We start from the raw sequence: 167,209 nt of genomic DNA on the forward strand, positions 1-167,209 counted from the left end.
CTCGTGCGCATCGAGCTTGGAGCGTGACGGCTGGCCCTGCTTGCGAGCCTCCGTCTCGCCGGTCTCGCGATAGCGGCGATACCAGGCCCCGGCCGTCGAGATCCCGATGCAAAAGCGCCGCGCCGCCTCGCGCGTCGAAACTCCATCCTCAATCGCCGCGATCACACGGCCGCGAAGGTCGCCGCTCAGGCTCCTCGACATCTTCACCTCCTGGCAAATCACCAGCAGCATCGAATCAGACAAGCCAGACCGCGTGAAGCCTCAAACCGACTCTAAGTTCATCGAAGATGCTCTAACGCGTTCGTTGGCGCGCCGGTTGGCGTTCTTCGCCTCGGCCGCCCGTCTCGTCTCGCGGGTCATCGCTGTCTCCTCGTTTGCAGGGGACAACGAGGCGCGGCGGGCGCCGTTCCAAGGCGCCGCCGCTGGCCGAAGGCGCTAGCTGAGGCTGTTGCAGAAGCGTTGGATGCGCCCGCAGGCCTCCTCCAGCGCCTCCGTGGAGGTGGCGTAGGAGATGCGGAAGTTCGGGCCGAGGCCGAAGGCCGACCCATGCACCACGGCAACGCCCTCCGCCTCCAACAACTCGGTGACGAAATCCTCGTCCGTCTCGATCGTCTTGCCCGAGGGCCCCTTCCTGCCGATCGCCTTGGCGCAGGACGGGTAGACGTAGAAGGCCCCCTCCGGCTCCGGGCATTCAAGCATCGAGCTCTGATTGAGCATGGAGACGACGAGGTCGCGCCGCTTCTGGAAGATCTGGCGCGAGGTTTCCACGAAGTCCTGCGGCCCGTTCAGCGCCTCCACCGCCGCCCATTGGGCGATGGAGCAGGCGCCCGAAGTCTGCTGGCTCTGGATCATCGTCATGGCCTTGATGAGCCGGTCCGGCCCGCCGGCATAGCCGATGCGCCAGCCGGTCATGGCATAGGCCTTGGAGACGCCGTTGGTCGTCAGCGTGCGCTCCCATAGTCCCGGCTCCACCTGCGCCAGCGTGGCGAAGGGCTCCTCAATGTAGAGCAGGTGCTCGTACATGTCGTCGGAGAGGATCCATACCTGCGGATGCCGCATCAAGACTTCGGCGAGCCCCTTCAGCTCCGCCTCCGTATAGGCCGCGCCCGAGGGGTTGGAGGGGGAGTTGAAGATGAGCCATTTCGTCTTCGGCGTGATGGCGGCTTCCAGCGTCTCCGGCTTGAGCTTGAACTTGTCGGCAAGCGTCGTCGCCACGAAGCGCGGCTCGCCGCCGTTGAGCAGCACCATGTCCGGGTAGCTGACCCAATAGGGGGAGGGAATCAGCACCTCATCCCCCGGGTTAAGCGTCGCCGCCAAGGCATTGTAGAGAATCTGCTTTGCGCCCGTCCCGACGATGGTCTGCGCCGGCTTGTAGCTGAGCCCGTTCTCGCGCTTGAACTTCTCGCAGATGGCGGCGCGCAGCTCCATAATGCCCGGCACCGGCGTGTATTTGGTCTCGCCGCGGCGGATGGCGGCGATCGCCGCTTCCTTGATGTTGTCCGGCGTGTCGAAATCCGGCTCGCCCGAGCCGAGACCGATGACGTCTCGGCCGGCGTCCTTCAGCTCGCGCGCCTTCTCCGCGACGGCGATGGTCTGGGAAGGCTGAACACGGGAGAGTGAATCGGCAAGAAGGGCCATGGTGCGAGGTTTCCGAAGCTCAAGGGTTGGCAACGGGCGCGGAAACTAGGCTGAAGGTGGGGCTGGCGCAAGCCGGATGGACAACCTGGCGCTCGCCTTTTTCGACAGCTAACACCGTTCTGCCGCCACATGCCAGGACAGGCGGGTAAGCGAGGAGACAGGCTATGAACTGGATGAGATGGGCTGCCCGGCGCGCCGCCGAGCAGGGGCCGATCCGGGTGGCGGTTCTCGGCTGCGGCAAGTTCGCATCCATGTTCCTTGCCCAGCTGCCGACGATGCCGGCGATCGAGGTCGTCGCCATCGCCGATCTCAACGTCGAAGGCGCCCGCCGCCGGCTCGCCGCCATCGGCTGGGACGCCGCGCGCATCGCCGCGACGCCCCTCACCGAGGACGCCCTGGCGGCCATCGGCGCGCAGGGCGTGGAGGTCGTCGTGGAAGCGACCGGCGATCCCGTCGCCGGCGCCGCCCATGCCCTGGCGGCGATTGAGGCCGGACGACATCTCGTCATGGTCAATGTGGAGGCCGACGTGCTTTGCGGCGCGGCGCTGGCGGAGCGGGCGAGGCGCGCCGGCCTCGTCTATTCCATGGCCTATGGCGACCAGCCGGCGCTTATCGCCGAATTGGTCGATTGGGCCCGTGCCTGCGGCTTTTCTGTCGTCGCTGCCGGCAAGGGCACGAAATACCTGCCGCGCTTTCACCAATCGACGCCTGAGACCGTTTGGGACAATCTCGGCATGCGCGCTGAGGATGCGCGCGCCGGCGGCATGAACCCGCAGATGTTCAACTCCTTCGTCGACGGCACCAAATCGGCCATCGAGATGGCGGCCGTCGCCAATGCCTGCGATCTCGCCGTGCCGCAAGAGGGTCTTGCCTTCCCGTCCTGCGGCGCCGACCAGCTTGCCCATATCCTGCGTCCGCGCGCCGAGGGTGGCCAGCTTGCCGGCGAGGGGCTGGTGGAAGTCGTCTCCTCGATGGAGCGCGACGGTCGCACCGTGCCGCGCGATTTGCGCTGGGGCGTCTATGTCGTCATGAAGGCGCCGAACGCCTATACCGCCGCCTGCTTTGCCGAATACGGCCTCGCCACCGACGCGACAGGCACCTATGCGGCGCTTTATCGGCCCTATCACCTTATCGGCCTGGAGCTCGGCGTCTCCGTCTACGCGGCGGCTCTCGCCGGCCAGCCGACCGGCAGCACTGCGGCCTTTCGCGGCGACGTCGTGGCTGTCGCCAAGAAGGATCTTGGCGCCGGCGAGACGCTGGACGGGGAGGGCGGCTACGCCGTCTGGGGCCGGCTGATGCCGGCGGAGAAAAGTCTCGCCGCCGGCGCCCTTCCCATCGGCCTTGCCCATGGCGTGCGGCTGAAGCGGCCGGTGGGTGAGGGCAGCGTCGTCGCGGTGGCGGATCTGGAGGCGCTTCCCGACAGCCGGGCGCTGGAGCTGCGGCGCGAATGCGAGGCAGGGCTCACCGCGCCGCCGGCTTGAACGGCGACCAGGGCGTCGCGTCGCACCGCCGATCCGCGTTCCTTACGGAGATTTCACGCCACGGACATTCCCCTGGGCGTATAGTCGCCGCGAGTGGGGCGGCGTTGACAATCAGGAGAACACGTATGCGCATCCTTCTTGCCGCTGGCGCGGCTCTCGCCCTCGGCCTTTCCTCTGCGGCCTATGCCCAGACCGATGCCTCCCCGCAGGACGAAATCGTCATCGACGAGACGGCGTCGGAGGCCGGCACGGGCAACACCCAGCAGGCGCGCCCCGGCTGGGGACCCGGCAACTGTCCGAACTGGGGCGATTGGGGTCCGGGCGGGCGCGGCCAGGGCAATTGGCAGCGCGGCGGCTGGAGCGGCGATTGCGGGCCGGGCATGCGCGGGCGCGGGCCGCATGGCCAATGGGGCAAGGCCGCACGCCAGGGGCAGCGCGGGACGATGGCCGGCAGGGGCATGTCGACGAGCTTTGCCATGCGCCGCGGCGATTCCGTCATCCGCGTCAACTGCTCGCCGCGCGAGACGGCCGAGGCCTGCGTCGACGCGGCCATCCGCCTGATCGAGGCGACGCGCGAAGCGGCAGCGCCGGCACCCGGCAACTGAGGCTCTTCACCCTCAAGGTGTTGGGACCCCGCGCCGTCGGCGCGGGGTTTCTCATTCAGGGCAGCGGCATTTCGCCCGCATGTTTGGGAACGTGATAGCCCTTCTGCACCGCGGGGCGCTCGGCGATCCTGAGATACCAGTCGCGCACATGCGGAAAGTCGGCAAGGTCGATCTGTTGCCACTCGAAGCGCGAGGCCCAGGGCCATGTCGCCATGTCGGCGATGGAATACTCCCCGGCGAGGTAGTCGTGCTCGGCGAGCTGGCGGTCGAGCACCTTGTAGAGGCGAGCCGTCTCCTTGGCGTAGCGCTCTTCCGCATAGGGCGCCTTGCCCGGATTGAACTTCAGGAAATGATGCGCCTGGCCGAGCATGGGGCCGAAGCCGCCCATCTGCCACATCAGCCATTCCATCGCTCGCCAGCGCCCGGCCGAATCCTGCGGCATGAACTTGCCGGTCTTTTCGGCGAGGTAGAGAAGGATGGCGCCCGATTCCATCAGGCTGAGGCCGCCCTCGTGGTCGACGATGGCGGGGATCTTGTTGTTCGGGCTGATCTTCAGGAATTGCGGGCGGAACTGCTCGTCCGCGGCAATGTCGATGGGATGCACTTCGTAGGCAAGGCCCATCTCTTCCAGCGCGATGGAGACCTTGCGCCCGTTCGGCGTCGTCCAGGTATAGAGATCGATCATCAAAAAGGCCCACCTTGAGACAAGGCGGGCCAGTTAGCAACGTGCGCGGCCCGGCCGCAAGCTCGCGGCCTCGGGCCTGCCATCGGATCAGCCGTAATGGACGTCGAGGATCTCGTAGCTGTGGGCGCCGCCGGGGGCGGCGACCTCCACCGAATCGCCGACGCTCTTGCCGATGAGGGCGCGGGCGATCGGCGAGGAGATGGAGATGCGGCCCTGGCGCACATCGGCCTCAAGATCGCCGACGATCTGCCAGCTCTTCTCCTCCTCCGTATCCTCGTCGACGAGGCGCACGCGCGCCCCGAACTTCACCGTCGAGCCGGTGAGCTTCGACACGTCGATGACCTCGGCGCGCGTCAGCTTGTCCTCAAGCTCCGCGATGCGGCCCTCGTTGAGGCTCTGCTGCTCCTTGGCGGCGTGGTACTCCGCGTTCTCCGACAGATCGCCATGCGAACGCGCCTCCGCGATCGCCTGGATGATGCGCGGCCGCTCCTCCGAGGTCAGTCGCTTCAGCTCCGATTCCAGCTGCGCATAGCCGGCTGCAGTCATCGGAATCTTTTCCATCATCTCCTCCACGTCGCCCGGTGTGCCGTCTCGTCTTGTTGAGGGGCAGGGGGGCGCAGCAAAAAATCGGGCGCTCCGCCCGGCCTGGGAGGAACACCCTTTGATCATAACAAGCCTTTGTCAGGCGCTGACGAAGTAGGATTGCAGCGGCCTGACTTCAAGCTGTCCGCTGAGCAGGGCTTCTATGCCCTGAGCGGCGGCATGGGCGCCGGCCAGGGTTGTGAAATACGGCACTTTGTGCAGAAGCGCCGCCCGTCTCAGCGACCGGCTGTCGGCGAGAGCCTGCGCGCCTTCGGTCGTGTTGAAGACGAGCTGAATCTCCCCGTTCTTGATAGCATCGACGATATGCGGCTGGCCTTCAAGTACCTTGTTGATGCGCGCGCATTCGATGCCATTCTCGCCGAGATAGCGCTGCGTGCCGCTGGTGGCGATGATCTTGAAGCCGCTTTCCACCAGCATTCTCACCGTGGCGGCGATGCGCGGTTTGTCGGCGTCCTTGACGGAGACGAAGACGGTGCCGCGCGTCGGCAGGGCGACGCCGCTGCCCAGCTGGCTCTTGGCGAAGGCGACGGAGAAGTCGTAATCGAGCCCCATCACCTCGCCGGTGGAGCGCATTTCCGGGCCGAGCACCGTATCGACGCCCGGGAAGCGGGCGAAGGGGAAGACGGCCTCCTTGACGGCGATATGGCCGTGAATCTGCGGGGCGGCGTGTAGCTCGGCGAGCTTTTCCCCGGCCATCACCCGCGCCGCCAGCTTGGCGATCGGCCGCCCGATCGCCTTGGCGACGAAGGGCACGGTACGCGAGGCGCGCGGATTGACCTCAAGGACGTAGATTTCGCCGTCCTTGACGGCGTATTGCACGTTCATCAGGCCGCCGACGCCAAGGCCGCGCGCGAGCGCCGCCGTCTGGCGCTCCAGCTCCGCCATCACCTCCTTCGACAGGGAATGCGGCGGCAGGGCGCAGGCCGAATCGCCGGAATGGATGCCGGCCTCCTCGATATGCTCCATGATGCCGGCGACGACGACGCTCTCCCCGTCCGACAGGGCGTCGACATCGACCTCGATGGCGTCTGCCAGATAGGAATCGATGAGGACGGGCGACTTGCCGGAGACCACGACCGCCTCGGCGATGTAGCGCTCCAGCTGGCCCATATCGCGCACGATCTCCATCGCCCGCCCGCCGAGCACGTAGGAGGGGCGGATGACGGCGGGAAAACCGATCTCGGCGGCGATCCGGCGCGCCTCCTCGGCCGAGCGGGCGATGCCGTTGTTCGGCTGCTTGAGCCCGAGCTTGGCCAGGAGCTTCTGAAAGCGGTCGCGATCCTCGGCAAGGTCGATGGCGTCGGGCGAGGTGCCGAGAATGGGGATGCCCGCCTCTTCCAGCGACTGGGCGAGCTTCAGCGGCGTCTGGCCGCCGAACTGGACGATGACGCCCTTCAGCGTTCCGGCCTGCTGCTCCACCCTGAGGATTTCCAGGACGTCCTCCACGGTGAGCGGCTCGAAATAGAGCCGGTCGGAGGTGTCGTAATCGGTGGAGACGGTCTCCGGGTTGCAGTTGACCATGATCGTCTCGTAGCCCGCATCGGCGAGCGCGAAGGCGGCATGGCAGCAGCAATAGTCGAACTCGATGCCCTGGCCGATTCGGTTCGGCCCGCCGCCGAGGATGACGATTTTGGTGCGCTCGGTAGGCCGCGCCTCGTTCTCGGCGGGCGCCCCGGCGGTAAAGCTGCGCTCGTAGGTGGAGTACATATAGGCCGTTGAGGCGGCGAACTCGGCGGCGCAGGTGTCGATGCGCTTGAAGACGGGATGAACGCCGAGCCTTTCGCGGTGCGCCCGCACCTGCGCTTCCTCGCGGCCGGCGAGCGAAGCCAGTCGCCCGTCGGAGAAGCCGAGGCTCTTCAGCGCCCGCAGCGTGGTCGCGTCCTGCGGCAGGCCGTTGGCGCGCACCTTCTCCTCCCAGTCGACGAGCGCCTTGATCTCGCGCAGGAACCAGGGGTCGATGCGGCAGGCCTCGTGCACCTCCTCGCAGCTGGCGCCGTGGCGGAAGGCCTGGGCCACCTTGAGGAGCCGGTCCGGCGTCGGACGCCCCAGCGCGGCGCGGATGGCGTTCTTGTCGTCGCCTTCGCCGATGCCGGCAATCGCCACCTCGTCGAGGCCGGCAAGCCCGGTCTCCAGGCCGCGCAGGGCCTTCTGCAGCGATTCGGCGAACGAGCGGCCGATCGCCATCACCTCGCCGACGGATTTCATCGAGGTCGTCAGCGTCGGCTCCGCGCCGGGGAATTTCTCGAAGGCGAAGCGCGGGATCTTGGTGACCACGTAATCGATGGTCGGCTCGAAGGAGGCCGGCATCGCCCCGCCGGTGATCTCGTTGTCGAGCTCGTCGAGCGTGTAGCCGACGGCAAGCCGCGCCGCGACCTTGGCGATGGGAAAGCCGGTGGCCTTGGAGGCCAGGGCGGAGGAGCGCGACACGCGCGGATTCATCTCGATCACCACCATGCGCCCGTCTTGCGGGTTGATGGCGAACTGCACGTTCGAGCCGCCCGTCTCCACCCCGATCTCGCGCAATACCGCGATCGAGGCGTCGCGCATCACCTGGTACTCCTTGTCGGTGAGTGTGAGGGCGGGGGCGACGGTGATGGAATCGCCGGTATGCACGCCCATCGGGTCGATGTTCTCGATGGAGCAGATGATGATGCAATTGTCCGCCCTGTCGCGGACGACCTCCATCTCATACTCCTTCCAGCCCAGCACCGATTCCTCGATGAGCACCTCGTTGGTCGGCGAGGCGTCGATGCCGCGCTCCACGATGTCGAGGAATTCCTCCCGGTTATAGGCGATGCCCCCGCCGGTGCCGCCGAGGGTGAAGGAGGGCCGGATGATCGCCGGCAGGCCGACCTCCGCCAGCGCCGCCAGCGCTTCGGCAAGCGAATGGGCGAGTTTGGAGCGGGGCGTCTCCAGGCCGATCGTGGTCATCGCCTCGCGGAAGAGCTCGCGGTCCTCCGCCTTGTCGATCGCCTCCGCGCGTGCCCCGATCATGGTGACGCCGAATTTGTCCAGGATGCCGGCCTTCTGCAGCGACAGCGCGCAATTGAGCGCCGTTTGCCCGCCCATCGTCGGCAGCAGCGCGTCGGGCCTTTCCTTTTCGATGATCTTGGCGACGATATCGGGGGTGATCGGCTCCACATAGGTGGCGTCGGCCAGCTCCGGGTCGGTCATGATCGTCGCCGGATTGGAATTGACCAGGATGACCCTGTAGCCCTCGGCCTTCAGGGCTTTGACGGCCTGCGTTCCCGAATAGTCGAATTCGCAGGCCTGGCCGATGATGATCGGCCCGGCACCGATCACCAGGATGGAGGAAATGTCGGTTCTCTTCGGCATGGAGGCGTGTTGGGAGGCGAGCCGCGAGGCCCGGCCGTTTCCGTGGTGAGTGGAAAGTGGCCGCGCTTATAGAGGAATTCGCCGCCAACGCAAAGCGCTCCGACCGCATGCCGGCCACGCATTCACGCGATTTTTTTGCGCTGCGAAAGAAAAGCTAGCTGACCTCCACGAGAGCCGGTCGCGGCGGCGTCTCGCTTTGCGGCTCGCCGCGCGTCTCGCCATCCTCGAAGACGGCGCTCTCGCCGTCGTAATCGGCCACGCCCATGGCCAGCGCGTAGCAGGCCAGGCGGACCGACTTCGGGATCTTCACCTTCTTACCGTCGCGCTCGCCGGTCTCGTAATACTGGATCATGCGCTTTTTCAGCCCGAGCCGCTCGGCGGCCTCTTTCTGCTTCATGCCGAGCTGCTTGCGCCATGCCTTGAACTGATCAGGGGTCATGCTTGTCACGCCCACGCCTGTCCATCGTCGCCAAACCTTAGTGTGATTTTACCTTTGAGCCTATATCGAAATCGTGAATGCGCACAAAGTGCCTTTTATCGCTTGACGAAAGCGCACCAGGTGCACATATTGACCCTCAAGGCGCAAACAGTGCTCCCGAATCGAGCAGGACGGTCTGTCGGGAACCACGCACCGAAACCCAAGCCAAGGAGGGCTGTCATGTTGAGTGATATCATGCTGACCCGTGCTCGGCTGGGACACGACCGTGTCGACGTACATCGTTACGCCACCTTCAGCTGTGGCGTCGGCCGTCTCTTCCGCCGCGTCAGCCGTTGGTTCGGCTAAACGGCGCAGAGGGTCCCACCGCAACGGATCGAACGCGAAAGGCGCGGCCACTGGCCGCGCCTTTTGCATTTCCCGTCCTGGCGCGCGGCAAATGTTTCGCCGGCTCGGGAACCTGCCGCCGCGATCGTGATTGTCCATGCGCCATCACGGCGAGCGGAAGGGCCTGAGCGATGCGTTGGCGGGGAAGAAGGCAGTCGGCCAATGTCGAGGATCGCCGTGGGACGGGCGGAGGCGGCGTGATCCGCGTCGGACGCGCCGGCGGCGGCGGTATCGGCATCTTGATTATCGCTGTCGTTCTCTGGCTCGTCTTCGGCATCAACCCGCTCGCGCTTCTCGGCGACGCGCAGGTGATGGCGCCGAGCGAGCAGAGCGCCCCGCGCAATGGCGGCGGCGTCGCCACGACCGAGAGTGAGGTCGACGATTTCGTCGCCACCGTGCTGGCCGATACGGAGGATGTCTGGGGCGCGATCTTCCGCCAAGGCGGTTCCGACTATCCGGAGCCGACGCTGGTTCTCTTCGAGGGGCAAGTGCGTTCCGCCTGCGGCTTTGCCGGCGCCGCCACGGGCCCCTTCTACTGCCCAGGCGACCAGCGCCTTTACATCGACCTTTCCTTCTTTGAGGAACTGCGCCGGCGCTTCGATGCCCCGGGCGATTTCGCCCAGGCCTATGTGATTGCGCACGAAGTCGGCCACCACGTGCAGAATGTGCTCGGGATTTTGCCCAAGACGACGGAAATGCGCCGCCGGCTCGGCGAGCGCGAATCCAACGCCCTGTCGGTGCGTGTGGAGCTGCAGGCCGATTGCTTCGCCGGCATCTGGGCGAACCGCACCGCCAAGAAGGGTTATCTGGAAGAAGGCGACATCCGCGAGGCATTGAATGCCGCGGGGCAGCTTGGCGACGACATGATACAAAGGCGAACGCAAGGCTACGTCGTGCCCGATGCCTTCAACCACGGCAGCGCCGAGCAGCGCGCCACGTGGTTCCGGCGTGGCTACGAGAGAGGAACGCTGGATGCCTGCGACACCTTCCAGGATCTCATCTGAGGCCAGGATCTCATCTGAGGCCAGGATCTCGTCTGAGGCAAGACGGTGGCACTGATCAGGCGAACCGCGGTGGCGGCCATGGCGATCGTCGGCGGGCTCCTGGGCTCGCAGGCTCCCGAATTCGCCCAGCAATATAGCCAGCGTCTGGGCGGCGCCGTGGAGGAGCTGCAGATCGTCGTCGCCGATTTCGACGCCGATGCCCGGCGCAGCGGCCTCGATCGCGACGAGGCTTTGGACATCTACGAGCGCTCGCCCGACACCTTCCTGCGTGACCGCGGCGTGTCCATGAGTGAGCTTCTCAACCGCTTCAGCGCCCTGATGCGCCAGAAGGAGGAGCTTCAGGTGGCCAATCCGGCGCTAAGACCGATGGTCGTGCTTCGTCACCCGGACCCGCGCATCGCCGAAGGCGCTTGGCGAGATTATCAGCCGGCCGTGCCGCTGACCCTTGTCGGGGCGTTGTGGACGGCGGCCGGTGTCTTCGCCCTCGGCTTTCTAAGCTGGGTGTTGGCGCGCGTCTTGCGGCTGGTCTTCTTTCGCCCCAGCCCGAAGGGCGCGACCGGCTAGGCTCTCGATCCTAGGCCCCGACCGCAGCTTTGCTGGCCTGCGCCTTCTTCGCTTGGCGCACATTCTCCATAAAGCGCTCGAAGAGATAGTGGCTGTCCTGCGGGCCGGGCGAGGCCTCCGGATGGTATTGCACCGAAAAGATCGGTTTTCCCTTCAGCCGGATGCCGGCATTGGAGCCGTCGAAGAGCGAGACATGCGTCTCCTCCACGTCCGGCGGCAGGCTGTCGCGCTCCACGGCAAAGCCGTGATTCATGGAGACGATCTCCACCTTGCCCGTGGTGTGGTCCTTGACCGGATGGTTGGCGCCGTGATGGCCCTGATGCATCTTCGCGGTGTTGCCGCCCAGCGCCAGGCCGAGCATCTGATGGCCGAGGCAGATGCCGAAGATAGGCGTGCCGGTATCGATCAGCTTGCGGATGTTCGGCACCGCGTATGCGCCCGTGGCGGCCGGATCGCCCGGCCCGTTGGACAGGAAGATGCCGTCGGGCTGAAGCGCCATCACCTCCTCGGCGCTCGCGCTCGCCGGCAACACCGTCACCCGGCAGCCCTCTTCGGCCAACAGGCGCAGAATGTTGCTTTTGATCCCATAATCGACCGCGACGATATGATACTCGCCCCCCTCTTGCTGGCCATAGCCTGAGCCGAGCCGCCATGTGGTGCCCGACCAGTCGTAGCGCTGGGCGGCGGTGACGCCGGGAACGAGGTCGAGGCCGCTCATGGAGGGCAGGGCGGCCGCTTGCCTCTTCAGCGCCTCGTAGTCGAAATTGCCCGCCGGGTCGTGGACGAGAACCGCGTTCATCATGCCCTTCTCGCGAATGCGGTTGGTGAGGGCCCGGGTATCGACCCCGGTGATGCCGGCGATGCCGCGCGCCTTCAGCCATTCGTCGAGCCGGCGCGTGGCGCGCCAGTTGGAGGCCTCGCCGATCGGCGCCCGCAGGACGCAGCCGGCGACGCCGGAGCCTTGCGCCGGGCTCACCGTCTCAACGTCTTCCTCGTTGGCGCCGACATTGCCGATATGGGGGAAGGTGAAGGTGATGATCTGGCCGGCATAGGAAGGGTCGGTCAGAACCTCCTGGTAGCCGGTCATCGCCGTGTTGAAGCAGACTTCGCCGGTGGATGTGGTGATGGCGCCGATGCCCTCGCCTTCGATCACCGTTCCGTCGGCAAGCACCAGACAGGCGGTCGGCCTTGCTTCGGGCCAGCCGGTTGCGGGGTCAGGAGAAATGTCTGGCATCTGCAAAAATCCCGGCGCTTGGGCTGTGTGGTGACCGGCTAAGGCCGGCTGTCTTGCGTCCCCGCAGCGAATGCCTATATCGACGCGGCTGAGGCGCATTGGGGGAGCGCGCGTTAGGTAGTGGCCTGATCATGCCGCGTCAACGCGAGGAATGGCCGAATTCACGGCCGGCACCGCGCCGGCTCCGTTCTCTCCAGCATGTCGTTTTCGCGCTCCCCGAGCGAGGAGTAAGTCATGGGCGACCGAATCCGCGATGAAGTCAATGACGGCCTGAAGGAGGCCATCAAGCAGCGCGATCGCGTGCGCACGGCGACGCTGCGCCTGATCAACGCCGCCATCAAGGATCGCGACATCGAGGCGCGCACCAAGGGCCAGGACGGCGTCTGCGACGAGGAGATCATGGGCATCCTCGCCAAGATGATCCGCCAGCGCGAGGAATCCTCGCAAATCTACGAGGAGAACGGCCGCCTGGAGATGGCCGAGCAGGAGCGCGAGGAAATCGAGATCATCCGCTCCTTCCTGCCCCGCCAGATGGGCGAGGAGGAGATCGAGGGCGCGTGCCGCGAGGTCGTCGCCGAGGTCGGAGCGCAGGGGCTGCGCGACATGGGCAAATGCATGGGCACCTTGAAGGAGCGCTATGCCGGGCGCATGGATTTCGGCCAGGCCAGCACCAAGATCAAGGAAATGCTGACCCGCTAGCGCTCCCCCTCGCGCCGGTTCGCGGGCCGCGCCGGCTGTGGGCAGAGGTGGAGAGCGGGGGAGCGCGAGCATCGTGGATGCTTTCGCGCCAGCGCCTGTGCTAGGGAGTGCTATGCGTTTTCCGCCATCCTTTCTGGACGCCATCCGGGCGCGCATCCCCATCGCCGATATCGTCGGGCGGCGCGTTTCCTGGGACAAGCGCAAGTCGCAGCCTGCGCGCGGCGATTATTGGGCCTGCTGTCCCTTCCATGGCGAGAAGACGCCTTCCTTCCACGCCGACAATCGTCGCGGCCGCTACCATTGCTTCGGCTGCGGCGCCTCCGGCGACCATTTCACCTTCCTCACGGAATTGGAGGGGATGAGCTTTCCCGAGGCGGTCAAGGATCTTGCCGAGACCGCCGGTCTGCCGCTGCCCGATCCCGACCCGCGCGAGGAGGCGCGCGCCGCCCGCCGCACCAGCCTTGTGGAGGTGATGGAAAAGGCGGCCGCCTTCTTCCAGGCCGAGCTCGCCAGGCCGCAAGGGGCGCGGGCGCGCGCCTATCTGCGCGAGCGCGGCCTCAGCCCCCAGACGGTGACGCGCTTTGGTCTCGGCTATGCCCCGGCCTCGCGCAACGCGCTCAAGAACCACCTCGCCGAAGCCGGCATCGGCCCGCAGGAGATGGCCGAGACCGGCCTCCTCGTCGCCGGCGAGGACGTGCCGGTAAGCTACGACCGCTTCCGCGACCGGCTGATCTTTCCCATTCTGGATTTCCGCGGAAAGGTCATCGCCTTCGGCGGCCGGGCGCTCGCCCCGGACGCGCAGCCGAAATATCTCAACTCGCCGGAAACGCCGCTGTTTTCCAAAAGCCGCGTCCTCTTCAACGGCCAGGTGGCGCGCGCCGCTGCCGCAAAGGGCGGGCGGCTTCTTGTCGTGGAAGGCTATATGGACGCCATCGCCTGCGTCGCGGCGGGCTTTGAGGCGACCCTCGCCCCGCTCGGCACGGCGCTGACGGAAGAGCAGTTGCATCTTCTCTGGCAGATGGGCGACGAGCCCATCCTCTGTTTCGACGGCGACGAGGCCGGCCTGAAGGCGGCCGACCGGGCGATCGACCTTGCCCTTGCGCACCTGAAGCCGGGCAGGAGCCTTGCCTTCGCCCTCCTGCCGCAGGGCCAGGATCCGGACGATGTCATCCGCGAGGCTGGGGCGGAAGGTTTCGCCGCCGTCTTGGAGGCGGCGAGCCCGCTTGCGGAGATGCTCTGGCGCCGTGAGATGACGCGCGCGCCCCTGGACACGCCGGAACGTCTGGCGGGCGCGGAGCGGGCGCTCAAAGAGGCGGTGGGGCGGATCGGCGATGCGGATGTGCGCCGCCATTACGACGAGCTTTACCGCGACCGGCTTTTCGAGCGGCGCCGGCAGAAGCGGAGCGCGCCGGCCGCGCCTTTTCGCGGCGCGCCCTCGCGCGGCGGTGGCCGCGTGCCTGCGAAGGGGCGGGCAGGGGGCTTTGGCGCCGGGCCGGATTGGGGCGAGGCCTCGCCGTCGCTCCTGTCGACGGCCTTGGTGCGGGCGGCCGGGCGCTCCGGCGCGGCCATCACGCTCGCCGACGCCATCCTCCTCGGCGCCCTGGTCTTCCATCCTGAACTGGCAGCGGAGCGGCTGGAAAGGCTCGGCGAGATCGATTTCGCCGATACCGCTTTGGCCGAGCTTGCCGCCGCGCTGTCCTTCGAAATCTCGCACGAGCCCGACCTTGCCGGCGAGGCGCTGGCCGCGCGGCTCGCCGCCCGCCGTCCGGCCTTGCCCATCGCCGCTTTGCGCGAGAAACTGGCCACGGCGGGGCTCCTCGACCTCTTGCCGGGCGGGAGCGGGGAGAGGGCCGCGGCGATCTGGGATGACGCACACCTCTTGCGTCGCCGCACGACAACTCTATCTAACGCTCGCCGGGCTGCCGCACGCGATCTTGCCGAGGAAGTGGTCGAAGGCGGTCTTACCCGACTGAAGGATATCCAAGAGGAAGACCTGCGGCTGCGCCATCGTGTTTTGGAAGAAGACCGGACTGAGGCAGTCCTTTTACACCCCTTCAAGGCTCGCTCTTAAGAAGCGCGCAGTCCCGCCGGCGCGAAAGGCTGAGAAATTTCAAATTGCCGCTTCTGCGTCCTATGGTTAAGTGGCGCTTTACGGTGAAGGCATAGATTGGAACACGACCGCGACACGGATAGCATGGGCGATCGGGCGTCGCGCGGCCGAGACGACGGATCAATGACGACAGCGAACCAGACCCAGACGACCGACACCAAGGAAGAGACGCGCGAAGGCCAGACCACGGATGGCCCGCTTCTCGACCTCTCCGACGCCGCCGTCAAGCGGATGATCAAGGAGGCCAAGAAGCGCGGTTATGTGACCGTGGATCAGCTCAACGCCGTTCTGCCTTCCGAAGAGGTGACCTCCGAGCAAATCGAGGACACCATGTCGATGCTCTCCGATATGGGCATCAATGTGGTGGAGGCGGAGGAGGCCGAAGAGGCCGAGCAGCAGGGCGAGGAGGAGGAAGAGGCGGAAGGCCGCGACCTCGTGGAGGCCGGTTCCACCGCCATCACCAAGAAGACCACCAAGCGCGAGCCCTCCGACCGCACCGACGATCCGGTGCGCATGTATCTGCGCGAGATGGGCGCGGTGGAGCTTCTCTCCCGCGAGGGCGAGATCGCCATCGCCAAGCGCATCGAGGCCGGCCGCGAGGCGATGATCGCCGGCCTTTGCGAAAGCCCGCTCACCTTCCAGGCGATCATCATCTGGCGCGACGAGATCAACAACGGCGACACGCTGCTGCGCGACATCATCGATCTGGAAGCCACCTATGCCGGGCCCGACGCCAAGGCGCCGGAACCTTCCGTCCAGCCGGCCGAGCCGGAGGCGCGCGAGGAGGAGCCGCAAGCCGATGGCGAGGGCGGCGAGGACGGCGACGAGGACGACGACGATTACGAGAACAATCTGTCGCTGGCGGCGATGGAGGCGGAGATCAAGCCGAATGTGCTGGCCACCTTCGACGCCATCGCCGACAATTATAAGCGTCTGAGAAAACTGCATGACACGCTCGTCGAGAACGATATGCAGAGCCGCGCCCTCACCCCGCCCCAGGAGCGCCGCTACAAGAAGCTGCGCGACGAGATCATCGTGGAGGTGAAGTCGCTCTCCCTCAACCAGGCGCGTATCGACGCGCTGGTGGAGCAGCTTTACGACATCAACAAACGCCTCGTTGCCCTCGACACAAGGCTCCTGCGCCTTGCCGAGAGCTACGGCGTCGACCGCATGGAATTCCTTTCCCATTATCGCGGCTACGAGCACGACCAGCATTGGGTACGCCGCGTGGCGCGGCTGACCTCGCCGGGCTGGCGCGATTTCGTCGCCAATGGCAAGGACCAGATTCACACCATCCGCACCGATATCCAGGAGCTCGCCGCCTCCACCGGCCTTGAGATCGGCGAGTTCCGCGGCATCGTCCAGAAGGTTCAGAAGGGCGAGCGCGAGGCCCGCCAGGCGAAGAAGGAAATGGTGGAGGCGAATTTGCGCCTCGTCATCTCCATCGCCAAGAAGTACACCAACCGCGGCCTGCAATTCCTTGATTTGATTCAGGAAGGCAATATCGGCCTGATGAAGGCGGTGGATAAGTTCGAGTATCGCCGCGGCTACAAATTCTCCACCTACGCCACCTGGTGGATCCGCCAGGCGATCACCCGCTCCATCGCCGATCAGGCGCGCACCATCCGCATCCCGGTGCATATGATCGAGACGATCAACAAGATCGTCAGGACCTCGCGCCAGATGCTGCACGAGATCGGCCGCGAGCCGACGCCGGAGGAGCTGGCCGAAAAGCTCCAGATGCCGCTCGAAAAGGTCCGAAAAGTTCTGAAGATCGCCAAGGAGCCGATCTCCCTGGAAACGCCGATCGGCGACGAGGAAGACAGCCATCTCGGCGACTTCATCGAGGACAAGAACGCCGTTCTTCCCATCGACGCGGCGATCCAGTCGAACCTGCGCGAGACGACCACCCGCGTGCTGGCCTCTCTCACGGCCCGCGAGGAGCGCGTGCTGCGCATGCGCTTCGGCATCGGCATGAACACCGATCACACGCTGGAAGAGGTCGGCCAGCAGTTTTCGGTGACGAGAGAGCGTATCCGCCAGATCGAGGCGAAGGCCCTGAGGAAGCTGAAGCATCCGTCGCGGTCCAGGAAGCTCAGGAGCTTCTTGGATAGCTGAGGCGCCCGACGCGAAAGCAAAAAAAAGCCCGGCCGATGCGCCGGGCTTTTTCGTCTCGGAAGGTTTTCTCGCCTGCTGGCGAGGGAGGAGGGGACGCGCCCTATTCCCCGATCTCCCAGACCATGTTCACCTGAACGTTCACGCTCACCTCGCCCGCTTCCATCGGCACGGCGCCGCCGGCCGCCTCCGCGCGCGCCATCGACATCATCTGCGGCTGCGGTCGCCCAAAGCTCTGCTCGCTGATGGAAAGGATCGGCCCGAGGGCGACGCCGGCCGCTTCCGCCAGTTCCTTGGCGCGGGCGCTGGCGTCTTCCACCGCGTTCTTGCGCGCCTCGGCTTGAAGCGGCCTGGCGTCGTCGAGCGTGAAAGTGAGCCCCTCGATGCGGTTGGAGCCGAGCTTCACCACCTCGTCGAGCCGCGCCCCGGCGCTCTGAAGCTCGCGGATGCGGACCGTCAAGAGGTTCTCCACCCGGTAGCCGGTGATCTCCGGCGCGCTCGGCTGCGCATTCGGCTGCGGGCGCTCGTTGGCGTAGACCGGGCGGATGGAAAAGCCGGAGGTTTGCAGATCGCGTTCGGCGATACCGGCGGCCTTCAGGGCTTCCGTCACCTTCGCCATCGCTTCCGAATTGGCCTGTAACGCCGCCTCCGCGCTTTCAGCCTCCTCCACGACGCCGATCCGCACCACCGCCATGTCCGGCGCGCCGGAAGCCTCGCCCGTCCCGGTGACGGAGATGCTGGGGCGCGGCTTTTGCGCCTCCTGTGCCAGCGCCGGCGCGGCAAAAAGCGCGGCCAGGGCGAGTGCGTAAGGGGCGAGATGGCGGGCTGCCGGCATGGCGGTTCTCCTGTTTTACCGAAGGAAGCGTGCCGATGGCGGGCGAATGCGGCGCTTTTGCGGGCCGCGCTCTCCAGGAGGGCAATGGCATGGGGCGGTCGCGGCATGGGACGCCATCCCTCATCTTTCCGGCGGGGGAGGGGAACGGAACCGGCCATCGGCCGGCAAACGCGATGGCCTTTCTTGCCGACGAGGTGGCGAGCGGATGCGAGCCGGCTGAGGCGGTTGGAGCCAAGCGCCGCTTGCCCGCGCCGTGGCGATGGCTTACCTCCGCCATAAGGGTCCGTAGCTCAATTGGTTAGAGCCGGCGGCTCATAACCGCTTGGTTGCAGGTTCGAGTCCTGCCGGACCCACCACGAAACATCCGGGGCGAGAACATCCGGAGCATGAAGGGTGGTAAGCGGCATGAGCGTGAGCGAGGCGCAGAAGCTAGATAATGTGACGGCAAAGCCGGCCTTCGACTGGTCCGATCCCTTCCTGCTTGGCGAGGAGCTTGGCGAGGAGGAGCGGCTGATCGCGGCGAGCGCGCATGATTATGCGCAGGAGCAGCTTCTGCCGCGCGTTCTGGAGGCCTATGCGAGCGAGAAGACCGACCCCGATATCTTCCGCGAGATGGGCGCCCTCGGCCTTCTCGGCCTCACTTTGCCGGAGAAGTATGGCTGCGCCGGCGCCTCCTATGTCGCCTACGGTCTCGTCGCGCGCGAGGTGGAGCGGGTCGATTCCGGCTACCGCTCCATGATGAGCGTGCAGTCCTCTTTGGTGATGCATCCGATCTACGCCTATGGCGATGAGGCGCAGCGCCAAAAATACCTGCCGGGGCTGGCGAGCGGCGAGCTCATCGGCTGCTTCGGCCTGACGGAGCCCGATGCCGGCTCCGATCCGGCCGGCATGAAGACGCGGGCTGAGAAGGTGGCGGACGGCTACCGCCTCACCGGCACCAAGACCTGGATATCCAATGCTCCGATCGCCGATGTCTTCGTCGTCTGGGCGAAGTCGGAGGCCGATGAGGGGGCGATCCGCGGCTTCGTCCTGGAGAAGGGCATGAAGGGTCTTTCGGCCCCGAAGATCGGCGGCAAGCTCTCCTTGCGCGCCTCCGTCACCGGCGAGGTGGTGATGGACGGGGTGGTGGTGCCGCAAGAGGCGCTGTTGCCGAACGTTTCCGGCCTCAAGGGCCCCTTTGGCTGCCTCAACCGGGCGCGCTACGGCATCGCCTGGGGCGCCATGGGCGCGGCGGAGGATTGCTGGCACCGGGCGCGCAGCTACGCGCTGGAGCGCAAGCAGTTCGGCAGGCCGCTCGCCGCCACCCAACTGGTGCAGAAGAAGCTCGCCGACATGCAGACGGAGATCGCGCTCGGCCTGCAGGCGGCGCTGAGGGTCGGCCGGCTTTTCGACGCAGGCAAGATGGCGCCAGAGATGATTTCCCTCATCAAGCGCAACAATTGCGGCAAGGCGCTCCATATCGCCCGGCAGGCGCGCGACATCCATGGCGGCAACGGCATCCAGGAGGAATACCATGTCATGCGCCATGCCCAGAACCTTGAGACGGTGAACACCTATGAGGGCACGCACGACATCCACGCGCTGATCCTCGGCCGAGCCCAGACCGGCATCCAGGCCTTCTTCTGAGCCGCGCGGGGAAACGAAGATGAGCGACAAGCCGCTGGCCGGCATCCGCGTGGTGGAGCTGGCGCGCATCCTCGCCGGCCCCTGGGCGGGACAGGTGATGGCCGATCTCGGCGCCGACGTCGTCAAGGTCGAGGAGCCGAGGCGCGGCGACGACACCAGAAGCTGGGGCCCGCCCTTCGTCGCCGGCCCGGACGGCGAGGAGATCGGCGCCGCCTATTTCCATGCCTGCAACCGCGGCAAGCGCTCCATTGGCGTCGACATCGCCAGCGAGGAAGGTCAGCGGATTGTCCGCCGGCTGTGCGCGCGCTCCGACGTCCTCATCGAGAATTTCAAGCTGGGGGGCTTGAGGAAATACGGCCTCGACGCCGCCACCCTGCGCCGCGACTTTCCGCATCTCATCGTCTGTTCCGTCACCGGTTTCGGCCAGAGCGGCCCCTATGCGCCGCGGGCGGGCTACGACGTCATGATCCAGGGCATGTCGGGCGTCATGTCCCTGACCGGCGAGCCCGGCGGCGAGCCGATGAAGATGGGCGTTGCCTTCGCCGACATCTTCACCGGGCTCTATGCCGTCATCGCCATCGAGGCGGCCCTGCGCGAGCGCGAGCGCACGGGCGAGGGCACCCATATCGACATGGCGCTTCTCGACGCGATGGTCGGCGTCATGGCCAACCAGGCGATGAACTATCTCGTCTCCGGCAGCGCCCCGGCGCGCTGGGGCAACGCCCATCCCAATATCGTGCCCTATCAGGTCTTCGCCGCCAGCGACGGCCACCTCATTCTGGCCGTCGGCAACGACCGCCAGTTCGGCGGCCTCTGCCGCATTCTCGGCGCGGAGGCATGGGCCGACGATCCGCGCTTTGCCGGCAATGCCGCGCGCGTTGCCAACCGCGAGGCGCTGGTGGCGCTGTTGGCGGAAAGGATTTCCGGCTGGCAGAAGAACGCGCTCTTAAAGCGGCTTCAGGAGGACGCCATTCCGGCCGGGCCGATCAACACCTTGCCGGAGGTCTTCGCCGACCCGCAGGTCAAGGCGCGCGGCATGGCCATTGAGGCGGACGGTGTGCCCGGCCTCAGGACGCCCATCCTCTTCGACGGCGCGCCGGCCAGCTCCGGCAGGCGCTCGCCGCGCCTTGGCGAGCACACCGAGGAGATCTTGCGCGAGCTTGAGGAGGAAAAGCCGGTCAAGGCGGCCGGCTGAGGCCATGCCGCTGCCGGGTGAGCGCTTGATTTGCCTGCGAATTTTCCGCACAGGCGCGTCGAAACCCTGGACGCGATCAAAGAAAGGGTGCACTTCAAGAGGCTCCGGCGACCCTCTTGCAGGCCGGCGACGGCAGGCGGGGGGATCCGCTGCAATCTTGGGGACGAGCCCTCACCCGACAGCTTTCCTTTTGAAGACGATCTCGTTCATGTACATCGCCAAGCGCGCCCGGAAAGGTTCTCCTCATCTCCGCGCGCTTGCCGGTGGGGGCGGGCAGGGCGTCCGCACCGCATTTCTCGACAGACGAAGCCTCAAGGTCTGATCATGGCGCAGCCATTTCCCTTCTCCGCGATCGTCGGCCAGGACGAGATGAAGACGGCCCTTCTTCTGGCGGCGATCGACCCGTCCATCGGCGGCGTCCTCGTCTTCGGCGACCGTGGCACCGGCAAATCGACCGCCGTGCGCGCGCTCGCCGCGCTTCTGCCCAAGATGCGGGTGGTCGTCGGCTGCCATTACGGCTGCGATCCCAACGTGCCGCGGGCTTTTTGCGACGCCTGTCGCGAGCACGCCGCCAAGGGCGACATGAAGAGCCGGATGATGCCGGTTCCCGTCATCGACCTGCCGCTCGGCGCCACGGAGGACCGCGTCGTCGGCGCGCTCGACCTGGAGCTGGCGCTGACGCGCGGCGAGAAGGCTTTCGAGCCCGGGCTTCTGGCCAGGGCCCATCGCGGCTTTCTCTACATCGACGAGGTGAACTTGTTGGAGGATCATCTCGTCGATCTTCTCCTCGACGTCGCCGCCTCCGGCGAGAACGTGGTGGAGCGCGAGGGCCTCAGCGTGCGCCATCCGGCGCGCTTCGTCCTCGTCGGCAGCGGCAACCCGGAAGAGGGCGAGTTGCGCCCGCAGCTTCTCGATCGTTTCGGCCTCTCCGTGGAGGTGAAGACGCCGGAGGATTTGCCCACCCGCATCGACGTGGTGCGCCGGCGCGACATCTACGAGCGCGACCCGGCCGCCTTCGTGGAGAAGTGGAAGCGCAAGGACGGCCAGCTTCGCCGCAAGATCACCGCCGCCAAGGAGCGCCTGCCGCAAGTGGAAGTTTCCGACAAGGCGCTGGAGCGGGCGGCCGAACTGTGCATCGCGCTCGGCACTGACGGGCTGCGCGGCGAGCTGACCTTGATGCGCGCCGCCCGCGCGCTCGCCGCCTTCGAGGGCGAGGACGCGGTGAGCGATATGCATCTGCGCCGCATCGCCCCGCCGGCTCTGCGCCATCGCTTGCGCCGCAACGTTCTCGACGATGCCGGCTCCGGCGTGCGCGTCGACCGCGCCCTGGAGGAGATTTTCGGCGCCTGAGGCCGGTAGGCCGCAGTCCGGTGGGATGGTGGAGGTGAGCTGAACCATGAGCGAGCGGCCGGGCGAGGATGCGGCAAGGGCTGCCTGGGCGGATGCGGCGCTTTCGGCGGCGCTTCTGGCCGTCGCCCCGGCCGAGCTTGGCGGCGCGGCGCTACGCGGCCTTTCCGGTCCGGCGCGCGAGGCCTGGTTCGATGCCTTCAAGTCGCTGCTTGGCGACAAGGCGCCGCTTCGGCGCGTTCCCCTTCATGTCACCGACAGCAGGCTTCTCGGCGGCCTCGATCTCACCGCCACGCTCAGCGCCGGTCGCCCGGTTGCCGAGCGCGGCATTCTCGCCTCGGCCGATGGCGGTCTCCTCGTCCTGGCCATGGCCGAGCGCTTTCCCTCCGGCAAGGCGGCGCATCTCGTCGCCGCGATGGATGCCGGCGAGGTGGTTCTGGAGCGCGACGGCCTGACCTTGCGCACCCCGACGCGCTTCGGCGTCGTCGCGCTCGATGAGAGCGTTGGAGAAGACGAGGCCCCGCCGGCGGCGCTGCTCGACCGGCTCGCCTTCCACATCGACCTTTCCGCTCTGTCGCTGCGCCGGCTGGAGCCGCCGCAAGTGACGCGCGAGGAGGTGCGGGAGGCGGCGGGCCGCTTTGCCGATATCGCCCTTTCCGACAAGGCGCTGGAAGTGCTTTGCGGCACCGCGATGGCGCTCGGCATCGGCTCCCTGCGCGCGCCCATGTTGGCCGGGCGAGTGGCAAGGGCGCATGCCGCCCTCTGCGGCGAAAGCGAAATCTGCGAAACCGATTTGGCCGTCGCGGCGCGGCTGGTGCTCGCCCCGCGCGCCACCGTCCTGCCGATGATGGAGGAGGAAGGCGAGGAAGAGCCGCAGCCCGAACAGCCGCCGGACCCGCCCGAGCCGCAGGAGGAGGGCGAGGAGCGCGACAAGGACGAGGCGAAGGACAAGCCTTTGGAGGATGTCGTCCTCGATGCCGCCAAGGCGGCGATTCCCGCCGGTCTCCTGGCGGCGCTCGCGGCCGGCATGGAGCGGCGGCGCACAAGCGGGGCGCAGGGCGGCAAGGCCGGGGCGGAGCGCCAGTCGGGCCTGCGCGGAAGGCCGATAGGCTCGCGCGCCGGCGACCTTAGGGACGGCGTGCGCCTCAATGTGGTGGAGACCTTGCGGGCCGCCGCGCCTTGGCAGCCGCTTCGCCGCTCCATGGGCGAGAAGGCCGAACGGCCTCGCGTGGAGGTTCGGCGCGACGATTTCCGCATCGCCCGCTACAAGGAACGCTCCGAGACCGTGACGATCTTCGTCGTCGACGCCTCGGGCTCCGCGGCGCTGCACCGGCTCGCCGAGGCCAAGGGCGCCGTGGAACTGGTGCTGGCCGATTGCTATGTCCGCCGTGACCAGGTGGCGCTGATTGCCTTTCGCGGGTTTGAGGCGGAAATCATCCTGCCGCCGACGCGCTCGCTGGCCCGCGCCAAGCGCAGCCTCGCCGGCATACCCGGCGGCGGGGGAACCCCGCTCGCCGCCGCCCTCGACGCCACCGCCGCGCTCTGCGACAGCGTCAAGCGCAAGGGCCAGACGCCGAGCGTCGTGCTTCTGACCGACGGGCGCGCGAACATCGCCCGCGACGGCGAGCCCGGCCGCGCCAAGGCCGAGGAAGATGCGCTCGCCGCCGCCAGGGCCTTCAAGGCGATGGGCTTCAAGTCGGTGCTGATCGATACCTCGCCCAAGCCGCAGGAGCGGGCGGCGCGTCTTGCAAGCGAGATGGGCGCGCTTTACCTGCCGCTGCCCTATGCCGACGCGGCCGCGATGTCGCGCGCCGTGCAGGCGGTGGCGCCAGGGCGCGGCGTGCCGGCGGCGGCTTGAGGAAAGCGCCATGAAAGGGCTTGGCCGCCTCGCATTGGATTGGCACCCTTGGGCCATGGAGCGTCAGGTGGCGGGGCGGTGAAACCTTCATGACCGAGCGACTGCGCTGGGACCGCGAGGGCCTTGGCTGGCCGAACCGCGAGGCGAGCCGTTTCGTTGAGGCGGCGGGCCTCAACTGGCATGTCCAGGAGATGGGGAAGGGGCCGCTTCTCCTCCTCGTCCACGGCACCGGCGCCACCACCCATTCCTGGGCCGCCATCCTGCCGCTGCTTTCGGCGCATTTCCGCGTCGTCGCCATGGACCTGCCGGGCCACGGCTTCACCGACAAGCCGGCGGCGCGTCGCCTGTCGATGCCGGGCATGGCGAAGGACCTTGCCGCCCTCCTCGACGCATTGGAGTTGAAGCCGCAGATGGTCGTCGGCCATTCCGCTGGCGCCGCCATCTTGATGCGCATGTGCCTCGACGGGCTCGCCCATCCGAAGCTTCTCGTCAGCCTCAACGGCGCGCTTCTGCCGCTCTCCGGCATGGCCGGCCAGTTCTTCTCGCCCATGGCCAAGGCGATGGCGCGCTCCACGCTCTCGGCGCATTTCTTCTCCTGGAGCGCCACCCGCGACCGCCGCTCCGTGACCCGCCTCATCGACGGCACTGGCTCCAAGCTGCCGCGCCAGGACATCGAATGGTACGAGATGCTGGCGCGAAATCCCGGTCATGTCTGGGCCGCCATCAACATGATGGCCAATTGGGAACTCGGCCCCCTGGAGCGCGACATGACCAGGCTGGAGACCCCGCTGGTTCTCATCGCGGCCGGCGAGGATCGCTCCATCTCGCCGGAGACGGCCTTCCGGGTGAAGGAGAAGATTCCCGCCGCCGAGGTCGAATACGTGACCGGGCTCGGCCATCTGGCGCATGAGGAGGATCCGCAGGCGATGGCCGAGCTTTTCCTGCGCCTTGCCAGGAGCCACGGCATCGCCGCCTGAATTCGGGTGCCGGGACGCGCATGTCGCGTTGCCAGCGGCGCTTGGACAGGGTTAGATGTCCAATCATGTTGACACGCGCCTCGCCCCATCTGCCCGTTTCCGACGATCTGAAGCGCCGGCCGCATGCCGTGGTCATCGGCTCCGGCTTCGGCGGACTCGCCGCGGCGGTGCGGCTCGGCGCGCGCGGCTACCGCGTCACCGTCCTGGAAAAGCTCGATAGGCCGGGCGGGCGTGCCTATGTCTTCCGCCAGGATGGCTTCACTTTCGATTCCGGTCCGACCATCGTCACGGCGCCCTTCCTCCTGGAGGAGCTTTGGGAGCTTTGCGGGCGCCAGCTCTCCGACGATGTTGAGCTGAAATCGCTGACGCCCTTCTACCGGCTGCGCTTCCACAATGGCGAGATCTTCGAATGCTGCGCCGACGCTGAGGCGATGCGGCGCGAGGTGGCGCGTTTCTCGCCTTCCGATGTCGCCGGCTACGAGCGCTTCATGGCCGAGAGCGAGGAGATCTTCAAAGTCGGCTTCCAGGAGTTGGCGCATGTGCCGTTCGGCTCCCTCCTCGACATGGCCAAGGTGCTGCCGGATTTCGTGCGCCTGCAGAGCTTCCGCAGCGTCTATGGCTGCGTCGCCCGCTACGTGAAGGACGAGCGGCTGAGGATCGCCCTCAGCTTCCATCCGCTGTTCATCGGCGCCAACCCCTTCTGCACGACCTCCATCTACGCCATGATCGCCCATCTGGAGCGTCACTGGGGCGTGCACTTCGTCATGGGCGGCACCGGCAAGCTGGTGGAGGGCCTTGTCGGCCTCATTGAGGGGCAGGGCGGCTATGTCTGCACCAATGCGGAGGTCGGCGAGATCCTTCTGGGCAACGGCCGGGCCAAGGGCGTGCGGCTGAAGAGCGGCGAGACCGTCGAGGCCGACATCGTCGTCTCCAACGCCGATTCGGCCTGGACCTACCGGCATCTTCTGCCGGCCTCGGCCCGCAAGCGCTGGACCGACCGCAAGATCGACAAGGCCCGATATTCGATGAGCCTCTTCGTCTGGTATTTCGGCACCAGACGCCGCTACGAGGACGTGGCGCACCACACCATCCTGCTTGGCCCACGCTACCGCGAGCTGCTCCACGACATCTTCGAGAAGAAACATCTCGCTCCCGATTTCAGCCTCTACCTGCATCGGCCGACGGCGACCGACCCTTCGCTGGCGCCCGACGGCTGCGACGCCTTCTATGTGCTCTCGCCCGTGCCGCATCTTGATTCGCAGACCGATTGGGCCGTCGCCGCCGAGCCCTATCGCCATAAGATCGAGAGCTTCCTGTCGCAGACCGTCCTGCCGGACCTTGCCGACAACCTCGTCTCCTCGCGGGTCGTGACGCCGGTGGATTTCCGCGAGCGTCTTCTGGCCTTCAAGGGCGCCGCTTTCGGCCTGGAGCCGGTCTTCCTGCAAAGCGCCTGGTTCCGCCCGCACAATAAGAGCGAGGACGTGGAAGGCCTTTATCTCGTCGGCGCCGGCACGCATCCGGGCGCCGGCATACCCGGCGTTCTCTCATCCGCGAAAGTCCTCGACCAGGTGGTGCCCGATGCGGCCGCTTTTGCCTGACCAGCCGTTGGCGAGCCCGGCCGATCACGCGGCCTGCCGCGAGCTGATTCGCACCGGCTCGCGCACCTTCTTCGCCGCCTCCATGCTCTTGCCGCCGCAGATCCGCGGGCCTTCCTACGCGCTTTACGGCTTTTGCCGGCTGTCGGACGATGCCATCGACCTTTCCGACGGCGAGGCGGCGGCCTTGGACCGCCTGCGCCAGCGCCTCGACGCGGCCTATGCCGGCCGTCCGGTGCCGATCTCCGCCGACCGCGCCTTCGCCGATATCGTCTTTCGCTACGGCATCCCGCGCGCCTTGCCGGAAGCTCTCTTGGACGGCTTCGCCTGGGACCTGGAGGGGCGCCGCTACGAGACGCTGGGCGAGCTCAACGCCTATGCCGCCCGCGTTGCCGCCTCCGTCGGCGCCATGATGGCGATGCTGATGGGCGAATGCGGCTATCCCGTCATCGCCCGCGCCTGCGATCTCGGCGTTGCCATGCAGCTCACCAATATCGCCCGCGATGTCGGCGAGGATGCCAGGAACGGGCGCATCTATCTGCCGCTCTCCTGGATGCGCGAGGCCGGCATCGATCCGGATGCTTGGCTCGAGAACCCGCAGTTCAGTGATGAGCTCGGTGCCGTCATCCACCGCCTCCTGCGCACGGCCGACGAGCTTTACCTGCGCGCTTCCAGCGGCATCGCCCGGCTTCCCTGGCATTGCCGCCCGGCGATCCACGCCGCCTGCCGGCTCTATGCCGAGATCGGCCGCGAATTGGAGCGGCGCGGTCTCGATTCGGTGTCCCAGCGGGCCGTCGTACCGGCCTCGCGCAAGGCCTGGCTTCTTGCCCGCACCTCCACGACGCGGCTTTCCGGCGCCGAGGGCCTCGCCTTCGAGCCGCTGGCCGAGACGCAGTTCCTTGTCGACGCGGCCATGACGGCGGCCCATTCGCCGTATCTCAGGCGCAGCATTCGTCGCCGCGGCGTTGGCGAACATGCTGAGTGGGTGATCGACCTCTTCACCGTGCTTGCCGAGCGCGACGCCATGACGAGCGACAACCCGGCTGGACAGCAAGGCCTGTTACGACATGCGCCGGCGATTCAAGATTCCGGGGCTTGACGCGTAACGGCGGCGCTATCGGGCGGATCCGCTTCCACCGAGGTGGATTGATTTTGGTTCTCACTGCCCAAGTTTCCTAAAGACCAGGAAGCAAGGACTGGATGATTCAGGCAGCAGTGGAGGAGCGAATGGGCCCGGGCCCGATGATACTTTTCGAGGTCGTCATCCTCGGCGGTGTGGTTGCCTTCTGTATCTGGGAACTCGTCTCGCTGCGGCGCGACCGGCTGCGCATGGAGCGCGAGGCGGAGCGGGAAGAGAAGACGGAGCTTTCCGGCTGAGCAGGCTCCGGGCGGGGTGCCGCGCGTCGCTGCGCCGCTTGTGACACGCAACCAGGCTCCTTACTCTCCGCGCGCCCAGTGAGAACAAGGGAGAAGGGCAATGGGTGAGATGGCACTGCTTCAATCGCTAACGCTGATGACCATCGGCGGTCTCATCGCGCTGGCGATCGTCTTCATCGTCTACAAATTGCGCAGCGGCCGCAAGCGCTGAAGCTTGCGATTCGGCTGGAGCTATCCCGCGCGCGGCATGCGGAAGGGCAGGAGCATCTTGACCCAGCCGCTGCGGAAGCGTTCCAGCGACAGGCTCTCATGCACCGCCGTCACCTCGGCGCCCGCGAGCCGGGTCTTCACCAGCGAGCGGGCATAGAAGGGCGTATCCTCCAATGTCTTGACGACCTTCGCCTCGCCCTCGCTATGGATGGCGCGGGCGATCCGCCAAACGGGCGCCGTCGGCAGCGGCGCCGGGCGCGGCGGCGTAAAGGGGGCAGCGCCTCCCTGTTGGTCGAAGAGAAGCGCCAGCGTCTTTTGCCCGCCTTGGCGGCGTTGCATGTCGTAAAGGACCGCTCCGCCGTCTGGATGTGGCGCGCGCGACCAGTCCCATGAGACGAAGCCGTCTTCCAGCGGCTCGCTTCCCCAATTGCTGTCCAGATAGGCCTTGCCCTGCCAGGCGAGTTGCGGCCGCTCCATGCGCACGATGGCGCGTCCGGCCGGCGCGATCGGCCACCATTGGTGACGGCCGGCCTCGTCGAGCGCATAGGGACCCGGCGTCATCGCCGCGGGCTCGATGCGCACCACGCCGCGCAGGCGCGAGGGGATCGGCACCGTCACTTCCTCGATGCGGATGGTCAGCGCCGTACCGTCGAAAGTGAGCGCGCTCGGGCCGACGACCATCGCTTCGCCGCTGCGCTTGAGCGCGGAAGCCCCGCGCTCCGTCATCGACCAGCGTTTGCCTCCCCGTCCGTAGAGTGCCACGTTGAGACCGCAGAAATTCTCCGGATCGGGCGTGCCGCGTTGCCGTGCCCAGGCGTAATAGGGCGAGAAGACGGAGCCTACGAAGGCGATGATCGTCAGGCCGTGACGTCCGTCGTCGCTGAGCGCGTCGACATACCACCAGCGATAGCCGCCAGACTCTACCTTGGCGTCGAAGCGAAGTCGCTGAGAAGCCGCTCCGCCGCCATGTGCCCCGACAGGGCCGCCATCGGCACCCCCGCTCCCGGATGCACGCTGCCCCCCGCCAGATAGAGGCCCGGCAGCCGTGTCGTCGCTCCCAGACGCTCGAAGGAGGCCTTCCATCCGTGCGAGGCCTGGCCGTAGAGCGCTCCCCCCGTCGCCGGGAACAGCCTCTCGAACTCGTTCGGCCCCGTCAGCACCTTCGCTGCGGCCGGCCCCTGAAACTTCAGGCCGCATCTTTCCATCAGGGCCAATGTCCGTTCCTCGCATCGGGCAATCTCCTCGACCTCCAAGGGCCTTCTATCGCCGCGGGCCGGCGCGTTCACCAGGATGAAAAGCCGCTCCGGGCCTGCAGGTCGATCCGCCGCATCGTCACGGTCCTGGGCGCACACATAGACGGTGGGCACCTCCGGCAACTCGCCCGCCTTGAAGATGGCCTCGAACTCGCCCGCATAGTCGCGCGAGAAGAAGACGTTGTGGCGGATGAGCGGAAATCCTTCCGTCTCGGCGAGAAGGCAGAAGGTGAGGGCCGAAAGCGAGCGCTCTGCGCCGCCGGGCAGGCGGATGGCACTCGCTGCATCCGCCCCGAAATGCCCGCCCGCGAGCGCCGCCACATCGGCGTTGAGAACGATGGCGTCGGCCTGGAGCCTCTCGCCGGAGGCAAGCCGCACGCCGCGGGCAGCCCCGTTTTCGACGACGATCTCGCCGACCGCCTCGCCGTAACGGATCTGCGCCCCCCTCTCGCCTGCAAGGCGGGCGAGCGTCGCCGCCACCTGATGCATGCCGCCCTCCACCAGCCACACCCCCTCCTGTTCCACATGGGCGATCAGCATCAGCGTCGCCGGGGAGAGGAAGGGGGAGGAGCCGCAATAGGTGGAATAGCGCCCGAAGAGCTGGCGCAGCCGCTCGTCTTTGAAGAATCGTCCGAGTTCCTGCCAGAGCGTCGTGAAAGGGCTGATCTGCATGAGGCCCGGAAGCCCGGCGAGGCCGGCCCTGCGGATGAGGCTGGCGACGCTCGGCCGCGCGGCGCGGATGAACGGCTCCTCGAGCGTTTCGAAGATGCGCTTGGCGCGCGCGCAGAAGCGGAGATAGCCGCGCGCCTCCTCAGGCCCGGCGAAGGCGCCGATCGCCTCCGCGCTCGCCTCCATGTCGGCGAAGAGGTCGAGCCGTTCATCCTCGCTCCAGGCATGGCGCGCCAGGATGTGGGCCGGCTTGACGGCGAGCTCGGCCTCCATGGAAAGGCCGGCGGCGGCGAAGATCTCCTCAAACAGGGGCCGCATGGTGAAGACCGTCGGCCCGCCGTCGATGCGCGCATGGCCGACTGCGACCTCGCGCATCTTGCCGCCTGGCGCCTTTTCCTTCTCCATGAGGGTGACGTCGGCACCCGCCGCGGCGAGCCTGAGGGCGGCCACCAGGCCGCCGATTCCGGCCCCGACGACGATCACCTTTTGCGTGCGCACCGCGACATTTCCTCCTGCGCAAGACCCGCACAAAGCATTGACTTACGGGTAGCATCTGTCCATCCTGATTGACACTTCTTTGTGACAACAAAGACTGACAGAACGGGAGCTTAGGGGAGCGTCATGGAAGCCATGGTCCGTATCGAACAGGCTCTCGACATGGCGGTGAGCCATGCCGAAGCGGCCGGCGCGCCGCCGCAACTGGCCGAGGCCATGCGCTATGCCGTCTTTCCCGGCGGCGCCCGCATCCGCCCGCGCCTGTGTCTTGCGGCCGCAGGCGCCTGCGGCGACGACGAGCCGGCGCTGGCCAGCGCCGCCGCCGCCGCCCTGGAACTGATGCACTGCGCCTCGCTGGTGCATGACGATCTGCCCTGCTTCGACGATGCGGAGTTGCGGCGCGGCCGGCCTTCGGTGCACCGCGCCTTCAACGAGCCCCTGGCGGTGCTCGCCGGCGACGGCCTCATCGTTCTTGCCTTTGAGACGCTGGCGCGCGCCGGCGCGGGCTCGCCGAATCGTCTGGCCTCGCTGGTCCTGACGCTCGGGCGCGCCGTCGGCATGCCCTCCGGCATCGTCGCCGGCCAGGGCTGGGAGAGCGAGCCGCGCGTTTCCGTCGCCGAATATCACCGCGCCAAGACCGGCGCCCTCTTCGTCGCCGCGACGGTGTCGGGCGCGGTGGCGGCCGGTGCCGATCCCGGCCCCTGGCGGGCGCTCGGCGAGCGGCTCGGCGAGGCCTATCAGGTGGCCGACGATCTGCGCGATGCCGTGGCGGCCGAGGATGAGCTCGGCAAGCCGGTCGGCTGTGATGCGCGGCTCGGACGTCCGAGCACGGTGCGCGAGCTCGGCGTACACGGCACGGTGGAAAAGCTCACCCGTCTCGTTTCCGGAGCGGTCGAGGCGGTGCCCGATTGCCAGGGCGCCGACGAGTTGAAGGCGCTGGTCATGTCCGAAGCCAAGCGGCTGGTGCCCAAGAAGCTTTCCGACCGCGTCGCGGCGTAAGGCCGACAGGAGCTCGGTGCTCCTCGGAAAACGAAGATGCAGGCCTCCGATCTTGCGACGTTCTGGCTGGAGCCGGTCCTGTCGCTACGCGACCGGCTGGTGGCGAGCCCGCGCTTCAGGCAATGGGCGGCCGCCAACCCGCTGACCCGACCGATCGCGCGGCGCCAGGCGCGCTCGCTTTTCGATATCACCGCCGGCTTCGTCTATTCCCAGGTGCTGGCCGCCTGCGTGCGCCTGCAGCTCTTCGACGTTCTGGCGGCCGGCCCGCAGAGCGTGCCGGTGCTCGCCCAGCGCCTCGGCCTTAGCGAGGAGGCGACCTCGCGTCTTCTCCAGGCGGCCGGCTCGCTGCGCCTTGTCTCGCGCCGCCGCGGCGGTCGCTGGGGCCTCGGGCCTCTCGGCGCGGCGATGATCGGCAATCCCGGCATCGCCGCGATGGTGGAGCATCACGCCATGCTCTATGCCGACCTCAAGGAGCCGCTCGCCCTGCTGCGCCAGGAGGGGGGCGCCCGCCAGTTGGAGAATTACTGGTCCTACGCCAAGGCCGAGGAACCGGCGAACCTGCCGGCCGAGAGGGTCGGCGCCTACACCCAGTTGATGGGCACCTCCCAGACGATGATCTCGCAGGAGATCCTCGCCGCCTATCCGCTCGACAAGCATCGCGCCGTCCTGGATGTCGGCGGCGGCGACGGGACGTTCTTGATGGCGGCCGGCGAGAAGGCGCCGCATCTGCGGCTGATGCTCTTCGATTTGCCGCCGGTGGCGGCGCGGGCCCAGCAGCGATTCGCCGACAAGGGGCTGGGCGAGCGGGCGCTGGCCTTGGGCGGCGATTTCCTGCGCGATCCGCTGCCGCAGGGCGCCGATCTCATTACCCTGGTCCGAATCGTTCATGACCACCCCGACGAGGCGGTGATGACGCTCTTGCGCGCCGCCCGTGTCGCCTTGCCGCAAGACGGCAAGCTCTTGATCGCCGAGCCGATGGCGGCAAGCCCGGCGAGCGAGCCTGCAAGCGACGCCTATTTCGGATTTTACCTGATGGCGATGGGCCGCGGACGGCCCCGTTCCGTGCCGGAAATCCGCACCATGCTGCGCCGCGCCGGCTTCGCCCGCACCCGCCTTCTGCCGAGCCCGACACCCGTCCTGGCGCGCGTTTTGGTCGCCACCCCGGATCATTCCAATGTGTAAATCTGGCTTGACGTCTGAGGTGGTCAAGTTAGACTTACACCTCTGATAAAGCGCTGCCGCGGAAGCATGTTGCAGCGAGCTGAGGCATCGATGAACACCCTCGCCGTCGTCCTGGAAGAGCCGGAGCGCCTCGCGCTCAAGGAGGTCGCGCTCGCGTCCCCCGGCGCGGACGATGTCGTTGTCGACATTGAGTGGAGCGGCATCTCCACCGGCACGGAGCGTCTTCTGTGGTCGGGCCGGATGCCCCACTTTCCGGGCATGGGCTATCCGCTCGTGCCGGGCTACGAATCCGTTGGCCGGGTCAGCGAGACGGGGGAGGCGGCGCGTGCGCGCATCGGCGAGCGCGTCTTCGTTCCCGGCGCGCGCTGCTTCGCCGATGTGCGCAGCCTGTTCGGTGGCGCTGCGGCGCGGCTGGTCGTGCCGGCCTCGCGGGCGATCACCATTCGCGAGGATCTCGCCGAGCGCGGCACGCTTCTGGCGCTTGCCGCCACGGCCTATCACGCCATCGCCGCGGGCGGCGAGGCGCGTCCCGATCTCATCGTCGGTCACGGCGTTCTCGGCCGGCTCCTGGCGCGTCTGGCGATTGCCATGGGCGGCGAGCCGCCGGCGGTATGGGAAACAAATCCTGAGCGAGCGGGGGGCGCCGAGGGCTATACGATCCTCGATCCCGCCGACGACACGCGGCGCGACTATCGCGCCATCTACGATGTCAGCGGCGATTCTGCTCTGCTGGATGAGCTCATCGCGCGCCTGGCTCCTGCGGGAGAGGTGGTTCTTGCCGGCTTCTATTCGGCGCCGCTTTCCTTCTCCTTCCCGCCGGCCTTCATGCGCGAGGCGCGCATCAGGATCGCCGCCGAATGGCGCGAGCCCGATCTTCTCGCCGTCAAGGAACTCGTCGAGGCGGGGCGCCTGTCGCTCGACGGCCTCATCACCCATCGCTGCGAGGCGCGGCAGGCAGGCGATGCCTATCGAACCGCCTTCGGCGATGCAGCCTGCCTTAAGATGATTCTCGATTGGAGAGCCTCATGACCCTGGACGGCAATCAGCGCGGCTTCAGCCGGCGCTCGATGACCGACTATCTGCGCGATGAGGCGGCGGTGGAGCCGGATCCGCCGGCGGCCGGCGAGGTGACGAAGGAAACCCAGATCATCGCCATCTACGGCAAGGGCGGCATCGGCAAGAGCTTCACGCTCGCCAACCTCTCCTACATGATGGCGCAGCAGGGCAAGAAGATCCTGCTCATCGGCTGCGACCCCAAGAGCGACACCACCTCGCTGCTCTTCGGTGGCCGCGCCTGTCCGACCATCATCGAGACCTCCGCCGCCAAGAAGGCGGCCGGCGAGGAGGTCGCCATCGGCGACGTCTGCTTCAAGCGCGACGGCGTCTTCGCCATGGAGCTCGGCGGGCCGGAGGTCGGCCGCGGCTGCGGCGGACGCGGCATCATTCATGGCTTTGAGCTTCTGGAGAAGCTCGGCTTCCACGATTGGGGCTTCGACTACGTGCTCCTGGATTTCCTCGGCGATGTGGTCTGCGGCGGCTTCGGCCTGCCGATAGCCCGCGACATGTGCCAGAAGGTCATCGTCGTCGGCTCCAACGACCTGCAGTCGCTCTACGTCGCCAACAACGTCTGCTCGGCGGTCGATTATTTCCGCAAGCTCGGCGGCAATGTCGGCGTTGCCGGCATGGTCATCAACAAGGACGACGGCACCGGCGAGGCCGCCGCTTTCGCCGGCTCCGTCGGCATTCCGGTCCTTGCCGCCATTCCCGCGGACGAGGATATCCGCCGCAAGAGCGCGAATTACCAGATCATCGGCCGGCCCGGCTCGCAATGGGCGCCGCTCTTTGAGGAGTTGGCGACCAATGTGGCCGACGCCCCGCCCGTGCGCCCGACGCCGCTCAGCCAGGAGGGGCTTCTCGGCCTCTTCAAGAGCGACGAGGTGGGCCGCAACGTGGTGCTGGAGCCGGCGACGATGGCCGATATGTGTGGCTCCGACACGGTCGATAAGCCATCGCTCGAAGTCATCTACGACACCGTCTGACGCAAGTAGGGAGGGGGCGTAGGACATGACAGACCGGCAGAGCAAGGCGCACCGCCCGACGGCGGAGGTCGTCTACGACGCCGCCGCCGCTGCCCCGCTGGCGAATGAGCGCCAGGGGCAGGCGGAGCGCGTCGTCTCTGGCGACGCCCCTGCCGCCGCATCGGCCGATGCCGCACCCGCCAATGTCGATCTCGCCGCCACCAGGGACGACGGCATGGGTTGTCATGCCGGCAAGGACGAGATGCGCCGCGCCGCCGAGGCGGCCGGCAACAGCGACGTTCTTGAGCGCTACGCAGAGGATTACCCGACCGGGCCGCACGACCAGCCGCAATCCATGTGCCCGGCTTTCGGCTCGCTGCGCGTCGGGCTGAGGATGCGCCGCACGGCGACCGTGCTCTCCGGCTCCGCCTGCTGCGTCTACGGCCTGACCTTCACCTCGCATTTCTACGGTGCGCGCCGCTCCGTCGGCTATGTGCCTTTCGATTCTGAAACGCTGGTCACCGGCAAGCTCTTCGAGGACATCCGCGAGGCCGTCTACAAGCTCGCCGATCCGGACCATTACGACGCCATCGTCGTCACCAATCTGTGCGTGCCGACGGCCTCCGGCGTGCCGCTGCGCCTGCTGCCGAAGGAGATCAACGGCGTCAGGATCATCGGCATCGACGTTCCCGGCTTCGGCGTGCCGACCCATGCGGAGGCCAAGGACGTTCTGGCCGGCGCCATGCTGCATTACGCCCGCACCGAGGCCGAGCAGGGCCCGGTTCAGGCGCCGCGCGGCGGGCCCAGCGAGAAGCCGACGGTGACGCTGCTCGGCGAGATGTTCCCGGCCGATCCGGTCGGCATCGGCATGATGCTGGAGCCGCTCGGCCTGGCCGTCGGCCCGGTCGTGCCGACGCGCGAATGGCGCGAGCTTTACGCCGCGCTCGATTGCGCCGCGGCGGCGGCGATCCATCCCTTCTACCGTGCCTCCATGCGCGAGTTTCAGGCGGCCGGCCGGCCGGTCGTCGGCTCCGCTCCCGTCGGTCACGACGGTGCCGAGGCGTGGCTGACGGCCATCGGCGAGGCCTGCGGCGTCGCCCGCGAGAGCGTCGATGCGGCCAAGAACCGTTTCCTGCCGATGATCAAGCAGGCGCTGGAGAATGCGCCGATCAAGGGCCGCATCACCCTGTCGGGCTATGAGGGCTCGGAGCTTCTGGTGGCGCGCCTGCTGATAGAGAGCGGCGCCGAGGTGCCCTATGTCGGCACCGCTTGCCCGCAGACGCCCTATTCCGATCCCGACCGCGAATGGCTGCAGGCGCGCGGCGTCAAGATCACCTATCGCGCCTCGCTGGAGGCCGATATCGCGGCCATGGAGGAGCATCGCCCGGATCTGGCCATCGGCACGACGCCCGTCGTGCAGAAGGCCAAGGAACTGGCCATCCCTGGGCTTTATTTCACCAATCTCATCTCCGCCCGCCCGTTGATGGGCGTGGCCGGGGCGGGCTCGTTGGCCCAGGTCGTCAACGCCGCCATCGCCAACAAGGCCCGCTTCGACGAGATGCGGGAATTCTTCGAAGGCGTCGGCACGGGTGATGCCGCCGGCGTGTGGGAGGATGTTCCCGCCGACCGCTCCGACTTTCGCCGGCGCGAGCTTGCCAAGGCACAGAAAGCCAGAAAGGCCGCTGACCCCAAGAAGGTCGCGGAATCGGTGGTCTGATGCTGGTTCTCGATCACGATCGCGCTGGCGGCTACTGGGGCTCTGTCTACGTCTTCACGGCGATGAAGGGGCTGCAGGTCGTCATCGACGGTCCCGTCGGCTGCGAAAACCTGCCGGTCACCTCGGTGCTGCATTACACCGACGCTCTGCCGCCGCATGAATTGCCCATCGTGGTCACCGGGCTGTCGGAGGACGAGCTCAACAAGACCGGCACCGAGGGCGCCATGCGCCGCGCCCATCAAACGCTCGACCCGGCGCTGCCGGCCGTCGTCGTCACCGGCTCCATCGCCGAAATGATCGGCGGCGGCGTGACGCCGGAAGGCACCAATTTGCAGCGCTTTTTGCCGCGCACCATCGACGAGGATCAGTGGCAGAGCGCCAATCGGGCCATGTATTGGCTGTGGACCGAATACGGCGCCAGGAAGGGCAAGATGCCCAAGCCGCGGCCGCGCCAGGAGGGCGACAAGCCGCGCGTCAACATCATCGGCCCGATCTACGGCATGTTCAACACGCCCTCCGATCTGGCCGAGATACGCCGCCTCGTCGAAGGCATCGGCGCGGAAGTCAATTTGGTCTTCCCGCTCGGCAGCCACCTGTCGGAGGTGCCGCGCCTGGTGGATGCCGATGTCAATATCTGCATGTACCGCGAATTCGGACGCATGCTCTGCGAGGCGCTGGACAAGCCCTATCTGCAGGCGCCGATCGGGCTGCATTCCACCACCAAGTTCCTGCGCGCTCTCGGCGAGCTCCTGGGCCTCGATCCGGAGCCCTTCATCGAGCGCGAGAAGCACACGACCATCAAGCCGCTTTGGGATCTGTGGCGTTCCGTCACGCAGGATTTCTTCGGCACGGCGAGCTTCGCCGTGGTGGCCAACGAGACATATGCGCGCGGTCTGCGCCATTTTCTGGAGGAGGAGATGGGCTTGCCCTGCACCTTCTCCTTCGCCCGCCGTGCCGGCGTGAAGCCGGACAACGAGGCGGTGCGGGCCGCGGTGCGCGACAAGACGCCGCTCGTCCTCTTCGGCAGCTACAACGAGAGGATGTATCTGTCGGAGATCGGCGCGCGCAGCGTTTACATTCCCGCTTCCTTCCCGGGAGCGATCATCCGGCGCCATACGGGCACGCCCTTCATGGGCTATGCCGGCGCCACCTATCTCGTCCAGGAAGTGTGCAACGCGCTCTTCGACGCGCTTTTCCACATCCTGCCGCTCGCCACGAATCTCGACGAGATCGAGGCGACTCCCTCGCGGCTTCACAAGGAGCTGCCTTGGGAAGACGAGGCCAAGCGCCTGCTCGACGAAATCGTTGAATCTCAGCCTGTCCTGATCCGCATCTCTGCCGCTAAGCGTCTGAGAGATAAGGCAGAAATGGACGCGCGTCAGGCTGGGGAGGGGCGCGTCACTGTTGCGCGTATGCGGCGCGTCGCAGGCGGTATAAAAGAGGACGTGCTCGCATGACGGGGGTCGTCCGTAGCAAGAATTCCCACGGTAGGTGGTGGCGCAAGAGCTGCCTTTCTACCCGGGCTGGTATGGAGAGGGCATATGGCTGCAATCGACAAATCCAACGCCGCGGTGCTGCGCTCGAAGGAAGAACGCGATTTCCGGCTCATCTTTATGGTGAGCTTCGTGTTCTTCCTCGTCGTCAGCGTCTTCGCCCGGCTCTTGCCGCCGCATTGGCGGCCGTTCCCGCCGGGGCCGAATGGCCCACGGTCGGTGATCGAGGATGCCCGGGTGGCGGCCAATACGACCATCCCGTTCGCTTTTATGCGCTGAGCGCATTGTCGAATTCGTCCGGCGTTTCGCCGGGCGGAGCTGCGTCGCGACATTCGTCGTGACCATTCCCAGCCGCGCGGGAGGTGCGCGGTAACGGCCGAAAGGCTCATTAACGAGGGTAGATCAATGGCTGAAATCGATAGGCCGGTCTCGCTGTCGGGTCTGACGGAAGGTGAGGCTCGAGAGTTTCACGGCGTCTTCATGACCTCCGCGATGATTTTCTTTGTCGTGGTGATTGTTGCGCACATCCTGGCGTGGATGTGGCGTCCGTTCTGGCCTGGGCCTGAGGGCTGGGTGTCGCTCGACCTGCCGACCGTCGCGTCCTTGGCGTCCACGCTCGCATAGGGGGAAAAGAAATGTGGAAAGTTTGGCTCCTGTTCGATCCGCGTCGTACGCTGGTCGCACTGTTCACGTTCCTCACCGTCCTTGCTCTGCTGATTCACTTCATTTGCCTCAGCACCGAGCGCTTCAACTGGCTGGAAGGCAACCCGGCTGCCACCAAGGCGCAGGCGAGCCAGGCCGAGTTGTTCACGCCGCTCGCCTGAGCGACGAGACGGTTGTTTTTTGCGAATGGCAGCGGACTGGATTCCAGCCCGCTGGGATTTCAGCCCGCTGCCATCTTTGCGCCGAAGCGATTTCGCTTCGCGTCTCGTTGACCGGAGGATTGAGCAATGGCGATGCTCAGCTTTGAAAAGAGGTATCGCATTCGTGGCGGTACGCTAATCGGAGGGGATCTCTTCGATTTCTGGATCGGGCCGCTTTACGTCGGGTTCTTCGGCGTGGCGACGGCCTTCTTCGCAGCGTTGGGCACCGGGCTGATTCTCTGGGGCGCGGCGCTGGGAGGGACATGGAACGTCTGGCGGATCAACATCGCTCCGCCGGATCTGTCGTACGGCTTGGCGTTGGCGCCGCTCGAAGAGGGCGGCCTTTGGCAGATTATCACTATCTGTGCCCTTGGCGCGTTTGTGTGCTGGGCTCTGCGCCAGGTCGAAATCTCCCGCAAGCTTGGAATGGGGTATCACATCCCCTTCGCCTTTAGCTTTGCGATTCTTGCCTACTTCACCCTGGTCGTCGTCCGGCCGGTGCTGATGGGGGCATGGGGGCACGGTTTTCCGTATGGCATCATGAGCCATCTCGATTGGGTGTCGAATGTTGGGTACCAGTACCTGCATTTCCACTACAATCCGGCGCATATGATCGCCATCAGCTTCTTCTTCGCGACGACGCTCGCGTTGGCGCTGCACGGAGGCGTGATCCTGTCCACCGTCAACCCGCAGCCGGGTGAGGCTGTGAAGGGATCGGAGCACGAGAACACCTACTTCCGCGATGTGGTGGGCTACTCCATCGGTGCGCTTGGCATTCATCGCCTGGGCCTTTTCCTGGCAGTGTCGGCCGCCTTCTGGAGCGCTGTCTGCATCGTCATCAGCGGTCCCTTGTGGACGCGCGGATGGCCTGAGTGGTGGGGTTGGTGGCTCAACCTCCCGGTCTGGAGCTAGGGGGGGTTACCATGGCTGAATACCAAAATATCTTTAACCGGGTGCAGGTGCACGCACCTGTCTACGCCGGTGTCCCGGCGGGCGTTTCGGCGACTGGCCGGGCTGGGCAGCCGACCCTCTCCTACTGGTTGGGTAAGATTGGCGACGCGCAGATTGGGCCGGTCTATCTCGGCCTTTCGGGAATTGCCTCGATCTTTTTTGGCTTTCTCGCCTTTGAGATCATCGGGCTCAACATGCTGGCCTCAGTGAACTGGGATCCGCTTGAGTTCGCACGGCAGTTCTTCTGGCTCGGCCTTGAGCCGCCGCCTCAGGAGCTTGGACTTTGTCTGCCGCTTTGCCCGCTCGACCAGGGCGGTTGGTGGCAGATGGCCGGCTTCTTCCTGACGTTGTCGGTTCTTCTGTGGTGGGTGCGGACCTATCGTCGGGCGACAGCGCTCGGCATGGGAACCCATGTCGCCTGGGCCTTTGCTTCCGCGATCTGGCTCTTTCTGGTGATCGGCTTTCTGCGGCCGATTCTCCTGGGCCATTGGTCGGAAGCGGTGCCCTTCGGCATCTTCCCGCACCTTGATTGGACCGCGGCGTTCTCGATCCGCTACGGCAATCTGTACTACAACCCGTTCCACATGCTTTCGATCGCCTTCATGTATGGCTCGACGCTTTTGTTTGCCATGCATGCGGGGACGATCCTGGCGGTGAGCCGCTTCGGCGGTGAGCGGGAAGCAGAGCAGATCGTCGATCGCGGAACGGCCGCCGAGCGTGCCGCACTCTTCTGGCGGTGGACCATGGGCTTCAATGCCACCATGGAATCCATCCATCGCTGGGCCTGGTGGTTCGCGGTTCTGACGCCGCTCACCGGTGGTATCGGCATGCTGCTCACGGGCACGGTTGTCGACAACTGGTACCTGTGGGGCATCAAGCACGGTCTGGTGCCGGTCTACCCGACTGGGACTGAGGTCGTGACGGATCCGGCTCTGACGACGGGAGTGGGGCAATGACCTTCGCAATGAAGATTTCCCTGGCGATCTGCGCCCTCGTCGGCGGGCTCTTGCTGCTGACCTTCCAATGGCCACCGATCAACCATATCTGGCCGTTTGCAGCGTCGCAGCAGCAAGGGTATCGCGGAACCGGCATGGTACAGGTGACGGCAGTCGCCGACCTGCAGAAGGCCGTTGCGGCAATCCCTGAGCCTTTCCCGGAGGTTTCTGCGGAAGGCCCGCGTGCCTCGGAAGTCTACGAGAACGTTCCAGCTCTCGGCGACCTCAGCGAGGAACAGTTCCTGCGGATTATGACCGTCATCACGGAATGGGTCTCGCCGGAACAGGGATGCGCCTACTGCCACGACGAGAACGACCTCGCCGCTGAAAGGCCCTATACCAAGATCGTGTCGCGTCGCATGATTGAAATGACGCGCCACATCAACGCTGACTGGACGAACCACGTCGCTCAGACGGGCGTGACTTGCTACACTTGCCATCGCGGGCAGCCGATACCGACCGAAATTTGGTTCGATAGCGACAATCCGATCATGGCGAAGTATGCGGGCTACAGCCCGAATGGGCAGAACCATCGCAACGAAGTCGCGGGGCTTACCTCGATGGCTGCCAATCCGATGGAGCTCTATCTTGCTGGTCCGTCCAACCCGCGCGTGATCCCGACCACGGCTCTGCCGACGGGAGAAGGCATGGGTCCGAGCATCAAGGCTGCCGAAGACACCTACGCTTTGATGATCCATCTGTCGGATGCCCTCGGCGTGAACTGCACCTACTGCCACAACAGTCGGTCGTTCATGAACTGGGAGGAAAGCAATCCGGCGCGGGTGACGGCCTTCACCGGCCTCGACCTGGTCAGGACCATCAACGCCGACTATCTGTCGCCTTTGCAGCCTGAATACCCGCCGGAGCGTCTTGGTCCGTTGGGTGATGCTCCGAAGGCAAACTGCGCCACCTGCCACCAGGGCGAGCCGTTCCCGCTCGGCCGGTTCCCGATGATCAAGGATTATCCGGAGTTGGTCGCGGCCCAGGCGGCTCCGTCCGCGGCGCCCGAGGCGCCGCCGGCCCAGGCTGAAACGGCCCCGGCTGCGGCGCCGACGGAAGGGCTGACGCCCGACCAGATGCGCCAGCAGATGGAGCAGATGCAGCAGCAGATGCAACAGATGCAGCAGCAGATGCAGCAGCAGATGGAGCAGATGCAGGAGCAGATGCAGCAGCAGTAAGACAAGCATGGCAGCGCCACCTTCCGTGGCGCTGCCCCCAAGAACCTGAAACGGGAGGCTTACGGCCTCCCGTTTTTTTTGTCTGAGGGGCTGCGCTCATGCGCGCTTGGCGGCGCACCGATGCGCCAAGCTGAATGCCAAGCGCCAAGGTGAATGCCGAGCGGAACGCGATTCTCTTTCGCAAGAACCCGGCTTAAGCGACTCTCAAGACGAAGCTTTTTCGTATGTCGCCCCGCCAGCGGGGCCGGCTACAAGCTTCGCAGCTTACCGCCGTCGCCGGCACATCGGCGGCCGAGCGCGATGGGCTCGCGCCTCAGCGAGATGGTGTCGGTCGGGATATGACCGAGGCGCAGCGAGATCCGCATGGCGGCCCGCGCTTCCGCGAACGTGGATGGCCCCTCGCGCAGGCTTATCGCGCCTCCGCTGGTGATCGGCGGCCGCGGCAGGTTCACCCGGCCGGCCAGCCCGCCGCCTTTCGCGGTGTGGAGCCGCAGAACACGCGGATCTTTCCGCAGCTGGAGAGGGTTGCTATCACCCACCGATGGTTCGGACGTATCGCCATGACGCCTGACTTCCTGCCGCATCTTTACGAGCCGCAGTTGGGCCTCTTGGTGCCCATTGGCTACAACGGTCTACAACGGTCGCGGTATCGCCATGTCGACCGCCTTCGGAAAACTGGCCGCGGAACGCCTGACCGGACGTGATATCGAGGTGAAAGCCCGTCCCCTTCGTCCCATCCCGCTACACAGTTTCAGGCGTGGCGCCGTTGCCGCAATCTCCGCCTATTATCGCTTTCTCGACGCGGTGCGATGAGGCGGCGGCCGGCTCGTCCGTAGCATCCGCTACGGCCTTGCCGATCCGCGAAGGGCCCTGTCGCCAAGGCGCTCCGGCAGAACGGTTCAACCTCGCTACAGAAGGCTCAAAGGCGTGGCCGGAGAACGCCGCGCCCTCCTCAGGCCGCCCGCGACAGACCGATCTCCGACCAGATGGTCGCGAGCGCGTCGATGAGATGGTCGACATCCCAGTCCGAATGCAGCGGCGAAGGGGTGATCCTCAGCCGCTCCGTGCCGCGCGGCACCGTCGGGTAATTGATCGGCTGCACATAGATGGCGTACTGCGACAAGAGCCGGTCGCTGATCTGCTTGCACAGGACCGGATCGCCCACCATCACCGGCACGATATGGCTCTCATTGGCCATATGCGGCACGCCGATCTCATCCAGGCGCCTGCGGACCGTGGCGACGCGCTCCTTCTGGCGCTCGCGCTCCGCCTCGCTTGCCTTGAGGTGACGGATGGAGGCGAGCGCTCCGGCCGCGACGGCCGGCGGCAGGGCGGTGGTGAAGATGAAGCCTGAGGCGAAGCTGCGCACGAAGTCGCACAGCGCCGTGGAGGCGGCGATATAGCCGCCCATGACGCCGAAGGCCTTGCCGAGCGTGCCTTCGATGACGGTGAGCCGCTCGGCGACCTCCTCGCGCTCCGAGATGCCGCCCCCGCGCGGCCCGTAAAGGCCGACCGCATGCACCTCGTCGAGATAGGTCATGGCGCCATGCGCCTCCGCCACGTCGCAGATCTCCGCGATCGGGGCGATGTCGCCATCCATCGAATAGACCGATTCGAAGGCGACGAGCTTGGGTCGCTTCGGCGGCAGCGCCGCCAGCTTACGGTCCAGATCCTCCGGGCTGTTGTGCTCGAAGATGACCTTCTCGGCCCGGCTGTGGCGAATGCCCTCGATCATCGAGGCATGGTTCTTGGCGTCCGAGAGCACGACGCAATCGGGAATCTTCGCCGCCAGCGTGCCCAGGCTCGCCCAGTTGGAGACATAGCCTGAGGTGAAGATGAGGGCGCTTTGTTTGCCGTGCAGGTCGGCGAGCTCCTTCTCCAGGAGCACGTGATAATGGTTGGTGCCGGAGATGTTGCGCGTGCCGCCGGCGCCGGCGCCGCAGCGCCCGAGAGCGAAATGCATCGCATCGATGACGACCGCGTTCTGGCCCATGCCGAGATAGTCGTTGGAGCACCAGACGGTGACCTCGGCGCGGCCGCGCTCGCGGTAATGCGTGGCTCTGGGAAATTCGCCGGCATGGCGCTCCAGATCGGCGAAGACGCGATAGCGCCCTTCCTGGCGGAGCCCGTCGAGCTCCCTCTGAAAGAAGGCTTCGTAGTTCATCGTCTGGCCTCCGCTGACGCGATCCTCGTTGCTCATCTCATTCTCCCGGAGGTGGCGCGCCGGCCGTCCCGAAGACCGGCCGCGCGGGCAAGCTGGTTGAGGCGCTCGCCGCGCCAAGATGGCTGAAGGCGGGCGGACCCGGCCGGCCGCCTGCTTGGCCGCCGGCCTGCTTCTTGTCGGGCCTGTGCGCCTCGTGCGAGCGCATGCCCCATTTCCACAGCGCCTCTGCCGGCAGCGGTAGAACCATGAACCAGTGCTCCAGCACCGCAAGTGCCATCAGCGTCGCCAGGAAGGTGAAGGCGCTGGCCGCAAAAGAGCCCGCCGGTGCGCTAATGGCGCTCGCCGCCAGCAGCACGGCAATGCCCGTGGCGATGGTGACGGAGAAGGGGAAGAGCGGGTTCATCGGCTTCTTCAGCATGAAGCTCTTCAGATAAAGGAGGCTCTCCGGGAGGAGCTTCTCGCCGAGATTGCGCACGCCTAAAAACAGGTTGAGCTTGGCCGAAAGCCTCATCCCCCACAGGGTGAAGAAGGTGCCGACGCCGACGAAATTCTCGCCCTGCCAGGTCAGCGCCAGGATGGCGGCGGCCGAGGCGAGGATGGCAAGCTCGTGATAGAGGATGGTTTGCACGGCGAAGAAGAAGCGCTTCGCGCCCGTCGCCTCCGGCGGGCAGATGCTCTTGCGCGGCCCGGTGACATAACCCATCAGGAAGCTGATCTCGTGCCAGCCCCAGGCGAGGATGCCGAAGCTGAAGGCCAGGAACGCCCCGCCCACCGTGGTGTCGTTCGCCGTTGCGGCGAGCCCGTAGAGCGCTGCGGCGAGCAGCGCCGTGGCCCCCAGCATGCTCCAGCGGAAGGTGGAACGCGGCAGGCCGTCCAGATAGAGAATGGCGCCGGTGGAGAACCACCAGACGAACAGCGCGTAGATGATGGTAAGGGCGTAAAGGGCCACCCTCGCTGCCTCCCTACCAAGCCGGGACCAGCCGGCTTTCGGCCGGCGGCGCGTTTTCCTTGGTCGGCATCAGATAGAGCCGTGCCAGGGAGAAGGCCGCGACGGCGCCCCAGCGAACTTGCCGGGCCGCGCCGGCGATGCCGCCCGCTTCCCTGGCCGCCGCCATGGCTTCGCTGGCCTGGCGCAGGCTTTCGAGGCCGGAGCGAAAGCGCGGATTGTCGATATCGAGCGTCAGCGGAAAGACCTGCCGAGAAATCTCGCTGGTGATGCGAAAAACCTTGAAGTCGTACTCGGTCGGGTCGATGTGCAGCGCCTTGTGGAATTCCGGCCGCGCATGGTCGCGCACATACATGGTGGCGAAGACGGCGAGCACGAAGAAGCGCACCCAGTACTTGTTGAGGCCGCTCGTGACATGCGGGTTCGCCCGCATCAACAGCGCGAAGGCCTCGCCGTGGCGGAACTCGTCGTTGCACCACTGCTCGAACCACTTGAAGATTGGATGGAAGCGATATTCGGGATGCTTCTCCAGGTGCCGATAGATGGTGATGTAGCGGGCGTAGCCGATCTTCTCCGACAGATAGGTGGCGTAGTAGATGAACTTCGGCCGGAAGAAGGTGTACTTCTTGGTACGTGTGAGAAAGCCGAGGTCGACGCCGATGTTAAAATCCTTCAGCGCATCGTTGATGAAGCCGGCATGGCGCGCCTCGTCGCGGCTCATATAGCGGAAGAGCTCGCAGATATCGGGGTTCTTGCCGCGCTTCTTCATCTCCGCATAGAGCACGCAGCCGGAGAATTCGGCCGTCAGGGAGCTGACCAGAAAGTCGACGAACTCCTTTCTGAGCCCCTCCGGCAGGTCGCTCAGCTTCACGTCGTCCCAGGCCTCGGTGCGGCGGAAATGGTTCTTGTTGGGGTCTGAACGCATCTCCTCGATGAGAGCGTCCCATTCGGCGCGCACCGGGGTGACGTCGATGGCGTCGAGCTCGTCGAAATCCGTGGTGTAGAAGCGCGGGCTGAGAACCGTGCTTTCCTGCGCCTGGCGGGTGGTGTCGTTGGGAGCGATGGAGAGATGTTCGATAGTCATAGCCTGCTTTCCGAGGAGAAACTGAACTCCAGGAGTTCCATGAACTCCAGGTCGCCGGTCATGCGTGTCCATAACCGTTCCAGGGCGCTCGCCCTTGTCACGGTTGCCATGCGGCGGAAGGTGGCCTTCTCGCCATAGGGCACGACAATCGGCTCGCCATCGACACGCACCGCATCGCCCGGCTGGATCTCAAGCCCCCCGTCGAGTTCCACATGGGCGTGCAAGCTGTCGAAGGTGTTCTCTACCTCGATAGTGCAGGGCACGGTAATTTTCTTGGGTGGACCCGCGAGCCGGTCTATCACTGTACCTGGCTCCCATCACCAAGCAGCCGCGCAAAAACCTGCGCGTTGGTGGGTCCGAAAGCGTGCAGCTCCAAGCGGCGGCCTGTCGCTGTATCCTCCAAAGAAAGCCGTCCATCGGCCCAATGGGTGAGCCGGAAGGGCGCGTCCTGGCCGAGGCCTTGCAGTTTGCGCTCGCGGGCGAGCCCACGCAGCGTGGCGCGCAAGAACCCGTTGGTGCCAGGCTCCATGACAGCGATCAAATCGTCGCTGTCGGCATCGTAGACACCGACGCCGCCGTCCTCCTGGTCGACGAATATCAGCTGCCGTTCTTCCACGGCGGTGCTCTGAGGCAGATCGGTCTTACCGAAGCCGGTATATTGGCCGACGGCAGCGAGCAGGATCGCAGCGCCGACCAATATCCCGACGGCGATAAGCGGGCCGCGAGGAAACGGAGCTGGGTGGGTCAACCTGCTCACTGGACTTTTTCTCCTAAGCCGCCGCTTCGGTGGCTTGCGATTGCCATTTCTGGGAACTTTCGCCCTTCGATGTTTCGGTCGAGCTTTCCTCGGTCGCCTTGCTGTCGGCTGCAGATTTGGCGAGCGCCTCAGAGAGTATCTCTGCAACACGTGCCGCGTCTGCGATCGCCCGCAGCATCGGCTCCGGACGCTTGATCTTCCAGGGCCTGGCATGGGGCCACAGCGGGAAGTAGCCGATGTGCCGTCCAGGCAGGAGTGTCAGGACGATCTCGCCGTCACCGCGGTCATTGTACGTTTTAACGGCCGCCGCTTCGATCTCGTTGAAGGGGATGTTGATGGTGAGAGGCACCGCCAGTCCCGAGCGAAAAACGAGGCGACGATTGGTTATTGTGTACACCGAAGTGCGAGCGATTAAGACGCCATAGATATAGAAAATGCCGAGCGCGACGACGGCTGCAGTCAGCAACCAGCTGCCGGCGATCGCCGCGTCCGCGAGCGACCCTCCCGCCCCGAGCACTGTGCCGATGCGCAGGGCGAGAAGAATGCCGAAATAAAGCGTTAGCGTTGGCAGATGGAAGGCGCGCCGGGCCAAAAGGCCCCGGCGCGGCTCCCCTTGCCAGAGGACCCGTTCCCCTTCCGGCAGCTTGCCAGGCACGCCGCGGATGGGTTCAGAGTCAAATTCGTTCACAGCAGCGGCTCCTGCCGGGCGGGCGTAGCATAAAGATAACCGCCACCGTAGTAGCCGGTGATGCGATCCTCCTCAAGCATCGTAATCTGCGTCGAGCTGGCGGTCCGCGGCACGTCGGCGAACTGGCGAGCGATCAGCGCCTTCACTTTGACCCGCCGTAGGCGAGAATCGATGTCGGCTAGCACGACCGGAACAAGAACCCTGCCGCCTTCGTTGAGATCGACCTGCAGGTAGCGGATCATCGGATCGGAACGGTCGATCCAGACATCGTCGATGGTGCCGACGATGGCACGGTCGGCCGCTTCCACCAGCATGCCGCGCGGATCTGGATCACGCGGGTCCAGGAAGAAGTTGTCGACGCTCGACATCGGCACGATCTGGGGCTCTCCTCCCAAAGTCAGATCCGGCTCGTCGGCGCGCTCGGCGTAGCTAGCCGGGCCGACGCCATCGACCAACGGATTGCCGACTGGTGCATATGGCGCACCGGGGGTGGGCCGGCTCGGGGTAAGACGCGGCTCGCGCGTGTCCCCGCGGCCGGACTGGATCATGCTGCCATCCGGCATACGGAAGAACTTGGGAGCTGGCATATCCGGGAAGCCGACGACGGCCTCACCGCCCGGACGCTCAGACATCAGCGGATAGCCTTCCCGCTTGTCCTCGCGACGCAGGTAGATGATTAGACCTGCAAAGAAAATCCAGAAGGCGTATAACGTCATCTGGGCGACATCCATATAACCTGTAAGTGCTCCGGCGGGCATTGATAACCTCCATTAGCAACGGCTAGCCGGGAAACTCGGCCAGACCGAACGACGATGATGGATCGGAGCGTGTTTGCCCCCCCGACCCGACGAGCGGCCCTATCGCCACGAGGGTGGCGGCGAGCAGCGCGATCTCGATGTGATAAACTATGCTGTATCCGGCAGCCGGACCGGTGAGGGCCGGGCCAAGCAGCCCCTGCGTCGCAAGCGAGGAGAAGACGTCGCGGATAACGCCTCCGAGCGCGATGGCGCAGCCTGCAGCGGTTGCCTGCACAGCGCCCCAGGCGCCGAGCGCAAGCCCGCTCTGTCCGGCCTTGGAAAGATCCATCGCCGCCGTCAGCGTGCCGACCGCGAAGAGGCCAGCGCCAAAGCCGATGATCGCCGTGCCAATTCGGAAAAGCATGGTAGATTCAAGCGGTGCCGCAAAAACGACGGCAGCGAAAGCGAAGATGCCGGCAAGGGCGCCGTAGGCGGCAAGCCGGTAAGGATCGGCGCCGCGGCTGAGCGATCGCGCGGCGTACGCAAAACCGACAAGCGAACCACCGGCAAGAAGCGCTGTCAGCTGCGTCGTGGCGCTGACGGAAAGCTTCAGCACCTCGCCTCCGTAGGGCTCCAGGAGGATGTCCTGCATCGAAAAGCCCGCAGTGCCCAGCCCAACCGCCACCAGCAGCCGGCTTGCGCGTCCACCTTTCGCAAAGCTTGCCCAAGCATCGCGGAAACGCGGCCGCTCTTGGTCGGGTCGGGTGCTGGAGGGATCGCGCGCCTCCTGTTTCCACAACGCCACGACGTTAAGAACGAAGGTCAGCAAGGCCGCGCCCTGGATCACCTGGACAAGCCGTGTTGGGCCGAAATCCTCCAGCAGCGCGCCGAAGACCAGTGCGCTTACCACCATGCCGAGAAGTAGCATGACATAAAGGAGGGCAACCACCCGCGGACGCGCTTCGGGCGGAGCCAGGTCGTTGGCAAGCGCCAATCCTGCGGTCTGCGTTGTATGCAGGCCGGCCCCGATGAGCAGAAAGCCTAACGCCGCCCCGATCTGGCCATAGAGCGCCGCGCTGTGCCCGTCGCCCGAAAGCACCAAAAGCGCGAAGGGCATGAAGGCAAGCCCGCCGAACTGCAAGAGTGTGCCCATCCAGATATAGGGCACGCGCTTCCAGCCGAGCAACGAGCGATGGGTATCGGAACGAAAGCCGATCAGCGCCCGGAAGGGCGCAAAGACCAGCGGTAGAGAGACCATCAACGAGACGAGCCATGCATGCGCGCCCAACTCGACGATCATCACCCGATTGAGCGTGCCGTTGAGCAGCGCCACGGCCATGCCGACGGAAACTTGGAACAAGGACAGGCGCAAAAGCCGGCCGAGCGGAAGCTCGGTCGTCGCGGCATCCGCGAACGGCAGAAACTGCGGCCCCATTTGGAGCCAAGCTTTGCTCATGGCCTCGTTAAACCGCTTCATGCCGGCACGAGCTCCATTGCCTGTGACGTATAAAATCCACTTACGATACGCCGGGACCGGCCCGGCTGCCATTGGCTAAGCGAGGGTGTCGCAGCGACCAGCTGGCGCAGTCTTTCCTCGCTGATGGGTTCGATGGACGGCGCCCGGTCGCTCTTGGGGAAGAAGCGCCCGGCCGCGTGCATGGCCGCGAGCAAAGCCGTGCGCGGCGCGAAGGTGAAGACGATGCCGGCGCCGGCGCGCTTGCCGAGCCTGGCGAGGATGTCGGCGAGATCGGCGGGCTTGTAGTGGATGAGCGAATCCATCGCCACCACGAAGTCGAAGCTGCCGAGAGCCGGATCCAGCATGTCGCCGACCCGGAAGTCGATGCGTTCCGCGCCCGGCTTGTCCTTGGCGCGCTCGCGGGCGAGCTCCACCAGCGAAGGCGACAGGTCGCTCGCCACCACCTCAGCGCCGCGCGCCGCCGCCTCCAGCGACAGCGCGCCCGTGCCGCAGCCGGCGTCCAGGAGCCTGACGCCGGTCAGATCCTCCGGCAGGTAGGACAGGAGCACGCCCCGCATCTCGTCGCGGCCGGCGCGGACCGTGGCGCGGATGCGGCTGACCGGCGCGTCGGAAGTCAGCCGGGACCAGGCATCGGCCGCCGTACGGTCGAAGTAGGTCTCAAGCTGTCCGCGGCGCTCCAGATACGAGGCGTTCTGCATCAATCGAATCCCAAGAAGTCGAAGATCTCGCGATCCTTCATCGGCCTGGCCTGCAGCGGCTCCGTGCCGGCCCAAAGCTGCGCGGCGAGCTGCAGATACTCCTTCTGCACCGCTTCCAGCTCCGGCGACGGCTCCATCTCAAACAGCGTCGACTTCTTCAGCCGCGAGCGGCGAATGACGTCGAGGTCGGGGAAATGGGCGAGGCGCTTCAGCCCGGTCTCTTGGTTGAAGCGGTCGATTTCGTCGGTGGCGGCGCTGCGATTGGCGATGATCCCGCCAAGACGCACGTCGTAATTCTTCGCCTTGGCGAGGATGGCCGAGACGATGCGGTTCATGGCGAAGATGGAATCGAAATCGTTGGCGGTGACGATCACCGCCCGCTCCGCATGCTGGAGCGGCGAGGCGAAGCCGCCGCACACCACATCGCCGAGAACGTCGAAGATAACGACATCGGTGTCTTCCAGAAGGTGGTGCTCCTTCAGGAGCTTCACCGTCTGGCCGACGACATAGCCGCCGCAGCCCGTGCCCGCCGGCGGGCCGCCCGCCTCCACGCACATGACGCCGTTGTAGCCCTCGTAGACGAAGTCCTCGACGCGCAGCTCCTCGGAATGGAAGTTCACCTGCTCCAGAACGTCGATCACGGTCGGCACCAGCCGCTTGGTCAGCGTGAAGGTGGAATCGTGCTTGGGATCACAGCCGATCTGCAAGACCCGCTTGCCCAGCTTGGAGAAGGCCGCCGACAGATTGGAGGAGGTCGTCGACTTGCCGATGCCTCCCTTGCCGTAGACCGCGAAGACCTTGGCCGTTTCGATCTGGATCGAGGGGTCGAGGCGAACCTGCACGGAACCTTCGCCGTCCTCGTTCTTGCCGACCGGGGGCATAGGTCTCAGGGGAATGTTCATGCAGCTCTCTCCACGGGAATGCCTTCGAGCTGGTCTTCCAGCTCCTCGCCGGCCTGGCGCAATGCCTCGACCACGGCCTCGTCGGGCTCCCAGTATTTGCGCTCATGCGCTTCCAGGAGCCGGTGGGCGACCTTCGCGGAGGCCACCGGGTTGAGCTCTGCCATGCGCCGCCGCATTTCCGGATCGAGCACATAGGTCTGGGTAATCTGCTGGTAGACCCACGGCGCCACTTGTCCGGTCGTCGCCGACCAGCCCATCGTGTTGGTGACATGCGCCTCGATCTGGCGCACGCCCTCATAGCCGTGCTTCAGCATGCTCTCGTACCATTTCGGATTGAGCATGCGCGTGCGCGTCTCCAGCGCCACCTGCTCGGCGAGCGAGCGCACCTGGCCTTCGGAGCGCGTCTGGTCGCCGATATAGACCGGTACCTCGCCGCCCTTGGCCTTGCGCACCGAGCGTGAAATGCCGCCGAGCGTGTCGAAGTAATGATCGACCGTGGTGACGCCGAGCTCCACCGATTCCAGGTTCTGATAGGCGAGCTCCACGTCGCCGAGCATGGATTTCAGGAGCGCGGCCTGCTGCATCGGCTTGCCCTGGCGGCCATAGGCGAAGCATTTGCGCCGCGCATAGGCGTCGGCGAGCTCGTCCTCGTCCTCCCAGCGGCCGGAATCGAGCAGCATGTTGACGTTCGAGCCATAGGCGCCGTCGGCGTTGGAGAAGACGCGCAGAGCCGCCGTCTCCAGATCGCATTGATGCTCTTCCTGATAGGCGAGGGCGTGCTTGCGCACGAAATTCGCCTCCACCGGCTCCTCCGCGCTGGCGGCAAGGAAGGCCGCCTCGGCGAGAAGCCGCGTCTGCAGGGGCAGGAGGTCGCGGAAGATGCCCGAAAGCGTCATCACCACATCGATGCGCGGGCGCCCGAGCTCCTCCAGCGGGATGAGCGAGGCGCCGCACAGCCGGCCGAAACTGTCGAAGCGCGGCCGCGCGCCGAGAAGGGCGAGCGCCTGCGCGATCGGGCCGCCTTCGCTCTTCAGGTTGTCGGTGCCCCAAAGCACGAGCGCCACCGATTCCGGCAGGGCATGCCCGTCGTCGAGATAGCGTTGCAGGAGCCGCTCCGCCTGGCGCGCCCCGTCGGCGACGGCGAACGCGCTCGGCATGCGGAACGGATCGAAGCCGTGCAGGTTGCGTCCCGTCGGCAGGATGGCAGGCGTGCGCAGGAGGTCGCCGCCGGGGGCGGGGCGCACGAAATGACCGTCGAGCGCATCGATGAGGGAGGCAAGCTCGTGATCGTGAGAAAGAAGTCGGTCGGTCTCCGCAAGTTCGGTGAAGAGGGCGATACCGTCTTCGTCTTCCGGCAGGCCGGCCGTGACCAGCGCCTGGCGCGGCGACTTGCCTTCCACGAGCGCCGCAATGCCCTCCCGCGCGGGCTTGCGGCCATGGCGCGCCTCCGCGACGGCAAGGAGAAGGTCGATGCGCTCCTCCGCGCAAGGCGGCTCGCCGACGACGTGCAGGCCATGCGGGATGAGGGTGTATTCAAGGTCGAGGATCGCCTCGCCGAGCTTGGCGGTCTCAGCGTCCGGGTTCTCCCAGGCCGGCTCGGCCGGGGCGAGGTCGAGCTCGGCCGCCTGTGCCTGGATGAGCGGGGCGAGCTGCTCGCGCTCTGAGGTCTCGTCTGGCGGCAGCTGGCGCCAGCGGTCGAGCGAGGCTTTGAGGTCTATAAGCCCGCGATAGAGCCCGGCGCGCGCCACCGGCGGCGTCAGATAGGAGATGAGGGTCGCCGCCGAGCGCCGCTTGGCCAGGCTGCCCTCCGAGGGGTTGTTGGCGGCGTAAAGATAGAAGTTCGGCAAATCGCCGATGAGCCGGTCCGGCCAGCACGCATCCGACAGCGCCGTCTGCTTGCCGGGCATGAATTCCAGCGCCCCGTGCATGCCGAAATGCAGGACGGCATCGGCGCCGTAATCTTCCTTCAGGTAGCGATAGAAGGCGGAGAAGGCATGCGTCGGCGCAAAGCTCTTCTCAAACAACAGCCGCATCGGGTCGCCTTCGTAGCCGAAGGCGGGCTGGATGCCGACGAAGACGTTGCCGAAGCTTTCCCCGAGCACGAAGATGGAAGCCCCGTCGCTCTGCTGGCGGCCGGGGGCCGGGCCCCATTGCGCCTCGATCTCTTTGAGCCACGTCTCGCGCTTGACGTGCTCGTCGGCGGCGATGCGGTGATGGACGTTGGCGTCGGTGCCGTAGCGGGCCGAATTGCCGCCGAGTATCTTCTCGCGCAGCGCATCGACACTCTCCGGCACCTCCACCGCATAGCCGGCGGCCTTCAGCGCCTTCAGCGTGTTGAACAGCGATTGGTAGACGGAGAGATAGGCCGCCGTGCCCACGCCGCCGGAATTGGGTGGGAAATTGAAAAGAACGATGGCGAGCTTGCGCTCCGCCCGCTCCCTCTGGCGCAGCGAGACCAGCTTGTCGACGCGCGCCGCCAGCATTTCCGCGCGCTCCGGATAGGCCTGCATGTCGCGGCTTTGCTCGGCTTCCTGCGAGCGCCCGCCGAAAAGGATCGGCCCGGTGGCGCCGTCGAGTTCGGGGATCGCCACCATCATGGTGGTCTCCACCGGCAGAAGCCCGCGCTCCGATGCCTGCCACTGCTCCAGCGTCTGGAACTCCACCGCCTGCGCGGCCAGATAGGGCACGTTGAGCTGCGCCAGCATCTCCTCGGCGGCCCGCGCATCGTTGTAGGCCGGCCCGCCGACCAGCGAAAAGCCGGTCAGCGAGACGACGGCATCGACGGTCGCCCGCCCGTTCGCCAGGAAGAAGGCCTCCACCGCCGGGCGGCTATCGAGGCCACTGGAGAAGGCCGGCAGGACTTGCAGCCCGCGCGCTTCCAGCGCGGCTATCACCGCGTCGTAATGGGCGGTGTTGCCCGCCAAAACGTAGGAGCGCATGACCAGGAGCCCGACGCGCCCGCGCCGCTTCTTCACCGGGCAGGGCAGGGCGTCGAGCCGGTCCGTGACCCGGCCCTTGAGGCGCGGATGGTAGAGCCCGACATCGGGATAGACGATCGGCGCTCTGGCCTTGACGCTGGCGCGCAAATGCCGGCGCGGCCCGTCGGCGTAGCGCTCCACCAACAGGCGGACCATATTGACGATATTGTCTTCCGAGCCCGCCAGCCAGTACTGCATGGTCAGGAAATAGGCCCTCAGATCCTGCGCCGTGCCGGGCACGAAGCGCAACAGCTGCGGCAGGCGCCGCAGCATCGCCATCTGCTTGGCGCCGGAGCTCATCGACTTGGTGTCGGTCTTCTTCTCCGCCCCGCGCAGGCGCTTCAGAAGCGCCATGATGCCGCGCTGCGGCCCATCCATGGCAAAGCGCCCGAGGCGGGTGAGGCGGATGACCTCGCCGGCCGACATGAAGCCGACCATGGCGTCGCAGGTCTCGCGCTTGGCCTGCAGCGCCGGCAGCACCGCCTGGATATGGTCCTCCATGAACAGCATGTTGGCGAGGACGATATCGGCCTCGGCGATGTCGGCCTGGCAGCGGCCGAGCGCGGTGGCGTCGTCGCCCCATTCCGTCGCCGCATGCAGGTTGAGGATAAGGCCGGGCATTTCGCGCTCCAGCACCGGCTGGGCGCGTTCCACGGCGCTCGCCAGATGGCTGTCGAGCGTCACGATCACGACGCGGATCGGCGTCGTGCTATCGGCCGAAATGGGCTTTGGCATCGTACAATGTCTCAACCGTGATCGTGGAAAGCCCGCGTTCCTCCGCAAAACGCTCGGTGTTGCGCCGAGCTTTCCCCCGCACGAAGAAAGGTATCTTCTTCAGCTCCTGTTCGGCTTCCGCCGCCCAGGCGATTTCCTTGCTCACCAGGGCAAGCTGAGCCTTCTCCGGCTCCGCGTCCTTGATCTGAGTCGGGCTGGGGGACGGTGCGGCGCCATGTCCTAGATGCGAGGGTTGCGCCTCGTCGTGGAACTCAAAGTCGCCGCGGAACATGCCGATGAGATGCTCTTCCAGCCCCATCATCAGCGGGTGCACGAACGTGTCGAAGATGACGTTGGCGCCCTCAAAGCCCATCTGCGGCGAGTAGCGGGCCGGGAAGTCCTGCACATGCACCGGCGCGGAGATGACGGCGCAGGGGATGCGCAGCCGCTTGGCGATATGGCGCTCCATCTGCGTGCCGAGAACGAGCTCCGGCTGCAGCTCGGCGACCTTGGCCTCCACCTCCAGATAATCGTCGGTGATCAGCGCCTCAACGCCGTATGCCTCGGCGGCGGTGCGAAGCTCGCGGGCGAATTCGCGGCTATAGGTGCCAAGCCCGACGACCTTGTAGCCGAGCTCCTTATCGGCGATGCGCGCGGCCGCCATGGCGTGGGTGGCGTCGCCGAAGATGAAGACGCGCTTGCCGGTCAGATAGGTCGAATCGACGGAGCGCGAATACCAGGGCAGGCGCGAATGGGCGCCGGCGAGCACCGGGGTCGGATCGACGCCGGCGAGCTCGGCGACTTCGTTGACGAAATCGATGGTGGCGCCGACGCCGATCGGCACCGTCTTCGTCGCCTTCTGACGGAAGGTTCGCTCCAGCCAGCGCGCCGCCGTGGCGGCGATCTCCGGATAGAGCACGACGTTGAAATCGGCCTCGCCGAGACGGGCGAGATCGGCCGGGCGGGCGCCGAGGGGCGCGGTGACGGCGACATCGACGCCGAGCCGGTCCAGAAGCCGGGTCACTTCGGCGACATCGTCGCGGTGGCGGAAGCCGAGCGCCGTCGGGCCGAGGAGGTTGCAGCGCGGGCGCCTTGCCGGATCGCGCGCCGGGCGCTCGCTGCCCGGCGGCGGCGCATGCGGCGAGGCGAGCGCGCGCACCATATGGTAGAAGGTCTCCGAGGCGCCCCAATTCTCCTTGCGCTGATAGGAGGGCAGCTCCAGCGGCACCACCGGCAGCGGCAGGTCGAGCGCCTTGGCGAGCCCGCCCGGATCGTCCTGGATGAGCTCGGCCGTGCAGGAAGCGCCGACCAGCATCGCCTCCGGCTTGAAGCGCTCATAGGCCTCGCGCGCGGCGGTCTTGAAGATCTCGGCCGTGTCGGCACCCAGATCGCGTGCCTCGAAGGTCGTGTAGGTGACCGGCGGGCGCTTGTCGCGCCGCTCGATCATGGTGAAGAGCAGGTCGGCATAGGTGTCGCCCTGCGGCGCGTGCAGGACGTAATGGACGCCCTCCATGGCCGTGGCGATGCGCATGGCGCCGACATGCGGCGGGCCTTCGTAGGTCCAGACGGTGAGCTGCATGGCTACACCTCCAGCCTTTCGGCCCGCATAAGCGGGCGGCAGAAGAGCTCGGCGAGGTCGCCGGCCTGCTCGTAGCCGTGGATGGGCGTGAAGACGAGCTCGATCGCCCATTTCGTCCTCAGCCCCTCCGCCTCCAGCGGATTGGCCAGGCCGAGGCCGCAGACGGTGAGGTCCGGCCGCGCGGCGCGGGCGCGATCGAGCTGCTTGTCCACGTCCTGACCTTCCGACAGCGTCGTGCCCTCAGGCAGGAGAGCGAGTTCGGCGGCGAGGTTCTGGCGGTGCAGATAGGGCGTGCCGACCTCCGTCAGCTTCATGGAGAGCTCGCGCGACAGGAAGCGGGCGAGCGGCACCTCAAGCTGCGAATCGGGAAAGAAGAAGATGGATTTGCCGGCAAGCTCTTCCTGGTAGCGGGCGAGCGCCCGCTTGGCCCGCTCGCGCCCCATGGCAGTGACCGTCTCAAAGCGCTGCGTATCGACCGAGAAAGCCTCCGCGGCGGCGCGCAGCCACTCCGTGGTGCCTTCCGCGCCAAAGGGGAAGGGGGCGGTGAGCCGCTCGGCCCCGCGTCGCTCCAGCGCCTTGGAAGTGTCGCCGAGGAAGGGCTGGGCGAGAAGGTAACGGGTATTGGGCCCGACGGCCGGCAGCTCCTGCGAGGAGCGCGGCGGCAGGAAATCGACGGGAATACCGAGGTCGGCGAAGAGGCGGCGGAACTGGTCTTCTACGATGTCCGCCAGGGCGCCGACGACGAGCAGGGAGGGCGCCGCATCGGTCGGCGCCTGGGCAAGCTCAGGCACCACCGCGGCAAGGCACGCATCCTCGCCCTGGGTGAAGGTCGTCTCGATGCCGGAGCCGGAATAGTTGAGGATGCGCGTGCGCGGCGCGAAGCTGGTGTTGAGGCGCTGTGCGGCGCGCGACAAATCGAGCTTGATGACCTCCGAGGGGCACGAGCCGACCAGGAAGAGAAGCCGGATATCGGGACGCCGCTCCAGAAGCTGGGTGACGACGCGGTCGAGCTCCTCGTTGGCGTCGGCCATGCCGGCGAGATCGCGCTCCTCGATGATGGCGGTGGCAAAGCGCGGCTCGGCGAAGATCATCACGCCGGCGGCCGATTGCATGAGATGGGCGCAGGTCCGCGAGCCGACGATGAGGAAGAAGGCGTCCTGGATCTTGCGATGCAGCCAGATGATGCCGGTCAGCCCGCAGAAAACTTCGCGCTGACCGCGCTCGCGCAGGACCGGAGCGTCGGTGCAGCCGGGCTGCGGGGGGGCGGCGGAATTGGCGAGCGCGCTCATTGGGCGAACTCCATATCGCCCGTCTTGCCGCCTGCCTGGGATTTCGCGCGATTGGCCTGCTCCTGCAGGCGCGCCGCGCGCAGCTTCAAGACGAACTGCGCGGCGTTGACGACATAGGCGAGATAGGCGGCGAGGGCGAGAATCATCAGCCCGCTCGCGCCGAGCGCGCCGGTGAACAGCGCCACCAGATAGGCCGTGTGCAGAGCGAGGACGAGCATGGAGAACACGTCCTCCCAGAAGAAGGCGGGGGCGAAGAGGTAGCGCCCGAAGACCACCTTCTCCCAGATCGAGCCGGTGATCATGATCGTGTAGAGGATGAGGGTCTTCACCACGATCGAGACCGTTGCGACAAAATAGCCCTCGCCCGTGGCGAGGTAGCGGATCACGAGCCAGGTGGAGACCAGGAAGACGATGAACTGCACAGGCGCGAGCACGCCCTGAACGATGGTCCAGGGGGACTCATCGCGCCGCTTGCGTTCTTCCTCGGTATAGAGAGAAATCGTTTTTTTTCCGTGGCTTGGCACCGCGGCTGCCTCCTGAGCGGCATATCGCAAACCGGACTCTAGGACCGCCCCTCCGTCACTGTCAACAACACTAGACGTAAATCTAACTTTACAACATCGAAGAGGCGGTTCTAAGCTCACCCTCCCTATCGCTGGGTGCAGGAAAGTGATTATAGTGCTCGCCTGCATCCGGCGTCGGCGCTCCTTCAAAGTGGGCGCACCTCGTCGATCCGGGAGGCTTTTGTATCTTGCCCGGTCGGGTGCGAACGAGGGGGAGGGCGAGTAGATGGCTGACCTGAGACAAACCGCGGAAGGGCGTCGGCGGTGGAACAGGGAGCAGCGCTGGAACGAGCCGCACGATCCGCGCAGTGACGCGGAAAAAGCACATTCGGTTTCCGGGAGCGAGGCATGGCTCGGCAGCCTGGTGACGACCATCGAGGGAGAGATTATTCCTCGCCTGCTTCTGGCGCACGGCGCCAGTGCAGTGGAAGGTCGCAAGGCCGACCCGCATCAGGGGCGACTGGGCAGCCACGAAATCGCGGACTTTGCGCGTCTCGTTATCGGACCGGATTTCTCGCTAGTGCGCGCGCATATCGATATGATGCGCGCCCGTGGTATCACCTTAGAGACGATTTTCATCGATTTGATGGCGCCGACGGCACGGCTGCTTGGAGACCTCTGGAAGGCGGACGAGTGCGACTTTACCGATGTGACCATTGGACTTTCCCGCCTGCAGCAATTGCTGCGCGAATTCGGCCCAGCCTTTCAGAGCGCGTTTTCCGATTGCACCAGCGGGCGGCGGGCGCTGCTCGTGCCGGCCCCGGGCGAACAGCATACGTTCGGTCTGTTCATCACCGAGGAGTTCTTCCGTCGTTCCGGCTGGCAGGTCATGTCGGCGCTGGACCTGTCCTCGCAGGAGATCGCCGACACGGTGCGCACCGAATGGTTCTCCATCGTCGGCTTCTCCCTGTCGGGGGAGCGTTGGCTGAACGAGCTTGCCGTCACCATCGAGGCGGTACGGCAGAAGTCGCGGAACCAGTCGATCGGCATCATGGTCGGCGGGCAGCTTTTCTTCGACCGCCCGGAGCTGGTGGCGCTCGTTGGCGCGGATGTGGCCGCATCCGATGCGCGTCAGGCGGTTCTTCACGCAGAACGCATGCTGGGCGCGGTTTCGATGCGCTGGTGATGCCGCCCCTCCGGGGCCTGGAGGGGTTATGGTAAGCGTCATCTCGCCAGCCGGCCCCGGAAGTTTCAAATTTCCCAACGAGACGCTCAGCGATGTCGATGCCGAGATTGCCGCCAGGTTGATCTCCACGGCGGCCGATATTGCGCTGGTTCTCGACAAGGACGGCGTCATCGAAGATCTCGCCTATGCCGACCAGGACCTCTCCAGGGAGGGGCTCGGCAACTGGCTCGGCCGCCCCTGGGTGGAGACCGTGACGGTGGAAAGCCGTCCGAAGGTCGAGGAGATGCTGGAGGCGGCGGCGAGCAAGGCCAATCCGCGTTGGCGTCAGGTCAACCATCCCTCCAGCCGCGGTCTCGACCTGCCGGTACGCTATTCGGCCATTCAGCTTGCAGAAGGCGGCCGCGTCATCGCCATCGGTCGCGACTTGCGGCCCGTCGCCAGCCTGCAGCAGCGTCTGGTCGAGGCGCAGATCGCGGTGGAACGCGAATATGCGCGCCTGCGCCAGGCGGAGACGCGCTACCGCCTGCTTTTCCAGATCGCCTCGGAGGCTGTCCTCATCGTCGATGCGACGACGCAGAAGGTGGTGGAGGCCAATCCGGCGGCGAGCCATCTGATCGGCCAGCCCGTGGAGCGCCTCGTCGGGCGCGGTTTGCGCGGCCTCTTCGCCGAGGACGCCGAGCGCGCGCTGCAGGCCCTTCTTGCCATGGTGCGCGCCGCCGGCCACGCGGAGGATGTGAGCCTGCGCCTGCCGCAGGATGAACGCGAATTCATTGCCTCGGCTTCCCTGTTCCGTCAGGAGCAGGCCTCGCATTTCCTCATCCGTCTGTCGCCGCTCACCGCCGGCGCGGCGGCGGAAAGCGAGCCGAGCGTCGCATCGGCGCTCATTCAGGTGGTGGAAAACCTCCCCGACGCCTTTCTCGTCACCGATCCCGACCGGCGTGTTCTTGCGGCCAATATCGCCTTTCTCGACCTTGCTCAGATGGCGAGCGAGGAGCAGGTGCGCGGCGAGCGGCTGGAGCGTTGGCTTGGCCGCCACGGCATCGAGCTTGATGTTCTCATCGCCAATCTGCGCGAGCACGGCTCGGTACGCCATTTCCGCACGATCCTGCGCGGCGAGTACGGCTCGCAGGCGGAGGTGGAGGTGGCAGCCGTTTCCGTCCTGGAAGGCGAGCAACCCTGCTTCGGCTTCGTTCTTCGCGATGTCGGCGCGCGCATCACCAAGACGCGGCCGTTCGCCCCGGAGATGCCGCGTTCCGTCGATCAGCTGACGGAACTCGTCGGGCGCGTGCCGCTGAAGGAACTGGTGCGCGAGACGACCGATGTGATCGAGCGGCTGTGCATCGAGGCGGCGCTGGAGCTGACCGGCGACAACCGCGCCTCGGCCGCCGAAATCCTCGGCCTGTCGCGCCAGAGCCTATATTCCAAGCTCCGCCGCTACGGTCTGGTCGATGTCGCGCCGGACGACGATTCAAGTGGCCATTAGAGCCTTCTACGCAGCTTCCGCCGGCGCCGCGCTTTCGTTGAGGAACGCCTCGTAGGCGGCCAGGAAGGCGGCCGGCGCCTGGAAATAGATGAGCGCGCCGGTCTTGAACGGCTTCACCGTCCAGTTGTCCTTGGCGCGGGCCCAGTCCGCCTCGCTGAAATCGCCGAAATCCCCTCTCGTGCCGTGCGCCAGAAACACCGGCATCTCAAGCGATTCGTAGACGTTGCGAATATCTTGGCTGAACAGGCGGCCCGAAACGAAGGCATAGGGCGCGTGGCGCGCGCCCGGTTGATGCGTGGTGATGTAGTCGTATTCCAGCAGCTCCTCGTCGATCTCCTTGTCGCCGAAGGTCTTCTGCAGGAAGTAGCGGATCGAGCGCCGGCTGGTGAGGAGGTTGTAGAGCCCCTCGCTCCATAGCGGGAAGGTGAGGGCGCCATAAAGGAATGGTACCTGGCGGCTGGCCTCCGGCGGCCCGCGCCGTTTGCTGGCGCCGCTCTCAAAGCCGGTCGGGGTGACGAAGGCGAGGCTGCGCAGGCGCTCCGGCCGTTCGCTGGCGGCGCGCGCGAGGAACTCCGAGCTCAGCGACACGGCTAGCGCGTCGATTGGCGCCGTGCCCCGCGCCTGCGGGTCGGCGGCGATGACGTCCAGCATGTCGTGCACCGCATCGACGTAAAGGCGGATGTTGTAATCGCGCTCGGAGCGCTCGGAGAAGCCGAAGCCCGGCAGGTCGACCGCATAGACGCGGTGGCTGTCGCGCAGATGCTGGAAGACCGGTCGCACCTCGTAGGCTGAGCCGGCCGCGTTGATGGAATGGATGAGCAGCAGCGGGCTGCCGCTGCCGGCGACATAGTAGGAGAGGCGGCCGGAGCGTCCCTGCGTCTCAAAACGCTCCGCGGGCAGCGAATCGGGCAGGCCCTCGACTGGCCGGCCCGGCTGGCCGACGGAGGCACGAGGTTCCAGCGAGCCCTTGCCGCCCGGGTGTGGCTCGCTCGCCTGTCTTTGCGTGGCGTTCATCGTTCGGGCCCTTTCCTGTGGGTCTTCTTGCATATCGGTTCTCGACAAACGTGAGGCAATGGCTGGCGGTTCCGGCGGCCGCTGGCGCCGCTCCGTAGCCTGCGACTGTAACGACTGTAAAGTTGAGTTGACGCTTCGCGGTGACACTCATATCGTCCACTTCATGTCTCGCTCGGCCTCGATGGCGACCTCATCCGCAAGCCGGCCGGCGCCGTCGGCAGTCCTGGAATTGCTGAAGCCCATCACATGGTTCGCACCCATGTGGGCTTTCGGTTGCGGCGTCGTGTCGTCCGGCGTTCCGATCTCGGAGCGCTGGCCGGTCATGCTCGCCGGCATCGTTCTCGCCGGCCCGATGGTGACCGCGACCAGCCAGGCCGCCAATGACTGGTACGACCGCCATGTCGACGCCATCAACGAGCCGGACAGGCCGATTCCTTCCGGCCGCATTCCCGGCCGCTGGGGCCTTTACATCGCGCTCTTCTGGACGGGGCTGTCGCTTGCCCTGGCCGCGCTGCTCGGCCCCTGGGTCTTCACCGCGGCGGTGATCGGCCTCGTTCTGGCCTGGCTCTATTCCATGCCGCCCGTGCGGCTGAAGAAGAACGGCTGGTGGGGCAACACCGCCGTCGCCGCCTGCTACGAGGGCCTTCCCTGGTTCACCGGCGCCGCCGTCATGGTCGGCGCCTTCCCGGATTGGCGCATCGTCGTCCTCGCCGCGCTCTATTCGGTAGGCGCCCATGGCATCATGACGCTCAACGATTTCAAGGCGGTGGAAGGCGATCTTCGCATGGGCATCCGTTCCCTGCCGGCCCAGCTCGGCGTGGATCGGGCGGCGCGCTTCGCCTGCTGGGTGATGGCGGTGCCGCAGGTCGTGGTGATTGGCCTGCTTCTCCTCTGGGGCGCCCCGATCCATGCCGGCATCGTTGGCGCCTTCCTCCTCGTTCAGTTCTTCCTGATGCTGCGGCTCCTGCAGGCGCCGCGCGAGCGGGCCGCCTGGTACAACGCCACCGGCACGACGCTATACGTCTTCGGCATGCTGGCTTCGGCCTTCGCGCTGCGCGCGATTGGGGGCTGACATGCGTGGGGCGGGCCTTGGCTGGGTTTCCATCGTCCGGCTCGGCCTCGTCCAGGCCTGCCTCGGCGCCATCGTCGTTCTGACTACCTCCACGCTTAACCGCGTCATGGTGGTGGAGCTGGCCCTGCCGGCCACCTTGCCGGGCGCTCTCGTCGGCGTTCACTACGCCGTGCAGATGCTGCGTCCGCGCTGGGGCTACGGCTCCGACATGACGGCACGGCGCACGCCCTGGATTATCGGCGGTATGGCCGTTCTGTGCGCCGGCGGCTTCCTCGCCGCTCTCGCCACCGCCTGGATGGCGAGCGACACCGCCGCCGGCATCGCCCTGGCGGTCTTTGCCTTTTTCGCCATCGGCATCGGTGTCGGCGCTTCCGGCACCTCGCTCCTGGCGCTTTTGGCCGCCAAGGTCGATCCCGGCCGGCGCGCCGCCGCCGCCACGCTGGTCTGGGGCATGATGATCGTCGGCTTCGTCATCACCGCTACCTCCGCCGGGCATTTTCTCGATCCCTTCTCTCCGTCACGTCTCGTGGCGGTGACGGGCGCCGTCGCGCTCAGCGCCTTTATCCTGACCGTCATTGCCGTCTTCGGCGTGGAGCGGGGCGTGGCGCATCCGGACGACCCGCATCCGGCCGGGCGCGATGGCGGCGAGGCCAAGCCAACCTTCCGCCAGGCGCTTGGCGAGGTCTGGGGCGAGACGACGGCACGGCGCTTCACCATCTTCATCTTCGTCTCCATGCTCGCCTACAGTGCCCAGGATTTGGTGCTGGAGCCATTCGCCGGCACCGTCTTCGGCATGACGCCTGGCGAATCGACCAAACTCGCCGGCGTGCAGCATTCCGGCGTGCTTCTCGGCATGCTCACGGTCGGGCTGCTCGGCAGCAATCTTCTCTTCCGCCGTATCGGCACCATGAAGACCTGGACCATCGGCGGCTGCTTTGCCTCCGCGCTGGCTCTCTTCGGTCTCGTCGTTGGCGGTTTCGTCGGCCCGGATTGGCCGATCCGCACCTCCGTCTTCGCGCTGGGTGCGGCCAATGGCGCCTTTGCGGTCGCCGCCATCGCCTCGATGATGGGGCTTGCCGGGGCTGGACGAGCCCGGCGCGAGGGCGTGCGCATGGGCCTTTGGGGCGCCGCTCAGGGTGTCGCTTTCGGGCTCGGGGGTTTTCTCGGCACGGTGGCGATTGATGTGACGAGGGCGATCTTCGCCTCGCCGGTGCCGGCCTATACGCTGGTCTTCGCGGTCGAGGGGCTCGTCTTCATCGTCTCGGCCTGGCTGGCCTTCCGGGTCGATCGGGGAGGCAAGGTGACCTCCGCACCGGTCGATCTGACGGCCGTCGGCAAGGAAACGCTCGTCGGATTAAGGGGGCAGTGAGTGCCATGTCCAATCAAACCTACGATGTAGTCGTGGTCGGCGGCGGGCCGGCCGGCGCCACCGCGGCGATGGATCTCGCCGCCAAGGGCGTCTCCGTTCTGCTTCTGGACCGTGAGGGGCGCATCAAGCCTTGCGGCGGCGCCGTGCCGCCGAGGCTGTTGCGCGATTTCGACGTGCCGCGCTCCATGCTGGTGGCCGAGGTCACCTCCGCGCAGATCGTCTCGCCCACCGATCGGCGCATCGATATGCCGATCGAGAACGGCTATGTCGGCATGGTCGACCGCGAGCATTTTGACGAATGGCTGCGCCAGCGGGCCGCCGAGGCCGGCGCCGAGCGCCGCGCCGGCACTTTCGAGCATTTCAGCCGCGACACGGACGGCACCGCCCTCATTCATTATCGCCCCAAGGGCGCCGATCGCGATGCGCTGGAAACGGTGCGCGCGCGGGCCGTCATCGGCGCCGACGGCGCCAATTCCAACGTCGCCCGCGAGGCGGTGCCGAAATCGGGCAAGGTGCCCTATGTCTTCGCCTATCACGAGATCGTCCGCTCGCCGGACAACGGGGCGGCGCATTTCGACGCCGAGCGCTGCGACGTCTATTACAACGGCAAGATGTCGCCGGACTTCTATTCCTGGATCTTCCCGCATGGCGAGACCACCAGCGTCGGCACCGGCTCGGCCCATAAGGGCTTCTCGCTGAAAGACGCCGTCGGCGATCTGCGCCAGATCTCCGGCCTCGATCTATCGGAGACGATCCGCAAGGAGGGCGCGCCGATCCCCTTGAAGCCGCGCAAGAAGTGGGACAACGACCGCGACGTCGTTCTGGCCGGCGACGCGGCGGGCGTCGTCGCGCCGGCCTCCGGCGAGGGTATCTATTATGCCATGGTCTGCGGCCGTCTTGCCGGCGAGGCGGTGGAGGTCTTCCTGCAGACGGGCGATGCGCGCGAGCTCGCCATGGCGCGCAAGCGCTTCATGAAGGAGCATGGCCGCGTCTTCTGGATCCTCGGGATGATGCAGCATTTCTGGTATTCCAGCGACAAGCGTCGCGAGCGCTTCGTGTCGATGTGCGCCGACCCCGACGTCCAGCGCCTCACCTGGGAGGCCTATATGAACAAGCGCCTCGTCAAGGCGCGGCCGGGCGCCCATATGCGCATCTTCTTCAAGGACGTGGCGCATCTTCTCGGCCTCATCTCGCCGGGGCACGCCTCCAGGTCGTAGCAAGGGCGGCGCGCCGAGGGCCGATTTGATGAGTGAGTTCTTTGCCAGCGGTCTCGTCGTCGACGCCATCGCGGCGCTGATGCTGGTGGAGGGCATCGCCATCTTCCTGTGGCGGCGGCGCACCGGACAGGGGCTCGCCCCGCTCGACCTTCTCTTCAACCTTGCCGCGGGGCTCTTCCTGCTTCTGGCTCTGCGCGCTTCGCTGACCGACGCCGGCTGGCAGGCGGTGGCGCTGTTCCTGGCGCTCGCCGGCATCGCCCATGTCGCCGACATGCTGCGCCGCTGGCAGGGGGCGCCGCCAAGTTGACGGCGGGCGCTCCTCGCCGCTAAAGCGCGGGACCAGAAAGGTCCCCAAAGTGTCAGAGAAAATCCGTATCGGCGTCCTCGGCGCCTCCGGCTACACCGGCGCCGATCTCGTCCGGCTCGCCGCCCGGCATCCGAAGGTCGACATCGCCGCGCTCACCGCCAACACCCATGCCGGCAAAGCGATGGGCGAGGTCTTTCCGCATCTTGCCCTTCTCGATCTGCCGCGCCTCACGCCCTGGGAAGAGGTCGACTGGACAAAGCTCGACGCCGTCTTCTGCGGCCTGCCGCACGGCACCACGCAGGAGATCACCGCCGCCGTACTGGAGGCGAATCCCGAAGCGCGCATCATCGACATGTCGGCCGATTTCCGCCTGCGCGAGCGCGCGACCTACGCCGAATGGTACGGTCACGAGCACCGCGCGCCGGCGCTGCAGGAAGAGGCCGTCTACGGCCTTACGGAGCATTACCGTGCGGAGATCCGCGATGCGCGGCTGATCGCCTGTCCGGGCTGCTATCCGACGGCGGCGCTGCTGGCGCTCTTGCCGCTGGTGCGCGCCGGTCTCGTCGTGGCCGAGGATATCCTCATCGATGCCAAATCGGGCGTGACCGGAGCGGGCAGGGGCCTGAAGCAGAACACGCTCTTTGCCGAAGCCGGGGAGGGGCTGTCGCCCTATTCGGTCGCCAGGCACCGGCACGCGCCGGAAATCGAGCAGGAGCTTGGCCGCGCCGCCGGACAAAACCTCACCGTCAATTTCACCCCGCACCTCATCCCGATGAGCCGGGGCGAGCTCGTCACCTGCTATCTGCGCCTTGCTGGCGGGGCGAGCGCGGAGGATCTGCGCCAGCGCCTCGCTGAGGATTACGCCGGCGAGCCCTTCGTCAAGGTGGCGCCGGAAGGCGTCGTCCCGCAGACGCAGAATGTGCGCGGCTCCAACTACGCGCAGGTCGGCGTCTTCGCCGACCGCATCGCCGGGCGGGCCATCGTCGTCGCCGTCATCGACAACCTGGTGAAGGGCTCCGCCGGCCAGGCGCTGCAGAACATGAACGTCGCTTTCGCCCTGGAGGAGAGCGAGGGGCTCTTGCAGCTTCCCCTGTTCCCCTAGCCGGAACGACAAGCGGGCCCCGAAGGGCCCGCAAATTTCTTCTCAGTCGGCGCGCCGTTCCTAGAGGAAGGAGCGGCGCTGCCACCAGCCGACCCGTTTCGGGCGGTCCGCCTCTTCGGCGCGCGTTCCCGCGCCCGCCTTTTCCGGCTCCTTCTCCTCTTCCTCCGCCGGCTCTTCGGCCGTGCCTTCCGGCTCGCTCGGCTCTTCCTCACCGGCTTCGGCGGCGGGCCCCGGACCGTTAAAGGAAGCCGATGCTACCGCTTCGGCGGGCTGCTTTTCGGCCTCTGCGACGGCGGCGACCGGCTCGGCCTCGGTCGGTTCCGGCGTAGCGGCGACCTCGGCAGGCTCCGGTGCCGGCACGCTCTCCACGATTTCGACGGCCTCGGCGGTGACGGCAGGCGTCTCGGCGCTTTCGGCCGGTTCCTCGCGCTGCGGCTCGGCCTCCGGAGCGGGCTCGCTCTCCTGCGAGCTCTCCTCGCTGCCTTCCTCGCCGTCCTCGCCCGTCATCTCGGCCTTATCGTCACGGCTGCGGCTGCGCCGACGTCCGCCGCGCCTTCCGCGCCTGCGCTTCTTGCGCGGAGTTTCCTCGCCGTCCTCGTCTTCCTCGCCGCGCGCTTCCTGAGCTTCCTCGCTGGGCTCCTCGGCGGTTTCGGCCTCGACCTTCTCCTTGTCGGGGCGGCTTGGCCGCCGGCGCCGGCGCCGGCCGCGACGCGAGCCTTCGCCGCCTTCCTCCTCCTCCTCCTCTTCGGCCTTCTCGGCCGCTTCCTTTTCCAGGTCGGAGACGTCGAGCATCGCCACGGCCGATGTGCGCGTCGGCGGCGGCGCTTCCGAGCTCTCGGCCTTGTCGATGGCGAAGCCCGAAGCCGCGCCGGGCGCATCGCCCGTCACGGTGATCTGCACGCCGAAGCGCTGCTCCAGCTCGGCCAGATGCGTGCGCTTCTGGTTGAGCACGTAAAGCGCCACGTCCGGCCGCGTGGAGACGACGAGATTGCGGCTCCTGTCCTGCAACAGATGCTCTTCCAGCATGCGCAAGATCTGCAGCGCCAAGGAGGCGACGGAACGCACCTGCCCGGTGCCGTGGCAGGCATGGCAGGTGGCTGTGGAGCTTTCCAGGACGCCGGTCCTGAGGCGTTGGCGCGACATCTCCATCAGGCCGAAATGCGAGATGCGACCGAGCTGGATGCGCGCCCGGTCGAAGCGCAGGCATTCCTTCAGCTTGCGCTCCACGGAACGGTTGTTGCGCTTTTCCTCCATATCGATGAAGTCGATGACGATGAGCCCGGCAAGGTCGCGCAGCCTGAGCTGGCGGGCGACCTCCTCGGCCGCTTCCAGATTGGTTCTGAGTGCCGTGTCCTCGATGGAATGCTCGCGCGTGGAGCGGCCGGAATTGACGTCGATGGCGACCAGCGCTTCCGTCTGGTTGATGACGATATAGCCGCCGGAGCGCAGGGTGACCTGCGGCAGGAACATCGCTTCCAGCTGCTTCTCCACGCTGTGGCGCGAGAACAGGGGAGCGGTTTCGCGGTAAGGCTGCACGTTCTTGGCATGGCTCGGCATGAGCATGCGCATGAAGTCCTTGGCCTCGCGATAGGCCTCCTCGCCGGCGACGATCACCTGGTCGATTTCACGCGAGTAGAGGTCCCGGATGGAGCGCTTGACCAGGCTGCCTTCCTCGTAGACCAGCGTCGGCGCGCTGGATTTCAGCGTCAGCTCGCGCACATTCTCCCACAGGCGCAGAAGGTACTCAAAGTCGCGCTTGATCTCCGTCTTGGTGCGCGAGGCGCCGGCGGTCCTGAGGATGACGCCCATGGAGGGCGGCACTTCCAACTCCTGGGCGACCGATTTCAGACGCTTGCGGTCGGCCGGATCGGTGATCTTGCGCGAGATGCCGCCGCCACGCCCGGTATTGGGCATGAGAACGGAATACCGGCCCGCAAGCGAGAGATAGGTTGTCAGCGCCGCGCCCTTGTTGCCGCGCTCTTCCTTCACGACCTGGACGAGCAGAACCTGTCGGCGCTTGATCACCTCCTGGATCTTGTATTGCCGCGGGCGCGAGCGGCGCCGCTCCGGCACCTCCTCCATGGCATCCTCGGCGCCGACGCTCTCCACGCTGTCGTTTTCGCCGTCCTCGCCGGCTCCCGCCTCGCCGTCGCCGCCATCCTCGTCATCGCCGGCGGCTTCATCTCGCTTGCCGGTGGGGCTATCGGGCTCCTCGTCCGCGCCGTTGTCGTCGTCGCTGTCGGAGGCTTCGGCGGCGAGCAGCGCCTGCCGGTCGGCATAGGGGATTTGGTAGTAGTCGGGGTGGATTTCGGAAAAGGCGAGGAAGCCGTGACGGTTGCCGCCGTAATCCACGAAGGCGGCTTGGAGCGAGGGTTCGACCCTCGTGACCTTGGCTAGATAGATATTGCCCCTGAGCTGTCGCCTTTCCGCCGATTCGAAATCGAATTCTTCAACCTTGTCCCCGCGCAGCACCACAACCCGGGTTTCCTCCGGGTGGGCCGCGTCGATGAGCATCTTGTTCGACATAGTGTGTGACTCCGCCCCTGGCCGGATAAGCGGTAGGCGCGAACGCTCCTCGCGCGCGGCCGGGACTGTAAGTGAATGAAAAGTTGAGACGTGCCTGAGGCACGCGCCGCCGAAGCTCTGGCAGCCCGGCCGCGTATGCCGCGGGCGGGGGGGTCAGCTGCTGAGCGGTGCGGGCGCGGTCACCCATGGACTGCCTTTCGCAAGTTTCGGGCGGCATCCGGCCGCCCCTGACCAGCCTTTTACGCTGGTCCGTCTTCGCCCCCGACCCGCCCGGTGAGAAGGGCGTCTTTTCGTTACCCGACGCCGCACCGATGACAGATGGGGAAGAATCCGTCATGCTTCTATTATAAACGAGCTTCGTCCGATTCAAGAGAACGTTGCGGCCGGGCGGACGCAAAAGCTGCGAAAGGGCCCGCCTTCGCCTCGCCACATCCACCCGCAACAAAGCTGCGTTCCGCTTTGACCGCAGAGATGCCCGAATGCTCCGTTTGGCTGCCTATCTCGCCGCATCGGCCTTGTACCTGGCTTCCGCTGCCGGTGTCCTCGCGGCCGATGTCACCGACATCCGCGTTGTCGGTGACGAGGCTCGCACCCGCATGGTGGTGGAGCTTACCGGCGAGCCGCGCTTTCATATCCTGAAGCTGGATGCGCCTTATCGCCTCGTCGTCGATCTGCCGGAAACGGCCTTTGAGGCGGAGGCCGCCAAGAGGCAGGCGCTGGGTCTCGTCGCCGATTACCGTTTCGGGCAGATAGCGCCTGGCAAGGGGCGTATCGTCCTTGATCTGGCGGGTCCGGTAGCGGTGGAGAAATCCTACCTGCTTCCCTCTGTCGGCGACCAGCCGGGCCGGCTGGTTCTCGATCTGGTTCCGACGAGCCGCGAGACGTTTCTGAAGGATGTCGGGCAGGAGGCGACGCGCGCCGACCGGGCGCAGGCGGCGCCGAAGCTCGCCTCGCTGGGCAAGGGCGACCGGCTTGGCCAGAGCGCCGCCGGCAAGCCGGTCGTGGTCATCGATCCCGGCCATGGCGGCATCGATTCGGGGGCGCGAAGCAGCGACGGCCTTTTTGAGAAGGACATCACCTTGCGTTTTTCCAAGGCGCTCGCGGAAGCTCTGGCGAAGAGCGGCAAGACACGGCCGGTCCTGACCCGCGAGGAGGATATCTTCCTGTCTTTGCGCGAACGCGTCGAATTCGCGCGTGCGCGCGGCGCGGCGCTCTTCATCTCCGTGCATGCCGATACCGTGCCGCAGGATTACGTGCGCGGCGCGACGGTCTACACGCTGTCGGAAGAAGCCTCCGACGTCCTGGCCGCACGGCTCGCCGCCCGCGAGAACCGCGCCGATGTTCTCGCCGGTCTGGCCATTGAGGATCAGCCCGACGAGGTCGCCAACATCCTCTTCGATCTCGCCCGGCGCGAGACGCGCAATCTTTCCATGCGTTTTGCTTCCGATCTTGTCGCCGATCTCGGCGCGGCCATGACGCTGAACAAGAAGCCGCGCCGCGGCGCTTCTTTCCGGGTCTTGAAGGCGCCGGACGTGCCTTCGGTGCTCCTGGAACTCGGTTATTTGTCGAACGAGCTTGATGCCAAGCTGTTGAAATCGGAAGAATGGCAGGTGCGCGCGACAGAGGCCGTGGCGAGCTCGGTGGAAAAATATCTCGCTTTGCCAGGCATTGCCGGGCGCTGAATGAGCGGATACGCCTTGTGATCGAGCGAGGAAAATGTGGGCGATCGGCCGCAAATCGGCCGGCTGGCCTCAGTTTCATCACAAAGCTGGAGGAAGCGGGGAGATCGCTTTTCCGGCATGATGCAAGAAGATAGGGCGCGTTTTTCATGCTCTTGCGGCTGATCGGTTACCTTTTCGGCATCGGTGCCCTCCTGGCACTGTGCGTGGCAGCGGTCGCTGGCTTTCTCCTGCACCGCTACAGCCAGGACTTGCCGGATTACGACGTGCTGGCGCAATACGAGCCGCCGGTGATGACGCGTATCCACGCCGCCGACGGCCAGCTGGTGGCCGAATATGCGCGCGAGCGTCGTCTCTACCTGCCGATCCAGGCCATCCCCGATCTCGTCAAGGCGGCCTATCTCTCCGCCGAGGACAAGAATTTCTACTCCCATCCCGGCATCGACGTGGAAGGCATCGCTCGCGCCGTCGTCACCAATTTGAAGAACCGCGGCGCCAAGCTGCAGGGCGCCTCCACCATCACCCAGCAGGTCGCCAAGAACTTCCTGCTCTCCAACGAGCGGACCTATGAGCGCAAGATCAAGGAAGCGCTCTTGTCGCTGCGCATCGAGCAGGCCTATTCCAAGGACCGCATTCTGGAGCTTTACCTCAACGAGATCTATCTCGGCCTCGGCTCTTACGGTATCGCCGCCGCGGCGCTCAATTACTTCGACAAGTCCGTCAATGAGCTGACCTTGACGGAGGCCGCCTATCTCGCCGCCCTGCCGAAGGCGCCGGAAAACTACCATCCCTTCCGCGATACGGAGCGGGCGATCGAGCGCCGCAACTGGGTTCTCGATCAGATGCTGGAGAACGGCTATATCCGCGCCGCCGATGCCGACGCGGCCAAGGCCGCGCCTCTCGGCGTCAATCCGCGCCCGCGCGGCGGCTATCTCTTCGCCTCCGAGTTCTTTGCCGAAGAGGTGCGTCGCCGCTTGATCGACATGTACGGCGCCGACAAGCTCTACGAGGGCGGTCTGTCGGTGCGTACGACGCTCGACCCGCAGCTTCAGGCTCTGGCGCGCGCCGCCCTGCACAAGGGACTTATCGCCTTCGACGAACAGCGCGGCTATCGCGGGCCCGTAGAGCGTATCGACATCGCTGGCGATTGGGGCGCTTCTCTCGGCAAGGTGAGGGAGTTGGCGGACGTTCCGGAATGGAAGCTGGCCGTGGTGCTCGGCGCCGACGAGCAGGAAGCCGATATCGGTCTGAGGCCGAGCCGGCTCGTCTCCGGCGATCTCTCCGAGGAGCGCAAGACGGGCGTGGTGCCGCTGGAGCAGATGCGCTGGGCGAAGAGCAATCTGCGCCGCGCCAGCGATGTCGTGGCTCCCGGCGACGTCATCTATGTGGAGGAGGTGAAGGGCGAGGAGGGGATCTACCGCCTGCGCCAGGCGCCGAAGATCCAGGGCGCGCTCGTCGCGATAGACCCCTATACGGGCCGCGTACGCGCCATGGTCGGCGGCTTTTCCTTCGACGAGACCAAGTTCAACCGGGCCACGCAGGCCTATCGCCAGCCCGGCTCTTCCTTCAAGCCCTTCGTCTATTCGACGGCTCTCGACAACGGCTACACGCCCTCTTCGGTGGTTATGGACGCGCCGATTGAGATCCGCGTCGGCGACGAAGTCTGGCGGCCGCAGAACTATTCGCGCGAATATTACGGACCGTCGACGCTGCGCCTCGGCATCGAGAAGTCGCGCAACGTCATGACGGTGCGCCTTGCCCAGGATATGGGCATGCCGCTGGTGGCCGAATATGCCGAGCGCTTCGGCATCTACGACGATTTGAAGCCCTATCTGCCGATGGCGCTCGGTGCCGGCGAGACCACCGTGCTGCGCCTTTCCACCGCCTATGCGACGATTGCCAATGGCGGGCGCAAGATCAACGCCACCTTGATCGACCGCATCCAGGATCGTTACGGCCGCACCATCTACCAGCACGATCAGCGCGAGTGTCAGGGCTGCGAAGCTGAGAGCTGGCAGGGCCAGGCCGAGCCGGAGCTGATCGACCAGCGCGAGCAGATCCTCGACCCGCTGACCGCCTATCAGATCACCTCCATGATGGAAGGCGTAGTGCAGCGCGGCACCGCCACCCGCGTCCAGGCCGTGGGCAAGCCGATCGCCGGCAAGACCGGCACCACCAACGAGGAAAAGGACGCCTGGTTCATGGGCTTTTCGCCCGATCTCGTTGTCGGCGTCTTCGTCGGCTACGACCAGCCCAAGCCGATGGGCCGCGGCATGACCGGCGGCAGGCTGGCGGCGCCGATCTTCACCGACTTCATGAAGGTGGCGCTGGCCGACGAGCCGGCCAAGCCGTTCCAGGTTCCGCCCGGCATCCAGCTCATCCCGATCGACCGGCGCACCGGCCTCAGGGCCACCGGCGCGGAGGGCGAAGCCGTCATCATGGAGGCCTTCAAGCCGGGCACGGCGCCGCCCTCCACCTATTCCATCATCGGCTACCAGGATTCCATGGGCCAGCCGCTGACGGTGACGCCGGAGGCCGACCGGGCCATTGCAACCGGCACCGGCGGGCTTTACTAGCCAAACCTATATTCCGGGCAGGGCGATACCGGCGAGGGCGGTGAAGAGCCTCGCCGCCCGCGCCCGCCCGACCATCCGTGCCGCAACCGGCCCCTTGGGGCCAATGCCGCAAAGAGGAGCATATGCGCGCCGAAATCGAAGCCATGGTCGACGAGATCAGGGAAGCCGTGACCCTGATAAGGAGGCATCTTTGACTGGGATACGGCCGAAAAACGTCTAGCTGCCCTCAACGCCCGGGTTGAGGATCCCGGCCTCTGGGACGATCCGCAGGCGGCCCAGAAGGTGATGCGCGAGCGCCAGCGCCTGGAGACCTCCCTCGGCGCCGTGCGCGAGCTGGAGACCGCTCTCACCGACAATATCGAGCTTGTCGAGCTGGCCGAGGAGGAGGGCGACGAGACGGTTCGCGCCGAGGCGGAGAAAGCCTTGGGAACCCTCCACAAGGAAGCCCAGCGCCGCCAGGTGGAGGCGCTCTTGTCCGGCGAGGCGGACCATTCCGACGCCTATCTGGAGGTGCATGCAGGCGCCGGCGGCACGGAGAGCCAGGACTGGGCCTCCATGCTCCTGCGCATGTACATGCGCTGGGGCGAGCGCAGCGGCTTTACCGTCGAGCTCATCTCGCACACCGATGGCGAGGAGGCGGGCATCAAGGCGGCGACGATCCTCGTCAAGGGCGACAACGCCTATGGCTGGCTGAAGACCGAATCGGGCGTGCATCGGTTGGTGCGCATCTCGCCCTTCGACAGCCAGGCGCGCCGCCACACCTCCTTCTCCTCCGTCTGGGTCTATCCGGTCATCGACGACAACATCGAGATCGAGATCCAGGACAAGGATATCCGCATCGACACCTACCGCTCCTCCGGCGCGGGCGGACAGCACGTCAACACCACCGATTCGGCGGTACGCATCACCCATCTGCCGACCGGCATCGTGGTGACCTCCTCCGAGAAGTCGCAGCATCAGAACCGCGCCAACGCCATGAAGGCGCTGAAGTCGCGTCTCTACGAGCTGGAGCTGAAGAAGCGCGAGGAATCGATCCAGGAGCAGCATGAGGCGAAGTCGGAGATCGGCTGGGGCCACCAGATCCGCTCCTACGTGCTGCAGCCCTATCAGCTGGTGAAGGACATGCGCACCGGCGTGGAACACACCACGCCCTCCGAAGTGCTCGACGGCGATCTCGACCGCTTCATGGAGGCGGCGCTGGCCGAACGTGTGGGCAGCGGCCAGAGCGAGGGCGAGGAAGCGGCGGAATAGGCTGTCGGATGCGAAGACCCGCGGCACTTGACCCTGATGCGCCGTTCTCGTCCGCGCTCGGCTGAGGTCGCCGTGACGCTTGGGAGGGGGGCATGATCATCCGTCGGGCTGAGCCGAGCGACCGGGCGCGCGTCGCCGCGCTCCAGGCGCAAAGCTGGCGCGATGCCTATCGGGGCATCCTGCCGGCCGACTATCTTGCCCATCGCCTCGATGCCGATATCGCCCGTCATTGGCGGGCGGTCGAGATCGGCGACGAGGATATCGTCCTGGTCGCCGAAATGGACGGCGAGCTTGCCGGCTTCATCTCCGTCTGGGTCCGGCCGACGCCTTTCGTCGACAACCTGCATGTGCGGCCGGGCCTGCGCTCCAAGGGAACGGGCCGCCGGCTGATGGCGGAAGCGGCGCGCCGCCTCCTGGAGGCCGGCCATGCCAGCGTCTATCTCTGGGTTGTGGCAGGCAACGAGGGGGCGATTCGCTTCTACGAGCGCCTGGGCGGACGCCGGGGCGAACTGGTGGAGAAGGACGCCTTCGGCAACACGACGTCGTGCTACCGCATCGCCTGGGACGATCTCGCCCGCCTCGCCGGCGACTGATCAGCCGGGCGCGCCGCGCCCCTCAGATCTTGCGGCTGGCGCGCAGGAACGGGTTCGGATTGACGGCCTTGCCGTTGCGGCGCGTCTCGTAGTGCAGATGCGGGCCGGTGGAGCGGCCCGTGGAGCCGACCCGTCCGATGATCTCGCCCGCCTCCACGCGCTGGCCGGCCTTCACTTCGACGCGCGACATATGCGCGTAGCGCGTGACGATGCCGTGGGCGTGTTCGATCTCCACCATCTTGCCATAGCCGCCGTTCCAGCCGGCCTTGACGACCCTTCCCGGCCCGGTGCTGCGCACCGCCGTGCCGGTCGCGGCACTGAAATCGACACCCGAATGCAGCGCCGGACGGCCGAGAAAAGGATCGGTGCGGTAGCCGAAGCCGGAGCTTCGCCGAGCCTTGATCGGGCTTCCGAGCGGCAGGGCGGCGAGATTGGAGCGCATGACGCGCAGATCCTCCAGCCGCGCATAAATGGCATCGATGCTTTCCACGAAGGCGAGGCCTTTGAGGGCGGCGTCCGAATCGGCCGGGATGAAGGGGCCGCCGGTGGCCGCCGCGTCGCGCGCGGAGGGCGGCACCAGATGCGCAAAGCCGATCTTGGAGAGCGCCGCTTCCAGCCGAACGGTCTCCTGCAGCGAAGCGGCGCTGAGAGCGGCCGCGGCATTCGATTGAACCTGCAAGGTGCTCTTCAGGGCGGTGTCCATGTCGCGCAGCAGCGGCCGGAAATGCTCGCCATGGACGGCGCTTGTGCGCTCAGGCTCCAGCTGGGGATCGGTGGGCGGGGCGTCGGCCGTGGAGCGGCGCAGGATGCTGCCGGTGATGAGGCTGGCCTGCGACGCGCTTTCGCCGGCATAGGAGAGGGCATGCCCGGTCGCTGCCTCTGCGGGCGCGCTCGCGGCCCGCGCCTCGGCCACGCCCGGCCCGTCAGGGCGCGGCTTGGGCGTTGCCACCGGCAGCGAGGGGAAGGGCAGGCCGGCGGCGCTGGCGCTGTCGATCACCTGATCGAGGAGCGCCTGGCGGCGCAGGATCGCCTGCTGGCGGTCCGAAAGCGTGGCGACCTGCTCTTCGATCGATTGGGTCTCCACCAGATGCTTGCTGGTCATCCGGTCGAGTTCGGCCCTGAGGCGCGCGATACGGTCCTCGTAGGTGTATTGCAGATCGACCTGGCGGGCGACGGCTGCATCCAGGAGGCCGTCACGGTAGATGAGATAGCCGGTCGCACCGACATAGCCGAGACCGAAGGTGATGAAGACACCTGCCACGGTGCCGAACAGCCATGGCCGGAACGGATAGGCCTTGAGCTTGCCGCCGCGGGCGATGAACAGGCGCGGGGGTTCTTTGCGGCGGCCAAAGGGAACGTGTTGAGCTTGTGAGGGACGCATCGGCGCGGGTTGAGGAACCTGATTGCTGTGCGTCCCGAACCTCGCAGTTTGTGGTTAACGTCTGGTTTCCGGCGGCCTGTGCCTCGCGTTAATTGGCGACCATGCGGGCCGCTTCCAGCACATCCTCCGCATGGCCGGGGACTTTCACCTTGCGCCAGATGCGGGCGATGAGGCCGTCGCGGTCGATGAGGAAGGTTGAGCGCTCCACGCCCATATATTTCCGCCCGTACATGGATTTCTCCACCCACACGCCATAGGCCTCGCACACTTCCTTCTTCTCGTCGGAGGCGATGGTGACGGCGAGGCCGTGCTTGGCCTTGAACTTGTCATGGCTGGCGGTGCTGTCCGGGGAGATGCCGACGATGCGCGTATCGGCGCCCTTGAAGGCCGCCGCATTCTCTGAGAAGGCGATCGCCTCCTTCGTGCAGCCGCTGGTATCGTCCTTCGGATAGAAGTAGACGACGACGGGGTTGCCACGCTGGGCTGAAAGCGAGAAAGAGCCGCCGCCATCGGTCGGCAGAGTGAAGTCGGGGGCCTCGTCGCCGACGTCGAGTGCCTTCGCCATGTGGTCATCCTTTCGTCTTCTTTGCTGAGCAGGGAGAGCGGAATGGCCGTGTGCCGATCCGCTAAAGCGACTACACTCAGCCACCGCTTCGGGCCGAGCGGGACCCGATCCGGGAGGAGAAGCTGTCCGAGACCGCCAAGTCAACTGGCGAAAGCCCGGCCTCACATGGCGTTGGCCCGGCCCGGCGCCGTCTAAGGCCAGGCTTGCGCTCTCTGGTTGTCCTCGTTGCCGTCTTCGCCCTCGTCGTCACGCTGGCGCTGGGCGCGCTCGCCTGGAGCCTGAGTGGCGAGGGGATGAGGTCCGCCTGGCTTGGAGAGCGCATCGAGGCCGAGCTCGGCAGGCGCCTGCCGCCCGGGGCGGAGGTCAGCCTTGGCGATGCGCGCGCCTATTGGGAGAACGGCGTCGGCATCGTCCTGGAAGGCAGCGACGTCGCCTTCAGCTTCGGCCCGGCTCTGGCGGTGCAGGCACGCTCCGTATCGGTCACCTCGCCCTTGCCGGGTTGGCGGCGCGACTGGCTGCGTCCAGAGCGTGTGCGCATCTCGCACGTCAAGGTTTCCATGGAACTTCCCGAGACGGAGAATGTGGGAACGCGCGCCGATCGGCTGCGCTCCTTTGCCCGCGCTTTCGCGCAGGGTTTCGTGGAGGCCGATACCGCCATGCGCCAGATCGGCTTTCGCGAGTTCGAGGTGAAGAATGTGGAGCTGTCGCTGCCGCAATCGGAGCTTGCGTCTTTCGGCGGCCAGATCACGGAATTCAGCTGGCAGCCGCTCGGCCCCGATCGCAGCAAGCTGTGGCTGCAGGCAAGCGCTGCGGGCGGCTTCTGGTCGCTGACGGTGGAGCGCAATCGCGAGGCGAGGGCCGATATCGTGGAGGTGAGCCTTGCCGACCTGCCGCTGGGCGCCCTGGCGCCGACCCTGACGAACCCGCAGACGCCGCAGAGCTATGACGGGACGCTGCAGCTTCGCACGCGCCTGCGTGTCGATGCGGCGAGCGTGCAGGCCTATGGCGAAATGGCGCTCAGCCCCGGTCTCGTCGTCATCGACAACGACGGCAGTTTCCAACTCGCCAGCGCCCAGCTCGATTTCGCCTTGCCGCCGGAGGGCGAAAGGCTCCTCCTCGGCCAGGCGCTCGTCGCCACCTCCGCCGGGAATTTCGGTCTGGCGGGCGTGCTGGATCTGCCTGGGAAGGAGCAGCCGATCGCCCTTAGGATGCGCATGCCGGAAGGCATCGTCTTCGCCCGCGACGGCAGCCAGCGGCCCGTGCGCGGAGACTTCGCCTTGGCTCTCGACAGCGCCGGCAACCTGTCCATCGACCGCGCTATCCTCGTCAATCCGCAGGGCAATCTCAGCATCCTCGGGAGCTTTAGGCAAAGCGGGGAATCGGCGGGTCTTGCGCTCGCTCTGTCGGCAAGCGAGATGCCCGCCTCGCTCCTCGTAGACCTGTGGCCGAGCTTCATCGCCCCGGGCACCATCCGGTGGCTGCAAGACAACGTCAAGGCCGGGATAGTGGGCCCCGGCAGCTTGCAGATCGCGCTCCCGCCGGATCATCTCGGCCCGGCCGGAAAGGACAAGGTGCTGCCCGACTATGCGCTTTCCGGCACCATCCCGTTCCGTGACGCCCGCTTCACGCCGACCCCCGATCTGCCGGAGGTGGCGAATGCCGACGGCACGGTGCAGCTCGCCAACGCCACGGCGACCATTTCGGTGAGCGAGGCGGACATCGCCAGCCCACCCTATCCGGCGCTCTCCGCCGCCGGCTCGCTCTTCATCGTGCCCGATCTCGGTGGGCCGGATGCGACCGGCGACTTGACGCTGCGGCTGGTCGGGCCGGCGGACGGCCTGGCCGCGCTCTCCAATACCGGGCCGCTGGACGTGGCGCGCTCCAAGGGCATCGATCCCTCCGAGCTTTCGGGCGTTGCGGATCTGTCGCTCTCGGCCTCCATCCCTCTCAACAAGAACGCCTCCATGCTGTCGGTGGTGCCGGATTTCCGCCTTGCCTTCAGCGATTTCTCCAGCACCGCGAAGATCGAGGGGCGGGAGATCTCCGAGGCGGATATCACGCTGAGCGGCACGCCAGATTCCTATCGCATCACCGGAAAGGCGCGGCTGGACGGCATCGAGGCCTCGATCGACGTAGCCGCCGGCGAGGGGGAAGGCGGCAGCGACGTCGATCTCGTTCTCGACGACGCGGCGCGCAAGCGCCTCGGCATCGATACCGGCGAGTATCTTTCCGGGCCGATCGGCGTCTCCGTGACGCGTACCGAAGGCGATGCGGAGCTCATCAGCCTCGACCTCACCCAGGCGCGCGTGCGCTTTCCCTCGCTCGCCTGGGAAAAGGGGCCGGGCGTTGCCGCCAGGGCCGATTTCCGCATGGTGGAGAACGAGAGCGGGCGCGAGATCAGCGAGCTCTCGGTGATGGGCGACGGCTTCCATGCCGCTGGCTCTTTCGCCCTTGATGGCGATGGCAATGTCATGCGCGTCGATCTCGGCGAGGTCGCGCTGCGGCCGGGCGACGATTTTTCCGTTACGGCGCGCTCGGACGGCGAGAGGCTGGAGGTGCGCGTCAGCGGCCAGCAACTCGATGCGCGCGGCCTGGTGCGGACGCTGAAGGAGAGCGAGAGCGGCTCTGAGGGCGACATGCTGCCCATGCGGCTCGATATCGATCTGGCGCGCGTGAAGGGCGAGAACGGCGTCATGGCGCGCGCCGTTGAGGGCACGATGAACGTGGCGGCGGGGCGCCTGCGCGCCGTCGCGCTGACGGCCGGCATGGGCGTGGGCGAGGTGGAATGGAAGATAACCGAGAGCGGATCGGCCCGCGAGCAGACGGTGAATGCCAGCGATGCGGGGGCTGTGCTGCAATTTGCCGATCTCTACGGGCGCGTGCGCGGCGGGCGGATGCTTCTGGCCATGCGCGGGCCGCTTGGCGAGGATGCAGCGGCCGGCGAGCTCCTCATTCACGATTTCCGCATCGTGGAGGAGGCGACCTTTGCCGAGGCGGTGAAGCCGGTGGCCCGTTCCGGCACGCGCGCCCGCGAGGAGATCCTGCCGGACATCGATGCCAGCGATCTCGGCTTCGCCAAGCTGCGCATCCCCTTCCGCATGGCCAAGGGCGTCGTCTCGATCGACGAGGCCTATCTGCGTGGGCCTGTCCTCGGCGCCACCGCCAGCGGCACCATCAATCTGACGGACAGCAAGATCGCCCTTTCCGGCACCTTCATCCCCGCTTTCGGGATCAACAATCTGGCCGGCTCCATCCCGATCATCGGCCAGATCCTCGGCGGCGGGCACAATGAGGGCCTCGTCGGCGTGACCTTCAAGCTCTACGGCCCGCTCGACGATCCGGTCTCGGAGATGAACCTGATGTCGGCGATCGCGCCGGGCATCTTCCGGCGCATTTTCGAGTATCGCTGAGAGGGCAAGCTCAAGAAGCGCGCAGCAGGGCGTGGCGCTTGCGGCCGCTGGAGAGCTTGATGGCGCCCGCCTCGTTGAGGTCGGCCGGGCCGAGCGTTGCGCGCTCGTCGCTCACCGCCGCATCGTTCACCTTGATGCCGCCGCTGCGGATCAGCCGGCGAACCTCGCCGTTGGAGCTCGCCAGCCCGGCCCGCACGAAGGCGGCGAGGACGCCGATACCGGCCTCGATCTCCGCGCGCGGCACCTCCACCGTGGGCAGATCCGCGCCGGTCTCGCCCGCCTCGAAGGTAAGGCGCGATGTCTCCTCCGCCGCCAGCGCCGCCTCCCGTCCATGCAGGAGCGCGGTCGCCTCCGTGGCGAGCGCCTTCTTGGCCTCGTTGATCTCCGAGCCTCCAAGCGCCTCCAGCTTGGCGATCTCCGCAAGCGGCATTTCGGTGAACAGCCGCAGGAAGCGCCCGACATCGGCGTCCTCCACGTTTCGCCAGAACTGCCAGTAGCCGTAGGCCGGCATGAACTTCTCGTTCAGCCAGACGGCGCCTTGCGCCGTTTTGCCCATCTTGGCGCCGGAGGCGGTGGTGATCAGCGGGCAGGTGAGGGCGTAGAGCTGGTCGGTGCCCATGCGCCGGCCAAGATCGATGCCGGAGACGATGTTGCCCCATTGGTCCGAGCCGCCCATCTGCAGCACGCAGCCGGTGCGCCGATGCAGCTCCACGAAGTCGTAGGCCTGGAGGATCATGTAGTTGAACTCCAGGAAGGAGAGCTCCTGGTGGCGGTCCAGCCGCATCTTCACCGATTCGAAGCTGAGCATGCGGTTGACGGAAAAATGCCGGCCGACATCGCGCAGGAAATCGATATAGTTCAGCGGCGCCAACCATCCGGCGTTATCCATCATCACCGCCGCGTTTTCGCCCTCGTAGTCGACGAAGCGGGCGAAGACGGTCTTCAGGCTCTCCTTGTTGTCCTCGATGTCCTGCAGGCTGAGGAAACGACGGGCCTCGTCCTTGCCGGAGGGGTCGCCGACGCGCGTCGTTCCCCCGCCCATCAGCGTGATCGGCTTGCCGCCGGTCTTCTGCAGCCAGCGCAGCATCATGATCGACAAGAGATGGCCGACATGCAGGGACGGGCCGGTGCAGTCGTAGCCGACATAGGCGGTCACGCCGCCCTTGGCGGCGAGCGCGTCGAGCCCCTCCGGATCGGAGCATTGATTGATGAAGCCGCGCTCGGAGAGAACGTTGAGAAAATCGGATTTGAAGCTGGGCATGTCGGTTGTCTGAATGCGAAGATGGGCGCTTCCCTTATCACTTCAGCGACCGGAGCGCGAAGAGAGTGGCGAAAATTTGCACTTCCATCGGGATCATCAGCGGCACCTCCATGGATGGCGTCGATGTCGCATTGCTGCGCTCCGACGGCGTCGCCCTTGAAGAGCTCGGCCCGACCGCGACTTATCCGCTGCCGGAGGCGGACCGTGCGCTGCTGCGGCGGGCCATGGCGGCGGCGCGGCAGGATCAAGGCGCGCGGACCGATCCAGCGATCGCCGAGGCCGAGCGCGCCGTCAACGCCACGCACGAGGCGGCCGTGCGGCGCTTTGTCTCCGATCACGGCGTCCCGCTGCACAAGGTGGATTGCGTCGGCTTTCATGGTCAGACGATTTTTCATGCGCCGGAAAGGGGCGTGACCGTGCAGCTCGGCGACGGCGCGGCGCTCGCGCGCCGGCTCGGCCGGCCCGTCGCCTGGGATTTCCGCAGCGCCGACATGGCCGCCGGCGGCGAGGGCGCGCCCCTCGTGCCGGTCTACCATCAGGCTCTGGCGCTTCGCATGGGGCAGAGCCTGCCGATTGCCTTCGTCAATATCGGCGGTGTCGCCAATCTAACTTATGTCGGCGAGGACGGCACGCTGATCGCCTTCGACACCGGCCCGGGCAACGCGCCGATCGACGATCTCGTCCGCGCTCGTCTCGGCCGCGGCTTCGACGCCGATGGAGAACTGTCGGACCAGGGCAGTCCCGACAAGGCGCTCCTCGAAGAATGGATGCGCCATCCCTTCTTCGCCCGTCCGGCGCCGAAATCGCTCGATAGGGACGACTTCACGCTCGAAGGTCTCGACCGGCTCACGACCCAGGACGCCGCGGCGAGCCTTGCGGCATTCTGCGTTGCGGCGATTGCCCGTGGCACGGAGCTGTTTCCGGCCCCCTGCCGCACCTTCGTGGTCTGCGGGGGCGGGCGCCGCAATCGCGGTCTGATGCGCCTCCTCGCCGAAGCACTGGCGCCGGCCGAGGTGGCGCCGGCGGAGAGCTTTGGCTTCGACGGCGATGCTGTCGAGGCGCAGGCCTTCGCCTATATGGCCCTGCGCGTCGCGGAGGGACTGCCGCTCACCTTCCCGGGTACCACCGGCGTGCAAGCGCCCATGCCCGGTGGACGTTGGAGCGAGCCGGTCACCGTCGATTAACCTCAGATCAAGTCTTTGCGCGCATTATCGGGCACGAGTATGTGAGCTCGGGTCCGTATTCTATGCGTATGATTAAGCTTCCGTTTCCGAAGAAGTTGAAGACATCGGACAAAGCGGAAGAGCATATCCTTGCCGGAGCGAAGGCAAAGGCGCGGCTGAGCCAGATCAGCGGCAGCCCTGGCGAGGACATGTCCGAGCCCGCGCAGGTGCCGCCATCGACCGACGAGGCTGGGCGAGCGCCCGAGGCTCAGAAAACGCCGCAAGAGATGCAGGCGCACGAGCCGGCTCAGCCGCAGGTACAGGACGCGCAGGCCGGCCAGGAAGCCGATCGGGGCGCCGATCCGGCGCCGGGTCGGGCCAAGAAGCGGAAGAAACCGGCAAGAGGCAAGCAGCGACGTCTCTTCGCTCGCAAACAGCCATCTGCGCCGAAGCTGCCGCGCGAGCGGCGGGCTACCTCCGGCGACCGCACCGTCTCTGTTGTGGTGATCGTCGTCGGCCTTCTCGTCGCCGTCACCATGACGGGCATTGTCTATCTTCAGGCCGAGCGGCTGTTTGAGGCCAGTGTTCGCGGCGAGGCCGTGGAGCGGGCGGAATTTCTCGCCGAGCGTCTTGCCGGGCAGTCGCTTTCAGGCAGCGCGCGCTCGCGCGAGGCCGAGGCGGTTCTGAAGGATACGCTCGCCAAGTCGGACGTCTTCCGGATTGAGCTGCGTGGCGCCGACGGCGAGATGTTGCGCGTCCTCAGCGATGAAGACAGCCCGAGCCCGAGCCGCGTCGCGGCGGAGGGTGCCCTGGCCAGCCTTACCGAGCCGGCTGCGGGTGGTACGTCCTGGCGCGGCTTTCATGGCGACGGGCTGCGCACACCGGCCTATTACAGCGGCACGCTGGTCCCGGTCGCCGGCGCGGAGCCGACCGAGACGCTTGCCCTGTTTATCGACCATGGCTCCGAAAGGGCGCTCTTCTGGCAATGGCTGAGCGGCATTCTTGGCGCCATCCTGGCGTTGGCGATGATCGCCTTCACCATTCCGGCTGTGAGCCTGTTGCTGCGCACCAAGCAGAAGCGCGATGTCTATGAGAAGCTGACCTATGTGCGCGACCACGACACGCTGACGGCGCTCTCCAACCGCGAGCAGTTCCTGGCGACGCTGGATGTGGAGATCCGTCGCCATGCCGATCAGGGTCAGCGCCTCGCCCTGCACTACATCGATATCGATCGCTTCAAGGAGGTCAACGACACCCATGGGCATCTGGTGGGTGATGAGTTCTTGAAGCAGGTCGCCGAGCGGTTGCGCGATCTTGCCGACCGGCCGGAACATGTCGCCCGGCTTGGCGGCGACGAATTCGCCATCATCCAGACACAGGCGGGCGGCGTGAAATACGCCGAGATTCACGCCCGTCGCATCGGCTCGGTGCTGAACGGCCTTTATCGCATCGACGGCGAGGAAGTGGTGGCGAGCGCCTCCATCGGCGTGGCCGTGGCGCCCGAACATGGCGAGAACGCCGTGGAGCTGATGAAGAACGTCGACCTTGCCCTCAACAAGGTGAAGTCCGGCGGGCGCAACGACGTGTCCATCTTCACCTCCGAGCTGACATCCTCCATGCAGGGCCGCTTGGAGATGCAGGCGATATTGCGCCGCGCCTTCCGTGAGAAGTGGTTCGTTCTCTACTTCCAGCCGCAGTACAATCTCGCCACCCGCAGGCTGACCGGCTTTGAGGCGCTGTTGCGGCTGAAGCATCCTGAAAGGGGCGTGGTCTCGCCGGCGGAGTTCATTCCGGTCGCCGAAGAGACCGGCATGATCGAGCCGCTGGGCGAATGGATCTTGCGCGAGGCCTGCCGCACGGCGAGCCTGTGGCCGGAGCCGCTGACGCTGGCCGTCAATCTCTCGCCGGCGCAGTTCAAGAAGGGCAATCTGCCGAACCTCATCAAGAATACCCTCAAAGCGAGCGGCATGAAGCCGGAACGTCTGGAGGTGGAGATCACCGAGGGGCTGCTGTTGGAGAGCTCCAACCGCGTCTTGTCGCAGCTGCGCGAGATCAAGAAGCTCGGCGTCGGCCTCGTCATGGACGATTTCGGCACCGGCTATTCCAGCCTTTCCTATCTCTGGCGCTTCGCCTTCGACGGCATCAAGATCGACCGTTCCTTCGTCCATGGCGTCGGCGCCGGCCGGCATGTGGAGCGGCTCTTGCGCTCTATCATCATGATCGGCAAGTCGCTCAGCCTGAAGGTGACGGCAGAAGGCGTGGAGAGCGCCGAGCAGGCCCATTTCCTGCTCTCCAACGATTGCGCCCACGTCCAGGGCTTCCTCTTCGGCTGGCCGGTTCCGAAGGAAGAGGTGCCGACGATGATTGCCAAGGATATCCGTGTCGGCACCCGCGAGGCGCAGGCGCGCTCGCACGGCAAGGGCAAGGGCAAGGCGGCCGGGGCCGACCCGCAGCGCGAGGACGAGGCGGCCTGAGAGCCGCCCGGCGTCCTATGCCGTCACTTCCTCTAGCCGCTTTTCCAGATAGACCGAGCAGCGCTCGATAAGGTCGTCGACCTGGCCCTCGAAGAAGTGGTTGGCGCCCTTCACCAGCTGCTGCTCGATGGTGATGCCCTTTTGCGATTTCAGCTTGTCGACCAGGGTCTGCACCGCTTCCGGCGGAGCGACCCGGTCCGCCTCGCCATGGATGATGAGCCCGGAAGAAGGGCAGGGGGCGAGGAAGGAGAAGTCGTAGATATTCGGCTGCGGGGCGATCGACATGAAGCCCTCCGCTTCCGGCCGGCGCATCAAAAGCTGCATGCCGATCCAGGCGCCGAAGGAGAAGCCGGCGATCCAAACGCCGCGCGCATCCGGATGCAGGGTCTGCACCCAGTCGAGCGCCGCGGCCGCGTCCGAAAGCTCGCCCACCCCATGGTCGAAGTAGCCCTGGCTGCGCCCCACGCCGCGGAAGTTGAAGCGCAGGGCCGTGAAGCCGCGCTCCTGGAACATGTAGAAAAGCCGGTAGACGATCTGGTTGTTCATCGTGCCGCCGAAACGCGGATGCGGGTGCAGCACGATTCCGATCGGCGCGGTCTTGGACTTGCCCGGCTGATAGCGCCCTTCGAGGCGGCCGTCCGGGCCGGGAAAAATCACTTCTGGCATGTTATATGACTCTCAGCGGGAGGATTCTTGACACAGCCTACGCCCCTCCCTACAACTTAGTTTGGAATAATTCAAAAGAATGGCGTATGGCCGCCGCAAAGGGCGGGCGGTATCTAAACACTATGTGTTCGGCCGGTTGCAAGAACAAAGCGGCTGGCCCGGCAGGGGCGAAGATGAGCGGCGACAGGATTTATCTCGACGCCAATGCGACGCAGCCGTTACGGCCTGCGGCGCGCGCTGCGATGCTGTCCGCTCTTGACGTCGTCGGCAACGCCTCCTCGGTGCATCTGGAAGGCCGGCAGGCGAGGAGCTTGATCGAGGAGGCGCGCGAACAGGTCGCCGCGCTCGTCGGCGGAGCCCCCGAACGGCTCGTCTTCGTCTCAAGCGCGACGGAGGCGGCCAATTGGGCGCTGACACCGCTCAACGACGCGGAAGAGCTTTTCGTCAGCGCCATCGAGCATCCCTGCGTCCTGGCCGGCGGCAGTTTCGCGCCGCAGCGCGTGACGAGCGTGCCGGTCACCGCTGCCGGGATCGTCGATCTGGAAAAGCTTCGCCGGATGCTCGGCGCCTGCGCCGAGGCGGGTCGGCGGCCCGTTCTGGCGCTGATGCTGGCCAACAACGAAACCGGCGTCCTCCAGCCGGTCGCCGAGGCCGCCGCGATGGTTCACCAAGCCGGCGGTCGCCTTATCTGCGATGCCGTTCAAGCGGCCGGCCGCATTCCCGTTTCCATGACGGGGCTCGGCGCCGACCTTCTTTTCCTTTCCTCGCACAAGCTTGGCGGCCCGCACGGCGCCGGCGCGCTTCTGGCGGCGCGCGAGGAGGATTTTCCCAGCCCGCTCGTCAAGGGCGGCGGCCAGGAGAAGCGCCGCCGGGCCGGCACGGAAAACATGCTTGCTATAGTCGGATTTGGCGTTGCAGCCCATGAGGCGCGTCACCATTTGGACGAGAGAGACCAGATGGCCGCGCTGCGCGACCGGCTTCAGGCAGCGATCCGCGCCTTTACGCCTGGCGCGATTCTTGCCGGGGAAGACGCTGAGAGGCTTCCCAATACCGTGCTTTTCGCGGTGCCCGGCCTGGCCAGCGAGACCGCCGTGATCGCCTTCGATCTGGAAGGCGTCGGGCTTTCCTCCGGCTCGGCCTGTTCGTCGGGCAAGGTTGCGCAAAGCCACGTTCTTGCGGCGATGGGCTTCCCGGTCGGGTCGGGCGTGAGGGTCAGCTTGCCGTGGAATGCCACGGATGCGGATGTGGACAGGTTTCTTGACGTCTGGCGGGCGATCCATCATCGGATGGCGCCGGGCCGGGCGGCTTGAGGATAATGAAGGAGAACTGAATGCCAGCCGTTCAGGAGACGATCCAGCAGGTCAAGGCGCTTGATGTCGACAAGTACAAGTACGGCTTCGAGACGCTGATTGAATCGGAGCGCGCTCCGAAGGGCCTCGACGAGAATACGATCCGTTTCATCTCCGCCAAGAAGGGCGAGCCGGAATGGATGACCGAATGGCGCCTTGCCGCCTATCAGCGCTGGCTCACCATGAAGGAGCCGTCCTGGGCGCGCGTCAAATATCCGCAGATCAAGTACCAGGATCTTTATTACTACGCCGCGCCGAAATCGATGAGCGGGCCGGCCTCGCTCGACGAGGTCGATCCTGAGATCCTGAGGACCTACGAAAAGCTCGGCATCCCTCTGAAGGAGCAGGAGATCCTGGCGGGCGTCAGGAAGGCCGGCGAGCTCTCCGACATGGAGGTGGACGGCGACGGCGCCGCCGGCAACGGCGAGATGCGTCCCGTGGCCGTCGACGCCGTCTTCGATTCCGTCTCCGTCGCCACCACCTTCAAGAAGGAACTCGCCAAGGCCGGCGTCATCTTCATGCCGATCTCCGAGGCGATCCGCGAATATCCCGATCTGGTGAAGAAGTATCTCGGCTCCGTCGTGCCGATCACCGACAATTTCTTCGCCACCCTCAATTCGGCGGTCTTCTCCGACGGTTCCTTCGTCTACGTGCCCAAGGGCGTGCGCTGCCCGATGGAGCTGTCGACCTATTTCCGCATCAACGAGCGCAATACCGGCCAGTTCGAGCGCACCCTCATCATCGCCGACGAGGGCTCCTATGTCTCTTATCTGGAGGGCTGCACGGCGCCGATGCGCGACGAGCACCAGCTGCATGCGGCGGTGGTGGAGCTGATCGCGCTCGACGATGCGGAGATCAAGTACTCCACCGTCCAGAACTGGTATCCGGGCGATTCCGACGGCAAGGGCGGCGTCTACAATTTCGTCACCAAGCGCGGCGATTGCCGCGGCAGGAACGCCAAGATCTCCTGGACGCAGGTGGAGACCGGCTCGGCCATCACCTGGAAGTATCCCTCCTGCATTCTGCGCGGCGACAATTCGGAGGGCGAGTTCTATTCCATCGCCATCTCCAACGGTCATCAGCAGATCGACAGCGGCACCAAGATGATCCATCTGGGCAAGAACACGAAAAGCCGGATCATCTCCAAGGGCATCTCCGCGGGCGTTTCCAACAACACCTATCGCGGTCTCGTTTCGGCGCACCGCAAGGCTTGCGGAGCGCGCAACTTCACCCAGTGCGATTCCCTGCTCATCGGCGAGAAATGCGGCGCCCACACCATCCCCTACATTGAATCGAAGAACGCCTCGGCGATCTTCGAGCACGAGGCGACCACCTCCAAGATTTCCGACGAGCAGCTCTTCTACTGCCTGCAGCGCGGCATGAGCGAGGAGGAGGCGGTGGCGCTCATCGTCAACGGCTTCGCCCGCGAGGTCATCCAGAAGCTGCCGATGGAATTCATGGCCGAGACGCAGCGCCTCATCGGCATCTCGCTGGAGGGAAGCGTGGGCTAATGGGCCAGTTTCGGTTGGGCACCTCGCCTAAGTTCGACGAACTGATGCGGGATGCGATGGTCGCCATACAAGCCGAAACCGATATACGTCAGCCTGCTCTCGTCCAGAGCATGTTCTACGTGTTCTACATGCGCATCTTTGATGAGCTCGGTTTTTCACATCAGGACATACAAGCGAACGTGAGGGCGGTGCTTGAGATGATGGATGCCGCCAAGAGAGAGGCTGAAGAAGACGACGAGTGAATGGCGAAAATGGATTACGCTGCCTTGACGAAGAGCCAGCAAGAAGGGTGGGCAATGACCGACGAACCCGACAACCTGATCCTTGAACATCTGCGCGCCATCCGCGGCGACATGGCGAAGCTCGCCGACGGCATGCAGACGCTGAGCGCCGAGATGACGGCGATCCGCCAGCACTTTTCCGGGGTCGTGACCATCCAGGAGCACGACCACTCCGATATCGCCGCCTTGAAGCTGCGGCTCGATCGCATTGAGAAACGGCTCGACCTGGTGGACTAGGCCGGCCGCAACGACATCGCGCCATTGGCGCAAACCGAAGAGACAGCGAATAGACGATGCTTGAGATCGACAACCTGCACGCCAAGGTGGCGGAGGACGAAGCTGAGATCCTGCGCGGCCTTTCCCTGAAGGTCGGCGCCGGCGAGGTGCACGCCATCATGGGGCCGAACGGCTCGGGAAAATCCACCCTCTCCTATATCCTCGCCGGCAAGGAGGATTACGAGGTCACCGACGGCTCCGTCACCTATAAGGGCGAGGACCTTCTGGAGATGGAGCCGGACGAGCGCGCCGCCGCCGGGCTCTTCCTCGCCTTCCAGTATCCGATCGAGATTCCGGGCGTTGGCACCATGACCTTCCTGAAGACGGCCATGAACGCCCAGCGCAAGGCGCGCGGCGAGCCTGAGCTGTCGACGCCCGATTTCATGCGCACGGTGCGCGAGGTGGCGGCGAGCCTCAACATCACCCCGGAGATGTTGAAGCGGCCCTTGAATGTCGGCTTTTCCGGCGGCGAGAAGAAGCGCAACGAGATCCTGCAGATGGCGCTTCTGGAGCCCTCGCTCTGCGTCATGGACGAGACCGATTCCGGCCTCGACATCGATGCCTTGCGCGTCGTCGCCGATGGTGTGAACCGGATGCGCTCGCCGGAGCGCTCCATCGTCGTCATCACCCATTACCAGCGCCTGTTGGAATACATCGTGCCCGATTTCGTCCATGTCATGTCGCGCGGCCGCATCGTGAAGTCCGGCGGACGCGAGCTGGCACTGGAGCTGGAGGAGAAGGGCTACGCCGATTACGTGGAGGCGGCGTGATGGCCGAGGCTGAACGCAAGCGCACGGCGGCCGAGGAGGCGCTGGCACGTCATTTCGCCGCCCTGTCGGGCGACGACCCGATGCGCGAGCAGCGCGCCAGCGCTTTCGACGCGTTTCTCCAGCGCGGTCTGCCGCACCGGCGCATCGAGGAGTGGAAGTACACCGATCTGCGCGCATTGATGCGCGATGCGCCCGGCCCGGCCGCGCCCGCCGCGCCGGAGGCCGCCAAGGCCGCGCTCGCGAACGCCGACGTCTTCGCCGAGATCGACCGCGCCCGCATCGTCTTCGTCAACGGCCATTTCGTGCCGGCCCTGTCGGATCTGTCGGGCCTGGAGAAAGATGTCGAATTTGCCTCCTTCGGCCGCTTTCTCGCCGATGGCGGCGCGCTTTTGGATCGCGCTTGCGATCAGGCGGATGAATCGGAGGCCCCGGTCCTGGCGCTGAACGGCGCCTTCGTCACCGACGGGGCGGTGATCCGCATCCGCGACGGAGCGAAGCTCGCCCGGCCGCTGGAGATCGTCACCGCCTTTGCCGGCGAGGAGCCCGGCCTGCAGACGCTGCGCCATCAGGTGAGCGTCGGCGAGGGCGCCGAGGCCGTCATCCTGCAATCCTATGTCGGCCCGGACGGCGTGGCCTACCACACCAACGCCGTCGCCGAATTGCGTATCGCCAAGGGTGCCAAGGTGAAATGGGTGAAGGCGCAGGAAGAGGGCGACGCGGCCCTTCATCTCGGGCTCGTCCTGCCGCGTGTCGACGCCGGGGCGGTGTTCGATCCGTTCTTCTTCGCCGCCGGCAGCGCCGTGGCGCGCTCTGAGATCCGCCTCGTTTTCGACGGGGAGGGGGCGAGCGCCGGCATCCGCGGCGCCACCATCGCCCGCGACCGCCAGCACATCGACACGACGCTGATCGTCGATCACGCCGTGCCGCATTGCACCAGCCAGGAATTCTTCAAGTCGGCCATCGACGACGAGGCGAAGGGCGTCTTTCAGGGGCGCATCAATGTCTGGCCCGATGCCCAGAAGACCGAGGGCAAGATGATGAGCCAGGCCCTCCTCCTGTCGGAGGGGGCGGAGTTCGCCAACAAGCCGGAGCTGGAGATCTTCGCCGACGATGTTGTCTGCGGCCATGGCGCCACCTGTGGCGAGATCGACGAGGAGATGCTCTTCTTCATGCGTGCGCGCGGCGTGCCGCTGGAGGAGGCCGAGCGCCTGCTTGTTCACGCCTTCCTGGCCGAGGCGATCGAGGAGATCGGCGATGAGGACGTGATCGCGGCCTTGGAGGCGCGCACGCGAAGCTGGCTGTCGCTCGGCAGCGAGGTCCGCTGAGGGGAAGGTCGAAAGGCGGGCGGCCTGCCCCCGTAAGGCGGGTCGCTCGGCCACAACCTGGATGGAAGCGATGCTGACGAACGAAGCCGGTCTGGCCGACAAGGCGGCCTACGATATAGCGGCGGTCCGCGCCGATTTTCCGGCCCTTGCCCTCAACGTCTACGGAAAGCCGCTTGTCTATCTCGACAACGGCGCCTCGGCGCAGAAGCCGCAAGCGGTGATCGATGCGATCACCCGCGCCTATACGGAAACCTATTCCAACGTCCATCGCGGCCTGCACTATCTCTCCAACGCGGCGACGGAAGCCTATGAGGAAGCGCGCGAGACGGTGCGCGCCTTTCTCAACGCCCCGTCGGCCGAAGAGATTATCTTTACCCGCTCCGCCACCGAGGCGATCAATCTTGTCGCCGACTCCTACGGCCGCATGGCGGTTCGCGAGGGCGACGAGATTGTGCTCTCCATCATGGAGCATCATTCCAACATCGTGCCGTGGAACTTCCACCGTGAGCGTTCCGGCGCCGTCATCCGCTGGGTACCGCTTCGCGAGGATGACAGCTTCGACCTTGAGGCCTTCGAGCGGCTCTTGAACGAACGCACCAAGATCGTTGCGGTGACTCATCTTTCCAACGTCACCGGTACCGTCGTGCCGATTCGCGAAGTCTGCCGTATCGCCCATGCGCGCGGCATTCCCGTGCTCGTCGACGGCAGCCAGGCGGCGGTGCATCTTCCCGTCGACGTTGCGGAACTGGGCTGCGACTTCTACGTCTTCACCGGCCACAAGACCTACGGCCCGACGGGCATCGGCGCGCTTTGGGCAAAGCGCGAATGGCTGGAGCGGATGCCGCCTTTCCTCGGCGGCGGCGAGATGATCAAGGACGTGACGGAGGAGGGGGTCACCTACGGCGATCCGCCGCACAGATTTGAGGCCGGCACGCCCCCCATCGTCCAGGCGATCGGGCTGGCGGCGGCGCTGCGCTACATGGAATCGCTCGGCCGCGAGGCCATCGCCGCGCACGAGGCGGAGCTGAAGGATTACGCCCATCAGCGCCTCGGCGAGATCAATTCGCTGAGGATTTACGGCCAGGCCCCCGACAAGGGCGCCATCGTCTCCTTCAATCTGGAGGGCACGCATCCGCACGACGTGTCGATGATCATCGACCGGGAGGGGGTCGCCGTGCGCGCCGGCACGCATTGCGCCCAGCCGCTGTTGACGCGCTTCGGCACCACGGCCACCTGCCGCGCATCCTTCGGCCTCTATAATACGAAGGCGGAAGTCGATAAGCTTGCCGAGGCGCTGAGGAAGGCGCAAACCTTTTTCGCCTAAGGCTCTTCTGGCTTGAGGAACGCGTGATGGACGAAGCCAAGACGAACGACGAGACGGTCAAGCGAGAAGCAGGGGCGCCGGTATCGGATGCCATTGAGGCTGGCGAGGAGACGCCGAACTCGCCCGCCTTCGAGGCGACGCACTTCGCCCCTGAGGAGGTGGAGCGGCTGAGCCGTGACATCGTCGCCGCCTTGAAGACGGTCTTCGATCCGGAGATTCCCGCCGACATTTACGAGCTCGGCCTCATCTACAAGGTCGATATCGACGACAACCGGCATGTGAATATCGACATGACGCTGACGGCGCCGGGCTGCCCCGTGGCGGGCGAGATGCCGATCTGGGTGGAGAACGCCGTTGCCTCGGTGGAAGGCGTCTCCGGGGCCACCGCCCATATGGTTTTCGACCCGCCCTGGACGCCGGACCGAATGTCGGATGAGGCCAAGGTCGCCATCGGCTGGTGGTGAGGCCGGCGCCGATTTCCTCGCCGATGCGGCGGGCGCGCGGACGGCGCGGTGGAAATCGGGCCGCAAAGGACTTAGATTAGTGTCATGGCTTTTCCCGGATTTCAGGTTCTGACCCTCACCGACGCCGCTGCCACGCGCGTGCGCGAGATCGTCGACAATGCCGAAGATGGCGCGGCCGGAATTCGTGTCGGCATCAAGAAGGGCGGCTGCGCCGGCATGGAATACACCATCGACCTCGTCAAAGAGCCGGATGCGGCCGACGATGTGGTGGAAGCGGGCGAAGGCGCCAGGGTCTTCATCGACCCTTCCGCGACGCTCTTCCTGCTTGGCACGGAGATGGATTTTGAGGTGACGAAGCTGCGGACCGGCTTCGTCTTCAAGAACCCGAACCAGACTTCGGCCTGCGGCTGCGGCGAATCGGTAGAGCTGGCCGCAGCCGATCTCTCCCGCTTTCAGGGGGCGGGCGCTTAGCGCTTTAGATCTTCGATTTCCGGCTTTGGACGGACGTTCCGGCGGACGGACGTTCCGGCTGGCGCTTGCCGGGCCGCTCACTGACCGCCGATGCGCACCGGCTGGAGCAGGAAGGCGGGCACGTGATCGCCGAAGCCGACCGGCTCTTCCTCGCGCTGGCGTCGGGATTTGCCCCGGCTGCGCTCGCCTTTGCCGCGCTCGTCCTTGCCGCGCTCCTCCTTGCCGCCATCGGGCTTTGAGGCACGCTCCTCCTTGGCCGCGTCTTCCTTCTTCTCCTCGCCGGCGTCCGCCTTTGCCCTGCTGCGGCCGCGCGCCCCGTCCTTGCCGGAGCGGCGCGAGGAACGTCGGCGGCGCTGATCTTCCTCCTCCGCGTCGTCGTCGGCTGGCGGCTCGAAGCCCGAAAGCGCGGGAATGTCGTGGTCGATCAGCTTCTCGATGGCGGAGACGTATTTGCGCTCCTCGGGGGTGACGAGCGTGAAGGAGGCGCCCTTGCGCCCGGCGCGTCCCGTGCGCCCGATCCGATGCACGTAATCTTCCGCATGGGTCGGGACGTCGAAATTGAAGATGTGGCTGACGGCCGGAATATCGAGGCCGCGCGCGGCGACGTCGGAGGCCACCAAAAGGCTGATCTTGTTGTCGCGGAAGGATTCCAGCGTGGCGAGTCGCGCATGCTGGTCCATGTCGCCGTGCAGCGCCCCGACCGAATAGCCGTGGCGGGCGAGCGAGCGATAGAGCGTGGCCACGTCGCGCTTGCGGTTGCAGAAGATGATCGCGTTCGTAAGGTCGTCGGCGCGGTTGATGAGGGCGCGCAGGGTGACGCGCTTCTCGTGCGGCTTGCGCCCGGTCGCCACCTTGTGCTGGCTGACATTCTCCGCCGTGGAGGAGGGGCGGGAGGCCTCGATCCGCTCCGGATCGTTCATGAACTTCTTGGCGAGCTTGGCGATCTCGCCCGGCATCGTCGCCGAGAAAAGCAGCGTCTGCGGTTTGCGGGTCGCGGTGATGAGACCGACGATGCGCTCGATATCGGGGATGAAGCCCATATCGAGCATGCGATCCGCCTCGTCGATGACGAGGATTTCCACGCCCGTCAGAAGCAGCCGCCCACGCTCGAAATGATCCAGAAGCCGGCCGGGCGTGGCAATCAGCACGTCGGCGCCGCGCGTCAGCTTCTTGTCCTGCTCGTCGAACGAGACGCCGCCGATGAGCAGCGCCACGGTCAGTTTGTGATTCGCGCCGTAGCGGGTGAAGTTGTCCTCCACCTGCGCGGCCAGTTCGCGCGTCGGCTCCAGGATGAGCGTGCGCGGCATACGTGCTCGCGCTCGCCCGCGTTCCAGAAGCGTGAGCATCGGCAGAACGAAGGACGCGGTCTTGCCGGTGCCGGTTTGGGCGAGGCCGAGAACGTCGCGGCCGGTCAGAACATGCGGGATGGCCTGCGCCTGAATAGGCGTCGGCTCCGCATAGCCAACGGCGTTAACGGCCTGCAAGACCTTATCGCTGAGACCAAGTTGATCGAAACTCATGGGAAATTTCACGCCCGCCGGAAAGGATCGACGTCGGGCTTTTTACGTCAGGCGCAACATAGGTGCCATGCGACATGTGTCAAGCAAGCGCTTTGGCGCATTCAGGTCTTTCCGCTGTGGCTGCGCCGATGGCGGGCTCAAGGCGGCCATCGCTATGCTTGACGCTTCGATGCCTGGCGCGGAGTGAGGCGGCGGGAAAGGGGCCAAGGAAGCGCTATCCCATATGCAAGCGTGGATTGAATAATCTACATTAGAGCAATTTCAAGACTATCCGCGCAGGTGCCGGATCGGCCCGCCGAGATGTCGCGATCCCACCATGGCCGTTCTCTCGCTCAGCCTTGGTTTCTGTTCTGTCGGAGTGTTGCTCTCCAGCGACAGACAGGTTGAGCCGCGTCTGGTAAGTCCAATGCAACTTGAGGCATCTTTCATGGAGGAAGTGATGCGGAAGCTTCTGTTATCAACTGCGGCGGTCGCGCTGCTTGGTGGCACGGCGGTTGCTGCCGATCTGCCGACCTACGAGCCCGCTCCGGTCGCCCCGGTCGTGACCCCGACCTACGACTGGACCGGTGGCTATGTCGGCCTCTTCGCCGGCTGGGGCTGGGGCGACGTCAACGTGTCGGACATCAACGGCTACAACGCTGCCCCTCCGGGAGGCAATTTCGGCTACGACACGGACGGCTTCTATGGCGGCCTCTATGGCGGCTATAACTTCCAGTGGAACTGGGTGGTTGCCGGTCTGGAAGCCGAGGCGGCCTGGCTCAACTTCGACGACAACGCGCAGTTCCCTGGCTTCGTCGGCGTTCCCGGCCGGGCGGGCGACAGCGTCGCCTCCGTCGAGAGCGACTTCTACGGCTCGCTGACGGCTCGCCTCGGTATCGGCCTCGACCGTGTCCTGGTCTACGCCAAGGGCGGTGTCGCTTTCCTCAACACCGACTTCTCCTACGTCGACACCAATGCGACGGGCACGACGCTGGTTGCCGGAACGAGCAACGACGACTGGCTGGCGGCCTGGACCCTCGGCGGTGGCGTGGAAGTCGCGGCGACCGACAACGTCGTGGTGCGTGCTGAGTACATGTACGCCGATTTCGGCGACGTCAGCCACACGGCCACCACGGCCGGCGGCGCGCCCTTCACCTTCCGTCACGAGCTCGACGACGTGCACACCATCAAGCTTGGTGTCGCTTGGAAGTTCGGCGGTCCGGCCTTTCCGGTCACGGCTGCCTACTGATTTCTCCACACCGGTCAGACTTCAGCCGGCGGCCTTGGCCGCCGGTTTTTTTTTATGCGCGGCGCACCGTGCCGTGCCCGCCGACCCGTCTTTCCGTTCAGACGAGTTCCCGGGCCGCGTGACCCTGTGTCTCACCCGGGGCGCCAGCCGGCTGCGGCCGGCGACAAGGGCGGTCGGCGGCCGGAATAATCGCGTCGAAACCGAGGCTTGGCGGCGCACGCCGGTCGGCCCGGCGTCTTGCCGCTATGCTTCTCTTCGCTCTCGCCATTCTCCGAGCTCGTCCTGACGTAAGGGTAAGGCCTTGCATCGCAATGCGACCTGAGCAAGCTTCTATCCTCACGACCAAACGTGTCGAATTCGCTATATTTTAGAATGCTTTAAAGACGGAGCAACGCATGCAACGCTGGCTGGTGGCATCCTTGTCATCCCTTCTTCTTGCAGGCACGGCCGCGGCGGCCGACCTGCCGAGTTACGATCCGGCGCCGATGCCGATGGCGGCGGCGAGTGCTTATCAATGGACGGGCTTCTATGCCGGCCTTCACGGCGCCTTCGCCACCGGAGATCTGACCGGCGACTACGACATCGCGCCCTTCGGCGCCTACACGGCCCTGCCCAGCCTTGATATCGACGGTTGGCAGGCCGGTCTGCATCTCGGCTACGACTGGCAGTGGAACTGGGCCGTCATCGGCGTGCGCGGCGACCTTGCCTGGAGCGACTACGAGGCCAGCACCACGGTTCTTGGCGTGCGCGGCGTCTGGGAGACGAACTGGACGGCGAGCCTGACGGGCCGCCTCGGCGTCGCCGTGGATCGCTTTCATCCCTATCTGCTCGGCGGCGTCACCTTCCTCGACAGCGAATCGACCGCCCGCAACGCCGCCTTCAGCGCCAAGGCCGATGCCAGCTATACCGGCCTGACGCTCGGCGCCGGGCTGGAGGCCGCGCTGACGGAAAACGTCTCCCTCTTCGGCGAATACCGCCACACCTGGTTTGAGGAGACGAAGATGAACATCGGCGCGCCCTTCACCTCGCGCGTCAAGCTTCAGCCCGAGCTCGACACCTTCATGGTGGGCGTCAGCTACCGCTTCGGCGGATAGGCGAGGGCATGGCGGGCCGAAAGGCTGTCGAACGTTGAACTGGATGCGCGCCGGCGGCACTGTCCGCCGGCGCGTTGTCGGCAAGGTGTGCCGCTGCGAACAGCGCGGCGTGCCTGGATCTTAAACGTCGATCAGCTCTTCGGAGGCGAAGGCCGCGCGCTCCTGGATGAAGGCGAAGCGCGCCTCCGGCTTGTTGCCCATCAGCGCCGCGACGGCTTCCTTCGCCGCCGCCGCGTCCTCCTCCAGGACCACCACCTTCAGGAGGGTGCGGCGCGCCGGGTCCATCGTGGTTTCCTTCAGCTGCGCCGGCATCATCTCGCCGAGCCCCTTGAAGCGGCTCACCTCGACCTTGCCGCGGCTGGAGAATTCCGTTGCCAGAAGCTCGTCGCGGTGGCGCTCGTCGCGCGCATACATCACCTTGCCGCCTTGCGAGAGCCGGAAGAGGGGCGGCACGGCGAGATAGACATGGCCCTGGCGGATCGCCTCCGGCATCTCGCGGAAGAGGAAGGTGATGAGCAGCGCGGCGATATGGGCGCCGTCCACATCGGCGTCCGTCATGATGATGATCTTGCCGTAGCGCAGATCCGCCTCGCGGTATTTGGCGCCCGTGCCGCAGCCGAGCGCCTGGACGATGTCGGAAAGCTGCTGGTTCTGCGACAGCTTCTCGCGCCCGGCGCTGGCCACGTTCAGGATCTTGCCCCTCAAGGGCAGGATCGCCTGGCTGCGCCGGTCGCGCGCCTGCTTGGCCGAGCCGCCGGCCGAATCGCCTTCCACGATGAAAAGCTCGGTCTGCTCGCGCGCCGAGGAGGTGCAATCGGCGAGCTTGCCGGGCAGGCGCAGCTTGCGCGTGGCGCTCTTGCGCGAGATCTCCTTCTCCCGGCGGCGGCGCAGGCGCTCCTCGGCGCGCTCCACCACCCAGTCGAGAAGCTGCGCCGCCTGGTTGGGCGAGGCGGCCAGGAAATGGTCGAAGGCATCGCGGATGGCCGTGTCGACGATGCGCGCCGCTTCCGCCGTCGCCAGCCTGTCCTTGGTCTGACCGACGAATTCCGGCTCGCGGATGAAAACCGAAAGCATGCCGCCGAGCGAGGTCATCACGTCGTCGGAGGTGATGGCGGCCGCGCGCTTGTTGCCGGTGAGCTCGCCATGCGCCTTCAGCGAGCGGGTGAGGGCGGTCCTCAGCCCCGCTTCGTGCGTGCCGCCCTCCGGCGTCGGCACCGTGTTGCAATAGGAGCGCAGAAAGCCGTCGCCGGCGAACCAGGACAGCGCCCATTCCACCGCGCCGTGCCCGCCCCGGTTCTCCGTCCTGCCGGAAAAGATCTCGCCGATGCGGGTCTCGCCGGCAAGCTGCGCCTCCAGATAGTCGCGCAGGCCGCCGGGAAAGCGGAAAACCGCCTTTTCCGGAACCTCGCTCTTGGGGGCGATGAGGCTCGCCTCGCAGAACCAGCGGATTTCCACGCCGCCGAACAGATAGGCCTTGGAACGGGCCATGCGATAAAGCCGGTCCGGCTCGAAGACGGCGCGCGGGCCGAAGATCTCCGGGTCGGGCCTGAAGCGGATGCGCGTGCCGCGCCGGTTCGGCGCCTCGCCGATCTCCTTCAGGGCGCCGACCGGCTTGCCGCGCTGAAAATCCTGCCGGTAGAGGCGGCGCCCGCGTGCCACCTCCACCTCCAAGGTTTCCGATAGCGCGTTGACCACCGACACGCCGACCCCGTGCAGGCCGCCGGATGTCTCGTAGACCTTGGAGTTGAACTTTCCGCCGGCATGCAGCGTCGTCATGATGACTTCCAGCGCCGAACGGTCGGGAAACTTCGGGTGCGGATCGACGGGAATGCCGCGGCCGTTGTCGGTGACGGTGAGAAAGCCGTCCGCTTCCAGCGCCACCTCGATGAAGCTGGCATGTCCGGCGACCGCCTCGTCCATGGAATTGTCGATCACCTCGGCGAAGAGGTGATGCATGGCCTTCTCGTCGGTGCCGCCGATATACATGCCCGGCCGCCGGCGCACCGGCTCCAGGCCCTCCAGCACCTCGATCTCGGCCGCCGAATATTGACCCGCGCCGAAATCGCCGGCGCGCCTGCTCTGGCCGCGCCGGCTGCCGCTGGCGGGCTTTGCGGCGCGCTCCTCGCTGGGACGCGCCTCCTGGGAGAACAGGTCGTCGGCTCTTTCCATGCCGCTTCCGTTGCTGTGCGAATCAGGTTGCGATTTTGCCACGCTCATTCTCTTGCCGCGACCGTGCCGGGCTTCAGGTGGACGAAGCCGGGCGCCAAGACAAGCCCTGCGCGGCGCGGCAGAGCTTTTCGCCGGCAGGCGAGAACGGCCGGGCGAGGGCGGCCGGGGCGCAAGAGGCAATGGCGCAAGAGGGAACGTCGGGGGCGCAAGAGGAAATGGCGGGAGGTGGTCGGCAGGGCAATGAGGGCCTTTTCGGGTGCGCGCGAAGTCCTAGTCGACCACCTCCTGACGATGGGACGATACATCAATCGACGCCGAAGGGCTGTGCGCGCTTCGACACAGCGGCCCAAAAACGCGCTTTCCCACAGATGAGAGGCGCCGGGAGCGGCGACAAGCCGGGCTTTCGTCCGTTTCCGCGCGCCGCGAGGGGCTTTGGGATGGACGCGGTGGCATGGCTCTGATTCGCGCTTCTCGATCGCATGGCCACGACAAAGGGGACGCTTGCGCCCCGGCGGCGGGGGCCGAGGGCGAGGCGGCGCGCAAGTGACAAGGACGGGAAGGAAAGAGCGGCGGCAAAGGAAAAGGGGAGGCGCTAGGCCTCCCCTTGAAGCATCTTCGGCGGAGAGCGGGCCGCAAGCCCGCGCCGCTTACACCGAATAGTACATCTCGAACTCGACCGGATGCGGCGTGTGCTCGTAGCGGATGTTCTCTTCGCGCTTCAGGTCGAGATAGGCCTCGATCTGGTCCTCGTCGAAGACGCCGCCGACGGTCAGGAACTCGTGGTCCGCCTCCAGGGCTGCGATCGCCTCGCGCAGGGAGCCGCAGACGGTCGGGATGTCCTTCAGCTCTTCCGGCGGCAGGTCATAGAGGTCCTTGTCCATCGGGTCGCCCGGATGGATGCGGTTCTTGATGCCGTCGAGGCCCGCCATGAGCATCGCCGAGAAGGCGAGATAGGGGTTGGCGGCCGGGTCCGGGAAGCGGATCTCCATGCGCTTCGCCTTCGGCGAGGTGGTGTAGGGGATGCGGCAGGAGGCAGAGCGGTTGCGCGCCGAATAGGCGAGCAGAACCGGCGCCTCGAAGCCCGGCACCAGACGCTTGTAGGAGTTGGTGGAGGGGTTGGTGAAGGCGTTGAGCGCCTTGGCGTGCTTCAGGATGCCGCCGATGTAATAGAGGCACTCCTCTGACAGGTCGGCGTATTGGTTGCCGGCGAAGACCGGGTTGCCGTCCTTCCAGATCGACTGGTGGCAATGCATGCCCGTGCCGTTGTCGCCATAGACGGGCTTGGGCATGAAGGTGGCCGTCTTGCCGTAGGCCGCCGCCGTCTGGTGGATGCAGTACTTGTAGATTTGCAGCTTGTCGGCGATGCGCACCATGGTGTCGAACTTGATGCCGAGTTCATGCTGCGCGGAGCCGACCTCGTGGTGGTGCTTTTCCACCTCAACGCCCATCTCGGCCATGTACATCAGCATGTCGGAGCGCAGATCCTGGGCCGAATCGATGGGCGGGACCGGGAAGTAGCCGCCCTTGGTGCGCACCCGGTGTCCGAGATTGCCGCCTTCGTATTCCGTCCACTGATTGGTCGGCAGCTCGACGGAATCGAGCAGAAAGCCGGTATTGTAGGGCGTTGCCGAGAAGCGCACGTCGTCGAAGACGAAGAACTCCGCTTCCGGACCGAAGAACGCCGTGTCGCCGATGCCGGTCGACTGCAGATAGGCGAGCGCCTTCTTGGCGGTGGTGCGCGGATCGCGGCTATAGGGCTCGCCCGTCGACGGCTCCAGAATGTCGCAGAAGATCGCCAGGGTGGGCTGGGCGAAGAACGGGTCCATGACGGCCGTCTCCGGGTCCGGCATCAGCGTCATGTCGCTTTCGTTGATGGCCTTCCAGCCGGCGATGGAGGAGCCGTCGAACATGACGCCGTCGGCGAACATGTCCTCGTCGACGACCGCGACGTCCATCGTCACATGCTGCATCTTTCCGCGCGGATCGGTGAAGCGCAGATCGACGAATTTGACGTCATTGTCCTTGATCGACTTCAAGACGTCGGAAGCGTTACTCATGAGTGTCACCTTCTATTGGAACGGGAGAAACGGGGTTACGATGAGAAATGAGGCGAGGGCGGGCGGGGCGTTAGATGGCCTCCGCTCCGGTTTCGCCGGTGCGGATGCGGATGGCTTCCTCGACAGTGGAAATGAAGATTTTGCCGTCGCCGATGCGGCCCGTCTGAGCGGCGGTGCGGATGGCGTCCACGGCCCGCTCGACCAGATCGTCGGAAAGGACCACCTCGACCTTCACCTTGGGCAGGAAGTCGACGACGTATTCTGCGCCGCGGTAAAGTTCGGTATGGCCTTTCTGACGGCCGAAGCCCTTGGCCTCCGTGACGGTGATGCCCTGCAATCCGACTTCCTGTAGCGCCTCCTTCACTTCATCGAGTTTGAACGGTTTGATGATCGCTTCGATCTTCTTCATTTCGAGGGAAACTCCCTGGGTCGTAATCGTCCTCTTCGCTCTCAACGCCCTTCAGCAGGAACCATGCCAGCTCGCGGAAGGCGAAAATCGGCCACCGCAAGCCGGCATGGAGGGGGGATCGCGAAATGGCGCGGAATTCGGCACGCAAATGACGCCCAAGAGCTAGGCGTTTGCACAAGGATTGGGCAGCTGATGGTTAAGGAGCACCTGCAAAGCCTGGACGATCTCGCCCTGCTCACCCCTGATGAGATGGGCCGGGCCGACCGCGCAGCCATAAAGGGCGGCATCTGCGGCATCGAGCTGATGGAGAATGCCGGTCGCGCCGTCGCCCATCGGGCCGGCGAGATGTGCCGCTTTGGCGGGCATGTTCTGGTGCTCGCCGGTCCCGGCAACAATGGCGGCGACGGTTTCGTCGCAGCGCGCCTTTTGGCGGAGCGCGGCCATCCTGTCCGCCTTGCCCTGCTTGGCGCGCCTGAAAAGCTTGTCGGCGACGCCGCGTTGGCGGCTTCGCGCTGGCACGGCGAGGTGGAGCCGCTGCGCCCCGATCTCGACCTTGAAGCCGAGCTCATCGTCGATGCGCTCTTCGGCGCCGGTCTCGCCCGGGAGCTGCGGGGGGAGGTGGCGGCCCTCGTTGAGCGGGTGAACGCTTGCCGCGTGCCCGTGCTTGCCGTCGATCTGCCGAGCGGCATCGACGGGCGCACCGGCAAGGTGCGGGGCGCCGCCATCCTTGCTGCGGAAAGCGTCACCTTCTTTCGCGCCAAGCCCGGCCATCTTCTGCTCCCCGGCCGGCTGCATGCCGGGCGGCTGAGCGTCGCCGATATCGGCATCCCGGACGAGGTTCTCCGCCCGCTCCGCATCCGCCTTTGTCGCAATGCGCCGCCGCTGTGGCGCGATGCGCTGCCCTGGCCGCAGCCCGGCGGCCACAAATATTCCCGCGGCCACGCCGTCGTCGTTTCCGGACCGGCGCATCAGGCCGGCGCCGCCCGTCTTGCCGCGCGCGCCGCGCTGAGGATCGGCGCCGGCCTGGTGAGCGTTGCCGCCGCGCCGGAGGCGGTGCCGGTCCTCGCCTCCCAGCTCACCGCCGTGATGATCAAGCCGGCCGCAGATGCCGCGGCCCTGGCTGAGCTTCTTTCCGACACGCGGCTCAACGCCGTCCTCATCGGGCCGGGCGTCGGAACGGGCGATGCAACGCGCGCCAAGGTGCTCGCCTGCCTGGAAAGCAAAGCGGCCGTTGTCCTCGACGCCGATGCTCTCACCAGCTTCGCGGCCGCGCCCGACCGTCTGTTCGCCGCCATCGCGAAGCGCGGCGCCCCTGCCATCCTGACGCCGCATGACGGCGAGTTCGCGCGTCTGTTTCCCGATCTCGCCGACAACGAGGACAAGGTGGAGAAGGCGCGCCTGGCGGCCGCCCGCTCCCGCGCCATTCTTCTTTTGAAGGGCGCAGATACGGTCGTCGCCGCGCCGGATGGCCGCGCCAGCCTGTCCGCCGCGGATGCGCCGTTTCTCGCCACTGCCGGCACCGGCGATGTGTTGGCCGGCATGGCGGCGGGCCTTGCCGCGCAGGCCATGCCCGCTTTCGAGGCCGCCTCGGCCGCCGTATGGATGCACGGCGAGGCGGCTCGCTCCTTCGGCCCGGGGCTCATCTCGGAGGATTTGGCCGATCTGCTTCCCAAAGTCCTCGCGGCGCTGGCGCCGCAAGGCTGAGGACGGCGCTTCGGCGGACGCTCTCCGCCGTTAACCACGCGCTAACTGCGCCGTATCGTTAAGGCTGAGTTTACGCTATGAAGGTGGCACCGGAGCGGTCTGCCGCCATCGAGGCCCGGCGGCGAGACCGGAGACTTCAACTCACTGCACCGAATTCGACTTTAAGCCCTCTTCGGAGGGCTTTTCTTTTGCGTGTTCCGACGCCACCTTGTGCGCCAAGATGGACATGATATAGAGCCCCCGCCTTGGCAGGGCGCGCCGGCTCTGAGGAGTGGCGGGCGTGGTGGAACTGGTAGACACGCTTGGTTTAGGTCCAAGTGCCTAACAGCTTGGGGGTTCGAGTCCCTCCGCCCGCACCACACCGCCAAACCTTTCGCGGCACGGCCAGTCTCCAATTCAAGAAGCGGCCTATGGGCTGACAACGCGGCGAGATTCTCGCCCCACGATCGGGAAACGGATATGGAAATCAACGAGACCCTCTCCGAAGGCCTCAAGCGCGAGCTGCGTGTGACGGTGCCGGCGCACGAGCTCGACGAGCGGCTTGCCGAGCGGCTTCAGGAGCTGCGCGGGCAGGTGCAGCTCAAGGGCTTTCGGCCGGGCAAGGTGCCGACCGACCATTTGAAGCGCCTCTACGGCAAGGCGGCCATGGCCGAGATCGTGGAGAAGATCGTCGCCGAGACCACCCGTAGCGCGCTCACCGAGCGCGGCGAGAAGGCGGCCATGCAGCCGCAGGTGGAGATGACGGAGGACGAGGCGGAAGCGAACGAAATCCTCGCCGCGCGCGCCGATCTCACCTTCACCCTCAATTACGAGGTCTTGCCCCAGTTCGAGGTGGTCGACATCAAGGGCGTCTGGATCGAGCGTCCCGTCGCCGAGGTCTCCGAGGAGGAGATCGAGGAGCGCATGCAGTCGATCGGCGAGAGCGGCCGCTCCTACGAGGCCGTCAAGCGCAAGGCGAAGGAGGGCGACCGCGTCACCATCGCCTATATCGGCAAGATCGACGGCGAGGCCTTCGAGGGCGGCACCGACGACAACACCCCGATCGTCATCGGCTCCGGCCAGTTCATCCCCGGCTTCGAGGATAAGCTGAAGGGTCTGAAGGAAGGCGACGAGAAGCCCCTCGAGGTGACCTTCCCCGAGAGCTACCCGGCCGCCCATCTGGCCGGCAAGGAGGCCGTCTTCGACGTCACCGTCAAGGAGGTGGCCGCGCCCCAGGAAATCAAGCTCGACGACGAATTCGCCCAGCGCCTGGGTGTGGAATCCATCGACAAGGTGCGCGAGGCGGTGAAGGCGCAGCTGGAGAGCGAGCACGGCTCGGCCACCCGCCAGGCGGTGAAGCGCCAGCTCTTCGACGCGCTCGACGACAAGCACGATTTTCCCTTGCCCGAGAAGCTGGTGGAGCAGGAATTCGACAATATCTGGCGCCAGGTGATGCACGACGTGGAGCATCACGGTCGCTCCTTCGAGGACGAGGGCACCAGCGAGGAGGCGGCCCGCGCCGACTACCGCAAGATCGCCGAGCGACGCGTGCGGCTCGGCCTCGTCCTGTCACGCATCGGTGAGGAGGCGAAGGTCGAGGTCACCGAGGAGGAGATGCAGCGCGCCCTCTACGATCAGGTGCGCCGCTATCCGGGCCAGGAAGAGCGCGTGGTGGAGCATTACCGCAACAACCCCGATGCGGTGCAGGCGCTGCGCGCGCCGATCTTCGAGGAGAAGGTGGTTGATTACCTCCTGGAGCTTGCCGATATCACCGACAAGACGGTGAGCCGCGAAGAGCTCTTCGCCGAGGAGGAAGAGGAAGAGCACCACCATCACGATCACTGACCCTTGATCGGCCCCTTGATCGGCCGGCGACGCGGCGTCGCCGGCGCGCAATCGCCTGCGTCACCACATCGCGCCGCCGGGAGCGGCCAGAGGGCTTTCCTGTGGCCTTAACCCCGCCATGTTTGTCGGCGCTTGGTCAGATTGCTATGTGTTCTGCGCTCAAGCCGAATCGGTCCCCATTCCCGCGCGAAGGCGCGGCAAGCGAAGGCCTTTCATGAAAGACCCTGTTGAAACCTATATGAACCTCGTGCCGATGGTGGTCGAGCAGACCAACCGGGGCGAGCGCGCTTACGACATTTTTTCCCGTCTCCTGAAGGAGCGGATCATCTTCATTACCGGCATGATCGAGGATCACATGGCGACCCTCGTCTGCGCCCAGCTGCTTTTTCTGGAGGCGGAGAATCCGAAAAAGGAGATCGCCATGTACATCAATTCGCCGGGCGGTGTCGTGACCTCCGGCTTTGCGATGTACGACACCATGCAGTTCATCAAGCCGGCGGTTTCCACCCTGTGCATCGGCCAGGCGGCCTCCATGGGCTCGCTGCTCCTGTGCGCCGGTGAGAAGGATATGCGCTTTGCCCTGCCCAATGCGCGCATCATGGTGCATCAGCCCTCCGGCGGCTTCCAGGGCCAGGCCTCCGATATCGAGCGCCACGCCGAGGACATCATCAAAATGAAGCGTCGGCTCAACGAGGTCTATGTCAAGCATACTGGCCAGGACTACGAGACCGTTGAGCGCACGCTCGACCGTGACTATTTCATGACGGCGGAGCAGGCTCAGGAGTTCGGGCTGATTGACCGGGTTATGACCAACCGCGCCATGCTGGAATCGGCCGTGGAGGGCTGAGGCGCCCCGATGGTCGAAGGTTGGAAGACGTTAAGTTTATCTTGAAACCGAATGGCCAAAGATGGTTCGATAAACGCTATGAGCCGGGTGCGGCGAAAGTCGGTGCCAGCCTGCGTTTGAACCGGACTGGCCGGCGGATGAGGTGACCGATGAGCAAGATCAGCGGTAGCAGCGGCGACAACAAGAACACGCTTTATTGCTCCTTTTGCGGCAAGAGCCAGCATGAGGTGCGCAAGCTTATCGCGGGGCCGACGGTCTTCATCTGCGACGAATGCGTTGAGCTGTGCATGGATATCATCCGCGAGGAGAACAAATCCTCGCTGGTGAAATCCGGCGATGGCGTGCCTTCGCCGCAGGAGATCTACAACGTTCTCAACGATTACGTGATCGGTCAGGAGGGCGCCAAGAAGGTGCTTTCGGTCGCCGTGCACAACCACTACAAGCGTCTGAACCACGCCGCCCGCAACAACGATGTGGAACTGTCGAAGTCCAACATCCTGCTCATCGGGCCGACGGGCTGCGGCAAGACCCTCCTCGCCCAGACCCTGGCCCGCATTCTCGACGTGCCCTTCACCATGGCCGACGCCACCACGCTGACGGAAGCCGGCTATGTCGGCGAGGATGTGGAGAATATCATCCTGAAGTTGCTGCAATCGGCCGATTACAACGTGGAGCGGGCGCAGCGCGGCATCGTCTATATCGACGAGGTCGACAAGATCTCGCGCAAATCCGACAACCCCTCCATCACCCGCGATGTGTCGGGAGAGGGCGTGCAGCAGGCGCTTCTGAAGATCATGGAAGGCACCGTCGCCTCCGTGCCGCCGCAGGGCGGGCGCAAGCATCCGCAGCAGGAGTTCCTGCAGGTCGATACGACCAACATCCTCTTCGTCTGCGGTGGCGCCTTTGCCGGCCTCGACCGCATCATCTCCGACCGTGGCCGCAAGACCTCCATCGGTTTCGGCGCCAAGGTGGCCTCGCCCGACGACCGCAAGGTGGGCGAGCTCTTCGCCCAGGTGGAGCCGGAGGACCTTCTGAAGTTCGGCCTCATCCCAGAGTTCGTCGGCCGCATGCCGGTGGTGGCGACGCTGGAGGATCTGGACGAGAAGGCGCTGGTCTCCATCCTGACGGAGCCGAAGAACGCCCTCGTCAAGCAGTACCAGCGCCTGTTTGAGATGGAGAATGTGGAGCTCACCTTCCACGAGGACGCCCTGACGGCGATTGCCAAGAAGGCGATCGAGCGCAAGACCGGCGCCAGGGGCCTGCGCTCCATCATGGAGGCGATCCTCCTGGAGACGATGTTCGACCTTCCGGGCCTTGATGGCGTGGAGGAGGTGGTGATCTCCGCCGATGTCGTCGGCGGCAATGCCCGCCCGCTCTACATCTACTCCGAGCGTCACAGCGAGACCCAGAACGCCGGCCGCTCCGCCTAGCGCGGAGCCTGCCGCTCGCCGCCTGCAGCGAGGCATGCCCGGTCGCCCGCCCGCCCGCCAGCCCGGCCGCCAGCCCGGCCGCCAGGTTGACAAGGCGGGTGCTGCTCTCCACCTACCTGACAACGCAGAGCGCTCGCCTCATCTGAGCTGGCCGCGAGCGCGCGGCGGCCTTGTCCACCGCAGCAGTGGCCCCCGAAGCGAGCATCCACTACACTGGGATTCGCCGGCCCGTCCGGCGAATGCGAAGGACTTCTTATGACAGAACCCACAGGTTTCCTGGGATCGGCTGAAGGGAACGGGGTCTACCCCGTCCTTCCGCTTCGCGACATCGTCGTCTTTCCGCACATGATTGTGCCGCTCTTCGTGGGGCGGGAGAAGTCGATCAATGCGCTGGAAGAGGTGATGCGCGCGGACAAGATGATCCTGCTCGCCACGCAAAAGGATGCCGGCGACGAGGATCCCTCGCCCGAGCGGATCTACGAGGTCGGCACGCTGGCCACCGTGCTGCAGCTCCTGAAGCTTCCCGACGGGACGGTGAAGGTCCTGGTGGAAGGCAAGAGCCGCGCCGAGATCAAGCGCTTCTCCGAGCGCAAGGACATCTTCGAGGCCGAGGCTGAGGAGATCCCCGAGACCATTGGCGATGAGGTCGAGGTGGAGGCGCTGGCGCGCTCCGTCGTGGCCGAGTTCGAGAACTACGTGAAGCTCAACAAAAAGGTGAGCCCGGAGGTTCTGACGGCCATCGCCAATATCGAGGATTACGCCAAACTCGCCGATACCGTCGCCTCGCATCTGGCGATCCGCATCCCGGAAAAGCAGGAGATCCTGGCGCTCACCTCCGCGACCGAGCGGCTGGAGAAGGTGCTCGGGCTGATGGAGAGCGAGATCTCCGTCCTGCAGGTGGAAAAGCGCATCCGCTCGCGCGTCAAGCGCCAGATGGAGAAGACGCAGCGCGAGTACTACCTCAACGAGCAGATGAAGGCGATCCAGAAGGAGCTCGGCGATTCCGAAGACGGTCGCGACGAGTTGCGCGAGCTGGAAGAGCGCATCGCCAAGACCAAGCTCTCAAAGGAGGCGCGCGAGAAGGCCGAGGCGGAGATGAAGAAGCTCCGCCAGATGAGCCCGATGTCGGCCGAGGCCACCGTCGTGCGCAATTATCTCGACTGGCTGCTGGGCATTCCCTGGGGCAAGCGCTCGCGCGTCAAGAACGACCTCGCCAACGCCGAGGAGGTTCTGGAATCGGACCATTACGGCCTGGAGAAGGTCAAGGAGCGCATCGTCGAATATCTCGCCGTGCAGAGCCGGGCGAACAAGCTGAAGGGGCCGATCCTGTGCCTCGTCGGCCCGCCCGGTGTCGGCAAGACCTCGCTCGGCAAGTCGATCGCCAAGGCCACGGGCCGCAATTTCGTGCGCATGTCGCTCGGCGGCGTGCGCGACGAGGCGGAGATCCGCGGTCACCGGCGCACCTATATCGGCTCCATGCCCGGCAAGGTCATCCAGTCAATGCGCAAGGCCAAGAAGTCCAACCCGCTCTTCCTTCTCGACGAGATCGACAAGATGGGCATGGATTTTCGCGGCGATCCTTCCTCCGCGCTTCTGGAGGTGCTCGATCCGGAGCAGAACGCCACCTTCATGGACCATTATCTGGAGGTGGAATACGACCTCTCCGACGTCATGTTCGTGACCACGGCGAACACGCTGAACATCCCGCCGGCCCTGATGGACCGGATGGAGATCATCCGCATCGCCGGCTACACCGAGGACGAGAAGATCGAGATCGCCCGGCGTCATCTCTTGCCGAAGGCGGAGAAGAATCACGGCCTCAGGAAGGGCGAGTTCGCCATCGACGACGAGGCGCTGCGCACCGTCATCCGCCGCTACACCCGCGAGGCCGGCGTGCGGAACCTGGAGCGCGAGCTCGCCACCATCGCCCGTAAGGCGGTCAAGCGCCTTCTCATGGGCGAGGAGAAGACGATTTCCGTCACCGCCGACAATCTCGGCGATTTCCTCGGCGTGCCCCGCTATCGCTTCGGCGAGGCGGAGCGCGAGGATATGGTCGGCGTCGTCACCGGGCTTGCCTGGACGGAGGTCGGCGGCGATCTCCTGACCATCGAGGGCGTCATGATGCCCGGCAAGGGCAAGATGACCGTCACCGGCAATCTGCGCGACGTGATGAAGGAATCGATCTCCGCGGCGGCCTCTTATGTGCGCTCGCGCGCGGTCGATTTCGGCATCGAGCCGCCGCTCTTCGACAAGAAGGACATCCACGTCCACGTGCCGGAGGGCGCCACGCCCAAGGACGGGCCCTCCGCCGGCATCGCCATGGTGACTGCCATCGTCTCCATCATGACCGGCATTCCGGTTCGCCGCGATGTCGCCATGACCGGTGAGATCACGCTGCGTGGCCGCGTCCTGCCCATCGGCGGGCTGAAGGAAAAGCTTCTGGCGGCGCTCCGCGGCGGCATCAAGCGCGTCTTGATCCCGGAGGACAATGCCAAGGATCTCGCCGAGATCCCGGACAACGTGAAAAGCGGCCTGGAGATCATTCCGGTCTCGCGCATGGAGGAAGTGCTCAAGCACGCCCTCATCCGCGAGCCGGAGGCTATCGAATGGACCGAGGTGGAGAGCGAGCCCAAACGCTCCGACGTTGCCGATGAGGAGGCCTCCACTGGCATGATTGCGCACTAAGTGCGCGAAAGTTTGGGAGCGGCCCGGAACATTCCGGGCCGTTTGCCGTTCAAGAGCCCGAAAAAGCGCTGCTTTTTGAGGATTTCGATACTTTTCCGCGTGGGCGATCATACCGAAATGATAAGCTGCCGCACCGAATCGCTGGTCCACTTAAAGGGAGACTGATGATGAATAAAGGCGATCTGGCTACTGCCGTGGCCGAGCAGACGAATCTGTCGAAAACGCAGGCCAGTGAGGCGGTAGACGCGGTGTTCGACAGCATCACCGACGCGCTGAAGAAGGGGCAAGAAGTGCGTGTCCTCGGCTTCGGCAATTTCTCCGTCTCGCATCGTGCAGCCAGCACCGGCCGCAATCCGCAAACGGGCGAGAAGATCGACATCAAGGCCTCCAAGCAGGCCAAGTTCAAGCCCGGCAAGGGCCTGAAGGATGCGGTGAACGGCTGACGCCGGATCAGCTCTTCGGACGGGAGGGCGATACGGCCTCTCCCGCTTCCTTGCTGGCGGACGTCTCGTCAGCCGGCTTCTTGCCAGCGACCAGCCTGCCCTTTAGACGGGGGCGGGGCGGGCGGTTAGCTCAGTTGGTAGAGCATCTCGTTTACACCGAGAGGGTCGGCAGTTCGAGCCTGTCACCGCCCACCACCATGACCGGCGCGTTTTGTGCGGGTCTGGTATGCTACGGCAAGGCAGTTTCCAGAAAACTTTGGAACCGCGCAGCAAGCTGCATCGCTTCGCTTGACAGGGTTCTCTGGCTGACCTATCTCGCCGTCGCGCCACACATTGCAGGACATCGCTTCCGGCAGTCGCAGGCGCCACCCGCGGGGGTGTAGCTCAGTTGGTTAGAGTGCCGGCCTGTCACGCCGGAGGTCGCGGGTTCGAGCCCCGTCACTCCCGCCATTTTCTCTCCATCGATAGCATCGGATCCGCCGTCTCGACCGACGCCCGCAGCGCGGCTATGAGGGCGCGTCTCGCCGCCAGCGGCTTATCGCTCGCGATACGCACGTGCTGGCGCCCATGGCCGGCAAGTGTTTCCATAGCCTCGCCAAAAACGAGGGAGGGAGCGTGCGACCGGCATCCCGCGCACCTGCATCCGACAAGGCTGCCGAAATTGCGCCTCCGCCCGGCCCGGCGCGTCGCGCCCGCCTGACGGCCGAGGCTGCGCTCCTCTATCTCGGCGGTCCGCTCGCCATCCATTACGGGGTCGTTGTCTGGAACCTGCGCGTCTTCGTCCTGCTGGCGGCGGCGCTGCCGGTTCTGGCGCTCATCCTTTGGCTCGACGGCTCTTTCGACCGGCGCCACGCCTTCCACATCGGCGGGACCGGCCGGCATTTTCGCCGCGTCCTCCTCACCTTTCTGTTAGCCGCGCCCTTGATCGCGCTCTTCACCTACGGGCTCTTTCCGGGCCGCTTCCTGTCCTTGCCGCGCTTTCGCCCGGAGCTCTGGCTGCTGATTCTCGCCTTCTATCCGTTCGTCTCCGCCGCGCCGCAGGAGCTGCTTTACCGCGTCCTCTTCTTCCACCGCTACCGGACGCTGTTCGGCGGCCACCGGGCCGTCGCCATCCTCGCCAATGCCGGGCTTTTCGGCTTCGCCCATATCATCTTCGGCAGCGCCGTCTCGGTGGCCGGCTCCTTCGCCCTTGGGCTGCTCCTGGCGTGGCGCTACGAGACGAGCCGTTCCTTCTGGCCGGTCTGGCTGGAACACGCTTTTTACGGCGCTCTTGCCTTCACCATCGGCCTCGGCGGCTTCTTCTATCTGAGCGCCGGCGGGTGAGGGAGGGTTGCGCCCGGCCGGCATGCGGTCTAACTGACGCTTGGCTGGGCAGAGGGGTCTCTCCCGCCGATCACCGCAGCGCAACCATTGACCCTTCTCGGAGCGTCAATAGATACGGGGTACCGGATGCTCCGGCCGTCAGCATGAACGAGTTACTTCTAAGCTATCTTCCCATCGTCGTCTTCATCGCCATCGCGCTGGTGATCGGGCTGGCTCTGCTTATCTCGCCGTTCATCGTCGCCTATCGTTCGCCGGATCCAGAAAAGCTTTCTGCCTACGAATGCGGCTTCAACGCTTTCGACGATGCGCGCATGAAATTCGATGTGCGCTTTTATCTCGTCGCCATCCTGTTCATCATATTCGATCTTGAAGTGGCTTTCCTGTTTCCTTGGGCTGTGGCCTTCCACTCCATCGGGTGGTTCGGCTTCTGGTCCATGATGTTGTTCTTAGCTGTTCTAACGATTGGCTTTATCTACGAGTGGAAGAAGGGAGCTTTGGAATGGGATTGACGGAGACGCGGCCGCGCAGCGACGATCCCCGTCCTCTTGGCCAGGAGGGGAGGCTGCCGGCTCCCGGCGACCCGTTCTTCACCGAGGTCAACAACGAGCTCGCCGATAAGGGCTTTCTCGTCACCTCCACCGACGAGCTCATCAACTGGGCGCGTACCGGCTCCTTGATGTGGATGACCTTCGGGCTCGCCTGCTGCGCGGTTGAGATGATGCATATGTCGATGCCGCGCTATGACGCCGAGCGCTTCGGCTTCGCCCCGCGCGCCTCGCCGCGCCAGTCCGACGTGATGATCGTCGCCGGCACGCTGACCAACAAGATGGCGCCGGCTCTGCGCAAGGTCTACGACCAGATGCCGGAGCCCCGCTACGTCATCTCCATGGGCTCCTGCGCCAATGGTGGCGGCTACTACCATTACTCCTATTCGGTGGTGCGCGGCTGCGACCGCGTCGTGCCGGTCGACATCTATGTGCCAGGATGCCCGCCGACCGCCGAGGCGCTGCTTTATGGCGTCCTGCTTTTGCAGCGGAAGATCCGCCGCACGGGCACGATTGAACGGTGAGCGCAGCTATGGCCGATCGTGAAAGCCTGGAGGACATGGCCTCCCATATCGCTGCCCAGCTCGGCGAGAGGGTGAAGGATTCCGTCATCGCCTATGGCGAATTGACCATCACCGTCGATCCGATGGATATCATCCAGACGCTGCGCTTTTTGCGTGACGATGCGCGGCTGCAGTTCATCTGCTTCATCGATATCTGCGGCGTCGATTACCCGGAGCGCCCGCGCCGCTTCGATGTCGTCTACCATCTCCTCAGCCCGCGCCAGAACGCCCGCATCCGCGTCAAGGTGGAGGCGGACGAGAACACCGCCGTGCCGAGCGCCATGGAGGTGTTTCCGGGCGCCGATTGGTTCGAGCGGGAGGCCTACGACCTTTACGGCATTCTCTTCTCCGGCCATCCCGATCTGCGCCGCATCCTCACCGATTACGGCTTCCGCGGCCATCCGATGCGCAAGGACTTCCCGCTGACCGGCTTCGTGGAGGTGCGCTACGACAACGATGTCGGCCGCGTCGTCTACGAGCCGGTGAAGCTGCAGCAGGAATTCCGCAGCTTCGATTTTCTCTCCCCCTGGGAAGGCCCCGATTACGTGCTGCCCGGCGACGAGAAGGCGGATGGGTAGGCATTGTTGGAAAAGGCGCGATGCGCACGGGCGCGGGCTGCGGTCCCGCATGCGCCTCCCGCATCACGGCGCGGTAAAGGTGCGAGCGATGGCCCGGCTCTGTAGGCGATTGACGACTGACGAACTGATCACGGACTGCTTGTCCCATGTCTGAAGCTGATCTCCGCAACTTCAATGTGAACTTCGGCCCGCAACATCCTGCGGCACATGGGGTTCTGCGCCTCGTGCTTGAGCTCGACGGCGAGGTGGTCAAGCGCGTCGATCCGCATATCGGGCTCCTGCATCGCGGCACCGAGAAGCTGATCGAGCACAAGACCTATCTGCAGGCCGTGCCCTATTTCGACCGGCTCGATTACGTCGCGCCGATGAACCAGGAACACGCCTTCGCCCTGGCGGTGGAACGGCTTCTGGGTCTGGAAGTGCCCAGGCGCGGCCAGCTCATCCGCGTCCTCTACTGCGAGATCGGCCGCATCCTGTCGCATATCATCCACATCACCACGCATGCGCTCGATGTCGGAGCGCTGACGCCGCCGCTCTGGGGCTTTGAAGAGCGCGAGAAGCTGATGATCTTCTACGAGCGGGCTTCCGGCGCGCGCATGCATGCGGCCTATTTCCGGCCCGGCGGCGTGCATCAGGATCTGCCGCCGCAGCTCATCGACGACATCTGGGACTTCTGCGATCCTTACCTGAAGGTCTGCGACGACCTGGAAGCGCTTCTGACCGAGAACCGCATCTTCAAGCAGCGCAACGTCGATATCGGCGTCACCACGCTGGAGGAGGCCTGGCGCCGCGGCTTCTCCGGCCCGGTGCTGCGCAGCGCCGGCGCTGCCTGGGACCTCAGGAAGGCGCAGCCCTACGAATGCTACGAGGAGATGGAATTCGACATCCCCGTCGGCAAGAACGGCGACGCCTACGATCGCTACCATATCCGCATGGAGGAGATGCGCCAGGCGATCCGCATCATGAAGCAGTGCCTGGAGAAGCTGCGCTCGCCGGAAGGGGCGGGGCCCGTTTCCACGCATGACGGCAAGGTCGTGCCGCCGCGGCGCAGCGAGATGAAGCGCTCCATGGAAGCGCTCATCCACCATTTCAAGCTCTACACCGAGGGCTATCACGTGCCGGCCGGCGAGGTGTATGCGGCCGTTGAGGCGCCCAAGGGGGAATTCGGCGTCTATCTCGTCTCCGACGGCACCAACAAGCCCTATCGCTGCAAGATCCGCGCGCCGGGTTTTGCGCATCTGGCCGGTATGGATTTGATGTCGCGCGGCCACATGCTGGCCGATGTCGCCTCCGTTCTCGGCTCCATCGACATCGTGTTCGGAGAGGTGGATCGCTGATGGCCGTTCGTCGTCTGGCCGAAGAGCAGCCCGAAAGCTTCGCCTTCACGGCGGAGAACGCCGCCTGGGCGGAGCGCGAGATCACCAAATACCCCAAGGGGCGGCAGGCCTCGGCGGTGATCGCGCTCCTGTGGCGGGCGCAGGAACAGGAAGGCTGGGTGTCGGAGCCGGCGATCGAGGTGATCGCCGACATGCTCCACATGCCCAAGATCCGCGTCCTGGAGGTGGCCACCTTCTACACCATGTTCCATCTCGCCCCCGTCGGGAAGAAGGCGCATGTGCAAGTCTGCGGCACCACGCCGTGCATGCTGCGCGGGGCGGAGGACATCAAGGAGGTCTGCCGCCGGCGCATCGCGCCGCACCCGCACGAAGTCTCCGCCGATGGCGGTTTCTCCTGGGAGGAGGTGGAATGTCTCGGCGCCTGCGTGAACGCGCCGGTGGTGCAGATTTTCGCCGATACCTACGAGGATTTGACGCCCGAAAGCTTCGAAGCCGTGCTGGAGGCGATCGCGCGCGGCGACGAGCCGACGCCGGGCCCGCAGATCGACCGCCAATTCGGCGCCCCGGCTTCCGGCCCGACGACGCTGTTCGACGTGGAGGGCGGCTCGGAGCGCACGCCGCGCCAATGGAAGGCGGCGCCTTACCCGCAAGGCGGCGAGAGCGCCACTTCCGGCAATGGCGCTGCGCTCGGTGACAAGGCGCCCAACCCGGCCGCGGAAGACGTGGCCGGCGGCGCCCCCGCCACGCCGCGCGAGGCCACCGGGCGCGAGGAAAAGGCGGCTTCGCCCAACGGCAAGCAGCAAAAGGCCGGCCGGCCGACCGCGACGGGCCGCCCCGACGAGGAGGCCGCCCGCTCCAGCCCCACCGACAACGGCGAGAACCTCGCCGCCGGGCCGCACAAGGCGACGACCAAGGAGCGCATCGAAGCCGAGACGGAGGACGACGACGAGCCTGAGGCGCGCGCCGACGCGGCGGGCAAGCGCCCCGCCGCGCTCGCCGAGCCAGAGGGCAAGAAGGACGATCTGAAGCAGATTTCCGGCGTCGGCCCGGTGCTTGAGGAAAAGCTCAACGGCCTCGGTATCTGGCATTTTCGCCAGATCGCCGCCTGGAAGGGCGAGGAGATCGCCTGGATGGACGAATACCTGCATTTCAAGGGCCGCATCGAGCGCGACGACTGGGTGGGTCAGGCCGAGAGGCTGGCCGAGAAGAGCGGGCAAGCCTGATGTCCGCAACCTGGCCGCCGGCCGTTGCCCGGCCGCATTCCTGCCTGGCCGCCTTGCGCCGGCGCGACGACGAAGAGAGCCGAGATCATGCTCGCCGATAAGGACCGTATCTTCACCAATCTCTACGGCCTCCACGATCCGGGGCTGAAGGCGGCGCAAAAGCGCGGCCAGTGGGACGGCACCAAGGAGCTTCTGGCCAAGGGCCGCGACTGGATCATCGACGAGGTCAAGAAGTCGGGTCTCAGGGGCCGGGGCGGGGCCGGCTTCCCGACCGGGCTCAAATGGTCCTTCATGCCCAAGCAATCAGAGGACCGACCGCATTATCTGGTCGTCAACGCCGACGAATCGGAGCCCGGCACCTGCAAGGACCGGGAGATCATGCGCCACGACCCGCATATTCTCCTGGAAGGCTGCCTCATCGCCTCCTTCGCCATGGGCGCGCATGCCTGCTACATCTATATCCGCGGCGAATACATCCGCGAGCGCGAAGCGCTGCAGCGGGCGATCGACGAGGCCTATGAGGCGCGCCTCATCGGCAAGGACAACCTCAACGGCTGGGATTTCGACGTCTACATCGCCCATGGCGCCGGCGCCTATATCTGCGGCGAGGAGACGGCGCTCCTGGAAAGCCTGGAGGGCAAGAAGGGCCAGCCGCGCCTGAAGCCGCCTTTCCCGGCCAATGTCGGCCTTTATGGCTGCCCGACCACCGTCAACAACGTGGAATCCATCGCCGTCACGCCGGAGATCCTGCGCCGCGGCGGCGACTGGTTCGCCGGCATCGGCAAGGAGAACAACACCGGCACCAAGCTCTTCTGCATCTCAGGGCATGTGAACCAGCCCTGCACGGTGGAAGAGGCGATGTCGATCCCGTTCCGCGAGCTCATCGACCGCCATTGCGGCGGCATCCGCGGCGGCTGGGACAATCTTCTCGCCGTCATCCCCGGCGGCTCCTCCGTGCCGCTGGTGCCGGCCGAGCAGATCATCGACTGCCCGATGGACTTCGATTCGTTGCGCGCGCTGAAATCCGGCCTCGGCACGGCGGCCGTCATCGTCATGGACAAATCGACGGATATCGTCCGCGCCATCTCCCGCATCGCCTATTTCTACAAGCACGAGAGCTGCGGCCAGTGCACGCCCTGCCGCGAGGGCACCGGCTGGATGTGGCGGGTGCTGGAGCGCATGGCGCGCGGCGAGGCGGAAAAACGCGAGATCGACATGCTGCTCGAAGTGACCTATCAGGTCGAAGGCCATACGATCTGCGCTTTGGGCGATGCCGCCGCCTGGCCCGTCCAGGGCCTCATCCGCCATTTCCGGCCGGAGATCGAAAAGCGCATCGACCGCTACACGGCCAATCCGAATACGGAGACACGTGTCGTCCTGGAGGCGGCGGAATGAGGCGAGCGGATTGCCCGGACGGATGCACAGGAGGGGCTCGACCATGATGCAGAGGAAGAGGCCGAGCGAGGGCGGCGGCCCGTCCGAGACGCATGCCGATCTTCTCGCGCTCGCCAATCCCTTCGCTTTCCTGGCGGCCGGCATTGCCGTTTCCTATGGCACGGTGCTTGGCATGAGCGAGGCCTTCGCGCGCCGCACCGGCTTCGCCTCGCCGCTCCATGGCGCGCCTGCCGCCTCGCGCCCCGCCCCCGCTGCTTCGGCTCCCGCTGCTTCTGGGGACGCCGCTTCGGGGGGCGCCGCTTCGGCACCCTGTGCCCTGGAGGTGGATCTGCAGGCCCCGCCGGTCGAAGCGCTCGCCCGGCCGATCCTGGACGCGGCGCTGGAGCAGGCGGCCGAGGAGGCCAAGTCGGCGGAAGAGACGCCGGCGAGAGCGCCGCGCAAGCGGCCGGCCATGCGCCAATCGGCCAACCGCACCGTGCGCCTTGTGCGCAAGCCCGCCGACGGCAAGACGGGCAAGGCCACCGGCGCTCGCCGCGCCGCTTCCGTGCGGCTCAAGCGGCCTTACGGGCTTGAGGCGCCGCGCGCCGGCAAGGCGGACGACTTGAAGCTTATCTCCGGCATCGGCGAGCGGCTGGAGACGGTGCTGAACGATCTCGGCATCTATCATTTCGACCAGATCGCCGCCTGGAGCGAGGCGGAGATCGCCTGGATCGACGACTACCTCCACTTCAAGGGCCGCGTGAAGCGCAGCGACTGGCTGCCCCAGGCCCAGAGGCTGATGGCTGCCGCCCGCTGACGGGCGAGGCGCACGGGATACGGTATGACAGAGACGAAGACGCTCATTATCGACGATGTGGAGGTGGAGGTCCCGGCGACCTACACGCTCCTGCAGGCCTGCGAGGCGGCCGGCGCGGAAATCCCGCGCTTCTGCTTCCATGAGCGGCTGTCGATTGCCGGCAATTGCCGCATGTGCCTGGTGGAGCTGAAGGGCGCCCCCAAGCCGGTTGCCTCCTGCGCCTATGCCGTGCGCGATTGCCGCCCCGGTCCCAATGGCGAGCCGCCGCGGGTCTTGACCCGCTCGCCGATGACCAAGAAGGCGCGCGAGGGAGTGATGGAGTTCCTGCTCATCAACCATCCGCTCGACTGCCCCATCTGCGACCAGGGCGGGGAATGCGACCTGCAGGACCAGGCGATGGCCTATGGCGTCGATTCCTCGCGCTTCCAGGAGAACAAGCGGGCGGTGGAGGACAAATATATCGGCCCGCTGGTCAAGACGATCATGACGCGCTGCATCCATTGCACGCGCTGCATCCGCTTCTCCACCGAGGTCGCCGGCGTCTCCGAACTCGGCGCCACCGGGCGCGGCGAGGATATGGAGATCACCACCTATCTCGAAAGCGCCATGACGTCGGAGCTGCAGGGCAACGTCATCGACCTGTGCCCGGTCGGGGCGCTGACCTCGCGCCCCTATGCCTTCAAGGCGCGGCCCTGGGAGCTCAACAAGACCGAATCGGTCGATGTCATGGACGCGCTCGGCTCCGCCATCCGGGTCGATTCGCGCAACACCGAGGTGATGCGCGTCCTGCCGCGCACCAACGAGGCGGTGAACGAGGAGTGGATCTCCGACAAGACCCGCTTCATCTTCGACGGTCTTCGCACCCAGCGGCTCGACAGGCCCTATCTTCGCGAGAACGGCAAGCTTCGGCCCGCCAGTTGGCAGGAGGCCTTCGCCGCCATCGCCGAGAAGGTGAAGGCCGCGCCGGCGGAGCGCATCGGCGCCATCGCCGGCGATATGGCGAGCGTGGAGGAGATGTTCGCGCTGAAGAGCCTGATGCACTGGCTCGGTTCGCAGAACATCGATTGCCGCGAGCCCCATTCGGCGCTGCATCCAAGGCACGGGCGCGCCAGCTATGTTTTCGGCTCCACCATCGCCGGCATCGAGGAAGCCGATGCCATCCTTCTCGTCGGCGCCAATCCGCGCCTTGAGGCGGCCGTCCTCAATGCGCGCATCCGCAAGGCCTGGCGCGCCGCCGGCACGCCCGTCGGCGTCATCGGCGAGCCGGCCGATCTCACCTATGCCTATCAGCATCTGGGCGCCGGCCCGGCCTCGCTCGCCGCCTTGGCGGCCGGCGAGATCGATTTCCTGAAGGTGCTGGAGACGGCCGAGCGGCCGATGATCGTTCTGGGGCAGGGGGCTCTCGCCCGTCCCGACGGCGAGGCGATTCTTGCGACCGCCGCCGCGCTTGCGGAACGCGTTGGCGCCCTTGGCGGGGAATGGAACGGCTTCAACGTCCTGCACACGGCCGCCTCGCGCGTCGGCGGGCTCGATCTCGCTTTCGTGCCGGGCGAGGCGGGCCATGCCAGCGCCGCCATGCTCGGGCTTGAGGGCGAAGCGCCGCTCGATGTCCTTTTCCTGCTCGGCGCCGACGAGATGCCGCTCGATGCGCTTGGCGGTACCTTCCTTGTCTATATCGGCAGCCATGGCGACCGCGGCGCCCACCGCGCCGACGTCATCCTGCCGGGTGCCGCCTATACGGAGAAGTCCGGCACCTACGTCAACACGGAGGGCCGGGTGCAGATGGCCAACCGCGCCGTCTTCCCACCGGGCGATGCGCGCGAGGATTGGTCGATCCTGCGGGCGCTTTCGGAGGTTCTCGGCGTCAAGCTGCACTTTGATTCGCTGCCGGAGCTGCGCGCCCGTCTTTACGAGGCCGATTCGCGCTTCCTTGCCCTCGATGAGATTCCGCAAGAGGCCCCCTCCGGCCTCAGGAAGCTGGCCCGCGCCAGGGCGGGGGATTTGGGCGAGGCGCCTTTCGCCAGCCCCATCGTCGACTATTTCTTGACCAACCCCATCGCCCGCGCCTCCGCGGTGATGGCCGAATGCTCCGCGCTGCGCCTCGGTCCGCGCGCAGAGGCGGCGGAATAGGCAAATGAACGGCTTCCTCGATACCTATCTCATTCCCGGCGCCATCATGGTCGGCCAGAGCCTGCTTCTTTTGAGCGTGCTCCTGGTCATCATTGCTTATCTGCTTTACGCCGACCGCAAGATCTGGGCGGCCGTGCAGCTGCGGCGCGGCCCGAACGTGGTCGGGCCCTGGGGCCTGTTCCAATCCTTCGCCGACCTTTTGAAATTCGTCCTCAAGGAGCCGGTCATCCCGGCGCCTTCCGACAAGACGATCTTCCTCTTGGCGCCGCTCGTTTCCACGGTGCTGGCGCTGGCGGCCTGGGCGGTGATCCCGGTCGATGCCGGCTGGGTCATCGCCGACATCAATGTCGGCGTGCTCTACGTCTTCGCCATCGCCTCCCTGGAAGTCTATGGCGTCATCATGGGCGGCTGGGCGTCGAACTCCAAATACGCCTTCCTCGGCTCGCTGCGTTCGGCCGCGCAGATGGTCTCCTACGAGGTCTCCATCGGCTTCGTCATCATCACCGTGCTTTTGTGCGTCGGCTCGCTCAACTTCACCGACATCGTGCTGGCGCAGACGGAAGGCATCGGCACCTCGATCGGCATGCCGAGCAGCCTGCTGGACTGGCATTGGCTGCCGCTCTTCCCGATGTTCGTCATCTTCTTCATTTCCGGGCTGGCGGAGACCAACCGCCCGCCATTCGACCTGCCGGAAGCCGAGTCGGAGCTCGTCGCCGGCTTCATGGTGGAATATTCCTCCACCCCCTACATGCTCTTCATGCTTGGCGAATACGTCGCCATCACGCTGATTTGCGCGCTGACGACGACGCTCTTCCTCGGCGGCTGGCTGCCGCCGGTCGATATCGCCCCGTTTAACTGGGTGCCTGGCGTCGTCTGGTTCGTGCTGAAGCTCTGCTTCGTCTTTTTCATGTTCGCCATGGTCAAGGCGATCGTGCCGCGCTATCGCTACGACCAGCTGATGCGGCTCGGCTGGAAGGTGTTCCTGCCGCTTTCGCTTGCCGCCGTCGTCATCGTCGCCCTCGTTCTGCAGCTCACGGGCTGGGGCGGCGTGCCGATGGCGGGATGAGGCCGAGATGCTTTCGGACAGCGAGTTGTCCTGGATCGGTGGCGCCGTGGGCCTAGCTTTCAGCATCGCCGACTATATCTTGTTCGGTGTGGTGATGGACCGCGCGAGACGCCGCGGGGAAGGCGGCTCCGGCATGGCCGCGCTCGATTTTGCCCGTAAGCTGCAGCTTGTGCTCTTTCCGGTCGTCGGCTGGTTTGTGGCGCCGCTGCTTGTCAGAAGTTTCGGAGGTTCGTGATGGCGGCTCTTCGCCAGGCGGCGGGATCGCTCATTCTGAAGGAGTTCGTCGTCGCCCTTGCGCTGGCCATGCGCTACTTTTTCGCACCCAAGGCGACGCTCAACTATCCGCACGAAAAGGGCGCCATCTCACCGCGCTTTCGCGGCGAGCATGCGCTGCGCCGTTACCCCAATGGCGAGGAGCGCTGCATTGCCTGCAAGCTGTGCGAGGCGATCTGTCCGGCGCAGGCCATCACCATCGAGGCGGGCCCCCGGCGCAACGACGGAACCCGCCGCACCGTCCGCTATGATATTGATATGGTGAAGTGCATTTATTGCGGCTTCTGCCAGGAGGCATGCCCGGTGGACGCCATTGTGGAGGGGCCGAACTTCGAATTCGCCACCGAAACGCGCGAGGAGCTCTACTACGATAAGTTCAAGCTGCTCGCCAACGGCGATCGCTGGGAGCGCGAGATCGCGCGCAACATCGCTCTCGACGCGCCCTATCGCTAATCCGCGAGCTGGGCCAAATCCGCGCAGGCACGGCTGGACGCTCCGCCGGGCCTTCGCTAAACAACTGCCGCCGCACGCCACCTTATCCCGGACGAGATGATCCTCCAGTCGCTCTTCTTCTATCTGTTTTCGGCCGTCACTATCGCCGCTGCCTTCATGGTCATCTCGGCGCGCAATCCGGTCCATTCAGTCCTGTTTCTCATCCTCGCCTTCTTCAACTCCGCCGGGCTGTTCATCCTGCTCGGCGCGGAGTTCCTGGCGATGATCCTGGTCGTCGTCTATGTCGGCGCCGTCGCCGTCCTCTTCCTCTTCGTGGTGATGATGCTGGACGTCGATTTCGTCGAGATGCGCCAGGGTTTCCTGCAATATCTGCCGGTGGGGGCGCTGATCGGCATCATCCTCCTGGCCGAGCTCATCGCCGTTCTGGCCGGCGTCTATATCGCCCCGGAGACGGCGGCGCGGGTGGCCGAGCCGACCCCCCCGCTCTCGCAGATGAGCAACACCGAGGCCATCGGCTCGCTGCTCTACACCAAATACGTCTTCTTCTTTCAGATGGCCGGCCTTGTGCTGCTCGTGGCGATGATCGGCGCCATCGTCCTGACGCTGCGCCACAAGGAGGGCGTCAAGCGCCAGGATGTCAGCGCCCAGGTCGGCCGCACCCGCGATGAGGCCATCGAGGTCGTCAAGGTCAAGTCGAGGCAGGGAATATGACAATCGAGCTCGGCCATTACCTGACGGTCGCCGCGGTGCTGTTCACGCTCGGCGTCTTCGGCATCTTCCTCAATCGCAAGAACGTCATCATCATCCTCATGTCCGTTGAGCTGCTGCTTCTGGCCGTCAACATCAACCTGGTCGCCTTTTCCTCCTTCCTCGGCGATCTCGTCGGCCAGATCTTTGCGCTCTTCGTGCTGACGGTCGCCGCGGCGGAAGCGGCGGTGGGGCTGGCGATTCTGGTGGTGTTCTTCCGCAACCGTCGTTCCATCGCGGTGGAAGACATCAACATGATGCGGGGCTGAGCGGCGTGTATACGGCAATCGTCTTTCTTCCGCTGCTCGGCGCCATCATCGCCGGGCTGATAAGTCTCTTCGGCGCGGGCGCCCGCCATCCGGCGGAGCCGGCGCGCGAGCGTCGTGCGCACCGCGAGCCCGCCCACGAGGCGCATGAGGGCGAGCATCACCCGGCCGCGGCCGGCTCGCGCGCTGCCGAGATGATCACCTCCAGCCTCCTGGTGATCTCCGCGGTGCTGTCCTGGATCGCCTTCTTCGACGTGGCGCTCGGCGAGCGTCAGGGCTTTTCCGTCTCGGTGCTGACCTGGGTGCAATCGGGCGATCTTGCGGCCGACTGGACGCTGCGCATCGACGCCCTGACCGCGGTCATGCTGGTGGTGGTGACGACCGTCTCCGCGCTCGTCCACATCTATTCCATCGGCTATATGAGCCACGATCCGCACCGGCCGCGCTTCTTCGCCTATCTCTCCCTCTTCACCTTCGCCATGCTGGCGCTGGTGACCGCCGACAATCTCCTGCAGATGTTCTTCGGCTGGGAGGGCGTGGGCCTCGCCTCCTATCTTCTCATCGGCTTCTGGTATCAGCGCCCGTCCGCCAACGCCGCCGCCATCAAGGCCTTCATCGTCAACCGCATCGGCGATTTCGGCTTCCTGCTCGGCATCTTTGGCCTGTTCGTCCTCTTCGGCTCCATCTCCTTCGACACCATCTTCGCCAACGCGGCGGCGGTGGCGCGCGGTGAGGGGGCCGGTGTGGAGGTCTTTGGCACGGTATGGAGCGGCGAGGCGGCGCTGACCGTCGTCTGCCTGCTTCTCTTCCTCGGCGCCATGGGCAAGTCGGCACAGCTGCCGCTGCATACCTGGCTACCCGACGCCATGGAGGGCCCGACCCCGGTCTCCGCCCTCATTCACGCCGCGACCATGGTGACGGCGGGCGTCTTCATGGTGGCGCGCATGTCGCCGGTTTTCGAGTTCTCCGTCGACGCGCTCACCGTCGTCACCTTCATCGGCGCCGCCACCGCCTTCTTCGCCGCCACGGTCGGCCTGGTGCAGAACGACATCAAGCGCGTCATCGCCTATTCCACCTGCTCGCAGCTCGGCTACATGTTCGTCGCGCTGGGTATCGGCGCCTATTCCGTCGCCATCTTCCACCTGTTCACGCACGCCTTCTTCAAGGCGCTGCTCTTCCTGGGCGCCGGCTCCGTCATCCATGCCGTTTCCGACGAGCAGGACATGCGCAAGATGGGCGGCCTGTGGCGCAAGATCCCGCTCACCTATGCGCTGATGCTGGTCGGCACGCTGGCGCTGACCGGTTTTCCGATGACGGCCGGCTTCTTCTCCAAGGACGCCATCGTGGAGGCCGCCTTCGTCGGCCATAATCCCATGGCGAGCATTGCCTTCGTTCTTTTGGTCGTCGCCGCCGCCTTCACCTCCTTCTATTCCTGGCGCCTCATCTTCATGACCTTCCACGGCAAGCCGCGCGCCTCCTCCGAGGTCATGAGCCACGTCCATGAGAGCCCGCAGGTGATGCTGATGCCGCTCTACATCCTGGCGGCGGGCGCGCTCTTCGGCGGACTTCTCTTTGCCGCCGCCTTCATCGATCCGGAGCGTTCGGTGGAGTTCTGGAAGGGTTCGATCTTCACCGCGCCGGGCAACGACATCCTGGAGGAGTTGCACCATGTGCCGGCCTGGGTGAAGGCCTCGCCGATCATCGCCATGGCGCTCGGCTTCCTGGTGTCGCTGTTCTTCTACGTCTTGCGGCCCGAAACGCCCAAAGCGCTCGCTCAGCGGATGGGCTCGCTCTACCGCTTCCTCCTCAACAAGTGGTATTTCGACGAGCTCTTCGACGCCATGTTCGTGCGTCCTGCCTTCGCTCTCGGCCGCTTCCTCTGGCGCCGCGGCGATGAGGGAACCATCGACCGGCTCGGTCCCGACGGCATCTCCGCCCGCGTCGTCGATATCACCGGCCGCGTCGTCAAGCTGCAGTCGGGCTATCTCTATCACTATGCATTCGTGATGCTGATCGGCGTTGCCGTCCTCGTCACCTGGATGATGTTCGCTGGGTAACGAAGATGTTGAGCTGGCCGATTCTTTCCACCATCACCTTCCTGCCGCTGATCGGCGCCGGGATCATCTTCTTCTTCATCCACGGCGACGAGGAGGTTCACCGCCGCAACATCCGCCATGTCGCGCTCGGCGTGACGGTGGTTACCTTCCTCGTCTCGCTGCTCTTGTGGATTGGCTTCGACCCGGAGAATCCGGGCTTCCAGTTCACCGAGGAGGCGGCCTGGCTCGGCGGCTATATGAGCTACCGGATGGGCGTCGACGGCATTTCGATGCTGTTCGTCATCCTGACGACCTTCCTGATGCCCTTCGCCATCCTGGCGAGCTGGTCGGTGAAGACGCGCGTCAAGGAATACATGGTCGCCTTCCTGGTGCTGGAGACGCTGATGATCGGGGTCTTCTGCGCCCTCGATCTGGTGCTCTTCTACCTGTTCTTCGAGGGCGGCCTCATCCCCATGTTCCTCATCATCGGGGTCTGGGGCGGGGCGCGGCGCGTCTATTCGGCCTTCAAGTTCTTCCTCTACACGCTGCTCGGCTCCGTGCTGATGCTGCTCGCGCTGATGGCGATGTTCTGGGAGGCCGGCACGACGTCGATCCCGGATCTGCTCGCCCATTCCTTCCCGGCGGGGATGCAGACTTGGCTGTGGCTCGCCTTCTTCGCCTCCTTCGCGGTGAAGATGCCGATGTGGCCGGTGCATACCTGGCTGCCGGACGCGCATGTGGAGGCGCCCACGGCCGGTTCCGTCATCCTGGCGGCGATCCTGTTGAAGATGGGCGGCTACGGCTTCCTGCGTTTCTCGCTGCCGATGTTCCCGCTGGCGAGCGCCGATCTTGCCCCGCTCGTCTACGCGCTCTCCGTCATCGCCATCATCTACACCTCGCTGGTGGCCCTGGCGCAGGAGGATATGAAGAAGCTCATCGCCTATTCCTCCGTCGCCCATATGGGCTTCGTGACCATGGGCATCTTCACGGTGACCATGCAGGGCGTGCAGGGCGGCATCTTCCAGATGCTCTCGCACGGCCTCATCTCCGCGGCGCTCTTCCTTTGCGTCGGTGTCGTCTACGACCGGCTGCATACCCGCAAGATCGAGGCCTATGGCGGGCTGGTGGAGCGCATGCCCTGGTTCGCCTTCGCCTTCATGGTCTTCACCATGGCCAATGTCGGCCTGCCCGGCACGTCGGGCTTCGTCGGCGAGTTCCTGACGTTGATCGGCACGTTCCGCATCAATTCCTGGGTGGCGATCTTCGCCACGACGGGCGTCATCTTCTCCGCCGCCTATGCGCTCTGGCTCTATCGCCGGATGATTTTCGGCCGGCTTGAGAAGGAAAGTCTGAAATCCATGCTCGACCTGTCGCAGCGCGAGAAGCTGCTGCTCGTCCCCTTGGTCGTGCTCATCATCTTCTTCGGCGTCTATCCCCAGCCGCTTATGGACGTGACGGCTGCGTCGGTGGAGAACCTTGTCACGCAGGTGGAGGCCGCCCGCGCAAGCGCCACCTCGGCCGCTATGCTCGGCGAATAAGGAGAGCGCGCTGATGGAGCTTGCGGTCCTGCCCACCCTTACGCCGCTTTTCGCCGAGATTGTGCTCGCCGCCGGCGCGCTGTCGCTGCTCATGTTCGGCGTTTTCGCCGGCGAGCGCTCGGCGCCGACGGTCACGGGCATCTCGATCGGGCTGTTGGCGATCGCCCTCGTTCTCGTCCTCTTCGGCGGAGCCGACGGCGAGACCTTCAACGGCGCCTTCGTGCAAGACAGCTTCTCGCGCTTCATGAAGGCGCTGACGCTGATCGCCTCCGGCGTCGCCATCGCCATGTCGGTCGGCTATGCGCGCCAGGCCGGATTCCAGCGCTTTGAGTATCCGATCCTCATCCTCATCGCCACGCTCGGCATGCTGATGATGATCTCCTCCAACGACATGATCAGCCTCTATCTGGGGCTGGAGCTGCAGTCCTTGTCGCTCTACGTCTTGGCCGCCATTCACCGCGATTCGGTGCGCTCCACCGAGGCGGGCCTGAAATACTTCGTCCTTGGCGCGCTGTCGTCCGGCATGCTGCTTTACGGCGCCTCGCTGGTCTACGGCTTCACCGGGCATACCGGCTTCACCGAGATCGCCGCCGCGGTGAGCGAGGACGGCCGCTCCATCGGCCTTGTCATCGGCCTCGTCTTCGTCATGGCCGGCCTCGCCTTCAAGATTTCCGCCGTCCCCTTCCATATGTGGACGCCCGATGTCTATGAGGGCGCGCCGACGCCGGTGACGGCCTTCTTCGCCGCCGCCCCGAAGGTCGCCGCCATGTCCTTGACGGTGCGCGTGGTGATGGATGCCTTCGCCCCGGTCACCCCGGACTGGCAGCAGATCGTCACCTTCATCGCCATCGCCTCCATGGTGCTCGGCGCCTTTGCCGCTATCGGCCAGAGCAACATCAAGCGGCTGATGGCCTATTCCTCCATCGGCCATGTCGGCTACGCGCTGGTGGGGCTTGCCGCGGCCTCGCCCTCCGGCGTGCAGGGCGTCATCATCTATCTGGTCATCTACGTGCCGATGACGCTTGGCGCCTTTGCCTGCATTCTGGCGATGCGCCGTCGCGGCCAGATGGTGGAGGACATCGATTCGCTCGCCGGCCTGTCGCGGACCCAGCCGGTGACCGCCTTCTTTCTCGCCGCCATCATGTTCTCGCTGGCCGGCATCCCCCCGCTCGCCGGCTTCTTCGCCAAATACTATGTCTTCCTGGCGGCGATCGAGGCGGGCCTTTATGCGCTTGCGGTGATCGGCGTCGTCTCCAGCGTCGTGGGCGCCTTCTACTATCTGAGGATCGTCAAGCTGATGTACTTCGACGAGCCGGAGGCGAGCTTCGAGGCGATGCCGACGGAGCTGAAGACGGTTCTCGGCATTTCCGGCGTCTTCGTCATCTTCTTCGTGTTCTTCGCCTCGCCGGTCGTGGTGGCAGCCGGCAACGCCGCCAGCAGTTTCTTTTAGAAGCATGCCGTTCGCGCTTGGGCCCAGGGCTGCGGCTGACGGCTATCGGCTGGCCGCCTATGACACCGTTGGCTCGACCAGCGCGGAGGCGATGCGGCGTGCCCGTGAGGGCGATCCCGGCCGTCTGTGGGTGGTTTCGTCGGAACAGACCGCCGCGCATGGCCGCCGTGGCCGGCCCTGGTCGACGCCGCGCGGCAATCTTGCCGCCAGCCTGCTCTTGGTGCTGCCGCGCCTTGCCCATGCCGCCAATCTCGGCTTCGTTGCCGGGCTGGCGCTGCATCGCGCGCTTGGCGCCGCCGCGCCCGGTCTGGATATCTCCGTCGGCCTCGACGCGGCGGGGAGAGGCGAGGGCGGCGAGCGCGCCAGGCTGGCGCTCAAATGGCCGAACGATCTCCTTCTCGACGGCGGCAAGCTGGCCGGCATCCTGCTGGAGGCCGGCGACCTCGATGGCGGGCTGAGTGCCGTCGTCATCGGCATCGGCGTCAATGTCGCCCATGCGCCGACGGGTCTTCCCTATGCGGCGACCTCGCTGGCGCAGGAGGGCGCGCCCGCCTCGGCCGAGACCGTGTTTGCGGCGCTGTCCGACGCCTGGGTGGAGGAGGAGGCGCTCTGGGCCGGCGGGCGCGGCTTCGCCGATATCCGCCGTGCCTGGCTTGAGCGCGCCTCCGGCATCGGCGAGGCGGTCGCCGTCCAACTCGGCGGCGAGGTCATCCGTGGCACCTTCGACACCATCGACGAGGATGGCCGGCTTCTGGTGCGCACCTCGGCGGGCGAGCTGCGCGCCATTGCGGCGGGCGAGGTGCATTTTTCCGCTGCCGCGACGATGAGGACCTGATGGCGGGCAAGACGAGCGACAAGCAAGGCGATCTCGTTTTCCTCGCCCTCGGCGGCGTCGGCGAGATCGGCATGAACCTTGCCGTCTACGGCCTCGGCACGGGTCGGCGCCGGCGCTACATCGCCGTCGATATGGGCGTGGCCTTCGGCCATGAGAACCTGCCGGGCGTGGAAGCCGTCCTGCCCGATATCGCCTGGCTGGAGGAGCGGGCGGATCGGTTGGAGGCGATCTTCGTCACCCACGCCCACGAGGACCATTTCGGCGCGCTCTTCGATTTCTGGCCGCGCTTCAAGGTGCCGGTCTATATGACGGCCTTCGCCGCCGGGCTTCTGGAAGCCAAGCGCGCCGGCGAGCCGGGGGCGCCGGACATTCCCGTCACCGTGGTGCGCCAGGGCGAGCGTGTGAGCGCCGGCCCGTTCGAGGTCGAATACGTCCCGGTCTCCCATTCCATTCCCGAGCCGAACGCGCTCGTCATCCGTTCCTTCGCCGGCACGGTCCTGCATTCGGGCGACTGGAAGATCGACCCCACCCCCGGCCTCGGTCTTCCCATCGACGAGGCGCGCCTTGCCGCCATCGGCGAGGAGGGGGTGCATGCGCTCGTCTGTGATTCCACCAATGCCGTGCGCGAGGGCATCAGCCCGAGCGAGGCCGATGTCGCCGAGGTCCTGAAGGACATCATCGCCAAGGCGCGTCACCGCGTCTGTGTCACCACCTTCGCCAGCAATGTGGCGCGGCTGAGGGCGGTGGCGGAGGCGGCGGCCGCCGCCGGGCGCGACGTGGTCATCGTCGGACGCGCCATCCAGCGGGCCGTCGATGTGGCGAGCGAGCTCGGCTATCTCGACGGCCTGCCACCCTTCCTGCGCCAGGACGCCTATGGCTACCTGCCGCGCGACAAGGTCGTGGCGCTGATGACCGGCAGCCAGGGCGAGCCGCGCGCCGCCCTGGCGCGTATCGTCTCCGGCGACCATCCGGCGGTGGCGCTTTCGGCCGGCGACACGGTGATCTTTTCCTCCCGCACCATCCCCGGCAACGAGCGGGCGGTGAACGCCATCATCAACGGCCTTATCGATCTCGGCGCCGAGGTCATCACCGATCGTCTCGGCCTCGTCCATGTCTCCGGCCATCCGCGGCGCGAGGAGCTGCGGCGGCTCTATGATCTGGTGAAGCCGCAGGTGCTCGTTCCCGTCCACGGCGAGGCGCTGCATCTGCACGAGCACGCCAAGCTGGGGCGCGCCGCCGGCATCGGCGAGGTCGTGGAGGTGAGGAATGGCGACCTTGCCCGCCTGTGGCCCTCGCCTGGCGAGGTGCTGTCGAAGGTGGGTGCCGGCCAGCTCTACCGCGACGGCCGCCTGCTCCTGGAGCCGGAGCGCAGCGGCGTGGAGGAGCGGCGCAAGCTGGCCTTCGCCGGCGCCGTCTTCGTCTCTCTGGTGATGACGGAGAAGGGCGCCGTCGCCGACGATCCGGAGCTCGTCCTGGTCGGCCTGCCAGGCCGCGACGGCGAAGGCGAGCCCATGCAGGCGCTCCTGGAGGACGTCGTCGACGAGACGGTGGAGCAATTGCCGAAGCCCAAGCGCCGCGACGAAGCGAGCCTGCGCGAGGCGGTGCGGCGCGCCGTGCGTAGCCAGGTGGGGCAGATTTGGGGCAAGAAGCCTTTCGTCGCCGTCACCGTCAGCTACATGTGAGGAACCTCATGCTGGGCCGCCTCAACCACATCGCCATCGCCGTTCCTGACCTTGAGGCCGCCACCGCGCTCTATCGCGACACGCTCGGCGCGAAGGTCTCCGCGCCGCAGGCGTTGGCCGAGCATGGCGTCACCGTCGTCTTCGTGAGCTTGCCCAACACCAAGGTGGAGCTTCTCGCCCCGCTGGGCGAGGCCTCTCCCATCGCCGCATTCCTGGAGCGCAACCCGGCCGGCGGCATCCATCATATCTGCTACGAGGTCGCCGATATCCTGGCCGTCCGCGATCGCCTGCGCGCCGAAGGCAAGCGCGTTCTCGGCGACGGCGAGCCGAAGATCGGCGCCCATGGCAAACCGGTGCTGTTTTTGCATCCGAAGGATTTCGGCGGCACTCTTGTCGAGCTGGAACAGGCCTAAGAGGCTCCCATGTCTCTCGTCGCCGCCATCGCCATCTATTTCGTCATCTGGTGGCTCTGCCTCTTTGCTGTGCTGCCCTGGGGCGTGCGCAGCCAGGAGGAGGAAGGCGGCGTGACGCTCGGCACCGAGCGCGCGGCGCCTGAAAGGCCGGGCATGGGCAGGAAGCTCCTCGTCAACTCGCTCCTGGCGGCCGTCGTCTTCGCCTTGGTCTATGTGGCGATTGCCGTTTTCGGCCTGACGCTCGAAGACTTCGTGATCTGAACGAGAAACGTGATCTGAACGAGAAAGCTGCCAGCGTCGCCAGGAACTTATCCCGGCTCGATAAATGAAAAAAGGCAAGGCCACGGCCTTGCCCTTGAATTCAGTTGGCTTTTGCCTTCTACCCCCTCTCTTGGCGGAGGAGGGAAGTTACCGTTTCCTTCCTAGACCGGCCGCCTTAGCTGCGATCTATCATCGCATGAGGCGGGCGGCACATTATCGGAGCGTCACCGTCTTGTCACCACTCCTCCACGAAGTTTGCGCGTTTTTTAATCTGTGGCTGCACACGCGCCTTGCAGGCGCCTCAGCGGGGGGCAATGCGGGACGGCCGCTTGCCAAGCGATGCGCGATACGGTTTGTGTGCCCCACCATTTCCCTGACCTCGGATTGCTAAGAATGCGGCTCTCCCGATACTTCCTGCCCATCCTCAAGGAAGACCCGAAAGAGGCGGAGATCGTCTCCCACCGCCTGATGCTGCGCGCCGGCATGATTCGCCAGCAGGCCGCCGGCATCTATTCGTGGCTGCCGCTCGGCAAGCGCGTCCTCGACAAGGTGAACGCCATCATCTGTGAGGAGCAGAATCGCGCCGGGGCGCAGGAGATTTTGATGCCGACCATCCAGTCGGCCGATCTGTGGATCGAGAGCGGGCGCTACAACGATTACGGCCAGGAGATGCTGCGCATCAGGGACCGTCACGACCGGGCGCTGCTTTACGGCCCCACCAACGAGGAGATGGTCACCGACATCTTCCGCGCCCATGTGCGCTCCTATCGCGACCTGCCGCTCAACCTCTATCATCTGCAATGGAAGTTCCGCGACGAGGTGCGTCCGCGCTTCGGCGTCATGCGCTCGCGCGAATTCCTGATGAAGGACGCCTATTCCTTCGACCTCGATCTGGAGGGCGCCCGCGCCTCCTATAACCGCATGTTCGTCGCCTATCTCAGGACCTTCCACCGCTTCGGCCTGAAGCCGGTCCCGATGCGCGCCGAGACCGGGCCGATCGGCGGCGATCTCTCCCACGAATTCGTCATTCTGGCGGAGACCGGCGAGAGCGCGGTCTATTGCGACAGGAACCTCCTGGACTTGCCCATCCCCGGCGAGGACACCGATTTCACGCGCGATCTGTCGCCCGTCATCGATGCCTGGACCGGCGCCTACGCGGCGACCGACGACATGCATGACGAGGCGGCCTTCGGCGAGGTTCCCGAGGAGCGGCGGGTTTCGGCGCGCGGCATCGAGATCGGCCATATTTTCTACTTCGGCACCAAGTACTCCGAGCCGATGCGAGCGCTGGTGGCGAATCAGGAGGGCGAGATGGTGCCCGTCCATATGGGCTCTTACGGTATCGGCCCGACCCGCGTCGTCGCCGCCATCATCGAGGCGAGCCACGATGCGGCCGGTATCGTCTGGCCGAAGAGCGTGGCGCCCTTCGATGCGGGGCTCATCAATCTGAAGCCCGGCGATGAGAAGACCGACGAGATCGCCGACGGGCTTTTGACCCGTCTGGAGCGGGCGGGGCTGGAGGTCCTCTACGACGATGTGGAGGCGCGCGCGGGCGCCAAATTCGCCAGCATGGATCTGATCGGCCTTCCCTGGCAGGTCGTCGTCGGCCCGCGTGGCGCCGCCGCCGGCGAGGTGGAGGTGAAGGACCGCGCCACCGGCGAGCGCGAGACGCTGTCGCTCGATGCGGCGGTCAACCGCCTCGTCCACGATAAGGCCTGAGGCGCGTCTTGAGCGAGACGGCGGCAAGCGGCGCGGGGACGGAGGCAGGGGCGGCTGCGGCCACACGGCCCTTTTCCGCCTTCGAGTGGATGCTGGCGCTGCGCTATCTGCGCCCGCGCCGCAAGGAAGCCTTCATCTCCGTCATCGCCGGCTTCTCCTTCCTCGGCATCAGCCTGGGCGTCGCCACGCTGGTCATCGTCATGGCGGTGATGAACGGCTTCCGCGCCGAACTGCTCGACAAGATCCTCGGCATCAACGGGCACCTCATCCTGCAGCCGATCGACCGCCCGCTCACCGACTACGACGCCGTGGCAAAGCGCGTCTCCGGCGTGCCGGGCGTCGTCGCCGCCCTGCCTTTGGTGGAAGGCCAGGCGCTCGCCTCCGGGGCGACCAGCGGCGGCTCCGGCGTTCTGGTGCGCGGTTTGCGCGCCGCCGACCTCAAGAAGGTGCCGGGCGTTGCCGGCAATCTTCAGGCTGGAGGCCTCGACGATTTCGATGTCGCCGGCGGCGTTGCCATCGGCTCGCGGCTTGCCCAGTCGCTGGGGCTCTTTGTCGGCGACAACCTCACCCTCGTCTCGCCGCGCGGCGCGGTCACGCCCATGGGCGTGGCGCCGCGGGTGAAGGCCTATCCGGTCAGCGCCATCTTCGAGATCGGCATGTCGGAATACGATTCCACCTTCGTCTTCATGCCGCTCGCCGAGGCGCAGGCCTATTTCAATCAAGGCGAGGAAGTCGGGGCGATAGAGGTCTATCTGGACGATCCCGACGATGTCGGCGACATGCGCGAGGTGATCGAGGAGGCGGCCGCGCGGCCGATCTATTCCACCGATTGGCGACAGCGCAACGTGACCTTCTTCTCCGCCCTTGAGGTGGAGCGCAACGTCATGTTCATCATCCTGACCTTGATCGTCCTGGTGGCGGCGCTCAACATCATCTCCGGCCTCATCATGCTGGTGAAGGACAAGGGCCACGACATCGCCATCCTGCGCACCATGGGCGCCACGCAAGGCGCGATCCTGCGCATCTTCTTCATCACCGGCGCCTCCATCGGCGTGGTCGGCACGCTCTTCGGCATCGTCCTGGGCACCATCGTCTGCGCCAATATCGAGACCCTGCGCCAGGCGGTGACGTGGATCACCCGCACGGAGGTCTTCTCGCCGGAGCTTTATTATCTCTCCCGCCTGCCGGCCGATATGGACGTCGCGGAGACGACCTCCATCGCCGTCATGGCGCTCGTCCTGACCTTTCTGGCGACGCTCTATCCCGCCTGGCGGGCGGCGCGGCTCGATCCGGTCGAGGCGCTGCGCTACGAATGAGCTCCTCCTCACAGCCCGCGCTGCGTCTTCAGAAGGTGGAGCGTGTCTATCGCACCGCCGCGGGCGATCTGCCGGTCCTGCGCGGCGCCGATTTGGCGCTTTATCCCGGCGAATTGGTCGCTCTTGTCGCCCCTTCCGGGGCCGGCAAGTCGACGCTTCTGCACCTTGCCGGTCTCCTGGAGCGGCCCGATGGCGGCGACGTCTACATTGCCGGCACGGCGGCCGGCGGTCTCGACGATCACGCCCGCACCGCGCTGCGCCGCACCGAGATTGGCTTCGTCTATCAGTTCCACCATCTCCTGCCAGAATTCTCCGCCCTGGAGAACTGCGTCATCCCGCAGATGATCGCGGGCCTGTCGCGGCAGGAGGCGAGCGAGCGGGCCCGCCAGCTTCTGGCCTATCTGAGGATCGATCAGCGGGCCGAGCATCGCCCGGCCGAGCTTTCCGGCGGCGAGCAGCAGCGCGTCGCCATCGCCCGGGCCTTCGCCAACGCGCCGCGGCTGCTTCTCGCCGACGAGCCGACCGGCAATCTCGATCCCAAGACCTCCGACCGCGTCTTCGAGGCTTTCGCGACCTTGGTGCGCGAGACGCGCCTTGCCGGCCTCGTCGCCACCCACAATCTGGCGCTGGCCGCCCGCATGGATCGCACCGTGACGCTGCGCGAGGGGCTGATCGTGCCCTATGAGGACGGCTGACGGCCAAGCGCCGCGCGAACGCGCCGGCCGCCTCACATCCGCTTGAAGTCCCGCCTCCTGCCCTGGAAGCCGGTTGGCGAGGGGCTAGGTCGTTAAGCAGGATGGCTGACCTTCGCACCATACGGCCTTTTCTTGCCGCTTTCCTGTCGCTTTGGGCCGCTTTGCTTGTGGCGGCCGGCGCGGCTGCCTCGCCGGCGGCCTGGGAGGCGCTGCGCCAGCCCGGCGCGGTGGCGATGATGCGCCATGCCTTGGCGCCCGGCACCGGCGATCCGGCCGGCTTTCGCCTTGGCGATTGCGCCACGCAGCGCAATCTCAGCGATGCCGGACGCGCGCAGGCGGGCGCCATCGGTCGCGCCTTCCGCCAGAACGGCATTGAGATCGATCGGGTGCTCACCAGCGAGTGGTGCCGTAGCCGCGAGACGGCGGAGCTCCTCGGCCTTGGCCCGGTGGAAGAGTTCCAGCCGCTCAATTCCTTCTTCCGGGACCGCGGCAAGGGCGCCGGCCAGACCGAGCGGCTGCGCGCTTTCCTTGCCGGACGGAGCGGGCAGGGGGCCCTCCTTCTGGTGACGCACCAGGTGAACATCACTGCCTTGACCGAGGTCTATCCGGCGTCCGGCGAGGTGGTCGTCGTCGAGATGGACGAAGACGGGCGCGTCGAGGTGGCGGGGAAGATCAGCATTCGCCCCTGACGGGCTTGCCGCGCGGCGGGCGGCCACGACGACAAGAAGGACATGACGACGAGAAGGCCACGACGGCAAGAAGGCCACGACGACAACAAGGAAAGGGAGAAAAGCTGATGCGATCGTTTTTCCTGGCAGCGATGTTGGCGCTGTCCCTGCCGCTTGCCGGCGCCTTTGCCGACCTTGCCCGGGCCCATCACGGCTGGGGCTGGGCGACCGATGAGGAGTTCCAGCTCACCGGTACCATTACCGGCAAGCGCCTCGGCAACCCGCATGGCGAGCTCACCTTGCAGGCCGATGAGGCCGAATGGCTGGTGGAGATCGGCCAGCCCTGGCGCAACGAGCGCGCCGGCCTCACCGAGGATGTGCTCGCGAACGGCACGGAAGTCACCGTGCACGGCCACCGCTCGGCCCGGCAAGGCGAGCGGCTGATGAAGGCGGAGCGTCTCGTCATCGCCGGCAAGGAATACGACCTTTATCCGGGCCGGACCTCGTAGCCTCATGCAAGGTTCTGGCGAGGTGAACGCCCGCCTCTTCGGCAGCACGGCGTGTCGGCGGCCTTAGCGGCCCTTGAGGCGCTGCCTCTCGCTGCGGCGCTGCGCGATTCCGTCTGGGCCTATCCGCTCGTCAACGCGGCCCATATCCTCGGCATCGCGCTGCTCTTCGGGGCGATCGCACCGCTGGATCTGCGCCTGCTCGGTGCCTTTTCCCGTGTCGATGTCGCTGGCCTGACGCGCATTCTCGTCCCGGTCGCCGTCTTCGGCCTCGTGCTCGCGGCCGCCGCCGGAAGCCTCCTCTTCGTGACCGATGCGCGCGACTACGCCGGCTCGCGCTTCTTCCAGGCGAAGATGCTTGTCGTTCTCCTCGCCGTGGCGAACGCCCTTGCCCTGCGCCTTGCGCCTTCCTGGCGAGCCTTGCGCCGGCCGGGCGGCGACCTCTTCCCCGTCGCGGCCCCCGTCGCCGAAGGCCCCGGCCTGGTCGTCCGCCTTGCCGCCGCCCTTTCTCTTTTCTTGTGGCCGACGGCGATCCTTCTCGGTCGCCTGGTCGGCTACTTTTGAGCCCGCGGGGCGCGCCCCAAGAGCCTGCTGAGACGGCCTCGCGGCTGGCGCCGAGGCTTGCCGGGCTGGCGCCTTGCGATCCCTGTCCCACGCCTGCTCCGCTCCCGCGCAAGAGGCCTTTCGCCGCCAAGACCCAAGGCGCAAGCCTCGCACGCCCGCGAACCGATAGGCTCTTGCAAGGGTATGGTTGACAAGGAGGATGGATGAGAACAAAATAAAAACAAAGAGGGAGTGAAAAATGAATACATGGGCTTCTGAAGCGCTTGCCTTGGCCGCTACCGCCGTTTTCACGGGCAGCCTCTATCTTCTGAGCTTGGGGCTTTTCGCGCCGCTGTAGTCGGCTTGCCGGTGCGCGGCTGACGCTGCCGTGTCGGGTGGGGAAGCCTCCGCCCGGTTTCAGTCGGCGAGCGTCATCGTCTCTACGGAGAGGATGGTCGGCAGATGCTCGGCGAGGCGCTGCCAGCTCTCGCCTTCATCGGCGCTGGCATAGAGCGAGCCGGTATTGGTGCCGAAATAGACGCCGGCCGGGTCGAGCGCGTCCGTCGCCATCGCCTGGCGCAGGACGGCGAAATAGACATGGCTCTGCGGCAGGCCGTTGCGCATCGCCTGCCATGAACGACCGGCATCGCGCGAGCGCCAGACGGCGGCTGCGCCTTCCGGCACGTAGCGGCCGGCGATGTCGCCGTTGAGCGGCACGAAGAACACTGTGTCGGGATCGCGCGGATGCGTTGCGACCGGAAAGCCGAAGGAGGAGGGCAGGCCTTGCTCGATGCTTTCCCAGGCTCGGCCGCCATCCTCGCTGCGGTACATGCCGCAATGGTTCTGCTGGTAGAGCCGCTCGCCCTTGCCCGGCGCCTTGGCGAGATTGTGCACGCACTGGCCGAAGGCGGGATAGCGCTGCTCTTGCGGCAGGTAATCGGCGCGCGTGCCTTGATTGCGCGGCTCCCAATTCCTGCCCCCGTCGGCGGAATGAAACACGCCCGCGGTGGAGATGCCGACCCAGATCCGTGCGTCATCGGCCGGGTCGACGACGATGGAATGCAAGGTCAGCCCGGCGCCGCCCGGCGCCCATTGGGGCCGTGTCGGATGCGCCCTCAGCCCCGTCACATGCTGCCAGCTCTCCCCGTCATCCGCGCTGCGGAAAAGCCCGGCCGGCTTCACCCCGGCATAAAGCGAACCATTGGCCGGGCAAAGGCTCCATACCGACTGGATCGCCTCCTCATCCTCCCTCTCGCCCTCGCCGTCATCGAAGGCAAGGCCATCGCCCGAGCGCGTCCAGCTTTGGCCGAGATCGGCCGATTTCCACCCATCGAGGCCCACCCATGCATGGCCGCCGCCGGCATAGATCGTCCCGCTTGCCGCATCGCCGACGACATGGTTGATCGGCCAGGCCTCGCAGAAGGGGCCCTTCAGCGCGAAGTCGCGCCGCGCCGCGTCGCTGGTGAGGATGAAGACGCCCTTGGTCGTGCCGATAAGAAGGACAATCCCGGTCATGGCGCCCACCTTCCACCTTGCACCGGCTCGGCTTCCGGCTGCCCTTTGGCCACCTGCGGCCGTTTGTCGTCTGGCTCGACCGCGCCGTCGCAGTGCATTATATTGATATCAACGTATTTGCAGCATGTCAAAAAGCTCCGAGCTCACCGGCGGGCCCACCCCCGAGCCTACCTTTGCCACCACGCGCGAAGTCCGCGACACGTGCCTGTGCCTCTTCGTGCAGCGGACGGCGCGCGCCCTTGCACGCCGCTTCGACGCGGCGCTGCGCCCGCTCGATCTCACCAACGGCCAGTTCTCGCTGCTGATGTCGCTCAACAGGCCGCAGCCGCCTGCGCTCGGCGAGGTGGCGGAGCTTCTTGCCATGGACCGCACGACGTTGACGGCAAATCTCAAGCCCCTGGAGCGGCGCGGCCTCGTCGCGGTGGAAAGGGGGCGGGACGACCGCCGTCGCCGCCATCTGCGCCTGACGGCGGCCGGACATGCGCTGCTTGGCGAGGCGGTGCCGATCTGGCGCCGCGAGCATGCCGCGCTCGAAGACCTCCTGTCGGGCGGCGAGGCGGCCCGGCTGCGCGCCGAGCTTGTGGCCCTTTCCTGAATTCTCCGGCGACGTCGGGCAATAGCGGGGAAATCGGGCCGCAAGCCTCGCCTTGCTCCGGGCGAGCTTTTATCAAGGATGCGCCACGGGGAGGGATTCGCATGCCGGACGGACCGGGCTTCATCCATCTCAATTGCCATTCCGCCTATTCGCTGCTGGAAGGCGCCCTCCCGGTCAAGAAGCTCATCGACCTTGCCGTCGCCGCCGAAATGCCGGCGGTCGGTGTCACCGATACCGCCAATCTCTTCGGGGCCCTGGAGTTTTCCGAGAAGGCGGCTTCTTGCGGCGTGCAGCCGCTTGTCGGTTGCAAGCTTCCCGTCTGTCTGGCGCCGCCTGCCGTCCCCAACGGCCGACGCGAAACCTGGCGCGCCGCGGCGCACGAGCATCTCTTTCTGCTCGCCGCCGACGAGGCTGGCTGGCAGAACCTCGTTGCTCTGGTCACGCAGTTCTATCTCGGCGGCGACGGAGCCGGCCTGCCGTTGACGCCGGCTTTGCTTGCCGAGCATGGCAAGGGGCTGATTGCGCTGACCGGCGGCCATGACGGCGTTCTCTACCCCTCCTTCGCCGCCGGCCGGCCGGAGGATGCGGGCGCGCGCCTTGCCGCGCTTTTGCCCATCTTCGAGGACCGCCTCTATCTGGCGGTCGAGCGGCATGGCATGGCGGCCGAGCGTATCGGCGAGGCCGGCGTGTTGGAACTCGCCTATGCGGAGGGCGTGCCGATCGTCGCCACCAACGAGCCCTTCTTCGCCTCCGCCGACGATTATGAGGCGCATGACGCGCTGCTCGCCGTTGCGGAAGGCCGCGTGCTTTCGGAGGACGATCGCCGTCAGCTGACACCCGCCCATGCCTTTCTCTCCGGTGCGGAGATGCGGGCGCGCTTTGCCGATCTTCCCGAGGCGCTGGACAATACGGTCGAAATCGCCCTGCGCTGCCTCGTCCGGCCGAAGACGCGAGCCCCCATCCTGCCGCGCTTCGTCAAGGAAGAGCGCGTCGGCGAGCTTGTCGACGAGCAGGCCGCCGAGGCGCTGGAGGCGGCCGAGCTCCGCCGCCAGGCCGAGGAAGGGCTTGCGCAGCGTCTTGAAAAGCTCGGCCTGGCGCCTGGCCTTGATGAGGCCGATTACCGCGACCGGCTGGAGACGGAACTCTCCATCATCGAGCGCATGCGCTATCCGGGCTACTTCCTCATCGTCGCCGACTTCATCAAATGGGCCAAGGAGCGCGGCATCCCGGTCGGGCCCGGGCGCGGCTCCGGCGCCGGTTCCGTCGTCGCCTGGGCGCTCACCATCACCGATCTCGATCCGCTCCGCTTCGGCCTCCTTTTTGAGCGCTTCCTCAACCCGGAGCGCGTGTCGATGCCCGATTTCGACATCGATTTCTGCCAGGAGCGGCGCGACGAGGTGATCGCCTACGTGCAGTCGCGCTACGGCGCCGACCAGGTGGCGCAGATCATCACCTTCGGCACGTTGCAGGCGCGCGCGGCGTTGCGCGATGTCGGCCGTGTGTTGGAAATGCCCTACGGCCAGGTCGACCGGCTGTGCAAGCTGGTCCCGGCGGATCCGGCCAATCCCGTCTCCCTCGCCCAGGCCGTCGCCGACGAGCCGCGCTTTGCCGAGGAGGTGGAGCGCGAGCCGGTCGTTGAGCGTCTCATCGACATCGCCACGCGTCTGGAGGGGCTTTATCGCCATGCCTCCACGCATGCGGCCGGCATCGTCATCGGCGACCGGCCGCTGCATGAGCTGGTGCCGCTTTATCGCGATCCGCGCTCGCCGCTTCCCGTCACCCAGTTCAACATGAAATGGGTGGAGCAGGCCGGCCTGGTGAAGTTCGACTTCCTCGGCCTGAAGACGCTGACCGTCCTCGATCGCGCCTGCCGGCTCCTGGCCAAGCGCGCTATCGAATGCGATCTCGCCGCCCTGCCGCTCGACGATCCGACCACCTATCGGATGCTCGCCCGGGGCGAGACGGTCGGTGTCTTCCAGTTGGAAAGCCAGGGCATGCGCCGTGCCCTCGTCGGCATGCGTGCCGACCGCTTTGAGGACATCATCGCCCTCGTCGCCCTCTATCGGCCCGGCCCGATGGACAACATCCCGACCTACAACCGCCGCAAGCACGGCGAGGAGGAGCCGGACTACCTGCTCGCCGAGCTGGAGCCGACCCTGAAGGAGACCTACGGCGTCATCATCTACCAGGAACAGGTGATGCAGATCGCGCAGACCCTCTCCGGCTATTCGCTCGGCGAGGCCGATCTTCTGCGCCGCGCCATGGGCAAGAAGATCAAGGCGGAGATGGACGCCCAGCGCGAGCGCTTCGTGGAGGGTGCCAAGGCGCGCGGCGTCAAGGCGGCGGACGCGGCCATGGTGTTCGACCTCGTCGCCAAATTCGCCAGCTACGGCTTCAACAAGTCGCACGCCGCCGCCTACGCGCTCGTCGCCTTCCAGACGGCCTATCTGAAGGCGAATTATCCGGCCGAGTTTCTTGCCGCCTCCATGACGCTGGACATGGGCAATACCGACAAGCTGTCGGAGTTTCGCCTGGAGGCCAAGCGCCTCGGCATCTCCGTCCTGCCGCCGGACATCAACCGCTCCGGCGTCGTCTTCGACGTGGAGGAGGGCGCCATCGTCTACGCCCTTGCGGCGCTGAAGGGCGTCGGCCATCAGGTGGTGGAGCATATCGTGGAGCGCCGCGGCGACAGGCCCTTTGCCGGCCTTGCCGATTTCGTCGCCCGCACCGATCCGCGCCTCATCGGCCGGCGCGCCCTGGAATGCCTCATCCAGGCCGGCGCTTTCGATTCCATGCGGCTCGACCGGGCGACGCTGTTTGCCAATGTCGCCCGCCTGGTGCGCAGCGGCTCTGAGCACCATGCCCGCCGCGAAGCCGGTGTCGTCGACCTTTTCGCCGCGCCGAGTGACGCCCCCGATCTGACGCTCTTGCCGGCCGATCCCTGGCCCAAGCCGGAACAACTCATGCGCGAGCTCGCCGCCGTCGGCGACTATCTCTCCGGCCATCCGCTCGATGCCTATGCCGAGGTCGTCGCCAAGAAGGGCGGCAGGAGCTGGGAGGATTTCGCCGTTTCGGTGCGCCGCATGGGCTCCGGCGCGGACCTTGTCGCCGCCACGCTGGTGCGCAAGCAGGAAAAGCGCACCCGTTCCGGTGGCCGCATCGGTATCCTGACGCTCTCCGATGCCTCCGGACAGTTCGAGGCGGTGCTCTATCAGGAGAGTTTGGTGGAATGGCGCGACCGGCTGGAGCCGGGCCAGTCCTATCTTCTGCGCCTTTCCGCCGAAGCTGAGGACGAAACGGAAGATTTGCGCGTGCGCGTTCTCGGCGTGGAGCCCCTGGAAGAGGCGGCGGCGCGTCTGTCGCGCGCCCTGACCGTCTATCTGGAGGAGGGCGGTCAGGTGGAGCGCGTGGCAAGCCATCTTGCCGGAACCGGCGAGGCCAGCGTCTCCTTCGTCCTGATGCGCCGCGCCGAGCGCCGGGAGATTGAGATCCGTTTGCCGGGTCAGTACCAGGTCACACCGCAGGTTGCGAGCGCCATCAAGGCGATGCCGGGCGTCGTTCACGTAGAGCTTCAGTAGACGCGGCAAGCGCCCGGCCGGCGCGGCGGAACTGTCCTTCTCCCTGGCGCGGGGACGCGGGGCTGCGGCCAGGCCGGCTTGCATTCCTTTCCGCGTTGCACCATTTCACCGTTGCAAAAACGCGCCCTTGCACGTATAGGGCCGCCCATCACACACGCAGGGCTGACTCATGCTCCTTGGCGAGCATCCGGTGGCGGTTCGCCGTCTTACCCCTGCGGAGGCATAACCGGAGACGAATATGGCGCTTCCTGATCTTTCCATGCGCCAGCTCTTGGAAGCTGGCGTTCATTTCGGTCATCAGTCACATCGCTGGAACCCGAAGATGGCTCCCTACATCTTCGGCGAGCGCAACAACATCCACATCATCGATCTCGCCCAGACCGTGCCGATGTTCTATCGGGCGCTGCAGGCGGTCAGCGATGTTGTCGCGCAGGGCGGGCGCGTTCTCTTCGTCGGCACCAAGCGTCAGGCTTCCGATGTGGTTGCCGATTCGGCGCGCCGCTCGGCCCAGTATTACGTCAATTCCCGCTGGCTCGGCGGCATGCTGACCAACTGGAAGACCATCTCCAACTCCATCCAGCGGCTGAAGACGCTGGAGCAGATGTTGGAGGAGGGCGTCCAGGGCCTCACCAAGAAGGAGCTGCTTTCCTTGACGCGCGAGCGCGAGAAGCTGGAGCGCGCGCTTGGCGGCATCAAGGATATGGGCGGCATCCCGGATTTGCTCTTCGTCATCGACACCAACAAGGAATCGATCGCCGTCGCCGAGGCGCGTCGCCTCAACATCCCCGTCGCCGCCGTCGTCGACACCAATTCCGATCCTGAAGGCATCTCCTATCCGATCCCGGGCAACGACGATGCCGGTCGCGCGCTGGCGCTCTACTGCGATCTGGTGGCGCGCGCGGTTCTGGACGGCATCTCGCGCGGCCAGGGCGATATGGGCATCGATCTTGGCGCCGCCGAGGAGGTGAGCGAGGCTGCGCTGGAAGAGCAGGCGGAGTTCGAGCCTCCCGAGGCCGGGCCGGTGACGGAGGAAAGCGCCGCCAATCGCGAGGTGCTTGAGGCGGCCGAGGCTGAGGGCGCCGATCCCGATCCGCAGTCCGACGTACAGGCCGACAAGGCGCCGCCTTCGCCGGGCCATGCGGCGCCGCAGGCCGGCGCCGGCGAGGCCGCTGACGAAGAGCCGCTGTTTGAGCGGCCGGAGGGCGAGCCGGACGATCTGAAGAAGATCACTGGCATCGGCCCGAAGGTGGAGGAGCGGTTGAACGCTCTCGGCATCATCAAATTCGCCCAGGTCGCAGCGCTGAAGAAGGCCGAGATCGAGCGCCTCAACGATTCGCTTGGCTCCAAGGGTCGCGTGGAGCGCGAGGATTGGGTCGCCCAGGCCAAGGCGCTTGTGAAGGAACAGAAGGCGGCCGACAAGGCGGCCTGAGACAGGAAAGAGGACCGATCGATGGCTGTTACGGCCCAGATGGTGAAGGAGCTGCGCGACAAGACCGGCGCCGGCATGATGGATTGCAAGACCGCGCTGACGGAGACCGGCGGCGACATGGAAGCGGCGGTCGACTGGCTGCGCGCCAAGGGTCTTGCCAAGGCCGCCAAGAAGGCCGGCCGCGTGGCGGCCGAGGGCCTTGTCGGCATCGCCGAGGCCGCCGGCAAGGCGGCGTTGGTGGAGGTGAATTCGGAGACCGATTTCGTCGCCCGCAACGAGGTGTTTCAGGCATTGGTGCTGCAAATCGCCGAGGCGGCGCTCGCCACCGACGGGTCGGTGGAGGCGGTGAAAGCCGCCAAGATGCCGGACGGCTCCGGCAAGGATGTGGAGACCGCGCTCACCGATGCGGTCGCCACCATCGGCGAGAACATGATCCTGCGCCGGGCCGCGGTCGTTTCCGCCGAGCCGGGCGTCGTGGCGAGCTACGCGCATGCCGCGGCCGCGCCTGGGCTTGGCAAGATCGGCGTCCTGGTGGCGCTTCAGTCCAATGGCGACAAGGACAAGCTGGCTGCCTTCGGCCGCCAGATCGCCATGCATGTCGCCGCCGCCAATCCGCTTTCGGTCGATATCGATGGCCTCGACGCCGACACCGTGGCGCGCGAGCGGGCCGTGTTTGCCGAGCAGGCGCGCGAATCGGGCAAGCCGGCGCAGATCATCGACAAGATGGTCGATGGCCGCATGCGCAAATTCTATGAGGAATCGGTGCTTTTAAAGCAGGCCTTCGTCATGGATCCCGATCGCCCCGTTGAGGCCGCTTTGGCCGATGCGGAGAGGGATGCGGGCGCCGCGATCGCCATTACCGGCTTCGCCTGCTTCCGCCTCGGCGAAGGTGTGGAGCGCGAGGAAGAGGATTTCGCCGCCGAGGTTGCCGCCGCCGCCGGCGGACGCTGAGGGGCAATCGTAAGGCCTGCGGCGCTCGCCGGGGCCGCAAGGAGGAGGATGCGCGTGCCAAGGCGCATGCCGTCAAGAGGATTGACGCGCCCATGAGCGGCCGGCCGCGACCCAAACGCGTTCTCCTCAAGCTTTCCGGCGAGGCCCTCATCGGCTCGCAGGCCTTCGGTATCGACGATGGCACCGTGCGGCGCTTTGCCGAAGAGATCGCCGCCGTGCGCAACGCCGGCACCGAGCTTGCCCTCGTCATTGGCGGGGGCAACATCTTCCGAGGCATGGCGATCGCCGCCCAGGGCGGCGACCGCGTGACCGGCGACCATATGGGCATGCTCGCCACGGTCATGAACGCGCTCGCCGTGGAGGCGGCGCTGGAAAGGCTCGGCATCGCCGCCAGGGCGATGTCGGCGATCGAGATGCCATCCATCTGCGAGACCTATATCCATCGCCGCGCCGCCTGGCATATGGACGAGGGCAGGGTGGTGGTGCTCGCTGGCGGCACCGGCAATCCCTTCTTCACCACCGATTCGGGGGCGGCGCTGCGCGCGCTGGAGCTGGAATGCGACGCGCTCTTGAAGGGCACCCAGGTCGACGGCGTCTATTCGGCCGATCCGCGGCTTCATCCCGACGCCAAGCTCTACGACCAGGTGACCTTCAAGGAGGTCATTGAGAAGGGTCTGGCCGTCATGGACACGGCGGCATTCGCCCTTGCCCGCGATAACGGCTTGCCGATAATCGTATTTAACATTCACGAGCCAAGGGCGCTCGCCCGCATCATCGCCGGCGAGCCGGTCGGAACGCTGGTTTCGGACGACGGCCTGGGCTGATTCTTCCGGGGGAAGACATATGAGTTCTGGGGTAGATTTTAAGGATCTGAAGCGGCGCATGGACGGGGCGGTTTCGGTTCTGCGTACCGAGCTTTCCGGCCTGCGCACCGGTCGCGCATCGCCGCAGCTGCTCGATCCGATCACGGCCTCGGCCTATGGTTCGCAGATGCCGATCTCCCAGCTTGGCACCGTCAGCGTGCCGGAGCCGCGCATGCTTTCCGTCCAGGTCTGGGATCAGTCGCTCGTCGGCGCCGTGGACCGGGCCATTCGCGATGCCAATCTCGGCCTCAACCCGATCGTGGAGGGCAATCTGTTGCGCATCCCGATTCCGGAGTTGAACGCTGAGCGTCGTCAGGAAATGGTCAAGGTCGCGCACAAATATGCCGAAAGCGCGCGTGTGGCGGTGCGCCATGTGCGCCGCGACGGCATGGAAGCCTTGAAGAAGCACGAGAAGGAAGGCGGCGTCAGCCAGGACGAGAGCCGCGTCGAGGGCGAGCGCATCCAGAGCCTGACGGACGAGCATATTGTCGCGATCGACGAGATGCTCGCCCAGAAGGAAAAGGAGATCATGCAGGTCTGACGGGCGGCCGGGCTCCCGCTGCGACAACAGGGAGGCCTGCCTCGGCCGCGGCAGCTTGATAGGCCGCCTCTGCGGTGCGGCAAAGAAAGACCCCATCGGGGCGAGAATCGCTCTACCATCAGGCGTTGAATGCGCCTGGAGAGGCGGCAGGGAAGGTGATGGGCAAGGTAGCGCAGATCGAATCGTTGCCGCTCACCGAATCCGGCGGCGAGATACCCGTTCATGTGGCCATTATCATGGATGGTAATGGCCGCTGGGCGGCAGCGCGCGGCCTGCCGCGGATCGAGGGCCACCGGCGAGGCGTGGAGGCGGTTCGCCGCACCGTGCGCCATGCCGGCAGGCGGGGTGTCAAGGCCCTGACCCTTTTCACCTTTTCCTCGGAGAATTGGTCGCGGCCGAAGTCGGAGGTGGAGGATCTCTTCAACCTCCTGCGTTTCTTCATCCGCAACGACCTGGCCGAGCTGAAGGCCAACGGCGTCAGGATCAAGGTGATTGGGCGCCGCGAGGGCCTGCCGCCCGATATCGGCGATCTGGTGCGCGAGGCGGAGAGCGAGACGGCCGCCAATCAAGGCCTGACCTTGCAGGTCGCCTTCAATTACGGTGGCCGCGACGAACTCGTGCGTGCCGCGCGGCTGGTCGGGGAGAAGATGCTCGCCGGCGCCATCGACCCGGCCGATGTCAACGAGCGCATCTTCGAGGAGCACCTCGATACCGCCGGGATCTGCGATCCCGATCTTCTGATCCGCACCTCCGGCGAGGCGCGGATCTCCAATTTCCTGCTGTGGCAGCTCGCCTACACCGAATTCGTCTTCTTGCCCGTCTGCTGGCCTGATTTCGATGAAACCGAGTTCGATGCGGCGATCGCTGAATTCCATAGCCGCGAACGTCGATTCGGAGGGCTTTTTCATGGTTGAAGAGACGCAAACGGCTGCAACGCAAGAGACGTCGACGACGGGTTCGTCGACAGGGGAACCTCCGCGCTCCCCACGGGAGGTGCAGATCCGCACCATCTCTGCCCTGCTTCTGTTGCCGCTCGCCATCATTCCCGCATGGCTGGGCGGCGTCTGGTTTCTGGCGCTGATTCTCGCGCTCGCCGCTATCGTTTACGTGGAATTCACCCGCATGACCGGCGCCGAGACGCCGCTCGCCTGGCGTATCGGCATGGGCGCCTTGATGGCCTTCGCTCTCGTCATCGCCACGGGGGGCTTCTTCTGGGGAGCGGTGATCTTGCTGCTGCTGCCGCTCTTGACGATCCCGATGATCAGCAGTGGCACGATCGTCTTTGAGGAAGGGCTGGAAGATCCCGCTGCCGATCGGCGCCCACGATGGCTTGCCCTGGGCGTGCTTTATGCCGGACTGCCGAGCGCCGCGCTCCTGGCGCTGCGCGCCGATCCCGAAGTAGGCCTCTTGGCGATCTTTTTCGTCTTTCTGATCGTCTGGGTCACCGACATCAGCGCCTTCTTCGGCGGCAGGTCGCTCGGCGGGCAGAAGCTGGCCCCCGGGATTTCGCCCTCCAAGACGATCTCCGGGGCGCTCATCGGCCTTGGCGCCGCGGTGATGACCGGCATCGTCTTCGCGCTCTTCACCCGGGCGGGTCTGGTTGCCGCCATTTTCGCCGCTGTGGTCCTGTCGCTTGCCGCCCAGGCCGGCGACCTTGGAGAATCCTGGCTGAAGCGACGTTTCGGCGTGAAGGATACCGGCAACCTCATACCCGGCCACGGAGGCTTCATGGATCGTGTCGACGGGCTGTATGCGGCCGCCATAGCGGCCGTCATCCTCGCCTTCATGGGCCTTAGCGAGCCGCTTCCCGGCTGAGAACCGTAGCCTTGCAAAGCACCGTATCCATCCTCGGCGCGACCGGCTCGATAGGCGAGAGCGCCGCCGATATCCTGGAGCGCGACCGGCGGCTCGGCGCCGGCGCGCGTTTCAGGGTCCGCGCCGTCACCGCCGGCACCAAGGTGGCCGAGCTTGCTGCCGTGGCCCGGCGGCTGGGCGCCGAGATGGCGGTCATCCGCGATGTCGGAAGCTATCGCGCCCTCAAGGAAGCGCTCGCCGGCACCGGGATCGACGTTGCGGCCGGCGAGGAGGCTGTCTGCGAGGCGGCGGCCCTTCCGGTCGACAGGCTGATCTCGGCGATCGTCGGCGCGGCGGGCGTTGCTCCGACGGCTGCCGGGATTCGCGCCGGCAACGATGTGGCGCTTGCCAACAAGGAATGCCTTATTTGCGCCGGCGCCGCCTTCATGGCGCTGGCGCGCCAGATGGGCGTGCGCATCCTGCCGGTCGATTCGGAGCACAACGCCATTCACCAGCTCCTCGCCGGCCACGATCCGGCGGCCATCGACAAGCTCGTCCTCACGGCTTCCGGCGGCCCTTTCCGGGCCAGAAGCGCGGCAGATCTGGCGCGGGTCACCGTGGAGGAGGCGCTGTGCCATCCCACCTGGTCGATGGGCCCGAAGATCACCATCGATTCGGCAACCTTGATGAACAAGGGCCTGGAGCTCATTGAGGCGCATCACCTTTTCGCCTTTCCGCCGGAGCAGCTCGACGTCCTCATCCATCCGCAATCGAAGGTGCACGCCTTCATCGTCTTCCGCGACGGCTCCTGGCATGGCGAGCTCGGTGCGCCCGATATGCGCCGGCCTATCGCCTATTGCCTCAACTGGCCGGAGCGTGCGGAGACGGCGACCAGCCATCTTGATCTTGCCGAGATCGGCACGCTGTCCTTCGAAAAGCCGGACATGCAGCGTTTCCCCGCCTTGCGCATCGCGCGTGAGGCATTGGCGCGGGGCGGGGGCTCCACGACGGTGCTGAATGCGGCCAACGAGGTTGCCGTTGCCGGCTTCCTGGGACGTCAGATATCCTTCATGGCGATCCCGGCCCTCGTGGAGGAGGTGCTGGAAGCCGCCGACAGGGCCGGCCTGCTGCACGAGCCGGAAAGCGTCGAGACGGCGCTGGCGCTCGATGGGCGGGCGCGGCAATTGGCCAAGCTGCGTCTGACGGAGGCCGCCTAGCAGGCTGCTAAAATGGCGGCTGAAACGGCAAGAGGATGCAAAGGAGCGGCCAAGGGGCGGCGCGGGGGCGCCGCGCCGATGCCCGCTCCAGGGGCGCCGCAAGGCGGCTTGCGGCCGTTTCGCATTCCCTTTTTTCTGCATGGAGGGATATGGCGGTTTAAACCCGCGATATCGTGGTGAAGGCTCGGAGATGCCGGCATTTCCTGCCTCTTCGCGCCTGGTGCCGGGAAAAATCCGCCGATACCATTTGCCTGCCGTGGGTGCGTTCACGACTTAGTACCCTATGTTAGCGTATCCGGCCGACTTGCAGTCTGTCGCCGAGAAGGAAGGAAAGCCGAGCTGATGCTGGAATATCTGAGCTCCACCGGCAGCGTCGTGATCGGCTATGCGGTGCCGGCGCTGATCGTCCTGACAGTCGTCGTCTTCGTGCACGAGCTTGGCCATTTCCTCGTTGCCCGCTGGTGCGGCATCAAGGTGGCCACCTTCTCCATCGGTTTCGGACGCGAGCTTTTCGGCTTCTTCGACCGGCAAGGCACGCGCTGGCGCTTCAGTGCCATCCCGCTCGGCGGCTATGTCAAATTCGTCGGCGACGAGAACGGCGCCTCCATTCCCGATGCGGAGATGCTGGAGGAGACGCCGCCGGCCGAGCGCAAGGGCCTGTTTCATTTCGCGCCGGTCTGGCAGCGCGCTCTCGTCGTGGCGGCCGGGCCCTTCGCCAACTTCCTGCTCGCCATTGCGATCTTCGCCGGCATCTTCGGCATCGTCGGCAAACCCGTCACCACGCCTATCGTGGAAGTCGTCAATCCCGGCAGCGCCGCGGAGGAGGCGGGCTTCCGGCCCGGCGACACCATCCTCGCCATCGACGGCAAGGCGATGTCCACCTTCACCGATGTGCAGCGTGTCGTGGCGCTGGCTTCTGACGAGACGCTGACCTTCACCGTGGAGCGCGACGGCGCCGAGATGGACCTCATTGCCACGCCCAGGCGTCAGGAGATTCCGGACGGTCTCGGCGGCACGCAGCGCATCGGCGTGCTTGGCGTGTCGCGTCAGGCCGAAAGGCGGTTGCAGCGCTATGGTCCGATCGATGCCGTCGGCGAGGGCGTCAAGGAGACCTATGTCATCATCGAGCGCACGCTGACCTATGTCGGGCGTCTGGTCTCCGGCCAGGAAACGGCCGATCAGCTCAGCGGTCCCCTGCGGGTGGCGCAGGTCTCCGGCGTCGTGGCCTCTTCCGGCGGGGTCGTCGGCCTCATTCACCTCGTCGGCATCTTGTCGGTCAGCATCGGCCTTCTCAACCTCTTCCCGGTGCCCATGCTCGATGGCGGCCACCTGGTTTTCTACGGCATCGAAGCGGCGCGCGGGCGCCCGCTCGGGGCGCGCGCGCAGGAGATGGGCTTTCGCATCGGCCTTGCCCTCGTCATCATGTTGTTCGTGCTCGTCACGTTCAACGATATCGTAAGAATGACGGGCATTTGAGCGTCGTTGCCGAATAGCCACTTGACGGGCAAAAACACCTCACGCCAGCCCCTGTCCGGTTGCACGGCTCCGGAAAGATTGCGATACGGGCGATGCGAATCCGCGGCGCCCTAAGCGTTTTGGGCATTCTCCGCACACAAGAGACCGGGCAAACGGCACATGAGATATAATTCGTTGGCGGGATTGGTCCGCGTCAGGGCCCTTATGGTGATGGCCGTTATCGGAGCGGCTCTTCTCCTGGCGCAGATGAGTGTCACGCCGGCTCAGGCGGCGGTGGTGAGCTCCGTCGCCGTTCAAGGCAATGAGCGCGTCGATGCCGAGACCATCCGCGCCTACGTTCTCGTCAAGCCGGGACGCAGCTTCACCGCTGCCGATGTCGATGAATCGCTGAAGGCCCTGTTCGAGACGGGCCTGTTCTCCGACGTGCAGATCGTGCAGCGCGGCGGCACGCTCGTGGTGAGCGTGGAAGAGAACCCGATCATCAACAAGATCAGCTTTGAGGGGAACAAGAAGTACAAGGACGAGCAGCTGGAAAGCGCCGTCACCTCCAAGCCGCGCGGTGTTTTCACGCGCGCCAAGGTGCAGACCGACGTCCAGCGTATCCTTGAGCTCTATCGTCGCGCCGGCCGCTTCCAGGGCTCCGTGACCCCCAAGATCATCAAGCTGCCGTCCAATCGCGTGAACCTCGTCTACGAGATCTCCGAGGGCCCGAAGACCGGCGTCGCGCGCATCACCTTCATCGGCAACAAGAGCTACAGCGACGGCCGGCTGCGCAACGTCGTGCAGATGCGCGAGAGCGGCCTGCTCAGCTTCCTGCGCTCCAGCGATTCCTATGACCCGGACAAGCTGGCGGCCGACGAGGAGCGGCTGCGGCGCTTCTATCTCAATCGCGGCTATGCCGATTTGGCCGTCATCTCGGCGGTGGCCGACCTGGACCGCGAGCGCAACGCCTTCTTCGTCACCTACACGATCGAGGAGGGCGAGCAGTATCGCTTCGGCTCCATCGGCATTGACACCATCATTCCCGGCCTCGATACGGGACGGCTGATGCGTCTGACGGTGAGCGATGAGGGCGACATCTATTCCAGCGAGGCCGTCGAGAAGTCGATGGAGGCGATCACCATCGAACTCGCAGGTTCCGGCTACGCCTTCGCCCAGGTGCGCCCGCGCATCGACCGCGATCCCGTCAACCGCACCATCAGCGTTACCTATATCGTCGACGAGGGCCCGCGCGCCTATATCGAGCGCATCGAGATCAGCGGCAACGACCGCACGCGCGACTACGTCATCCGTCGTGAATTCGATATTGCCGAGGGCGATGCCTATAATCGGGTTCTCATCGACCGCGCCGAGCGTCGGCTTCGCAATCTCAACTATTTTGAGAAGGTGGAGATCGGGGCCGAGCCGGGCAGCGCGCCGGACCGCGTCATCGTCACCGTCCTTGTGGAGGAGAAGGCGACCGGCGAGTTCTCCTTCGGCGCCGGCTATTCCACCAGCGAGGGTATTCTCGGCGACGTCTCCTTGACGGAGCGCAACTTCCTCGGTCGCGGCTACTACGTGCGCGCGGCGATCGGCGGTGGCCAGTATTCGCAGACCTACGAGTTCGCCTTCACCGACCCCTATTTCCTGGGGCGGCGCGTCTCCGCGGGCTTCAACGTCTACCGCAAGAACTACGAGGAGAGCGACTACCGCTCCTACGACTACCAGACGACCGGCGGCGGGATCACCTTCGGCCTGCCGATCACGGAGAACTTCGTCGTCCAGCTCGGCTACAGGATCGAAGAGCAGAACATCGACGTGCCTGGCTGGAACAGGAACACCAGCACGCTCGCCAGCTGCCCCGTTTCGCGGGCCATCTGCCAGGCGGAGGGCGAGGCTATCCTGTCCTCGGCGGTGTGGAACCTCATCTACGATTCGCTCGATCAGCGCCGTGACCCGCGCGACGGCTTCTACGCCCAGTTCTCGCAGGAATTCACCGGCATTGGCGGCGACGTCACCTTCCTGCGCTCCACCTTCACGGCGGCCGCCTATCGCGAGCTGTGGATCGACCAGGAAGTGGTCGGCATGGTGAAGTTCCAGGGTGGTCACATCACCGGGCTCAGCGACGATGTGCGCCTCTTGGACGCCTTCTATAAGGGCGGTGAGACGGTGCGCGGCTTCGAGCCCTCCGGCTTCGGCCCGCGCGATGCCGTCACCGGCGATGCGCTGGGTGCCAACTTCTATGTGGCTGGCACGGCGGAGGTGGTCTTCCCGTTCCCGCTGCTGCCGCGCGAGCTCGGGCTGCGCGCCGGTCTCTTCGCCGATGCTGGCACGGCCTGGGATACCGATGCGGGCAACATTCCCGGCGTGACGGTGAACGACGATGCCTCGCTCCGCTCCTCGGTCGGCGCCTCGCTGCTCTGGGCCTCGCCGCTTGGCCCGATCCGCGCGGACTTCGCCTACGTGCTGACCGCGGAGAGCTACGACAAGGAGCAGTTCTTCCGCATTGGCGGCGGCACGCGCTTCTGATCCTCTTGGCCGGCCATCGGGCCGGCCGAGCTTTTCGTGGGTTCCATGGATAGATCGCGCTTCTTACCGCCTTTCTCGGGCCTGCGCCTTGAGGAGGCCGCACGTCTTGCCGGGGCGGAGCTGAGGCGGGGCGACCCGGCCGCGAAGGTGACCGGTTTCGCTCCCATCGAGCTTGCCGGGGAGGGCGATCTCACCTTCCTCGACAATCCCAAATACGCCCGTCATCTCGACAAGACGCGGGCGAGCGCCTGCCTGTGCGCGGCCAAATACGCCTCCAAGGTGCCTGAGGCGGTGATGCTCTTGGAGGCTGCCGAGCCCTACCGCGCCTATGCCAGGCTTCTGGCCGCCGCCTTTCCCGAAGCGACCGCTCCGAGCGCCTTCGCCTCTGCCGGCGAGGATGCGCTGATTGCCGGCCATGTGCATCCCAGCGCCCGGCTGGAAGAAGGCGTGCGGGTGGAGCCCGGCGCCGTCGTCGGCCCGCTGGCGGAGATCGGCCGCGGCACCGTGATTGGCGCCGGAAGCGTCGTCGGGCGAGCCGTCGCCATCGGACGCGATTGTCGCATCGGCCCGAATGCCACCGTTCAGCACGCCCTCATCGGCGACCGCGTGCAGCTGCATCCCGGCGTGCAGGTCGGCCAGGACGGCTTCGGTTTCGCCATGGGCCCGCAGGGGCATATGAAGGTGGCGCAGATCGGCCGCGTCGTCATCCAGGACGATGTGGAGATCGGCGCGGCCACCACCATCGACCGCGGCGCCAACCGCGATACGGTGATCGGCGAGGGGACGAAGATCGATAACCAGGTTCAGATCGGCCATAACGTGGAGATCGGTCGCCATTGCGTCATCGTTGCGCAGGTAGGGATTTCCGGCTCTGCCAGGCTGGGTGATTTTGTTGCGATTGGCGGAAAAACCGGCATAAACGGGCATGTCGCGATCGGTGATGGTGCCCAGATCGCGTCGATGAGCGTCGTTCATGGCGACGTGCCGCCTGGTGTGCGCTGGGGCGGCGTGCCGGCGCGGGCGGTCAAGGACTGGTTCCGCGAGGAAACGGTTCTGCGGCGCATTGCACGGCGTGAACTTGGGCTAAACGAGAAGGAGTGACGGCGCCCGCCGGGCAGCCGGTACCGGAGAATTCGATGAACGAGATGCCGACGCGGCTGGAAGCAGCAGACATCCACGCCATTTTGGAGGCGCTGCCGCACCGCTATCCGTTTCTGATGGTCGACCGCATCCGCGATATCCGAGGCGACGAGAGCGGTGTGGGCATCAAGAACGTCACCATGAATGAACCGCATTTCCAGGGCCATTTCCCCGCCTATCCGATCATGCCCGGCGTGCTCATCATCGAGGGCATGGCGCAGACCGCGGCGGCGCTGTGCGTGCTCGCTTCGGAGACCAAGGTTCCCAAGCGTGTCTTCTTCATGACCATCGACAAGGCGAAGTTCCGTCATCCGGTCATTCCCGGCGACACGGTGGAGTATCACGTGACCAAGATGAAGCGCCGCGGCACGATCTGGAAATACGCCGCCTCCGCGGAGGTGGACGGCAAGAAGGTGGCCGAGGCGCAGGTCAGCGCCATGGTTCTCGACGAGTAGCGCGTGACCTCCATTCATCCGACCGCGGTCGTCGCGGACGAGGCCGAGCTGGCCGAGGACGTCGAGATCGGCCCATTCTGCGTCGTCGGTCCTCGCGTCAAGCTGGCCGGCGGCGTGTGCCTGCGCTCTCATGTCGTTGTCGAAGGCACCACCTCCATCGGGGCCGGCAGCACCGTCTTTCCCTTCGCCGCGATCGGCTCCCCGCCGCAGGACAAGAAGTACGAGGGCGAGGAGAGCCGGCTTGAGATCGGTTCCGATTGCACCATCCGCGAGCATGCGACCATCAATCCCGGCACGCGCGGCGGCGGCCTCGTCACCCGCATCGGCGATCGCTGCATGCTTCTCGTCGGCGCCCATGTCGCCCATGATTGCGTCATCGGCAACGACGTCATCCTGGTCAATCACGTCCTGCTCGGCGGTCATGTGACGATCGACGATTGTGCCATCATCGGCGGTGGCGCGGCGGTGCACCAGTTCGTGCGCATCGGCGCCCATGCTTTCGTAGGGGGCATGTCCGGGGTGGAAAACGACCTCATTCCCTTCGGCTTGGCGCTCGGCAATCGTGCCAATCTCGGCGGGCTCAATATCGTCGGGCTGAAGCGCCGCGGTTTTGAGCGTGAGGCCATTCACGCGCTGCGCCGCGCCTATCGCCTGCTCTTTGCCCAGGAGGGCACGCTGAAGGAGCGTCTCAACGACGTGGAGTCCGCCTTTCCGGACGACGTGCATGTTCAGCGCATCGTCTCCTTCATCCGCGAAGGCGGCGACCGCGCCATCTGCACGCCGCGCGGGGCGCGCGAGGTCTGATTCGGATGGTCGAGAGCGCGCCAGGGGCACCGCTTGCGATCCTGGCGGGAGGTGGTCGGCTGCCGCAGCTTCTGGCGGAGGCGGCGGCGCGCGCGGGGCGCCGCCCGGTTCTGTTCCCGCTCGCTGGCGAGGCGCAAGCCGGGATTAAGGGCGCGGCCGACTTTCCGGTCTTTCCGGTGCGCTGGGGCGAGGCGGGCCGGCTGGAGCGCCTGTTGAAGGACAATGGCTGCAAGGAGGCCGTCTTCGTCGGCGCCGTCAAGCGGCCGGAGCTGAAGGAGTTGAGGCCCGATTTCGGTGCCATCCGGTTGATGCCGCGGATCTTCCAGATCCTGCGCGCCGGCGGCGACAACAGCGCCCTTTCCGCTGCGGCGAGCATTTTCGAGGAGCACGGCATCCGTCTCATCGATCCGCTTTCGGTGGCGCCCGAGCTTGCCTGCCCGGCCGGGCTGGTCGTGGAGGGAAAGGCGGCGCTGGACGAGGAGGAGCTCGCCCGGGCGGTGGAGGCGGCTCGCATGATTGGCGAGCTCGATATCGGTCAGGCGGCCGTCGCCTCAGGCGGCCGCGTCGTCGCGCTGGAAGGGGCGGAGGGCACCAACGGGCTTTTGGAGCGCATCGGCGAGATGCGTGCCGCGCGTCGCATCCCGGGCCATGGCGGCATCCTCGTCAAATGCATGAAGCCGAACCAGGATCCGCGCCTCGATATTCCCACGATCGGACCGGAAACGGCCGAGCGCGCCTTGGCGGCGGGCCTCGACGGGGTGGCCTGCGAGGCCGGCCGCTCCATGCTGGCCGGACGGCAGGAGACGTTCTCCGCGTTCCGCAAGGCGCGGCTGTTCCTCTACGGCATTCGGACGCGTCGGTGAGCCGGTCTCGTCCCCTTCGTATCGCGCTTGTCGTCGGCGAGGCTTCTGGCGATCATCTGGGGGCGGGTCTCATCAAGGCGATCCGCCGGCGCCGGCCGGACACAGAGTTCTTCGGCGTCGCCGGCGAGGCGATGCAGGAGACCGGCATCAAGAGCCTTTTTCCGGTCTCCGATGTTTCCGTCATGGGGCTGACGGCGGTGCTGCCGCGGCTGCCGCGCATCCTCTACCGCATCCGTCAGACCGCCGCCCATATCGCCGAGGCAAAGCCCGACGCGCTCGTCATCATCGACAGTCCCGGCTTCACCCATTCCGTCGCGCAGCGGGTGGTGAAACGCCTGCCGGATGTGCCGGTGCTCAACTACGTCTCGCCCTCCGTCTGGGCCTGGAATCCGGGCCGGGCGCCGCGCATGACCCGCTATGTCGATCATGTGCTGGCGCTGCTTCCCTTCGAGCCGGAAGTGCATGCGCGCCTGAAAGGCCCGCCTTGCACCTATGTCGGCCACCCGCTGATCGAGCATACCGGCCGCATCCGCCCCGCTCCCGGCGAGCGCGGCGCGCTCGATGAAGCCCCGCTCGTTCTCGTCCTTCCCGGCAGCCGGCACAGCGAGGTCAAGCGCCTGATGGAGCCGTTCGGCGAGACCGTGGCGAGGATCGCGCGCGCCAGGCCGAAGGCGCACTTCGTCCTGCCGGCGGTTCGCCATCTCGCCGCCGAGATCGAGGCGCGTGCCGCCCGCTGGCAGGTCAGGCCGGAGATCGTCGTCGGGGAGGCGCAAAAGCTCTCCGCCTTCCGCCGCGCCCATGCCGCGCTCGCCGCTTCCGGCACGGTGACGCTGGAACTTGCCCTTGCCGGCGTGCCGATGGTCGTCGCCTACCGCGTCGATGCCGTCTCGCGGCGCTTCAGATGGCTGTTGCGCGTGCCCTCCATCGTCCTCGCCAATCTGGTGCTGGATGAGAACGCGGTGCCGGAATTCATCGACGACGAGGGCCCGCCGGAGGTGTTGGCGGAGCGTCTTCTGCCGCTTCTCGCCGACGGCCCGGCCCGCCAGGCGCAGCTGCGGGCCTTTCACCGCCTCGATGCCGTCATGGAGGCGACGGACGAGCGCACCCCGAGCGCGCGGGCGGCGGAGATCGTTCTGCGCTACGCTGAGGGCGGAAAAAGGCCGGCCGCGCTCTGACAGCGGGCCGGCCGGGGATTACGAACGTTCGGAGATGTCGACGTAATCGCGGCTTGTCGCGCCGGTATAGAGCTGGCGCGGGCGGCCGATGCGCTGGCTCGGATCCTCGATCATTTCCTTCCACTGCGCGATCCAGCCGACGGTGCGCGCCAGCGCGAAGAGGACGGTGAACATCGTCGTCGGAAAACCGAGCGCCTTCAGCGTGATGCCGGAATAGAAGTCGATATTGGGATAGAGCTTCTTTTCCAGGAAGTATTCGTCGGTGAGCGCGATCTTCTCCAGCTCCATCGCCACGTTGAGCAGCGGGTCGTCCTTGACGCCGATCTCGTTGAGCACTTCGTGGCAGGTGCGCTGCATGATGCGCGCGCGCGGATCGTAGTTCTTGTAGACCCGGTGCCCGAAGCCCATCAGGCGGAACGGGTCGTTGCTGTCCTTGGCGCGGTCGATGAATTCCGGAATGCGGTCGGGCGTGCCGATCTCCTGCAGCATGTTGAGCGCCGCCTCGTTGGCGCCGCCATGCGCCGGACCCCACAGGCAGGCGATGCCCGCGGCGATGCAGGCGAACGGGTTGGCGCCGGAGGAGCCGGCAAGCCTTACCGTGGAGGTGGAGGCGTTCTGCTCGTGATCGGCGTGCAGGATGAAGATGCGGTCCATCGCCCGCGAGAGAATCGGGTCAACCTCGTATTCCTCGCAAGGAACGGCGAAGCACATGCGCAGGAAGTTGGAGGAGTAGTCCAGATCGTTCTTCGGATAAACGAAGGGCTGGCCGATATGGTACTTGTAGGCCATCGCCGCCAGCGTCGGCATCTTGGCGATCATGCGCAGGGAGGCGACCATGCGCTGGTAGGGGTCCGCGATATCGGTTGAATCGTGATAGAAGGCCGACAGCGCCCCGACGACGCCGCACATGATCGCCATCGGATGCGCGTCGCGCCGGAAGCCGGCGAAGAAGCGCGACACCTGCTCGTGGATCATCGTGTGGTGGGTGACGCGGTAGTCGAAATCGTCCTTCTGCGCCTTGGTCGGCAGCTCGCCATAGAGCAGCAGGTAACAGGTCTCCAGGAAGTCGCCATGCTCGGCGAGCTGCTCGATCGGATAGCCCCGATAGAGGAGCGTGCCTTCGTCGCCGTCGATATAGGTGATGTCGGATTCGCACGCCGCCGTGGAGGTGAAGCCCGGATCGTAGGTGAAGCGACCTGTCTGGCGATACAATGACGCGATATCGACGACGTCCGGCCCGATCGTTCCCTGCCGGACCGGGAACTCCCAGCTTTCGTTGCCGATGCTCAAGATCGCCTTCGAGTCGCTCATACACTTCACCTTCTGGTATGGATCGACACGAGGCCTTTTCTTCCGCGCACTGGGTCGTCGCGCTTTCCCCCCGGAAAAGACCCCTTGCCCCGTGGTTTTGGCTGCCGAGACTGCTATCGGTTTTTGCGCTGCACCGCAAGATAACGCATGCCGATGACGACGCATCCGCCCGCAGGCGGAGCTCGGCCCCCGCCGGCGCTAGCGCTTGTCGCTGGCCTGATCGGCGATCCTGCCGAGCGCTTCCTCATGGCCGAGCGCCAGCATGACCTCGAAGATGCCGGGCGAGGAATTGGAGCCGGTGAGGGCGGCGCGCAGCGGCTGCGCCACCTTGCCGAGCTTGACGCCTTCCGCCTCGGCGAAATCGCGCACCGTCTCCTCCAGCGCGGCCTCGCTCCAGGGCGCATCGGCGAGCTTGTCTCCAAGCCGGGCGAGGCGCGAACGCGCTTCCGTATCGAGGATCGCTGCTGCTTTCTCGTTCAGCGGGATGGGTCTTTGCGCGAAAAGGAACGCTGCCGAATGCGCAAGTTCCACAAGGGTTTTCGCTCGTTCCTTGAGGCCCGGCATCAACATCATCAGGGGCCCGCGCTCCGTCTTTGAGAGCTCTTGCGGGATTGCCGGCGGCGCTTCCATCTCCGGCAGGATGGCGAGCATGGCGTCGACGAGCCGCTCATCCTCGGCCTGGCGCATGTAATGGCCGTTGAGGTTCTGCAGCTTGACGAAATCGAACCGGGCGGCCGCCTTGTTGATGGCGTCAAGGTCGAACCATTCCATCGCCTGTTCGGTGGAGAAGATCTCCTCGTCGCCATGCGCCCAGCCGAGGCGGGCGAGATAGTTGCGCAGCGCCTCCGGCAGATAGCCCATGGCGCGGTAGGCCTCCACGCCGAGCGCGCCGTGGCGCTTGGAGAGCTTGGCCCCGTCCGGCCCGTGGATGAGCGGGATATGCGCCCATTCCGGCACCTTCCAGCCGAGCGCCTGGTAGATCGCCGTCTGCCGGGCGGCGTTGGTCAGGTGATCGTCGCCGCGGATGACATGGGTGATGCCCATATCGTGGTCGTCGACGACGACGGCGAGCATGTAGGTCGGCGTGCCGTCGTAGCGCAGGATGACGAAATCGTCGAGGTCCTTGTTGGGAAAGGCGACCGTGCCCTGCACATGGTCGCTGACCACCGTCTCGCCCTCCTTCGGCGCCTTGATGCGGATGACCGGCTTCACGTCCTCCGGCGCCTCGGCCGGATCGCGGTCGCGCCAGCGCCCGTCATAGCGCGGCGGCAGGCCTTCCGCGCGCGCCTTCTCGCGCATCTCGGCAAGTTCCGCCTGCGAGGCGTAGCAGCGATAGGCATGGCCGCTTTCAAGCAGCTGATGCGCCACCTCCGCATGCCGCTCGGCGCGGCCGAATTGCGAGATCGGCTCGCCGTCCCAGTCGAGCCCGAGCCAGGAAAGGCCGTCGAGGATGGCCGTGATCGCCGCCTCGGTGGAACGCGCCCGGTCCGTGTCTTCGATCCTCAAGAGCATCTTGCCGCCGCGCCCGCGCGCATAGAGCCAGTTGAACAGAGCGGTGCGGGCGCCGCCGATATGGAGGAACCCCGTCGGCGAGGGGGCGAAGCGGGTAACGGGGGAGGGCATGTGTGGCCTGCGGATGGTCGAGGTTCTTTGGCGCTTCCGGAGCGATTGGTGGGCGACCGGCTCGGCGCTAGGATGGGCTGGTCTAGCCACAGCGCCGGGAGCTTGCAAGGGTGATCGGGGGCGCGCCCGAGGGCGGATTGGGTGAGCACACGCAGACGGCGTCGGGCGGCTTTTCCCGCTACCTGCCGCCCGGCCGGCTGCGCCGCTGGCAATGGCGCGCGAGCGACCATCTGCAGCGCCTTGCCCGTCACCTCGCCCGCGATCTTCACGAGCGCCGCGGCTTTCTCTTCCTCGCCGTCGCCTTCTGCGTCGGGGCCCTCATCTATTTCGCCCTGCCGCGCGAGCCGCTGCTGGCCGGCCTCGTCGTGGCGACCGGCGTCTTTGCCGGCCTGGCGATCTCGGCCTGGTGGCGGGGAGGGGCGTTTTCGCTCTTTCTCCTCCTCGCCGTGCTCCTTGCGGGCGCGAGCGCGGCCAAGTTGCGGGTGGAACTGGTCAAGGCCCCGCTCTTGCAGCGGGCGGTCAGCGCCGACATCTCCGGCCGCGTCGTCAAGCTGGAGCTGCGCGCCGGCCGCGCGCCGCGCGCGGTTCTGGATCGCGTTGTCATCGCCGGCATGGCGCCGGAAAGAACGCCGAAGCGCATCCGCCTGACCTTCCGCGGCGAGCCGCCGCCGCTTGGCGCCCGCGTTGGCGGCAGGGCTCGCCTTTCGCCGGTGCCCGGCCCCGCCGTGCCCGGCGGCTACGATCCCGCCCGGGCGGCCTTCTTCCAGGGCATCGGCGCCGCCGGCTTCGTCTTCGGCGCCTTTCGCCTCGAAGCCGCGCCGGCGGGCATTCGCCCCCTGGTGCGGCTTGCCGCCTTTCGCCGGGCGATCGCCCAGCGCATCCTCGACACGGTGCCGGGCCCGGCCGGCCCCATCGCCGCCGCGCTCCTTGTCGGCGAGCGCGGCATGATCGGCGAGGAAGAGGCGGAGGTGCTGCGCGTTGCGGGCCTTGCCCATATCCTGGCGATTTCCGGCCTGCACATGATGCTGATCGCCGGCACGGCCTTCTGGCTGGTGCGCGCGCTGCTCGCCCTTTCCCAGGCCGCCGCCCTCAACTGGCCGCTGCGCAAGGTCGCCGCGCTCCTCGCCCTTACCGTCGGCGCCTTCTATCTCGCCATTTCCGGCGGCAACGTCGCCACCATCCGCGCCTTCATCATGGCCGCGGTGATGTTCACCGCCATCCTCCTCGACCGGCCGGCCCTGTCCTTGCGCAACCTCGCCATCGCCGCCTTCATCACCGTCCTGATGGAGCCTGAGAGCGTCGTGGAGCCGGGCTTTCAGATGTCGTTTGCCGCCGTCGCCGCCTTGATCGCCGGCTGGGAGGCCTGGCGCGAGAGGCCGGTGGAGCGGCTCGCCGAGCCGCCCGGATGGGCGGGGCGCCTGGCGGGTGCCGCGTTCAAGGCCGTCTTCGCCATCGCGCTGACGACGCTGATTGCCGGTCTCGCCACCGCGCCCTTCGCCGCCTACCATTTCGGCCGCTTCGCCGCCTATTCGCTTCTCGGCAATCTGTTGGCGATGCCGCTCGTCTCGCTCCTCGTCATGCCGGCCGGGCTTTTGACGCTCCTCTCCATGCCCTTCGGTCTCGATCCGGTTCCGCTCGCCTTGATGGCGGCCGGCATTGAGAGCGTTCTTGCCGTCGCCGCCTGGGTGGCGGAACTGCCGGGGTCGAGCCTTGCCGTCGCGCCTTTTCCGGCCTGGACGCTGCTCGTCATGACGGCCGGCTTTCTCTGGCTCTGCCTCTGGCGCTCGCCTGTGCGTCTTTACGGCCTCGTTCCGCTGTTCGGCGGCGTCCTGCTCGCCGGTGTGCTCGCAGCCCATCCCGATCTCATCGTCGATGAGACCGGCAAGGCGGTGGCCGCGCGCGGGCCCGACGGCGCGCTGCGGGTGGAGGGCGCGCGGGCCGGCTCCTATCTCGCCGATGTCTGGCTTAAGACCGAGCAGACAAGCATCGGGCGCATCGATGCCGGATTTGCCTGCGATGACATGGCGTGCCTGTTCACGCTGGCGGGCGGGGCGCGTCTTTCCCACATCGTCTCGCCCTTTGCCTTCGCGGAGGATTGCGCCAGGGCCGCTATCGTCGTCTCGGCGTTGCCCGCCCCGCCCGATTGCCGCGCGCCGTTGGTGATCGACCGCGCCGCCCTCAGCGCCCATGGCGCCCATGCGTTGTATCTGCGCGGCGCCGAGCCGTCCGGCTGGCGACTTGCGACCGCGCGCCCGACCATGCGCCGGCCTTGGCAGGGCGAGCCATTTTAGGAGGCGGCCGGGCGCGACCCGATGATCGCTACATGATGGTGACGGAAACCGTGTAGGGCACGCTTGCGCCGCTATCGCGGTCGTTGCCCATCAGATAGACGCGGATCGTGTAGTCGCCGTCTTCGGGCAGCTCCACGGAGGCATTCTCGCCTTCCGTCGAGCCATTGTAGATGGCGACGTTGTCGCTGCCCGGCGGCAGGATGTTGAAGAAGGCGCTGCCTTCGGTGATCAGCGAAACGCTCATCGTCTGGCCGCCCTTCGCGCCCAGGATATAGTCTCGGTACTCGTCGCCCGTGATCGTGCCTTCGACGGCGGCATTGTCGTTGCCGGCTTCGAATTGGACTTCCGATTTCATCTGCGCGGCGGCGGGCAGTGCGAGCCCTAAGAGAACGACGGCGGCGGCGGCATAGGCTCCAAATCCGATCCTTGGCATGGTGCACTCCTTCCTCGGCGGGTGGCGCGATGATAGCTGTCCGAATACGGCGCCTTCGCGGCGTGCGTCCCCTGGCGCATGGGCCGGGTGGGGGCGCTCGTTTCGATGCCCGGAATTGCGATCGCTTCGGCGCCATGAGGCCGGTGTGCCTGCCTGTGTGCGTGATTGCCGCGGCAATGCCGGTGGGGAGCCGACGGCCTTCCTCCACGAACCGCCGCTTCGGGAGTTGACCATGGGAGCCTGGAGGCGCAAGGAAAGCATGCCCATATGGCATTGAACGCGCAGCGCGCCGGCCGGCTTAGCTCAGTTGGTAGAGCATCTGATTTGTAATCAGGGGGTCGGGGGTTCGAGTCCCTCAGCCGGCACCAAAATCAGCCTTGAAAAGACTACGTTTTTTGGATCGACCAGAAATCGGCCTTCAGTCCCGCCAACAAAACACCGCCTCCATTTACGATTCGATCGTCTTCCCGGGGACCCGCCGTTGACCCGGGACTCCGGTACGTACATCTCTGATGCCGAATGTGTAAGACGACGGGCCGCCGGTCCAGAGGAGCAGAGATCATGAGCGGACATCGGAGTGTGATCGGAGCGGGGGAGACGGCAGCCTGGATGCTGGCAGGCGCTCTCGTGAACGATGTGCGAAACGCCGCCGCGAACAGAAACGAGGCTGCAGCGGCGACGGGCTGGATGCGTCATGCGAGGCGGCAGCAGAAGCGGGCGAGGTCCGCTGAGGTCGTAGCGGACGCTTTCGCCGATCATGGCAGGCGGCTCCTCGACCAGATCGAGATGCTGACGACTGCCGTGCAGGAGCGGGACCGCGAGATCGCGGCGCTCCGGCGACACAACGGGCATCTCATCAGATACATCGAAAATCACTGCCCGGATGAATGAATGAAAGAAGCCCCGGGATCATCTCCCGGGGCTTCCGTCCGCTACGCCGCGGCGGCGCGGATGTCGGGCAGGGTCTCGACCCAGGCAAGCGCCTCCGCCGCGGTCGACGCATCCGGGTCGAGATCACTCAGGGTGAGGCTGTCATCGGCATCAAGAATTTTGTCTTCCGTCTCCGTGTCGAGATAGATTTCCCACCCGCTGACCATCTCTCCCGGCGTGGCCTGCCGATCGTATGTGCAGACGATCGGCACGATTCCCTTGCGGCGCAGGGCCGAAAGAATTTGCCGTTTGCTCATCGGCGTCCTCCTTACATCGCGCAGCGGAACGCCGCCGTCGGCTCGGGCTCCGGGGCGGGTCGAGGCTCCGATCCCGGCACCCGGGCGCGGGCCCTGGCCTTGTCGATCTCCTCCTGCCAATCATCCGGCGGATTCGGCACACCGGGAAGCCGCTGCTCTCCGGTCAGATGCGCGTAGACGCGGTCTCCGCCCGCCATCGAGATTCTCTTGAGAGCCGACGGCAGCAGGCCGCGCGTCCACTCCGCCATTTCCACCGGCATCGCGTCGAGATGCATGTACCTCCGCTCGATTGGCGTGGCGGCCGCATACCGCATCAGAGCGTCACATGCTCCACCCCGGCTCGCCTGCAGATGCCCGAGGTGCGAGCCACGCAGGAGACGTTCCGTCTGCCGCGTGCTGACCTCCGCCTGCGCGACGAGATCTCTGTACCTCTGGAAGGACGCCTCCTCGCGCTCGTCGTCATCCGCCTCCGGCTCCGGCGCGACAGCCGCGCCGCCGGGACGGCCGACCAGCGCCGTCATGACGCGCTCAGGCACTGACGCCACAGTCTCCAGCAGCGTCCCGACACCGCGTCCCGCGCCGCGCAGCGCGTCCTCTCCGGCGGCCAGCCCGGCGTCGATCATGCGATCAGCAGGCTCCAGGATCTCCTCCTGGATCCAGCGGCCCGTGCGCTGGCACTGCCGCCACATCGTTTTCAGGGCGGCTTTCACGCCCGCGACGATTGATGCCCACAATCCTCTCATCGCTCATCTCCCACTTTTCATCCCGGGGCCTGCGTTCTTGCTGCCCCTCCCGGACACCCGGGAGATTTTGCTGTCGGCCTGAAAGCTGCAAATGCGCCGGCGGAAATCCGCCGGCGGCTTGCGACACTCGCCCGGCCGCCGAACCCTCTCCCTGAGGAAACGGGGAGAGATATGGGCGTCCATATAGATATGAGCGAGATCACGGCGCGGCTCGACAGCGAGATGCCGCATGGGCAGCAGGTCGACCGGGCGATGCGCTGGCTCGCTCTCTATGACGATGCAGTCGTCGAAGCGGAGCGTGACCTGCGGCTCCGGCACGTCATGTCCGGGATCAGCGCCCATGGGCCATCTGAGGTGATTTCGTAAAGGAGGGTTTCTGGCTCATCGTAACCGCCAAGGAGTGGAGATGAGACAGAAACCCGGAACGCCCAAGCTGCCGGCCGATCGTGTCGTGAAAGACATCCGTCGGCGCACGCGCAAGCATCATTCGGCGGAGGAGAAGATCCGTATCGTGCTCGAGGGCCTGCGTGGCGAGGAGAGCATCGCGGAGCTGTGCCGGCGCGAAGGCATTGCGACGAGCCTCTACTACAGCTGGTCGAAGGAGTTCCTCGAGGCCGGCAAGAAACGGCTGGCGGGGG

At 66.1% G+C, this 167,209-nt stretch carries 146 protein-coding genes and 5 tRNA genes; 110 read left to right on the forward strand and 41 right to left on the reverse strand.

Translation table 11 applies throughout. From position 1 onward, the window contains the following. The coding region (locus tag Q331_RS0106590) for a helix-turn-helix domain-containing protein (RefSeq protein ID WP_026380153.1) at nt 1-201 on the reverse strand (201 nt) is incomplete at its 3' end. 234 nt (nt 202-435) lie between these two features. Beyond that, a complete protein-coding gene (locus tag Q331_RS0106595) occupies nt 436-1,638 on the reverse strand; it encodes a pyridoxal phosphate-dependent aminotransferase (protein ID WP_026380028.1) in 1,203 nt (400 codons plus the stop codon). A gap of 164 nt (nt 1,639-1,802) precedes the next feature. Here Q331_RS0106595 and Q331_RS0106600 point away from each other — a divergent pair, with 164 nt between their 5' ends. Both Q331_RS0106600 and Q331_RS0106605 read left to right on the forward strand, forming a co-directional pair. Further along, nucleotides 1,803-3,119 carry an NAD(P)H-dependent oxidoreductase gene (locus Q331_RS0106600; protein ID WP_026380029.1) on the forward strand — a complete coding sequence of 439 codons (1,317 nt, stop codon included), beginning with the start codon at nt 1,803-1,805 and terminating at the stop codon, nt 3,117-3,119. A 125-nt stretch (nt 3,120-3,244) separates the two neighbouring features. Further along, the gene (locus Q331_RS0106605) at nt 3,245-3,724 is read left to right on the forward strand and encodes a hypothetical protein (protein ID WP_026380030.1); all 480 of its coding nucleotides are present in this window, start codon (nt 3,245-3,247) and stop codon (nt 3,722-3,724) included. Between the two features lie 55 nt (nt 3,725-3,779). Here the strand turns inward: Q331_RS0106605 and Q331_RS0106610 are convergent, their stop codons facing one another. The 4 genes from Q331_RS0106610 to Q331_RS20375 form a co-directional block, all read right to left on the reverse strand. Further along, nucleotides 3,780-4,409 (reverse strand): glutathione S-transferase family protein, encoded by a 630-nt coding sequence (locus Q331_RS0106610; RefSeq protein ID WP_026380031.1) that lies wholly within the window; start codon nt 4,407-4,409, stop codon nt 3,780-3,782. Between the two features lie 87 nt (nt 4,410-4,496). Continuing rightward, complete coding sequence (greA, locus tag Q331_RS0106615) at nt 4,497-4,970, reverse strand: transcription elongation factor GreA (RefSeq protein ID WP_026380032.1); 474 nt, start codon at nt 4,968-4,970, stop codon at nt 4,497-4,499. A 120-nt stretch (nt 4,971-5,090) separates the two neighbouring features. Continuing rightward, nucleotides 5,091-8,348 (reverse strand): carbamoyl-phosphate synthase large subunit, encoded by a 3,258-nt coding sequence (carB, locus tag Q331_RS0106620; RefSeq protein ID WP_026380033.1) that lies wholly within the window; start codon nt 8,346-8,348, stop codon nt 5,091-5,093. A 154-nt stretch (nt 8,349-8,502) separates the two neighbouring features. Continuing rightward, nucleotides 8,503-8,787 carry a helix-turn-helix domain-containing protein gene (locus Q331_RS20375; RefSeq protein WP_051630744.1) on the reverse strand — a complete coding sequence of 95 codons (285 nt, stop codon included), beginning with the start codon at nt 8,785-8,787 and terminating at the stop codon, nt 8,503-8,505. Between the two features lie 515 nt (nt 8,788-9,302). Between Q331_RS20375 and ypfJ the strand changes: the two genes are divergently transcribed. After that, complete coding sequence (gene ypfJ / locus Q331_RS0106635; RefSeq protein WP_026380034.1) at nt 9,303-10,175, forward strand: KPN_02809 family neutral zinc metallopeptidase; 873 nt, start codon at nt 9,303-9,305, stop codon at nt 10,173-10,175. Between the two features lie 45 nt (nt 10,176-10,220). Then, a complete protein-coding gene (locus Q331_RS20380) occupies nt 10,221-10,739 on the forward strand; it encodes a DUF2937 family protein (RefSeq protein WP_156953278.1) in 519 nt (172 codons plus the stop codon). A 10-nt stretch (nt 10,740-10,749) separates the two neighbouring features. Here the strand turns inward: Q331_RS20380 and carA are convergent, their stop codons facing one another. Then, the gene (gene carA, locus Q331_RS0106645; protein ID WP_026380035.1) at nt 10,750-11,973 is read right to left on the reverse strand and encodes a glutamine-hydrolyzing carbamoyl-phosphate synthase small subunit; all 1,224 of its coding nucleotides are present in this window, start codon (nt 11,971-11,973) and stop codon (nt 10,750-10,752) included. Nucleotides 11,974-12,207: 234 nt separating this feature from the next. Here carA and Q331_RS0106650 point away from each other — a divergent pair, with 234 nt between their 5' ends. The 3 genes from Q331_RS0106650 to rpoD all read left to right on the forward strand — a co-directional run bounded on the left by Q331_RS0106650 (nt 12,208) and on the right by rpoD (nt 16,900). Then, nucleotides 12,208-12,672 (forward strand): GatB/YqeY domain-containing protein, encoded by a 465-nt coding sequence (locus Q331_RS0106650; RefSeq protein ID WP_034491331.1) that lies wholly within the window; start codon nt 12,208-12,210, stop codon nt 12,670-12,672. A gap of 112 nt (nt 12,673-12,784) precedes the next feature. Further along, complete coding sequence (gene dnaG / locus Q331_RS0106655; RefSeq protein ID WP_026380037.1) at nt 12,785-14,743, forward strand: DNA primase; 1,959 nt, start codon at nt 12,785-12,787, stop codon at nt 14,741-14,743. Nucleotides 14,744-14,905: 162 nt separating this feature from the next. Then, nucleotides 14,906-16,900 carry an RNA polymerase sigma factor RpoD gene (gene rpoD, locus Q331_RS0106660; protein ID WP_026380038.1) on the forward strand — a complete coding sequence of 665 codons (1,995 nt, stop codon included), beginning with the start codon at nt 14,906-14,908 and terminating at the stop codon, nt 16,898-16,900. A gap of 100 nt (nt 16,901-17,000) precedes the next feature. Here the strand turns inward: rpoD and Q331_RS0106665 are convergent, their stop codons facing one another. Next, nucleotides 17,001-17,732 carry an SIMPL domain-containing protein gene (locus Q331_RS0106665; protein WP_026380039.1) on the reverse strand — a complete coding sequence of 244 codons (732 nt, stop codon included), beginning with the start codon at nt 17,730-17,732 and terminating at the stop codon, nt 17,001-17,003. A gap of 279 nt (nt 17,733-18,011) precedes the next feature. Between Q331_RS0106665 and Q331_RS0106670 the strand changes: the two genes are divergently transcribed. From Q331_RS0106670 to Q331_RS24280, 9 genes are all read left to right on the forward strand, one after another. Further along, nucleotides 18,012-18,088, forward strand: a tRNA-Ile gene (locus Q331_RS0106670). Nucleotides 18,089-18,137: 49 nt separating this feature from the next. Continuing rightward, the gene (locus Q331_RS0106675) at nt 18,138-19,358 is read left to right on the forward strand and encodes an acyl-CoA dehydrogenase (protein WP_051630746.1); all 1,221 of its coding nucleotides are present in this window, start codon (nt 18,138-18,140) and stop codon (nt 19,356-19,358) included. A 19-nt stretch (nt 19,359-19,377) separates the two neighbouring features. Beyond that, nucleotides 19,378-20,553 carry a CaiB/BaiF CoA transferase family protein gene (locus Q331_RS0106680; protein WP_026380041.1) on the forward strand — a complete coding sequence of 392 codons (1,176 nt, stop codon included), beginning with the start codon at nt 19,378-19,380 and terminating at the stop codon, nt 20,551-20,553. Between the two features lie 324 nt (nt 20,554-20,877). Then, nucleotides 20,878-21,903 (forward strand): magnesium chelatase ATPase subunit I, encoded by a 1,026-nt coding sequence (gene bchI, locus Q331_RS0106685; RefSeq protein WP_026380042.1) that lies wholly within the window; start codon nt 20,878-20,880, stop codon nt 21,901-21,903. Between the two features lie 46 nt (nt 21,904-21,949). Beyond that, nucleotides 21,950-23,758: a magnesium chelatase subunit D gene (locus Q331_RS0106690; RefSeq protein ID WP_026380043.1), complete on the forward strand. Its 1,809-nt coding sequence runs from the start codon at nt 21,950-21,952 to the stop codon at nt 23,756-23,758. Between the two features lie 89 nt (nt 23,759-23,847). Beyond that, complete coding sequence (gene bchO, locus Q331_RS0106695; protein WP_026380044.1) at nt 23,848-24,735, forward strand: alpha/beta fold hydrolase BchO; 888 nt, start codon at nt 23,848-23,850, stop codon at nt 24,733-24,735. Nucleotides 24,736-24,800: 65 nt separating this feature from the next. Continuing rightward, on the forward strand, nt 24,801-26,333 hold the full coding sequence (locus Q331_RS0106700; protein ID WP_026380045.1) for a phytoene desaturase: 1,533 nt from the start codon (nt 24,801-24,803) through the stop codon (nt 26,331-26,333). After that, nucleotides 26,314-27,429: a phytoene/squalene synthase family protein gene (locus Q331_RS20385; RefSeq protein WP_084174842.1), complete on the forward strand. Its 1,116-nt coding sequence runs from the start codon at nt 26,314-26,316 to the stop codon at nt 27,427-27,429. Before Q331_RS0106700 ends, Q331_RS20385 begins: the two co-directional genes overlap by 20 nt. A gap of 143 nt (nt 27,430-27,572) precedes the next feature. Continuing rightward, nucleotides 27,573-27,707 (forward strand): hypothetical protein, encoded by a 135-nt coding sequence (locus tag Q331_RS24280; protein ID WP_281173889.1) that lies wholly within the window; start codon nt 27,573-27,575, stop codon nt 27,705-27,707. 231 nt (nt 27,708-27,938) lie between these two features. Here Q331_RS24280 and Q331_RS0106720 read toward each other — a convergent pair whose 3' ends face one another. Together Q331_RS0106720 and crtD are read right to left on the reverse strand one after the other, a co-directional pair. After that, nucleotides 27,939-28,778: a hydroxyneurosporene synthase gene (locus tag Q331_RS0106720; protein WP_026380046.1), complete on the reverse strand. Its 840-nt coding sequence runs from the start codon at nt 28,776-28,778 to the stop codon at nt 27,939-27,941. 59 nt (nt 28,779-28,837) lie between these two features. Continuing rightward, entirely contained in the window at nt 28,838-30,337 is a 1,500-nt protein-coding gene (gene crtD, locus Q331_RS0106725; protein WP_026380047.1) for a 1-hydroxycarotenoid 3,4-desaturase CrtD, read from the reverse strand. A gap of 123 nt (nt 30,338-30,460) precedes the next feature. On the opposite strand from crtD, the gene Q331_RS0106730 reads away from it, so the two are divergent. The 12 genes from Q331_RS0106730 to pufC all read left to right on the forward strand — a co-directional run bounded on the left by Q331_RS0106730 (nt 30,461) and on the right by pufC (nt 41,730). After that, a complete protein-coding gene (locus Q331_RS0106730) occupies nt 30,461-31,333 on the forward strand; it encodes a polyprenyl synthetase family protein (RefSeq protein ID WP_026380048.1) in 873 nt (290 codons plus the stop codon). 36 nt (nt 31,334-31,369) lie between these two features. Continuing rightward, on the forward strand, nt 31,370-32,515 hold the full coding sequence (locus tag Q331_RS0106735; RefSeq protein WP_026380049.1) for a methyltransferase: 1,146 nt from the start codon (nt 31,370-31,372) through the stop codon (nt 32,513-32,515). A gap of 90 nt (nt 32,516-32,605) precedes the next feature. After that, the gene (gene bchC / locus Q331_RS0106740) at nt 32,606-33,544 is read left to right on the forward strand and encodes a chlorophyll synthesis pathway protein BchC (protein ID WP_026380050.1); all 939 of its coding nucleotides are present in this window, start codon (nt 32,606-32,608) and stop codon (nt 33,542-33,544) included. After that, nucleotides 33,541-34,554, forward strand: a complete 1,014-nt coding sequence (locus Q331_RS0106745; protein ID WP_051630775.1) for a chlorophyllide a reductase iron protein subunit X — start codon at nt 33,541-33,543, stop codon at nt 34,552-34,554. The genes bchC and Q331_RS0106745 overlap by 4 nt, the downstream gene beginning before the upstream one ends. Before the next feature lie 25 nt (nt 34,555-34,579). Then, complete coding sequence (gene bchY, locus Q331_RS0106750; protein ID WP_026380052.1) at nt 34,580-36,250, forward strand: chlorophyllide a reductase subunit Y; 1,671 nt, start codon at nt 34,580-34,582, stop codon at nt 36,248-36,250. Continuing rightward, complete coding sequence (gene bchZ / locus Q331_RS0106755) at nt 36,250-37,707, forward strand: chlorophyllide a reductase subunit Z (RefSeq protein ID WP_026380053.1); 1,458 nt, start codon at nt 36,250-36,252, stop codon at nt 37,705-37,707. Before bchY ends, bchZ begins: the two co-directional genes overlap by 1 nt. Nucleotides 37,708-37,791: 84 nt before the next feature. Next, the gene (locus tag Q331_RS20390) at nt 37,792-38,022 is read left to right on the forward strand and encodes a hypothetical protein (RefSeq protein WP_051630750.1); all 231 of its coding nucleotides are present in this window, start codon (nt 37,792-37,794) and stop codon (nt 38,020-38,022) included. Between the two features lie 126 nt (nt 38,023-38,148). After that, on the forward strand, nt 38,149-38,367 hold the full coding sequence (gene pufB / locus Q331_RS0106765; RefSeq protein WP_026380054.1) for a light-harvesting antenna LH1, beta subunit: 219 nt from the start codon (nt 38,149-38,151) through the stop codon (nt 38,365-38,367). Nucleotides 38,368-38,378: 11 nt separating this feature from the next. Continuing rightward, entirely contained in the window at nt 38,379-38,567 is a 189-nt protein-coding gene (gene pufA, locus Q331_RS0106770) for a light-harvesting antenna LH1, alpha subunit (protein WP_026380055.1), read from the forward strand. Nucleotides 38,568-38,693: 126 nt separating this feature from the next. Then, nucleotides 38,694-39,518 carry a photosynthetic reaction center subunit L gene (gene pufL / locus Q331_RS0106775; protein ID WP_026380056.1) on the forward strand — a complete coding sequence of 275 codons (825 nt, stop codon included), beginning with the start codon at nt 38,694-38,696 and terminating at the stop codon, nt 39,516-39,518. Nucleotides 39,519-39,529: 11 nt separating this feature from the next. Next, complete coding sequence (gene pufM, locus Q331_RS0106780) at nt 39,530-40,513, forward strand: photosynthetic reaction center subunit M (protein WP_026380057.1); 984 nt, start codon at nt 39,530-39,532, stop codon at nt 40,511-40,513. Beyond that, entirely contained in the window at nt 40,510-41,730 is a 1,221-nt protein-coding gene (gene pufC / locus Q331_RS20395) for a photosynthetic reaction center cytochrome PufC (protein WP_156953280.1), read from the forward strand. Before pufM ends, pufC begins: the two co-directional genes overlap by 4 nt. A gap of 248 nt (nt 41,731-41,978) precedes the next feature. Here the strand turns inward: pufC and Q331_RS23890 are convergent, their stop codons facing one another. The 15 genes from Q331_RS23890 to bchF form a co-directional block, all read right to left on the reverse strand. Continuing rightward, the gene (locus Q331_RS23890; RefSeq protein WP_169738473.1) at nt 41,979-42,314 is read right to left on the reverse strand and encodes a hypothetical protein; all 336 of its coding nucleotides are present in this window, start codon (nt 42,312-42,314) and stop codon (nt 41,979-41,981) included. Nucleotides 42,315-42,682: 368 nt separating this feature from the next. Further along, nucleotides 42,683-43,894, reverse strand: coding sequence for a 5-aminolevulinate synthase (hemA, locus tag Q331_RS0106795; protein ID WP_026380059.1), 1,212 nt, complete (start codon nt 43,892-43,894; stop codon nt 42,683-42,685). 37 nt (nt 43,895-43,931) lie between these two features. Continuing rightward, on the reverse strand, nt 43,932-44,843 hold the full coding sequence (gene puhE / locus Q331_RS20400) for a putative photosynthetic complex assembly protein PuhE (RefSeq protein WP_051630752.1): 912 nt from the start codon (nt 44,841-44,843) through the stop codon (nt 43,932-43,934). Nucleotides 44,844-44,856: 13 nt separating this feature from the next. Next, nucleotides 44,857-45,924, reverse strand: a complete 1,068-nt coding sequence (gene acsF / locus Q331_RS0106805) for a magnesium-protoporphyrin IX monomethyl ester (oxidative) cyclase (RefSeq protein ID WP_026380060.1) — start codon at nt 45,922-45,924, stop codon at nt 44,857-44,859. After that, complete coding sequence (locus tag Q331_RS0106810) at nt 45,921-46,187, reverse strand: hypothetical protein (RefSeq protein WP_245615532.1); 267 nt, start codon at nt 46,185-46,187, stop codon at nt 45,921-45,923. The genes acsF and Q331_RS0106810 overlap by 4 nt, the downstream gene beginning before the upstream one ends. Before the next feature lie 35 nt (nt 46,188-46,222). Then, a complete protein-coding gene (gene puhC / locus Q331_RS0106815) occupies nt 46,223-46,681 on the reverse strand; it encodes a photosynthetic complex assembly protein PuhC (protein ID WP_051630755.1) in 459 nt (152 codons plus the stop codon). A gap of 13 nt (nt 46,682-46,694) precedes the next feature. Continuing rightward, nucleotides 46,695-47,369 (reverse strand): photosynthetic complex putative assembly protein PuhB, encoded by a 675-nt coding sequence (gene puhB / locus Q331_RS20405; RefSeq protein ID WP_051630757.1) that lies wholly within the window; start codon nt 47,367-47,369, stop codon nt 46,695-46,697. Beyond that, entirely contained in the window at nt 47,366-48,127 is a 762-nt protein-coding gene (gene puhA / locus Q331_RS0106825; protein WP_026380063.1) for a photosynthetic reaction center subunit H, read from the reverse strand. Before puhA ends, puhB begins: the two co-directional genes overlap by 4 nt. 22 nt (nt 48,128-48,149) lie before the next feature. Continuing rightward, complete coding sequence (locus Q331_RS0106830) at nt 48,150-49,583, reverse strand: BCD family MFS transporter (RefSeq protein ID WP_026380064.1); 1,434 nt, start codon at nt 49,581-49,583, stop codon at nt 48,150-48,152. Continuing rightward, nucleotides 49,580-50,281: a magnesium protoporphyrin IX methyltransferase gene (bchM, locus tag Q331_RS0106835; RefSeq protein ID WP_026380065.1), complete on the reverse strand. Its 702-nt coding sequence runs from the start codon at nt 50,279-50,281 to the stop codon at nt 49,580-49,582. Before bchM ends, Q331_RS0106830 begins: the two co-directional genes overlap by 4 nt. Next, complete coding sequence (bchL, locus tag Q331_RS0106840; protein WP_026380066.1) at nt 50,281-51,183, reverse strand: ferredoxin:protochlorophyllide reductase (ATP-dependent) iron-sulfur ATP-binding protein; 903 nt, start codon at nt 51,181-51,183, stop codon at nt 50,281-50,283. The genes bchM and bchL overlap by 1 nt, the downstream gene beginning before the upstream one ends. Continuing rightward, nucleotides 51,180-54,896, reverse strand: a complete 3,717-nt coding sequence (locus Q331_RS0106845) for a magnesium chelatase subunit H (RefSeq protein ID WP_026380067.1) — start codon at nt 54,894-54,896, stop codon at nt 51,180-51,182. Before Q331_RS0106845 ends, bchL begins: the two co-directional genes overlap by 4 nt. Further along, nucleotides 54,871-56,454, reverse strand: coding sequence for a ferredoxin:protochlorophyllide reductase (ATP-dependent) subunit B (gene bchB, locus Q331_RS0106850; RefSeq protein WP_026380068.1), 1,584 nt, complete (start codon nt 56,452-56,454; stop codon nt 54,871-54,873). Before bchB ends, Q331_RS0106845 begins: the two co-directional genes overlap by 26 nt. Before the next feature lie 2 nt (nt 56,455-56,456). Next, complete coding sequence (locus Q331_RS0106855; RefSeq protein WP_026380069.1) at nt 56,457-57,743, reverse strand: ferredoxin:protochlorophyllide reductase (ATP-dependent) subunit N; 1,287 nt, start codon at nt 57,741-57,743, stop codon at nt 56,457-56,459. Beyond that, nucleotides 57,740-58,267, reverse strand: coding sequence for a 2-vinyl bacteriochlorophyllide hydratase (gene bchF, locus Q331_RS0106860; RefSeq protein WP_026380070.1), 528 nt, complete (start codon nt 58,265-58,267; stop codon nt 57,740-57,742). The genes Q331_RS0106855 and bchF overlap by 4 nt, the downstream gene beginning before the upstream one ends. Nucleotides 58,268-58,532: 265 nt before the next feature. Between bchF and Q331_RS20410 the strand changes: the two genes are divergently transcribed. Continuing rightward, nucleotides 58,533-59,432, forward strand: a complete 900-nt coding sequence (locus tag Q331_RS20410) for a cobalamin B12-binding domain-containing protein (protein ID WP_084174846.1) — start codon at nt 58,533-58,535, stop codon at nt 59,430-59,432. 28 nt (nt 59,433-59,460) lie between these two features. Next, nucleotides 59,461-60,915 carry a transcriptional regulator PpsR gene (gene ppsR, locus Q331_RS0106870; RefSeq protein ID WP_026380071.1) on the forward strand — a complete coding sequence of 485 codons (1,455 nt, stop codon included), beginning with the start codon at nt 59,461-59,463 and terminating at the stop codon, nt 60,913-60,915. A 6-nt stretch (nt 60,916-60,921) separates the two neighbouring features. Here ppsR and Q331_RS20415 read toward each other — a convergent pair whose 3' ends face one another. Continuing rightward, nucleotides 60,922-61,929, reverse strand: coding sequence for an alpha/beta fold hydrolase (locus Q331_RS20415; protein ID WP_084174848.1), 1,008 nt, complete (start codon nt 61,927-61,929; stop codon nt 60,922-60,924). A gap of 163 nt (nt 61,930-62,092) precedes the next feature. On the opposite strand from Q331_RS20415, the gene chlG reads away from it, so the two are divergent. The 5 genes from chlG to argC are packed head-to-tail and all read left to right on the forward strand — an operon-like array spanning nt 62,093 to nt 66,996. Further along, nucleotides 62,093-63,001: a chlorophyll synthase ChlG gene (gene chlG / locus Q331_RS0106880; RefSeq protein WP_084174850.1), complete on the forward strand. Its 909-nt coding sequence runs from the start codon at nt 62,093-62,095 to the stop codon at nt 62,999-63,001. 1 nt (nt 63,002) lies between these two features. Then, complete coding sequence (locus tag Q331_RS20420; protein WP_034491336.1) at nt 63,003-64,370, forward strand: BCD family MFS transporter; 1,368 nt, start codon at nt 63,003-63,005, stop codon at nt 64,368-64,370. 5 nt (nt 64,371-64,375) lie between these two features. Beyond that, nucleotides 64,376-65,587, forward strand: coding sequence for a geranylgeranyl diphosphate reductase (locus tag Q331_RS0106890; RefSeq protein WP_034491339.1), 1,212 nt, complete (start codon nt 64,376-64,378; stop codon nt 65,585-65,587). Between the two features lie 28 nt (nt 65,588-65,615). Then, nucleotides 65,616-65,894 carry a hypothetical protein gene (locus Q331_RS0106895; protein WP_026380074.1) on the forward strand — a complete coding sequence of 93 codons (279 nt, stop codon included), beginning with the start codon at nt 65,616-65,618 and terminating at the stop codon, nt 65,892-65,894. 49 nt (nt 65,895-65,943) lie between these two features. Next, the gene (argC, locus tag Q331_RS0106900; RefSeq protein WP_026380075.1) at nt 65,944-66,996 is read left to right on the forward strand and encodes an N-acetyl-gamma-glutamyl-phosphate reductase; all 1,053 of its coding nucleotides are present in this window, start codon (nt 65,944-65,946) and stop codon (nt 66,994-66,996) included. A gap of 60 nt (nt 66,997-67,056) precedes the next feature. On the opposite strand, the gene Q331_RS0106905 is transcribed toward argC, so the two are convergent. After that, nucleotides 67,057-69,522: an Rne/Rng family ribonuclease gene (locus Q331_RS0106905; RefSeq protein ID WP_026380076.1), complete on the reverse strand. Its 2,466-nt coding sequence runs from the start codon at nt 69,520-69,522 to the stop codon at nt 67,057-67,059. Between the two features lie 479 nt (nt 69,523-70,001). On the opposite strand from Q331_RS0106905, the gene Q331_RS0106910 reads away from it, so the two are divergent. The 4 genes from Q331_RS0106910 to Q331_RS20430 all read left to right on the forward strand — a co-directional run bounded on the left by Q331_RS0106910 (nt 70,002) and on the right by Q331_RS20430 (nt 75,621). Further along, on the forward strand, nt 70,002-71,204 hold the full coding sequence (locus Q331_RS0106910; RefSeq protein ID WP_026380077.1) for an N-acetylmuramoyl-L-alanine amidase: 1,203 nt from the start codon (nt 70,002-70,004) through the stop codon (nt 71,202-71,204). Nucleotides 71,205-71,350: 146 nt separating this feature from the next. Continuing rightward, a complete protein-coding gene (locus Q331_RS0106915) occupies nt 71,351-73,777 on the forward strand; it encodes a penicillin-binding protein 1A (protein ID WP_026380078.1) in 2,427 nt (808 codons plus the stop codon). 122 nt (nt 73,778-73,899) lie between these two features. Next, nucleotides 73,900-75,028, forward strand: a protein-coding gene (prfB, locus tag Q331_RS20425; RefSeq protein ID WP_156953283.1) for a peptide chain release factor 2 whose coding sequence is annotated in 2 segments (ribosomal slippage) — nt 73,900-73,968 and nt 73,970-75,028 — 1,128 coding nt in all. Because the reading frame shifts where the segments join, the coding sequence is not laid out codon by codon here. Nucleotides 75,029-75,120: 92 nt separating this feature from the next. Further along, nucleotides 75,121-75,621, forward strand: coding sequence for a GNAT family N-acetyltransferase (locus Q331_RS20430; protein ID WP_051630761.1), 501 nt, complete (start codon nt 75,121-75,123; stop codon nt 75,619-75,621). 22 nt (nt 75,622-75,643) lie between these two features. On the opposite strand, the gene Q331_RS20435 is transcribed toward Q331_RS20430, so the two are convergent. Next, complete coding sequence (locus Q331_RS20435) at nt 75,644-77,002, reverse strand: M23 family metallopeptidase (RefSeq protein ID WP_034491344.1); 1,359 nt, start codon at nt 77,000-77,002, stop codon at nt 75,644-75,646. 88 nt (nt 77,003-77,090) lie between these two features. Then, a complete protein-coding gene (locus Q331_RS0106940) occupies nt 77,091-77,567 on the reverse strand; it encodes a peroxiredoxin (RefSeq protein ID WP_026380079.1) in 477 nt (158 codons plus the stop codon). 203 nt (nt 77,568-77,770) lie between these two features. On the opposite strand from Q331_RS0106940, the gene Q331_RS0106945 reads away from it, so the two are divergent. Then, complete coding sequence (locus Q331_RS0106945) at nt 77,771-80,977, forward strand: YhdP family protein (protein ID WP_026380080.1); 3,207 nt, start codon at nt 77,771-77,773, stop codon at nt 80,975-80,977. 10 nt (nt 80,978-80,987) lie between these two features. On the opposite strand, the gene tyrS is transcribed toward Q331_RS0106945, so the two are convergent. Further along, nucleotides 80,988-82,238 carry a tyrosine--tRNA ligase gene (tyrS, locus tag Q331_RS0106950; protein ID WP_026380081.1) on the reverse strand — a complete coding sequence of 417 codons (1,251 nt, stop codon included), beginning with the start codon at nt 82,236-82,238 and terminating at the stop codon, nt 80,988-80,990. Between the two features lie 65 nt (nt 82,239-82,303). On the opposite strand from tyrS, the gene Q331_RS0106955 reads away from it, so the two are divergent. Then, nucleotides 82,304-83,422 (forward strand): anhydro-N-acetylmuramic acid kinase, encoded by a 1,119-nt coding sequence (locus Q331_RS0106955; protein WP_322786491.1) that lies wholly within the window; start codon nt 82,304-82,306, stop codon nt 83,420-83,422. 95 nt (nt 83,423-83,517) lie between these two features. Continuing rightward, entirely contained in the window at nt 83,518-85,875 is a 2,358-nt protein-coding gene (locus tag Q331_RS20440) for a putative bifunctional diguanylate cyclase/phosphodiesterase (protein ID WP_169738474.1), read from the forward strand. A gap of 15 nt (nt 85,876-85,890) precedes the next feature. Here Q331_RS20440 and Q331_RS0106965 read toward each other — a convergent pair whose 3' ends face one another. Next, complete coding sequence (locus Q331_RS0106965; protein ID WP_026380083.1) at nt 85,891-86,541, reverse strand: alpha/beta hydrolase; 651 nt, start codon at nt 86,539-86,541, stop codon at nt 85,891-85,893. Nucleotides 86,542-86,714: 173 nt separating this feature from the next. On the opposite strand from Q331_RS0106965, the gene Q331_RS0106970 reads away from it, so the two are divergent. The 9 genes from Q331_RS0106970 to sufA all read left to right on the forward strand — a co-directional run bounded on the left by Q331_RS0106970 (nt 86,715) and on the right by sufA (nt 94,312). Then, nucleotides 86,715-87,851: a cysteine desulfurase family protein gene (locus Q331_RS0106970; protein ID WP_026380084.1), complete on the forward strand. Its 1,137-nt coding sequence runs from the start codon at nt 86,715-86,717 to the stop codon at nt 87,849-87,851. Nucleotides 87,852-87,871: 20 nt separating this feature from the next. Further along, nucleotides 87,872-89,401, forward strand: coding sequence for a Fe-S cluster assembly protein SufB (sufB, locus tag Q331_RS0106975; protein WP_026380085.1), 1,530 nt, complete (start codon nt 87,872-87,874; stop codon nt 89,399-89,401). Continuing rightward, nucleotides 89,401-89,643 carry a hypothetical protein gene (locus tag Q331_RS0106980; protein ID WP_026380086.1) on the forward strand — a complete coding sequence of 81 codons (243 nt, stop codon included), beginning with the start codon at nt 89,401-89,403 and terminating at the stop codon, nt 89,641-89,643. The genes sufB and Q331_RS0106980 overlap by 1 nt, the downstream gene beginning before the upstream one ends. A gap of 54 nt (nt 89,644-89,697) precedes the next feature. Then, nucleotides 89,698-89,919 (forward strand): hypothetical protein, encoded by a 222-nt coding sequence (locus tag Q331_RS0106985; RefSeq protein ID WP_026380087.1) that lies wholly within the window; start codon nt 89,698-89,700, stop codon nt 89,917-89,919. A gap of 56 nt (nt 89,920-89,975) precedes the next feature. Beyond that, nucleotides 89,976-90,728, forward strand: a complete 753-nt coding sequence (sufC, locus tag Q331_RS0106990; RefSeq protein WP_026380088.1) for a Fe-S cluster assembly ATPase SufC — start codon at nt 89,976-89,978, stop codon at nt 90,726-90,728. Continuing rightward, nucleotides 90,728-92,053 carry a Fe-S cluster assembly protein SufD gene (gene sufD, locus Q331_RS0106995; protein ID WP_026380089.1) on the forward strand — a complete coding sequence of 442 codons (1,326 nt, stop codon included), beginning with the start codon at nt 90,728-90,730 and terminating at the stop codon, nt 92,051-92,053. The genes sufC and sufD overlap by 1 nt, the downstream gene beginning before the upstream one ends. 70 nt (nt 92,054-92,123) lie before the next feature. After that, on the forward strand, nt 92,124-93,377 hold the full coding sequence (locus tag Q331_RS0107000; protein WP_034491410.1) for a cysteine desulfurase: 1,254 nt from the start codon (nt 92,124-92,126) through the stop codon (nt 93,375-93,377). Between the two features lie 26 nt (nt 93,378-93,403). Next, nucleotides 93,404-93,841 (forward strand): SUF system Fe-S cluster assembly protein, encoded by a 438-nt coding sequence (locus Q331_RS0107005; RefSeq protein ID WP_084174856.1) that lies wholly within the window; start codon nt 93,404-93,406, stop codon nt 93,839-93,841. Between the two features lie 84 nt (nt 93,842-93,925). Continuing rightward, on the forward strand, nt 93,926-94,312 hold the full coding sequence (gene sufA, locus Q331_RS0107010; RefSeq protein WP_034491346.1) for a Fe-S cluster assembly scaffold SufA: 387 nt from the start codon (nt 93,926-93,928) through the stop codon (nt 94,310-94,312). A 77-nt stretch (nt 94,313-94,389) separates the two neighbouring features. Here the strand turns inward: sufA and Q331_RS0107015 are convergent, their stop codons facing one another. Then, entirely contained in the window at nt 94,390-95,832 is a 1,443-nt protein-coding gene (locus Q331_RS0107015; RefSeq protein ID WP_026380093.1) for a DEAD/DEAH box helicase, read from the reverse strand. A 439-nt stretch (nt 95,833-96,271) separates the two neighbouring features. On the opposite strand from Q331_RS0107015, the gene Q331_RS20445 reads away from it, so the two are divergent. Then, nucleotides 96,272-97,060 carry an outer membrane protein gene (locus tag Q331_RS20445; RefSeq protein WP_169738475.1) on the forward strand — a complete coding sequence of 263 codons (789 nt, stop codon included), beginning with the start codon at nt 96,272-96,274 and terminating at the stop codon, nt 97,058-97,060. Between the two features lie 395 nt (nt 97,061-97,455). Continuing rightward, nucleotides 97,456-98,154, forward strand: coding sequence for an outer membrane protein (locus Q331_RS0107025; protein WP_026380094.1), 699 nt, complete (start codon nt 97,456-97,458; stop codon nt 98,152-98,154). A gap of 120 nt (nt 98,155-98,274) precedes the next feature. Here the strand turns inward: Q331_RS0107025 and parE are convergent, their stop codons facing one another. The 3 genes from parE to Q331_RS0107040 all read right to left on the reverse strand — a co-directional run bounded on the left by parE (nt 98,275) and on the right by Q331_RS0107040 (nt 102,789). Further along, a complete protein-coding gene (parE, locus tag Q331_RS0107030) occupies nt 98,275-100,323 on the reverse strand; it encodes a DNA topoisomerase IV subunit B (RefSeq protein ID WP_026380095.1) in 2,049 nt (682 codons plus the stop codon). A 647-nt stretch (nt 100,324-100,970) separates the two neighbouring features. Further along, a complete protein-coding gene (gene glnA / locus Q331_RS0107035) occupies nt 100,971-102,380 on the reverse strand; it encodes a type I glutamate--ammonia ligase (protein WP_026380096.1) in 1,410 nt (469 codons plus the stop codon). A 70-nt stretch (nt 102,381-102,450) separates the two neighbouring features. After that, the gene (locus Q331_RS0107040; protein WP_026380097.1) at nt 102,451-102,789 is read right to left on the reverse strand and encodes a P-II family nitrogen regulator; all 339 of its coding nucleotides are present in this window, start codon (nt 102,787-102,789) and stop codon (nt 102,451-102,453) included. Nucleotides 102,790-102,981: 192 nt separating this feature from the next. Between Q331_RS0107040 and Q331_RS0107045 the strand changes: the two genes are divergently transcribed. From Q331_RS0107045 to Q331_RS0107220, 36 genes are all read left to right on the forward strand, one after another. Further along, a complete protein-coding gene (locus Q331_RS0107045; protein ID WP_034491348.1) occupies nt 102,982-104,493 on the forward strand; it encodes a bifunctional ADP-dependent NAD(P)H-hydrate dehydratase/NAD(P)H-hydrate epimerase in 1,512 nt (503 codons plus the stop codon). A 274-nt stretch (nt 104,494-104,767) separates the two neighbouring features. Beyond that, nucleotides 104,768-104,852: transfer RNA gene (locus Q331_RS0107050), tRNA-Leu, on the forward strand. A 100-nt stretch (nt 104,853-104,952) separates the two neighbouring features. After that, nucleotides 104,953-106,317 carry a trigger factor gene (tig, locus tag Q331_RS20450; RefSeq protein ID WP_034491351.1) on the forward strand — a complete coding sequence of 455 codons (1,365 nt, stop codon included), beginning with the start codon at nt 104,953-104,955 and terminating at the stop codon, nt 106,315-106,317. A gap of 214 nt (nt 106,318-106,531) precedes the next feature. Further along, entirely contained in the window at nt 106,532-107,164 is a 633-nt protein-coding gene (locus Q331_RS0107060; protein ID WP_026380099.1) for an ATP-dependent Clp protease proteolytic subunit, read from the forward strand. 149 nt (nt 107,165-107,313) lie between these two features. Continuing rightward, nucleotides 107,314-108,594: an ATP-dependent Clp protease ATP-binding subunit ClpX gene (gene clpX, locus Q331_RS0107065; protein ID WP_026380100.1), complete on the forward strand. Its 1,281-nt coding sequence runs from the start codon at nt 107,314-107,316 to the stop codon at nt 108,592-108,594. 255 nt (nt 108,595-108,849) lie between these two features. Further along, nucleotides 108,850-111,279 carry an endopeptidase La gene (gene lon / locus Q331_RS0107070; RefSeq protein ID WP_034491354.1) on the forward strand — a complete coding sequence of 810 codons (2,430 nt, stop codon included), beginning with the start codon at nt 108,850-108,852 and terminating at the stop codon, nt 111,277-111,279. Between the two features lie 167 nt (nt 111,280-111,446). Then, complete coding sequence (locus Q331_RS0107075; protein WP_026380102.1) at nt 111,447-111,722, forward strand: HU family DNA-binding protein; 276 nt, start codon at nt 111,447-111,449, stop codon at nt 111,720-111,722. 119 nt (nt 111,723-111,841) lie between these two features. After that, a tRNA-Val gene (locus tag Q331_RS0107080) sits at nt 111,842-111,917 on the forward strand. A 178-nt stretch (nt 111,918-112,095) separates the two neighbouring features. Then, a tRNA-Asp gene (locus tag Q331_RS0107085) sits at nt 112,096-112,172 on the forward strand. Between the two features lie 165 nt (nt 112,173-112,337). Further along, the gene (locus Q331_RS0107090; RefSeq protein WP_169738476.1) at nt 112,338-113,045 is read left to right on the forward strand and encodes a CPBP family intramembrane glutamic endopeptidase; all 708 of its coding nucleotides are present in this window, start codon (nt 112,338-112,340) and stop codon (nt 113,043-113,045) included. A 143-nt stretch (nt 113,046-113,188) separates the two neighbouring features. Continuing rightward, entirely contained in the window at nt 113,189-113,554 is a 366-nt protein-coding gene (locus Q331_RS0107095) for an NADH-quinone oxidoreductase subunit A (RefSeq protein ID WP_026380104.1), read from the forward strand. Beyond that, the gene (locus tag Q331_RS0107100) at nt 113,545-114,114 is read left to right on the forward strand and encodes a NuoB/complex I 20 kDa subunit family protein (protein ID WP_026380105.1); all 570 of its coding nucleotides are present in this window, start codon (nt 113,545-113,547) and stop codon (nt 114,112-114,114) included. The genes Q331_RS0107095 and Q331_RS0107100 overlap by 10 nt, the downstream gene beginning before the upstream one ends. Before the next feature lie 8 nt (nt 114,115-114,122). Further along, nucleotides 114,123-114,731 carry an NADH-quinone oxidoreductase subunit C gene (locus Q331_RS0107105; RefSeq protein ID WP_026380106.1) on the forward strand — a complete coding sequence of 203 codons (609 nt, stop codon included), beginning with the start codon at nt 114,123-114,125 and terminating at the stop codon, nt 114,729-114,731. A gap of 146 nt (nt 114,732-114,877) precedes the next feature. Further along, entirely contained in the window at nt 114,878-116,068 is a 1,191-nt protein-coding gene (locus tag Q331_RS0107110; RefSeq protein ID WP_026380107.1) for an NADH-quinone oxidoreductase subunit D, read from the forward strand. Next, nucleotides 116,068-117,291, forward strand: a complete 1,224-nt coding sequence (nuoE, locus tag Q331_RS20455; protein WP_034491357.1) for an NADH-quinone oxidoreductase subunit NuoE — start codon at nt 116,068-116,070, stop codon at nt 117,289-117,291. Before Q331_RS0107110 ends, nuoE begins: the two co-directional genes overlap by 1 nt. Before the next feature lie 87 nt (nt 117,292-117,378). Further along, a complete protein-coding gene (gene nuoF / locus Q331_RS0107120; RefSeq protein ID WP_026380108.1) occupies nt 117,379-118,686 on the forward strand; it encodes an NADH-quinone oxidoreductase subunit NuoF in 1,308 nt (435 codons plus the stop codon). Between the two features lie 43 nt (nt 118,687-118,729). Next, nucleotides 118,730-119,482 carry a hypothetical protein gene (locus tag Q331_RS20460; protein ID WP_051630769.1) on the forward strand — a complete coding sequence of 251 codons (753 nt, stop codon included), beginning with the start codon at nt 118,730-118,732 and terminating at the stop codon, nt 119,480-119,482. 24 nt (nt 119,483-119,506) lie between these two features. Beyond that, nucleotides 119,507-121,612: an NADH-quinone oxidoreductase subunit NuoG gene (nuoG, locus tag Q331_RS0107130; protein WP_026380109.1), complete on the forward strand. Its 2,106-nt coding sequence runs from the start codon at nt 119,507-119,509 to the stop codon at nt 121,610-121,612. Nucleotides 121,613-121,616: 4 nt separating this feature from the next. Continuing rightward, on the forward strand, nt 121,617-122,678 hold the full coding sequence (gene nuoH / locus Q331_RS0107135; RefSeq protein ID WP_026380110.1) for an NADH-quinone oxidoreductase subunit NuoH: 1,062 nt from the start codon (nt 121,617-121,619) through the stop codon (nt 122,676-122,678). Nucleotides 122,679-122,685: 7 nt separating this feature from the next. After that, a complete protein-coding gene (locus tag Q331_RS0107140) occupies nt 122,686-122,913 on the forward strand; it encodes a hypothetical protein (protein WP_026380111.1) in 228 nt (75 codons plus the stop codon). Further along, nucleotides 122,913-123,404 (forward strand): NADH-quinone oxidoreductase subunit NuoI, encoded by a 492-nt coding sequence (nuoI, locus tag Q331_RS0107145; RefSeq protein WP_026380112.1) that lies wholly within the window; start codon nt 122,913-122,915, stop codon nt 123,402-123,404. The genes Q331_RS0107140 and nuoI overlap by 1 nt, the downstream gene beginning before the upstream one ends. A 96-nt stretch (nt 123,405-123,500) precedes the next feature. After that, complete coding sequence (locus Q331_RS0107150) at nt 123,501-124,115, forward strand: NADH-quinone oxidoreductase subunit J (RefSeq protein ID WP_026380113.1); 615 nt, start codon at nt 123,501-123,503, stop codon at nt 124,113-124,115. Continuing rightward, on the forward strand, nt 124,112-124,420 hold the full coding sequence (nuoK, locus tag Q331_RS0107155) for an NADH-quinone oxidoreductase subunit NuoK (RefSeq protein ID WP_026380114.1): 309 nt from the start codon (nt 124,112-124,114) through the stop codon (nt 124,418-124,420). Before Q331_RS0107150 ends, nuoK begins: the two co-directional genes overlap by 4 nt. Nucleotides 124,421-124,425: 5 nt before the next feature. Then, nucleotides 124,426-126,474, forward strand: a complete 2,049-nt coding sequence (nuoL, locus tag Q331_RS0107160; protein WP_026380115.1) for an NADH-quinone oxidoreductase subunit L — start codon at nt 124,426-124,428, stop codon at nt 126,472-126,474. A gap of 5 nt (nt 126,475-126,479) precedes the next feature. Beyond that, complete coding sequence (locus Q331_RS0107165) at nt 126,480-127,991, forward strand: NADH-quinone oxidoreductase subunit M (RefSeq protein WP_026380116.1); 1,512 nt, start codon at nt 126,480-126,482, stop codon at nt 127,989-127,991. Nucleotides 127,992-128,004: 13 nt separating this feature from the next. Continuing rightward, the gene (gene nuoN / locus Q331_RS0107170; protein ID WP_026380117.1) at nt 128,005-129,441 is read left to right on the forward strand and encodes an NADH-quinone oxidoreductase subunit NuoN; all 1,437 of its coding nucleotides are present in this window, start codon (nt 128,005-128,007) and stop codon (nt 129,439-129,441) included. A gap of 91 nt (nt 129,442-129,532) precedes the next feature. Next, entirely contained in the window at nt 129,533-130,276 is a 744-nt protein-coding gene (locus tag Q331_RS0107175; RefSeq protein WP_322786493.1) for a biotin--[acetyl-CoA-carboxylase] ligase, read from the forward strand. Beyond that, nucleotides 130,276-131,958: a ribonuclease J gene (locus Q331_RS0107180; RefSeq protein WP_026380119.1), complete on the forward strand. Its 1,683-nt coding sequence runs from the start codon at nt 130,276-130,278 to the stop codon at nt 131,956-131,958. Before Q331_RS0107175 ends, Q331_RS0107180 begins: the two co-directional genes overlap by 1 nt. A gap of 8 nt (nt 131,959-131,966) precedes the next feature. Next, nucleotides 131,967-132,371 (forward strand): methylmalonyl-CoA epimerase, encoded by a 405-nt coding sequence (gene mce, locus Q331_RS0107185; RefSeq protein ID WP_026380120.1) that lies wholly within the window; start codon nt 131,967-131,969, stop codon nt 132,369-132,371. A gap of 9 nt (nt 132,372-132,380) precedes the next feature. Next, on the forward strand, nt 132,381-132,632 hold the full coding sequence (locus tag Q331_RS0107190; protein ID WP_026380121.1) for a DUF1467 family protein: 252 nt from the start codon (nt 132,381-132,383) through the stop codon (nt 132,630-132,632). Nucleotides 132,633-133,025: 393 nt separating this feature from the next. Beyond that, a complete protein-coding gene (gene proS, locus Q331_RS0107195; protein ID WP_026380122.1) occupies nt 133,026-134,351 on the forward strand; it encodes a proline--tRNA ligase in 1,326 nt (441 codons plus the stop codon). A gap of 89 nt (nt 134,352-134,440) precedes the next feature. After that, nucleotides 134,441-135,667, forward strand: a complete 1,227-nt coding sequence (locus tag Q331_RS0107200; protein WP_084174864.1) for a lipoprotein-releasing ABC transporter permease subunit — start codon at nt 134,441-134,443, stop codon at nt 135,665-135,667. Next, nucleotides 135,664-136,362: an ABC transporter ATP-binding protein gene (locus Q331_RS0107205; RefSeq protein WP_026380124.1), complete on the forward strand. Its 699-nt coding sequence runs from the start codon at nt 135,664-135,666 to the stop codon at nt 136,360-136,362. The genes Q331_RS0107200 and Q331_RS0107205 overlap by 4 nt, the downstream gene beginning before the upstream one ends. Nucleotides 136,363-136,463: 101 nt before the next feature. Next, nucleotides 136,464-137,051, forward strand: coding sequence for a histidine phosphatase family protein (locus Q331_RS0107210; protein WP_210164920.1), 588 nt, complete (start codon nt 136,464-136,466; stop codon nt 137,049-137,051). Nucleotides 137,052-137,158: 107 nt separating this feature from the next. Then, nucleotides 137,159-137,539: a DUF6152 family protein gene (locus tag Q331_RS0107215; RefSeq protein ID WP_034491364.1), complete on the forward strand. Its 381-nt coding sequence runs from the start codon at nt 137,159-137,161 to the stop codon at nt 137,537-137,539. Nucleotides 137,540-137,590: 51 nt separating this feature from the next. Continuing rightward, on the forward strand, nt 137,591-138,100 hold the full coding sequence (locus Q331_RS0107220) for a hypothetical protein (protein WP_026380127.1): 510 nt from the start codon (nt 137,591-137,593) through the stop codon (nt 138,098-138,100). A 396-nt stretch (nt 138,101-138,496) separates the two neighbouring features. On the opposite strand, the gene Q331_RS0107225 is transcribed toward Q331_RS0107220, so the two are convergent. Then, nucleotides 138,497-139,594 (reverse strand): WD40/YVTN/BNR-like repeat-containing protein, encoded by a 1,098-nt coding sequence (locus Q331_RS0107225; protein WP_026380128.1) that lies wholly within the window; start codon nt 139,592-139,594, stop codon nt 138,497-138,499. 124 nt (nt 139,595-139,718) lie between these two features. Between Q331_RS0107225 and Q331_RS0107230 the strand changes: the two genes are divergently transcribed. The 16 genes from Q331_RS0107230 to lpxB all read left to right on the forward strand — a co-directional run bounded on the left by Q331_RS0107230 (nt 139,719) and on the right by lpxB (nt 158,983). Further along, nucleotides 139,719-140,189, forward strand: coding sequence for a MarR family winged helix-turn-helix transcriptional regulator (locus tag Q331_RS0107230; RefSeq protein ID WP_026380129.1), 471 nt, complete (start codon nt 139,719-139,721; stop codon nt 140,187-140,189). Between the two features lie 101 nt (nt 140,190-140,290). Continuing rightward, entirely contained in the window at nt 140,291-143,767 is a 3,477-nt protein-coding gene (gene dnaE, locus Q331_RS0107235) for a DNA polymerase III subunit alpha (RefSeq protein ID WP_026380130.1), read from the forward strand. A gap of 238 nt (nt 143,768-144,005) precedes the next feature. Beyond that, complete coding sequence (locus Q331_RS0107240; RefSeq protein ID WP_026380131.1) at nt 144,006-145,196, forward strand: 30S ribosomal protein S2; 1,191 nt, start codon at nt 144,006-144,008, stop codon at nt 145,194-145,196. Between the two features lie 21 nt (nt 145,197-145,217). Beyond that, nucleotides 145,218-146,147, forward strand: coding sequence for a translation elongation factor Ts (gene tsf / locus Q331_RS0107245; protein WP_026380132.1), 930 nt, complete (start codon nt 145,218-145,220; stop codon nt 146,145-146,147). A gap of 92 nt (nt 146,148-146,239) precedes the next feature. Then, entirely contained in the window at nt 146,240-146,971 is a 732-nt protein-coding gene (gene pyrH / locus Q331_RS0107250; protein ID WP_026380133.1) for a UMP kinase, read from the forward strand. Between the two features lie 19 nt (nt 146,972-146,990). After that, nucleotides 146,991-147,551, forward strand: a complete 561-nt coding sequence (gene frr, locus Q331_RS0107255) for a ribosome recycling factor (RefSeq protein WP_026380134.1) — start codon at nt 146,991-146,993, stop codon at nt 147,549-147,551. Between the two features lie 158 nt (nt 147,552-147,709). Continuing rightward, nucleotides 147,710-148,465 carry an isoprenyl transferase gene (locus tag Q331_RS0107260; protein WP_051630771.1) on the forward strand — a complete coding sequence of 252 codons (756 nt, stop codon included), beginning with the start codon at nt 147,710-147,712 and terminating at the stop codon, nt 148,463-148,465. A gap of 79 nt (nt 148,466-148,544) precedes the next feature. Then, a complete protein-coding gene (locus Q331_RS0107265) occupies nt 148,545-149,366 on the forward strand; it encodes a phosphatidate cytidylyltransferase (protein WP_026380136.1) in 822 nt (273 codons plus the stop codon). Nucleotides 149,367-149,377: 11 nt separating this feature from the next. Next, complete coding sequence (gene dxr / locus Q331_RS0107270; RefSeq protein ID WP_245615534.1) at nt 149,378-150,562, forward strand: 1-deoxy-D-xylulose-5-phosphate reductoisomerase; 1,185 nt, start codon at nt 149,378-149,380, stop codon at nt 150,560-150,562. A gap of 342 nt (nt 150,563-150,904) precedes the next feature. Beyond that, nucleotides 150,905-152,038, forward strand: coding sequence for an RIP metalloprotease RseP (gene rseP, locus Q331_RS0107275; protein WP_034491367.1), 1,134 nt, complete (start codon nt 150,905-150,907; stop codon nt 152,036-152,038). 210 nt (nt 152,039-152,248) lie between these two features. After that, nucleotides 152,249-154,546: an outer membrane protein assembly factor BamA gene (bamA, locus tag Q331_RS0107280; RefSeq protein ID WP_245615536.1), complete on the forward strand. Its 2,298-nt coding sequence runs from the start codon at nt 152,249-152,251 to the stop codon at nt 154,544-154,546. A gap of 45 nt (nt 154,547-154,591) precedes the next feature. Further along, entirely contained in the window at nt 154,592-155,647 is a 1,056-nt protein-coding gene (lpxD, locus tag Q331_RS0107285) for a UDP-3-O-(3-hydroxymyristoyl)glucosamine N-acyltransferase (RefSeq protein WP_026380140.1), read from the forward strand. Nucleotides 155,648-155,682: 35 nt separating this feature from the next. After that, complete coding sequence (fabZ, locus tag Q331_RS0107290; protein ID WP_026380141.1) at nt 155,683-156,141, forward strand: 3-hydroxyacyl-ACP dehydratase FabZ; 459 nt, start codon at nt 155,683-155,685, stop codon at nt 156,139-156,141. 3 nt (nt 156,142-156,144) lie between these two features. Next, nucleotides 156,145-156,945 carry an acyl-ACP--UDP-N-acetylglucosamine O-acyltransferase gene (lpxA, locus tag Q331_RS0107295; protein WP_026380142.1) on the forward strand — a complete coding sequence of 267 codons (801 nt, stop codon included), beginning with the start codon at nt 156,145-156,147 and terminating at the stop codon, nt 156,943-156,945. 5 nt (nt 156,946-156,950) lie between these two features. Further along, a complete protein-coding gene (locus tag Q331_RS0107300) occupies nt 156,951-157,808 on the forward strand; it encodes an LpxI family protein (protein WP_026380143.1) in 858 nt (285 codons plus the stop codon). Then, nucleotides 157,805-158,983: a lipid-A-disaccharide synthase gene (gene lpxB / locus Q331_RS0107305; RefSeq protein ID WP_026380144.1), complete on the forward strand. Its 1,179-nt coding sequence runs from the start codon at nt 157,805-157,807 to the stop codon at nt 158,981-158,983. Before Q331_RS0107300 ends, lpxB begins: the two co-directional genes overlap by 4 nt. An 18-nt stretch (nt 158,984-159,001) precedes the next feature. Here lpxB and gltA read toward each other — a convergent pair whose 3' ends face one another. Together gltA and gltX are read right to left on the reverse strand one after the other, a co-directional pair. Beyond that, entirely contained in the window at nt 159,002-160,294 is a 1,293-nt protein-coding gene (gltA, locus tag Q331_RS0107310; RefSeq protein ID WP_026380145.1) for a citrate synthase, read from the reverse strand. A 198-nt stretch (nt 160,295-160,492) separates the two neighbouring features. Then, nucleotides 160,493-161,917, reverse strand: coding sequence for a glutamate--tRNA ligase (gltX, locus tag Q331_RS0107315; RefSeq protein ID WP_026380146.1), 1,425 nt, complete (start codon nt 161,915-161,917; stop codon nt 160,493-160,495). 137 nt (nt 161,918-162,054) lie between these two features. Between gltX and Q331_RS20465 the strand changes: the two genes are divergently transcribed. Beyond that, nucleotides 162,055-164,208, forward strand: coding sequence for a ComEC/Rec2 family competence protein (locus tag Q331_RS20465; protein WP_051630773.1), 2,154 nt, complete (start codon nt 162,055-162,057; stop codon nt 164,206-164,208). Between the two features lie 28 nt (nt 164,209-164,236). Here Q331_RS20465 and Q331_RS0107325 read toward each other — a convergent pair whose 3' ends face one another. Beyond that, nucleotides 164,237-164,641: a hypothetical protein gene (locus tag Q331_RS0107325; protein WP_026380147.1), complete on the reverse strand. Its 405-nt coding sequence runs from the start codon at nt 164,639-164,641 to the stop codon at nt 164,237-164,239. Nucleotides 164,642-164,933: 292 nt separating this feature from the next. Here Q331_RS0107325 and Q331_RS0107330 point away from each other — a divergent pair. Beyond that, nucleotides 164,934-165,009: transfer RNA gene (locus Q331_RS0107330), tRNA-Thr, on the forward strand. A 193-nt stretch (nt 165,010-165,202) separates the two neighbouring features. Next, nucleotides 165,203-165,532: a hypothetical protein gene (locus tag Q331_RS0107335; RefSeq protein ID WP_034491374.1), complete on the forward strand. Its 330-nt coding sequence runs from the start codon at nt 165,203-165,205 to the stop codon at nt 165,530-165,532. 41 nt (nt 165,533-165,573) lie between these two features. Here the strand turns inward: Q331_RS0107335 and Q331_RS0107340 are convergent, their stop codons facing one another. After that, complete coding sequence (locus Q331_RS0107340; RefSeq protein ID WP_026380149.1) at nt 165,574-165,828, reverse strand: hypothetical protein; 255 nt, start codon at nt 165,826-165,828, stop codon at nt 165,574-165,576. A gap of 11 nt (nt 165,829-165,839) precedes the next feature. Continuing rightward, nucleotides 165,840-166,571 (reverse strand): hypothetical protein, encoded by a 732-nt coding sequence (locus Q331_RS0107345; RefSeq protein ID WP_034491377.1) that lies wholly within the window; start codon nt 166,569-166,571, stop codon nt 165,840-165,842. A 171-nt stretch (nt 166,572-166,742) separates the two neighbouring features. Here Q331_RS0107345 and Q331_RS0107350 point away from each other — a divergent pair, with 171 nt between their 5' ends. Together Q331_RS0107350 and Q331_RS0107355 are read left to right on the forward strand one after the other, a co-directional pair. After that, complete coding sequence (locus Q331_RS0107350; protein ID WP_026380151.1) at nt 166,743-166,937, forward strand: hypothetical protein; 195 nt, start codon at nt 166,743-166,745, stop codon at nt 166,935-166,937. Between the two features lie 40 nt (nt 166,938-166,977). Further along, on the forward strand, nt 166,978-167,209 hold a 232-nt coding region (locus Q331_RS0107355), incomplete at its 3' end, for a transposase (protein ID WP_026380152.1).

This window comes from Afifella pfennigii DSM 17143, from assembly GCF_000688515.1.
GTDB classification, from domain to species: Bacteria; Pseudomonadota; Alphaproteobacteria; order Rhizobiales; family Afifellaceae; genus Afifella; species Afifella pfennigii.

Excerpts from the sequence above, each read along its gene's own strand:
- Q331_RS0106595 (WP_026380028.1), bottom strand. The coding sequence starts at position 1,638 with ATGGCCCTTCTTGCCGATTCACTCTCCCGTGTTCAGCCTTCCCAGACC.
- Q331_RS0106600 (WP_026380029.1), top strand. The coding sequence starts at position 1,803 with ATGAACTGGATGAGATGGGCTGCCCGGCGCGCCGCCGAGCAGGGGCCG.
- Q331_RS0106605 (WP_026380030.1), top strand. The coding sequence starts at position 3,245 with ATGCGCATCCTTCTTGCCGCTGGCGCGGCTCTCGCCCTCGGCCTTTCC.
- Q331_RS0106610 (WP_026380031.1), bottom strand. The coding sequence starts at position 4,409 with ATGATCGATCTCTATACCTGGACGACGCCGAACGGGCGCAAGGTCTCC.
- greA (WP_026380032.1), bottom strand. The coding sequence starts at position 4,970 with ATGGAAAAGATTCCGATGACTGCAGCCGGCTATGCGCAGCTGGAATCG.
- carB (WP_026380033.1), bottom strand. The coding sequence starts at position 8,348 with ATGCCGAAGAGAACCGACATTTCCTCCATCCTGGTGATCGGTGCCGGG.
- Q331_RS20375 (WP_051630744.1), bottom strand. The coding sequence starts at position 8,787 with ATGACCCCTGATCAGTTCAAGGCATGGCGCAAGCAGCTCGGCATGAAG.
- ypfJ (WP_026380034.1), top strand. The coding sequence starts at position 9,303 with ATGCGTTGGCGGGGAAGAAGGCAGTCGGCCAATGTCGAGGATCGCCGT.
- carA (WP_026380035.1), bottom strand. The coding sequence starts at position 11,973 with ATGCCAGACATTTCTCCTGACCCCGCAACCGGCTGGCCCGAAGCAAGG.
- Q331_RS0106650 (WP_034491331.1), top strand. The coding sequence starts at position 12,208 with ATGGGCGACCGAATCCGCGATGAAGTCAATGACGGCCTGAAGGAGGCC.
- dnaG (WP_026380037.1), top strand. The coding sequence starts at position 12,785 with ATGCGTTTTCCGCCATCCTTTCTGGACGCCATCCGGGCGCGCATCCCC.
- rpoD (WP_026380038.1), top strand. The coding sequence starts at position 14,906 with ATGACGACAGCGAACCAGACCCAGACGACCGACACCAAGGAAGAGACG.
- Q331_RS0106665 (WP_026380039.1), bottom strand. The coding sequence starts at position 17,732 with ATGCCGGCAGCCCGCCATCTCGCCCCTTACGCACTCGCCCTGGCCGCG.
- Q331_RS0106675 (WP_051630746.1), top strand. The coding sequence starts at position 18,138 with ATGAGCGTGAGCGAGGCGCAGAAGCTAGATAATGTGACGGCAAAGCCG.
- Q331_RS0106680 (WP_026380041.1), top strand. The coding sequence starts at position 19,378 with ATGAGCGACAAGCCGCTGGCCGGCATCCGCGTGGTGGAGCTGGCGCGC.
- bchI (WP_026380042.1), top strand. The coding sequence starts at position 20,878 with ATGGCGCAGCCATTTCCCTTCTCCGCGATCGTCGGCCAGGACGAGATG.
- Q331_RS0106690 (WP_026380043.1), top strand. The coding sequence starts at position 21,950 with ATGAGCGAGCGGCCGGGCGAGGATGCGGCAAGGGCTGCCTGGGCGGAT.
- bchO (WP_026380044.1), top strand. The coding sequence starts at position 23,848 with ATGACCGAGCGACTGCGCTGGGACCGCGAGGGCCTTGGCTGGCCGAAC.
- Q331_RS0106700 (WP_026380045.1), top strand. The coding sequence starts at position 24,801 with ATGTTGACACGCGCCTCGCCCCATCTGCCCGTTTCCGACGATCTGAAG.
- Q331_RS20385 (WP_084174842.1), top strand. The coding sequence starts at position 26,314 with ATGCGGCCGCTTTTGCCTGACCAGCCGTTGGCGAGCCCGGCCGATCAC.
- Q331_RS24280 (WP_281173889.1), top strand. The coding sequence starts at position 27,573 with ATGATACTTTTCGAGGTCGTCATCCTCGGCGGTGTGGTTGCCTTCTGT.
- Q331_RS0106730 (WP_026380048.1), top strand. The coding sequence starts at position 30,461 with ATGGAAGCCATGGTCCGTATCGAACAGGCTCTCGACATGGCGGTGAGC.
- Q331_RS0106735 (WP_026380049.1), top strand. The coding sequence starts at position 31,370 with ATGCAGGCCTCCGATCTTGCGACGTTCTGGCTGGAGCCGGTCCTGTCG.
- bchC (WP_026380050.1), top strand. The coding sequence starts at position 32,606 with ATGAACACCCTCGCCGTCGTCCTGGAAGAGCCGGAGCGCCTCGCGCTC.
- Q331_RS0106745 (WP_051630775.1), top strand. The coding sequence starts at position 33,541 with ATGACCCTGGACGGCAATCAGCGCGGCTTCAGCCGGCGCTCGATGACC.
- bchY (WP_026380052.1), top strand. The coding sequence starts at position 34,580 with ATGACAGACCGGCAGAGCAAGGCGCACCGCCCGACGGCGGAGGTCGTC.
- bchZ (WP_026380053.1), top strand. The coding sequence starts at position 36,250 with ATGCTGGTTCTCGATCACGATCGCGCTGGCGGCTACTGGGGCTCTGTC.
- Q331_RS20390 (WP_051630750.1), top strand. The coding sequence starts at position 37,792 with ATGGCTGCAATCGACAAATCCAACGCCGCGGTGCTGCGCTCGAAGGAA.
- pufB (WP_026380054.1), top strand. The coding sequence starts at position 38,149 with ATGGCTGAAATCGATAGGCCGGTCTCGCTGTCGGGTCTGACGGAAGGT.
- pufA (WP_026380055.1), top strand. The coding sequence starts at position 38,379 with ATGTGGAAAGTTTGGCTCCTGTTCGATCCGCGTCGTACGCTGGTCGCA.
- pufL (WP_026380056.1), top strand. The coding sequence starts at position 38,694 with ATGGCGATGCTCAGCTTTGAAAAGAGGTATCGCATTCGTGGCGGTACG.
- pufM (WP_026380057.1), top strand. The coding sequence starts at position 39,530 with ATGGCTGAATACCAAAATATCTTTAACCGGGTGCAGGTGCACGCACCT.
- pufC (WP_156953280.1), top strand. The coding sequence starts at position 40,510 with ATGACCTTCGCAATGAAGATTTCCCTGGCGATCTGCGCCCTCGTCGGC.
- Q331_RS23890 (WP_169738473.1), bottom strand. The coding sequence starts at position 42,314 with ATGCGGCAGGAAGTCAGGCGTCATGGCGATACGTCCGAACCATCGGTG.
- hemA (WP_026380059.1), bottom strand. The coding sequence starts at position 43,894 with ATGAACTACGAAGCCTTCTTTCAGAGGGAGCTCGACGGGCTCCGCCAG.
- acsF (WP_026380060.1), bottom strand. The coding sequence starts at position 45,924 with ATGACTATCGAACATCTCTCCATCGCTCCCAACGACACCACCCGCCAG.
- puhA (WP_026380063.1), bottom strand. The coding sequence starts at position 48,127 with ATGCCCGCCGGAGCACTTACAGGTTATATGGATGTCGCCCAGATGACG.
- Q331_RS0106830 (WP_026380064.1), bottom strand. The coding sequence starts at position 49,583 with ATGAAGCGGTTTAACGAGGCCATGAGCAAAGCTTGGCTCCAAATGGGG.
- bchM (WP_026380065.1), bottom strand. The coding sequence starts at position 50,281 with ATGCAGAACGCCTCGTATCTGGAGCGCCGCGGACAGCTTGAGACCTAC.
- bchL (WP_026380066.1), bottom strand. The coding sequence starts at position 51,183 with ATGAACATTCCCCTGAGACCTATGCCCCCGGTCGGCAAGAACGAGGAC.
- Q331_RS0106845 (WP_026380067.1), bottom strand. The coding sequence starts at position 54,896 with ATGCCAAAGCCCATTTCGGCCGATAGCACGACGCCGATCCGCGTCGTG.
- bchB (WP_026380068.1), bottom strand. The coding sequence starts at position 56,454 with ATGCAGCTCACCGTCTGGACCTACGAAGGCCCGCCGCATGTCGGCGCC.
- Q331_RS0106855 (WP_026380069.1), bottom strand. The coding sequence starts at position 57,743 with ATGAGCGCGCTCGCCAATTCCGCCGCCCCCCCGCAGCCCGGCTGCACC.
- Q331_RS20410 (WP_084174846.1), top strand. The coding sequence starts at position 58,533 with ATGGCTGACCTGAGACAAACCGCGGAAGGGCGTCGGCGGTGGAACAGG.
- ppsR (WP_026380071.1), top strand. The coding sequence starts at position 59,461 with ATGGTAAGCGTCATCTCGCCAGCCGGCCCCGGAAGTTTCAAATTTCCC.
- Q331_RS20415 (WP_084174848.1), bottom strand. The coding sequence starts at position 61,929 with ATGAACGCCACGCAAAGACAGGCGAGCGAGCCACACCCGGGCGGCAAG.
- chlG (WP_084174850.1), top strand. The coding sequence starts at position 62,093 with ATGTCTCGCTCGGCCTCGATGGCGACCTCATCCGCAAGCCGGCCGGCG.
- Q331_RS20420 (WP_034491336.1), top strand. The coding sequence starts at position 63,003 with ATGCGTGGGGCGGGCCTTGGCTGGGTTTCCATCGTCCGGCTCGGCCTC.
- Q331_RS0106890 (WP_034491339.1), top strand. The coding sequence starts at position 64,376 with ATGTCCAATCAAACCTACGATGTAGTCGTGGTCGGCGGCGGGCCGGCC.
- Q331_RS0106895 (WP_026380074.1), top strand. The coding sequence starts at position 65,616 with ATGAGTGAGTTCTTTGCCAGCGGTCTCGTCGTCGACGCCATCGCGGCG.
- Q331_RS0106905 (WP_026380076.1), bottom strand. The coding sequence starts at position 69,522 with ATGTCGAACAAGATGCTCATCGACGCGGCCCACCCGGAGGAAACCCGG.
- Q331_RS0106910 (WP_026380077.1), top strand. The coding sequence starts at position 70,002 with ATGCTCCGTTTGGCTGCCTATCTCGCCGCATCGGCCTTGTACCTGGCT.
- Q331_RS0106915 (WP_026380078.1), top strand. The coding sequence starts at position 71,351 with ATGCTCTTGCGGCTGATCGGTTACCTTTTCGGCATCGGTGCCCTCCTG.
- Q331_RS20430 (WP_051630761.1), top strand. The coding sequence starts at position 75,121 with ATGATCATCCGTCGGGCTGAGCCGAGCGACCGGGCGCGCGTCGCCGCG.
- Q331_RS20435 (WP_034491344.1), bottom strand. The coding sequence starts at position 77,002 with ATGCGTCCCTCACAAGCTCAACACGTTCCCTTTGGCCGCCGCAAAGAA.
- Q331_RS0106940 (WP_026380079.1), bottom strand. The coding sequence starts at position 77,567 with ATGGCGAAGGCACTCGACGTCGGCGACGAGGCCCCCGACTTCACTCTG.
- tyrS (WP_026380081.1), bottom strand. The coding sequence starts at position 82,238 with ATGCCCAGCTTCAAATCCGATTTTCTCAACGTTCTCTCCGAGCGCGGC.
- Q331_RS0106965 (WP_026380083.1), bottom strand. The coding sequence starts at position 86,541 with ATGCCAGAAGTGATTTTTCCCGGCCCGGACGGCCGCCTCGAAGGGCGC.
- Q331_RS0106970 (WP_026380084.1), top strand. The coding sequence starts at position 86,715 with ATGAGCGGCGACAGGATTTATCTCGACGCCAATGCGACGCAGCCGTTA.
- sufB (WP_026380085.1), top strand. The coding sequence starts at position 87,872 with ATGCCAGCCGTTCAGGAGACGATCCAGCAGGTCAAGGCGCTTGATGTC.
- Q331_RS0106980 (WP_026380086.1), top strand. The coding sequence starts at position 89,401 with ATGGGCCAGTTTCGGTTGGGCACCTCGCCTAAGTTCGACGAACTGATG.
- Q331_RS0106985 (WP_026380087.1), top strand. The coding sequence starts at position 89,698 with ATGACCGACGAACCCGACAACCTGATCCTTGAACATCTGCGCGCCATC.
- sufC (WP_026380088.1), top strand. The coding sequence starts at position 89,976 with ATGCTTGAGATCGACAACCTGCACGCCAAGGTGGCGGAGGACGAAGCT.
- sufD (WP_026380089.1), top strand. The coding sequence starts at position 90,728 with ATGGCCGAGGCTGAACGCAAGCGCACGGCGGCCGAGGAGGCGCTGGCA.
- Q331_RS0107000 (WP_034491410.1), top strand. The coding sequence starts at position 92,124 with ATGCTGACGAACGAAGCCGGTCTGGCCGACAAGGCGGCCTACGATATA.
- Q331_RS0107005 (WP_084174856.1), top strand. The coding sequence starts at position 93,404 with ATGGACGAAGCCAAGACGAACGACGAGACGGTCAAGCGAGAAGCAGGG.
- sufA (WP_034491346.1), top strand. The coding sequence starts at position 93,926 with ATGGCTTTTCCCGGATTTCAGGTTCTGACCCTCACCGACGCCGCTGCC.
- Q331_RS0107015 (WP_026380093.1), bottom strand. The coding sequence starts at position 95,832 with ATGAGTTTCGATCAACTTGGTCTCAGCGATAAGGTCTTGCAGGCCGTT.
- Q331_RS20445 (WP_169738475.1), top strand. The coding sequence starts at position 96,272 with ATGCGGAAGCTTCTGTTATCAACTGCGGCGGTCGCGCTGCTTGGTGGC.
- Q331_RS0107025 (WP_026380094.1), top strand. The coding sequence starts at position 97,456 with ATGCAACGCTGGCTGGTGGCATCCTTGTCATCCCTTCTTCTTGCAGGC.
- parE (WP_026380095.1), bottom strand. The coding sequence starts at position 100,323 with ATGGAAAGAGCCGACGACCTGTTCTCCCAGGAGGCGCGTCCCAGCGAG.
- glnA (WP_026380096.1), bottom strand. The coding sequence starts at position 102,380 with ATGAGTAACGCTTCCGACGTCTTGAAGTCGATCAAGGACAATGACGTC.
- Q331_RS0107040 (WP_026380097.1), bottom strand. The coding sequence starts at position 102,789 with ATGAAGAAGATCGAAGCGATCATCAAACCGTTCAAACTCGATGAAGTG.
- Q331_RS0107045 (WP_034491348.1), top strand. The coding sequence starts at position 102,982 with ATGGTTAAGGAGCACCTGCAAAGCCTGGACGATCTCGCCCTGCTCACC.
- tig (WP_034491351.1), top strand. The coding sequence starts at position 104,953 with ATGGAAATCAACGAGACCCTCTCCGAAGGCCTCAAGCGCGAGCTGCGT.
- Q331_RS0107060 (WP_026380099.1), top strand. The coding sequence starts at position 106,532 with ATGAAAGACCCTGTTGAAACCTATATGAACCTCGTGCCGATGGTGGTC.
- clpX (WP_026380100.1), top strand. The coding sequence starts at position 107,314 with ATGAGCAAGATCAGCGGTAGCAGCGGCGACAACAAGAACACGCTTTAT.
- lon (WP_034491354.1), top strand. The coding sequence starts at position 108,850 with ATGACAGAACCCACAGGTTTCCTGGGATCGGCTGAAGGGAACGGGGTC.
- Q331_RS0107075 (WP_026380102.1), top strand. The coding sequence starts at position 111,447 with ATGAATAAAGGCGATCTGGCTACTGCCGTGGCCGAGCAGACGAATCTG.
- Q331_RS0107095 (WP_026380104.1), top strand. The coding sequence starts at position 113,189 with ATGAACGAGTTACTTCTAAGCTATCTTCCCATCGTCGTCTTCATCGCC.
- Q331_RS0107100 (WP_026380105.1), top strand. The coding sequence starts at position 113,545 with ATGGGATTGACGGAGACGCGGCCGCGCAGCGACGATCCCCGTCCTCTT.
- Q331_RS0107105 (WP_026380106.1), top strand. The coding sequence starts at position 114,123 with ATGGCCGATCGTGAAAGCCTGGAGGACATGGCCTCCCATATCGCTGCC.
- Q331_RS0107110 (WP_026380107.1), top strand. The coding sequence starts at position 114,878 with ATGTCTGAAGCTGATCTCCGCAACTTCAATGTGAACTTCGGCCCGCAA.
- nuoE (WP_034491357.1), top strand. The coding sequence starts at position 116,068 with ATGGCCGTTCGTCGTCTGGCCGAAGAGCAGCCCGAAAGCTTCGCCTTC.
- nuoF (WP_026380108.1), top strand. The coding sequence starts at position 117,379 with ATGCTCGCCGATAAGGACCGTATCTTCACCAATCTCTACGGCCTCCAC.
- Q331_RS20460 (WP_051630769.1), top strand. The coding sequence starts at position 118,730 with ATGATGCAGAGGAAGAGGCCGAGCGAGGGCGGCGGCCCGTCCGAGACG.
- nuoG (WP_026380109.1), top strand. The coding sequence starts at position 119,507 with ATGACAGAGACGAAGACGCTCATTATCGACGATGTGGAGGTGGAGGTC.
- nuoH (WP_026380110.1), top strand. The coding sequence starts at position 121,617 with ATGAACGGCTTCCTCGATACCTATCTCATTCCCGGCGCCATCATGGTC.
- Q331_RS0107140 (WP_026380111.1), top strand. The coding sequence starts at position 122,686 with ATGCTTTCGGACAGCGAGTTGTCCTGGATCGGTGGCGCCGTGGGCCTA.
- nuoI (WP_026380112.1), top strand. The coding sequence starts at position 122,913 with ATGGCGGCTCTTCGCCAGGCGGCGGGATCGCTCATTCTGAAGGAGTTC.
- Q331_RS0107150 (WP_026380113.1), top strand. The coding sequence starts at position 123,501 with ATGATCCTCCAGTCGCTCTTCTTCTATCTGTTTTCGGCCGTCACTATC.
- nuoK (WP_026380114.1), top strand. The coding sequence starts at position 124,112 with ATGACAATCGAGCTCGGCCATTACCTGACGGTCGCCGCGGTGCTGTTC.
- Q331_RS0107165 (WP_026380116.1), top strand. The coding sequence starts at position 126,480 with ATGTTGAGCTGGCCGATTCTTTCCACCATCACCTTCCTGCCGCTGATC.
- nuoN (WP_026380117.1), top strand. The coding sequence starts at position 128,005 with ATGGAGCTTGCGGTCCTGCCCACCCTTACGCCGCTTTTCGCCGAGATT.
- Q331_RS0107175 (WP_322786493.1), top strand. The coding sequence starts at position 129,533 with ATGCGGCGTGCCCGTGAGGGCGATCCCGGCCGTCTGTGGGTGGTTTCG.
- Q331_RS0107180 (WP_026380119.1), top strand. The coding sequence starts at position 130,276 with ATGGCGGGCAAGACGAGCGACAAGCAAGGCGATCTCGTTTTCCTCGCC.
- mce (WP_026380120.1), top strand. The coding sequence starts at position 131,967 with ATGCTGGGCCGCCTCAACCACATCGCCATCGCCGTTCCTGACCTTGAG.
- Q331_RS0107190 (WP_026380121.1), top strand. The coding sequence starts at position 132,381 with ATGTCTCTCGTCGCCGCCATCGCCATCTATTTCGTCATCTGGTGGCTC.
- proS (WP_026380122.1), top strand. The coding sequence starts at position 133,026 with ATGCGGCTCTCCCGATACTTCCTGCCCATCCTCAAGGAAGACCCGAAA.
- Q331_RS0107200 (WP_084174864.1), top strand. The coding sequence starts at position 134,441 with ATGCTGGCGCTGCGCTATCTGCGCCCGCGCCGCAAGGAAGCCTTCATC.
- Q331_RS0107205 (WP_026380124.1), top strand. The coding sequence starts at position 135,664 with ATGAGCTCCTCCTCACAGCCCGCGCTGCGTCTTCAGAAGGTGGAGCGT.
- Q331_RS0107210 (WP_210164920.1), top strand. The coding sequence starts at position 136,464 with ATGGCTGACCTTCGCACCATACGGCCTTTTCTTGCCGCTTTCCTGTCG.
- Q331_RS0107215 (WP_034491364.1), top strand. The coding sequence starts at position 137,159 with ATGCGATCGTTTTTCCTGGCAGCGATGTTGGCGCTGTCCCTGCCGCTT.
- Q331_RS0107225 (WP_026380128.1), bottom strand. The coding sequence starts at position 139,594 with ATGACCGGGATTGTCCTTCTTATCGGCACGACCAAGGGCGTCTTCATC.
- Q331_RS0107230 (WP_026380129.1), top strand. The coding sequence starts at position 139,719 with ATGTCAAAAAGCTCCGAGCTCACCGGCGGGCCCACCCCCGAGCCTACC.
- dnaE (WP_026380130.1), top strand. The coding sequence starts at position 140,291 with ATGCCGGACGGACCGGGCTTCATCCATCTCAATTGCCATTCCGCCTAT.
- Q331_RS0107240 (WP_026380131.1), top strand. The coding sequence starts at position 144,006 with ATGGCGCTTCCTGATCTTTCCATGCGCCAGCTCTTGGAAGCTGGCGTT.
- tsf (WP_026380132.1), top strand. The coding sequence starts at position 145,218 with ATGGCTGTTACGGCCCAGATGGTGAAGGAGCTGCGCGACAAGACCGGC.
- pyrH (WP_026380133.1), top strand. The coding sequence starts at position 146,240 with ATGAGCGGCCGGCCGCGACCCAAACGCGTTCTCCTCAAGCTTTCCGGC.
- frr (WP_026380134.1), top strand. The coding sequence starts at position 146,991 with ATGAGTTCTGGGGTAGATTTTAAGGATCTGAAGCGGCGCATGGACGGG.
- Q331_RS0107260 (WP_051630771.1), top strand. The coding sequence starts at position 147,710 with ATGGGCAAGGTAGCGCAGATCGAATCGTTGCCGCTCACCGAATCCGGC.
- rseP (WP_034491367.1), top strand. The coding sequence starts at position 150,905 with ATGCTGGAATATCTGAGCTCCACCGGCAGCGTCGTGATCGGCTATGCG.
- bamA (WP_245615536.1), top strand. The coding sequence starts at position 152,249 with ATGGCCGTTATCGGAGCGGCTCTTCTCCTGGCGCAGATGAGTGTCACG.
- lpxD (WP_026380140.1), top strand. The coding sequence starts at position 154,592 with ATGGATAGATCGCGCTTCTTACCGCCTTTCTCGGGCCTGCGCCTTGAG.
- fabZ (WP_026380141.1), top strand. The coding sequence starts at position 155,683 with ATGAACGAGATGCCGACGCGGCTGGAAGCAGCAGACATCCACGCCATT.
- Q331_RS0107300 (WP_026380143.1), top strand. The coding sequence starts at position 156,951 with ATGGTCGAGAGCGCGCCAGGGGCACCGCTTGCGATCCTGGCGGGAGGT.
- gltA (WP_026380145.1), bottom strand. The coding sequence starts at position 160,294 with ATGAGCGACTCGAAGGCGATCTTGAGCATCGGCAACGAAAGCTGGGAG.
- gltX (WP_026380146.1), bottom strand. The coding sequence starts at position 161,917 with ATGCCCTCCCCCGTTACCCGCTTCGCCCCCTCGCCGACGGGGTTCCTC.
- Q331_RS0107325 (WP_026380147.1), bottom strand. The coding sequence starts at position 164,641 with ATGCCAAGGATCGGATTTGGAGCCTATGCCGCCGCCGCCGTCGTTCTC.
- Q331_RS0107335 (WP_034491374.1), top strand. The coding sequence starts at position 165,203 with ATGAGCGGACATCGGAGTGTGATCGGAGCGGGGGAGACGGCAGCCTGG.
- Q331_RS0107340 (WP_026380149.1), bottom strand. The coding sequence starts at position 165,828 with ATGAGCAAACGGCAAATTCTTTCGGCCCTGCGCCGCAAGGGAATCGTG.
- Q331_RS0107345 (WP_034491377.1), bottom strand. The coding sequence starts at position 166,571 with ATGAGAGGATTGTGGGCATCAATCGTCGCGGGCGTGAAAGCCGCCCTG.
- Q331_RS0107350 (WP_026380151.1), top strand. The coding sequence starts at position 166,743 with ATGGGCGTCCATATAGATATGAGCGAGATCACGGCGCGGCTCGACAGC.